216 protein-coding genes, 2 tRNA genes, 6 pseudogenes, 1 riboswitch and 1 other annotated feature (2 of these 226 only partly in view) are annotated in these 228,778 nt (G+C 57.1%); of the genes and pseudogenes, 129 read left to right on the top strand and 95 right to left on the bottom strand.

What is annotated here, in order from left to right; translation table 11 throughout:
* The 8 genes from clpA to F6A13_RS02900 form a co-directional block, all read right to left on the bottom strand.
* Positions 1-891, bottom strand: partial view of an ATP-dependent Clp protease ATP-binding subunit ClpA gene (gene clpA / locus F6A13_RS02865; RefSeq protein ID WP_126604949.1) — the start only. The gene continues 1,368 nt to the left of window position 1, outside the view; 891 of the gene's 2,259 nt are visible here — the first part of the coding sequence; its start codon is at positions 889-891; the stop codon falls past the left edge of the window.
* 3 nt (positions 892-894) lie between these two features.
* The gene (clpS, locus tag F6A13_RS02870) at positions 895-1,203 is read right to left on the bottom strand and encodes an ATP-dependent Clp protease adapter ClpS (RefSeq protein WP_113526848.1); all 309 of its coding nucleotides are present in this window, start codon (positions 1,201-1,203) and stop codon (positions 895-897) included.
* Between the two features lie 176 nt (positions 1,204-1,379).
* On the bottom strand, positions 1,380-2,156 hold the full coding sequence (locus tag F6A13_RS02875; protein WP_113526847.1) for a peptidylprolyl isomerase: 777 nt from the start codon (positions 2,154-2,156) through the stop codon (positions 1,380-1,382).
* 15 nt (positions 2,157-2,171) lie between these two features.
* The gene (locus tag F6A13_RS02880; protein WP_126604950.1) at positions 2,172-2,783 is read right to left on the bottom strand and encodes a DJ-1 family glyoxalase III; all 612 of its coding nucleotides are present in this window, start codon (positions 2,781-2,783) and stop codon (positions 2,172-2,174) included.
* A gap of 138 nt (positions 2,784-2,921) precedes the next feature.
* Positions 2,922-4,370, bottom strand: coding sequence for a S41 family peptidase (locus F6A13_RS02885; protein WP_126604952.1), 1,449 nt, complete (start codon positions 4,368-4,370; stop codon positions 2,922-2,924).
* A gap of 63 nt (positions 4,371-4,433) precedes the next feature.
* On the bottom strand, positions 4,434-5,846 hold the full coding sequence (locus F6A13_RS02890) for a murein hydrolase activator EnvC family protein (protein WP_126604954.1): 1,413 nt from the start codon (positions 5,844-5,846) through the stop codon (positions 4,434-4,436).
* Between the two features lie 3 nt (positions 5,847-5,849).
* Positions 5,850-7,379, bottom strand: coding sequence for a 2,3-bisphosphoglycerate-independent phosphoglycerate mutase (gpmI, locus tag F6A13_RS02895; RefSeq protein ID WP_126604956.1), 1,530 nt, complete (start codon positions 7,377-7,379; stop codon positions 5,850-5,852).
* Positions 7,380-7,446: 67 nt separating this feature from the next.
* Positions 7,447-9,933, bottom strand: coding sequence for a glycogen/starch/alpha-glucan phosphorylase (locus tag F6A13_RS02900; RefSeq protein WP_113526842.1), 2,487 nt, complete (start codon positions 9,931-9,933; stop codon positions 7,447-7,449).
* Positions 9,934-10,076: 143 nt separating this feature from the next.
* Here F6A13_RS02900 and F6A13_RS02905 point away from each other — a divergent pair, with 143 nt between their 5' ends.
* A complete protein-coding gene (locus tag F6A13_RS02905; protein ID WP_113526841.1) occupies positions 10,077-10,526 on the top strand; it encodes a host attachment protein in 450 nt (149 codons plus the stop codon).
* 33 nt (positions 10,527-10,559) lie between these two features.
* Positions 10,560-10,946: a rhodanese-like domain-containing protein gene (locus F6A13_RS02910; RefSeq protein WP_126604958.1), complete on the top strand. Its 387-nt coding sequence runs from the start codon at positions 10,560-10,562 to the stop codon at positions 10,944-10,946.
* Between the two features lie 11 nt (positions 10,947-10,957).
* On the opposite strand, the gene F6A13_RS02915 is transcribed toward F6A13_RS02910, so the two are convergent.
* Positions 10,958-11,899, bottom strand: coding sequence for a carbohydrate kinase family protein (locus F6A13_RS02915; protein WP_113526839.1), 942 nt, complete (start codon positions 11,897-11,899; stop codon positions 10,958-10,960).
* A gap of 120 nt (positions 11,900-12,019) precedes the next feature.
* Here F6A13_RS02915 and F6A13_RS02920 point away from each other — a divergent pair, with 120 nt between their 5' ends.
* The 6 genes from F6A13_RS02920 to F6A13_RS02945 all read left to right on the top strand — a co-directional run bounded on the left by F6A13_RS02920 (position 12,020) and on the right by F6A13_RS02945 (position 18,141).
* Positions 12,020-12,625, top strand: a complete 606-nt coding sequence (locus tag F6A13_RS02920) for an outer membrane beta-barrel protein (protein ID WP_113526838.1) — start codon at positions 12,020-12,022, stop codon at positions 12,623-12,625.
* Between the two features lie 142 nt (positions 12,626-12,767).
* A complete protein-coding gene (gene metK / locus F6A13_RS02925) occupies positions 12,768-13,937 on the top strand; it encodes a methionine adenosyltransferase (RefSeq protein WP_113526837.1) in 1,170 nt (389 codons plus the stop codon).
* A 36-nt stretch (positions 13,938-13,973) separates the two neighbouring features.
* A riboswitch (S-adenosyl-L-homocysteine riboswitch) is annotated at positions 13,974-14,105 on the top strand.
* 19 nt (positions 14,106-14,124) lie between these two features.
* On the top strand, positions 14,125-15,531 hold the full coding sequence (gene ahcY, locus F6A13_RS02930; RefSeq protein WP_126604961.1) for an adenosylhomocysteinase: 1,407 nt from the start codon (positions 14,125-14,127) through the stop codon (positions 15,529-15,531).
* Complete coding sequence (metF, locus tag F6A13_RS02935; protein WP_113526835.1) at positions 15,531-16,349, top strand: methylenetetrahydrofolate reductase [NAD(P)H]; 819 nt, start codon at positions 15,531-15,533, stop codon at positions 16,347-16,349. The genes ahcY and metF overlap by 1 nt, the downstream gene beginning before the upstream one ends.
* 104 nt (positions 16,350-16,453) lie before the next feature.
* Positions 16,454-17,326 (top strand): phosphoribulokinase, encoded by an 873-nt coding sequence (locus F6A13_RS02940; protein ID WP_126604962.1) that lies wholly within the window; start codon positions 16,454-16,456, stop codon positions 17,324-17,326.
* Between the two features lie 143 nt (positions 17,327-17,469).
* Positions 17,470-18,141, top strand: a complete 672-nt coding sequence (locus F6A13_RS02945; RefSeq protein WP_113526834.1) for a phosphatase PAP2 family protein — start codon at positions 17,470-17,472, stop codon at positions 18,139-18,141.
* A gap of 25 nt (positions 18,142-18,166) precedes the next feature.
* On the opposite strand, the gene F6A13_RS02950 is transcribed toward F6A13_RS02945, so the two are convergent.
* From F6A13_RS02950 to F6A13_RS02975, 6 genes are all read right to left on the bottom strand, one after another.
* Positions 18,167-19,693: an NFACT RNA binding domain-containing protein gene (locus F6A13_RS02950; RefSeq protein ID WP_126604964.1), complete on the bottom strand. Its 1,527-nt coding sequence runs from the start codon at positions 19,691-19,693 to the stop codon at positions 18,167-18,169.
* A gap of 35 nt (positions 19,694-19,728) precedes the next feature.
* A complete protein-coding gene (sat, locus tag F6A13_RS02955) occupies positions 19,729-21,402 on the bottom strand; it encodes a sulfate adenylyltransferase (RefSeq protein WP_113526832.1) in 1,674 nt (557 codons plus the stop codon).
* A 10-nt stretch (positions 21,403-21,412) separates the two neighbouring features.
* A complete protein-coding gene (locus F6A13_RS02960) occupies positions 21,413-21,982 on the bottom strand; it encodes a phosphoribosyltransferase family protein (protein WP_113526831.1) in 570 nt (189 codons plus the stop codon).
* A gap of 357 nt (positions 21,983-22,339) precedes the next feature.
* Entirely contained in the window at positions 22,340-23,995 is a 1,656-nt protein-coding gene (gene groL, locus F6A13_RS02965) for a chaperonin GroEL (RefSeq protein ID WP_113526830.1), read from the bottom strand.
* Positions 23,996-24,041: 46 nt separating this feature from the next.
* On the bottom strand, positions 24,042-24,332 hold the full coding sequence (groES, locus tag F6A13_RS02970; RefSeq protein ID WP_009567579.1) for a co-chaperone GroES: 291 nt from the start codon (positions 24,330-24,332) through the stop codon (positions 24,042-24,044).
* A 128-nt stretch (positions 24,333-24,460) separates the two neighbouring features.
* Entirely contained in the window at positions 24,461-25,225 is a 765-nt protein-coding gene (locus F6A13_RS02975; protein ID WP_225981925.1) for an alpha/beta hydrolase, read from the bottom strand.
* 378 nt (positions 25,226-25,603) lie between these two features.
* Between F6A13_RS02975 and dsbD the strand changes: the two genes are divergently transcribed.
* Entirely contained in the window at positions 25,604-27,460 is a 1,857-nt protein-coding gene (gene dsbD / locus F6A13_RS02980) for a protein-disulfide reductase DsbD (protein ID WP_151528413.1), read from the top strand.
* A 19-nt stretch (positions 27,461-27,479) separates the two neighbouring features.
* On the opposite strand, the gene F6A13_RS02985 is transcribed toward dsbD, so the two are convergent.
* The 3 genes from F6A13_RS02985 to glnE are packed head-to-tail and all read right to left on the bottom strand — an operon-like array spanning position 27,480 to position 31,497.
* The gene (locus F6A13_RS02985; protein WP_113526828.1) at positions 27,480-27,692 is read right to left on the bottom strand and encodes a zinc-finger domain-containing protein; all 213 of its coding nucleotides are present in this window, start codon (positions 27,690-27,692) and stop codon (positions 27,480-27,482) included.
* Between the two features lie 4 nt (positions 27,693-27,696).
* Positions 27,697-28,620 carry a branched-chain amino acid transaminase gene (locus F6A13_RS02990; RefSeq protein WP_113526827.1) on the bottom strand — a complete coding sequence of 308 codons (924 nt, stop codon included), beginning with the start codon at positions 28,618-28,620 and terminating at the stop codon, positions 27,697-27,699.
* A gap of 12 nt (positions 28,621-28,632) precedes the next feature.
* On the bottom strand, positions 28,633-31,497 hold the full coding sequence (gene glnE, locus F6A13_RS02995; protein WP_113526826.1) for a bifunctional [glutamate--ammonia ligase]-adenylyl-L-tyrosine phosphorylase/[glutamate--ammonia-ligase] adenylyltransferase: 2,865 nt from the start codon (positions 31,495-31,497) through the stop codon (positions 28,633-28,635).
* Between the two features lie 252 nt (positions 31,498-31,749).
* On the opposite strand from glnE, the gene F6A13_RS03000 reads away from it, so the two are divergent.
* The 4 genes from F6A13_RS03000 to F6A13_RS03015 all read left to right on the top strand — a co-directional run bounded on the left by F6A13_RS03000 (position 31,750) and on the right by F6A13_RS03015 (position 38,913).
* Complete coding sequence (locus tag F6A13_RS03000; protein WP_126604966.1) at positions 31,750-35,424, top strand: YhdP family protein; 3,675 nt, start codon at positions 31,750-31,752, stop codon at positions 35,422-35,424.
* Between the two features lie 4 nt (positions 35,425-35,428).
* Complete coding sequence (locus F6A13_RS03005) at positions 35,429-36,244, top strand: carbon-nitrogen hydrolase family protein (RefSeq protein ID WP_126604968.1); 816 nt, start codon at positions 35,429-35,431, stop codon at positions 36,242-36,244.
* 308 nt (positions 36,245-36,552) lie between these two features.
* Entirely contained in the window at positions 36,553-38,316 is a 1,764-nt protein-coding gene (locus F6A13_RS03010) for an ABC transporter ATP-binding protein/permease (RefSeq protein WP_113526823.1), read from the top strand.
* Positions 38,317-38,337: 21 nt separating this feature from the next.
* A complete protein-coding gene (locus tag F6A13_RS03015) occupies positions 38,338-38,913 on the top strand; it encodes a thioredoxin family protein (protein WP_113526822.1) in 576 nt (191 codons plus the stop codon).
* A 23-nt stretch (positions 38,914-38,936) separates the two neighbouring features.
* Here the strand turns inward: F6A13_RS03015 and F6A13_RS03020 are convergent, their stop codons facing one another.
* The 6 genes from F6A13_RS03020 to F6A13_RS03050 all read right to left on the bottom strand — a co-directional run bounded on the left by F6A13_RS03020 (position 38,937) and on the right by F6A13_RS03050 (position 46,074).
* A complete protein-coding gene (locus tag F6A13_RS03020) occupies positions 38,937-39,155 on the bottom strand; it encodes a hypothetical protein (protein ID WP_113526821.1) in 219 nt (72 codons plus the stop codon).
* Positions 39,156-39,407: 252 nt separating this feature from the next.
* Complete coding sequence (gene lspA, locus F6A13_RS03025; protein WP_113526820.1) at positions 39,408-39,866, bottom strand: signal peptidase II; 459 nt, start codon at positions 39,864-39,866, stop codon at positions 39,408-39,410.
* Positions 39,866-42,679, bottom strand: a complete 2,814-nt coding sequence (gene ileS, locus F6A13_RS03030) for an isoleucine--tRNA ligase (protein WP_126604970.1) — start codon at positions 42,677-42,679, stop codon at positions 39,866-39,868. Before ileS ends, lspA begins: the two co-directional genes overlap by 1 nt.
* Before the next feature lie 2 nt (positions 42,680-42,681).
* Positions 42,682-43,614, bottom strand: a complete 933-nt coding sequence (locus tag F6A13_RS03035; RefSeq protein ID WP_126604971.1) for a bifunctional riboflavin kinase/FAD synthetase — start codon at positions 43,612-43,614, stop codon at positions 42,682-42,684.
* Positions 43,615-43,828: 214 nt separating this feature from the next.
* Positions 43,829-45,430 (bottom strand): murein biosynthesis integral membrane protein MurJ, encoded by a 1,602-nt coding sequence (gene murJ / locus F6A13_RS03045; protein WP_225981927.1) that lies wholly within the window; start codon positions 45,428-45,430, stop codon positions 43,829-43,831.
* A gap of 236 nt (positions 45,431-45,666) precedes the next feature.
* Complete coding sequence (locus F6A13_RS03050; RefSeq protein WP_225981928.1) at positions 45,667-46,074, bottom strand: hypothetical protein; 408 nt, start codon at positions 46,072-46,074, stop codon at positions 45,667-45,669.
* 248 nt (positions 46,075-46,322) lie between these two features.
* Between F6A13_RS03050 and F6A13_RS03055 the strand changes: the two genes are divergently transcribed.
* The 8 genes from F6A13_RS03055 to F6A13_RS03090 all read left to right on the top strand — a co-directional run bounded on the left by F6A13_RS03055 (position 46,323) and on the right by F6A13_RS03090 (position 54,009).
* Positions 46,323-47,186, top strand: coding sequence for a YicC/YloC family endoribonuclease (locus F6A13_RS03055; RefSeq protein WP_113526817.1), 864 nt, complete (start codon positions 46,323-46,325; stop codon positions 47,184-47,186).
* A 6-nt stretch (positions 47,187-47,192) separates the two neighbouring features.
* A complete protein-coding gene (gmk, locus tag F6A13_RS03060; RefSeq protein WP_113526816.1) occupies positions 47,193-47,831 on the top strand; it encodes a guanylate kinase in 639 nt (212 codons plus the stop codon).
* A gap of 23 nt (positions 47,832-47,854) precedes the next feature.
* Complete coding sequence (gene rpoZ, locus F6A13_RS15735) at positions 47,855-48,130, top strand: DNA-directed RNA polymerase subunit omega (protein ID WP_113526815.1); 276 nt, start codon at positions 47,855-47,857, stop codon at positions 48,128-48,130.
* Positions 48,114-50,393, top strand: a complete 2,280-nt coding sequence (locus tag F6A13_RS03070) for a RelA/SpoT family protein (protein WP_172959357.1) — start codon at positions 48,114-48,116, stop codon at positions 50,391-50,393. Before rpoZ ends, F6A13_RS03070 begins: the two co-directional genes overlap by 17 nt.
* A 15-nt stretch (positions 50,394-50,408) precedes the next feature.
* On the top strand, positions 50,409-50,798 hold the full coding sequence (locus F6A13_RS03075; protein ID WP_113526814.1) for a Rid family detoxifying hydrolase: 390 nt from the start codon (positions 50,409-50,411) through the stop codon (positions 50,796-50,798).
* Between the two features lies 1 nt (position 50,799).
* Positions 50,800-51,015, top strand: coding sequence for a DUF1858 domain-containing protein (locus tag F6A13_RS03080; RefSeq protein WP_113526813.1), 216 nt, complete (start codon positions 50,800-50,802; stop codon positions 51,013-51,015).
* Position 51,016: 1 nt separating this feature from the next.
* Complete coding sequence (gene recG / locus F6A13_RS03085; RefSeq protein WP_126604973.1) at positions 51,017-53,071, top strand: ATP-dependent DNA helicase RecG; 2,055 nt, start codon at positions 51,017-51,019, stop codon at positions 53,069-53,071.
* 92 nt (positions 53,072-53,163) lie between these two features.
* Entirely contained in the window at positions 53,164-54,009 is an 846-nt protein-coding gene (locus tag F6A13_RS03090; protein WP_126605699.1) for a L,D-transpeptidase family protein, read from the top strand.
* 10 nt (positions 54,010-54,019) lie between these two features.
* Here F6A13_RS03090 and hemG read toward each other — a convergent pair whose 3' ends face one another.
* Both hemG and F6A13_RS03100 read right to left on the bottom strand, forming a co-directional pair.
* Positions 54,020-55,360 (bottom strand): protoporphyrinogen oxidase, encoded by a 1,341-nt coding sequence (gene hemG / locus F6A13_RS03095; RefSeq protein ID WP_126604975.1) that lies wholly within the window; start codon positions 55,358-55,360, stop codon positions 54,020-54,022.
* A gap of 4 nt (positions 55,361-55,364) precedes the next feature.
* Positions 55,365-56,408: an AI-2E family transporter gene (locus F6A13_RS03100; protein ID WP_113526809.1), complete on the bottom strand. Its 1,044-nt coding sequence runs from the start codon at positions 56,406-56,408 to the stop codon at positions 55,365-55,367.
* A 159-nt stretch (positions 56,409-56,567) separates the two neighbouring features.
* On the opposite strand from F6A13_RS03100, the gene amrB reads away from it, so the two are divergent.
* From amrB to amrS, 3 genes are read left to right on the top strand one after another with little or no spacing between them, the layout of a single operon-like run.
* On the top strand, positions 56,568-57,395 hold the full coding sequence (gene amrB, locus F6A13_RS03105; RefSeq protein ID WP_225981929.1) for an AmmeMemoRadiSam system protein B: 828 nt from the start codon (positions 56,568-56,570) through the stop codon (positions 57,393-57,395).
* The gene (gene amrA, locus F6A13_RS03110; RefSeq protein ID WP_126604977.1) at positions 57,376-57,984 is read left to right on the top strand and encodes an AmmeMemoRadiSam system protein A; all 609 of its coding nucleotides are present in this window, start codon (positions 57,376-57,378) and stop codon (positions 57,982-57,984) included. The genes amrB and amrA overlap by 20 nt, the downstream gene beginning before the upstream one ends.
* Positions 57,977-59,062, top strand: a complete 1,086-nt coding sequence (gene amrS, locus F6A13_RS03115; RefSeq protein WP_113526806.1) for an AmmeMemoRadiSam system radical SAM enzyme — start codon at positions 57,977-57,979, stop codon at positions 59,060-59,062. The genes amrA and amrS overlap by 8 nt, the downstream gene beginning before the upstream one ends.
* 7 nt (positions 59,063-59,069) lie before the next feature.
* Here the strand turns inward: amrS and F6A13_RS03120 are convergent, their stop codons facing one another.
* Positions 59,070-60,404 carry a TolC family outer membrane protein gene (locus tag F6A13_RS03120; RefSeq protein WP_126604978.1) on the bottom strand — a complete coding sequence of 445 codons (1,335 nt, stop codon included), beginning with the start codon at positions 60,402-60,404 and terminating at the stop codon, positions 59,070-59,072.
* A gap of 165 nt (positions 60,405-60,569) precedes the next feature.
* On the opposite strand from F6A13_RS03120, the gene pabB reads away from it, so the two are divergent.
* The 7 genes from pabB to F6A13_RS15950 all read left to right on the top strand — a co-directional run bounded on the left by pabB (position 60,570) and on the right by F6A13_RS15950 (position 67,338).
* Positions 60,570-61,958, top strand: coding sequence for an aminodeoxychorismate synthase component I (gene pabB / locus F6A13_RS03125; protein ID WP_126604980.1), 1,389 nt, complete (start codon positions 60,570-60,572; stop codon positions 61,956-61,958).
* 67 nt (positions 61,959-62,025) lie between these two features.
* Positions 62,026-63,012, top strand: a complete 987-nt coding sequence (locus F6A13_RS03130; protein ID WP_172959359.1) for a lysylphosphatidylglycerol synthase transmembrane domain-containing protein — start codon at positions 62,026-62,028, stop codon at positions 63,010-63,012.
* Between the two features lie 12 nt (positions 63,013-63,024).
* A tRNA-Thr gene (locus F6A13_RS03135) sits at positions 63,025-63,100 on the top strand.
* A gap of 112 nt (positions 63,101-63,212) precedes the next feature.
* Positions 63,213-64,211 carry a site-specific integrase gene (locus F6A13_RS03140; RefSeq protein ID WP_151528021.1) on the top strand — a complete coding sequence of 333 codons (999 nt, stop codon included), beginning with the start codon at positions 63,213-63,215 and terminating at the stop codon, positions 64,209-64,211.
* Between the two features lie 301 nt (positions 64,212-64,512).
* On the top strand, positions 64,513-65,793 hold the full coding sequence (locus F6A13_RS03145) for an IS1380 family transposase (protein WP_413227727.1): 1,281 nt from the start codon (positions 64,513-64,515) through the stop codon (positions 65,791-65,793).
* A gap of 505 nt (positions 65,794-66,298) precedes the next feature.
* Positions 66,299-66,661 (top strand): hypothetical protein, encoded by a 363-nt coding sequence (locus F6A13_RS03150; RefSeq protein WP_031575405.1) that lies wholly within the window; start codon positions 66,299-66,301, stop codon positions 66,659-66,661.
* 248 nt (positions 66,662-66,909) lie between these two features.
* On the top strand, positions 66,910-67,338 hold the full coding sequence (locus tag F6A13_RS15950; RefSeq protein ID WP_035192244.1) for a pyrimidine dimer DNA glycosylase/endonuclease V: 429 nt from the start codon (positions 66,910-66,912) through the stop codon (positions 67,336-67,338).
* 222 nt (positions 67,339-67,560) lie between these two features.
* Here F6A13_RS15950 and F6A13_RS03160 read toward each other — a convergent pair whose 3' ends face one another.
* Positions 67,561-68,277, bottom strand: a complete 717-nt coding sequence (locus F6A13_RS03160) for a hypothetical protein (RefSeq protein WP_264158132.1) — start codon at positions 68,275-68,277, stop codon at positions 67,561-67,563.
* 182 nt (positions 68,278-68,459) lie between these two features.
* Positions 68,460-69,092, bottom strand: coding sequence for a hypothetical protein (locus F6A13_RS15545; RefSeq protein WP_225981930.1), 633 nt, complete (start codon positions 69,090-69,092; stop codon positions 68,460-68,462).
* 453 nt (positions 69,093-69,545) lie between these two features.
* On the opposite strand from F6A13_RS15545, the gene F6A13_RS03170 reads away from it, so the two are divergent.
* The 3 genes from F6A13_RS03170 (at position 69,546) to F6A13_RS03180 (ending at position 72,907) form a co-directional block, all read left to right on the top strand.
* Positions 69,546-69,773 carry a hypothetical protein gene (locus tag F6A13_RS03170; RefSeq protein WP_151528024.1) on the top strand — a complete coding sequence of 76 codons (228 nt, stop codon included), beginning with the start codon at positions 69,546-69,548 and terminating at the stop codon, positions 69,771-69,773.
* A 2-nt stretch (positions 69,774-69,775) separates the two neighbouring features.
* Entirely contained in the window at positions 69,776-70,135 is a 360-nt protein-coding gene (locus tag F6A13_RS03175) for a type II toxin-antitoxin system HicB family antitoxin (protein ID WP_151528025.1), read from the top strand.
* Positions 70,136-70,273: 138 nt separating this feature from the next.
* Positions 70,274-72,907: an EAL domain-containing protein gene (locus tag F6A13_RS03180; protein ID WP_225981931.1), complete on the top strand. Its 2,634-nt coding sequence runs from the start codon at positions 70,274-70,276 to the stop codon at positions 72,905-72,907.
* Between the two features lie 332 nt (positions 72,908-73,239).
* On the opposite strand, the gene F6A13_RS03185 is transcribed toward F6A13_RS03180, so the two are convergent.
* On the bottom strand, positions 73,240-73,671 hold the full coding sequence (locus tag F6A13_RS03185; RefSeq protein WP_151528026.1) for a putative toxin-antitoxin system toxin component, PIN family: 432 nt from the start codon (positions 73,669-73,671) through the stop codon (positions 73,240-73,242).
* Between the two features lie 6 nt (positions 73,672-73,677).
* A complete protein-coding gene (locus tag F6A13_RS03190; protein ID WP_151528027.1) occupies positions 73,678-73,971 on the bottom strand; it encodes a type II toxin-antitoxin system Phd/YefM family antitoxin in 294 nt (97 codons plus the stop codon).
* Positions 73,972-74,174: 203 nt separating this feature from the next.
* Here F6A13_RS03190 and F6A13_RS03195 point away from each other — a divergent pair.
* Positions 74,175-74,619, top strand: a pseudogene (locus F6A13_RS03195) (YaiI/YqxD family protein).
* Between the two features lie 685 nt (positions 74,620-75,304).
* On the opposite strand, the gene F6A13_RS03200 reads toward F6A13_RS03195, so the two are convergent.
* Positions 75,305-76,231, bottom strand: coding sequence for a LysR family transcriptional regulator (locus tag F6A13_RS03200; RefSeq protein ID WP_225982007.1), 927 nt, complete (start codon positions 76,229-76,231; stop codon positions 75,305-75,307).
* Between the two features lie 144 nt (positions 76,232-76,375).
* On the opposite strand from F6A13_RS03200, the gene F6A13_RS03205 reads away from it, so the two are divergent.
* From F6A13_RS03205 to F6A13_RS03290, 17 genes are all read left to right on the top strand, one after another.
* Positions 76,376-77,797, top strand: a complete 1,422-nt coding sequence (locus tag F6A13_RS03205; RefSeq protein WP_151528417.1) for a form I ribulose bisphosphate carboxylase large subunit — start codon at positions 76,376-76,378, stop codon at positions 77,795-77,797.
* Positions 77,798-77,888: 91 nt separating this feature from the next.
* On the top strand, positions 77,889-78,221 hold the full coding sequence (locus tag F6A13_RS03210; RefSeq protein ID WP_151528028.1) for a ribulose bisphosphate carboxylase small subunit: 333 nt from the start codon (positions 77,889-77,891) through the stop codon (positions 78,219-78,221).
* A 70-nt stretch (positions 78,222-78,291) separates the two neighbouring features.
* Positions 78,292-80,595, top strand: coding sequence for a CsoS2 family carboxysome shell protein (locus F6A13_RS03215; RefSeq protein ID WP_151528029.1), 2,304 nt, complete (start codon positions 78,292-78,294; stop codon positions 80,593-80,595).
* A 55-nt stretch (positions 80,596-80,650) separates the two neighbouring features.
* On the top strand, positions 80,651-82,252 hold the full coding sequence (locus F6A13_RS03220) for a carboxysome shell carbonic anhydrase (protein ID WP_151528030.1): 1,602 nt from the start codon (positions 80,651-80,653) through the stop codon (positions 82,250-82,252).
* Complete coding sequence (locus F6A13_RS03225) at positions 82,249-82,497, top strand: carboxysome peptide A (protein ID WP_014030443.1); 249 nt, start codon at positions 82,249-82,251, stop codon at positions 82,495-82,497. Before F6A13_RS03220 ends, F6A13_RS03225 begins: the two co-directional genes overlap by 4 nt.
* Positions 82,498-82,507: 10 nt before the next feature.
* Positions 82,508-82,774 carry a carboxysome peptide B gene (locus F6A13_RS03230; protein WP_009567525.1) on the top strand — a complete coding sequence of 89 codons (267 nt, stop codon included), beginning with the start codon at positions 82,508-82,510 and terminating at the stop codon, positions 82,772-82,774.
* 31 nt (positions 82,775-82,805) lie between these two features.
* The gene (locus F6A13_RS03235) at positions 82,806-83,102 is read left to right on the top strand and encodes a BMC domain-containing protein (protein WP_012536700.1); all 297 of its coding nucleotides are present in this window, start codon (positions 82,806-82,808) and stop codon (positions 83,100-83,102) included.
* Between the two features lie 44 nt (positions 83,103-83,146).
* Positions 83,147-83,443, top strand: a complete 297-nt coding sequence (locus tag F6A13_RS03240; protein ID WP_012536699.1) for a BMC domain-containing protein — start codon at positions 83,147-83,149, stop codon at positions 83,441-83,443.
* Between the two features lie 45 nt (positions 83,444-83,488).
* A complete protein-coding gene (locus tag F6A13_RS03245; RefSeq protein WP_151528031.1) occupies positions 83,489-83,827 on the top strand; it encodes a BMC domain-containing protein in 339 nt (112 codons plus the stop codon).
* A gap of 13 nt (positions 83,828-83,840) precedes the next feature.
* Positions 83,841-84,284: a ferritin-like domain-containing protein gene (locus F6A13_RS03250; protein WP_151528032.1), complete on the top strand. Its 444-nt coding sequence runs from the start codon at positions 83,841-83,843 to the stop codon at positions 84,282-84,284.
* Positions 84,281-84,559 (top strand): hypothetical protein, encoded by a 279-nt coding sequence (locus tag F6A13_RS03255; RefSeq protein ID WP_151528033.1) that lies wholly within the window; start codon positions 84,281-84,283, stop codon positions 84,557-84,559. Before F6A13_RS03250 ends, F6A13_RS03255 begins: the two co-directional genes overlap by 4 nt.
* A gap of 36 nt (positions 84,560-84,595) precedes the next feature.
* Positions 84,596-85,231, top strand: coding sequence for a ParA family partition ATPase (gene parA / locus F6A13_RS03260; protein WP_151528034.1), 636 nt, complete (start codon positions 84,596-84,598; stop codon positions 85,229-85,231).
* 275 nt (positions 85,232-85,506) lie between these two features.
* The gene (locus tag F6A13_RS03270) at positions 85,507-86,310 is read left to right on the top strand and encodes a CbbQ/NirQ/NorQ/GpvN family protein (RefSeq protein ID WP_012536694.1); all 804 of its coding nucleotides are present in this window, start codon (positions 85,507-85,509) and stop codon (positions 86,308-86,310) included.
* A gap of 15 nt (positions 86,311-86,325) precedes the next feature.
* Positions 86,326-88,677: a nitric oxide reductase activation protein NorD gene (locus F6A13_RS03275; protein WP_151528036.1), complete on the top strand. Its 2,352-nt coding sequence runs from the start codon at positions 86,326-86,328 to the stop codon at positions 88,675-88,677.
* 125 nt (positions 88,678-88,802) lie between these two features.
* Positions 88,803-89,984 (top strand): class II fructose-bisphosphate aldolase, encoded by a 1,182-nt coding sequence (locus F6A13_RS03280; RefSeq protein WP_151528037.1) that lies wholly within the window; start codon positions 88,803-88,805, stop codon positions 89,982-89,984.
* Positions 89,981-90,763 carry a dethiobiotin synthase gene (bioD, locus tag F6A13_RS03285; RefSeq protein WP_192796477.1) on the top strand — a complete coding sequence of 261 codons (783 nt, stop codon included), beginning with the start codon at positions 89,981-89,983 and terminating at the stop codon, positions 90,761-90,763. Before F6A13_RS03280 ends, bioD begins: the two co-directional genes overlap by 4 nt.
* Positions 90,764-90,957: 194 nt before the next feature.
* Positions 90,958-91,938 (top strand): L-threonylcarbamoyladenylate synthase, encoded by a 981-nt coding sequence (locus F6A13_RS03290; protein ID WP_151528038.1) that lies wholly within the window; start codon positions 90,958-90,960, stop codon positions 91,936-91,938.
* A 263-nt stretch (positions 91,939-92,201) separates the two neighbouring features.
* On the opposite strand, the gene ilvD is transcribed toward F6A13_RS03290, so the two are convergent.
* The 7 genes from ilvD to F6A13_RS03320 form a co-directional block, all read right to left on the bottom strand.
* Positions 92,202-93,875 (bottom strand): dihydroxy-acid dehydratase, encoded by a 1,674-nt coding sequence (ilvD, locus tag F6A13_RS03295; protein WP_151528039.1) that lies wholly within the window; start codon positions 93,873-93,875, stop codon positions 92,202-92,204.
* Positions 93,876-93,990: 115 nt separating this feature from the next.
* Positions 93,991-95,025 (bottom strand): dihydroorotase, encoded by a 1,035-nt coding sequence (gene pyrC / locus F6A13_RS03300; protein WP_151528040.1) that lies wholly within the window; start codon positions 95,023-95,025, stop codon positions 93,991-93,993.
* Positions 95,026-95,240: 215 nt separating this feature from the next.
* Positions 95,241-95,798, bottom strand: coding sequence for a hypothetical protein (locus F6A13_RS03305; protein WP_225981932.1), 558 nt, complete (start codon positions 95,796-95,798; stop codon positions 95,241-95,243).
* 58 nt (positions 95,799-95,856) lie between these two features.
* Positions 95,857-96,672: a DUF6671 family protein gene (locus tag F6A13_RS03310; protein ID WP_225981933.1), complete on the bottom strand. Its 816-nt coding sequence runs from the start codon at positions 96,670-96,672 to the stop codon at positions 95,857-95,859.
* Positions 96,673-96,840: 168 nt separating this feature from the next.
* Positions 96,841-97,125, bottom strand: coding sequence for a DUF2309 domain-containing protein (locus tag F6A13_RS15740; RefSeq protein ID WP_264158134.1), 285 nt, complete (start codon positions 97,123-97,125; stop codon positions 96,841-96,843).
* Between the two features lie 77 nt (positions 97,126-97,202).
* A complete protein-coding gene (locus F6A13_RS15745; protein WP_264158135.1) occupies positions 97,203-97,424 on the bottom strand; it encodes a DUF2309 domain-containing protein in 222 nt (73 codons plus the stop codon).
* A 22-nt stretch (positions 97,425-97,446) separates the two neighbouring features.
* Positions 97,447-97,776 (bottom strand): hypothetical protein, encoded by a 330-nt coding sequence (locus F6A13_RS03320; protein WP_225981934.1) that lies wholly within the window; start codon positions 97,774-97,776, stop codon positions 97,447-97,449.
* 493 nt (positions 97,777-98,269) lie between these two features.
* On the opposite strand from F6A13_RS03320, the gene F6A13_RS03325 reads away from it, so the two are divergent.
* The 3 genes from F6A13_RS03325 to F6A13_RS03335 all read left to right on the top strand — a co-directional run bounded on the left by F6A13_RS03325 (position 98,270) and on the right by F6A13_RS03335 (position 103,544).
* Complete coding sequence (locus F6A13_RS03325) at positions 98,270-99,919, top strand: proton-conducting transporter membrane subunit (RefSeq protein WP_151528043.1); 1,650 nt, start codon at positions 98,270-98,272, stop codon at positions 99,917-99,919.
* Between the two features lie 2 nt (positions 99,920-99,921).
* Complete coding sequence (locus tag F6A13_RS03330; protein ID WP_151528044.1) at positions 99,922-102,390, top strand: YbcC family protein; 2,469 nt, start codon at positions 99,922-99,924, stop codon at positions 102,388-102,390.
* A gap of 125 nt (positions 102,391-102,515) precedes the next feature.
* A complete protein-coding gene (locus tag F6A13_RS03335) occupies positions 102,516-103,544 on the top strand; it encodes a hypothetical protein (RefSeq protein WP_151528045.1) in 1,029 nt (342 codons plus the stop codon).
* Between the two features lie 415 nt (positions 103,545-103,959).
* On the opposite strand, the gene F6A13_RS03340 is transcribed toward F6A13_RS03335, so the two are convergent.
* From F6A13_RS03340 to F6A13_RS03365, 7 genes are all read right to left on the bottom strand, one after another.
* On the bottom strand, positions 103,960-104,787 hold the full coding sequence (locus F6A13_RS03340) for a hypothetical protein (protein ID WP_225981935.1): 828 nt from the start codon (positions 104,785-104,787) through the stop codon (positions 103,960-103,962).
* A gap of 1,297 nt (positions 104,788-106,084) precedes the next feature.
* The gene (locus F6A13_RS03345) at positions 106,085-106,477 is read right to left on the bottom strand and encodes a type II toxin-antitoxin system VapC family toxin (RefSeq protein ID WP_225981936.1); all 393 of its coding nucleotides are present in this window, start codon (positions 106,475-106,477) and stop codon (positions 106,085-106,087) included.
* The gene (locus F6A13_RS03350) at positions 106,474-106,710 is read right to left on the bottom strand and encodes an antitoxin (RefSeq protein ID WP_151528047.1); all 237 of its coding nucleotides are present in this window, start codon (positions 106,708-106,710) and stop codon (positions 106,474-106,476) included. Before F6A13_RS03350 ends, F6A13_RS03345 begins: the two co-directional genes overlap by 4 nt.
* A 443-nt stretch (positions 106,711-107,153) precedes the next feature.
* Positions 107,154-107,330: a hypothetical protein gene (locus tag F6A13_RS15300; RefSeq protein WP_192796478.1), complete on the bottom strand. Its 177-nt coding sequence runs from the start codon at positions 107,328-107,330 to the stop codon at positions 107,154-107,156.
* Positions 107,331-107,351: 21 nt separating this feature from the next.
* The gene (locus F6A13_RS03355; protein ID WP_151528048.1) at positions 107,352-107,708 is read right to left on the bottom strand and encodes a hypothetical protein; all 357 of its coding nucleotides are present in this window, start codon (positions 107,706-107,708) and stop codon (positions 107,352-107,354) included.
* On the bottom strand, positions 107,690-108,028 hold the full coding sequence (locus F6A13_RS03360) for a DUF6516 family protein (protein WP_225981937.1): 339 nt from the start codon (positions 108,026-108,028) through the stop codon (positions 107,690-107,692). The genes F6A13_RS03355 and F6A13_RS03360 overlap by 19 nt, the downstream gene beginning before the upstream one ends.
* Before the next feature lie 318 nt (positions 108,029-108,346).
* Positions 108,347-109,096: a hypothetical protein gene (locus F6A13_RS03365; protein WP_151528049.1), complete on the bottom strand. Its 750-nt coding sequence runs from the start codon at positions 109,094-109,096 to the stop codon at positions 108,347-108,349.
* Positions 109,097-109,219: 123 nt separating this feature from the next.
* Between F6A13_RS03365 and F6A13_RS03370 the strand changes: the two genes are divergently transcribed.
* From F6A13_RS03370 to F6A13_RS03400, 7 genes are read left to right on the top strand one after another with little or no spacing between them, the layout of a single operon-like run.
* The gene (locus tag F6A13_RS03370) at positions 109,220-110,398 is read left to right on the top strand and encodes an AAA family ATPase (RefSeq protein ID WP_151528050.1); all 1,179 of its coding nucleotides are present in this window, start codon (positions 109,220-109,222) and stop codon (positions 110,396-110,398) included.
* A 58-nt stretch (positions 110,399-110,456) separates the two neighbouring features.
* Complete coding sequence (locus F6A13_RS03375) at positions 110,457-111,260, top strand: metallophosphoesterase family protein (RefSeq protein ID WP_225981938.1); 804 nt, start codon at positions 110,457-110,459, stop codon at positions 111,258-111,260.
* Positions 111,257-112,156 carry a metallophosphoesterase gene (locus tag F6A13_RS03380; protein WP_151528051.1) on the top strand — a complete coding sequence of 300 codons (900 nt, stop codon included), beginning with the start codon at positions 111,257-111,259 and terminating at the stop codon, positions 112,154-112,156. Before F6A13_RS03375 ends, F6A13_RS03380 begins: the two co-directional genes overlap by 4 nt.
* A gap of 21 nt (positions 112,157-112,177) precedes the next feature.
* The gene (locus F6A13_RS03385) at positions 112,178-113,509 is read left to right on the top strand and encodes a hypothetical protein (protein WP_151528052.1); all 1,332 of its coding nucleotides are present in this window, start codon (positions 112,178-112,180) and stop codon (positions 113,507-113,509) included.
* A gap of 17 nt (positions 113,510-113,526) precedes the next feature.
* Entirely contained in the window at positions 113,527-114,090 is a 564-nt protein-coding gene (locus tag F6A13_RS03390; protein ID WP_151528053.1) for a metallophosphoesterase family protein, read from the top strand.
* A 13-nt stretch (positions 114,091-114,103) separates the two neighbouring features.
* The gene (locus F6A13_RS15550; protein WP_225981939.1) at positions 114,104-114,892 is read left to right on the top strand and encodes a metallophosphoesterase; all 789 of its coding nucleotides are present in this window, start codon (positions 114,104-114,106) and stop codon (positions 114,890-114,892) included.
* Entirely contained in the window at positions 114,873-115,445 is a 573-nt protein-coding gene (locus tag F6A13_RS03400; RefSeq protein ID WP_192796479.1) for a 3'-5' exonuclease, read from the top strand. The genes F6A13_RS15550 and F6A13_RS03400 overlap by 20 nt, the downstream gene beginning before the upstream one ends.
* A 221-nt stretch (positions 115,446-115,666) precedes the next feature.
* Here the strand turns inward: F6A13_RS03400 and F6A13_RS03405 are convergent, their stop codons facing one another.
* The 10 genes and pseudogenes from F6A13_RS03405 to F6A13_RS03450 form a co-directional block, all read right to left on the bottom strand.
* On the bottom strand, positions 115,667-117,079 hold the full coding sequence (locus tag F6A13_RS03405; protein ID WP_192796480.1) for a toll/interleukin-1 receptor domain-containing protein: 1,413 nt from the start codon (positions 117,077-117,079) through the stop codon (positions 115,667-115,669).
* Positions 117,080-117,157: 78 nt separating this feature from the next.
* Positions 117,158-117,551 (bottom strand): annotated as a pseudogene (locus tag F6A13_RS03410) (helix-turn-helix domain-containing protein); the annotation flags it as partial.
* Positions 117,552-117,630: 79 nt separating this feature from the next.
* A complete protein-coding gene (locus F6A13_RS03415) occupies positions 117,631-119,331 on the bottom strand; it encodes a hypothetical protein (RefSeq protein ID WP_151528056.1) in 1,701 nt (566 codons plus the stop codon).
* Positions 119,332-119,478: 147 nt separating this feature from the next.
* Entirely contained in the window at positions 119,479-121,827 is a 2,349-nt protein-coding gene (locus F6A13_RS03420; RefSeq protein ID WP_192796481.1) for a DUF4062 domain-containing protein, read from the bottom strand.
* A gap of 13 nt (positions 121,828-121,840) precedes the next feature.
* Entirely contained in the window at positions 121,841-122,611 is a 771-nt protein-coding gene (locus F6A13_RS03425) for a Card1-like endonuclease domain-containing protein (protein ID WP_151528058.1), read from the bottom strand.
* Positions 122,612-123,748: 1,137 nt separating this feature from the next.
* Positions 123,749-124,789, bottom strand: coding sequence for a site-specific integrase (locus F6A13_RS03430; protein ID WP_151528059.1), 1,041 nt, complete (start codon positions 124,787-124,789; stop codon positions 123,749-123,751).
* Positions 124,790-125,462: 673 nt separating this feature from the next.
* A complete protein-coding gene (locus F6A13_RS03435) occupies positions 125,463-127,160 on the bottom strand; it encodes a YfjI family protein (protein ID WP_151528060.1) in 1,698 nt (565 codons plus the stop codon).
* Positions 127,157-127,597 (bottom strand): CHC2 zinc finger domain-containing protein, encoded by a 441-nt coding sequence (locus F6A13_RS03440; protein ID WP_151528061.1) that lies wholly within the window; start codon positions 127,595-127,597, stop codon positions 127,157-127,159. The genes F6A13_RS03435 and F6A13_RS03440 overlap by 4 nt, the downstream gene beginning before the upstream one ends.
* Entirely contained in the window at positions 127,594-128,349 is a 756-nt protein-coding gene (locus F6A13_RS03445; protein ID WP_151528062.1) for a hypothetical protein, read from the bottom strand. Before F6A13_RS03445 ends, F6A13_RS03440 begins: the two co-directional genes overlap by 4 nt.
* A 661-nt stretch (positions 128,350-129,010) precedes the next feature.
* Entirely contained in the window at positions 129,011-129,301 is a 291-nt protein-coding gene (locus tag F6A13_RS03450) for a hypothetical protein (RefSeq protein ID WP_126604982.1), read from the bottom strand.
* A gap of 64 nt (positions 129,302-129,365) precedes the next feature.
* Here F6A13_RS03450 and F6A13_RS03455 point away from each other — a divergent pair, with 64 nt between their 5' ends.
* From F6A13_RS03455 to F6A13_RS03475, 5 genes and pseudogenes are all read left to right on the top strand, one after another.
* Entirely contained in the window at positions 129,366-130,307 is a 942-nt protein-coding gene (locus tag F6A13_RS03455) for a YqaJ viral recombinase family protein (RefSeq protein ID WP_225981940.1), read from the top strand.
* Positions 130,304-131,167 (top strand): hypothetical protein, encoded by an 864-nt coding sequence (locus F6A13_RS03460; protein ID WP_126604984.1) that lies wholly within the window; start codon positions 130,304-130,306, stop codon positions 131,165-131,167. Before F6A13_RS03455 ends, F6A13_RS03460 begins: the two co-directional genes overlap by 4 nt.
* Before the next feature lie 278 nt (positions 131,168-131,445).
* On the top strand, positions 131,446-131,988 hold the full coding sequence (locus F6A13_RS03465; RefSeq protein WP_172959360.1) for a GTP-binding protein: 543 nt from the start codon (positions 131,446-131,448) through the stop codon (positions 131,986-131,988).
* A 74-nt stretch (positions 131,989-132,062) separates the two neighbouring features.
* Entirely contained in the window at positions 132,063-132,563 is a 501-nt protein-coding gene (locus F6A13_RS03470) for a hypothetical protein (RefSeq protein ID WP_113525858.1), read from the top strand.
* A gap of 278 nt (positions 132,564-132,841) precedes the next feature.
* Positions 132,842-133,114, top strand: a pseudogene (locus F6A13_RS03475) (transposase); the annotation flags it as partial.
* A 23-nt stretch (positions 133,115-133,137) separates the two neighbouring features.
* Here F6A13_RS03475 and F6A13_RS03480 read toward each other — a convergent pair.
* From F6A13_RS03480 to F6A13_RS03510, 7 genes and pseudogenes are all read right to left on the bottom strand, one after another.
* Entirely contained in the window at positions 133,138-133,389 is a 252-nt protein-coding gene (locus tag F6A13_RS03480; protein WP_151528063.1) for a hypothetical protein, read from the bottom strand.
* Between the two features lie 916 nt (positions 133,390-134,305).
* Positions 134,306-134,741, bottom strand: a pseudogene (locus F6A13_RS03485) (DDE-type integrase/transposase/recombinase); the annotation flags it as partial.
* Positions 134,742-134,775: 34 nt separating this feature from the next.
* The gene (locus F6A13_RS03490; protein WP_126604988.1) at positions 134,776-136,413 is read right to left on the bottom strand and encodes an IS66-like element ISAfe4 family transposase; all 1,638 of its coding nucleotides are present in this window, start codon (positions 136,411-136,413) and stop codon (positions 134,776-134,778) included.
* A 49-nt stretch (positions 136,414-136,462) separates the two neighbouring features.
* Positions 136,463-136,810, bottom strand: a complete 348-nt coding sequence (gene tnpB, locus F6A13_RS03495) for an IS66 family insertion sequence element accessory protein TnpB (RefSeq protein WP_012536650.1) — start codon at positions 136,808-136,810, stop codon at positions 136,463-136,465.
* Complete coding sequence (gene tnpA / locus F6A13_RS03500; protein WP_012536651.1) at positions 136,801-137,133, bottom strand: IS66 family insertion sequence element accessory protein TnpA; 333 nt, start codon at positions 137,131-137,133, stop codon at positions 136,801-136,803. The genes tnpB and tnpA overlap by 10 nt, the downstream gene beginning before the upstream one ends.
* Positions 137,134-137,211: 78 nt before the next feature.
* Positions 137,212-138,032 (bottom strand): annotated as a pseudogene (locus F6A13_RS03505) (IS3-like element ISAfe7 family transposase); the annotation flags it as partial.
* Positions 137,632-137,748: a sequence feature (AL1L pseudoknot), on the bottom strand. It overlaps the preceding pseudogene by 117 nt.
* 281 nt (positions 138,033-138,313) lie before the next feature.
* Positions 138,314-139,393: a site-specific integrase gene (locus F6A13_RS03510; protein WP_113527165.1), complete on the bottom strand. Its 1,080-nt coding sequence runs from the start codon at positions 139,391-139,393 to the stop codon at positions 138,314-138,316.
* A gap of 750 nt (positions 139,394-140,143) precedes the next feature.
* Here F6A13_RS03510 and F6A13_RS03515 point away from each other — a divergent pair.
* From F6A13_RS03515 to trfA, 3 genes are read left to right on the top strand one after another with little or no spacing between them, the layout of a single operon-like run.
* The gene (locus tag F6A13_RS03515; protein ID WP_151528064.1) at positions 140,144-140,560 is read left to right on the top strand and encodes a hypothetical protein; all 417 of its coding nucleotides are present in this window, start codon (positions 140,144-140,146) and stop codon (positions 140,558-140,560) included.
* Positions 140,553-141,554, top strand: a complete 1,002-nt coding sequence (locus F6A13_RS03520) for a replicative DNA helicase (protein WP_151528065.1) — start codon at positions 140,553-140,555, stop codon at positions 141,552-141,554. Before F6A13_RS03515 ends, F6A13_RS03520 begins: the two co-directional genes overlap by 8 nt.
* A 9-nt stretch (positions 141,555-141,563) precedes the next feature.
* Entirely contained in the window at positions 141,564-142,463 is a 900-nt protein-coding gene (trfA, locus tag F6A13_RS03525) for a plasmid replication initiator TrfA (protein ID WP_151528066.1), read from the top strand.
* Positions 142,464-143,034: 571 nt separating this feature from the next.
* Here trfA and F6A13_RS15310 read toward each other — a convergent pair.
* The 3 genes from F6A13_RS15310 to F6A13_RS03535 all read right to left on the bottom strand — a co-directional run bounded on the left by F6A13_RS15310 (position 143,035) and on the right by F6A13_RS03535 (position 144,776).
* Positions 143,035-143,754 carry a hypothetical protein gene (locus tag F6A13_RS15310; protein ID WP_192796482.1) on the bottom strand — a complete coding sequence of 240 codons (720 nt, stop codon included), beginning with the start codon at positions 143,752-143,754 and terminating at the stop codon, positions 143,035-143,037.
* 282 nt (positions 143,755-144,036) lie between these two features.
* Positions 144,037-144,465, bottom strand: coding sequence for a type II toxin-antitoxin system MqsA family antitoxin (locus F6A13_RS03530; RefSeq protein WP_151528067.1), 429 nt, complete (start codon positions 144,463-144,465; stop codon positions 144,037-144,039).
* 2 nt (positions 144,466-144,467) lie between these two features.
* Positions 144,468-144,776, bottom strand: a complete 309-nt coding sequence (locus F6A13_RS03535) for a type II toxin-antitoxin system MqsR family toxin (protein WP_151528068.1) — start codon at positions 144,774-144,776, stop codon at positions 144,468-144,470.
* Between the two features lie 652 nt (positions 144,777-145,428).
* Here F6A13_RS03535 and F6A13_RS03540 point away from each other — a divergent pair.
* From F6A13_RS03540 to F6A13_RS03640, 24 genes are all read left to right on the top strand, one after another.
* Complete coding sequence (locus F6A13_RS03540) at positions 145,429-146,160, top strand: hypothetical protein (RefSeq protein ID WP_151528069.1); 732 nt, start codon at positions 145,429-145,431, stop codon at positions 146,158-146,160.
* A gap of 34 nt (positions 146,161-146,194) precedes the next feature.
* A complete protein-coding gene (locus tag F6A13_RS03545) occupies positions 146,195-146,413 on the top strand; it encodes a hypothetical protein (protein WP_151528070.1) in 219 nt (72 codons plus the stop codon).
* A complete protein-coding gene (locus F6A13_RS03550; RefSeq protein ID WP_151528071.1) occupies positions 146,400-146,657 on the top strand; it encodes a hypothetical protein in 258 nt (85 codons plus the stop codon). Before F6A13_RS03545 ends, F6A13_RS03550 begins: the two co-directional genes overlap by 14 nt.
* Positions 146,658-147,545: 888 nt before the next feature.
* On the top strand, positions 147,546-147,860 hold the full coding sequence (locus F6A13_RS03555; protein ID WP_151528072.1) for a helix-turn-helix domain-containing protein: 315 nt from the start codon (positions 147,546-147,548) through the stop codon (positions 147,858-147,860).
* Positions 147,853-152,367 (top strand): MobF family relaxase, encoded by a 4,515-nt coding sequence (mobF, locus tag F6A13_RS03560; RefSeq protein ID WP_151528073.1) that lies wholly within the window; start codon positions 147,853-147,855, stop codon positions 152,365-152,367. The genes F6A13_RS03555 and mobF overlap by 8 nt, the downstream gene beginning before the upstream one ends.
* 122 nt (positions 152,368-152,489) lie before the next feature.
* Complete coding sequence (locus F6A13_RS03565) at positions 152,490-152,849, top strand: hypothetical protein (RefSeq protein ID WP_151528074.1); 360 nt, start codon at positions 152,490-152,492, stop codon at positions 152,847-152,849.
* Between the two features lie 229 nt (positions 152,850-153,078).
* Complete coding sequence (locus tag F6A13_RS03570; protein WP_151528075.1) at positions 153,079-154,440, top strand: hypothetical protein; 1,362 nt, start codon at positions 153,079-153,081, stop codon at positions 154,438-154,440.
* Positions 154,441-154,442: 2 nt separating this feature from the next.
* Positions 154,443-155,450, top strand: a complete 1,008-nt coding sequence (locus F6A13_RS03575; RefSeq protein WP_151528076.1) for a hypothetical protein — start codon at positions 154,443-154,445, stop codon at positions 155,448-155,450.
* Positions 155,451-155,484: 34 nt separating this feature from the next.
* Positions 155,485-155,733 (top strand): hypothetical protein, encoded by a 249-nt coding sequence (locus F6A13_RS03580; protein ID WP_151528077.1) that lies wholly within the window; start codon positions 155,485-155,487, stop codon positions 155,731-155,733.
* A 27-nt stretch (positions 155,734-155,760) separates the two neighbouring features.
* Positions 155,761-155,961 carry a hypothetical protein gene (locus F6A13_RS03585; RefSeq protein WP_151528078.1) on the top strand — a complete coding sequence of 67 codons (201 nt, stop codon included), beginning with the start codon at positions 155,761-155,763 and terminating at the stop codon, positions 155,959-155,961.
* A 55-nt stretch (positions 155,962-156,016) separates the two neighbouring features.
* Complete coding sequence (locus F6A13_RS03590; RefSeq protein ID WP_151528079.1) at positions 156,017-157,243, top strand: OmpP1/FadL family transporter; 1,227 nt, start codon at positions 156,017-156,019, stop codon at positions 157,241-157,243.
* 62 nt (positions 157,244-157,305) lie between these two features.
* Positions 157,306-157,602 (top strand): hypothetical protein, encoded by a 297-nt coding sequence (locus tag F6A13_RS03595; protein WP_151528080.1) that lies wholly within the window; start codon positions 157,306-157,308, stop codon positions 157,600-157,602.
* Between the two features lie 252 nt (positions 157,603-157,854).
* Entirely contained in the window at positions 157,855-158,019 is a 165-nt protein-coding gene (locus F6A13_RS15315) for a hypothetical protein (RefSeq protein WP_192796483.1), read from the top strand.
* A gap of 36 nt (positions 158,020-158,055) precedes the next feature.
* Positions 158,056-158,307, top strand: a complete 252-nt coding sequence (locus tag F6A13_RS03600; RefSeq protein WP_151528081.1) for a hypothetical protein — start codon at positions 158,056-158,058, stop codon at positions 158,305-158,307.
* Entirely contained in the window at positions 158,304-159,272 is a 969-nt protein-coding gene (locus F6A13_RS15750) for a type IA DNA topoisomerase (RefSeq protein ID WP_264158136.1), read from the top strand. Before F6A13_RS03600 ends, F6A13_RS15750 begins: the two co-directional genes overlap by 4 nt.
* Positions 159,273-159,319: 47 nt before the next feature.
* A complete protein-coding gene (locus F6A13_RS15755) occupies positions 159,320-160,306 on the top strand; it encodes a DNA topoisomerase (protein WP_264158137.1) in 987 nt (328 codons plus the stop codon).
* 74 nt (positions 160,307-160,380) lie between these two features.
* Positions 160,381-160,557, top strand: coding sequence for a hypothetical protein (locus F6A13_RS15320; RefSeq protein WP_192796484.1), 177 nt, complete (start codon positions 160,381-160,383; stop codon positions 160,555-160,557).
* 158 nt (positions 160,558-160,715) lie between these two features.
* The gene (locus F6A13_RS03610; protein ID WP_151528082.1) at positions 160,716-160,976 is read left to right on the top strand and encodes a hypothetical protein; all 261 of its coding nucleotides are present in this window, start codon (positions 160,716-160,718) and stop codon (positions 160,974-160,976) included.
* Positions 160,960-161,184 (top strand): hypothetical protein, encoded by a 225-nt coding sequence (locus F6A13_RS03615; protein WP_151528083.1) that lies wholly within the window; start codon positions 160,960-160,962, stop codon positions 161,182-161,184. Before F6A13_RS03610 ends, F6A13_RS03615 begins: the two co-directional genes overlap by 17 nt.
* A gap of 117 nt (positions 161,185-161,301) precedes the next feature.
* Entirely contained in the window at positions 161,302-161,535 is a 234-nt protein-coding gene (locus F6A13_RS03620; RefSeq protein WP_151528084.1) for a hypothetical protein, read from the top strand.
* Positions 161,536-161,740: 205 nt separating this feature from the next.
* A complete protein-coding gene (locus F6A13_RS03625; protein ID WP_151528085.1) occupies positions 161,741-164,992 on the top strand; it encodes a hypothetical protein in 3,252 nt (1,083 codons plus the stop codon).
* 511 nt (positions 164,993-165,503) lie between these two features.
* Entirely contained in the window at positions 165,504-167,408 is a 1,905-nt protein-coding gene (locus F6A13_RS03630) for a type IV secretion system DNA-binding domain-containing protein (RefSeq protein WP_151528086.1), read from the top strand.
* 18 nt (positions 167,409-167,426) lie between these two features.
* Complete coding sequence (locus F6A13_RS03635; RefSeq protein WP_151528087.1) at positions 167,427-167,822, top strand: hypothetical protein; 396 nt, start codon at positions 167,427-167,429, stop codon at positions 167,820-167,822.
* Positions 167,819-168,847 (top strand): hypothetical protein, encoded by a 1,029-nt coding sequence (locus F6A13_RS03640; protein WP_151528088.1) that lies wholly within the window; start codon positions 167,819-167,821, stop codon positions 168,845-168,847. Before F6A13_RS03635 ends, F6A13_RS03640 begins: the two co-directional genes overlap by 4 nt.
* 992 nt (positions 168,848-169,839) lie before the next feature.
* Here the strand turns inward: F6A13_RS03640 and F6A13_RS03645 are convergent.
* Positions 169,840-170,094 carry a hypothetical protein gene (locus F6A13_RS03645; protein WP_151528089.1) on the bottom strand — a complete coding sequence of 85 codons (255 nt, stop codon included), beginning with the start codon at positions 170,092-170,094 and terminating at the stop codon, positions 169,840-169,842.
* A gap of 152 nt (positions 170,095-170,246) precedes the next feature.
* Here F6A13_RS03645 and parA (F6A13_RS03650) point away from each other — a divergent pair, with 152 nt between their 5' ends.
* Positions 170,247-170,876 (top strand): ParA family partition ATPase, encoded by a 630-nt coding sequence (parA, locus tag F6A13_RS03650; RefSeq protein ID WP_151528090.1) that lies wholly within the window; start codon positions 170,247-170,249, stop codon positions 170,874-170,876.
* The gene (locus F6A13_RS03655; RefSeq protein WP_151528091.1) at positions 170,873-171,100 is read left to right on the top strand and encodes a plasmid partition protein ParG; all 228 of its coding nucleotides are present in this window, start codon (positions 170,873-170,875) and stop codon (positions 171,098-171,100) included. The genes parA (F6A13_RS03650) and F6A13_RS03655 overlap by 4 nt, the downstream gene beginning before the upstream one ends.
* A 210-nt stretch (positions 171,101-171,310) precedes the next feature.
* Here the strand turns inward: F6A13_RS03655 and F6A13_RS03660 are convergent, their stop codons facing one another.
* Positions 171,311-171,745: a DUF2958 domain-containing protein gene (locus F6A13_RS03660; RefSeq protein ID WP_192796485.1), complete on the bottom strand. Its 435-nt coding sequence runs from the start codon at positions 171,743-171,745 to the stop codon at positions 171,311-171,313.
* 217 nt (positions 171,746-171,962) lie between these two features.
* Between F6A13_RS03660 and F6A13_RS03665 the strand changes: the two genes are divergently transcribed.
* Positions 171,963-172,142 (top strand): hypothetical protein, encoded by a 180-nt coding sequence (locus F6A13_RS03665; protein WP_151528093.1) that lies wholly within the window; start codon positions 171,963-171,965, stop codon positions 172,140-172,142.
* Positions 172,143-172,290: 148 nt separating this feature from the next.
* Positions 172,291-173,280, top strand: coding sequence for a hypothetical protein (locus F6A13_RS03670; protein WP_151528094.1), 990 nt, complete (start codon positions 172,291-172,293; stop codon positions 173,278-173,280).
* Between the two features lie 24 nt (positions 173,281-173,304).
* On the opposite strand, the gene mauJ is transcribed toward F6A13_RS03670, so the two are convergent.
* Positions 173,305-174,327 (bottom strand): methylamine utilization protein MauJ, encoded by a 1,023-nt coding sequence (mauJ, locus tag F6A13_RS03675; protein ID WP_151528095.1) that lies wholly within the window; start codon positions 174,325-174,327, stop codon positions 173,305-173,307.
* A 118-nt stretch (positions 174,328-174,445) separates the two neighbouring features.
* Between mauJ and F6A13_RS03680 the strand changes: the two genes are divergently transcribed.
* From F6A13_RS03680 to F6A13_RS03690, 3 genes are read left to right on the top strand one after another with little or no spacing between them, the layout of a single operon-like run.
* Complete coding sequence (locus F6A13_RS03680) at positions 174,446-176,056, top strand: site-specific DNA-methyltransferase (protein WP_151528096.1); 1,611 nt, start codon at positions 174,446-174,448, stop codon at positions 176,054-176,056.
* 2 nt (positions 176,057-176,058) lie between these two features.
* Positions 176,059-178,698, top strand: coding sequence for a DEAD/DEAH box helicase (locus F6A13_RS03685; RefSeq protein WP_151528097.1), 2,640 nt, complete (start codon positions 176,059-176,061; stop codon positions 178,696-178,698).
* A gap of 7 nt (positions 178,699-178,705) precedes the next feature.
* Complete coding sequence (locus F6A13_RS03690) at positions 178,706-179,143, top strand: hypothetical protein (RefSeq protein WP_151528098.1); 438 nt, start codon at positions 178,706-178,708, stop codon at positions 179,141-179,143.
* Between the two features lie 60 nt (positions 179,144-179,203).
* On the opposite strand, the gene F6A13_RS03695 is transcribed toward F6A13_RS03690, so the two are convergent.
* The 9 genes from F6A13_RS03695 to F6A13_RS03735 all read right to left on the bottom strand — a co-directional run bounded on the left by F6A13_RS03695 (position 179,204) and on the right by F6A13_RS03735 (position 183,490).
* Positions 179,204-179,422, bottom strand: a complete 219-nt coding sequence (locus tag F6A13_RS03695) for a hypothetical protein (RefSeq protein WP_151528099.1) — start codon at positions 179,420-179,422, stop codon at positions 179,204-179,206.
* Between the two features lie 202 nt (positions 179,423-179,624).
* Complete coding sequence (locus tag F6A13_RS03700; RefSeq protein ID WP_151528100.1) at positions 179,625-179,954, bottom strand: hypothetical protein; 330 nt, start codon at positions 179,952-179,954, stop codon at positions 179,625-179,627.
* A 23-nt stretch (positions 179,955-179,977) separates the two neighbouring features.
* Positions 179,978-180,307, bottom strand: a complete 330-nt coding sequence (locus tag F6A13_RS03705; RefSeq protein WP_151528101.1) for an integration host factor subunit alpha — start codon at positions 180,305-180,307, stop codon at positions 179,978-179,980.
* 1 nt (position 180,308) lies between these two features.
* On the bottom strand, positions 180,309-180,536 hold the full coding sequence (locus F6A13_RS03710; RefSeq protein WP_151528102.1) for a hypothetical protein: 228 nt from the start codon (positions 180,534-180,536) through the stop codon (positions 180,309-180,311).
* Entirely contained in the window at positions 180,526-180,768 is a 243-nt protein-coding gene (locus tag F6A13_RS03715) for a hypothetical protein (protein WP_151528103.1), read from the bottom strand. Before F6A13_RS03715 ends, F6A13_RS03710 begins: the two co-directional genes overlap by 11 nt.
* 144 nt (positions 180,769-180,912) lie before the next feature.
* The gene (locus tag F6A13_RS03720) at positions 180,913-181,122 is read right to left on the bottom strand and encodes a DUF2158 domain-containing protein (protein WP_151528104.1); all 210 of its coding nucleotides are present in this window, start codon (positions 181,120-181,122) and stop codon (positions 180,913-180,915) included.
* 116 nt (positions 181,123-181,238) lie between these two features.
* Complete coding sequence (locus F6A13_RS03725) at positions 181,239-182,255, bottom strand: tyrosine-type recombinase/integrase (RefSeq protein WP_151528105.1); 1,017 nt, start codon at positions 182,253-182,255, stop codon at positions 181,239-181,241.
* A gap of 98 nt (positions 182,256-182,353) precedes the next feature.
* Positions 182,354-182,429: transfer RNA gene (locus tag F6A13_RS03730), tRNA-Arg, on the bottom strand.
* A gap of 53 nt (positions 182,430-182,482) precedes the next feature.
* A complete protein-coding gene (locus tag F6A13_RS03735) occupies positions 182,483-183,490 on the bottom strand; it encodes a sodium:calcium antiporter (protein ID WP_113527166.1) in 1,008 nt (335 codons plus the stop codon).
* A gap of 112 nt (positions 183,491-183,602) precedes the next feature.
* Here F6A13_RS03735 and F6A13_RS03740 point away from each other — a divergent pair, with 112 nt between their 5' ends.
* Together F6A13_RS03740 and F6A13_RS03745 are read left to right on the top strand one after the other, a co-directional pair.
* Positions 183,603-184,226 carry a hypothetical protein gene (locus tag F6A13_RS03740; protein ID WP_113527167.1) on the top strand — a complete coding sequence of 208 codons (624 nt, stop codon included), beginning with the start codon at positions 183,603-183,605 and terminating at the stop codon, positions 184,224-184,226.
* Positions 184,227-184,327: 101 nt separating this feature from the next.
* Positions 184,328-186,184, top strand: coding sequence for a DEAD/DEAH box helicase (locus F6A13_RS03745; RefSeq protein ID WP_126604990.1), 1,857 nt, complete (start codon positions 184,328-184,330; stop codon positions 186,182-186,184).
* 97 nt (positions 186,185-186,281) lie between these two features.
* Here F6A13_RS03745 and F6A13_RS03750 read toward each other — a convergent pair whose 3' ends face one another.
* The 5 genes from F6A13_RS03750 to F6A13_RS03770 form a co-directional block, all read right to left on the bottom strand.
* Positions 186,282-186,485: a cold-shock protein gene (locus tag F6A13_RS03750; protein WP_009564993.1), complete on the bottom strand. Its 204-nt coding sequence runs from the start codon at positions 186,483-186,485 to the stop codon at positions 186,282-186,284.
* A gap of 118 nt (positions 186,486-186,603) precedes the next feature.
* Complete coding sequence (locus tag F6A13_RS03755) at positions 186,604-188,766, bottom strand: primosomal protein N' (protein ID WP_126604991.1); 2,163 nt, start codon at positions 188,764-188,766, stop codon at positions 186,604-186,606.
* Positions 188,767-189,032: 266 nt separating this feature from the next.
* Positions 189,033-189,935 carry a 4-hydroxybenzoate octaprenyltransferase gene (gene ubiA, locus F6A13_RS03760; RefSeq protein ID WP_113527209.1) on the bottom strand — a complete coding sequence of 301 codons (903 nt, stop codon included), beginning with the start codon at positions 189,933-189,935 and terminating at the stop codon, positions 189,033-189,035.
* Entirely contained in the window at positions 189,935-190,519 is a 585-nt protein-coding gene (locus tag F6A13_RS03765; RefSeq protein WP_113527169.1) for a chorismate--pyruvate lyase family protein, read from the bottom strand. The genes ubiA and F6A13_RS03765 overlap by 1 nt, the downstream gene beginning before the upstream one ends.
* A gap of 18 nt (positions 190,520-190,537) precedes the next feature.
* On the bottom strand, positions 190,538-191,140 hold the full coding sequence (locus F6A13_RS03770; protein ID WP_113527170.1) for a class I SAM-dependent methyltransferase: 603 nt from the start codon (positions 191,138-191,140) through the stop codon (positions 190,538-190,540).
* A 158-nt stretch (positions 191,141-191,298) separates the two neighbouring features.
* Between F6A13_RS03770 and F6A13_RS03775 the strand changes: the two genes are divergently transcribed.
* From F6A13_RS03775 to lnt, 6 genes are all read left to right on the top strand, one after another.
* On the top strand, positions 191,299-191,682 hold the full coding sequence (locus tag F6A13_RS03775; RefSeq protein ID WP_113527171.1) for a hypothetical protein: 384 nt from the start codon (positions 191,299-191,301) through the stop codon (positions 191,680-191,682).
* An 83-nt stretch (positions 191,683-191,765) separates the two neighbouring features.
* Positions 191,766-193,121, top strand: a complete 1,356-nt coding sequence (gene miaB / locus F6A13_RS03780) for a tRNA (N6-isopentenyl adenosine(37)-C2)-methylthiotransferase MiaB (protein ID WP_126604993.1) — start codon at positions 191,766-191,768, stop codon at positions 193,119-193,121.
* The gene (locus F6A13_RS03785) at positions 193,087-194,109 is read left to right on the top strand and encodes a PhoH family protein (protein ID WP_225981941.1); all 1,023 of its coding nucleotides are present in this window, start codon (positions 193,087-193,089) and stop codon (positions 194,107-194,109) included. The genes miaB and F6A13_RS03785 overlap by 35 nt, the downstream gene beginning before the upstream one ends.
* Positions 194,106-194,603: an rRNA maturation RNase YbeY gene (ybeY, locus tag F6A13_RS03790; RefSeq protein WP_225981942.1), complete on the top strand. Its 498-nt coding sequence runs from the start codon at positions 194,106-194,108 to the stop codon at positions 194,601-194,603. The genes F6A13_RS03785 and ybeY overlap by 4 nt, the downstream gene beginning before the upstream one ends.
* Positions 194,596-195,471 (top strand): HlyC/CorC family transporter, encoded by an 876-nt coding sequence (locus tag F6A13_RS03795; RefSeq protein WP_126604995.1) that lies wholly within the window; start codon positions 194,596-194,598, stop codon positions 195,469-195,471. Before ybeY ends, F6A13_RS03795 begins: the two co-directional genes overlap by 8 nt.
* A gap of 10 nt (positions 195,472-195,481) precedes the next feature.
* Entirely contained in the window at positions 195,482-196,987 is a 1,506-nt protein-coding gene (gene lnt, locus F6A13_RS03800) for an apolipoprotein N-acyltransferase (RefSeq protein ID WP_113527175.1), read from the top strand.
* Here the strand turns inward: lnt and pmbA are convergent.
* A complete protein-coding gene (gene pmbA, locus F6A13_RS03805; protein ID WP_113527176.1) occupies positions 196,956-198,302 on the bottom strand; it encodes a metalloprotease PmbA in 1,347 nt (448 codons plus the stop codon). The two genes, lnt and pmbA, sit on opposite strands and share 32 nt — an antisense overlap.
* Positions 198,303-198,546: 244 nt before the next feature.
* Here pmbA and F6A13_RS03810 point away from each other — a divergent pair, with 244 nt between their 5' ends.
* From F6A13_RS03810 to F6A13_RS03825, 4 genes are read left to right on the top strand one after another with little or no spacing between them, the layout of a single operon-like run.
* Entirely contained in the window at positions 198,547-199,479 is a 933-nt protein-coding gene (locus tag F6A13_RS03810) for a metal ABC transporter solute-binding protein, Zn/Mn family (RefSeq protein WP_113527177.1), read from the top strand.
* 13 nt (positions 199,480-199,492) lie between these two features.
* The gene (locus tag F6A13_RS03815; RefSeq protein WP_126604996.1) at positions 199,493-200,317 is read left to right on the top strand and encodes a metal ABC transporter ATP-binding protein; all 825 of its coding nucleotides are present in this window, start codon (positions 199,493-199,495) and stop codon (positions 200,315-200,317) included.
* 4 nt (positions 200,318-200,321) lie between these two features.
* A complete protein-coding gene (locus tag F6A13_RS03820; RefSeq protein ID WP_113527179.1) occupies positions 200,322-201,227 on the top strand; it encodes a metal ABC transporter permease in 906 nt (301 codons plus the stop codon).
* Positions 201,228-201,230: 3 nt separating this feature from the next.
* Positions 201,231-202,040, top strand: coding sequence for a metal ABC transporter permease (locus tag F6A13_RS03825; protein ID WP_113527180.1), 810 nt, complete (start codon positions 201,231-201,233; stop codon positions 202,038-202,040).
* 55 nt (positions 202,041-202,095) lie between these two features.
* Here the strand turns inward: F6A13_RS03825 and F6A13_RS03830 are convergent, their stop codons facing one another.
* The 5 genes from F6A13_RS03830 to F6A13_RS03855 form a co-directional block, all read right to left on the bottom strand.
* Complete coding sequence (locus F6A13_RS03830; protein ID WP_113527181.1) at positions 202,096-203,304, bottom strand: DUF5666 domain-containing protein; 1,209 nt, start codon at positions 203,302-203,304, stop codon at positions 202,096-202,098.
* A complete protein-coding gene (locus tag F6A13_RS03835) occupies positions 203,297-204,127 on the bottom strand; it encodes a DUF6502 family protein (protein ID WP_113527182.1) in 831 nt (276 codons plus the stop codon). Before F6A13_RS03835 ends, F6A13_RS03830 begins: the two co-directional genes overlap by 8 nt.
* A 278-nt stretch (positions 204,128-204,405) precedes the next feature.
* Entirely contained in the window at positions 204,406-205,419 is a 1,014-nt protein-coding gene (locus F6A13_RS03840) for an NAD-dependent epimerase (protein ID WP_113527705.1), read from the bottom strand.
* Between the two features lie 271 nt (positions 205,420-205,690).
* Entirely contained in the window at positions 205,691-206,938 is a 1,248-nt protein-coding gene (locus tag F6A13_RS03850) for a DUF5666 domain-containing protein (protein ID WP_126604998.1), read from the bottom strand.
* Positions 206,931-207,761, bottom strand: a complete 831-nt coding sequence (locus tag F6A13_RS03855) for a DUF6502 family protein (RefSeq protein ID WP_113527182.1) — start codon at positions 207,759-207,761, stop codon at positions 206,931-206,933. Before F6A13_RS03855 ends, F6A13_RS03850 begins: the two co-directional genes overlap by 8 nt.
* A 371-nt stretch (positions 207,762-208,132) precedes the next feature.
* Between F6A13_RS03855 and F6A13_RS03860 the strand changes: the two genes are divergently transcribed.
* The 8 genes from F6A13_RS03860 to F6A13_RS03895 are packed head-to-tail and all read left to right on the top strand — an operon-like array spanning position 208,133 to position 217,084.
* Entirely contained in the window at positions 208,133-208,471 is a 339-nt protein-coding gene (locus tag F6A13_RS03860) for a hypothetical protein (RefSeq protein WP_113527183.1), read from the top strand.
* On the top strand, positions 208,471-209,889 hold the full coding sequence (locus tag F6A13_RS03865; protein WP_151528106.1) for a glycosyltransferase family protein: 1,419 nt from the start codon (positions 208,471-208,473) through the stop codon (positions 209,887-209,889). Before F6A13_RS03860 ends, F6A13_RS03865 begins: the two co-directional genes overlap by 1 nt.
* On the top strand, positions 209,886-211,148 hold the full coding sequence (locus F6A13_RS03870) for a glycosyltransferase (RefSeq protein ID WP_113527185.1): 1,263 nt from the start codon (positions 209,886-209,888) through the stop codon (positions 211,146-211,148). Before F6A13_RS03865 ends, F6A13_RS03870 begins: the two co-directional genes overlap by 4 nt.
* Positions 211,145-212,389, top strand: coding sequence for a glycosyltransferase family 4 protein (locus F6A13_RS03875; protein WP_151528107.1), 1,245 nt, complete (start codon positions 211,145-211,147; stop codon positions 212,387-212,389). The genes F6A13_RS03870 and F6A13_RS03875 overlap by 4 nt, the downstream gene beginning before the upstream one ends.
* An 11-nt stretch (positions 212,390-212,400) precedes the next feature.
* A complete protein-coding gene (locus F6A13_RS03880) occupies positions 212,401-214,218 on the top strand; it encodes an ABC transporter ATP-binding protein (RefSeq protein ID WP_225981943.1) in 1,818 nt (605 codons plus the stop codon).
* Positions 214,215-215,519 carry a UDP-glucose dehydrogenase family protein gene (locus tag F6A13_RS03885; RefSeq protein WP_113527187.1) on the top strand — a complete coding sequence of 435 codons (1,305 nt, stop codon included), beginning with the start codon at positions 214,215-214,217 and terminating at the stop codon, positions 215,517-215,519. Before F6A13_RS03880 ends, F6A13_RS03885 begins: the two co-directional genes overlap by 4 nt.
* A 42-nt stretch (positions 215,520-215,561) precedes the next feature.
* Positions 215,562-216,404 carry a hypothetical protein gene (locus F6A13_RS03890; protein ID WP_126604999.1) on the top strand — a complete coding sequence of 281 codons (843 nt, stop codon included), beginning with the start codon at positions 215,562-215,564 and terminating at the stop codon, positions 216,402-216,404.
* Between the two features lie 11 nt (positions 216,405-216,415).
* Complete coding sequence (locus F6A13_RS03895; protein WP_113527189.1) at positions 216,416-217,084, top strand: histidine phosphatase family protein; 669 nt, start codon at positions 216,416-216,418, stop codon at positions 217,082-217,084.
* Here the strand turns inward: F6A13_RS03895 and F6A13_RS03900 are convergent.
* Together F6A13_RS03900 and F6A13_RS03905 are read right to left on the bottom strand one after the other, a co-directional pair.
* Positions 217,061-217,945, bottom strand: coding sequence for a hypothetical protein (locus F6A13_RS03900; RefSeq protein WP_225981944.1), 885 nt, complete (start codon positions 217,943-217,945; stop codon positions 217,061-217,063). The two genes, F6A13_RS03895 and F6A13_RS03900, sit on opposite strands and share 24 nt — an antisense overlap.
* Before the next feature lie 66 nt (positions 217,946-218,011).
* Positions 218,012-218,842 carry a helix-turn-helix transcriptional regulator gene (locus F6A13_RS03905; RefSeq protein ID WP_225981945.1) on the bottom strand — a complete coding sequence of 277 codons (831 nt, stop codon included), beginning with the start codon at positions 218,840-218,842 and terminating at the stop codon, positions 218,012-218,014.
* A 117-nt stretch (positions 218,843-218,959) separates the two neighbouring features.
* On the opposite strand from F6A13_RS03905, the gene F6A13_RS03910 reads away from it, so the two are divergent.
* The 4 genes from F6A13_RS03910 to F6A13_RS03930 all read left to right on the top strand — a co-directional run bounded on the left by F6A13_RS03910 (position 218,960) and on the right by F6A13_RS03930 (position 222,296).
* Positions 218,960-219,724 (top strand): class I SAM-dependent methyltransferase, encoded by a 765-nt coding sequence (locus F6A13_RS03910; protein ID WP_126605003.1) that lies wholly within the window; start codon positions 218,960-218,962, stop codon positions 219,722-219,724.
* A 50-nt stretch (positions 219,725-219,774) separates the two neighbouring features.
* Positions 219,775-221,187, top strand: a complete 1,413-nt coding sequence (gene leuC, locus F6A13_RS03915; RefSeq protein ID WP_126605005.1) for a 3-isopropylmalate dehydratase large subunit — start codon at positions 219,775-219,777, stop codon at positions 221,185-221,187.
* Between the two features lie 147 nt (positions 221,188-221,334).
* The gene (leuD, locus tag F6A13_RS03925; RefSeq protein WP_113527194.1) at positions 221,335-221,958 is read left to right on the top strand and encodes a 3-isopropylmalate dehydratase small subunit; all 624 of its coding nucleotides are present in this window, start codon (positions 221,335-221,337) and stop codon (positions 221,956-221,958) included.
* A gap of 23 nt (positions 221,959-221,981) precedes the next feature.
* On the top strand, positions 221,982-222,296 hold the full coding sequence (locus tag F6A13_RS03930) for a hypothetical protein (protein ID WP_126605007.1): 315 nt from the start codon (positions 221,982-221,984) through the stop codon (positions 222,294-222,296).
* Between the two features lie 16 nt (positions 222,297-222,312).
* Here F6A13_RS03930 and pdxH read toward each other — a convergent pair whose 3' ends face one another.
* Genes pdxH through F6A13_RS03945 form a run of 3 tightly spaced genes read right to left on the bottom strand, consistent with a single transcriptional unit; the run spans position 222,313 to position 224,403 of the window.
* Positions 222,313-222,969 carry a pyridoxamine 5'-phosphate oxidase gene (pdxH, locus tag F6A13_RS03935; protein ID WP_113527196.1) on the bottom strand — a complete coding sequence of 219 codons (657 nt, stop codon included), beginning with the start codon at positions 222,967-222,969 and terminating at the stop codon, positions 222,313-222,315.
* 31 nt (positions 222,970-223,000) lie between these two features.
* Positions 223,001-223,660, bottom strand: a complete 660-nt coding sequence (gene rpiA / locus F6A13_RS03940) for a ribose-5-phosphate isomerase RpiA (RefSeq protein ID WP_113527197.1) — start codon at positions 223,658-223,660, stop codon at positions 223,001-223,003.
* 11 nt (positions 223,661-223,671) lie between these two features.
* Positions 223,672-224,403 carry a type 1 glutamine amidotransferase domain-containing protein gene (locus F6A13_RS03945; protein ID WP_225981946.1) on the bottom strand — a complete coding sequence of 244 codons (732 nt, stop codon included), beginning with the start codon at positions 224,401-224,403 and terminating at the stop codon, positions 223,672-223,674.
* Between the two features lie 693 nt (positions 224,404-225,096).
* Between F6A13_RS03945 and F6A13_RS03950 the strand changes: the two genes are divergently transcribed.
* From F6A13_RS03950 to F6A13_RS03960, 3 genes are all read left to right on the top strand, one after another.
* On the top strand, positions 225,097-225,393 hold the full coding sequence (locus tag F6A13_RS03950) for a DUF6444 domain-containing protein (RefSeq protein ID WP_113527199.1): 297 nt from the start codon (positions 225,097-225,099) through the stop codon (positions 225,391-225,393).
* Complete coding sequence (locus tag F6A13_RS03955) at positions 225,383-226,837, top strand: cytochrome ubiquinol oxidase subunit I (RefSeq protein WP_113527200.1); 1,455 nt, start codon at positions 225,383-225,385, stop codon at positions 226,835-226,837. Before F6A13_RS03950 ends, F6A13_RS03955 begins: the two co-directional genes overlap by 11 nt.
* Before the next feature lie 88 nt (positions 226,838-226,925).
* Positions 226,926-228,008: a cytochrome d ubiquinol oxidase subunit II gene (locus F6A13_RS03960; RefSeq protein WP_113527201.1), complete on the top strand. Its 1,083-nt coding sequence runs from the start codon at positions 226,926-226,928 to the stop codon at positions 228,006-228,008.
* Between the two features lie 55 nt (positions 228,009-228,063).
* Here F6A13_RS03960 and F6A13_RS03965 read toward each other — a convergent pair.
* Positions 228,064-228,315, bottom strand: a pseudogene (locus tag F6A13_RS03965) (IS30 family transposase); the annotation flags it as partial.
* 260 nt (positions 228,316-228,575) lie between these two features.
* Here F6A13_RS03965 and F6A13_RS03970 point away from each other — a divergent pair.
* Positions 228,576-228,778 carry the 5' portion of an ISAs1 family transposase gene (locus F6A13_RS03970; RefSeq protein WP_172959361.1) on the top strand. The gene runs 67 nt beyond the window's last position, so 203 of the gene's 270 nt are visible here — the first part of the coding sequence; it begins with the start codon at positions 228,576-228,578; its stop codon lies beyond the right edge, outside the window.

The following is a 228,778-nucleotide window of genomic DNA, read 5'->3' on the forward strand; positions in this document are numbered from 1 at the left end:
ACCCGAAGCGGCTCCGGCGCCGATCAGGGTGTGAATCTCGTCGATGAACAGGATGCTGTTGGGTTTTTTGCGCAGTGCCTTCAGCACCCCTTTCAGGCGTTCTTCAAAGTCACCTCGGTAGCGAGATCCGGCGATCAACGCCCCCAAATCCAGGGCATAAATCGTCGCGTTTTCCAGCATCTCCGGCACTTTTCCAGCGACAACAGCACGCGCAAGACCCTCGACGATGGCGGTTTTCCCGACCCCAGGTTCACCGACGAAGAGGGGATTGTTTTTCCGGCGCCGTGCCAGCACCTGCAGGGCCCGGATCAACTCCTCCTGGCGTCCGATCAGCGGGTCCAGCCGTCCGGCCCGTGCCATGGCGTTGAGGTTGCGCGCATAAACTGCGAGCGGATCCTTGCTGTCTCCCTTCTTCTCCGTGGTGCGCTCGACTTCCTCTTCTTCCTCATCCATGACTTCATCCTTGCGCACGCCGTGCGCCAGAAAATTGACCACATCGAGTCGTGTCACATGTTCTTTCTGCAGGAAATAAACGGCGTGGGATTCCCTTTCGGCGAAGATGGCAACAATGACATTGGCCCCCGAAACCGCTTCCTTACCCGCCGACTGCACATGGTAGAGGGCGCGCTGAATGACCCGTTGAAAACCTATGGACGGCTGGGTATTGACGGTGCCCGCTGGACCCATGGCGGGCACTTTGCGTTCCAGAAACTGCCGTAGTTCCACAGACAGATGGGCGCGGTCGGCGCCACAGGCGCTGAGCACATCCATACCGTCGGGGTTGTCCAGCAGGGCCAGTAGGAGATGTTCCACGGAGGCATATTCATGTCCATACTGGCGAGCAATCTGGAAGGCTTGGTTGATGGACTGTTCCAGGGGTTTGTCGATCATGGTTTACTCCTTTTCCATGATACAGCGCAGTGGATGCTGGTGTTGCCGTGCGTCGGCGGTGACCAGGGCCACCTTGGTTTCCGCGAGATCATAAGGAAAAATCCCGCACAATCCCTTACCCTGCTGGTGGACGGTCATCATCACTGCCACCGCCTCATCATGGGGCTTATGAAAATACGCTTCAAGAATATGCACGACATAGTCCATGGGCGTGAAATCATCATTTACCAGTAGTACCCGGTACATGCGGGGCTCCTGTGCCTGCGGTTCGCGCTCCAGGATGGTACTGCGACGATGTTGCGTTCTACCCATGACCTACACTCCATAATGTTTGTTGTTCGCCGTCATTGTGGCGCCTGCCTTTTGCGCTGGCAAGGTATCCCATGAGGCAGTTCCGTATCAGCCGGTTCTTCGAAGGTGGGGGCGGTGGGCGGTAAAAAAAGCGCCGGGGAGATTCCCGGCGCTTTTTGTTGGGGCGATACCCAAAATTACTTGGTGATATTGATCTTCGCCTGGCTGCGCAGGTTGGAGACGAACTTGGCGGCCTCCTGCTGCTGCAGTTGCGCCTTGATGCGATCCTTCATGGCGCTTAGTGTCGGGGGGGTCAGGGCACGCGTTGCCTGCACCTCGATCACATGGTAGCCGAACTGGGTCTGCACCGGGCCAACGGGCTTGTCGATAGGAGCTGTCTCAATGGCCTGAGCGAAGGGCGGAACGACCATACCGGGGACAATCCAACCCAGCTCGCCACCATGAGCGGCGCTGGCCTTGTCGATGGAGTATTTTTCCGCCAGAGCGGAGAACTTCTGACCGGCCTTGAGATCGCCAATGATCTTGTCGGCCTCGGTCTTCGTCTTCACCAGGATGTGCCGCACTTCAAATTCCTTCTTGCCCATGGCCTGAACGAATTTGTTGTAGGCATTCTGAATATCGGTTTCCGGAATGGGGTGCCCTTTCACATACTGTTCGACCGCCGCATCGGCCAGAATCTGACGTTTGGCCATGGCTAAGCGTTCTTTCACGTCAGCGGACTGGCCTAGCTTGTGACTGACGGCGTACTGCGAAAGCACTTCCATGTTGACCAGATTCTGCACCACCTGCTCGCGGGCATTGGGCTCCTTGGCGAGCGCCGGGCTCATGGACATGATGGCCTGCACCTCGCTGTTATCAATGGTGGCGCCATTGACGGTGGCGACGGGGGCAGCAAAAGCGGGTATAGCAAAAGCGCTGACAGTGGCAGCAAGAATGACCACGCGAAGTTTCATAAATTTTCCTTCAGGTTAAGTGATGCTGACCCTATTATCCATAGTGGCGGACAAAGGGGAAGTCTCCGGGGTGCTACGTTGCAGTGGTGCCTCCGTTTCCTGACGTTTTTCAGGACCGAGGAGGAATTCCACCAGGGTAAGGGCAAAATCCATGGCCGTACCGGGTCCGCGGGATGTGATCAGGGGACCGTCGACCACTACGGCATCTTCCCGGTAGGTATAATCCCGGCTCTGCGGATCGAGGGTACCGGGATATGCGGTGACCTGACGGCCATCGAGCAGGTGATGGGCGGCTAGCATGCCGGGTGCGGCACAGATGGCGGCTATGATCTGCCCCTGCCGGGTTCGTTCCTGCAGAAGCCCGAGGAGCGGCTGATGCTTTGCCATGCGCTCCACACCCCCGATCCCACCAGGAAGCAGGATCACATCGATATCAGCGTCGGCCACATCGGCCAACAGTGCGTCTGGTTGCAGGCACAGCCCCCGTCCACCGGTGACCAAGCCGTTTTCCAGGCCGGCGAGGACCACTTGCAAACCCGCCCGCCGCAGGATATCGCAGGAGATCACTACCTCCATGTCCTCAAAACCATTCGCTACGGGGATCAGCACCTGTATCGCAGAAGTCACCGGCGCTTAGCTCCTTTCGAGAAAAAATACATCACCGCCTCCCCACTGACCAATCGGGAAATCACGTTGGATTGGACCACGTTGGCGCAGAATTTATCCATATGCAATGCATATCAGAACAAAATGGTGCTGGCCGGATCACTGTCCCACTGCCTTCGGAAGGGGGATCACCATGGGGACGCTATGCCCCTTTTCCTGCACCGGGACCGCTTGGTTTTGCAGAATGGCGAGCGCTTCGCGCAGAGGATAATCCTTCACCAAGTTCGGTTTCAAGGTGCTGCTGGCGGCTATGGCTTCGTCTGCCGCCGTGGATTCGGAAGCGTCGGTCGGTGTCGCCACCGTGGCGGAAGCCGGCAGGGCGATGGTATATCGGGGTGTAGCCTTGCGGCACTCGTCCGGCGCTTTCAGCACGCCATGTAGTTCCGACTCCTTCAGGAGATCCGCATCCAGTGCGCGCAGCCGCGCATTGGATGGCTGCACCTCGATGTTGGGGACGATGCCCTCGCTCTGGATGGAGCAGCCTGCCGGGGTGTAATAAAGTGCCGTCGTCAGTTTGAGGGCGCCGCCGTTGCTCAGTGGTATCACCGTTTGTACCGATCCCTTGCCAAAGGTGCGCTGACCCATGATCAGGGCGCGGTGGTCATCCTTGAGCGCGCCGGTAACGATTTCCGCCGCCGAAGCCGAGCCGCCATTGATGAGTACGATCATGGGGGCGCCGTGGAGATAATCGGGTCCGTGGGCGGAGAAACGCATGTCGCTGTCGTCGGTGCGCCCTTTGGTATAGACGATCAGCCCTTTGTTGAGGAAGGTGTCCGCTGTTTCGACCCCTGCTCCGAGCACGCCCCCCGGATTGTTGCGGAGGTCAAGGATCAGACCTTTGAGGTGCCCGCCAGCTTCCTGCTCCAGATGCTCCACCGCCTTGCGGGTTGCGCTGCCGGTGTTTTCCTGAAACTGACTGATGCGGATGTAGCCATAACCAGGCGCCAGCATGGCAGAACGTACGCTCCGCACCTTGATGATGGCGCGGGTGAGGGTCAGAGTCAGGGGTTGCGCCTGATGCGGCCGCAAAATAGTCAGGGTTACCTGTGTTCCGGGTTTGCCACGCATCATGTCCACGGTTTTCTGCAGAGGGATGCCCTGCAGGGCCTTATGGTTGATTTTGACGATGATGTCGCCCGATTCGATACCAGCCTTGGCGGCCGGCGTACCGTCAATGGCGCTGATGACCTTGAGCACGCCACGCTCGCCGGTCACTTCGATGCCCAGCCCGCCAAACTTGCCGTCGGTGAACACCTGCATTTCTTTGAATTCTTTAGGCGTCAGATAGGCGGAATGGGGGTCCAGGGCGCTGACCATGCCGTTGATGGCGCCATTCATCAGTTTTTTGTCGGAAGTGGGGTCGACGTAATGAGATTTGACGATCCCGAAGACCTGGCTAAAGGTTCGGATCTGTTCCAGAGGGATACTATCCTGATCCTTTGCAGCATGAACGGTGACGGCAAAACTGGCGCTGACACCCAGAACGAGCCCGACGCTGACGCCCAGCAGGATACCGGAGCGCGGCTTGGGGAAGCGGGGAACGGACATAAGATAAGTCTCCAAAAGTGTGGGTCCAGCGCAGGACGCTTGGCTGAACCGGCAGCATGATTCTCAGTTATGGATGTAATCCAGCGGATTGACCGGGCGGCCAGCATTCCGCATCTCGAAATAGAGACCATCGTTCCCCAGTTCGCCGCCGCTGCCCACGCTGCCGACCTGGCGTCCGGTAGAAACCTGCTCTCCAACGTGGACATCGGTAGCGCCCAGGTGCCCGTATATGGACAACAAACTATGTGCGATCTGCACGATGACAATCTGTCCATAGCCTCGCAAAGGCCCCGCATAAAGTACCATGCCCGGCGCGATGGCGCGAACCTTCGTCCCTACCGGGGCCTGAAAGGTGATACCCTGCCAGTCGAGTCCGCCAGTCACCCGGGGTGCGCCGAAACGCGCGGTAACCGGACCGGTTACCGGCGGGGGGTAATTACCGTGCCCGACGATGGGGGTTGTGGGCAATGCGGGAGCGGGGGCGATCACCGGCGGACGAACTACGGTGGTGGGTGGCTGCTTTTGTGCATTCGCCGCACGTTGAACCTGTCGTGCCCGCTCTGTTTCCTGCGCCCGCAGCGCCCGCTGTTCCGCTTGCCTTTCCTGGGCCAGATGATGTTGCGCGGCAGCTGCCCGTTGCGCGGAGATTGCCGCCGCCCGACGGGCCGCAGCGGCGGCAGCGGCCTTGCGTCGTGCTTCGGCGGCAGCTTTGGCGCGGGCGACTTCTTCCTGATGACGGAACTGAACCGTCAGACGGCTCACCAATCCATTGAGAATATTGGCATTCGCCTGTAATTCTGCGATCTTGGTCTTGTCGGCGGCAATGCGGGCTGCAAGCTGGTTTTCCAGTGCGGCGTGAACCTCACGCTGTTGCCGGAGCGTTTGTTCCTGCGCACTGACCTGTTGCGCCAACTGAGCGAGATGGGTTTCGTGGATTTGCACCTCGTGCCGAGTCTTCCGTATCTGTTGCGCGGTGCCTTGGGTTTTGACGATCAGTGCGCTGCGCGCCCTGGCCAGAGACTCATAAAAGACGCTCATGCGCCCCAGTTCTCCGGGGCGTTCCGTTTGCAGCCAGACGGCCAGTGGGGTAACTCCGCCGAGCATGTATGCGCCGCGAAGCTGCCGGGCGAGGATGCCTTTCTGTTGACTCAGTTCCGCCTGCAGTGCATGGATTTTTACCCGCAGTTCGGCCAATTGTGCCTGTGCCGAGTGTTGTTGCTGCTGGATTCCGGCCAGCTTTTTTTGCGTCGCAACAACCCGCTGATCGAGTGCGCTGATTTCTACGCGCAGTTGCGCCTGGGTTTTCTGCCCCGCCGCGAGATGCGCCTGTATCTGCCCTAGATTCTCGTGTATATGCTCCAGTTTTTTCTGGCTATTTTGTATTTTTTCCTGAAGCGTTGCCGCTCCCGCACCGGCCGGGAGGAGCAAGATCAAGGCAAGCAGCGCGCCGACGCGGGGACGGGACAGAAGGGGCATGGGTCAGAGGAACTGCACCAGGTTTTTGCCGCCCATTTCAGGGGGCACCGGCAAGTCCATGAGCCGGAGCAAGGTGGGCGCCAGGTCCTCCAGCGCCCCCCCGGATAGGATCTCTGCAGGGCGTCCGATGTAGAGCAGGGGCACCGGGTTACAGGTATGAGAGGTGTGCGCCTGGCCGCTCCCGACATCCAGCATCTGCTCGACATTGCCATGATCGGCTGTGATCAGCGCTTCGCCGCCTACGGCGCGCACGGCGCTGACAATACGCCCGAGGCTGCGGTCTACCGCTTCGACCGCAGCAATGGCGGCGGCCAGTTTACCACTGTGGCCGACCATATCGGGATTGGCGATATTGCAGATGATGGCATCGTACTGGCGACTTTCAACGCGGGCGACCAGGGCATCGGTCAGTTCATTCACGCTCATTTCCGGTTGCAAATCGTAGGTGGTGACCTTGGGAGACGGAATCAATACGCGATCTTCGCCGGGGAATATCCGTTCGTCACCGCCACTCAGGAAAAAGGTGACATGGGCGTACTTTTCGGTTTCGGCAATGCGCAACTGATGCAGGCCGAATTGGGATATCCATTCGCCAAAGGTATTTTTCAGACGAGCGGGGGGGTAAGCGACCCGTGCATCAAAATGCTCACTGTATTCTGTGAGGGTGACGAAATCTGCGAGTCGGGGTTTGACCTGTCGGGCGAAGCCGTCGAAGTCTGCCTCGACAAAGGGCCGGGTGATCTGGCGGGCGCGATCGGAGCGAAAGTTCATGAATAACACCGCATCGTGATCGCCGATGCAGGCGGGGTTGGCACCAATCCACGATGGGGCGACAAACTCGTCGCTTTCGCCACGGAGGTAGGCGGCAGCAAGCGCCTCTAAACCCGTGGCATAGTGCTCCCCCTTACCGAGGGTAAGCAGATCATAGGCCTGCTGGATCCGATCCCAGCGGTGGTCACGATCCATGGCATAAAAACGGCCGATCACCGAGGCCAGAGCGCCACCGTAGGTACTTATCTCGGCATTCAGTCGTTTCAGAGATGACTCCGCGCCGCGTGGCAGGGTATCGCGGCCATCCAGAAAGGCATGCACATAGACTCGTTCAGCGCCCCGGCCCCGCGCCAGACGTAGCGCGGCGAGGATATGTTCTTCGTGAGAATGCACCCCACCCGCTGAAAGCAGGCCCAGGATATGGACGGCACCGCCCTGAGCCCCGGCGGCATCCACCGCTGCACAGAGGGCGCTGTTGGAGTAGAAACTGCCGTCGGCGATGGCAAGATTCACGCGCTCGTACTCTTGGTACACCACGCGGCCTGCTCCGATATTGATATGCCCGACTTCGCTGTTGCCCATCTGTCCGCCGGGAAGCCCCACAGACGCCCCGGAAGCGTTGATGAGACCATGGGGATAATTTTGCCACCAGCCATCCCAGTTTGGCGTGCGCGCTTGGGCAATGGCGTTATCTTCAGAATCCTCCCGGTAGCCCCATCCATCGAGGATCAGGAGCAACACCGGACGTGGTTTTTGAATCATCAGTTTCCTCTGCACAGCGAACGCACCCCGTTAATGATGCGCATTAGAACAGATCAGGCGAATGCTGTCATGGGGTCATGACCAGAGGTGTGAGGTGCCAGATGTCCGCGTTGTACTGAGCAATGGTCCGGTCGCTGGAAAAAATCCCGCTCGCCGCAGTGTTGAGAATGCTCAGCCGTTGCCATTCGGTCTGATCATGCCAGACATCTGCCGCCTCCCGTTGCTTGACTTTATAGCTGGTGAAATCGGCGAGCACCATCCACGGGTCATGGGGATGGGTGATGGCGTGGACGATGGGGTCGAAAATGCCCGGTTCGAACGCGTTGAAATAGCCGCTCTGCAACAGGTCCATGACCCGTGCCAAATCGTGGTCCGCCTGGATATATAGCTCCGGATGGTAATGCCTGCGCAATTGGCTGACCTCTTCGGCATTCAACCCGAAAAGGAAAAAGTGCTCGGCGCCTACCGCGTCGCGGATCTCGATGTTGGCGCCGTCCAGGGTGCCAATGGTCAGGGCCCCGTTCATCATAAACTTCATGTTGCCGGTGCCGGAGGCCTCCTTGCCTGCCGTGGATATCTGCTCGGAGAGGTCGGTTGCCGCGCAAATCTGCTCCATGAGGGAGACTCGGTAATCCGGTAGAAAGCTCACCCGCAACAAGCCTTCCGTATCCGGATCATGATTGATGACATTGGCGATATTGTTGATGAATTTGATGGTGCGCTTGGCCATGAAGTATCCTGGCGCCGCCTTGCCCGCAAACAGGACGTTGCGGGGAGTCACCTGGTTCGCTTCGCCGCGCTTGATGCGGTCGTAGAGATGGATGACATGCAGGGCATTGAGCAGTTGCCTTTTATATTCATGGACGCGCTTTACCTGCACGTCCACCAGGGCATCGGGGATGAAAGTGACGCCGGTATGCTGATGCACCAGTGTCGCCAGCCGTTCCTTGTTGGCGCGGCGTACCTCCGCCCAGCGCTTGCGGAACTTCGCATCGTCCGCTGCCGGCTCCAGATCCCGCAGCCGTTCCAGGTCGTGCTTCCAGTCCGGCCCGATGCGCTCGGTAATAAGATCGCGGAGCCCGGGGTTGGCCCATTGCAACCATCGTCGCGGTGTCACCCCATTGGTTTTGTTGTTGAATTTCGTCGGCCAGAGGTGGTGGAAGTCGGCGAAAAGATCCTCACAGAGGAGCTTGGTGTGCAGTGCCGCAACCCCGTTTACCGAGAAGCTGCCTACCACGGCGAGGTGCGCCATGCGCACCATCTGCTCGTCGCCTTCTTCGATGATGGACAATCGTTGCAGCAGGCCGGTGTTGCCCGGTGCGCGCCGTGCCACTTCCTGCAGAAAACGTGCGTTGATTTCCATGATGATTTCCAGCAGGCGCGGGAGGAGCTGCCGGAATAAACGCACCGACCACCGTTCCAGTGCCTCGGGCAGCAGGGTGTGGTTGGTGTAGGCCATGGTATGGCTAGTGATGTCCCAGGCTTCCTCCCAGCTCAGACCGTGTTCATCCATCAACAGGCGCATCAGTTCCGGCACGGCACAACTGGGATGGGTATCATTGAGTTGGAAACAGTGATGTTTGGCAAAATTGCGGAAATCTTCACCGTGGATGGCAACCCAGTCCGCGACCACATCCTGAAGGCTCGCGGAAGCCAGGAAATACTGCTGGCGCAGGCGCAGTTCCTTACCGTTTTCACTGCTGTCATTGGGATAGAGCACCATGCTGATGTGCTCGGCGTTGTTTTTGGCGGCGACGGCTTCCGGGTAGGCGCCGGCGTTGAATTCGCCGAGATCAAAGATGTCGGTGGCCGTCGCCCGCCAGAGACGCAGGGTATTGACCACCTCATTGCGATAACCGGGGATGGGAATGTCGTAAGGTACGGCAAGCACGTCGTGGGTGTCGACCCAACGCTGATGGAACCTCCCCTGGGCATCGTGATATCCGTCGCTGCGCCCGAAAAAGTGAACGCGGCGTATCCGTTCCGGTCGTTTCAGCTCCCAGGGGCACCCATTCCTCAGCCAGTGGTCAGGTTCCTCCACCTGCTCGCCCCCGCGAATTTCCTGACGGAACATGCCGTAGCTGTAGCGAATGCCATAACCCGTGACCGGCAGACCGAGAGAGGCGCAGCTATCGAGAAAGCAGGCTGCAAGACGGCCCAGCCCACCGTTACCCAGACCAGCGTCGGGCTCAAGTTCCATGATGTCCACCAGCTCGCGATGCTCCCAGGTCAACGCCTCGCGCGCCGCGTCTTCCAGACCCAGGTTCAGCAGGGTGTTGCCCATGGCTCGCCCGAGCAGGAACTCCAGAGAAAGGTAAAAGGTGCGCCTGCCGCTTTCGGCGGCCACCTTTTTCTGGGTGTTTTTCCAACGTTCGACCAGGCGGTCACGCAGGCTCATGGCCAGCGCCGTATAAACGCTGTTGACAGGCTCCGCTGTTTCTTCGGCGCCCAATGTGCGCAGCAGATAATGGCAGGTGTCCATGCGCAGACGGAGGGCGTCCATGCCCAAGGGCGGTAGGGGGCAGGCGGTTTTGCTGAGGGGTTGGGAGGGCACTGTTGGAGATTCCTCAAGGACAGATAGCAGACGGGTCCATCATAGAATGATTCTACAAATCAGGGAAGAAAAAACCGTTGCTTGTTTTTTATCATTGCCGTATCCATCTATGTCAGGGATCATTCGAAAAAGGAGAATGTGAGATGGCTACGGTGACTTGGGTACTGGTGAGTAACGCCGCAGAGGCGCGCCTCTTTAAAAGTGAGGGCTGCAATACCGGGCTGCATCTGGTACAGGATTGGCAGCATCCCGACAGCCGCAAGCACCAGGACGAACTGGTGACGGATGCGGGAGGGCGCGTTCAGCAGAGCTTCGCTGCGGGAGCACGGCCTGGTATCGAATGGCAAACCAGTCCTAAGGAGGCGGAAATGCTGCATTTCGCCAATGAGCTGGCGACCTATTTGGGCGCGGCGCGAAAGCAGAATGCTTTCCAACACCTGGTGCTCGTCGCTTCTCCGCATATTCTGGGTTTGCTGCGCGAAAAACTGGATGCACCCACTAGCGCAATGATTTCAGGCACCTTGAGCAAGGATTATACTTATGTCGGTATCGAGGAGCTCAGTAAGCATCTCGCCGAAGTCATGTGTCCATGAGGGCGGGCCGCTTTTAGTGCGATGGGGAAGGTCATGGGGAAATCTCTTGCAGACTTTATACGGGCGGCGCGCCATCAGATTCGCGAAATAGACTGCGATACGTTGGAGGACTGGCTGCGGAGCCGGGACGATGTGCTGGTGGTGGATGTCCGGGAGTCCAGTGCCTTTCTGGAGGGGCATCTGCCGGGCGCTATCCATGTGCCTCGCGGTTATCTGGAGGCACTGGCGGACCCCGATTACGGCCATTGCCATCCGGAGTTGGCCGCTGCGCGCGATGGGGTCGTTGTCCTTTACTGTGACAGCGGAACACGTTCGGCGCTGGCAGCGGTGACCTTGCAGGAGATGGGCTTCACCGAAGTCTATAACCTTGGTGGCGGTATTAATGTCTGGGATGCCGAGGACAAGCCGGTCGTTTCCTGAGCCAGCAGGGCCTAGCCGATCGTCTCGCCGAAGTTCTCGCGATAGCGGGCCTGGAATTCCGGCCAGGTAAAGCGGTGATTCTGGGTGCCTGCTTGTTCAATTTTGTAGGCGCCCATCAGTGAGGCGACTCTGCCGCTGGTTTCCCAGCCGAGTTCGTGTTCCAGGCCGTACAGCAGCCCCGCGCGATAGGCGTCCCCGCATCCGGTGGGGTCTGTGACCGCTTTGGGCCTGGCCGCTGGAATGGTCGTCTCCCGGCCGTCATGATAGATCACCGAGCCGTGCTCGCCGCGGGTGACGATCAGGGCCTTGAGGCGCTGGCGAAGTTCGTTGAGGCCGAGGCCGGTGCGCGCCTGTACCATCTGGCATTCATAATCGTTGACCGTAAGGTAGTCTGCCCGGTCAATCAGGCGGGTCAGAGTTTCCGCATCGAAGAGCGGCAGACCCTGGCCCGGGTCAAACAGCGTGGGAATGCCGGCATTCGTAAGGTCTTCCAGATGCTGCACCATGGCGCCGAGTCCATCCGGTGCGACAATGGCCCAACGCACATTCTCGGGGATACGCCCGGCCAGGTGGTTTTCCTGGGCCTGAAACATCGCGCCGGGGTGAAAGGCGGTGATCTGGTTGTCGTCCAGATCGGTAGTGATGAAGGCTTGTGCGGTGTAGTGGTCCGGGAGAATCCGCAGCAGGGTGGTGTCTAATCCCTGTGCCTTCAGGTGATCAAGATAAGGCGTGAAGTCCTGGCCTGCTGTGCCGACGATCAGCGGATTGGCGCCCAGCAATTTGAGGTTATATGCGATGTTGCCGGCACAGCCGCCGAAGTCGCGCCGCATTTGCGGGACAGTAAAGGACACGTTCAGCATGTGTACCTGATCAGGCAGAATGTGCGCCTTGAAGTGGTCCTGAAAGACCATGATGGTATCAAAGGCCAGAGAACCGCAGACGAGAGTGGACATGAAAGCTCCTTGTTGGTTTTTCGGCAAAACGGACAGAGATTTGTGGTAAATGTATCTAAACTGGGCTATGATCATAACAGGTTTTATTGGGCAGTGCTGCCATATACGAGGTGCAAGGACATGAAGTGGGGGTTGCGCGCGGTGCTGGTGTTCATCGGGCTTGTCCTCGCCGTTCCGGCGTGGGCGGCCGGGCGGCCCGTGCGTGATGAAACCTACATCAACCTCTTTGGAGGGAATACCTTTTATGATGCCTCAAGCGGTCTGGACAACGGTGGCAATGCCGGGGTCGTCGGCTTGCGCATGGGGCGTCGGATAGATGCGCACGTGGGAGTGGAGGCGCAGGTGGCAGCAGCCTTTGCCCATCTGCAGGGCCCTGCACATGCTGTCGGTGCCAATCAGTACAGTGGTGCGATCCTCGGTAATCTTTACGCGCTTGGCAGCCCTGACACCCCCTATCTCTCCCTGGGTTTGGGGGCATCCAGCGACTTGTTTAACCACCAGCTCGGCCGGGGAACCTCGTTGATGGGCGTCTTCGGTGTAGGCTATCAGTATCTCGTAAATGATCACTTGGGGCTGCGCCTGGATGTGCGGGATCAACTGCTCTTCAATACCCCTACGCCGAATGCTTCCAACCTCAACGATGTCCAGGTGACCGGTGGTATTTCCTATTTTTGGGGTGGCGGCAAGAAGTCCTCCTTTCCGGTAGTTGGTCCGGCGCGCTCTTGAGGCCGCACCTCCGCTCCGCTTGAGCCAATTTTGCTTTTGCGGTGAGCGCGTTTCACTTCGCTTGTGGCGCTTTCCTTTGATATAGTGCGCGCTGTCCCTGTCCGCTGCGACAGGTCGGCCTAGCTATTGAGGAGCCCAGTGCATGTCCAAAAGTCATCTTTTCACCTCTGAATCCGTTTCCGAAGGTCACCCCGATAAAGTCGCGGATCAGATTTCCGATGCCATCCTCGACGCGATTCTGGCTCAGGACCCCCGCGGTCGCGTGGCGGCCGAGACGCTGATTACCACGGGTCTGATCGTGCTCGCGGGTGAAATTACCACCACCGCGGTGGTGGACTATGCGGATGTGGCGCGCCAGACCGTGCGCCGGATCGGTTACAACTCCTCGGACATGGGTTTTGACTGGGCCTCCTGCGCGGTGGTGCAGACCTTGGACAAGCAATCCCCAGATATCGCTCAAGGCGTGGACGAAGGTGCCGGCCTTGATCTCGATCAGGGCGCTGGTGACCAAGGCTTGATGTTCGGCTTTGCCTGTGACGAGACGGACGTGCTGATGCCGACGCCCATCTATTTTGCCCACCGTCTGACCGAGCGGCAGGCGATGGTGCGCAAAGATGGTCGCCTGCCCTGGCTGCGTCCCGACGCCAAGAGCCAGGTGACGGTACGCTATGAGGATGGTCGCCCAGTCGCCATTGATACCGTGGTGCTCTCCACCCAGCATGGCCCGGATATCAGCCATGCCGATCTCGTCGAAGCCGTGCGTGAGGAAATCATCAAGCCCGTCCTGCCTCCCGAGATGATCCATAAGGATACCAAGTACCTCATCAATCCCACCGGCCGTTTCGTGATCGGCGGACCCGTAGGTGACTGTGGTTTGACCGGGCGCAAAATCATTGTGGACACTTACGGCGGTCAGGGCAGTCACGGCGGCGGCGCGTTCTCCGGCAAGGACCCCTCCAAGGTGGACCGTTCTTCCTCCTACGCCGGACGCTATGTGGCGAAGAATATCGTGGCCGCAGGCCTCGCCAGGCGTTGCGAAGTGCAGGTGGCCTATGCCATCGGCGTCTCGCAGCCGGTGAGCCTGATGGTGGATACTTTTGGTACTGGCGTGATCGATGACGACCGGATTGCCGCCCTGGTGCAGGAGCACTTTGACCTGCGCCCCAAAGGTATCATCCAGATGCTCGACCTGTTGCGGCCCATCTATACCAAAACGGCTGCCTATGGTCACTTCGGTCGCGAAGAGCCTGAATTTACTTGGGAGCGGACCGACAAGGCCGCCGTCTTGCGCGACGCTGCCGGACTACGGTAAAAATGCCTTGGCGGGGAGTCGTCCCCGCTGGAAGATCGGGTCGAGGGGCGCTGCAGTCGTCATGCCTCCTGCGCTGATCCGGCCGGATGATTCCCCGGCCGGGAAGGTGTCGGAGTGACGATCAGGCTCGGCCTATGCTTCCCATCTGTAAAACTGCGCTCGCTTTCATGCTCAAGGAATGACTTACATGAATGCTGTGCTCAAAAATTCTGCTGATCACAAAGTCGCCGATATTTCCCTCGCTGCCTGGGGACGTAAAGAAATCCGCATTGCCGAAACGGAAATGCCGGCACTGATGACCATTCGCCGCAAATACCAGGCGCAACAGCCCCTCAAGGGTGCGCATATCGCTGGCTGCATCCACATGACCATCCAGACTGCGGTGCTCATTGAAACGCTGGTGGCGCTCGGCGCGGAAGTGCGCTGGTCCTCCTGCAACATTTTCTCCACCCAGGATCAGGCGGCGGCGGCCATCGCGGCGGCGGGCATCCCGGTTTTTGCCTGGAAAGGTGAGACGGAAGATGAATATTGGTGGTGTGTCGAGCAGACCATCACCGGCCCGGATGGCTGGCGCCCGAACATGCTGCTCGATGACGGTGGTGACCTCACTGGCCTGTTGCACCAGAAACATCCGGAATTGCTGACTGGCGTCCACGGCGTCTCCGAGGAAACCACTACCGGTGTGCATCGCCTCTGGGAAATGGCCCGGGAAGGGAGCCTGAAAATCCCCGCCATCAACGTCAACGACTCTGTGACCAAGAGCAAGAACGACAACAAGTATGGTTGCCGCCATTCTCTGAGTGATGCCATCAAGCGGGCCACCGATCATCTGCTCTCCGGTAAGCGCGCGTTGGTGCTGGGTTATGGCGATGTGGGCAAGGGTTCGGCGGCGTCCCTGCGTCAGGAAGGGATGATCGTCCGCGTCACCGAGGTGGATCCCATCTGCGCCATGCAGGCCTGCATGGATGGTTACGAAGTCGTATCGCCCTATAAGAACGGCATCAACGATGGCACGGATGCCTGCATCGATCGCGGCCTGCTCGGCCAGATAGATTTGCTGGTGACCGCGACCGGCAACTTCAACGTCTGTGATGCCGGTATGCTCAAGACCATCAAGAAGGGTGCCGTGGTCTGTAACATCGGCCATTTCGATAACGAAATCGATACCGCTTTCATGCGTAAAACCTGGGCCTGGGACGAAGTGAAGGCGCAAGTGCACAAGGTCTACCGTGATACCGCCGCCGGTAAGGCCTTTGATCCCGATAGCGATGATTACCTGATCCTGCTTTCGGAGGGGCGTCTGGTGAACCTGGGCAATGCGACGGGTCACCCCAGCCGAATCATGGATGGTTCTTTCGCCAACCAGGTGCTGGCGCAGATTCATCTGTACGGCGAGCGTTTTGCCGATCTGCCTGCTGCGGAGAAGGCCGGTCATATCTCCGTTACCGTTCTGCCCAAGGCGCTGGATGAAGAGGTGGCCCGCTATATGGTGGAAGGTTTTGCGGGGGTATTGACCCGTCTGACCGACGCGCAGTCCAGGTACCTCGGCGTGTCTGTGGATGGCCCCTTCAAAGCGGATGCGTACCGCTACTGATGGCGCATTCCGTCGAGTTCTTTCCCCCCAAAAATGCCGCGGGTGAGGAACGTCTGCGGGAGGCGATAACCGCGCTTCTCCCCCTGGATCCCGAGTATGCTTCGGTGACCTTCGGGGCGGGCGGGTCCACCCGTGAACGTACTTTTGCGACAGTGACCATGATCCGTCAGGATTATGATCTGGAGGCGGTGCCGCATCTCTCGTGCATCGGGTCTACGGAAGCGGGGATACGGGAGATTCTCGAAGATTATCGAAAGCAGGGCATACGCCGTATTGTGGCCTTGCGCGGTGATTTGCCGGAAGGTATGGAGAATCCCGGCCACTTTCAGCACGCTGCGGATCTGGTTGCATTTATCCGTCATTTCGGGGGCTTCGAGGTGTATGTGGCGGGCTATCCGGACATCCATCCCCGGGCGACTTCCGCCCGGAATGATGTGATGCACTTGGCAGCCAAGGTGCGAGCCGGGGCGGATGCGATTATCACCCAGTACTTTTTCAATCCCGACGCCTACTTGCAGTTGCGCGACGAGTTGCAACGAGAGGGCGTTGAAGTGCCGTTAGTGGTCGGCGTCATGCCCATCACCAATTTTGAACAGATTTCCCGTTTTTCTGCCATGTGCGGCGCCGATATTCCCCAATACCTGCGGCGGCGGATGGATGCGTACGCCGCCGATCCGCAATCCCAATATCAGTTGGGAATCGAGTTGCTGAGCAGGCAGTGTCAATTACTGCTGCGGGAGGGGGCACCTAGCCTGCATTTTTACACCCTGAATCAGGCCGAGGCGACGGCGGCGATCTGGCGTAATCTCGGTTTTTAGACAATATTGACGAGACGGCACCCTTTGTTACACTGGCGCGAAGGATGTATTTATCCACAGCCCGGGTCGCTGCAGGTTTTCTTCACCAAAGAGGTTATATTTCCATGTCCAAAAAACATCCCGTCATTGCCGTGACTGGTTCCTCAGGGGCGGGTACCACCACCGTCAAACATGCCTTCCATGACATTTTTCGGCGCCTGAAAATCGACCCGGTTGTCATCGAAGGCGACAGCTTCCATCGTTACAACCGCAACGAGATGCGCGAAGCCATTGCCAAGGCGGCGGCCGATGGTAAAACCATCAGTCATTTCGGCCCGGAAGGCAATGATTTTGAGTCCTTGGAGCGCCTGTTCCGCGAGTATGGCGAGAGCGGCCATGGGCAGATGCGCTACTACGTCCACGACGAAGCGGAGGCAGAACTGCGGGGTAGCGCGCCGGGCACCTTCACTCCCTGGCAGGATATCCCCCTGGGGACCGACCTGTTATTTTACGAAGGATTACATGGTGGTGTAAAGACGGGCGCTGTCGATGTAACCAATTACGTCGACCTGCTGGTGGGTGTGGTGCCGGTGGTCAATTTGGAGTGGATTCAGAAGATTCACCGTGACAATGCCCAGCGCGGCTACTCCGCCGAGGCGATTGTGGATACCATCCTGCGCCGTATGCCTGACTATATCCACTACATCACCCCGCAGTTCTCCCGTGCGCACATCAATTTCCAGCGTGTACCGCTGGTGGATACCTCCAATCCTTTCATCGCCCGCGACATCCCGACCCCGGACGAAAGCATGGTGGTCATCCGCTTCCGGGATCCCAAGGAAGAGAATTTCCCCGCCCTCCTGCAGATGTTGCCGGGTAGTTTTATGTCGCGTTCCAACACCCTGGTGATCCCAGGGACGAAGATGGGCTATGCGATGGAACTCATTCTCGGCCCGCGTATCGAGCGGATGCTGGAGGATATGCATCTCACCATTTAGGGCTGCAGGCTTCCTGGCTTTTGAACAATGATCCCGTGGTGGCTGTAGCCGCCGCGGGATTGCTGGTTCTGGCAGGAATATATTGGTGCCCCGAGTTTCCACTAACCACCAGTAATGAACCGATATCTCCTGGAGAAGAAGCCTTGAATGAAAACAATCGGGAGAGGCCATGGTACCGTCAAGCTGCAGAGGTGATACCCAGGCATGCGTATCTCAAATTTGTCGGAACGACGACGTTTATCAGCGTATTTTTCGTTGCTTACTTCTATTTGCTCAAAGATCCGGCATACCCGGTAACGGTGATGCCGAGAATCTGGCTGGATCACCTGATCGGTTTTCAGCCACTCTCATTACCTTTCTACCTATCGCTGTGGTTTTATGTTTCCCTTCCCCCGGCATTATTGGCCACGCGGCGCGAACTTGTTGACTATGCCATGAGCATGGCGGGAACCTGCCTTGTGGGGTTGATCATCTTCTACTTTTGGCCCACCGCGGTGCCCGTGGCCCATATTGATTGGGCTCTGTATCCAGATGTGGATTTCCTCAAAAACATGGACGCCTCTGGCAATGCCTGCCCTTCGCTACACGTCGCCACAGCGGTTTTTTCAGGTATCTGGCTACATTATTTGCTGCGACGCTTCGGTGCGCCGCTGTGGATAGTCCTCTGCAATTGGATTTGGTGTGCGGGCATCGTATATTCCGCCCTGGCCCTACGCCAGCACGTGGCCCTAGATGTGTTGGCGGGACTGGTGCTTGGGGGGCTGGCTGCTTACCTGTCGTTGCGGAAGTCGCAGAGCAGAGACGTCTTTTATTGAATGTCTCTCTCAGGCATGATGCCGGTCAGCCGTCGCGGCGCACTCGGATGCTCTGAAAGTGGCGGTAGGTCACTTGTCCGGGTCCGCCGCCCGATTTACGTTGGACATGGCGGATTTCCGTCCAGTCCACCTCCCCGCTGATGGCGCGGGACTGGCTTTGCTGCAGGGCGATGCGTGCGGTGGCGGCGAGCACCGGCTCGGGCACCGGGGTCTGGCTGTTCTCCCGGCGCAACACCACATGGCTGCCGCCTAAATCCTGAATGTGAAACCACAGGTCCCAGGATTTGGCTGCGCGGAAGGTCAGGCGGTCATTCTCCCGGGCATTTTTACCCCAGAGGACCGTAAAGCCGTCGATGACGGTTTGACTGAATGTGGCATCCTCCGGTTTCCCTTTTTTTGCCGGGTTTCTGGACGTGGGCGACGTGTGGGTTGCCGAACCGTCCACGGATGGTGCATATGACTCGCTACCCGCAAGGCGTTCCAGCAGCTTCTCTGCCTCCTGCAGGCGGCTGGTGATTTCCCGCTGTGCGCGCTGACTGCGTTGCGCCTGCTGCATATACCACTGCGCCTGCTGGTGCAGAAATTTGCCTGGTGTTACGGCAATAGTCAGGAGCGTACCTGCTGCGCTGGTGTGGTCTGGGGCGCTGATCTGCGTGTCTGACGCCATCGTGTCGGGCAGGGCGAAGAGGGCGTAGGCCTGGGTACGATACACCTCCGGGTCCTCCCAGCGCGCCATATCCCGGCGCATGTGCCGGATGCGGTGTTGCAGACGTTCCCGCTGCAAGGCGAGCGCCCGTTCCTGTGCTGAGGGTTGCGGGTGTGCGGCGGGGAGCACCAAGCGCAGCGCCTCCTGTGCCGGGATCTCCTGCATCGGTGCCCAGTCGGGCAGGGGCACGGGGTAGAGGACGGATTTGTCGACCTCCGCCGAAGATCGCCACCAGGACGCGCACGGATCTAACCGCTGCAACCAGACCTCCTGCATGGCCTGCTGCTCGGCCGTGTGCTGCGGGCGATAACGGGGTGCGACGCGGTGCAGCCAGGCGGCGGCACTCGGTAAGGGCTGGTCAAAGGGCAGACTGTCTTCCGGCGGTACATACACCACGCCGGGCAGGAAGCGCGGCGTGGCCTTACTGTCGAGGCTATCCCAGCGCCAGGCCCAGCGAATATGCTGCGTCTCGTCGAGCAGGGCGATATTGCCGCGTCCACCAAAGCATTCGGCAATCAGGCTGACCTGGTCCACCCGCTTGCTGATATGGACACGGCGGCAATCCATGCGCACGATGCGATCCGCCCAGGGCACGCTGATGCGCTGAATGCGAAAACCCGCTAAACGCTGGTTGAGTGGGCTGGTCCAGGTGGTCAGGGCGCCTGGCTTATGGAATGCCTGGTCCTGCCAGAGCCCCAGAGGGGCACGCTGCACGATGAGCGCGATATGCGCCTTGGCGGTATGTAAATAAATCCCGCCCGGCGCGTCGCTGATGCCCTGGATGGCTTGCTGCGCGAGCTCGCGGTCCAGACACTGGGCGGCGGCGGCGAGTTGCAACGTGTCCATCTGTCGAAGCTAAACCGCGCGCACTGGCAACGTGCTCACGCCTCTTTGCGCGCCGCGTTCACGACCGGCTTATCCGTCACCGCGCCCAGTTGGCGCAGCACGCCCATCAGTGCCGCCAACGCTGTCGGCGGCTTTTGCAGGCCGGCGTCCAGTACACACTCCGCCTGCTCCGGCGCTTCGTAGGGGTCGTCCACACCCGTAAAGCCGGTGATTTCGCCGCGCATGGCCTTGGCATAGAGACCTTTGGGATCGCGCTCGGCACAGACTTCCAGCGGGGTGGCCACATGGACTTCGATAAATAGGCCACCCGCTTCTTCCACCAGACGACGCGCATCAGCACGGGCCTGACGATAGGGCGAAATGGCAGCGACCACCGCAATGCCGCCATGGCGTGCCACCAAACTGGCGACGAAGCCGATGCGGCGGATATTCTCGTCGCGGTCTTCGCGGCTGAAACTCAAACCTTTGGACAGAAAACGCCGCACCACATCGCCATCCAGCAAGGTTACGGCGCGCTCATCATCCGCTTCCAGAGTGCGGGCCAGCATCCCCGCCAGAGTGCTTTTGCCGCTGGCAGACAGTCCGGTAAACCAGATGACCAGTCCGCGCCGGTCCGCACCGCGGTAGGCCTGACGCAATATCTGAATGACCTCCGGCGGGGAGAACCACTCGGGGATATCCTCCCGGCTGGCCAGTCGCCGCCGCAATTCCGTACCGGAAATGCCCGCCAGGGCCTCGCCGTTGGCCTCTTCCACCGGCACATAACGGCGCCGGGTGCGGGAATACGCATACTCGGGCAGAAAAATGCCGGCAATACCCATCTCATCGGCGTGCCGGGCAAAAAGCTCCTGTGCCGCAAAAGCCGGGTAGAACAGACCGCCCGCCGCCGCGCCAGGGTCGGCATGGCCACGACCGATGATGAAATGGGTGGCGCCATAATTGCGGCGAATCAGCGCGTGCCAGAGCGCCTCCCGCGGGCCGGCCATACGCATGGCCAAGGGTAGGGGCGAGAGCAGGGCGGTCGCCTGGGGATAATGGCCCAGCACCGCACGATACACACGCATGCGGTAGGATGCCTCCACATCACCGGGCTTGGTGGGGCCGATAGCCGGATGCAGCAGCAGACGCGCGCCCGCACCCGCCCGTTCCAGCCCCGCCTGAGTCACGGCAATGTGCGCGTGATGGAGAGGGTTGCGGGTCTGAAAGGCGACAACCGGGTGCGTTCCGCTCCAGTACCTTTGCAGCATGGCCGGGGTCTGATATTCGGGCGGAAATTCAACGGCGGCGGCGCGAGTCAGGGTGTCTGCATCCCAAGCCGACACGCGCCCTGCCACATAGTAGGGGCCGCGCGCCAGCAACTCGGCTACACCCGGATGGCTGGGGTCGGTCGTTCCATAAACCGCCGAGGCCTCCAGCAGTTTATCGGGACGATAGCAGGCGCTGACGGCAACGGCACCGAGGGGGGTACCGTCACTGCGCTCCAGCCGCAAAGTAACCCCTGCCGCCAAGGACCGGCCGAGTGCCTCGCTGACATCGAGCACCACGGGAATGGGCCAAAGCGTGCCGTTGCCCAGACGCATATCCTGTAGCACGGACTGCCAGTCCGCTGCATCCAGGTAACCTTCCAATGGGGCAAAAGCGCCGGTCAGCAACAGCTCCAGGTCGCAGCGCTGGCGCGCCGTCAGCACATGAATCGATGGCATGGACATGGGCCGGTCCTTACGCGGAGAGCGGAAAGAGCGGCAGGTGCGCCAGGGCAATCACTTCCGCCCATTGGGCTATATCGCCTTCCGTACAAATGGCCGCGACGGCGGCGATCTCTGCCTCGGCTTGCACCATAAGCGCGCGCATGGCCGCCAAGGTCGAGCCAGTGCTGACCACGTCATCCACCAGCGCCACCCGCCGGCCGCTGATCGCCGCGCGATCCTTGGCATCCAGATACAGGGTCTGGGGCTTGCCGGTGGTGATGGACAGAGTCTCCGTGGACAAGGCCTCGCCCATGTAGGACTTGTAGTTCTTGCGCAGGACGATATACGGGCGCCCACTGTGCACCGACAGGGCGTAGGCCAGGGGAATACTCTTGGCCTCCGCAGTGACGATCACATCGTAGGAGATGCCCGCCATGCGCCCGTTCAGCGCATGGGCTGCGGCCTCCGTCAGTTCCGTATCGCCGAGGATGTTGAGGACGGCGATGGCCAGGTCCGACTGCACCTTGAAGAGGGGGAGGTGGCGCTCCACTCCGTTGATGTTGAGGGGGTAGGTGCTGCTATGGCTATCGGTGTGGGTCATGGATGCTCCTTTTACGCGCATTCTGCCACAGGGGAAGGGGGGTGGGTAGCTTGGGGCGGGTGTCTTCCAAGAAAAGTTGTTTGCTGGGGAATCACGGGTTGGATGCCACCTTTACCTCTACCTTAACGTTGGCCATCAGCACCGTGAGCTTTGCGTTTGGATGGCGCGGTTTAGCTGACACCCATGGAACATCATGTTTGCGAACAGATTCGGCCCAACGAATCAAGTTAGATCGTGTGTAGCCCCGATCTTGCTCTGAGGATTGCATATATCTCTGCAGTGGCACTGAAGACCCATAAAAAAAGCCGGCCCCGAAGGGCCGGCTTTCTGACGCTACAGGCGTGAGGGGGTAAGGGCTTAGAAGCCGCCCATTCCACCCATGCCGCCCATACCACCCATGTCACCACCCATATCGCCGCCTGCCTTGTCGTCTTTCTTCGGCAGTTCGGTGACCATGGCTTCCGTGGTAATCATCAGGCCAGCAATGCTGGAGGCCTTCTGCAACGCGGTGCGGGTGACCTTGGTCGGGTCGATGACGCCCATCTCGAACATGTCGCCATATTCGTCGGTGGCGGCGTTGTAGCCGTAGCCGTCTTTACCGTCCACAACCTTGTTCAGAACCACGCTGCCTTCACCGCCGGCATTGGCGACGATCTGACGCAGCGGCTCTTCGATGGCGCGACGGATGATGGCAACACCCATGTCCTGGTCGTGGTTGTCGGTCTTGAAGCCTTTCAGCGCCTGACGGGCACGGACCAGCGCCACACCGCCGCCGGGGACGATGCCTTCTTCGACGGCCGCACGGGTAGCGTGCAAGGCGTCTTCGACACGAGCCTTCTTCTCCTTCATTTCCATCTCGGAACCGGCACCGACCTTGATGACGGCAACGCCACCGGCCAGTTTGGCCACGCGCTCCTGGAGCTTCTCGCGATCGTAGTCGGAGCTGGCATCTTCCATCTGACGACGGATCTGCTCAACGCGCGCCTTGATCTCGCTCTGCTGACCAGCACCATCGATCATGGTGGTGTTTTCCTTGTCGATGACAATCTTTTTGGCCTGGCCGAGATCGGCGAGGGTGGTGCTTTCCAGCTTCATGCCGATTTCTTCGGAGACCACGCGGCCGCCGGTCAGGATGGCCATGTCTTCGAGCATCGCCTTGCGACGATCACCAAAGCCCGGGGCCTTGACCGCAGCGACCTTGATGATGCCGCGCATGGTGTTGACGACCAGGGTGGCCAACGCTTCGCCTTCGACATCCTCAGCCACGATCAGCAGCGGACGACTGGACTTGGCGACCTGCTCCAGGATGGGCAACATGTCGCGGATGGAGGAAATTTTCTTGTCGTGCAGGAGGATGTAGGGATTCTCCAGCTCGGCAACCATCTTGTCCTGGTTGTTGACGAAGTAGGGGGAGAGATAGCCGCGATCGAACTGCATACCTTCGACGACGTCCAGCTCGTTGGCGAGGCCGGAGCCTTCTTCCACGGTGATGACGCCTTCGTTGCCGACCTTCTCCATGGCTTCGGCAATGATCTTGCCGATGGAGTCGTCAGAGTTGGCGGAGATGGTGCCTACCTGGGCGACTTCCTTCTGGGTCTTACAGGGCTTGGACTGCTTCTTCAGCTCTTCGACGACGACGACGACCGACTTGTCGATGCCGCGCTTCAGGTCCATGGGGTTCATGCCGGCGATGACGGCCTTGAGGCCTTCGCGGATGATGGCCTGGGCCAGAACGGTGGCGGTGGTGGTGCCGTCACCGGCTTCGTCGGAAGCCTGGGAGGCGACTTCTTTCACCATCTGCGCGCCCATGTTCTCGAACTTGTCGGCCAGTTCGATTTCCTTGGCGACGGAGACGCCGTCCTTGGTAATGGTGGGGGCACCGAAAGACTTGTCGAGTACCACGTTACGGCCCTTGGGACCCAAGGTGACCTTGACGGCATCGGCGAGTACGTTAACGCCACGCAACATCTTCTCGCGGGCATGTTCAGCAAAGGCTACTTGTTTGGCTGGCATAAATACTCCTCAAAATAGGTGAAATGGTTGGGATATTCAGCAATGCTTACTTTTCGATGACCGCCATGATGTCGTCTTCACGCATCACCAGCAGTTCTTCACCTTCGACCTTGATCTCGGTGCCGGCATATTTGGCGAAGAGCACCTGATCACCAGTTTTGACGTCGAGGGCACGCACTTTGCCGTCTTCGAGAATTTTGCCATGGCCGGCAGCGACGATTTCGCCCCGTACCGGTTTTTCTTTGGCGGTGTCGGGAATGATGATCCCACCGGCAGTCTTCTGCTCTTCTTCCAGGCGACGAATGACGACGCGATCATGTAAAGGACGCAGTTTCATTGAGCATTTCCTCGTTATTTACAAGTGAATGGATGACTTCATCCTGGGTGTTGTTAGCAGTCACACCCATCGAGTGCTAATCATAGGCGCTGAGAATGTCCTGTCAAGGGGCGGGTGTTACAAGGTACTCAGGAGATGCGGTTCCAGAGAGATTGCAGGCTGCGCAGGAGCGTGGCATCGGCGCCTCGTAGGCGATGATCGACGCCCGGTAAGGGGCGGATGGCCAGTTCTGGCGCATGGGTGCGGGCGGCGAACCGATAGCTGAGGGCGATGGGCACGGCTTCATCGGCGCTGCCGTGCAGAATCTCCACCGGGCAGTGCAGGTGCGGCGGAAAGCGCAGCAGGTCGTAGCGCCAGCTGTCCGCGACCAGATCGAAGCGCATGTGCAACTCACCGAGCCCGTAAGGATCCTCCCAACTGCGCAGATTGCTCTCCTCCCACGCTTGCCTTTCGGCAGCGGGCAAACGTCGGAAAATTTCCTGAATGAAGTTGTAAGCGGGGGCAATGAGCAGCAGGGCGCGGATCTGCTCCGGCCATCGGGTGGCGGCGATGGTGCCCAGCCATCCGCCCATGCTGGAACCTACCAGCAGCACCGGGCGATCCTGCAGCATATTATGTAGAATCAACCGGAGGTCGGCCAGGTAACGGGACAGGGTCAGCGCCTGGAAGGGTCCATCGGAGCGACCGACGCCACGTGGATCAAAGCGTACCCAGGACCAGCCTTGCGCCTGCGCGTTGCGGGCGAGGATCTGCGATTTGGTGCCTTCCATATGGGAGGCGAAGCCAGGGAGGAAGATGCCGACGGGGTCGGTGTGGTTTTCGTGAATGAGTCCGCAGACGCGGTCGCCATTGGGGTGAACCAGAGTAAAAGCTCTTTCGGCCGACGGGGACACTGGCTGCTCCATGTAAAAAAGGGCAACCCGGAGTCGCCCTAAAACCACAAAGGAGAAAAGAAACATGCGCTCGCAACCAGCTACTGGCTGCAAGCGAAATATTAGCAAAAGGTGGAAGGACTGGCAAGTTACATTCCGACCGGTCGGATAAAAAGAAAGGGCGGACCAAACGGCCCGCCCAAAACCACCAAAGGAGGAAGAAACATGCGCTCGCAACTATCACAGCCGCTTGCAAAGGATTAGAGAACAGGGGCAGCAGAAAGTTCCATGCGTCTGTGATTTCTTTCCCGAACCCCGTATCCTCAGTGTGGTAACGTAGGCTCAGTGGTCTTCAGGAACGAATCGGCTGTGGAACCTGTCTCTATGGGTGAGGACAAAATGGCGAGGAGCGACGTGGGTATGAGAGCCGGAAACGGGAGAAGGGCCGGTTGGGCCATGGGTGTCCGGTTATGGAGCGGAATTTGCGGTGTCCTGCTGTTGTCCTGGCTGTCTCTCGGCTATGCCGGTACATTTCTGACCCCGGACCAGGCATTTCATTTTGAAGCGCGGCTGAGTGGCCGGCACCAGTTGCAACTGCACTGGGATGTGGCGCAGGGATACCACCTGTACCGCGACCGGATCAAGTTCTCCGTGACGCCGAGCAATGTGCTGCTAGGGCACTATACATTGCCCGCAGGGGTGGAGCTGAACGACCCGGTTTTCGGCAAGACACGGGTATTGGAAGGGAAAAATACCCTCACGGTACCTTTTACCGTTCAGGGAACCGCCCCTGCTTTCATTGAACTGAAATCCAGCTATCAGGGCTGTGCCAATGCGGGTGTTTGCTACCCGGAGCAGGTCAAGACGATCACGCTGGCCTTGACCCGGCAGGCCGTGCCGCCCCCAGCGGCGGCGCCTGTCGTGTCCCCGCCGGGGGGGGCGGCTGTCCCGGCTGCGGTGACCAGCCCCGTGAATGATGCCGGGGCGCTGGCAAGGGCTTTGCATGACCGCTTCTGGCTCACCTTGGGTCTCTTTTTTATCTCCGGACTGGGGCTGGCCTTTACGCCCTGTATTTTTCCCATGATTCCTATCCTCTCCGCCCTGATCGTCGGTAAGGAGGCAGGGCGTGGCCCGCAACGGTCACGCGCCTTTGGGCTTTCCGTCGCCTATGTGCTGGGAATGTCACTGACCTACAGTATTGCCGGGGTGCTGGCGGCGGTGAGCGGCGCCTATATGCAGGCGGCCTTCCAGAGTCCCTGGGTGCTGGGGGCTTTTGCCTTTGTTTTTGTGCTGCTGGCGCTGTCCATGTTCGATTTTTACGAGCTGCAAATGCCGAGTGGCATTCAGACACGTCTGGCCGGCATGGGACGGGGTGGGCACCTGATCAGTACCTTTGTCATGGGGACGCTTTCGGCGCTGATCGTCGGGCCCTGCGTGGCCGCCCCCCTGGCCGGCGGGCTGCTCTTCATTTCCCAGACGGGAGATGTTTTTCTTGGCGGGTTGTCACTTTTCGCCTTGAGCCTGGGGATGGGCGTGCCTTTGCTGATCATCGGCACTTCCGCCGGCCATTTTCTGCCGCGGGCTGGTGCCTGGATGAATGCCGTTAAGGCGGTTTTCGGGGTAGTGTTGCTGGGCGTCGCCATCTGGTTGCTGACACGGGTTCTGCCGGGGTCCGTCAGTCTGGCCTTATGGGCAGCGCTGGCAGTCATCAGTGCCATCTATCTCGGGGCTCTGGATGCAATCCCGGCGGGTGCTTCGGGCTGGCGCCGTTTTTGGAAAGGCCTCGGAGTGCTCATGCTGGTGTACGGCCTGGTGATGGGGGTGGGGGCGCTGGGCGGCGGCAGCGATCCCCTGCAACCCCTGGCAAGCTATACTGCGGCGGCGGTGCCGCCCGAAAACCGGGCCGAGGCCCTGCATTTTACTACCGTGAAAACCCCCGAGGCCCTGCAGACCGCACTGGCACAGGCCAGGGGCAGACCGGTGCTGGTGGATTACTGGGCAAGCTGGTGCGTGGAATGTCTGCGCATGGATAAAGTCACGTTTGTCGATCCGCAGGTGGTGGCCGCCCTACGCAAGCGGCGGCTGATCCGCGTGGATGTGACCCAGGATGACGCCGCCAGCCGCGCCCTCCTGAAGCGTTACAACCTGGTGGGACCCCCGGCTTTCATCGCTGTAGCCGCAGATGGCAGGACGACGGCACAGCAGGAGGGATATCTGGGGCCGGAGGCGTTTATGGGGTGGTTGCACAAATCCTAGAGAAGCCAGCGCGGGTTTTTCAGTGCCCGGCCGCCTGCTGCAGCGGCCCGCCCTTCAGCACATAAAGCGTTCCGCAATATGGGCAGCGGACCTCCCCGGTCTCTTCGATTTTGAGGAAAACGCGGGGATGCCCGTCCCAGCGGCTCATGCCGGGTGTGGGGCAGCAGAGGGGGAGGTCTTTGGCTTCGATCTCTGTGTAGTTGCGGTCACAGCACTTGCCGGGGCTGGTCATACGGTCAGCCTACGTGGTGCAACCATTCCGGGTGGTCCTCGCGGCGCCCGGCAACGGTGTCGAAATAGCGACTTTGCAGCATTCCTGTGATCGGGCCGCGACGCCCTTCGCCAATGACCCGACCATCGATTTCGCGGATGGGGGTGACTTCGGCAGCAGTACCGGTAAAGAAAGCCTCGTCGGCGATGTAGAATTCATCACGGGTCAATTGCTTCTCGACGATGGGAATGCCGGCATCGCGGGCAAAACGCAGGATGGTGTCGCGGGTGATGCCTTCGAGGGCGCTGGTCAGCGTTGGCGTATAAAGAACGCCATCACGAATCATGAAAACATTTTCACCGGAACCTTCAGACACATAACCCTCGCGGTCTAGTAACAGGGCCTCGTCGTAGCCGCAGGAGGCCGCCTCACGCTGGGCCAGCATGGAGTTCATGTAGTTGCCGGTGGCCTTGGCCTTGCACAGATGTATGTTGACGTGGTGACGGCTGAAGGAACTCACCTTGACGCGGATGCCCTTTTCCAGTGCCTCCTGGCCCAGATAGCTGCCCCAGCTCCAGGCGGCAATGAGCACATGGACCTTGAGCCCCTTGGCGGACAAGCCCATACCTTCGGCGCCATAGAAGAACAGGGGGCGGATATAGGCGGATTCCAGATGATTGGCGCGGATGACTTCCTTGGTGGCGTCGTTGATCTGGTCCTGCGTAAAAGGGGTATCCATCTGCAAAATCTTGGCGCTGTTAAAGAGACGGTTGGTGTGCTCCGGCAGACGGAAAATAGCGGTACCTTGCGGCGTGGCGTAGGCACGTTCCCCTTCGAAACAGCCCATGCCGTAGTGCAGGCTGTGGGTAAGACCGTGCACGGTGGCCTCCCGCCAGGGGACCATCTTGCCGTCAAACCAGATAAAACCGTCGCGTTCCGCCATGGACATCGTCACATCTCCTTAATCGGTATAACTGCCAATGAGTTCCTGCCAAATCTTTCGCACCCCGTGCGCGGCGGCTTGCAGCATATCCCAGTCGGGGATTTCCGCGGCACGGACGACGGGATCCTGTAAGCCCAGCCAGCGTCGGTTTTCCATCTCTCGGTACAGATGCCAAGCCTGTCCGAGCGCAACGCCCTGCTCCGTGCCCCAGGTGCCGACGCGGGTCAGTGCGGCTATGCCAGCGGCTGTCCCGATACCCTGGCACAGGACGGGCTGCTGCGAACAGGCCCCTAGCATAGCAAATTGTACGAGAAACTCGATATCCGTGAGGCCGCCCGGGCTGAGTTTCAGATGAAAGGTGTCCCGGGCGATGCTTTTGCTCTGGTAAATGCGCCGCCGCATGCTGCGGATATCTTCTCTCAGTTGCCCGGAGTCGCGTGGCCGGCCAAGGATTTCTGTGCGCAGGTCCGCGAAACGAGCGCCGAGTTCGGCATCCCCTGCGACCCAGCGGGCGCGGGTGAGGGCCTGATGTTCCCAGGTCCAAGCCGATTCGCGCTGATAGCGGCTGAACGCATCCAGCGTGGTGACCAGAGGGCCGGATTGACCGCTGGGGCGCAGGCGCATGTCGATTTGATAGAGCAATCCGGCGCGGGTGAGGGTGCTGAGGATGTGGATGAGCCTTTGTCCGAGGCGGGCGAACCAAGTGGGGGCCGGGATCGGGGCGGGACCATCACTTTCGGCATCGAGGGGGGCATCGTACAGATAGACGAGGTCGAGGTCGGAGGCGAACCCCATTTCCTGGCCACCCAGCTTCCCGAAGGCGATGACCGCGAAGCGGGCTACTTGGCCGTTGCCGGCGCGCACGTTGCCGTGGCGACGCTGCATCTCTGCTTCGGCCCAGTCCAGCGCGGTTTGCAGGGTAAGCCGGGCGAGCCCGCTGAGTTGGGATAGCAAGGTTTCCACGGGCATCTGCTTTGTCCAGAAGACGGCGGCGAGACGCAGAACTTCCGCATTTTTGAAGCGGCGCAGTGCATCCATGCGCTCTTCCATATCTGCTGCGAGCTGTAATTGTGCCGCGAGGGTTTGTGGCCAGTGCTCAGGACTGACAGGCGTATCGCTGAGCACGTCATCCAGCAGGATGGGGAAGCGTGCCAGTTCCTGTGCCAGCCAGGGACTGTGCAGTAACCGCGCGATGCGGACGAGATAGGGCGGGTTCTCGGCGAGCAGCGCGAGGTAGTTGGCACGCCCGAGAACGGCCTCGATGAGGGTCAGGAAGCGCTGTAACAAGGCGTCGGTGTCTGGCTGTGTGCTGCACAGGTCGAGGATCAGAGGGAGCAGGCGGTTGAGCCGTTGCCGTCCTTCCGTGGAGAGACGGCTGGCCACATCGCGGCTGTGGGCAAAGCGCCACAGGCTCGTCCACGCGGTTTCCGGGGCGGCAAAGTGCAGGACTTGGAGCAGGTCGCCGGGCGCCGCTTCCATGGCACCGGTCTGGGCGAATTGCCAGAGTCGGTTGGCGTTGTCCTCTGCAGGCGAATGTGGTGTGGGCTTCGGCGCCAGTGTGCGCTGGAAGATCGTGTGGGTCTGCAGGCGGAGTTCGCTCAGGGTCGCACGCAGGGCTGCCACATCCATAAAACCCATAGCGCAGGCCAGGCGCTGCCATTCCGTTTCGCTTTTTGGTAGTTGCTGGGTCTGCTGATCATCGACCATTTGCAGGCAGTGTTCGATGTTACGCAGGAAAAGATAGGCGTGGCGGAGCAGGCCGATGTCCTCAGCGGGCAGGAGTTCGGCTTGGGCGATAGCCGCGAGGGTGTCCAGGGTGTTGGTGCTGCGCAGGGCAGGCTGGCGGCCACCGTGGATGATTTGCAGTGACTGGCAGACAAACTCGATTTCGCGGATGCCGCCACGGCCTTTTTTGATGTCGTTGCCGCTGCCTGCCTGTTCCGCATCCATGAGGGCTTTGACTTCCCGTAGGCCGGCGAGGGCGGTGTAGTCCAGGTAGCGGCGATAGACAAAGGGGCGCAGGGTGTCGAGGAGGGATTGGCCAAAGGCGACGTCACCCGCGACGGGGCGCGCCTTGATGAACGCGTAGCGCTCCCAGCCGCGTCCATGCACCTGGTAGTATTGCTCCATGGCCGCGGCGGAGATGCAGAGTGGGCCGGCATCGCCGAAGGGGCGCAGGCGCATGTCGATGCGGAAACAGAAGCCATCTGCGGTGCGCTGGTCGAGAGCCTGAATCAGCCAGCGGCCGAGGCGCAGGAAATACTCGCTATTGTCGATGGCGCCGGGGCCGTCTGTCTCACCGCCTCCACCGTGGCAGAAAATGAGGTCGATGTCTGAGGAAAGATTGAGCTCCCGCCCGCCCAGTTTGCCCATGCCGAGGATGGTGAAAGGCACTTCCAGGCCGTTCTTGTTGCGGGGGATGCCATGGCGTTGGCGCAGCGTCTGCACGCCGTAATCGTAGGCGTGTTGCAGGCAGGTTTCGGCCAGCGCGCTGAGGGCGGCTACCGTTTCCGGGTAATGCTCTCCGGGTTGACGATCCTGCCAGATGATTTCCACCATGCGCGCATTGCGGTACTCCCGCAGTCCGGCGAGGAAGGTATCGACCGGGACCGCTCCGACGGGCATAAGGGCGTGTCCTTCCCGCCGCGCGAGGTGCGGCAACCAGCCCGGATGGCGCTGCAGAAGGTGCCGTGCAAAGGTGCTGACGCAGGCTATCCGCACCAGATGTCGGGCAAAAGAAGGACCAAGGCGGACGAGTTCGGCCTGTTCTTCCCCGGAAAGAGCGGGCCAGATCGCCGCAAGTGATGCGGCGATGGCCTCCGCTTCCATGGGGGATTGGCGGATGGCCTGTAGGATCTCTGCGGGTAAATCGGACGCTGGCATACCGCGCTCCCTCCGGAGGGGCCTCTCGCTCTGTACATGGGGAGTGTAACTCATCCCCGTTTTGCAATCCGCATAGGGCGATGCGGCGTTTTTGTGCTAGGATTTTGCCCAATATCGCGCGAGTGAGTGTGACGCGGATGGTAACACAGCAGAAAATATCGTAGCAGGGAGCATGTTCATTACCTCATGGTTGTTTACCGGCGTTGACCGGACGGATTGATTGATGCTCCGGATTCCCGGGAGGGGCGTGCCTTGTCGCGTTTGCGCCTGATCCTTGCCGGTCTCCGCCGTTTCGGAGGTTGGTTGCTGGCCGTCGTGCCGACGCTGCTGGTATTGCTGGCAGGGGCTTTTTATCTCCTGGTGGTTCCCCGGCTTGATCTTCTGCGGCCCTACGTTTCACAGTTTTTGTCGCGGTCTTTGGGAGCGCCGGTGTCGGTACAGGGCATGCACCTGGGCTGGAATTGGGGACCATCGCTGGAACTGGCGGCGTTGCGGGTGGGTACGCCGTCCCGGCCCGAACTGACGCTGCAAGGGGTGCATCTGCGCCTTTTCGCCTTGCCCCTGCTTTGGGGGGACTGGGTAGCCCAGTATTTTAGCGTGGCAGACGGGGTGGTGTCTGTCGTTCAAACCGCCGATGGCTGGCGGGTGGCCGGGCAGAAGCCAGGACCCAGTGGAAGGGCGCTGCCACTGGATCTGAACTGGGCACATGTGGATGTCCGACACCTGACCGTGCAATGGCGCTCCCAGCCTCAGGCCAACCCTGTCCCCCTGCATGTACAGTGGCAGAGCAGTGGCGGTTTGCGCCCGCAGATGCAGGTGCAGGTGCGCTGGTCACCCCAGGGTCTGTTGCGTTACACCGGCGCAGTGCGCGGCATCTTCACGCGTCCGGGACGCTCCTCGGGCAGCGGTAAGTGGGTGTTGGAGTCGTTGCCTTTGTCCTGGCTCCATCCATTGGATACGCATCTGCCGGCGTTGACCGGAAGCATGAGCAGCCACGGGTATCTGCAGTGGCGTTATGGCGTGCCGCGCCTGGTCAGCGGGCAATTTGTCCTGCACGACGCCGGACTGGACGCCAGACAGGGGACACAAATCCATGGCCGCTTGGGCTGGAATGGAACGGGTTCCTCCGGAACATTGCAGCTTGCCGACGTAACAGGGCTTGCTGCACAACCCCTGGCCGCGCGATTGGGACTCGACTGGCGCCGTCGCCTGCAATGGCAGATTGAGGCGCCGCTGCTTCCCGCCGCACTCCTCCGGAGCGTGCCGGAAACGGCCCTGCCCGCTTCATTGCGCTGGATACCCCGGCAACAGTGGCGGGGCAGCTTGCGCAACCTGCACTTCCGCTCCCGCGGTACTGGACACCAGGCTGCGGCCTGGCAGCTTCAGGCGGTGCTGCGTGACGTCGCCGTCTCGCCCCATGGAAACTGGTTTGGCGTGCAGGGTCTCAGCGGTGATGTCAGCCTTCGTCCAGAAGCCTTGCAGTTTCATCTAGCGAGCCGGCAGTTCACGCTGGATTGGCCGCAACGTTTCGCGGCACCGCTGCGCCTGCGTGAAGTGTCCGCCCGGATCGTTGCCCAGAAAGCCGGTACCGACTGGTCGATTCGGGCCGATCCCATCGTGCTACAGGGGCCTGGTCACCTGCATGCCAGGGTGGCGGTGCAAGGGCGGGAACTGCGCCTGAGAGCCCGGCTCAACGATATGCCGGCGACGGCGATAGCTGATTTCGTACCCCGGACCGGCATCAGCCCGGCCCTGCGCCAGTGGCTGTTGCAGGCCTTTCAGGCGGGATCCGTGCAGCATGCCGATCTGCAATGGCAGGGGCCATGGAACCACCTGCCGCGCCAGGCGCCGGGTGAGCATTTTTCCCTGCGGGCCGATTTTCGCCACGTCACGCTGCGTTATGCCCCGCACTGGCCAGTGGCATCGCGGATGAACGCACAACTCCTCTGGAGGGGAGACCACCTTTCCGTCCGGAGTCACCAGGGTGACATTTTCGGGGTGCCGGTGGCTTCCGCCAGTGCCGATCTGGACCATCTGTTCGCGCCGCATACCTCGCCGTTGCAGATCACGGTGAATACGCCGGTCGCGCTTGAAAAAGTGCTGCCTTTTTTGCGCGCAACCCCCGTACTGGAAGGCAAGTCCGTGGCGGATATCCCCCTGCGCCTGACGGGTCAGGGGCAATTGCAATTGGCCCTCAGCATCCCTTTCGGGCCGGAAAAGACTGCGGTGAATGGCCGGGTCGATGTCCGTGACATGGGGGTCGGCTGGGACGCCTGGCGGGCCACGGGTTTGCAGGGACCAGTTTATTTCCAGCGGGACAAAATTCAGGCCGGTGCGTTGAACGGCATTTTTGCCGGTGGCCCGGTGCAGGCGAGTTTACGGGCCAGTCAACTGGAAACCGCGCCGCGGCTGGATTTTTCGCTGCGGGGTGCATTGCAGGCGGTGGATCTGCCCGTGCCGCAGCCCTGGCGCGCGGCTTTCCGTGGTGCTGTGCCATACCAAGGCAGTGGTACTTTGCTGAACAACGAGTTACGTTTCAGGGGTGGTGCGGATTTGGGCCAGACGCGCAGTGCCTTGCCGCAGCCTTTGAGCTGGGCATCGGGCAAGGGCGGAAACCTGACCTTCCGGGGTCAGGGGGATGTGACCCGTCATCTGCAGGCCGATTTGAGACTGCCGGTGGGGTCTGCCGCCCTGGCCTGGCAGCGGGGGCCATCGGTCTGGCGATGGCAGGCAGGAGCCGCACGCCTGGGTGGGGGAACCACGCCACCGCTGCCCAAGACCGGATTTTCTCTTCAGGGCAGTGGCAACAGCTTTGCTGTATGGCCGTGGCTGAGTCTGCTGAAGAGCGAAAAGGATCGTGGTACATGGCCGGAAATCCGCATCGACCTGCATTGGCGGCACCTGCTGCTTTTTGAACAGGATTGGCCGGACGTGCGGATGCGCGGTCAGGCTGCGGCGGAGAAGCTGCATCTGCAATTGACCGGTCCCCAGATAGCGGGTGCCCTGCAATATACGCGCGCGGTACCGCCGGCGGGTTCGGCGCAATTGCGCCTGGATATCCAGAAATTAAGCATCGCGGCGCCGTCATCTCCCAAAGTTCCGCCCTCCGGTTTTCCGCAGACGCTGGGGGGAGCAACTGGCAGCCCGCTGGCGCTCCACGCGCATATCGCCCAACTCGATTGGCGTGGCCACAAGGTGCAGGACGTGCTGCTGGATGCCGGGCGATCGGCGACGGGCTGGAAGATCGCCATGATCAAAGGCGACTGGGCAGACAGCCGATGGGATTTCAAGGGATCGTGGCAGGGCGCAGGGGCAGGTCAGTCGGCCTTTCAGGGGAAAGTCCGCAGCGACAATATTGCCCCCGTTCTGCAGGACATCGGCATGGAGACCCTGGACTACGGTCGCGCCGATTATGCGGGACAACTGTCCTGGCCGGGCGCGCCCTGGGATTTTTCGGTGGCGCACCTCAGCGGCAATATCCAGTCGAAGCTGTGGAATGGTCGCCTCCGGCAACTCGGTGCAGATATTTCCTGGCTCGTATTTCTCAATCCCACCACATTGTTCAAAGATGTGATCACCTTTGATTATCGCCCGCTCTTTGGCAGAGGACTGTTCTTTTCGAAGCTTTTTGCCGATTTTCAGATACACCATGGTGTCGCCCGTACCCGCAATATGCTTCTTGAATCCAGCGCTCTGGAAATGACAGGGCGCGGCGCCATCGATCTGGCGCATCAGTCCCTGAATATGGAACTGCAAGTCTACCCGTTGCAGAGTTTCGACCTGCTCCTCGGGAGTTTTCCCATACTGGGCCCCGCCCTCTTTGGGAAATCGGGTAAGGTGTTAGAATGGCATTATCAGGTTGACGGACCCTGGGGGCACCCCGAGGTGCACGAGGTGCATGCACCGGCCACGGCCGGGAAGGACTGAGACCATGAAGGTGCGGGTTGCCGTAGTGCAGATGGTGTCCTCGGATGTCGTGGCGGATAACCTCGCCCGCGCCGGATCCCTGCTGGGGGAGGCGGCGGCGGGTGGCGCGGAGCTGGCGCTCCTGCCCGAAAATTTTGCCCTGATGGGGCGCGATGAAAATGCCAAACTGGCCATCATGGAGAAGGATGGGGATGGCCCGATCCAGTCCTGGCTGGCGGCACAGGCACAGCGCCTGGGCTTATGGCTGGTCGGGGGCAGTATGCCTCTGGCCGCCGCTGACGGACGCTGTTATGCCGCCTGCCTGGTTTTCGACCCGACCGGACAGCGCCGGGCACGTTATGACAAGATGCACCTCTTTGACGTCGATCTGGCGGGCGGCGAAAGTTACCGGGAGTCTCGTACCATCGCCCCCGGCAGCAGTCCGGTGGCCGTGGCCACGCCCTGGGGGCGGCTAGGTCTCTCCATTTGCTATGACCTGCGTTTCCCGGAGTTGTACCGCAGCTACGCTGGAGCCGAACTGCTCGTCGTCCCCAGCGCCTTTACCAGGCAGACCGGTGCCGCGCACTGGGAGTGTCTGCTGCGAACCCGCGCCATCGAGAACCAGGCGTATGTGCTTGCCGCCGACCAGGGTGGTTTGCACGAGAATGGCCGCCAGACCTTTGGCGGCAGTATGATTGTCGACCCCTGGGGGCAGGTCCTGGCCCGTCTGGATCAGGGCGAGGGGGTCGCGCTGGCCCAGGCGGACGGAGAGTTTTTGCAGCGTTGCCGCAGTAATTTGCCCGCCTTGAGGCACGCTCATCCGGCATTTTACGGCGCCTGACAGGCAATGCCCGTGTAACCCTGCTGAAGGGTGACAGGATCCACCGCAGCGCAGTGCTCCCCGTTTTGCCCTGGGCAAACAGGCCGGCTTACCAATTTGAGTGTCTTCAAAGCGCATCCGCGGCAAAAGACCACGGATGGCTGGGCGGGCTTTTTATACCTGTCTGGGGAGCCCCATGCTATCCTCTCGGGCTTTACGGGCGGTGGTGATTGCCCGAGGACGGGTAAAATTTGCGGTAGCGGGCGTTGGCAGATGTTGTCAGATGAGGAGCGCATGAATGCTGAACAGGACTTCTTTGGAGATGGTGCATGAAGCAGTTTAACGGAGCATTCTTTCGTGACCTGTGGCGGATGGTCAAACCTTACTGGTGGCACTCCGAGGAGCGTTGGGTGGCGCGCGGGGTCTTTGCCTTCATCATTCTCCTCAATCTGTTCATGGTGTTTATTTCTTATCGCATCACGGAGTGGTACGCGGTGTTCTGGAACGCCCTGCAGCGCTTTGCGGTGAACGCCGCCTGGCACCAGATGCTGATTTTTCTGGGACTGGCCACTCTCTATATCATCGCCGCGGTCTCCCAGACCTTTTTTACCCAGATGCTGGAGATTCGCTGGCGACGCTGGCTGACGCAGCATTATCTGGATTCCTGGCTCGCCAAAAGTACCTTTTACCATATGCAGGTGCTGGGCGATGGTACCGATAACCCGGATCAGCGTATCAGCGAGGATCTGGCCAGTTTCACCGGGCAGACACTCAACATCGTGATAGGCCTGCTCAGTTCCGCCACGACCCTCGCCGCCTTTGTGTTCATGCTTTGGAATTTGTCGGCCATGATCACCATCCCCTGGCAGGGGAGTGTCTATACCATCCCCGGCTATCTGGTCTGGGCGGCAGTCATTTATTCGGTGCTTGGGACCATCCTCACCGCCCTCATCGGGCGGCCGCTGATCAGTCTGAACTTCAACCAGGAGCGTTATCAGGCGGATTTCCGTTTCAGTATGATGCGCCTGCGGGAGAATAGTGAAAGCATTGCCCTGTATGGCGGGGAAACGGAGGAGCGTCACCACTTTCTGCAACGGTTCGCCAACGTCTATGCCAACTACTGGCGGATTATCTGGCGGTCCATGCGTCTCAACTGGTGGGTGTCCGGTTATGGTCAGGTGGCGATCATTTTCCCGATTCTGGTGAGCCTGCCCGCCTATTTCGTCAATAAAGCCATCGGTATCGGTGGGTTGCAGCAGATTGCCTCGGCTTTTGCCCAGGTGCAGGGTGCGCTGTCTTTCATTGTCAGCAGTTATGGCAGCCTCGCCAACTGGCACGCGGTCGTCGATCGTCTGCGTTTTTTTGAACAATCGATGGACGAGGTACGGGTCATCCGGGAGACCCATTACCAGATCGAGCGCAAGGATGGTCCGCGGCTCATTGTGCAGGCCCTCAACGTGCGCCTGCCCGATGGCCGGGAATTGATTCATCACCTGGATCTGGATGTGCGCCGTGGTGAGCGCCTGCTGATCATGGGCCCGTCAGGCGGAGGCAAAAGCACACTGGTACGCGCTCTGGCCGGTATCTGGCCTTTTGGTGAGGGGGAGGTGAAACTGCCCCGGAGCGATCGCCCGCTCTTCCTGCCGCAGAAGCCGTATCTGCCCCTGGGTACCTTGCGCGATGTGCTGGTCTACCCCTTCGGGGTGCCCGGCGTCGGAGACGCCCGCCTGCAGCAGGTGCTCCATCTGGTTGGCATGGAGGCGTTGGCCGACAAACTGGATGACGCCCGTTTGTGGTCTCATGTATTATCTCTGGGGGAGCAGCAGCGTCTGGCCTTTGCCCGTATTCTATTGCAAAAGCCGCAGTGGGTGTTTTTGGACGAGGCCAGTTCGGCACTGGATGAACCTGCCGAGGACGCGCTCTACCGCATGCTTGTCGAGGAACTGCCGGAAACCGCCATCATCAGTGTCGGTCACCGCTCCAGCCTGTTGCGGCATCATGAGCATTGCCTGCATCTGCTGGGTGACGGATCCTGGCGTTTGGAGGCCGTCGTCCATCCCGTTCCCGGGGGGCAGCAGCCGGCACTGGCCTGATGATTCGAAAGGAGACCCAACATGGCTATGACCGCCAAAGAATTACCCATCGGGAGTAAGCTGCCCGAGTTTTGTCTGCCCGTCGGTGGTCAGGCGGGGCAGTGGTGCAGTGTGCAGGCGCAGGGCAAGCCCCTGCTGGTGCTTTTCATCTGTAATCACTGTCCCTATGTGATCCACATCAGCAAACGCCTGGGTGAGCTGACGCGGCAATGGCAGCAGCAGGGTGTGCAGGTGGTGGGTATCAACAGCAACGATGCCCGAACCTATCCGGAAGATGCGCCGGAAAAAATGCCCGCCGAAGCCTTGCGCGCCGGGTATCATTTCCCCTATTTATTTGATGCAGAACAAGAGATTGCCAAGGCTTTTAACGCGGTGTGCACGCCGGATCTTTTTCTTTTTGATGCTGCGGGCGGGCTGTTCTACCACGGTCAGTTCGATGCGAGTCGTCCTAGGAATGATCTGCCGGTGACCGGTGAAGACCTGTCTGCAGCCGTGGCGGCAGTGCTGGCAGGTGCCCAGCCCCCGGCCGAAGTGCTGCCCAGCATGGGCTGCAGTATCAAGTGGCGGCCGGGCAACGAGCCGGAGGGCTGGGTATGAGTTGGACAGAGGTCTCGCGCTAATCAGTGAAGAATGGTCTGTAGCAATCTGCCGGGTGTTTCCTGCCGCTTTGTGGCAAAGTGGTTAAGCTTGTGGCTTTGGCGCTGCCGGCGTAAACGCAGTAGTCGCTTTTGCAGTTCGCGTTTGATGCGTTGCCGCTCGTGGCCAGCCATAAAGGATGTGTAACTCGGGAAACTGCGTACCCGGCGTAAGGCGGCCAGAAGATTGGCGGTACTGTCCATGTCTGTCTCCATTGTGTTCCGGTGATGAATATCAATGGATAAAGCAATAGTTGTGCCACAAAAATCATCCATTAAAAACAAGGTGACGGCGTTCTTACGCGGGTCGCCGGAACAAAAACCTGTCTCGTTTGGACGACAATCCCCCGTAGCGGATGTGCCAGGGCACGGGTATGTTCTCTGGCAGCGTTGTTTTTGCTGCCCTAATCCTTGTTGCAAAAAGTCCCCATGGTGGTGGTTTGCCGTTACTCTGGATCAGCGGCGCCGGAAAGCATCGAGGACCAGTATCACGGCACCGATGGAGATGGCGCTGTCGGCGACGTTGAAGTAGGGCCAGTAGAGGCTGCCCCAGTGGGCGCCAATAAAATCGATCACATAGCCGAGGCGGATCCGGTCGATCAGGTTGCCGACCGCACCGCCGAGAATCAGGGCAAGGGATATGGCGGTCCAGGTGGCGCCGGGCTTGAGTCGACGCAGGATGGCGACGATGACTGCCACCACCAGCAGGGCGACGCCGATGAGCAGCCAGCGTTGCCAGCCGCCGGCCCCCGCCAGGAAGCTGAAAGCGGCACCGGTGTTGTGGACGAGACGAAAATTGAGCAGCCCCGGAATGATGACAAGGCCCTGCCCCACCCGCCAGATATGGCTTAGCCAGAGTTTGACGCCCTGGTCCAGCAGGATGACCCCGAACGATAACCATAAATAGCGCAGCATCAGCAGAACTCCCGTGTTTCTCCGGGTAAGGCGAGATTCTCTACACAGCGGTCGCAAATGTCCGGATGCCCCGCATGGAGACCGATGTCCGGGCGGTGGTGCCAGCAGCGTGCGCACTTCTGGCCATCACTGGGCAGGACCTGTATGGCGATGCCCGGAAGCGCATCGTCGCAACCCTCCTGGCGCTCTTCATAGGGGCGCAGGGCACACGCGGAGCTCAGCAGAAAAAAGCGCAGCTCCTCACCGAGTGGCGCAAGAAACTCATGCCATTCGCTGTTGGCGTAGAGGGCGACTTCCGCATCCAGGCCCGAGCCAATCTTTTTCCCCTGACGCAGGGGTTCCAGTGCGGCGTTGACGGCGTCCCGCAACTGACCGAGCCGTTCCCAGCGTCCCATCAGGACTTCACTGTCGGCAGGCAGTGGTATTTCCGGATATTGCGCAAAAAACACGCTGGAGAACGGGCGATTGCCCATCCCCTCCCAGATTTCTTCCGCAGTGAAGCTCAGGATGGGGGCCATCCATACCACCATGGCTTCGAGCATCTGCCAGAGCACCGTCTGCGCCGAACGCCGCGCCCGCGAGGCTGCGGGGGTGGTGTAGAGGCGATCTTTCAGCACATCCAGATAGAGTCCCCCGAGCTCCACCGAGCAAAAGTGGAGCAGACGTTGCTGGACGCGGAGGAATTGATATTCACTGTAGGCGGCACGAATTTCTTCCTGCAGGAGCGCGGTGCGGGCCAGCATCCAGCGATCCATTTCCAGCAGGTCCGCCGTGGGCAGGGCGTCCGTGGCTGGATTAAAGTCGTGGGTATTGCCCAGCATATAGCGGGCCGTATTACGGATGCGCCGGTAGCTGTCGCCCAGTTGCTGGAGGATGGTGTCAGAGATGGGGATCTCGCTGCGGTAGTCTTCCGATGCCACCCAGAGCCGCAGGATGTCCGCACCGTAACGGTCGATGATCGTCTGTGGGGCGATGACGTTGCCCACGGACTTGCTCATCTTCCGGCCTTCGCCATCGACGGTGAAGCCGTGGGTCAGCACCGCCCGGTAGGGCGCCCTTCCTCGACTGGCGACGGATTCCAGCAGGGAAGACTGGAACCAGCCGCGATGCTGATCGGAGCCTTCCAGATAAAGGTCGGCGGGGCTGTGCAACTCAGGCCTCTGCTCCAGTACAAAGGCATGGGTGCAGCCGGAGTCGAACCAGACGTCGAGAATGTCCGTGACCTTGTGAAAGTGATCGTGGCCGCAGCCGCCGCAGCGGGCGTCCGCTGGCAGAAAATCGCCGTCCGGGTGGTTGAACCAGGCATCGACCCCACCTGTTTCCACCGCACGGGCGATACGTTCGAAGGTGTCGGCATCGCGTAGGGGTTCGCCGCACCGGGTACAGGAGAAGATCGCGACGGGCACGCCCCAGGCCCTTTGCCGGGAGATGCACCAGTCCGGACGCTGGTTGACCATGCCGGTGATGCGGTCTTTGCCCCAGTCGGGAATCCACCGGGTGGCGTCGATGGCGTCGATGGCCTTCTCACGCAGGTCATTGGCGCTCATGCTGATAAACCACTGAGGGGTGGCACGGAAGAGTAGCGGTGTCTTGTGGCGCCAGCAATGGGGGTAACTATGGCGGATCTTCTCGAAATGGAGCAGGGCGTTGCGCCCGCGCAGGAGTTCTGGGATCCGCTCATTGGCCTCCTGTACGGTGATGCCTCCCAGCCCCAGCGGCAGTTCGTCCTGAAAACGACCGTTGCCGAGCACGGGGCTGTCCACCGGCAGGTGATAACGCCGGGACGCTTCATAATCGTCCGCGCCGTGGGCCGGGGCAGTATGTACGCAGCCGGTGCCCGCCTCCAGGGTCACATGCCGACCGAGGATGACCGGCACTTCATAATCCAGGAAGGGGTGTTTGAGGCGGAGGCCCTCCAGTGTCACACCGGCGAACTCGGCCAGCACCTCCGCTTCCGGGTGACCATAGCGGGCGAGGGCGCTTGCTGCCAGATCTGCGGCGAGGATCAGATGCCGGTTGCCGGAGCGCAGCAATACGTAAGTGTATTCCGGGTGCAGGGCTACCGCCTGATTGGCGGGCAAAGTCCATGGCGTGGTCGTCCAGATCACCACGCTGGCCTCTATGGGTTCAGCGACGCCAAGGCGTTGGCTCAGATCGGCGGCGTCAGCGACGACGAAGGCGACGTCGATGGAAGGATCGCTGCGATCCTGATATTCCACTTCCGCCTCCGCCAGAGCACTGCCGCAGTCCACACACCAGTGTACCGGCTTGGCACCGCGTACCACTTGGCCGTTCACGGTCAGGCGACCGAGCTCCCGCAGGATATTGGCCTCAGCCTGGAAGTGCATGGTCAGGTATGGGTTTCCCCAATCTCCGATGATGCCGAGGCGCTCGAAATCCTGCCGTTGCCCGACAATCTGGCTTTCGGCATAAGCACGGCAGGCATTGCGGAAGGCCTGGGCACTGACTTTTTCGCCGGGACGCCCCAGTTCCTTTTCCACCTGGATTTCGATGGGCAGCCCGTGGCAGTCCCAGCCCGGCACATAGGGCACCCGGAAGCCTTCGCTCAGCTTGCTTTTGTTGATGATATCCTTGAGTATTTTGTTGACCGCATGACCGATATGAATCTTGCCGTTGGCGTAGGGCGGGCCATCATGCAGGATGAACGCAGGGCTTGCGGCACGCGCCTTCTGCAACGCCCCGTATAGATCATGCTCCTGCCAGCGGGCCAGAGTCGCCGGTTCACGCTCCGGCAGTTTTCCCTGCATGGGAAAACCGGTTTTAGGAAGGTTGAGGGTCTGCTTATAGTCCATGATTATTCAAAGTCCTGGGGATGTTCGGCGAAAAAGTTCCGAGTGTTCACGACGTCGCTGTCGATGGCCGCCTTGAGGGTATCGAGATCCATATATTTCTCTTCCTCCCGCAGCTTGTGGTGCAGTTCTACGGAAACCTGCTGTCCGTAGAGGTCGGGGCTGTCCGCATCCAGACAGTGGGCCTCCAGTACCATCTGTTTGCCGCCGACGGTGGGGCGCAGACCGATACTGACGGCGGCGATCCAGTTTCCTTTCGGACTCAACAGGCGTCCGGCAAAGATACCTTTGACAGGCACCGGGCGACGATTCAGAGGGATATTGGCGGTCGGGAAGCCCAGTTCCCGACCTAGATGGTCGCCATGCACGACCCGCCCGCAGAGGGCATAGGGACGTCCCAGCCAGGACGCCGCATGGGTCAGGTCGCCGCTCTGCAGAAAGGCGCGGATGCCGGTGCTGCTGACCCGTTGGCCGTCGAGCAGAAAGGGGGGCTGTTCTTTCACCGAAAACCCATACTGTCGCCCGAAGCGGCTGAGCATGTCCAGATCACCGCGCCGTCTCGCCCCGAAGCGGAAGTCATGACCGACGCTCAGCAACCCGCAGCACAATTGCCTGACCAGTATCTGAGCAATGAAATCCTCGGCGGGCAGGTTGGCCAGCGCCTGATTGAAGGGCAGGCAGGTGATGCTCTGTACCCCATTGCGGCGGAGTGCCACCACCTTCTCGCGCAAACTGCTCAATCGTGGTGGCGCGTCCGTACCCCGGAAAAACTCCCGGGGAAGGGGCTCGAAGGTGAGCACCGCGGTGGGCAGGCCGCTATCCTGCATGGTCTTCAGCAGCGCCTGATGGCCGCGATGCACCCCATCGAAATTGCCGATGCTGACCGCCTGAGGCAGGTCAGCGGCGCGGTTGCTGCGGTGGTGGAGGAAGGAATGCATGCGCTTCGGTGTGTCCGGGTCTGCTGAAAAATGCGGTCATCTTAGCCTAAAAATGTGGATTTCCCTAGGTTGGGGCAGCGTCCGCCCATTCTTCCTCATCATTCCGCAGCTTCGCTGGCCGTCGCCCAACCGGGCGGATGTTCCCGCAGTACGTCCAGCAGGGGGCGGCGCTGGCCAAATCCCTGGTCGTGGCCATTCCGTGTGTCCATCTGAATCAGACATGCAAAGACCTCCGTCTGTATAAGTCGCGCAGTTCCCCGATGCCGAGCCACCATCCACCCATAAGGTATAAAACGGCAGCGAGAATCACCAGGCCGAGCACCCGTAACAGCCGTTCCCAGAGTGGCAGCGACAGCCAGAGGGTCGTGTCCCCCCGCAGATACAGCAGGACGATCCCCATGAGCAAGGCTAACCCTCCGGTTTTCAGCAGGAAGACTCGCCAGCCCGGCTGCGCCTGAAAAATCCCGTCGTGCCGCAGGCGACGCCAGAGCATCAAGGCGTTGACCAAGGCCGCCGTACTGGTCGCCAGAGCCAGACCCAGTTGCTGCAACGGCCAGGCCAGGATAAGACTGATACCCATATTGACAGCGACGCTGATCATGGCGAAACGCACCGGTGTGCGCGTATTTTGATGAGCGTAGAAGGCGGGTGCGAGTACCCGTGCCGCAATGATCGGCAGGATACCAAGGCCATAACCTGTGAGGCTCAAGGCGCTTTGCCGAGCATCTTCCGCCGTGTAGGCGCCATAACGAAACAGACTGATCAGCAAGGGCTGCGCCAGAATGAGCAAGCCGACGGTAGCGGGCAGTCCGATGAGCCAAGTGAGACGCAGTGCCCAGTCCAGCGTTTGCGGGAAGCGCGGCGAACGCTCTGCCGCCTGGCGGGAGAGCAGCGGCAGCACGACTGTCCCCAAGGCCACCCCGAAGACGCCCAAGGGAAACTCCACCAGGCGATCGGAGTAATACAGATAGGACACTACATTGGCCCCCACCAGGGAGGCGAGGATGGTGTTCAGAAACAGGTTGATCTGCGCTACCGAAGCGCCGAAGGCCGCAGGCCCCATCAACCGCAGTAGCTGGCGCACGCCGGGATCGCGGCGCCGCAGGCGCGGCCAGTGCAGGTGCCCGACCCGCCTGAGCGCGGGTAGTTGAAAAAGCAACTGCGCCACCCCGCCGATAAGCACCCCCCAGGCCACCGCTATGGCGGGTTGTTGCAGGTGCGGCGCCCAGAATACGGCTGCGGCGATGATGCTGAGGTTCAGGAATACCGGCGTAAAGGCGGGTACCGTAAAATGTCCATAGGTGTTGAGTACACCGCCGGCCAGCGCGACCAGCGAAATAAAGAAAAGGTAGGGAAAAGTGATGCGCAGCAGTTCTACGGTGAGGTGAAACTTGTCCGGATTGTCTGCGAAACCGGGGGCGATGGCATAGACAACGGCGCTGGCCCCCAGCATCCCGACGATGGTAACGATCGCCAGGGCAAGGGCCAGCCACCCGGCCACATCGGCGACAAACGCCCGGACCTCGCTGGCCGGGCGTGTAGCCCGATATTCCCCCAGCACCGGGATGAAAGACTGGGAGAACGCCCCCTCACCAAACAGGCGCCGGAACAGGTTGGGAACGCGGAATGCCACGAAAAACGCATCCGCCATCTCCCCTGCGCCAAAGAGTCGCGCCAGAATCACGTCGCGGGCAAAGCCCAACAGGCGTGACACCATAGTGTTACTGCCGACCTTGAGCACGCTGCGCAGGGGGTGGTGGCCGCTCATGAGGGCGGGGGATATGGGGGATTGGGCATCATCGCTGGATGATGGCATGTGGGCGGGAGGACGCCAAGAGCATCGCCCTGACCACACCCAGGATACCGGTAGGGTTCGCCGTCTTTTGCCCTGCACGTTCGGTACGACAGGTCCGCCGGTTCGGCAGCGCTGCGCCGGGGCACGGTACCCGTGCGTTTCGCTGGGCGGTATGGTGTGGTGACCGTCAAACCCGGCAGGCGTCGGCGCTGGCTGACGGATCCGCCGCCATTACCTCGGCGCGATTGCCCCGCCCGTCATCTTCTGGCATCAGCTCCGGATGCGTCCGTAGGTGTTAAGACCGACGCGCTTGCGCTTCCCGCTTCGGGGTGCCGAATCAGTAACGGCACGGGAGCCGACACGATGGCCTTATCACTCCGATGGAGATCTGTTTCCACCGGGCAGGCAGGCCGACGATGATGGCGCGCATACAACCGCTCCCAGTCGCGGCGGGTCTCAGCGGGTTTGGCGCGCGCCAGCGCCAGCATGGCAAAGCCATCGTCATCCCAACCGCAGTCGCTCAGCACATCCTCTGGCCAGCGTTGCATGTACGCGTCGCGCATGATCCTTCTGCCCAGTTGGGCGAGATCCTCCGGCACTCCCTGAGCTACAGCCCGCGCTTTCCATTCATCCCATTCAAACAGCATCTCTTCAGAATCTGTCATGTGGCACGCTCCTGTAGTTACATCGATACCCTGGCCCGCGAAACCGATGCGTCGACCACTCCGGTCAGGCACCCCGGTTTTTTCGATATAGCCGTGTAGGTTTAGTTCGGGATTCCGGCGGCGTCAAGGTGACTTGCGCCTATTTTGTACATGGCAAGCCGGCGGGGATGTCGCCGGACGGGCGGCCGTATGCTAACTTTACCGAAGGAAGCCCGCTTTCCGCGGGATTGTGCTGGAGATCCGTCAAAATGATACGCAGTATGACCGGGTTCGCCCGCTGTGAAAGTCGTGGGGCTTGGGGCACACTGGCCTGGGAGTTGCGTACTGTAAATCACCGTTTTCTGGACGTCGGTTTGCGCCTTCCCGAGGGCTTGGGCGCCCTTGAAGCAGCGGTGCGGACCCGTCTGCAAAAAACGCTGGTGCGCGGCCGGGTGGATGCCTGGTTACGTTTTCAGCCTGCCGCCGGCGGGTCGTTAAGCCTCAACACGGCACTGGCGACGGAGTTGCGCGGACTTTACGGGGAATTGGCGGATATATGGGAATTTGAAGAAACCGCCTTCAACCCTTGGGATGTACTGCGCTGGCCGGGCATGGTGCAGGCCTCCGGCATCGATACGGAGGTGCTGGAGGCGGAAGTGCTTGCGCTGCTGGACAGTGCGCTGACCGGATTGCAGGAGGCACGCGAGCGGGAAGGCGCCGCCCTGACGCAACTTCTGCTCAGTCGCGTGGATGCCATTGCCGGGCAGACTGCTGCGCTGCGCGATCACCTGCCACACCTGGAAAAGGCGTTGCGCGAACGTTTGCAGGCCCGCTTGCACGATTCGGCGCAGCAGGTGGATGCAGGGCGCTGGGAGCAGGAGTTGCTCTTCTACTTGCAACGTCAGGATGTAGCCGAGGAGTTGGACCGTCTGGACACCCATCTGGCGGAGTTACGGCGTGTTTTACAGCGGCGGGAGGCGGCGGGACGACGCCTCGATTTCCTCATGCAGGAACTCAATCGCGAGGCCAACACCCTCGCTTCCAAGGCCGGAGACAGCCAGGTAACCTTTGCCTCGGTAGAGCTGAAAGTGCTCATCGAACAGATGCGGGAGCAGGTGCAGAATGTGGAGTGAAAGTCAATGACGGGGGGAGCGGAACGCGGTATCCTATGGATTATTTCGGCACCCAGCGGTGCGGGAAAGACCAGTCTGGCCCGGGCGCTGGTGGCGGCGACCCCGCAATTGCGCACCTCCGTCTCTTACACCACACGGCCTCCGCGACCGGGCGAGGCAGACGGAACGGACTATCACTTCGTTCCCATGGAGACCTTCACGGCCATGGCGGAGCGGGGCGAGTTTCTGGAGTATGCCCGGGTGCATGGCAATGGTTATGGCACTAGTGAACCTTGGGTGAAGAGTCAGCTGTTCGCCGGGACCGACTGCCTGTTGGAGATCGACTGGCAAGGTGCGCGGCAGGTGCGGGAAAGACTGCCAGGGCAGGCGGTCAGTATTTTTATTCTGCCGCCGTCTGTCGCCGCTTTGGCGGAGCGTCTGCGTGGCCGTGGCCAGGATTCAGAGGCGGTCATTGCGCGCAGGTTGGCGGCAGCACGTGAAGAGCTGTTGCATTATGACGAGTTTGATTATCTGGTGGTGAATGACCACTTCCAGGATGCGTTAGCCGACTTGCAGAGCATTGTCCATGCGGAACATCTGCGGCTGGGTTATCAGCAGCATGCCCAGCATCAACGATTAAAGAATCTCCTCGGTGTTAACAGTTAAATTGATAAAAGGGTGAATAGACGATGGCACGAGTAACAGTAGAAGATTGTCTGGATCATGTGGACAATCGTTTTGAATTAACTCTGATAGCGGCGCGACGGGCGCGGCAATTGGCCTCCGGCGCTACGCCGGAAGTGGAGCCGGGACGTGACAAAAATACGGTCATAGCTCTGCGCGAAGTGGCTGCCGGCAAGGTGAGCCGGGCAATTCTGGACGAGCAGATGCCGCCACCATTACCTAACTTCCCCGGTGCAGCGAACCGCGAAGCGGCTGGAGCTGAGGATGCCGCTGGCGACTGAAAGCGAGCTAGGCACCATGGTGCCGACCCTGCCCCTGACCACAAGGGTGGGCGATGTGCTGCGCCTGCCGCCGGTCTCTCCGTCTCTGGAGGACCCCTGCGCGCCGCTGCGGGCGTTGCTTCAGCAATACATGACGCCGGAAGAAGTGGCACGTGCGCGTGATGCCTACGAATTGGCCGCCAACGCACATGGCGCACAAACCCGGCGCAGTGGTGAGCCCTATATCCATCATCCCGTGGCGGTCGCCTGCATCCTCGCCGAGCTGCAACTGGATATTTTCACTATTCAGGCCGCCCTGCTTCATGACGTGATCGAGGATTGCAATATCAGCAAGGAAAACATCACCGAACGCTTTGGGTCGGAAGTAGCGGAGATGGTGGATGGGGTCAGTAAGCTGGGGCAGGTACGTTTTGAAACCCGTGAAGAGGCACAGGCAGAGAATTTTCGCAAAATGTTTCTGGCCATGTCGCGGGACATCCGGGTCGTGCTGATCAAGCTGGCGGATCGCTTGCACAACATGCGCACCATGGGGGTGATGACGCCGGAGAAGCGGCGGCGTATTTCCCGGGAAACCCTTGATATCTACGCGCCCATTGCGCAACGCCTGGGTATTCATGCCATTCGCATCGAGCTGGAAGAGCTGGCCTTCTCCCATCTTTACCCCAAGCGTTGGCACACGCTCAATGAGGCCGTAAAGGCAGCGCGTGGTAACCGTAAGGAAGCCGTGCAGAAAATTGAGCACGCCCTGGAGGACCGCCTCCTGCAGGAGGGTTTCGCCGCCCAGGTCAGCGGCCGTGAGAAACACGTCTACAGTATCTACAGAAAAATGCAGAAGAAGGGTATGCCCTTCGGTGATATCCATGACCTCCATGCCTTCCGGATTATCGTTGCTGATGTGGATACCTGTTATCGCGTCCTGGGCCTGGTCCACAGTCTGTATCGACCGATTCCCGGACGTTTCAAAGACTACATCGCCATCCCGAAATCCAATGGATATCAGTCTCTGCACACCGTCCTGCTGGGCCCTTTCGGGCATCCGGTAGAGGTGCAGATCCGCACCGAGGATATGCACCGGGTCGCCGAGGCGGGGGTGGCGGCACACTGGTTATACAAGACGGGCTCAAGTAATGCGCATGCCGAAATGCAGGCGCGCGCCTGGTTGCAGCGTTTGCTGGAACTGCAGATACAGGGGGGAGATTCCCAGGAATTTCTGGAAAGCGTCAAGCTCGATCTTTTTCCCGATGAGGTCTATGTTTTTACCCCCAAGGGCAAAATTCTCAGCTTGCCACGGGGTGCGACGGCGGTGGATTTTGCTTACGCCGTGCATACGGATATCGGTGACCAGGCCGTGGCGGCCAGGGTCAATGATATGTATGTGCCCCTGCGCAGTCCTCTGAACAACGGCGATAAAGTGGAAATCGTCACGGCGGCTTCGGCGCACCCGCAACCTGGTTGGCTGGATGTGGTGGTGACCGGCAAGGCGCGCAGTAGCGTTCGCGCTTATCTCAAGACCATTCAGCGTGGTGACGCGGAAGTGCTGGGCCGCAATTTGCTGGAAAAAGCGTTGCAGAGTCTGGGTGCCGACCTCCAGCAGATCGAAGCGACTGATTTTCAGCGGGTGCTGGTGACGTTCAACGTGAAGGATGAGAGCCAACTGCTGGCGGCCATTGGCATGGGTGAGGTTTTTCCGCTGGTCGTAGCGCACAAGCTGCTGCCCGAGGAGAGCGATCGCGGGCGGCTGGCGCAGACTGCCCGCCGTCTGGGCCATGCCGTCAGCCATCTCCTTCCAAGTCGCCTCACTCGCGAGGAGGCCACGAAAAAGCCCTTGCTGATTCGCGGGACGGAAGGTATGCCAGTGACCCTGGCTCGCTGTTGTCGACCCATCCCTGGCGACCCGATTTTGGGTTTCATCAGTGTCGGCAAGGGTGTGGTGGTACATACCCATGATTGTCACAATATCCGTGAGTGGCGCAAACGCCGTGACCGCTGGGTGGACGTGCAGTGGGATCCCGCAGCCCAAGGCGAGTTCCCGGTAGCGATTCGGGTGGTTGCGGAAAGCGCCCGTGGCGTACTGGCGCGTGTCGCCACCCTGATTTCGGATGAAGATTCCAACATCGATCATGTGGATATCGAGCCGCAGGATGGACTCTACACAGGCATCACCTTTACCATAGAGGCACATGACCGCGACCACCTGGCCAGAATCATGCGGAGTTTGCGCAGTTTGCCCATGGTGTCGCGGGTACAGCGGGTCAAAGGCTAACAGGGAGTTCAATCCATGCCGGTACCAGTAGAAAGCAGTTCCGCACCCCAGGCGATCGGGGCCTACAGCCAGGGTATGATGCATGGCGGCCTGCTCTATCTCTCTGGCCAGATTCCCCTGGATCCCCGCACCGGGCAGATGGTGGAGGGCGACATCGCCCTGCAGATCCGGCAGGTGCTGGATAACCTGCAGGCGGTCTGCAATGCTGCGGGCGGACGTCTGCAGGATGCCATCAAGCTTCAAGTCTACCTCACGGATCTCGGCCATTTCGCACAGGTGAATCAGGCCATGGAGGCAGAGTTTTCCATACCCTATCCGGCACGGGCGGTGGTGCAGGTGGCCGCGCTGCCGCGAGGGGCGCAGGTGGAGATAGATGGCATCGTCGCCCTGGGCAAGGCGGGCTGAGATGGAACGCTCAGAAGCGCTCGCCCAGCCCATGCGCGTACTGCTGCAGGCGCATCCGGTTTTGGTTTCGCTGCTGGAGGAGCGCGGTATTCATTGCGGCGAGTGTTTTATTGCCGAGCGGGAAACCCTGGCGGGGGTAGTTACCATGCACCATGTCGACCTCGACGAACTTCTCGCAGAATGGGCACGTCGCGAGGCCCTGCCGCGCACGGAATAGCATGGCGGGAGTCAAGGCGGGACTGTATCTGCAAAGTTCCGTCTCGGCGTTACGGGGGGTCGGTCCGGCGCTGGTTTCGCGTCTGCAGCACATGGACCTGTGGCGGGTACAGGATGTCCTGTTCCATTTACCCAGCCGTTATCAGGACCGCCGCCATATTGCATCCATGGCGACGCTTCAGGCGGGCCAGGAGCGTGCGATACTGGGCGAGATCGTCCGTGTCGACCACCAGCGCGGAGGACGTGAACAATGGCTGGTGACGGTGAGCGATGGCAGCGGGTGTCTGCAGATCCGGCTTTTTCACATGGCACTGGCGTTGCGTGCGCAATGGCAGGTCGGGCGGCGGCTCTGGTGTTTCGGAGAGTTGCGCGGTGGTTTTCACGGCCTCGAAATGATCCACCCCGAATGGCAGATGGCGGATGTCCCGCAGTTTCAGGCGCCGCATCACCTCACCCCCTTTTATCCCAGCAGCGAGGGCATCACTCAGGCCCAGTGGCGACGCTGGATAGCGCACGCGCTGACTCTCCTCGATCAGCTTCCCGACTACCTTGAAAACCGGCTGCCTCCACAATGGCCCGGTTTGCGCGAGGGGCTGCGCCTGCTGCATGAAAGTGCAGACGAGATTCCCTCCCCGCAACATCCGGCGTGGCAGCGGCTGGCGTTGGAGGAACTGCTGGCGAATCATCTTGCGGTACGCCGGATGCGGCAATCGGGGATGATGCAGAACGCCCCTTGTCTGCGGAGTAAGGGGCAGATGTGGCAGCGTTTCCTGGCGCATTTGCCGTTTTCGCCCACCATGGCGCAGGAACGGGTGATTGCGGAGATCAATGCCGATCTGGCGCGTCACCGGCCCATGCGTCGTCTATTGCAAGGGGATGTAGGCTCCGGCAAGACCCTGGTCGCGGCGGCGGCGACGCTGACCGCGCTGGAGGCGGGATATCAGGTGGCGATGATGGCGCCGACCGAGATTCTCGCGGAGCAGCTCCATGCTCGGTTCCAGCAATGGCTGGAACCGCTGGGTCTGGAGGTGGGCTATCTGGTGGGCAGCCGTTCACCGCGTGTCCGTCGCGAGACGGCGGAAGCGCTTGCTGGTGGCCGCCTGAGCTTGGTGATCGGCACCCAGTCGCTGTTCCAGGAAGGGGTGGCGTTTGCATGCCTCGGACTGGTCATCATCGACGAGCAGCACCGCTTTGGCGTGGAGCAGCGCCGTCAGTTGCTGGAGAAGGGCGCCATGCCCCACCTGCTGGTCATGACCGCCACGCCGATTCCGCGAACCCTGGCGATGACGGTGCATGCGGATCTGGAGGTATCGGTGATCGACGCGCTGCCGCCGGGGCGCACCCCCGTGGAAACCCTGGTGATGCCGGACAGTCGTCGGCCCGAACTGATCGGCCGGATGCAACACATGCTGGAGGCGGGGCGGCAAATCTATTGGGTTTGTCCCCTGATCGAGGAGTCGGAGATTCTCGAATTACAGGCGGCGGAGGCAAGTGTTGCGGATCTGCAGGCGGCCTTGCCGGGCGTGGCCGTCGGTCTGATACACGGGCGCATGCGCAGCGCGGAAAAGGCGGAGGTGATGGCCGCGTTCCAGTCAGGCGCGGTACGCATTCTGGTGGCGACGACGGTGATCGAGGTGGGGGTGGATGTCCCTGGAGCCAGTCTCATGATCATCGAACATGCGGAGCGTCTGGGTCTGGCACAATTGCATCAGTTGCGTGGCCGGGTAGGGCGGGGCGCGCAGCGGAGCAGTTGTATTCTGCTCTATCATCCGCCCCTGAGTGGCAAGGCGCGGGAGCGTTTGCGGGTGATGCGCGAAACCTATGACGGTTTTTCCATTGCGCGCAAGGATCTGGAGTTGCGCGGGCCGGGCGAATACCTGGGTACGCGGCAGGCCGGCATCCTGCAGATGCGCGTTGCGAATATTCTGCGTGACGAAGCATTGCTGGCCATGGTTCCGGCATTGGCGGAACGCCTGCTGCAGGAAGACCCCGAGGCGGTGCAGGCCATAGTGCAGCGCTGGCTGGGGAACCGGGTGGACTACGGGCAGGTCGGATAGTGAAACTCTGTTAGAAAATCATGGATCTCGCGCCCGGACTTCGGGTATATTATGAAACGCCGTGAGTACGAGTATTGGGGAGAAGTAGGGTGATGCGCAAATTCGGGGTATGGGAATTGTCGGGGGCGGTGCTGGGTGTTCTGGGATTGGCGGGTTGCGCCACGACACCTGTGGCCACCGTGCCGGTGCACTCGGTAGCTTACTATGCCGCACAGATTCCCCCTCCGGTCGTTCAGCCGGTAGCGCCCGTGGTCTCTCCGGCAAGTCCCGCGCATGTGGTCCGGTCGGTGCATATTGTCATTTCGACCACTAGTCATTCCCTGAAAATCTTCAAGGGCGGTACCGTGCTGGCGACCTACCCGGTCGCCATCGGCTTCAATGGCGCAGCTCCCAAGCGGATGCGGGGGGATGATGTCACCCCCCTGGGACGTTATCGCATCGGCTGGGTCAGTCGGGGTACACGCTACGGCCCCTTCATGGGTTTGACCTACCCCAACCGGGAGAATGCGGAGTGGGGATTGCGGGAGGGCATTATCAACAAGGCGCAATATCGTGCCATTGTCGATGCCATCGACGCCGGGCAAACGCCGCCGCAAAATACCCCCCTGGGCGGTGAAATAGGCATTCACGGCATGGGCCCGCAATTTTCGGATGACCCACAGGGCAAGGTATTCCCCGGGCGCTGGACGGCTGGCTGCGTGGCGTTGTCCAACTGGGATGCACAGCAGATCGCCGCGCTGGTGCGGGTGGGGACACCCGTGGAAATCGTGGGGGACGCACATGGATTCCGGGGTGGTTTTGACCGGGTCAGCACGGGCTCCCGGTACAAGTCCAATGCCGCCTTCGATACCATGGCGACGCCGAGGGCCGTTGCGAAATCCCAGAATACCGCCATGGACACTCTGGTGTCAGCGCTCGCCCCGATCGCCGCACACTGATATCCCGGATTCAGTGCTGCCAGTGGGCGGCCTGACTGAACTCCCAGGCCTGTTCGATGCAATCTCCCAGGGCGACGCCCCCCTGCCAGTTGGCACGGAAGTGCAGCCCAGGGTGCCCGGCACTCAGGGTGTCGATCCGCTTCATCCGGTCCAGGTGTCCGACCTCGTATTGCGGGATGGCTTTCGGCCAGACCCAGCAGCGACTGAAAACGGGATCGCCACTGATCCCCAGCAGTGGGCCGATCTCGCGTAATACCGTTGCCAGCAGGTCGTCATCGTCCCGTCCGGCAAGGACATTCTGACTGCCACCGATAAAGGCCGTCAGCAATACCTGCCCCGCCGGTGCGCGCCCAGGGAAAAGGGTGGAGGAGAAAAGCACCCCCAGCGTTTCCAGCCCCATGACCCGCGGAATCAGCATGCCGAAGCCATCCAGTGGATGCCCTACCTGTGGGCGCTGAAAACCTATGGACAGGCTGCCTACGGCAGGATAAGGGATGGCGTCCAGTTCCCGGGCAAGCGTAGCGTCGGTTGGCGCGAGCAGTCTGGCCGCGGCGCCTGCGGGCAGGGCGAGAACGAGCCGTTTGCTTTGCCAGGTCTGGTTACCGCTGCCGACCTGCCACATATCGTCGCTATAGGCCAACTGGTCGACCGGAGTATCGCAGCGCAGCGTATCGCCGAGTGTGCCTGCAACCCGCAAAGGGAGGGCCTGCAGACCTTCGCGAAAGGACACGAGGCGGGTTTTGGGGGTGCCGGGCAATTTCTTCTTCCGGGCCCGCAGCGCACCGCGCAGGAGCGAGCCACCATCCTGCTCCAGCGCGGCCAGGCGAGGAAGAGTGGCCTGCACCGAAAGGCGTGCGGGATCGCCGGCGAAGACGCCGGAAACAAAAGGGTCAACCAGCCAGGTAAGGGCCTCTTCTCCGAGCCGTCGCCGGACGAAGTCGGCGATGCTTTCCTCGCCATCCGGCGTTCGATGCGGTGGCTGGAAGGGTTCGCCGAGGAGCCGCAGGCGACCGCGTATACTCAGTAGTCCGCCACCGAATAGCACGCCCGGTCCCAATGCGACGGGTTGCCGGTGGCGATTGAGGACATAGCGGCGCGCGGCGAGCGGGTTGGCTTCGACGATGTCTCCTTCCAATTGCAGTTCGCGGAGCCATTCTGGGACGATCCGGCCTTTGAGCATCAGCGAGTTGGGTCCCATATCCCGCAGGTAGCCCTCTTCCTGTCTGCTCTGCAGGTTGCCGCCGGGCGCGGCGCCGGCCTCCAGCAGCAAGGGCGACCAGCCTCGTTTACGCAGGAAATACGCCGTCGCCAGACCCGAAATGCCTCCGCCAATGATGATGACTTCTTCCATAGGGTTATGACTCCTTACCCAGATAATAAGGGCTCCGCACATACCAGCCGTGAAGGTGGCGGAGCAGGGCGATGAGGACGGCGGTCACCGGTAATGCAAGCAGCAGGCCGATGAAGCCGAAGAGTTCGCCGCCTGCCAGCACGGCGAAAATGACGGCGACCGGGTGCAGACCGATGCGGTCTCCCACCAGATAAGGGGTAAACACCATGCTTTCCAGTATCTGGCCGATGCCAAAGACGATCAGTACCCCGAGAATGGGCAAGAATGCGCCGGTCTGCACGTACATGGCGAGGGTGGCCATGGCTATGCCGCTCACGACGCCCAGATAGGGCACGAAACTGAGCAGTCCCGCCACCAGGCCGACGAGGATGGCGGTTTTCAGGCCGACGATACTGAGGCCGATCGCGTAACTGGCGCCGAGAGCCAGCATCACCAGGAGTTGTCCGCGTAAGAAGGCCATGAGCATGGCATCGGCGTCACCGGCCAGACGTCGGGAAAGCGGCAGATAGTGCGGTGGGATGAGTGCGGCAATACGGCCAATGAGGTGTGGCCAGTCGCGCAGCAGATAGAAGCCCAGCACCGGCACCAGAATGATACTGAGCACACTGCTGATCAGACCGGGACCGGAGCTCAACGCCATCTGGAGGCTGCGTCCCAGCCATCCCGCCAATTTTTGGGCATTGGCCGTGGCATAATGGGCGACGCTCTGACTGTCGAGCGGAATGCCGATCCGCGCGGAAAGTTGCGGGATGATCCGGGTTTGCAGGAGTTCCAGATACTGGCGCAGATATTCCACGAAGAGCAAAGATTGATGGCGGATCACGGGGAGCAGGGCCATGATGATCCCGGCCAGAACCAGAATGACGAGAACGAAAACCAGTGTCGTACCCCAGGTGCGATTGATCCGATATCGTTGCAGGCGGGTCACCAACGGGTTGCCGAGATAGGCGAGAATGCCGGCAATCAGAAAGGGGCTGAGAATGGGGGAGAGACGGTAGGCCAGCCAGCCCAGCAGGATCAGGATGGCCAGCACAAAAAATCGTTGCATCGTTCGCGAGGCTCCCCGGCCCGAATCTGATAATGGTCCGGCCAGAATACCCCACTATGGTCGGGCTTCGCCATGGGTAGGGCCCCTTGAAAAAACCTGTTCCCATCCAGATATATCTGGCATGCAGATATTGGCCGTATGGCGGCCGGGGGGTGTTTCGTGAAACTCGTCAGACCAGCAGCGGTGGCCGGTATGTTTTATCCTGGTAAGGCGGCCGTTTTGCGGGCCGAGGTGGAGCGTTTACTGGCCAGAGCTGAACAGGACGGTGAAGCGGCCGCTGCCCCATGGCCCAAGGCCATTATTGTCCCCCATGCGGGCTATATCTACTCGGGAACGGTGGCGGCTTCCGGTTACGCCCTGCTGGCCAAGGGGCGGGGGCATATCCGCCGGGTGGTGCTTCTGGGGCCGGCACATCGTCTGCCATTTCGCGGTCTCGCCCTGCCGGGTGTCCAGGCCATGCAAACGCCGCTAGGTATCGTCGCGGTGGATCAGGCGGGGGTGGAGGCACTGGCCGGATTGCCCGAGGTCCGGGAAATGCCGGCCGCGCACGCTCAGGAACATGCCCTGGAAGTACAATTGCCTTTTATCCAGGAGGTGCTGGGTGACGTTAGCGTCGTCCCGCTGGTGGTGGGAGATGCCCGTCCAGACGAAGTGGCCCAGGTTCTGGAGAAGCTCTGGGGTGGCGAGGAGACGGTCATCATTATCAGTTCCGATCTCTCTCATTATCATCCTTACGCCGAAGCCCGTGCCATAGACCACCATACGGTGGAGGAAATATTGCGCTTCGATCCCACGCCCATAGACCACGAACAGGCTTGCGGCGCCACGCCCATCAACGGCCTGCTCCGGGTCGCCCGCAAGCACCACTTGCACCCGCGTCTGGTGGGTCTGTGTAACTCGGGTGATACCGCAGGGCCGCGTGATTCGGTGGTGGGCTATGCCACAGTCGCTTTTTACGGAGAGAGCCATGACCACGCAGGAACGTGACGAAAAGACCGGCGGGGTGCCGCCGGAAGCCGGAAAAACTTTGTTGCGCCTGGCTCGTGACACCATTGCCGGGGCGTTGGGTTTGCCCGCCGAGTTTGCTGCTGTGCCGGACTGGGCACAGCAGCCCGGTGCGACTTTCGTGACGCTCACTGAATCACAGGGTTTGCGGGGCTGCATCGGCAGCCTGCAAGCCCACCGGCCTATCGCCGAAGACCTGCGCGCCAATGCCCTGGCGGCGGCCTTCGAGGACCCGCGTTTCCCGCCGCTGAGTGTGTCGGAATGGTCACAGGTGCGAGTGGAAGTTTCATTACTCTCTTCGTTGCAACCCATGCATTTTGACAGTGAGGAGAGTCTGTTGGCGCAAATTGAACCCCATCGGCATGGGTTGGTTCTCACTTATGGTGCGCGTCGTGGCACCTTCCTTCCCCAGGTGTGGGAACAGCTTCCCCAGCCACGGGAGTTTCTGCGGGCGCTCAAACGCAAGGCTGGTTTGCCTGCAGATTTCTGGGCCGGCGAAATGGAAGTGCATTGGTATACGGTGGAAAAATGGCGTGAAGAGCAGACGCCAAAGGGGAAGGGCAATGGATAAGGAAACACTTATAATGCATCCGGGCCGCTACTGGCACCAACTTGCCGATGGGCGCATTCAGTGTGACCTCTGTCCGCGCGACTGTCGTCTGCAGGAAGGGCAACGCGGGGCCTGTTTCGTGCGGATGCGGGAAGGCAATACCATGGTCCTCACCACCTATGGCCGCTCCTCGGGTTTTTGTATTGACCCCATCGAGAAAAAACCCCTGAATCATTTTTACCCGGGCAGCAGTGTGCTCTCCTTCGGTACTGCGGGTTGCAACCTGGCCTGCAAGTTTTGCCAGAACTGGGATATTTCCAAGTCCCGCGAGATGGACCGGCTCCAGGACCAGGCCAGCCCCGCGGGCATCGCGGCAACCGCCCGGTCGTTGGACGTCAAAAGTGTGGCCTTTACCTATAATGACCCGGTTATTTTTGCCGAATACGCCATGGATACAGCAGATGCCTGCCATGCCGTCGGCATCAAGACCGTTGCCGTTACCGCCGGTTATATCCATGCGCAGCCGCGGGCGGAGTTTTTCGCCAAAATGGATGCAACCAATGTCGACCTCAAGGCCTTTACCGACGAATTCTACTTCAAACTGACCGGAGCGCATCTGGCCCCGGTGCTGGAAACGCTGGAGTATATCGTCAAGGAAACCCGGACCTGGCTGGAGATCACCACGCTGCTTATTCCGGGCCACAACGACTCGGAGGCGGAAATCCGTGCGGCGGCAGAATGGATGATGGGGCATCTGGGTCCCGACGTACCGCTTCATTTTTCTGCTTTCCATCCCGATTACCGGATGCCAGATGTGCCTGCCACACCGGCGGATACCCTGGTGCGGGCACGCCGCGTGGCCATGGAGACGGGATTGCATTACGTCTATACCGGCAATGTACATGACCAGGAGGGTGATACCACTTTTTGTCCCGGATGCGGGTCGGCATTGATCGTCCGCGACTGGTACCAGATATTGTCGTATCACCTGACTCCGGAGGGCCATTGCCCGCACTGCGGGCACCCTATTGCCGGGCATTTCGAGGCCAAGCCGGGGAGTTTCGGGCGCAAACGCATTCCTTTGCGCATCGGGGCCTGACGGCTGACTACGGGTTTGCGCCCCTGTCCAGCAAGGCATTTATGGCTTCCAGGTCTGCCATATTGATCTGGCCGGATGCGGCCTTGAGCTGTATGCGCGCTATAATCTGGTTATAGAACGCCACATTGTAGTCCTGCTCGGCGCGGATGTAGTCCGTGGCTGTTTGCAGCAGGTCGATGATGGAGCGGGTACCCACCTCATAGCCCTTGCGCGTACCTTCCAGGGAAACCTTGGCCGAGGCGACGCTCTCCCGGGTGGCGTACAGTTGGGCCACGCTGTCCTTCAGATTGAGGAAGGCGGTCTGGGTATTGAGCGTGACTTCGTCGCGGACATTGGCGACGTGATCAACGCTGGCGATGGTCTGTGCCTGTGCCTGCTGTACGGAGGCAGAGGTGTGTCCGCCCTGATAGAAGGGTACGGAGAGGTTGAGGCTCACACCGGCCTGATTGATGGCTATACCGGGAAAAGGATTACCCAGGGAGTGTTGTGCGATACCCTGAAGATCCACCACCGGCCAGCGCGCACGGCGGTTATATTCGACCTGATCCTGCGCGGTTTGTAACTGTGCTTCCGCCTGATGCATGAGCGGCTGATCTTTGATGGCGCTCTGCACCCAGCTGGTCATATCGTCGGGCTGAGGACCCATGGCCACATAATGCCCCAGGTTGTCGAGCACGCCGATGGGATGATGGGTGAGCCGTTGCAGGCGGCGTTGGGCAATGGCGACCCCGTTGCGGGCCTTGATAAGATCGGCTTTGGCGGCATCAAGGCGGGCTTGTGCCTCACGCACGGCAATGATATCTCCGGTGCCGATCTTCAGTGTGGCGTCCGTCTGTTTGTAAATGCTTTCGAACAGTGATTTCTGTTTTTCGGCAACGTATTCCTGAGCCTGGGCCTCCAGTACACCGAAGTAGGCCTGAGCCACCTGCAAAGCCAGTTGTTGCTCGGTGTAGGTGAGCGCCGCTGCGCTGGCCTGAATTTTGGTGTCGGCCTGCCTGAGCGCCGTCCACGCCTGACCATCAAAAACGGATTGGGTAATATTGACGCTGTAGCTGTCCGACAGGTACGCGTGATTGATGGGTTCCGCACCAAAGCCGGTGATGTCGGCCGTGTTGAAGCCAACGCCAGCACCGGCACCCACATGAGGGAGCAGGGCAGAACGGGCGAGGGGTTTGTCCTGCATCTGTGCCGACAGTTCGGCGCGAGCCTGCGCCAGGAGGGGGTCCGTCCGGTAAGCCTGCTGATAGGCCTCGACGAGGCTTTCCGCCCAGGCGGGCGTCGTGCCCAGAATCAATGTCACCATGAGAAGCGAAAGACGTGGGGATAGACGATCTGCGCGCATGGGAATGACCCTGTTATGACAGTAAGCCTACAAGATACTGACCGATCGGTCAGCCGTCAAGGGAGGATCCCGCAGTCATGCGCCTCGATGCCGCATCCGGGAATGGGCAAAATGGCGCTTCTCCCTTATGCTGATGCTCCCGTTTCAGTGGATTCTGCGCAGCTTATGCCTCACTCTGTTCTAACCCGACGTGCGGTGCCCTATCCCGAGAATGCCGCCACAGTGTTTGCGTCGCTAGCCTCAACGCCCTGGTCCTTCTTTCTGGATAGTAGTGCGACGGCGTCGCCGCAGGGGCGTTACAGTATGCTGGTGACGGCACCGCGCCGGCGTCTGTGGCAAGAGGCGGGGCGGCTTTGGATTGTCGATGAGGATGGCCCCGCGCGGCGCTCGGCGCTTTCGCTCTGGGAGGCGTTGCGCGAGTCTATGACGAGGCTTCCCGATGCCGCTTCTCTGCCTGCGGAACTACCTTTTGCGGGCGGAGCTCTGGGTTACCTGGCCTATGATTTCGGGCTGGCAGGGCAGGGTATTCCGCCGCCTCCCGCACCGTCTCTTCCTGAAGCGGCCTTCGGTATTTACGATACTACGCTGCTGGTCGACCATCATGGGCGTAAGGCCTGGCTTTGTGCGCCCGAAGACCGGATGGTGCAGGCCCTCGCGGAGTGGCAGCCACGCCTGGCTTGCAGGAAGGTATACCCCCACGATCCGTTCTTCCAGGTGCGAGGACCGGTACGGCAGATTTGGAGCCGCAGCGAATATGCCGCGGCTTTTGCCCGGGTGTATGCCTATATCCAGGCCGGTGACTGCTATCAGGTGAATCTGGCTCAACCCTTTGTAGCCTCGTACGCAGGCTCGCCATGGTCGCTTTACCAGCGTCTGCGAACGGTCAATCCGGCACCTTTTTCTGCATATTTGTCCCTGCCGCAGGGCGCGGTGCTGAGTTTTTCCCCGGAACGGCTGCTGCAGGTTCAAAAAGATCGTTTGCAGGTCCGGCCCATCAAAGGGACGCGCCCGCGTCTGAAGGATCGGCAGGACGACCAACAGATGGCGCAAGCACTTTTGGCCAGCCCCAAGGATCGTGCCGAGAACTTGATGATTGTCGATCTGTTGCGCAACGATCTGGGGCGGGTGGCAGCGACCGGCTCGGTGCAGGTGCCGCAACTCTGCGCGCTCGAATCTTACGCCCACGTTCATCATCTGGTCAGTGTGGTAGAGGCGCGGTTGGCGTCGGGACAGGATGCCTTGAGTGCGCTGGAGGCCTGCTTTCCGGGGGGATCCATTACCGGCGCTCCCAAACGCCGGGCCATGGAAATCATCGCGGAACTGGAAGCCGGGGCGCGTGGCCTGTATTGCGGGAGTATTGGTTATTTGGATCAGCGCGGAGGCCTGGATATGAATATTGCCATTCGCAGTATGACGGCTGTCCGGGGGGATTTACGCTTCTGGGCGGGAGGCGGCATCGTCGCAGATTCTGATCCCGATGCGGAGTATCAGGAGACGCTGGATAAGGTGGCTGTATTTCATCGCGAGCTTGCCGCATTGGCAGGAGAGGGATGAGGATATTTGTCATAGTGGCCCCATCTGGCATAGAGTCGCTCCCAGCCTTGACTGCAAAAAGCGGAACATGTCCAAAGAAAACAAAAAACATCATACCCATTGGCAACTTTTGCTGCAGATCGTCTTTACGGTTGGCATCCTGTTTTGGCTCCTACATAACACCAACTGGCAGGAACTGAGTCAGCGCTTTGCGGATATGCGCCCGCTCTGGTTCGTGGCGGCCGTGTTGTCCTACGCCATGAATCTGTCGGTATCCGCCATACGCTGGCGCATCATTCTCACGGCAATGGAGCGCTCCGCACCCATGCTCTGGCTGCTGCGGCTGAATTGGGTGGGTGCCTATTTCAATCAGATACTGCCGGGGTCTGTGTCCGGTGACGTGCTCCGCGCCTGGTACACCCGCCACCAGACCCACTCCATGCCGCTGGCGCTGGCCGCGGTATTCGGAGACCGCTTCATGGGTTTGGGGGCGCTGATTGCCATCGCTGCCGTCGCCTTTGTGCTGGGCGGTGCGCGGGTGGGATTGTTGCCGCAGATGGGTTGGACGATCGGGATTCTGGTCATTGCTTACGTCCTGATTGTATTTTTGATTCTGAGCCCATTGCTCAACTTTCTGGAAAAGTTTGCGGGTAAGTTGGGTGAAAAGCTGCACGACATCCGTCTCGGCATGGGCGCGCTGCTGCGTCATCGCCTGGCCCTCAGCGGCACGATTGTGCTCTCCTTTGTGGTGCAATTTTTTTCCATCCTGACTTTCTGGCTGCTTGCCCGTGCCCTGGGCGAAGCCCCCGACGCCGTGGCGGTCTGGGTGGTCTGGCCGGTGATCAGCCTTTTTCTGGCCTTACCCATCTCTTTTGCGGGCTGGGGGCTGCGTGAGGGGCTGATGGTGTTTTACCTGTCTTACCTGCACATGGGGCATGAACAGGCACTGGCGCTCTCGCTTTTGCTGGGCTTCACCGTCGTGCTGACCAGCCTGCCGGGTGCGCTGCTCTGGATCGGGCTGCACCGCCACCATCAGGCGCCGCCAGATTTGAAAATGCCGCCCGCCTCGCGTTAAACTGCGCCTCTTGCTGGCGTAGCTCAGTCGGTAGAGCTACTGATTTGTAATCAGTGGGTCGGGGGTTCGATTCCTCTCGCCAGCACCATACAAAACAAAGCGTTATGACATTTTAGCTTAGTATTTTTAGCTTAAGTTGACTTTCAGGGACAATTGCGGGACAGTGAAGCCTCCGAGGGACACCTTAAGGGGCACCCAAAATGGCTACCATCACCCCACGATACGATCGTGAAGACATTCTCATAGGATGGCAGGCCAAGATTCGCAAGAAAGGCTATCCAGCCCAGAATCAGACATTCAGGACCAAGGCTGAGGCTCTGGAATGGGCAACAGTCATTGAGGCCGAAATGGTCAGGGGTACCTGGCGAGATCGTGCAGAAGCTGAGTCCACCACTTTGAGCGATGCACTGTCCCGCTACGCCGAAGAAATTGTCCCGCAGAAGAAAGGCGCGGCACAAGAAATGGGTTTTTTGCGTCAGTGGCAAGTGCGACCCATCGGATCCATGTTTCTGGCGACAATCGCTGGCAAGCATGTCGCTGGCGTTATTCGGGACATGCAGGCGGAAGGTAAGTCGGCTAACACGATCCGGCTGCATCTTGCCCTGCTCTCGCACTTATTCAATGTGGCCCGCACAGAATGGGGCATGGAATCCATCAGCAACCCCGTAGAGGTCGTTCGCAAGCCTAGGCTGCCGCAAGGACGCGACCGTCGCTTGATGGACGGCGAGGAAGAACAATTGCTGGCCGCCTGCCGCATCACCAACCCAGAACTTTCCGTGATTGTCACGTTCGCCATCGAGACGGCCATGCGCCAGGGCGAGATTATGGGCATGACGTGGGATATGGTGGACCTGGCAAAGCGCACAGTCACACTGCCCGATACTAAGAACGGCACCAAGCGTGTCGTGCCGCTGTCCAGCAAGGCAATGGAGGCCTTGGGCACACTGCCGCGCAGACTGGATGGCAAGGTGTGGTCCTACACGCCGGACGGTATGCGTGCCAGCTACAAAAAGGCCATGAGGCGGGCAAGTATTGAGGGAATGACCTTCCATGACCTGCGCCACGAGGCTACCAGTCGTCTCTTTGAGAAAGGCTTTAACCCGATGGAAGTATCCTGTATTACGGGGCACAAGAATCTGCAAATGCTTAAACGGTACACCCACCTCAAAGCCGAGGATTTGGCAAAGCGTATGGGATAAACGCAGGAAGAGAGCCTACGAAACCTACAAAACCCTCCCAAGCCACCCATAAAAATATTTGATGTCGCTTAAGTTGTGAACCCCATCGTCAACGGTTACAGTGTAACCGTTCTGTCGCCATCATCACCATCATTATCACGGGTTACAGTGTAACCAGCAAGGACTGTTGTTAACCCCTATTCCCGCGATTGGATAGGGTCGAAAATAGTTGAAGGCCCCTATCTGTAAGGGTTTCCGGTATAATGGTCTCGACGAAAAGATTCACCTATCGGGAGATTTACAGGAGGGGCCGATGCAGAAAATGGCACGAACCGTGCTGCCTTTCAAGCTTGCCGCGACGGAAGAATCCATGACGGCACAATCGGGGCTGGTGTTATTGGGCGAGTTTGCCCAAGGTGCGGGTCTGCATCGCTGGCTGGAGCGGGAGATGCCCAAGCCCGGCAGTGGCCATGCCTATACCGCCACAGAACATGTGCTGCCGCTGATTCTGATGCTGACCGGCGGCGGCCGATCTCTGGAAGATCTGCGCATGGTGCACGGGGATAGCGCATTGCGGCGCCTGCTGCATCTGGATCGCTTGCCCAGCAGCGATGCAGCGGGAGATTGGTTGCGCCGGGCGGGGGAGAGTAAAGGCTTGGCGGGCTTGGACCGGGTGAATCAACGGGTGGTGGAGCGCAGGCTCCGGAAGTTCGGACGCACGGCCCACACGCTGGATATTGATGCCACCCAGATCATTGCGGAAAAACGCTCGACCGAATGGACCTACAAGGGTGAACGCGGTTACATGCCCATGGTGGGTCATTTGGCCGAAGCCGGGGTCGTGATTCATGATGATTTCCGTGCAGGGAACGTCGCCCCCGCCAGCGCCAACCTCGACTTCGTGAAAGCCTGCGAGGCGCGGTTACCGAAAGGCCATCGCCTCGCGGCGATCCGCGCGGATTCTGCCAGCTATCAGGCCGATCTCTTCAATTACTGCGAAGAGACCGGCAGGACTTTCGCCATCGGCGGCAGGCTGGATGCCCCGACCCTGGTGGCTATCGCCGCGATTCCCGAATCCGCCTGGACCCGCTATGCGGACTGTGCCGTGGCGGAGACCGTGCATAGCATGGAGGCCACGCACAAGGCCTTTCGACTCATCGTGGTGCGCCCCCGCCATCAGGCGGATCTGCTGGAAGAGGAACGGCCCCGCTACCATGTCATCGCCAGCAATCAGACCGGAAGTACCACCGACGTGCTGATCTGGTACCGCCAGCGGAGCGAGTATTCCGAGAACGGCATCAAGGAGCTCAAAATCGGCTTTGGCATGGAGCGCATGCCTTGCGGTCAGGAGAGTGCCAATGCCGCCTTCTTCCGGATCGGTGTCATTGCCCATAACCTCTTCGTACTCTTCAAACACTCGGCCCTCGGCGAAGGCTGGCAGCGGCATCGCATCGCCACCGTGCGTTGGCGGTTGTTCCAGGTGCCGGGCCGGCTCATCCGCCATGCCGGTGCCTGGGTCCTGAAGGTGGCCGCCACCTTTGCAGAAGACTTTGCGGACATTCGTGCTCGCGGTTACGCCACGCTCCACGAACTGGCCCCCTGAACGCTCCTTTGTACCGCCCACCGTCCCATTGAACGCCCCCGGCGCGGTAGATCTGCGCCTGCACTCCGCATTTGTGCCTGTATGACCCTGGCAATCGAGCAAAAAACCGACCAACGACTGAAGATTCGTCAGAAAATAACGCATCTTAGAGCTAAATCACCCCTCGCATACCCGTCATGCGACACATCGAGACCAGCCTCCAACATCAATCGCGGGATTTGGGGTTAACGGACAAAAAAGTATCATCCTGAGTAGCCCCACCGCCTTTGCCGACCCTGTGATGGTGGACAATAAAGTTTCATCCTGGCGCCTACGGGCATCCCTTGTGCTTGCGCTACACCCAATGACACATAAGCAGCGAAGCGGACCTTCACAGGCGGCATGGGAAGGGCTACTCTCGACTAGAGGAGGGCCCTATCATCCCCTGCTATTTGGCCTATAATGGCCATTATCTTGATGGATCAAGAGCCTGACTGGTTATCTAAAATAGATAGGAACTATTCCCATGATGCCCAGACCGCAACAAAACCGCAGACATACATCCACCATGGAAGATTTACTCACCCTCTCCAGTCGGATTCCCTGGTGGATCGATCTCATTCTGATCGTAGTGTCCTACGTGGCCCTCCATCTCTGGCATACCGAACTGGCCTATCAGGTCCATCTCTACGCACAGCCCACACCACCCCCGAAACTGGCAAATCCCATGGATGGCGTCAACGTGGCCGTCCATACCGCCCTCTCCAGGGCACCCGTATATATGGGGGCCATCTTCACCGAAATATTCCAGTACCTCTTCCCTGCTATCTTTTTTCTCGGCGGCACAGTTTCACTGATCCGGTCACTTGGGACAAAAAATGCCAGATAATCCAGGTCCGCCGGACATCTATGAAAAAACACCGGACTTTTTTCAGCCAATACAGCTCGACCTTCATGCGACCGATTCCGCTATGGGTCGTGAAGAGACTGATCAATCGGCAGTATGCGGCCATGACCCGTCATCCAAGCCTACCTACAGCGATGTCAGCGTTGACAAGCTAAGCGGCCAGATTTAGCCTCGTTCATTAATGTCCGAACCGGTCGATCTCTAATATTTACTGTTGGGCTCCATAAGACATGCGGTTATGGTCTTTGCATCCGAAGTACCTCGACCCTCAAGGTTTGGTAGCGCTCTGGAGAGAGGCTCTCCTCGCCCAGGCCGTCTTACGCAATGAGACAAGTGGCTACCGGAATCATCCACAGTTGGAACGCTTCAAGATCCATCCATGTCCTCGGTGCGCTATTTCACTGTATCTGAAGGGCGTGCACACTGAGGCTGAGACAAGGGGGTACTCTTTTGATCAATCAAAGATCATGCCGGCCCTGTATTCGGTAAGATTGAGAGTCACTGCCGGTCAAATGGCCTACGAATGGGCTCATCTGATGAGCAAGCTGAAAACGCGGAACTGCAAACTCTACGAGAAATGGCAAGGAACAGAGGCACCAGTACCACATCCGCTGTTTGAAGTGTGTCCTGGGGAAGTCGAAGCCTGGGAACGCCAATGACAATATTGCAGCGTTTGCAGTCATTCAGAAATTGGTAGTTAGTGCGCAGCGCGCTTGGGTGACGTTTAAAGATTGACAGCTTTATCGATACACTCAGGACAGGATTAGGCCATAAAGTTTTCTGAAAATGAAGTATTAATAAGTGTTCATTTTGTGGGCTATAAAATTTATTCTCAGAGATTCATAACTAGCAATTACATTTTGGTTTTTAACAGCAGCTTACTAGCGCGCCTCTATCTTTTGGGCTCGGTTGGGGTCATCTACTCTGGAAATCATCAGGAAGATGAGCAGCATCAAAATGACTAGCGTCAGCGATATACTCACCGGACCCGTGCCAAGACCAAGGCCACCGAACCGTATCGGCTTGTCTGTCCAATCCGCGAAAGAAGCCCCCAGCGGCCTGGTCAAGATATAGGCTATCCAGAAGGCGGCAATTTCGTTAAGGTCGAACATGAAGTATGCGACGACGGGAATGCCAAACAAGAGGACAAATAGCAAGCCCGATCCAAGGTAGCCTAAATCCAGGCTCGATGCTGTCATGTCACCTGCGGCAGTGCCCAGGGCAAAGGTGGCTACGATGGTCACCCAATAGAATGCCTCTCGCCGAGGTGTATGCACACTGTGAATGGAAAGGGTTTTTTCTTTGCGTTTCCAGGTGACCAGAATCCCGATCAAGGCAACCAGAAAAACGGATGTCGAGATGTCATAGGGAACGCCCAGCACGACATGGGTGACGTCCGCTATTTGAGTGCCGAAGATACTCACCATGATTACGGCAAACCAGTAATAGTGTGCGATATATTGATTACTCCGCATCTGTAGCCAGATAGCGGCCAGGAACAATAACCCACAACCTACCACGGCCAGATAGGGGTTCGTGTGGAAAACGAGAAAATCCGATGTGGCTTCTCCCATGGCGGTGGTCAGGAGTTTCGCCATCCAGAAATATGCGGTGATTTTCGGTACCTTGAGCAGTGGGTCATTTCCATTGGAAGGGCTAAGTGCGGCTGTAGTCATTGATGTTCCTTTTTTTTAAGGGCGGCGAGCACGGTCATGTATTGCCACGCCCGCCCAGTATCGGTGTTGGAGCAGATCTCGATGCGGTTACGTTTATCCTCGGATCAAAGCGGGATCTTTGGCAAAGGGGCCTGGTGTTGATCCCAGCGTACCTGCAGGGTCTGATGCCCCGGTAGGTCGGTCATGGGTACGGATGGCGCCGCGCCAGGGCCTGCAGCCAGGCTCATGGTGTGCCGAGGGATGGCCCCCGAAAATGGCATCTCCGGAAGCAACGAAAGCAGCGTGACGGGCATCGACACGCTGAATGACGGCATGGCAGAGGGACCAAAAGAGACACGCATCAGGCGCTGCATCCGGGCTATCTGGCGGTCCATGGATACCTGCATCGCCTGCATCTGCCATAGGCTGCGCCAGACCATGGCCTGCGCCTGCGCCGAGGACAGGTTTTCGCGGAAGATTTGCGAATGACCACCGGACCCGCTCGAACCCCAGGTGACCGTCTGCACCTGCATTATCCCGCCCGGGAAGTGGATGACACGATTCTGTGCGGCTACGGGTATGCAGTGGCCGTTGATCCAGAGATGCGCGGTGGACGCGTGCGACTGTTGTGATGCCGAGGTACCCTCATAGGGAAAGGCATGGGCCAGAGGTGCTGCAGCAACGGCACCCAAGACGGTGATACTCGCGAAGGTGAGCACCTGACGTTTCCATAGAGGGTGAGAGGGTTTGTTTCTCATGGTAATCCTCCTGAAATTCACCAAAATGTAGATTCGCTGAAACAATGGCCGCCGGGGGAATCCCACAACCAGATTCATGGACCTATATTTTGCCCGATGAGTTCCCTTATCCTGAGCGGACCACGCGACCAACCTCGCGGTCACCAGTCATCCGTATTCCTGTGCCCAGATTCCCAAAGTTCGGGGACCCGAACGCAATGGCTTCCGAGAGCTTGGGGCGCCCTGTAATGGACGGTGTGCAGCGTAAGCAGTCGTCCAGCGGACTGACCATCATGTTCTCGAAACTCGTCACCATGACTGTAAACCGTAGCAGTCTTTTGAGAATGGTTTTCGATAATTGCAACCCTTTGATTTACCGTACAACAATCACCGCCATCTGAAGACTCTCGAAAACGGTCGGTTGTGAGATGGCTCTATGATGCTAAATGATGTTACAACTAGTATCATTCGTGGATGAATAAAGCGATCAAGCTGCGTGAGGCCATGAAAAACCACCCCATGGGGTGGCAGATGGATGATCTTCAGGTGGTTGCCCGTCAGCACGGAATCACCTGGCGACACGATGGCGGCAGTCATTGCGTATTTATCCGGCACGATGGGCGGACGCCGCCAGTGCCCGCCCATCGACCGATAAAGCCGGTCTACATCAAAAAGTTTTTGCGCCTGGTGACAGGAGAATGACCATGTATGCCCTGGAAGATTACCCGTTCGAGATGCGTCCGCTGAAGCCCTCAGAAGGTGGTGGATTTCTGATTTCCTACCCGGACTTCACGGAATGCATTGCGGATGGAGAAACGGTGGAAGAAGCCTTACAGAATGGCCGGAAAGCCTTGCAGGCAGTGATGGGGACTTTGCAGGAGCAGGGGATGCCGGTACCGGCACCGAATAGTGGAGGCGTGGCTTCCGGCAAATTCATTGCCAGAGTACCCAAATCCATCCATGCCCAACTCGCTGCGCGGGCCAGAATGGAGGGGGTATCGCTCAACGCGATGGTTTTGACGCTCATCGCCAAGGGATTGGGTCAGGGAACGCGGGTGGAATGAGGTTTACCGGACGTTAAACATTCGTTTTTTGGAAACTTAATAAGGTGCATTTTTTCTAACACACCTCGTTGTTGTTTGCGTTTACCAGTATTATGATATTGGCATACAAAAGTATTTTTGATATTTCAGGGCCACATATTGTCCTTCTCTATACGCCACTTCCTCGGCCTAACCGAGGCTGATTTCGCTCTCCTAGAGAGCCACGAGGCGCTCCTTGCTCAAGACAGCGAGTCCTTGGCGCGGCGGTTCTACGATTATTTACTGAGTTATCCGGCTACGGCAGCCGTGTTCCGCGATTTTACGCAGGAACGTCTGGAGCATTTGGTACAGACCCAAGCGGAACACTCCCGCGGTCTCTTGACGAATCGCCTGGACCGCCCGTGGATACAGAACATGATGGAGATCGGCCGTCGCCATTACCAGATGGGCATAGAGCCGGCTTGGGTGGCGGGGGCCTATCCCCTGTATTTGGACCACTGGGAGCGGGCGCTGGAGGGGGTGGACCTCCCTCTGGCAGAACGCCGATCCTTGCGCCGCATCCTGCAGCGCATGCTCATCGGCGATCTTATGATCCAGCTGGAGGGCTTCGGCCAGTCGGCGCGGGAGACGGACATCGAGCGGATAGCTATCTTCGATGTGCTGCTACAGACCTTGATGGACGCCAAAACAGCGGAAGACAGCAATGGCACTTATCTGCTCGGAGGCGTTTGTGCCGGTCTGGTCCGCAAAAGCACCGTGGTAGCATGGGCCGGTTACTTCATTCGGGAGGGCATGGAGGAAACGCTCACTCCTCAGTGTCTGGAGGGCGCCAGATGCGACGGCATGCGCATCCCTAAAAGCTCGGAGGACCCGATGTGGCGGGCGCTGGAAACCCGTGCACCCGTCGTCTGGACGCGTGGCGATGAACCGGCACCAGATTGGCTGCAACTGCTCGACAAGGACGTGGCCGAGATCGCCTGTTTCCCCTTCGGTAGCGAAGATCTGCAGGCGATTGGGGCGATCGCTGCTTGGCAGAAAGGATATTTCCAGCGGGTTGGATCGGCCTACTTTGTCGCCTTTTCCCATATCGGTGATCTCGTCCTGCGCCTGCGCACCCAGGCCCTGCGCGACCCCCTGACGGGGTTGCCCAATCGCCAGTTGTTTTCAGATCGGCTCACCCATAGCTGGGAGCAGAGCCGTCGCCGCGAACGGCTGTTGGGGGTGAGTCTTTTCGATCTCGACGGTTTCAAGCAGATCAACGACCACCTCGGGCATCACGCCGGGGACGTCCTGTTGCGCCAGGTGGTGGAACGGGTGATCCCGCTCCTGCGCCTAGGGGACACCCTGGCGCGCTTGGGCGGCGACGAATTTGGTTTGTTGTTGCCTGATCTTTCCCGGCTGGACGACGTCGACGGCATCTGCAATCGAATCCTGGAAGAACTGCGTCATCCCTTTCTCATCGAAGGTGAAATCGCGACAATTTCCGCCAGCTTGGGCATTACCATCTACCCTTTGGACGACGGCGATCCGGAAACCCTCCTGCGTCACGCTGACACCGCCCTGTACAGCGCCAAGAACGAAGGCAAGGATCAGTGCCAGGTGCATACCTGGGCTATGGATGTCGAAACCAGGCATCGTTCTGTGCTACGTGAACAGGTGGCACAGGCTCTTGCGGAGAGCCGGATCGTGTTGCATTACCAGCCCATTGTTCACCTCGACAGTGAGCTATGTCGGCCATCACCGCCGCAGGTCGTGGGTGTAGAGGCGCTGTTGCGCCTGGATTTGGGTAATGGAGAATTACTCTTTCCTGGTAGTCTTGGCGACAGTTTGGACCATCCCCGCCTAGCCCGGGATATCGGGCGCTTCGTCCTCGAAAGCGCCACCGCTCAAGGGGAGATATGGCACAAGCAGGGACTGCCGTTGCGTGTAGCGGTCAACATCAGTCCCCGCCACATGCTCGACCCGCGTTTTCTGGCTGATCTGGAAGAAGCCCTGTCGCGGCACCCCGGACTTCCACCGGACCACCTGGAGGTGGAGGTAACTGAAACCGCGCCTTTGCAGGATTTCAAGAGAGCGAAAGAGGCTCTGATCCACTGCAACCGACTCGGTGTGCGGGTCGGTCTGGACGATTTTGGCACCGGCAACGCCTCCTTGAGCTATCTACAAAAACTTCCCGCGCAAACCATCAAGGTGGATCGGAGCTTTGTTAGTGACATCATCAACGATCCGCATGATCTCGCCATTATCGCCGGTGTCATCACTACCGCGCGCCTGCTCGGCATGGAGGTCATCGCCGAGGGCGTGGAAACCTGCCGTCATGCGGAGCTTCTCACCGAAATGGCCTGTGAACTCGCCCAGGGCTACTGGATCGCCAAGCCCATGCCCGCCGCACAAATCCCCGAATGGGTGTCCCGCTATCAACCGCAATATCTGCCCACGACCGTGACCCCACTAGGAACCGACGACGATCTGCTCAAGTGTCATGCACACCGTGTGCGACAATTCGTGGCGGCTTTGGATGGGTTGGAGGATTTTCCGGATCGTGTTCTGGAGACCGGCGCGGAAGCGCAGTGTCATCTCGGCGTTTGGCTGGCCACAGAGGGCTTGCGTTACCAAAACCATCCAGACTGGCCGGTCATTCATCGGCGACACCACGAATTGCACCGGCTGGCCCGGGAAGCCAAGCCACTCTGGGATAATGGAAAAAGAAAGGAGGCCCAAGATACGGGCAGACGCCTGAATCGGGAAAACGCCGCGCTATTAGCAGAGGTCGAGGCTATGCGAGAGGAGTGAGGGTTTGGGTATAATCATTAGACCTTATGCATCATTGTGTCTCATATTCGTGTTGCCAACACGATCCTATCCTATTGTTTCTGATTTGTTTCCGTTTGCGACCAAACATCAGACAAAACAGTGAATTTCTCCATTTTTAGGTCGGACACGAGTTCGGCCATTCTAGCCGAGTCCTACGTCCGCTACCAGTCTTGACCCACCCTGCAGGCTGCCCCTGAGCACCACCCATCATCCTCGTCGAAGGGTAATCCAACTCAACGTCCGCTATCAGTCTACCGCCGACCATCATGGCTCAACGGCGGCAGGGCAGCGCTAACCGCCCATTCACGGAGTTACACTCCCCCATGCGTCCGCCAGAATTCCATTGGGGTGATTATAGGATATCGATCAGCCAACGCCATAAGGTCTTTGTCTCCCGTGATGAGGTAGTCAGCACCAGACGTCTTGAGAGCGGCCAGCAGAGTGTGCAGCACCGGTTGATCCTTGTCGTCGCGCAAGTGCGGGTCCGACCCAGGCCATGGGGCGATCAGTTCTGCTTGGATGGCCAGAATATCTACCAGATCGCTCATCTCGGCCACCGTCAGCCCATGGCGGTGCGCCAGACGGGGCAGTACCCGGCGCAGTTCATCGAGGATATAGTCTGATAGCAGTACATCGATGGAAGCATGTCGCCACGCGGTCAGGATCTTGCCCGGCACGCTGGCCGGGTATGCTATGCCGGAAAGCAGCACGTTGGTGTCCAGCACCACCCGCAATGCCGCCATGAACGGTTAGTGATCCTCAGCGGAAATGGGCGATTCCCGCCGTTCTTGAGCGAGGGCTGCCTCGATCTCCGCTATCCCTGTAGATTCAGGTACTTGCGAAAATCCCGCTTCGATCCTTTGGCACAGCGCATCAAAGCGACCCTGCATCCGGCGAATGCGCTCGAAAAGACGAGCATCGATGAGCACGGCAACGGGTTTCCCATCTTTGTTAATCATCACGCTGTCGTGGCGATACTGCACCTGGTTGAGCATTTCTCCCAGGTTCTGGCGAAAATTGACCGCGTTGGTTTCCGTAATCATGGCATCACCCTCATTAACCATAATGATCATTATGGTCTCGTGCCATGCCAAGATCAATCTGGCATCGGATCTGTGCCACCACATTACTGAATTAGTCGGCGTTTGGGAGACTCGGGTGCATGCCCTCCGTGGGGGCACACATTGTCGGGAAATCACATCTGTGACATGGTGTTCCCACTCAAAAAATTCCTAAGAGCCGTCACATGCATATCTGGGTTGATGCCGACGCTTGCCCCAACGTCATTAAAGACATTTTGTATCGCGCCAGCGATCGTCTGAAACTGCCCTTGACCCTGGTAGCCAATCAAGCTCTGCGCGTACACCGCTCTGCCTATATCCGCACTGTGGTCGTGCCGAGGGGCTTTGATGTGGCCGATGAGGAAATCGTCCGGCACATCGTAGCGGGTGATCTGGTAATCACCGCCGATATTCCGCTGGCCGCCGCCGTGCTAGAAAAAAACAGCCATGCCCTCAGCCCGCGCGGGGAGCGCTATTCCCCCGACACCATCCACGAGCGCCTGCGGATTCGTGACATGATGGAGCAACTCCCGGGACTCCGGCGTGCGCACTGGTGGCCCCGCTGCCCTGAGCCAAGCGGACCGCCAGGCATTTGCGAATGCACTGGACCAGCTACTGGCCCGCGCCTGATTCTTTGGGCGGCACGGTATAGTCATCAAAGGCCAAGAAGAGGATCGCCTCGCTCATTCGGTAGCCATTCAGGAGATGGGAGAAACGGTTATAACCTGAACATCTCCCGATAGGTGAGCACAGCAGAACAAGGGCCGGAGCATGACTGCCAGGCCACTCAGGCTACGATCGCGCCGTTACTCAAAGAGTCGGAGGTGGATAAGAAGCGGCATAATCGGTTTTTGGAAGAGTTGGGGCTGGCGGGGTCGCCTTGATGGTCGGTGAATACGGTGGGGGCAGGGATGTCAGAAAACGCTGTGATGCCGTCGTTCGCGTCGAGAGGGCGAATGGCGGCAGGGGGTCGGATGATGTCATTGGCTTTCCGCTGTTGAATGTCTGCAATCAGTCTGCTGCCGACCATCCATGGCTCAACGGCGACAGGGCAGCGTAACCGGTCATCCAAGATGGGTGGAGTCTTCTTGCGATGGTAGATAGGCAGCTGGAGTAGCGATTTAAGGTCGTCGATTTGTGGTAGGAAGTTCACTTTTGTTCGGTTTTCACATATTCCTGATATAAATCCCCCTACAGTTTTGGAATGCTTGATCCATTTAGACGAACGCACCAGACGGCATCTTCTTGCGCCATCTGTTACATCGGAAGCGCTGAAGTGTCAAATTTTACGATCACTTAGTGCTTATCCAGGCATTTATTCGCCCAAAATAGGTTCATTTTCACCATGTGCCGATGCCGCAAACAGGTACTTCATAAAGGCACTGACGATTGGGGAAAGCAGTTTTCCCACCGGATAAACCGCATACCACTTGCGCTCTAGAGGAAAACCACGCACGTCGAGAATCACCAGTTCGCCGCTGGCAAGTTCCGCGTGTATCGTACTTGCCGACAGCACGGCAATGCCTAAACCGCCAGCCACAGTCTGCTTGACAGCCTCATTACTTCCAAATTCCATACGTGCTCTGAGAACAACGCCGTGTTGCTCGAAAAACTTTTCTGCGGCCAGACGTGTTCCCGAACCGGGCTCGCGCGAAATAAATGGTGCGTCCCGCAGACGTGATGGCTCGAGGTCTTTTTCCGACGCCAGGGGATGATCCGATCGGGACACCACCACCAAGGGATTATCGGCGAAAGTTTCCGCGACGACGTTTATGTGTTCCGGCGGCTGACCCAGGATGTAGAGGTCGTCCTGGTTACGCGCGAGCCGCTCCAGCAGTGCCTCCCGATTACCAATAAACAAAGCAGTAGCGACACCAGGATGATCCGTACAGAACCCTCCCATCATACGTGGGATAAAATATTTCGCCGTAGAGAGCGTGGCGACCTTCAAGCTGCCCTTCTCCAGTCCCTGGAGGGCGGCTATCTCTTGAGTGAAATATTCCAGTCGATCCAGCACGTCGTGGCAAGCCGACGTCAGCGCTTCCCCCGCTGCGGTCAGGTAGATTTTCTTGCCAATTTGATCAAAAAGCGGCTGGCCGACTGCCTCGGCGAGTTGCCTGACCTGAATAGACAGAGCGGGTGGCGTCAAATGCAGCTCTTCAGCGGCACGGGCGAAGCTCATGTGCCGAGCTACGGCAGCGAAGATCTTAAGTTGGTGCAAGGTTGCATGACGGATAGACATGCCAATAGTAAACCATAGTAAATTATAATAGTAAATATATTTTACTTTTATAAATTGGCAGATCGTCCACAATGCCACTCAAGCATTGGAACCTAGCAGGTGGCTCCAATCACCGTCGTCTACCATGACACAAGGAGAGCAAGCATGGCCGTAAAAAAGTATGAGGCCGGAGTAAAGGAATACCGGCAGACCTATTGGGCCCCCGAGTACGTGCCTTTGGACTCTGATATCTTAGCCTGTTTCAAAATTACGCCGCAACCAGGGGTGGATCGTGAAGAAGCCGCCGCCGCAGTAGCCGCCGAGTCTTCTACCGGCACCTGGACCACGGTGTGGACCGATTTGCTGACTGACATGGATTACTACAAGGGCCGTGCTTATCGCATCGAAGACGTGCCGGGCGATGACACCAGCTTTTACGCATTTATCGCCTATCCCATAGATTTGTTTGAAGAAGGGTCCGTGGTTAACGTATTCACCTCTTTGGTGGGTAATGTGTTCGGCTTCAAGGCCGTGCGTGCGCTGCGCCTGGAGGATGTACGATTCCCGCTCGCCTACGTCAAGACTTGCAATGGACCGCCGCACGGTATCCAGGTCGAGCGCGACAAAATGAACAAATATGGCCGACCGATGCTTGGCTGTACCATCAAGCCCAAACTCGGTCTATCTGCCAAGAATTATGGTCGTGCAGTCTACGAGTGTCTGCGCGGTGGCCTGGATTTCACCAAGGACGATGAGAACGTCAACTCGCAGCCCTTCATGCGCTGGCGCGATCGGTTTCTGTTCGTGGCCGATGCGATCCACACAGCCGAAGCTGAAACTGGCGAGCGCAAAGGACATTATTTAAATGTTACAGCGCCGTCGCCCGAAGAAATGTATGAGCGGGCAGAGTTCGCCAAGGAGCTCAATATGCCCATCATCATGCACGACTTCCTTACGGGTGGTTTCTGTGCCAATACCGGTCTGGCGCGTTGGTGCCGGAAGAACGGTACCCTGCTGCACATCCACCGTGCCATGCATGCAGTGGTGGACCGTAATCCGCACCACGGCATTCACTTCCGCGTACTAGTCAAGGCGCTCCGTCTGTCGGGTGGTGATCACCTGCACACCGGCACGGTGGTTGGCAAACTGGAAGGTGACCGCGCCTCCACTCAAGGATGGGTCGACCTGCTGCGCGAATCGTTCGTCCCTGAGGATCGCAGTCGCGGCATCTTCTTCGACCAGGACTGGGGATCCATGCCAGGCGTGTTCGCCGTAGCCTCTGGCGGTATCCACGTCTGGCACATGCCGTCGCTGTTAGCAATCTTTGGCGACGATGCGGTATTCCAGTTTGGTGGCGGTACGCTGGGGCACCCATGGGGCAACGCTGCCGGAGCAGCTGCCAATCGCGTCGCGCTGGAGGCGTGTGTGGAAGCGCGCAATGAAGGTCGCGATCTCGAGCGCGAGGGCAAGGACATCCTCACCAACGCCGCGAAAGACAGTCCAGAGTTGAAAATTGCTCTGGAAACCTGGAAAGAGATCAAGTTTGAATTCGATACCGTGGACAAATTGGACGTGGTGAACCGCTGATCTTGAGACGGTAATTACAAAGACATACATGCAAACCCGTGCGGCGCGTGGCCCAAGGACTCGCTCCGCGCCAAAGACAAGGATATAGAAAATGGCTGACATTCAAGATTACAACTCGACACCCAAGTACGAAACCTTCTCTTATTTGCCGGCAATGGGACCGGAAAAAATGCGTCGTCAGATCGCCTATCTCGTGAACCAGGGCTGGAACCCCGGCATTGAACATGTAGAGCCTGAACGCGCATCAACATACTACTGGTACATGTGGAAGCTGCCCATGTTCGGCGAGCAGTCAGTGGACACCGTTATTGCCGAACTGGAGGCATGCCATCGCGCCCACCCCGACCATCACGTGCGTCTGATCGGGTATGACAACTACTCGCAGAGCCAGGGCAGCTCCTTTGTGGTGTTCCGCGGGCGATAAGCAAGATGGGTGCGGGGCTATCCAGCGGATGGCCCACGCAGGGGTTTGATGGATACGGAAGGATCAAGGCATGAGCGACTCTATGGCAAACAATATGGTGTCCCCGCGCTCGACACGTGCCGCTGCGCTGGAGCGGCGGCGGGCGCTATCACACAATGGTGCCGCCGCGCTGGGGGCAAAACCATCCGCACCGGCGGCGCGGACAGCGGGCAATGTGGCCGCCATGGAGGCGACAGGGGCTACCGGCAAGTCGCTTTCCCGTGCGCGCCGTGAGGCATTGTCGCAGGGTGGCGCCATAGGGCTTGTGCAGGCCAACTCTACGGCGCATACGGGGATTCGTCTAATTGCCTCGGATATACCGACTGTCACCGCCGCGCCTGTAGAAGCGGCGGCTGCCGCGCAAGGCTTACCCCCCCCGAATGGCTGTGGCTGCAAAGGTAAGGACGCAACTGAAATCGCCGAGCGGGAACAGTTGCTCGAAGCGGTATGCGCGCTGATAGACGAAGACCCGGCATCAGTGGCCGGGCCGAGCGCCTCCGCGGTGCGCAAACTCTGCCAGGAGCGTCGCCGCGCGCTTTCCACCCAGGGAAAGGTAGCGCCGTCTTGTAGCCGTGTTTCACGTACATCGCACAACAGCGGTCAGCCCGACGCCTTGGCAGGATTGAGCGGGCGCGACGCGGCCCAGGCTCGCCGTGAAGCCATGTGTCAGCAAGGACGCGGCGACCAGTCCGCGTATCGACCCAGCGGCCGGACCCGTCAGAAGCCTGCAGCACCTTCCAAAGTGGAGCAAGGAACTACCCTGAGTGGTACTACCGTGACCGGCACCCAGGTGGAGCGTAGCGCCAAGGTCACGGGTGCCGAGCCGGGCAGTTGCCGGGCCATCACCGGCACTGAATATATCGGCACCGAGCAATATAGCGCATTGTGCATCGCCATCCCGGAACCGGCCCCAGCTAAGGTTGGCGCAGGCCGGACCACCCGAGGCCAGCGTGTGAGTGGCGTCGAGCTTGGGCACAGCGTGAAGGTCACCGGAGATGAATACGGCACTTGTAAGGCCGTGACCGGCACCGAATATCTCAGCGCCGACAAATTTGAATCCTTTTGCGCATCCCGGCCAGCGCTGACGCCGGCCAAGGTCAGCGTAGTCGCCACCGAGGCTGGTCAGCGCGTGAGTGGAACCGAAGTCGGGCGCAGCGCCAGAGTGACCGGGGATGAGCCCGGATCCTGCCGCAAGCTTACCGGCAGCCAATATTACCAGCCGGAGTCGTTTGGCAGCCTGTGTCGCGACGGCGGCAGCGCTCCACACAAGGTGAGCGTGATGAGTACGCTACGCGAGCATGCTTTGACGGGTACGGAGACCGCCCCTGGAAACCGCGTGACGGGTACGGAACGTGGAGTGTGCGCCAGTGTGACGGGCACAGAATCTGCCGGACTGGCGCAGTATCAGGCCTGTAACCGCAAGCCCGTTTCTGTACCGGAAAAAGTCGGCGTGATGCGCACTTGGCACGAGCAGCCGGTATCCGGCACGTCGGTGGAACGCAGCCTCAAGGTCACCGGGGATGAATATGGCGGTTGCCAGCCTGTCACGGGCACGGAATATGCGGGTCCCGATCAGTACGCAGCATTTTGCGCCCCGGACCACCAGGCCACAGCACGGGCTCTGATGGCGAGCCAAAGTGGCGTCGCCGATGCGATGATGACCGGTATCCGGCTGGGACCGGACAGCAAGGTGACCGGCTCCGCTCGTGGTGAAGGGCAGGTTTTGAGTGGCACCCCTTATGCGAGCACTGATCAGCGGGCACTGCAGAAGAGTGGAGATGGGACGCGGATGCATCCACTCACCCGTGGCCCGGTCGATGCACCGCATACGGCAGTCGCTGCCCCGGAGGTGGCAGCAGTCTGCGGAAATTTTAGCGTCACGACTCCCGCGCGCAGCGCGCAGGAGAGACCGCTCAGCCGAGTTACCGGTACCGCCTATAGCGCGGTGGGACGCATTACCGGTCCGGTGAATCTTGCGGCTGGTCTGGTTTCCGGCACACCTGAGTTCCGTTATCGCGATGAGGCCTACGACGGTGCCGTGCCAGCGACCGCCGCAACAGAAGTGCCGCGCAGTCGCCTCACCGGAGACGGGCGCGAGGGCGGTTTTGCCATCACGGGGGCGGCATGGAGGCGCAATGAAAGCATTACCGGCACCGAAGGCACCTCCACGCGCCGCAACCCGACCTTGCGTGGAGATCAACGCGGTACGGTGCTTGGGGCTTCCCAGATGAAAGACCGCGAGCGGCCGGCGTTGCCCATCAGCCGAGTGACCGGCAGCAGCGGCAACGATGCCAAAGGCTCTTCTATCACCTATTCCGGCGGTGCACGAGGTTGATGTGATACCGACGGCGACTGTACGCCCACCCACGCAGCACGGACCAGAGATTGCGATGAATACGAGAAACCGTCCCGGGCGGCATGTGAGCCCTCAGCCAGGAGCAAACCGACCACCTTACGGTCTGGGTACGCCGGCCAGCACGCTGCAAGCGCGGCCGCAGCAACCGGTATTTGCAGCGCGCGACCTTGTGCTCAGCCCGAAGAGTGCACCCAACCCGGCCTGCGCGACAGACCCGGCACGGCCTTGTCGGCACCCGCTCGCCAATGAGTTGGAGAACCACCGCCTGCTGGCCCACGAACAGGCGGTGAAGGGGCACTTCGCAGCCATCATTCCGGCGCTGAAGCACCTTGCCGCCCAGCAGCATGAGGCCGATTTTCTCGAACGCGCACAGCGCGTTGCCCACACGGATCTTGGCTTCATGTTGCCCGCTGGCATTCTGGAGGATGCCTGGATAGCTAACCTGGATATGCGCGCGCTGTATGGAGCGTGCGTCATGCACACCATTCGCCTGATGGCGGAGCAAACGCAGGCCGTGCCGCAGAATTCAGACGAGGTGACTTCGTTCTTGCTCGACTGTGGCTACCACGCGGTGGATATCACGCCGTGCTCGGACGGGCGTTTGAAGGGCCTGGTGCGATACATACTGCGCCTGCCCGATGACGCGGTGCGCAGCCGCAAGGCTTACGCCGGTGCCATGTTCGACGTGGAAGCCAACGTCAAACGCTGGATCGAGACCGAACTGATGCGCTATCGCGAAGGCTGGCCGGTGACTGCGGATGCGGGTACGCGCTACCTAAAATTAGTGGTGTACCACTGGAGCAGTTCCGACCCCACCCACGAGGGTTGTGCTGCCCATCACAGCAACGAGAGGGATGCAGCAGAAGCGGGCCTGGGGCGGTTGCGTGAATTTCGTCAGGCCATCGAAAACAGTTTTTGTTGCGGTGCCTCGGTGGACACCTTGCTGATTGGGGTCGATACGGATACCGATGGCATCAAAGTGCATGTGCCCGACGCGGATGGCGAAATGAGTTTATATCGCTGGGTCAGCAATCTGACGTTATATAAAGAAACGGTTAACGATGATGCCAGCAGTGCACGACTCAAGGTGTATCAGGCGATTCAAGCCGCCAGCGCTACGGACGGATGGGGCAAGGGCAACGGCGAGCCACACGAGGGTATGCGCCGACTCATTGCCACGCTACTGATCAACAACCTGTCGCAGATTGAGTATGTATGCGGCAACTGGGGTGGGCGCTACCCGGACATCGGCCATAACGAGCGATTCATCAGCGTGGGGGATGGGTTCGAGGAATTCCAGGTACGCAACCTGGCGTATTTCGTTTACTTGCACACGGTGGAAGAAGGAGGGCCGGATCTGGATGTGGGCCTTCAGATTTTCAGCAAGCTTAATGTCCTGCACGGATTACCCGTGCCAGTGGCGATTCATTTCCGCTATGACCGTCGCGTGCCCGGCAGTCGCGAACGCACTGTAGAACGCTGTCAGCGGGTCAAAGCCGCGATCGAGGCGCGCTATGCGGAATTGCATCGGCAGGGTTTGCTGGTATGCGGCATGACCGTGCAGGACAAGCCCTCGGGCAGCCCGATCGAACCGGTCGAGGCGAATGGCGCCTCAGCATTGCGGAGCGCACGATGAAGATTTGTCAGGTGGAAAAAACCCTGGTTTCGACCAACCGGATCAAGGAAATGGGGCACCGCCCACTGCTGGTGGTCAAGGAAAAAGGCGGTGCAAGAAGCATCGCCGTGGATGCGGTGGGGTGTGTCACTGGCGACTGGGTGATTTGCGTGGGCTCGTCTGCAGCGCGCGAAGCGGCGGGCAGTAAAGACTTTCCGAGCGATCTTACCATCGTCGGCATCATCGACCACTGGTCGGAAGATTAGGATATCCGATATGGACATTATGCGCGTCGTCTCTGATCTCGTGGCCACCCGGCGAATACCCGGGCTGCAGAATGCATCGCTCCGGGTACTCACCGATGCGAAAGGCAGGATCAGCGTGGCCGCCGACCCGGTAGGTGTGCCGCCAGGCAAATGGGTGATTGCCGTGAGCGGTTCGGCAGCCCGTTACGCTGCGGGAGATTACCGGATACTGACTGACCTGACCATCGCCGGGATCATTGATCATTGGGACCCCAGCGGTAGCCAGACAGGAAACTAACCATTTTTTTAACCGAAAAGGAGTAGTGGACATGGCAAACGTAAGCGGAGTGGCACTGGGTATGATCGAGACGCGCGGCCTGGTGCCGGCGGTTGAAGCGGCAGACGCTATGACCAAGGCGGCGGAAGTGCGCCTGGTGGGTCGCCAGTTCGTGGGCGGTGGTTATGTCACCGTGCTGGTGCGCGGTGAGACCGGTGCGGTGAATGCGGCGGTGCGGGCCGGGGCGGATGCGTGTGAGCGTGTCGGCGACGGACTGGTGGCCGCCCATATCATCGCCCGCGTACACAGTGAAGTGGAGAATATTCTGCCCAGCAGCCCGGTGGAATGAGCAGTATTACTTGAGTCAACTGAACCAGAGAAGGAGTAATGAAAATGGCAAACGTCAGTGGAGTGGCACTGGGTATGATCGAGACGCGCGGCCTGGTGCCGGCGATTGAGGCGGCAGACGCGATGACCAAGGCGGCGGAAGTGCGCCTGGTGGGTCGCCAGTTCGTGGGCGGTGGTTATGTCACCGTGCTGGTGCGCGGTGAGACCGGTGCGGTGAATGCGGCGGTGCGGGCCGGGGCGGATGCGTGTGAGCGTGTCGGCGACGGTCTGGTAGCCGCCCACATCATCGCTCGCGTACACAGTGAAGTGGAGAATATTCTGCCCAGCAGCCCGGTGGAATGAACCGTATTATTCGAATCAACCGAACCGGAACATGGAGTGATGGAAATGGCAAACGTCAGCGGAGTGGCACTGGGTATGATCGAGACACGCGGCCTAGTGCCGGCGATTGAGGCGGCAGACGCGATGACCAAGGCGGCGGAAGTGCGCCTGGTGGGTCGCCAGTTCGTGGGCGGTGGTTATGTCACCGTGCTGGTGCGCGGTGAGACCGGTGCGGTGAATGCGGCGGTGCGGGCCGGGGCGGATGCGTGTGAGCGTGTCGGCGACGGACTGGTAGCCGCCCACATCATCGCCCGCGTGCACTCAGAGGTAGAAAACATACTACCGAAGACGCCCGATGCCGGTGACAGCGGCCTGGATGGCGTGGTCAGCCAGTCACTCAGCTAGCGCCGGCGCGGCCATGGCGAACGATCCGCGAATGACGGGCTACCTGACGCGCGCGCTCAGTGCCGAGATGGCCGCCGTGCAACAGTATCTCACCCAGGCCAGCCTGACCGCCATGTGGCAGTTGAAGGAATACAGTAGCCGTTTCCGCCGTGATGCGGAAGAAGAGCTCGGACATGCACAGCAATTGATTGAGCGCATGTTGATATTGGGTATTGCTTCCAATGGTACGCAACTGCCGCCCATTCGTCCGGGTCGATCCCTGGAGGAAATGCTACTGATCGATCGCGGACTGGAGATCGACGTGATCCGCCTGTATGAAGAAGCGGCCCACTACTGCGCCCGCATGCGCGCAGAAGAGTTACAAGCCTTGTTCGCCGGTCTGCTGCAAGAGGAATTGGGTCACTTGCGCGACCTGGATCACCTGTTGATCGAGATGCATCAAGGAGCAACATCATGAACGCTGTAAAGGATCTGAATGCGGCCTCATCAGTTCCACAGGAACGTCTGCCCACGCTGAACTGGCGATTTGAGTTTGGAAGTTACGTTCAGACACGCCATTTTCTGGATCAAATGGCTGATCTGTCCAAACGCGAGGGCTACTATCCGAATGTGAGCTTCGGCAAAACCTACGTCAACATCAGTATTGATGCCGAAGGTCGGGCTGAGCTGGCCGAGCGCAACTCCAGCTTCACTGGTGAGATGGAAGCGCTGGCCGCTACGGAAAGAACCTAAACCGGCGGACCGATAGAATCGGCACCAGGGGCAAGCATGGCGGACAGCATCATCGCGGTAATCAACCAAAAGGGCGGTACCGGCAAGACTACCCTGGCGCTGAATCTCGCGGCGGGCTTGGCTCGGCGGGGTTCTACTCACCTGGTAGATGCCGATCCTCAGGGTTCGATCAGTCAGTGGGTCGCCATGGCAGATGGTAACGCCGGACTGCCGCCGGTGGCGCAGGCTGGTCGTGATCCCTTCGCTACCATTGCGCAACTGGCATGCACCTACCGCTACGTGGTGGTGGACTGCCCGCCTGCCATTCAGGGTGACGTGGTCGCAGCGGTGATGCGCTCGGTTCAGGTGATATTAATTCCGGTGTTGCCCTCCCCGATTGATCTGTGGGCCAGCGTGGGGATGGCGGCGGCAGTAGGCGAGGCCCGGCGGTTGAATCCAGACTTGCGCGCAGGACTGGTGCTGAATCAACTGGAATCGCGTAATGCCCTGTCCCGCGCCATGCGCGAGGCCCTGGCGGAGTTCGACGTACCGATATTGCAGGCCGGCATGCAGCGGCGTGCGGCTTACCGCAGCGCTGCGGTCGAAGGGATAAGCGTCTACGGACTGGGCAAACGCGCCCAAACAGCCGTAGCGGATATGGAAGCGATCATTGAGGAGGTCTTATGCCTGTGAAGAAATTGGGATCCAAACTGGCGCAAGGGGTACGCCAGGTTCAAGCGCAGCAAGTCGAGGAGTCGGCACCGATAGTAGACGCGTGTGCTGCTGCGGCACCAGACGCCCAACCGAATGGTCTGAGCACGGTCCGTCCGGGCGAGAAGCCTCCGCCATTATCGAACTCCACTGAGGAAAAACGGCCCTCTGCACCTCGCTCAGAACATCAGCAGAGGCTGCACCCGCGTCGGGTTTGGCCAGATTAAACGCCTCATTTTTGGCTTCAGGAGTGAAAAATGTCACCAGAAATTGATCAATATCTCGTTCGTAATATGCCTTATTACCGCACCGTAGCCGACGAAGTCGACCTGTACGAAGCCGCCTATTCGGTACGCATGCCAATGATGCTGAAAGGACCCACAGGCTGCGGGAAAACGCGCTTTATTGAATACATGGCGTGGAAACTGGGTAAGCCACTGATCACTGTGGCGTGTAACGAAGATATGACGGCATCCGACCTGGTCGGCCGTTTCTTGCTCGACGCTTCCGGCACCCGCTGGCAGGACGGCCCGCTGGCCATTGCCGCGCGTTTTGGAGCCATCTGCTATCTCGACGAAGTGGTGGAAGCCCGCCAGGACACCACGGTGGTGATCCACCCGCTCACCGACGCGCGGCGTGTGCTGCCGCTGGAGAAGAAGGGCGAACTGGTGCAGGCCCATCCCGATTTCCAGATAGTAATTTCCTACAACCCGGGCTATCAGAGTCTGATGAAAGACCTGAAACAGTCTACCAAACAGCGTTTCGGTGCACTGGATTTCAACTATCCTGCACACGACATAGAAACCGAGATCGTCGCCCACGAAACCGGCGTCAGCGTTGAAATCGCCGGCAAGCTGGTGTCCATCGCCGAACGCGCGCGCAACCTCAAGGGACATGGTCTCGACGAGGGTATCTCCACACGCATGCTGATCTACGCTGGCAGTCTCATTACCAAAGGTGTGGAGCCCCTGGCGGCGTGCCACATGACGTTGGTGCGCCCGATCACCGATGATCCCGACATGCGCGATGCGCTTGACGCGGCGGTGAGTACGTTTTTCTGATATCCGGAGCCGAAAATGGCGGTCGAACTCGAAAAGTACCAGGACATATTGGCCGAACTCGGGGAGCACGCCGTCGAAGTGCTGCGTGCCTCCTGGGATGAGGCAGCGCGAGTATTCACCCCGCGTGGACTGGAAAATTACTATTTGAATGGCGCGACCAGCCTGAAATCCCTGGGACGCGGCACTGATCTAGTGGTGTCGTTCATTCAGAGCGCACCGGCGGTGGCGCACGAACTGGGCGAAGATGCCGTCCGCGAAATGCTGGCCGCCGCCATCAAGATGTACTCCAAGACCAGCGCTACCGTCATTGCCGCGATGTTTTCCAGCAGTCCCGTGGCGGCTGCGCGGCTGGGTGATCCGGAGCTGTTCCGTGGCTATTTGCACTTGCTCGACACCCTGCTCGCGCAAGCTCCGCGCGGCGTGCGTCCGATGCTGGATCACCTCAGCACACTCCTGGGCCAGCTTACCCTGGGCGGGCTGCGGCGCTGGGCGCTGTGGGGCGCGCAGGCGCACAAGACCGACTTCGACGGCCAGGCAAAATATTTCGCGCTGGAAAGCCCGGAATCCATCGGCGTACTGCAAAAAGAGCGCAAGGGCACACTGTTCATCGATGTGCAGCGCCGCATCAGCATGTATTTGCGCGCGCTATGGGGCCGCGATTTCTTCATGCGTCCCACCAGCGGCGACTTCGAGCAGCGCGAAGGCTACCGCCCCTCGATCGAGGGGTACATCATACATCTCCCCGATGCGTATGATGATCTGGTGTGGCAGGCACCGTCAGGTGAGGAAACGCACATTCACGGCATTGAGCTATACCGCGCCAGTGCCGCCCACGCGGCCTGCCATCAGGTATACACCACAGACCAATTCGACAGCACTGGGCTAAGTACATTGCAGAGTGCGCTTATTGGCCTGATCGAAGATGCGCGCGTGGAAACCATTGCCCTCAAGCAATTTCCTGGCCTCAGGCACATTTGGTTGCCGCTGCACACGGCAACGCCCGCGTCTGGCAATGAAGCCGCGTCCTTGATGGCGCGTCTGGCGCATGCACTACTAGACCCGGATTACCGCGATGACCATCCTTGGGTGGCGATGGGTCGCCAGATATTCAGCGAGCAACAGGAACGGCTGGTCTCCACCGAATGGTCGCGGGAGGTCGGGCTGCGCCTTGCCGCGGAAATGCTGCAGCTCGGTGTGGCCTATTCAGCCACTACTGATGTGCCAGATATCCCCTACCGCGATGACAACCGTTATATGTGGGAGTTCGAGGATATCCGCGCAGACGGGCAGGTAATCGCCGGCGTCACCACACAGCAAATCCGCAAGTACGTCAGCGTGATGGAAATGGTCAACGCCCTCGACGTGCCCGGCGCAGGCGACGACGCGAACGAAATATGGGTGCTATCCAGCGAATTTTTCCGCGACGAGGAACCCACCAGTCTGAACCAGCAAGAGGGGCGCGAGCCACCGCCGGATCCCTACCATTACCCGGAGTGGGACTACCAGATGCAGATGGAGCGCCCAGAGTGGTGCACCGTACTGGAAAAGCGTGCCAAGAGTGGCACGTTGGAGACCATCCATGAAATTGTGGCCAAGCACAAACCTATCATCGGCCGACTCAAGTTTCTGATCGAAGCATTGCAGCCGCAAGGTGTGCAGCGCCTGCGCAAGCAGGAGGATGGCGACGAAATCGACCTGAACGCCGCTGTGCGCGCCATGATCGAGATGCGTATGGGCGAGCAGCCCGATCCGCGCATCATGATGCGCAATGTGCGCAAGGTGCGTGATCTCTCGGTGCTGCTGCTGATCGACTTATCCGAATCTACCAATGACCCGGTGCTGGGTTCGGACAGCACCGTGTTACAACTGGCACGTGAGGCCACGGTGCTGCTCGCCGATGCCCTCGACAAGATCGGCGATCCCTTCGCCATTCATGGATTCGATTCAAACGGCCGCCACGATGTGGAATATTTTCGCTACAAGGATTTCGGTGCGTCTTACAACGATCAGGCCAAATCCCGCCTGGCAGGTATGAGCGGACAGTTATCCACGCGCATGGGCGCGGCGATCCGTCATGCCGGCTCGATTTTGAAACGTCAGCCCAGCAACAAAAAACTGTTGCTGGTGATCACCGACGGTGAGCCGGCGGATAACGATGTGCGCGATCCCCAATACCTGCGATATGACGCCAGGAAAGCGGTGGAAGAGCTGACTCAAGCCGGCATCGCTCCCTACTGCCTGAGCCTCGATCCCAGAGCCGACCAGTATGTATCCCGCATTTTTGGCGCGAAGAACTATGTGGTTCTGGATCACGTGCAGAGGCTGCCCGAAAAGTTGCCGATCCTCTACATGGGCCTCACCCGATGAAAAACCTGCCGCGCGATGAAGGGTGAGCGATTTGTGCAGTGTCAGGCATTACAGGGGGTAGATCCTGTGATGCGACGGTCAGAACGGAAATCTTTCCGTATAGGATTTATTCGGAGGGTAGCGTTATGCCTTTGGTGCACATGAAAGATCTTCTGAACCATGCCTATGCGCACGGATACGCGGTAGGTGCTTTCGACGTCGTGAATCTGGAGTTCGTGGAGGGCGTCATGGCCGCTGCCGAGCGGTCTCGCGCACCCGTCATCCTCTCTCTAGCTGAGTCGCAACTGGAACACTATGACTTCGAACTGCTGATGTCAGGGGTAGAGGCAGCGGCACGCCGTAGCTCGGTACCCGTGGCCCTTCATCTTGACCGTGGGGCAAACCTGGAAGCGGCGGTGCGGGCCATCCGCCTGGGCTGCAACGGCGTGATGGTGGATGCCTCCCAGTCGACCTTCTCCGATAACCTGGCGCATACGAAGACCGTAGTCGAGATGGCCCATGCCTGCGGTGTGCCTGTCGAAGGGGATTTGGGTTACATCCCTGACGCAACGGATATGAACGCCCAAGGGCGTTCTGCCACGTTACCCTACACCACTGTGGCCGAGGCGAAAGGCTTTGTCGAGCGCACGGGAATAGACTTCCTCGTGGTGTCCATTCGGGCGGAACAGAGCTGTCCAAAGGGTAAAGCCAAGCTGGATATTCAGCGCCTTCGCAGCATCAACCAGGCACTTGGTATTCCGCTGGCAATCCACTGCAGGACCCGGCTCGACGATGACCAATTTCGGCGACTCATTGTCCATGGCGTGGCCAAGATCAACTACGTTACCGCGCTGGCCGAAGCCGCGAACGCGGCGATCCGCGCCCGGGCAAGATCGGCGCCGGGTGCTGGCTACCTGGATTTGGTTCAGGGCGTTGGTGCGGCGATCAGTGCCGAGGCTGAGCGCTGTATGCGCGTGTGGGGTGCTGCCGGGCGGGCCGCTGAGGTGTTGGCATGCTGTCGACCGTGGGCACCCGTGGAACACCTGGTCATCCATAATGTTATTGGCATTTCTGAACAGGAAGTAACCGCGATGATGATCGAGGGGCAGCAGACGCTGAGCACCATTCCGGGAGTGCGGTCAGTGATTACGGGTAAGGCGATGAGAGAACGCGCTCAATACCGCTACTGCTGGCAGGTGCGTTTTGCGGCACCGGAAGTGATTGATTCCTACCACGGGCACCCAGACTATGTAGCCTTCACCAACCGGCGTTTCCGACCCGTGGCCGACAGAGAAATCAGCATCGACTACGCCATGGAAAGCTTATGAAAAACATTCAATACGCCATTGAGTCGGATATGGCAGGCCTCGCCGGGCTCTTTGTTACCGGCACTGACACGGGCGTCGGCAAAACCTGGGTGGCGGCGGCACTGACCCGTCTCCTGGTGCAGCGGGGCCTATTGGTGCGCCCGCGCAAACCGGTGGAATCCGGGTGTGCCTCGGGCGAGGATGGCCTGCTGCCCCAGGACGCTGTCGCGCTCTGGGAGGCTGCGGGCAGTACCGAATCGCTGCAACAGGTTTGTGCTTATCCACTGCGGGCGGCGCTCTCACCGGAGCGGGCTGCTGTCCTGGAGGGTCGGACGCTGAATCTGGATCAACTGGTGACCGCTTGCCGGTCAGGCATTGGCGCAGACAACTTCTTGCTGGTGGAAGGGGCTGGCGGCCTGCTCTCCCCGCTGGCGGCGGGAACCACCAACGCCGACTTGGCCGCCGCACTGCGGCTGCCGGTGCTGGTAGTAGCCGCCGATCGCCTCGGCGTCATCAACCACACCCTGCTCACTGTGGAGGTATTACAGCACCGAGCATTACCACTGGTTGGCGTGGTGCTCAATCAAGCGGGGCCGATGACCGATCCGCTCATGGATAACGACGCAGACTTGGCGCACTGGCTGGACTGTCCGGTGGAGCGGGTGCTGCATCGGCCGGGGCACCAGGCACCCGCGTGGACGGGCATTGGTCCGTTTCTTCACGGCTTGGCCAACCGGCTCGCGGCCGCCCATGCCACGCCAAAAGCGATCCCTACCGCAAACTGCGCGGCGCAGGAATGAACCAGAGGGCCATTCTGTGCGATGTGAACAGGGCTCTGGCTGAAGACAAAGAGATACACCCGCTCGCCTACAACCCAAATTTAGCCTTTATTGGCCGGAACACTGTCTGGCTGAGACTCCACCGGCAGCGGTGGGAGTGGTCCTCTCATGACCAGCGTTCGCCGCTGCCAGCCGCGGCGGGGAGCAACTAAACCATGCCTTCGAGTAAGAAATTGCTCGCCGCCATGCAGCGGGCTGCGGAGATCCTGCGCAGCGGCGGCCTCGTCGTCTTCCCCACTGAGACGGTCTACGGCCTCGGGGCCGATGCGAAAAACCCCGCCGCCGTGGCCCGCATTTTCGCGGCGAAGGGTAGACCGGCTGATCACCCGCTGATCGTGCATATGGCACGGCGCGATCACCTTAGCCAATGGTCCAGGGATATCCCGCCAGCGGCCTTTCGCCTCGCGCAGCGTTATTGGCCAGGTCCACTTACCGTGATCCTGCGCCGCGCCTGCCATGTGCCCGATGGGGTCACCGGTGGTCAGGATACGGTAGGACTGCGGGTTCCCGATCATCCCCTCGCCCTGGCGCTGCTCGAGGCTTTTGGCGGCGGCATCGCCGCTCCTTCGGCCAACCGTTTTGGCCAGGTAAGCCCCACCACCGCAGCACACGTGCGCGAGGAGCTGGGCGATGCCGTGGATCTCCTTCTGAATGGCGGACCTTGTCGGGTCGGCATTGAGTCCACCATTCTCGACCTGAGCGGGCAGCAGCCCCGGCTGCTGCGTCCAGGCGCGATTACGATTGCCGAGCTCGAAGCTGTCCTGGAGCAGCCCGTCGCATCACCGGGAAACAATGCGCCACGGGCGCCGGGGATGCTGCGCTCCCATTATGCCCCGAACACGCCCCTCTACTTAGTGCCGGCTGTGAATCTGGAAGCGGAAATATGCCGACGCCTTAGGCAGAGACAGCGCGTTGCAGTGCTGGCGATGCCCGCCACACTTCTGCCAGAATCCTGCCCCCGGCACCCTATGCCGACCCACCCAACCGGGTGGGCCCGCGAACTCTATGCACAGTTACGTGCGCTGGATAAGCAAGAGCTCGACGCCATACTGATTGAGAAACCGCCCACCGGAGCGGACTGGCAGGCGGTAAGCGATCGATTGGGACGCGCCGCTTCAGCGCATCGTGTCCCTTGAGAAGATGCATCCGCAGTATCGGACGCCGTCAGGCAAAGGAGGCGCATGCAACACTGCATTCCATAGAAAATGGCAGTTGAAAACATGTTGCCTCCCTTGGAATGAGCAGCGCGCCACCAACTTATCGGTATAATAACCATTCTGCTTGCGCGCGTCGCGCCAACGTCTCCACTTTATGGTAAAGAATCCCTCCAGAATCTTCGCCGTTATCCTTTTCGCTTCGCTGAAATTACCTCATAGACGACCATTCGGCTTTGCCCATATCAATCTGTCACAGCTCCCTTACTTGCCGAGGATACCAATTTGGCATATTTCGCCAAAACGCCGCGAGTGTGGCGCGGCGCGGGTGCTTGCCAGGCGGTGCGTCGGCGTCCGATTTCTTCATCAGACACATTGAGTTGCAGCAAACGCTGTTCGGCGTCTATGGTCACCGAGTCTCCCTCAATGACTAGGGCGATCGTGCCCCCCACTGCGGCTTCCGGCGCGACATGACCGACCACCATGCCGTATGTGGCGCCGGAAAAGCGGCCGTCAGTAATAAGGCCAACCGAATCGCCCAATCCTTCGCCGATGATCGCCGAGGTGGGGGATAACATTTCGCGCATACCGGGTCCGCCCTTGGGTCCTTCGTAGCGGATGACCACGACATCGCCGGACTTGATTTTCTGCGCCAGGATCGCTTCCATGCAAGACTCCTCGGATTCAAAAACGCGTGCCGGGCCAGTGATCTTGTGCGCCATAAAGCCGGTGGTTTTCGCCACAGCGCCTTCCGGCGCGAGATTGCCCTTCAGGATGGCGAGGTGCCCTTGGGCATAAATGGGATTGTTCCACGGACGTATCACCTCCTGATCCGTGCGCGGTTCTGTCGGTACCGTCTGTAAAACTTCCGCAACAGTCTGACCGGTGATGGTCAGCGCATCACCGTGCAACTCGCCATGGGCGAGCAATATTTTCATCACCTGGGGAATGCCGCCCGCCTGATGCAGATCGGTGGCGACGTAACGGCCCGATGGTTTTAGGTCGCAAAGTACGGGCACATGCCCGCGCATGGCCTCGAAATCATCAATCGTGAGTGGTACCTGTGCCGCATGCGCAATGGCCAGCAGATGCAATACCGCGTTGGTGGAGCCGCCCACTGCCATGGCCACCGCAATGGCGTTTTCAAATGCCTGACGCGTCAATATCTGGCGCGGCAGGATTTGTTTTTTGATTGCCGTTACCAATACCTCCGCGGACTGCGCCGCACTCTCCGCCTTTTCCGCATCCTCCGCCGCCATGGTGGAGGAGTACGGCAAGCTCATGCCCATGGCTTCGAAGATGGAAGACATGGTGTTGGCGGTATACATGCCGCCGCAGGAGCCCGCGCCAGGGCAGGCGCGGCGCTCAATCTCCAGCAGTTCTTTTTCGTCAATGTCACGGACGGTGTACTGCCCCACTGCTTCAAAGGCGCTCATGATGGTCAGATCACGATCTTTATAGTGGCCCGGTTTGATGGTACCACCGTAAACGAAAATCGCCGGAATGTTCATGCGGGCGATAGCGATCATTGCGCCCGGCATGTTCTTGTCGCAGCCGCCGAGGGCGAGCACACCGTCCATGCTCTGGCCTTGGCACACCGTTTCAATGGAATCGGCGATCACTTCGCGCGACACCAGCGAATATTTCATGCCTCCAGTGCCCATCGAAATGCCGTCGGAAATGGTGATGGTGCCAAACGTTTGCGGCATCGCACCAGCCGCATTGAGCGCGGCTTCCGCCCGCGCAGCAAGTGCACCGATGCCGATATTGCAGGGCGTGATCGTGCTGTGCGCGTTCGCCACGCCGACGATAGGCTTGTCGAAATCCCCATCGCCAAACCCCACCGCGCGCAGCAGGGCCCGGTTGGGTGAGCGCTGCACGCCCTGGGTGACAGTCTTGCTTCTGCGGTTGTCAGACATTCGTACTCTCCTAATCATGTAGTCCACAGCGAAACGCAGCGGAAAGTTCTGGTTAAATGCGGGCCACTACCAGGAATGGCGTAACTGGAATCTTGCGGGCTGACAAGGTGCTTGCTCATATTGCCACTTGCCACGTTATCATTTCTCCAGCGCGCAACGGCACGACTGTGTCCTGCCCGAAACACAACTCCTCAGGCACCGTCCAGCTCCGCTGCTCCAGGGTGAGGGCGTCCCTGTTGCGCGGCAACCGGTAGAAATCCGGTCCGTGGAAGCTCGCAAAAGCCTCCAGTCGGTCAAGCGCATCGGCTCGCCCAAATATCTCTGCGTAGAGCTCAATCGCCGCATGTGCGGTATAAATGCCAGCGCAGCCGCAGGCGGACTCCTTGGCTTGACGCGGATGCGGCGCACTGTCGGTGCCGAGAAAAAACTTCGGGTTGCCGCTCGTGGCTGCGGCGACAAGCGCTGCGCGGTGCGTCTCGCGCTTCAGGAGCGGCAGGCAGTAATGATGTGGCCGTAACCCGCCCTCGAATAGCGCGTTGCGGTTGAGCAGCAGATGGTGCGCGGTAATCGTCGCGGCGATGGTGTTGGGCGCCTGTTGGACGAACTCGACCGCCGCGTGTGTGGTGATATGCTCCAGCACCATGCGCAGGCCGGGAAAATCGCATGTCAACGGCATGAGATGCCGGTCAATGAATACCGCCTCACGGTCAAACACGTCGATGGACGGATCAGTCACTTCACCATGCAGCAACAGCGGCAGATCCTGTTTTTCCATCGTCGCGAGCACTGAATAGACGCGCTTCAAATTGGTTACACCACTCTCCGAATGCGTGGTCGCGCCGGCCGGATAATACTTGACTGCCTGCACAAAACCACTGTGTTTTGCCTTCTCAATTTCTGCTGCCGACATATTGTCTGTGAGATAAAGCGTCATGAGCGGCTCGAAGTGCATATCTGCTGGGAGTGCCGCGAGGATGCGGTCGCGGTAGGCCTGCGCCAAATCGACCGTCGTGATCGGGGGGTGGAGATTGGGCATGACAATGGCGCGCGCAAAGCGCCTCGCCGTGTCGGGGAGCGCCGAGGCCATCACCGCTCCGTCACGAAGATGCAGATGCCAATCGTCGGGGCGTACGAGGGTCAGTTGGTTCACCGTTGGTGCCGATGGCCCACCTAGGTCAGCGTGGCAGTATATCGAAGGGTCATTGACTCTATATGTCATTGTTTCTCATTCTGAACTTTCCAATCATCGCTCATCTTCCTGTCATGCAAAATCAACGTGTAACCATTCGCTTCAGATTTTCAACATGTCCATTGATTCTCTTACCCCCTGAAAGTCGAATGCGTACATCATTGAGCCTTATTTTCTCAATGGTGCAACCATTCGCCCTGTAAGGACAAACTGCCCGTATCCGGGTCGCAAAAAATTGGGCCGGCAATCCGAAGCGGATACAGACGATTCAGTTGGTTGATCTCTGCATGCACTTGTTCCATTGGCGTACCACGCGCGAAGACCGGTGAATAAGCGCCAACGGTTCCGGTGTCTCCCTGCGTAAGCGCAATCAGCGCATCAAGCAGTAGGTTATGGGAAAGCGCCATCCCCTCATTGGTCTCCAGGCATACCGCCTCGATCGAGGCGACCGACCAGATACCCCACAAGGCAAAAATTTCCCGCATCGTTAAAAGAAGGGTCTGAGTGGCTGACAATGGCCGTACCCACCCTTGAGGAAGGCTGGTGACTGTGTGTTCATCCATCCAGGCGCCCAAGAAACGTTCATTGGCAAAGGAATCGCTTTGGCGACTGCGACAAAACGCGAGAAACTCCTCGACCTGTCGGCAGGCGCTGGCAAGGTCGTCCGTTCTCCGCACGAAAAGAAACAGACGTGCTACTGGAACATCCCGTACTTCCTCGGTAATGGTTGTCATGATGGGATACTCCTCAATTCAGGCTGCCGTCACATGGCTGTCATGTGCCGTTTCCGATTCACGGATTGCACCAGTCGCAGTGCCCCGCCGGAGTGGCCTTCTCCAGTCGTTCCCGCGCGACCTGGTGGCCACATCTGGCACAACGGTGGATGTCCGCCCTGGCTTCCCTGGTCGGGGCGCCGCAATCCTCGCAAGGCAGTCCGGAGACGCGCTCCACGATCTGGAAGCCGGGTGTGTTGCAGATCGGGCATGGGGTGCAAAGCTTGCGTGTGAGATCCTGTGTGGCCGAAGCAATGATATCCATGCGCATGGGGTTCATATGGGCACGCACGTCGGTTTCCAGGAAAGCGCAGCCGTTGTCCGCTTCATCACAAGCCCATAAAAAGGCCTCACGTAGTGATTCCCAGTCGGCAATTCCTTTGCGGACGCGGAGGTCGTCCTCGTGGCGCGGACGCACTATGATCCCGTGTTCGGGGAAACCTGCCGCACGGGCGAATACCTCGGCCTGTTCCCAGTTAGCGGTGAGCAGATGAGAAAAGTTGGTCTTACCTGAGGCCATACCGACCACTTCGATCTCCAGCGTATCGTCGATCCAGGCGAGCATCTCTACGTTTAAGGGAAACATCCCGGTAAATGGGTCCGGCCCAAAGCTGCCCTCGCTAGCGAGCCCCAGGGGCAAATGCGCTAGCTCCATACCGATGCGCGCCTTTTTCCGCGCCGCCTCGATCTGGGTGCCAGCACGGGGGATGTCGCGGGTAAAGGTACCCAGTTGGTCCGTGTCAAAGCCCGTCACCAGTGTAACTTCGCAACCGATGGCGGCGGCCAGTAAAGGAGCAACGACTTTCTCCTTGCCGTGCTGGGTAAGTAGGGCCACGCTTGAGCCCTTGTAGATAGCATTTTCTAAACGCGAATATTTTGCATGCTCTACCTCACGCATCGGTTGTTCCTCTACGAAAATCGAATATTCCACAACAACAGATGAGGATGGTGATGAACATCATGACCATTATGGCAGTAGCCCTCATTACGACATCCCCCATGATTAAACAGACCCGTGGGCGTTGGTCTGATGATACTCGTTGCCATTTTTTTCCGTGTTGCGCAGGTAAATGCCACCATCCTCGTCGTCAATTTGAAACAGGAACAGCCACCGATTTTCGACCAGTTCGCGCACAAGCTCGTGTTTGGCAGTAATGCGAACAATCTCGAATTTCGGCGCTTCGATAAACACATTCAACCGTAGGGGTTCATGCACCCACCGTTCACCTTTGTGAAGCGACTGCAAAGGAAGTCCAACACGGAGATCGCATCCATTTCCTTCCAACACACCTATAGAACCCCCACGACGTTATGGAGTATTTTATTACCGCTACCGAATTTTGATTGTCCACAACGGAGCCGTAATTACTGCATGTTGATCCAGTTGGCGACTACCATCGGTGCCGTCATGATGAGCTCCAAAACGCCAAAACCTTCATCCTTGCGCCACTCGTAGTCATGCAGAAACGCCCTTCCGGAAAGGTCGATACCGGCGGTTCTCGGGTAGTAACAATGATGAAATTGATGAAATTCAGATTTGATGGCATGACATCCTCCCAAAAAAGCACAGGCCACGGGGGTTGCCATGGCACCCCCCGACTTCATTTAGTCAATCCTCCACATCCCAGTGGGTTCCAACGTGGCCGGCACGGAGCCATGCCAAGTAACGGCGCGCTTCATATATGCTGAGATGAGACGGTTCTTGATTGCGGTGATAACGTACACAGACATAATGCCCTGCCGCCCGGGCGTGGGCGCCATTGAATTCGTCATGGGACGGCGCCTCCGTTGACGAAATGGCATCAATGTCCTGTGCAAGTTCAAAAGCCGAAAGCCTCAAGTCTTCTGTGGGTCTTACCATCTGCCTGAAAAGCGACATGAAACCTCCCATTGCTCCATTCAAGACCGGATCGTCCGGAACATTCATTGCGTTTGTCACGGGACCTCATGGCTCGCACCCGATATCACATGGGAAAAATACTCTTCATCGGATCCGTCAGCGTGCATAGAGGACGTTGACTGGAGTGCAGTATGGGGGAGGCGCATGATTACTAAAAGTTAAATATATTTACTGTTATATTTAACAAAGATTAAATGTAATTGGGTGTGCCGGTTGTAGCGACTGATCCACAGGTGGCGATGAAGTCGCTGCAATCGTGAGGATAGCGCCCTCATCCCAACCGTAACGACCCCTTGCGGTAAAACACCCAGGCCGTCATCAGCACCTCCACCGTACCAATCCGCCCGTCACTACTGCAATCTACGTGATAGCAACGGGCTAGAGCGTCGGCCTATAACCCATTTATATAAGTAAAACATCATGGTTAGAAATCTTAACTTATTATTTATTGATATACAGGTTACTGTTCACTTCGCAAGGCTGTAGCAAGCGGTCACCGGGTTACATTTCAGACTTCACGCAGGAGTTGCGTATGATTGCGAACATTGCATCCTCTCTTCTTATGTTGGTTGCACCATGGCCGTTGCTGTTGGTGGGTTTTCTTGTTGGATTCCGCGCGGACCATCATGCGCGCTGGGTCAAGTCGCTGAGCAACGGCGCCAATTGGTTTGCGCTGCTTTGTAGCATTGCTGCCACAGCAATGTATGTGGCGATAATACAGCATTCACAGACCTATCTGTCGATCCATCTACCATGGGAATTAGGCTCATTTGCCATCCGAATATTGGTTAATCCATTGACTCTCGTCATGTTCGTGTTGGTCTCCTTCATGGGAATGATTGTCTCTCGATACTCCGCTTCGTATATGGTAGGGGACGCCCATGAGGGACGGTTCCACCGGTGGCTGAGTCTGACCGTTGGCGCATTTCTAGTGCTGATTGTGACAGATAATATCTGGGGATTCTGGATTTCATTTATCGCCGCCAGCCTGTTTTTACATCAGTTATTGATATTCTATCGCGAACGTCCGCTCGCTGTGATTGCCGCACGCAAAAAATATTTGTTTTCGCGTATCGCCGACGTGAGCCTTTTCACTGCTTTTCTGCTGATAGCACGGACCACCGGAAGGGCAGAGTTTTCAGGAATCGCACAGTGGATGCACGCGTGGCACGGAAGTCTTCCTGCCAGCTTGCAGATCGCAACAGGCCTGATTGTGCTCTGTGCTATTTTAAAGAGCGGGATATTTCCCCTGCATGGTTGGCTTATTCAGGTTATGGAGGCCCCCACGCAGGTTTCGGCACTATTACATGCGGGACTCATTTATACCGGCGCATTCCTGCTCTTGCGTGTCAGCCCCATGATTACCCACGTAAGCTGGGCCTGGACCGTACTCATTCTCGCGGGTCTTTTATCTGTAACAGTGGCATCTCTCATGATGATGACGGAAACCAATATCAAAGAATCGCTGGCATATTCCACTTCTGCGCAACTGGGTTTTATGCTGATGGAATGTGGTTTGGGTTTGTACAGTATCGCCGTACTCCATATTGTCGCTCACTCCGTCTATAAGGCGCATGCGTTCCTTTCTTCCGGAAGTGTGGTAGACAATTTCCGTGGACCGATGATCCAGAAGCTCAATACAAAGCAAACGCTCGGACGAGCGGAATTGGCAATTCTTATATCAGGGCTAGTCACCTTTGGAGTTGCCATGGCATTTGGCATCGATTTGCAAAAGCAACCCACTTTGCTGACGATCGGCGCCATCGTCGCCATTGCGATGGGCCAGCTCCTGCTGCAAGCCCTCAATAGGTCTGGAGTCGGAGCCGGCACCTTGCTTTCCCGAGTGGCTCTGTTAAGCATCATTGTTTGTTCAGCCTATTTTGGGCTGCATGATCTGTCCACCTACTTGCTGGGAACCAGCATTCCCAGTGATACCGTGCAGGCTGATCATATTCCAATCTGGTTACTGGCGCTTATCGTCGTGGCTTTTCTTTCCTTGTTGCACATTCAGCAACTTTTGCCCCGGTTGCAGAAGTCACCTTTTTGGCAGGCCGTGTATGTGAACCTATACAATGGACTGTATGTTGATCTTGTTTTTAGTCAGATGGCCTTTCTTCACGCATCGAAGATAGGAAAAACACTGGATGCGGCAAATCCACAAGTTCAGTTCCCGGAGGAGTAGACATGAAAGCACCAGCGACATCAAACCCATATCAGGACATCAAAGCGAACATTGAAGGCGCATGCCAGAGAATTGCTCCCCTCTGGCCGCTCAAGCACTTTGTTGCGGTAAATCCATACTTTGGCTTGCGCGATCAACCGTTCTGGCAAGCGGATCAGATGCTTCGTAAGATCACCGGCGAGGGACTGACTATGCCGCGGCCCTATTATGAAGAACAGATCGCCAACGGACGGATCACCCAAGAGGATTTAGACGAAGCACTGAAGGAGATGCACAGTATTTGGGGTGTGACCCAGCTCAAGCAGGCGATGAAACAACGATCGGCAAGCCGAAATGTGCCCTTTCCAGTCTTCGCGGATGCCATGTTTGCCGATGATCGTCGGGATTGGCCGGGCTTCGTTGTGGAAAGGATTAGCCAATATTGCGCGGCGTACTTTGACGAGGGGCAGGCCACATGGAGCATGCCGTGGCGCGATGGCCCGATGTATCAGGGTTGGTTAAAGTTCATGCATTTCGACAAGAGCCCGCGAATGATCGGTTTGCGCGGGATTGGAGAAGCGGCCGCTGCACTCCCGGCAGCCGCAGAAACGGCTATTGCCTGGGCGCTGAAGGAACTCTCCGTCCCGTTTGATCTGACCGATGATTATCTTTTTGCAGCACTCCTGAGTATCGGAGGCTGGGCGGGTTGGGCTAGATATTTGCGTTGGCAGGCCGAATTGAAGGGTGAGACCAATCAATCCTTGCGTGATCTCCTCGCCATCCGCGTGTGTTGGGATGCCATTCTTCACACCACCTGTGTCGATACCGCCGTACGGAAGCAATGGCGCCTGATGTTGCGCACCCAACAAAATAGGGCGATAGAAAAACCGTCGGAGCACGTTGATGCCATTTTGCAGACCGCGCTGGAGATCGGTTATCAGCGTTCATTAATCAAATCACTAAATGCATCGAAGTCAAGCAATGCCGTCACTGAGCGACCCGTGGCGCAGGCTGCGTTTTGCATAGACGTGCGCTCCGAAATCATCCGTCGGGCGCTGGAAACAGTGGCGCCAGGCATTCAAACCTTGGGATTCGCGGGTTTCTTTGGCGTACTCATGGAATACATTCCATTCGGTGCGAATACGCCTAAAGGGCATCTCCCTGTCATTTTCAATCCGCCTTATCGGGTATGCGAGGACCTGAGCCATGCGAGCGCGGATGAAACGCAACGGCATGTCGCAAAAAGGCAATTACGTCTACGGGTAGTCGCCGCCTGGAAGAGTTTCAAAACATCAGCCGTGTCGACTTTCACCTTTGTGGAAGCCACTGGATTGATATACGCCCCGAAGCTTTTCGGTGACAGCATGGGTTGGACCCGCACCGTACCCCATCCGGACGAAAGGGGCCTTAATAGTGTGACGAAACAAAAACTTCGCCCACGCCTGATCGCTAACGGTAAATCCAGTACAAAAAGTACCGGAATACCAGAAACTGAGCGGGCGGGGGTCGGGGAGTTCATCCTTAAAAACATGGGGCTGATGCAGACGTTCGCACGCCTGATCTTATTGGCGGGCCATGGCAGTACTACGGTCAACAATCCGCAGGGGACTGGACTCGATTGCGGCGCTTGCGCCGGGCAGACGGGAGAAGCCAGTGCCAGGATTGCGGTAAGCTTGTTAAACGATCCGGCGACCCGCCGGGGTCTTGAGGAGAAAGGGCTTAAAATTCCGGAAGACACCTATTTCATCGCCGGATTGCATGACACCACAACAGATGAAGTGATGCTCTTCGATACGGAAGATCTGCCGGCAACACACGCCAAAGATCTGGCGCAACTTCGCCAATGGCTGGCCGATGCGGGTGAACTTACGCGGATGGAGCGCGCCACCCTGCTGGGTACGGCCTCTCAAGCGCCTGAGGTGGTCACGCGCGACATGCGGCGACGCACTCGGGACTGGGCTGAGGTCAGACCCGAATGGGCACTAGCGGGCAACGCCGCCTTTATTGCGGCACCCCGCCAGAGGACAAGGGGGGTTGATTTGGAGGGCAGGGCTTTTTTGCATGATTATGACTGGCAAAAAGATACGGGCTTCTCCACATTGGAATTGATTATGAGCGCACCCATGGTGGTGGCAAACTGGATCAATATGCAATACTACGGATCTATGGTAGACACTTTGCGTTTCGGTAGTGGCAATAAAGTGCTACATAATGTCGTTGGGGGATCTATCGGTGTTCTTGAGGGGAATGGAGGGGACTTGCGTGTCGGTTTTGCCTTGCAGTCTCTGCACGACGGTAATCGTTGGATCCATGAGCCGGTCCGTCTCAACGTGTTGATTGAGGCCCCGCAGGCGGAGATGGAGAGTGTCATTTCTCGGCACGCTCTTGTCCGAGAACTGGTGGATAATGGTTGGCTTTACCTTTTCCAAATCGATGACGATGGCAGTGTTTACCGTCGCATATGCGACAAGCAATGGCAACGGATGACGTGAAATAATTCCTGCCGCATTGCGCACCAAGACTCGCCCGAGATGGCCATTGGGGGAAATATGGAAGCTGTCTATAAGAACACCGACCAACACCGGCGGGAAAGGAAAGCAACAATGGAGGTTTCTTTATGAGTACACACGAAGATTCTTCTCTGCCCAGACGGATTTTTCAGCAACGTGCGTTGCTTACCGGGTTACTGTACGACCCATTGCGACACTTGGCGGATGCATGCAGTCATGTGTGGGGTGACCGTCTGAAAATGGAGGAGACATTGAACGAGGCCTTCTCCACCGTGCCGCACTGTAAATATCTATATGCGTTGGATACCAGTGGAGTGCAGATAACCTCCAACATCAGCCGTGAAGGTCTGCTCGGTGAGCACTTTGGCCGGGATCGAGCAGATCGGCCTTACATCAGAGAAACCTTGTTGGCCGCCGAGTATTCTGACAAAAATCGCGAGGCGCAGTATCAGCAATGGCCCTACATCCGAGAAGGAGTTCAAGCCGTCGATTTTCTGTTGTGCGAAGCCTATATCAGTCTGCGTGCGCTACGGCCGTCGTTGACCGCTGTCCAATTTGTGCGTGACAGCGACGGCATACTTCTCGGTTTCATTGGTGCCGATTTTGCTTTGAGGGACTTACCTCAGCCAGGCGAAATATACGAAGAGCCCCGGTATTCCCGGCGGTTCGAAGGAGACCCGCTCATTTCAGATACGGTCGTTACGAAGATGCGTTCGGAAAGCAAAATGGATCGGCATCTGGATACCGTGCTTAGTGTGGTGGAAGAATTGATACTCGTACATGGCGTGTATCATGTAATTCTGCATTTCTCCAGCAGCCAGGCCATACTTTGGGTGATGGATGATCCGTATCGGTATCGTCTGCTGACCATGGAAGAACTAATTGACCCGAATATTTGCTTGGCGTATCCCAAGCGCTCATATCCGGATGAAGCTGTGGTACCCCACCAAGAGGTTCGGGCTATATTGAGTAATTTACGAACGTTGAGACTTATGAAAGGAATGTTTTATTTACGCTCCGGATCTGTCAATATCTTTAACGGAATAGTAGGGTTGACATTTTCCTCCGATTGCTCTCATTATATTCCGTGTGACGAGTTCCTCAAAAGGGATCATTCTTTATGGAATAATGGCTGACTGCCAAAGACGGTCATCAAGCAACAACACAGCATGAATATTAATGCAAAACCACTACTGAAAGGGGAGCGTTTTGATGCATCATGAGAGAGTTTGCTAACAGTCGGAGGTGTATCACGGAGTAAGTATGTGCTTGCCTTATTGTACTGAAGATGAGCATAGGTCTTTCCGTGTTATGCACGCTAATTCAGACTCTTTGATCACACTGTATTTGGTAAAAACGGTCGTATTCTCCTCTACTCAAGGAAGAATTTCTCAGCGAGCAATTATCTTGTCCTGTCGGCTGATGATGCCAGATAAACGTAGAGCGCAACCATAACATTCCACCAATCAATCCTCAGATGAGTCCGGCGAATGTAACATCCCATGGCCTTCCGTTACCGGGATGCTAATGGGAAACACATGAATTCAGGTATTAAGCCTGGTAAATTTCTGATCCAAGCTTGATGGATTGTCTTTTGATATCATCAAATTTTGTTGCAAGATCTGTGATGATCTCATCATTAGATGTGATAGTCACTTTCCCCAATGAATCCTCCCTGTGCGATATTATCCCTGTTGTCTGCTCTACTGATATGGCAAAGCTAGCGTACGGCAACATCTTATCTAAATCACCTCTAAAAGCATAGGAGACATCGATATTGTTTTCTTTCTGTTCTGCCATGATTTCTTTTATTTCAGATAACTCATCTTTTGTGTTTAAAATAAATATACGTTCAATGTGGATCCCTCTTTTTGCTTGCCTGTAATTTAACTTGGCATGTTCAGTCATGTCCCTGCCTGATTTCCAATAAAATCTTTTGGTAAGATTGCTTACAACTTTAAATGACTGCCCCGGCTCTAATGCCGCCAGCAAGATCATAGAAGACGAATAAATATCATGAAAAACGAAGTCCCCACCCTTTTCAGCCTGGTATAATACATGATGTATTTTCTCGAAATCTGCAAGAGCTATTCTGGTAGAAATACCCGTGTGACTCCTTTTTAGTTTATTATAAAGCTTTATGGTTTCATTAACAGCGATCTGGTCTTTAAGAGAAAGCTCCAAGGACGGAAAAGCATTTTTTAACCTTTTTTCTAGATTGTCGATGGCTATTATTACTTCTGCAAAAAATGTCGCCAATGCAAAAGCCAAAATAATCACCAGCTTTGTAGAAGTGCTTAAGTGAAAGTGCGCGCTCAACCAGAATGTCAGCACGATAAAAACAATGCCGAATAATCCGATAAATATTCGTAGAAACATGGCCCTTGACATCTTATATCGCCCCCAATTTTGATGAATAATGGACTATACATCTTCACTATTAATACCGCGCCATCATTATAACGTGGCAGCATCATGTTCAAAGAACATATCAACAACAACGGCAACGGATGATTGAATCGCATTGTGAAAAATCCACACAATTAAAGCAAACGCATTTTTTGCTATCCTTTTGTCATGAACAGACTCCGTACGCTTCTCTTTTCAAGTTCAGCACCGCTAGGCGTGTCCTAGGACAATTTCTTCTTCGTACACATCGGTTGAATGTGCTACCGTTTTCGACAGGTTGCTTTTGCAGCGGTTTGCGCTATCCACGAACGCTCATTGCATTTGCCACGAAACCTCAGTGCTCGCCCATCTTTACGCTAAAGGGAGAAATTCTCTCCACAGGGTTTATCGGGAACTCTCGGCGTGCCGATAACTGGAAAGCAGTATGGGGGAGACTTCCATTTAATAAAAGTTAAATATATTTATTATTATAGTTAACCAAAATTAATGAACATGAAGGCGTTCGTCTGTGGGCATTCCCAGATGGGCGGTATTCAATCCAGCAGGATCGACGCGTCACGCGCATAGGCGTTCTCGCGCATTTTTCATGCCCTAGGAGGGGCTTTAGATAACGGCATCAGTAACCCTGCTTTATCTGGCGGAGGCCTTGGCCAGTTCCAGTCATGCCTGTGTGCAGGCCATGGCGAACAAAACGGGGCATTCCGGCCGCCAAGGTGGTGGAAACAGTCCGTATCACCCACTATGGAGCAACCTTGGAGACCTCATTGCATCTCGAAAGTCGGCGACCTATGCCGCAACGCCAAAAGGATTATGACTCAGCTGTCCATTTGCCTTCGACAGCAGCTGCGAGAGATTCCGTCTGGAATGCCTTGCTATTACGTTTAGCCAGATCTGTCAATCGCTCCTTTGTCCAAAGCAGGATATTGAACTCTCTTACGCTCCAGCAACGTGCAGGGGATCAAGGCGTTCAATGCGGGTACGATAAATTTGCTGTTGCATTAGTATGCTCCTGCTATTCACTTATTTTTACGAGGATAATGATGTCTAGGATGAGTCTGAACTTACCTGCACCGCAATATAACGCATAATAGATAGGAGGAATCGTGCTACGGAACAAATCCACAGATAACTTAATGACAAGGGCCTGATACAAAAAACTGAATGACGGCTATCAGTCTGTACCGGCCCTTCAGCAGAAAATCTCTACAGGAAGTCTTTGACAGGGGTTGAAAAAGCCCGTTGATGATCAGGAATTGTAACTTCGCCATCATGTCACCCAATTCTCGACGACCAGTCCTGCACCGACATAGAGATCGAAATCGGCCGTGTTGTTGGTCACCAGCGTAACTCCCAGCGATAAAGCATGCGCGGCAATCATGCGGTCAAAGCTGCTCTTTCTGGCTGGGAACTGCCGGGAGAGCTTTCCGAAGAGGTCCGCTGCATCCACGTCAAAATCCTTGACGATCAGCCTGCTCAAGAGCGTGGCCATTTCAAGCTGGCTGTTATGCACGTCCAGGCCGCAGCACAATTCAGCCCAGGTGACCGAACTGATCCCAATTTCACCGGGCTTGCAGGCCGCGAACCGCCGGATGACTGATGCGGGCTGCTCCTTCATGAGGTAGATGCAAATATTGGTGTCCAGCAAGTAGCGCAGTATCACCAAGATCTTTCCGTCTCGACAAACTCTGGGCGCTCGCCGGTGTGCAGCGGGCGCAACGCAGCGAACAGCGCCGGAAGCGATTCGAGCGAATCTTCTTCAGGCTCCACGATGAGCCTGTTTCCCTCTCGAATCACGACCAATTTGGTCTGCTTCGGGAATGCCATACTCACAGGGATGCGGACGGCAGGTGAATTACCTGCCATGAATTGGCTGGTATGAAAGACTTTGCGCATGACTATCTCCAGAGGTAATAACGTGACGTTATCACGCCGATGGGGCCGACGCAATGGCATGCCACGTTTTCTCAAAAACCTAAGTTCTCTATATCAAAGCTGGGTGGACTTATCGTCTAGTGGCTTGTTCTTATTTACCTACTCTCGCACTATTTTGGCTTGCGCTGGCGTAACCCAGAGGTTGATCTGGACCAGCCCAGCGTCTGCCTTTTTTTCGGAGTGGCGCTGAAGCTTGCCGGAAGGTGGCTTTACGTTTGTCGTCGTTCATGGGGGTGTCCTAAATGGGGCGACGGTCCTCATATGGTGCATATTGATTGCTCAACGTGCAAGATCGCCCCGCAGGCGGCTCAGCCAGGCACCCTGGCCAGCGGCGATTTAACGCAAGCGCGGTACGCGCCACACTCCGATTTACCCGCAAAAACCACCGCCTTGCAGACGGCTCGTTACGGTGTAACATCTTTGGTGGGATCCTTTATCTTCGTTTCCGCATCAGCTAACGATGTATGATCGCTGAGAAATCCATAGGGACCAAAAATCTCCCAATGAATCCGCCCATCCTTTTCAATGACCTCTTGGATTTGATAAGGATCGGCTGTCTGTACAATCTTGCGCCGTGTCATATTCCTTTCTCCGGCACCGCGTTATCCCGCCTTGCGCAAGTGCATATCCACATGAATGTCGGCGAACGGACAACGCACCCCGCCGTTGGCCGTGCGTTCTATCAGTCCGAGTTCGGCGAGTACCCGCACGTCATCGTGTACGCGACGCACATCCCGGCCTACCCGCCGGGCCAGCTCCCGGATGGACACTTCCCCCGCACTCATGATCTGACGCATCAGAGACCATCGTAGCGCGGTCAGTCGGCCCAGGAACACATCCGGCGATTCAAAGTTCAGGGTTTCCCCCTGGTAGGTTTCCGCCTGCGCGGCTTTACCTGCAGCGCGTAGGGCTGCTTTCCAGTCCGGTTGTACGGTAATGGTCAGTGTTCGCATTTCCATTGTTCCACCTCCGCGATGAAATCCTCAATCAACTGGTCCACACTGGTGAACGTATATTCATTTTCCTCGCCGGTGACGTGACGATGGTCGCCCTTGCCGCGCTCGTTGTCATAGCCGATGACCCTTGTGCCGTTGACCACGTAGACCAGCCGGTACTTGAAGCAGTGCCCACATGGCGGCACAGGCTTCGGTACGCGCCACACCACCATCTCCATGAGATCACCATTCGGCGCAACATCTTTGAAGCTGGTGATCAGGGTGGCTTTCATGGAGCTATCATGTAATTCCATGGCAATGATGTCAATAATGACAACACTCATGATCATGTTTCTGGGCCGTTGCGGTACGTGTGGAATGCACGGCAGATAGCCATCGTCAGCCTTGTCAGAGTGCGGCAGACCGGGCTGGATTTTGCTGCCGCGACCTGATCCATTGGTCACGCCTAGGGTGAAACGACACCCCTCGTTTGACCGCTTTATCGCCGCCGTTTAGCCACTTACAAGGATGGCCTTGCTCGCGGCGGCAGGTGGGTAAAGTACAAGAAAAAATATACTGTACCCACCTATGCAGTATAGCTTTTTTGTACTGCATAGGTGGGTACAGCCTAACTGCGGAGGCGCGTTATTTGGAAAAGACAATCAGAACGCCAAATCGAAATCGTCATCAACGCTTCCCCCTCTGTCTCGATTCAGCCAGTCCAGAAGCGCTTGCGGGTCCATCCCTTCCTGAAGCTGTTTCATCAGCCCTTCTGCCAGTGGCCGCCAGGACGGGTAGAATGCGAGGTGAAGATTCTCCGTACATTGTTTGCCCGTCTGGCGCAGGGCGAACTCCAACAAATCGAGTGTCTTCTCCCTGGCCATAGGGAAAGAGGGGCGCAAGAGGGACATCCAGCGATCGTTGTCAAAAAATACTTCGTTCATCGGGGTGTCCAGTACTTCTTCGGTGCCATAACCCAGAGCATCCCGAACGGATAGCGCGCTTTTCAGGCCCGGGGTGATGGTCAGACTCACCAGGATTTCTCCCGCTTCCAGGATATAGGACGGTGTTGGCCCGCCTATTGTCGCCGCATGAATCCGCAAATCCTTCCGCTGCTCCGCACTCAATAATGTGCCAAAGACCCGTTTCAGAGGTTCCAGGCTCCCCTGGTCGTGCCATAGATGCAGCATGTCACGACGCAACTCCCCCTCCTTGACACCCAGGTAATACAAAATCTTGGCCTGTCGCTCCGCAGAGATGACCTGCGGTTTTTCACGCAACCAGACCGATAAATTGGGTATGCGAATCTCCGTTTCCTGCGAAATGCGGCCCATCGTCTCGCCGCGCAGGGCAATCAAATCCCTGGCGAGTTCCACAACGGCGAATTCTTCAGGGCTAAGGCGGTCTGCCATACGTCCTCCCAGTCTGACTATAAAATACTGTAACACGCGCCGCACGAGAAACCCACGGTTTTTGACATATCCGCCTGCTTGAGGTTACTATAATTTACAGTAGATGTGAATAAGGAGGATGCCATGTCATTTGTGTCTCGCCCAGATCCGGCGAATGAGGATCCAGTCGACAACCAGGAGACGTTTCAGGAACGTCGGTCTGAAAAATCGGTAGCCGCCCGGTCCGCAGAGGTGTTGCCAACAGCAGATGACCCCGGCATTTTTGAGGACCTGCCGGACCCCTTTGCGTTGGATGCAGACTGGTTGAAAGAGGACACCCAGCCGAGACCGCCGCAAATCCAGTTTCTGGATAAATTCCGCTTGGCGGTGTTTGAAAAAAACCGGAATGAAAAAGACAAGGCGTCGCAGGCGAAATCCATACTGGCGCAAATAGAAGCCGCCGGTGGGGATAAACGCTGCCTGGGGCTTCTGCCGACGGCATGGGAAAGCAGGCTGGAAGCGTGCAGGGCGCGGTTCCCGAACTTTGCCGTTCTGCTCGACTTTTTGGGCGACCATTTCGCGCTGTCGGCGCGCGGGGATAGCCGGGTATTTTGGCCCCCCATCCTGCTGACCGGTGCACCGGGCGTCGGCAAGACGGCCGTAGCGCGCTGGCTCGCTGACCAGCTCGGTTTGCCTTTCCGGGTCTTTGATATGGCTTCGGCGCAAAGCAGCTCCGCCCTGGCGGGGTCCGATGTCTTCTGGTCGAACTCGCAGCCCGGTCATCTGTTCGACCTGCTCACCAGCGAGCGGTGGGCGAATCCGGTCATCGTGCTGGATGAACTGGACAAGGTAAACGGCGACGTGCGCTTCAATCCCATAGCATCCCTCTACACGTTGCTGGAGCGGGAAAGTGCGCGAGTCTTCAAGGATTTGTCTGTTCCGGAGTTTGCTATCGACGCCAGCCATGTGAACTGGATCGCCACCGCCAATGACGAAAGCCAGATTCCCGCGCCGATTCTGTCGCGAATGACCGTGCTGCACATTGATCCGCCAACGTCCGGCCAGATGCGGGGAATCGCCCAAACGGTTTATGAGGGACTGCTCAAGGAAGCGAGTTGGGGGTGGTCCTTCGATGAACCGTTGGATGATGCGGTGCTGGACACCTTGGTGGGCTATTCGCCGCGCGCGTTGAAACGGGTGCTGCTGCAGGCTTTGGGCGCTGCGGCAAAAGCCGGGCGAGCGGGGATCGTCGCTGAGGATGTGCCGACAGAAGCCGCTCCGTGTAAAAAATGGGCTATGGGTTTCTTGGATCGTAATATATAGACGCGCGGTAATGCGCAGGTTTTTGAAAAGCGCATTATCGCCATTCAGGATAGACAACATGCAGATCAGATTGATTTCCGACATTCACGTGGATGTGAATCCACCCGCTACCGTCCGTCTGGCGTCATTGCCGACGGACCGGGACAGCATTCTCGTGCTGGCGGGAGACTTCGGCACGCTCAAAAAGCTGGCGGACTGGCTCAAGATGGTGGCCGACCCTTTTCCACAGATTGTGGCGGTGTTGGGAAACCACGACTATTGGGGTTTATCCGTCGAACGGGCACCGGAAAAGTGGCGGGAGGGCCTGGCCAAACATCTACCGGAGGATCTGATGGCGCGGTGTACTCTGCTGGAAAGACAAGGCGTGGATATAGGCAATATCCGCTTTTTCGGAACCACCCTGTGGTCCGATTTTGATGGCGGCGACCCCTATGCCATGCGGGCGGCGCAGGAGTCCATGCAGGACCATAAGCGGATACGGTGCCATGGCGGTGCCCGGCGCTTTTTGCCGCGGGATACCCTGGAGGTGCATCTGGCCAGCAAAGTCTGGCTGGAGGCATCCATTGCACAGCCCTGGGCCGGACACAAGGTCGTGATCACCCACCATGCACCGGCATGGGAGTCCATCTACAAATCCTTCCGGCAGGATGATCTGTCCGGTGCCTACGCCAGCCGATTGGAAAAGACCGTGGCGCGCACCGGTGATCAGGGGGTGCGGCTGTGGATGCACGGCCATACCCATCATGCGGTGGATTACCGTATCGGTGCGGTGCGCATATTGTCCAACGCCTTCGGATACCCGAGGGAAGGTACTGGCGTGCAGTTGGATCAGGTGGTTGAACTGGAGGAGAAGATTTCATGAACCCGCGTGTCATAGCCCATCCGGCCAATCTTCAGGGCCGGGATTTCATCGTCGGTGATCTGCACGGTCACCCCGATGTCCTGCGCAGGCTCATGGATCATGTGGGCTTCGACTACGATACGGATCGCCTGTTCAGCGTGGGTGACCTGGTGGATCGCGGCCCGAACAGTGCCGGGGCGCTGGATCTGCTGGATGCGCCCTGGTTTTATCCGGTGCTGGGCAACCACGACGCCATGCTGCTGGCCACGTTGAATCTGGGTCATTTGCGGGAGATGCGGCGAGAGGAAGCCCAACGGACCGCGGCCTACGCCGATCTCTTTGCCCGCAATGGCGGATGGGACTGGTTCCGTCCTTATCGGATGGATGAAGAACCGTGTGAACGGTGGCGGTCAGCGCTGTCTCAGGTGCCTTTGGTACGCATCGTCGACGCTGAGAATACGGCTCCCGCCGGGCGGTTTCAGGTACTGCACGCGGAACTGGCGGCAGAACGCGAGGATGGCGTGGCGGTGTTCTGGAATGATGCCGATCTGGACGATGCAGAGCATCCCCGCTGGCAGGAGGCGCACCCTATTATCGGCTATGACGCGGTGGGTACTTGGGAGGAGCATATCCTTTGGGGGCGGGAGATACGCCATGCCCTGACACACGACGTGCCCATCCTCCCGGCCGCGTTGTCCCGCACCTATGTGGGGCACACCATCACGCCGCCCCGGGAAGGCCGCTTGTTGCAGGTCGCCGGACATGTGTTTCTGGATACGGGTGCCGCCCATCTGGATCAGGCCGAACGATACCGCGATCAGGGCTTGACCCTGTTTTGCCATCAGGAAGAACGGGGGTGGATGGCCACCGCAACCGACATGGAGAGCGTAACGCTGGGAAATACGCCCGCGTTCTAAATGGATACAGGAGAAAAGCACATGGACATCGCCCTGGAACACGCCTTGCGGCGGGATTATCCGGCACTCTACAGCGACTGCCGGGAAAGTCACTTCTGGTGCGAAGACGGCTGGTATCCACTACTCCGCGCCCTGTCTCAGGCCGTAGAGACCTTCTGCCAGGAGAACGGCATAGGTATCCACGTCACCCAGGTCAAACAAAAATTCGGAACGCTGCGCTATTACTATGGCTACGACGCAAAACTGACGGACGCGCAGAAACATGGCCTGTTTCAGATCGTGGAGGATTATGGTGACCGCTCACGCCGGATCTGTGAGCACTGCGGTTTGCCGGGTACCTTGTTGGTCAGTGGCGCCTACTGGCATGTGGCCTGTCCGGAGCACGCCAACGGCGGACTGACGCCTGGTGCCTTTCAACAGTTGCAGGAAGCCAAATTCAAACAAAGGGGATTGCCACCGGAAGGACCCCTCGCCGCACGCAGGCTGCCCGCCGATCCCAAACAGGATGCGTTAACCTACCGGCGTTTCGTGGCTATCCGACTGGCCCACTATGCGGAAGAAATGGCTGAAGCGCGGATCTACTGTCATCGTGCCGACGGGAGTGCACCGGTTTTGCATTATCTCGCCGGCAGTATCGGTTCCGGGAAAACGCTCCTCTCCGCGCCTTTGCGCCGCCAGTTGGGCATTGCGGAAAGCGCATGGGTCGACGTGGATCGCTATCTGCCGTCGCTTCCGAAAGATCACGCACGCCTGGTCACGATGGCCCGTGAGGCCATCCGGCAATGGCTGCCAGACGAAGATGACGCAGATCGGGCCATGGGCCTGATCCCCGCCGCCAATGAACCCTTGCCAGAATTGCAGGTGGCCTATCTGCTCTCCAATGCGGACTGGCGGCGGGGTTTGGATGCCCGTCAAAATCTGCTGGTGGAGACCACGTTCTCCCTTGCGGGCCGATTCGATCAGGTACTTGAAAGCATTCGGGCAGGGGCTGTAGTGGATCTGGATTATGTGGGTGTTCATGATCTGGATACGCTGGTCCAGCGCGTGCAATCCCGTGCCCTGCGCAGTGATCGGGTAGATATTCCAGAGGCCCAGATTGAACGCAATCTGTTCAGCGGTTTTACCCACGCGGCGCTGGTCGCGCATCTTGCGCGGCGCCTGCGCGTGTACGATAACCGCGCCACGGTGGACCTGAACCTGCAGGCCGACTATCAGCCGCTCCTACTCTTGGAAATAGAGAAAGGCGTCATCCTCCGGCAAAGCACTGAGCCTCTGCCCTGGTGGGCGGAAATTCTGCGGGATGTGGCTCTGGGGGCAGACATGGGCGTGGATGTTGACGCCCTGTACCGTTGAAGATTTCAGGGAGGAGTATGCGCACCTTTTTTACCAGCGACAGCCATTTCGGGCACGATAATATCATCCGGCATTGTAAGCGCCCCTTCCAGGACGGCGCACAGATGGACCGTGCGTTGATGGATGCCTGGAACAGCGTTGTGAGCCCCGGTGATGTGGTCTACCACCTGGGGGACTTCTCCCTACGCCCGGCGGCGGTCATCAGTGACTTGCTCAAAAAGCTGCACGGCATCAAGCATCTGATCGTCGGCAATCATGATCGTGTTGATGGGGTAAATGGCTTCCGCCTGCAAGGCTGGGCCAGCATGCGGGAGATGGCCAAAATCAGTGTGGATGGTCAAAGCGTTTTTCTCTGCCACTACCCCATGCGGGAATGGCCCGGCATGTGGCAAGGTACGGTGCATTTGTATGGTCATGTGCATGGCAACCTGCAGCCGATGCCGGGATCCATGGAAGTGAGTGCCGATGTATGGGGCGGGAAGCCTGTGCAGATGACGGATATTTTGAACGCGGTGATGCCTTTTGATGCCGAATCCGAGAAGCAGCAGCGGCGATCTTTACGCTTACGGGACTGGGACTGAAGGGGGGTATTTCATGCGCATCGCCTATGCCTCCGATCTCCACCTGGAGTTCGACGACTCTTTGACGCTGACCGGGCTATCCACCGCCGACGTGCTGGTCCTGGCCGGCGACGTGGACACCATGCCGGAATATTACACGGAGATCTTGCGCAAGCTGCGCCTGGCCTACGCGGGGCCGGTCATCTTCGTGCTGGGTAACCACGAATATTACAACGGCGTATTCCCCGATGACCGGCAGAAGTACCGTGAGGCCATCGCCCACGACCGCCAAGCGCATCTGTTGGAAAATGAGGCGGTGGTGATCGGCGGCGTCCGTTTTCTGGGTGCTACCCTCTGGACAGACTTCGCCAGCGGGAAACAGATGCGCAACTGTCAGCACATGATGTCCGACTTCGAGGTGATTCATGATGGCGTGTCCGGCAGTATCACCCCGGAAGCCATCCTCAAGGTCCACCAGGAAAGCATCGCATGGCTGGATGACCAGTTCACCAACCATCCGCACGCCGGGCCAGATATAGTGGTGACGCATCACGCGCCCAGTTACAAAAGCCAGCATCCCCGATTCGCCGGGAGCCCCATATCGGGCGGCTTCTGCTCCAATCAGGAGCATCGCATTCAACGCTGGAAGCCCGATGTCTGGATTCATGGCCATGTGCATGATCCGATGGATTACCGCTTGGGCAAGACGCGGGTGCTCTGTAATCCGTGGGGGTATCCCAATGAAGGCCGGGCACGGGAATACCGGATCGTGGAAACGAATGCAACGAGCAAGGGAGATAGCTATGCACGATGTGATGATTGATATTGAGGCCCTCTCCACCCAACTGGGAGCGGTAGTGCTCACCATTGGTGCCGTCATTTTCGATCCAGAGTCTGACCAGATCGGGCAGAGCTTTGCCATCCGCCTGCCTGCCCAGGAGCAAATAGACCGGGGTGCGCTGGTAGATGTCGACACCATCCAATGGTGGATGGATCAGTCCCTGGAGGCAAGGCAGGCGGCTTTTCAAGGCCCTTGCGCGCACTCGGTAGCCCAGGGCCTCGGCAAATTTTCCCGCTTTCTCCAGCGTATCCCCGCAGAAAGATTGCGGCTTTGGTCCAATGGTCCATCCTTCGATTCCGCGCAACTGCAACTCCTGTACGCGCGGTTCCGGGAGCCTCTGGGACCCGGAAATGGATGGCCGGTACGTTACAACGCGGATCGGGATTGCCGCACCCTTTTTGAACTGGCCTATCCGCAAGGCGGCATTCCTGTGGAAGACGAGGGTGTGGCGCACAATGCGCTGGATGATGCCGTTGGGCAGGCCAGGGCGGTACAGGCGTGCATGCAAAAATTGCGTGACCATACTCACCCATGAATCAGCCCCCGTCGAGGGCGAATGGCTCACACATAACTCTCCTGTCTGTAGATCAACCGCGTTGTGCCAAAAATGCTACTGGTAACCCGACGCAAAGGGACAAAATGGTGTTGCCATCACCGGTTGCCTCTGCTTTTCCCCGTATCTTAAGCCATCACCAAAATGGGCGGCAGAAAACGTCGGCTGCCATATCAAACGACTTTGACGGCGCAGTGTCACTACTACTCTATGTTTCCATTAATAACCTTAACTGCACATGCCTGATAGGCACCAGTCCCTTTTATTATCATCTGGGCTTCATCGGCGTTTAGTCCTTTCTTTATTACCCCTGACCTTTCCAGATCCTTTATCCCCTGACATCGATCACTCTCCGACAGGCTACCCAAGATATTCGCGATATCTTGGCCTCCAAGGCCCTTCTTAATGTTACCGGAAATCAAAGACAGTGAATTCTCACGATAAGCACCACTGCCATTAATTATTGCGGCAGCTTCGCTCGCACTCAACTCTGTCTTTATGACGCCTGAGTTTTCCAGATCTTTTATCCCCTGCGATCGATCATTCTCTGACAGGCTACCCAAGATATTCGCGATATCTTTGCCTCCAAGGCCCTTCTTAATGTTACCGGAAATCAAAGACAGTGAATTCTCACGATAAGCACCACTGCCATTAATTATTGCAGCAGCTTCGCTCGCACTCAACTCTGTCTTTATGACGCCCGCATTTTCCAGATCTTTTATCCCCTGCGATCGATTATTCTCTGACAGGCTACCAAGTATCTTGGATATGCCCGTACCGCCTAACCCCTTTGCTATTTTGCTATCGATCAAGCGTAATGCATTTTCTCTGTAAGCTCCGGAACCGGAGAGCAACAAACTAGCGTCCTTGGCTGTTAGGCCAGTTGGAATCTTTTTCTTTAATGCTTTTATTTCATTTACACGAATATACTCAGAGGACCCGTTCAAAAGCACCAAGACATTATTAAGCTTTGCGGGATCGGCAGGGCTGGAAGGTGTTATTGATTGTTGATTGTGGTGAATGCCGAGCATTTGTGTAGGGCTGCTTGGTGCCTGCCTTGACGGTACCGTAGAGTTGCTTGTCACAACTTCTAGCTTCTGAAAAAAAACACTGATTTGATGACGTAAAGTGTATGTAAGGACTCCAACAGCAATTGTTATCAGCAATAGCATGGCTATTCTCTTGTGCTTCTTTTTTATTACAAACCACTTTTTTTTGTACTTCTTTTCGCTCACATCCATGGATATTATTTTGTCTGCGAGAATGTTGATATTGGCATCGAAATCTTTTAGAAGATCAAAAAATTGTCGATTGCTAAGTTGAAACTGAAACGCGCCCTCAGGTAGCACATCTTCTATTCTGGCCGGAATAATTGTTTTCTTGCTGGCAAGCGATAGTTCTTTGAGGATTTCAACAGATTTATTTGCTGATGAGGAAAACACCAAAAGAACAATGTCACTACTATTTATTGCCTTAACTATGCAGTCCTGATAATCTTCACCAGGGTTTATGTCTTTAGAGCTTATCCAGCAATCTATGCCTCTAGACCTTAGTCTAGAATAAATAGCTTCTGCTGTTCTCTTGTCTGCGCTAGAAAAAGAAATAAAAACTTTCACAATAAACTCCTTTGCTTTTGTCTCGTGGTTTTTTGTGTGTTAGATAAATCGCTGGCGGTTTGAAATTTGGTTCCTCGGCAGTGTCTCGGTTTTGCCGACCATGCGGCGGGCTGCCGTCAATACCGGCATCTCCCGCAGCACGGTTATGATCAGTGCTTCAAAGAGCAGGGTGAATTGCGAGCCTTCCCGTGTCCAAGGGACGGGTACCTGATGCATCCCGATCTCCGCGCACTTCACACGGGGTACGTGGGCGTGGAGATAGGCTTCATGCGGAAAGAATTCCATGCGTCGCCATGTCATGCTGTCATGTATTGCGCACTCCTCACCACAGGTGGGGCAAGCAAGGCGGCTTACCTCGGGAAAATTGATGTCCAGATCCATGCGTTTCTCCTCCACGGTGAACGTTACATGCTCTACTAACCACGGCGGAACCAATCCGAATTCCAGAGAAAAATAGGTCTTCTGGAGCCATCATTCACTTCCTGTTAGGGCACGACGGCTTTGCACCGCATTCTATCTCCTATCCGCTAGACCTGACGAGGAGGGGCCAATCATTTCGGAATCTTGGCGTCATGGTTTTTGTGAAGCAGCGCCCAATTGGCATTTTCATTCAGGGCTTCGATGCCTAATTCCCGGATGACCTGCTGCTGATCGGCCAAGGGGGCGTCTTTTATTCTTTGCCCAGCGGTTTCGAAAAGGTATTTGGCACGCTCATACTCACGGATATCGTCTTCATAAGCCGCGAATTCCAGATAGCCGGAGAGTAGACCGGCAATGGCAGGAAGTATGCCAATCAGCAAATCCATGCTCACAAGGGATATACTCTGTTCCGGAAAAACACAGCCTAGCCGAACCAAGAAGGCGATACAAGCCAGGAACACCCCTATCGCAAAAAATACCGCGCTTCCTTTGGATAACCGGTGAATAATTTCCGCGCGCCGGTCTATGCGATCTTTATAGAAGCCCTTTTGCCCTTTAATCCAGCCTTCGCGCAGAGATTCCATATCTTTGGCCTGCACGTCAGAGTGATAAGTCGGGCAGGCACCTTGTAATGCGTGCCGCACCCACCCCAGGCTTCGGCTGTAGCGGCGCAGGTAGTGCTGTGATACCTGGTCGGCCAAGCCGGCTTGAAACCACACCTGCTGCACCCGTAAACCCTCGGCCAACGCACGATAGTCCACTGCTTCGGCATTCTTGTGCCCGCGGCGCAAGAGCCACACCTGCCATCCAATCCCCCCCAGCAACAACAGATAGCCCAGCAAAAAAGGCCAGTGTGGAGATATCTCGATGTAGCATTCATGCGCTACCAATGCGCCTCCCGCCATCCAGAAAATGCGCTTGAAAAGAGTGCGTATATTTTGCATGTGAACTTTGGCCAGTGTGTCGGCGCACTCATGGCGTGACTTCAATCTGTCGTAGTTTTTATAGTAGTTTTGGTCGTGGTCACTACGGCGCTGTTGGTGACTGGCATGTCGTGCCGCCTTGCTCCAATTCGGATCTTTTTTCACCAGGGCATTGTACTCGTCCAGCTTCTGTAATGATTCGTGTATGCGATTTCCGATCCATTTTGGGGAAATATCCCCGGGCCCGGCAGGAACGTCGCGCCGACGCACGAAAACATGACAGACCGGTCCGGTGTCCGGGTTATCCAGCAGGCTGAAAGACACCAGTGATTTGACCCTGGAAACGTCTTCCACTGGTAGTTGCAGGTCGGCGGATCGTCCATGAACTTTATAGTTTACGATCTGCGCAGTGCCCCCTATGCCTTGCGCGGGCTTTCCGTCCCATAAGGCAAACAGTATATGGCATCTCAGCGCGAGATAAATGCCGGCCATGGCATATTGCAGATCACGATTCACCGTCGCCGCTGGCGAGGAGTCGTCCTTACGGATATTCTGTTCGTTTACGCCGGTAGCCCATGGCGCTTGAATAACCTGTTCGGCCTGGGCGCAAAGTGTACGGAATGCCGCCACGCTTTCCGGGAAATCCTTTTCATACTCCTTGGCCGCAAAGGGCAATATGATATACAGGGGAATGCCCGTATCCAAAGCTACTTGTGCGAACAGACGGTCGGCCCCTTCCGCCAAGGCGGAGAGCGCGACCAGGGGAGTGGATGGGTATTTCCCTGCGAGATCTGCGATCTCTTTTTTCAAGAGAAGGCGCGCCTGTTCCCTATCCTCGATATCGCGGTGTCCGGTGATTCCAAGTACCAGAGGCAAACGACCGTCAGATAAATCATCAAGATGTGTCATGGATATTTTCCGGACCATCCTGCAACGTTATTTTTAACAAAGTGCGATGCGGAGTGTTCTGAGTGCGTAAACGAAAGGATCCCTACCAGACACCCGTGCCACCTGTTCTTACCATCGGAGAGCATCTGCATTACAACGGGTATGAGGTCATGCCTCATCAAAGAATCCCCTAAGTGATAATACAGTCTGCCTATCAGATGGTCTGGTAGTGATCCTACCCAACCAATAAGTTGGGTAATCGTTGTCGTAGTCTACACCCAACCATTTCGGGAAATCTTTGAGCACCGGCATGATTGTGATATTGTCATCGTCTTTGGCAACACGAAGAAGTTTCCCCGACTCCTGAGAAAATCGGCTGCCAAAAGGAAATAGCTTATTGGGCTGACGACTCAAAAGGCGAATAAACTGTCTAAGCGATTCGGACACTTGAGTACGAAATTGTGCTGCATCGGCCAACTGCTCTTCCCGTCGCTTGACCTCTTCAGCGATTAGAGTCTTAGTTTCCTCCTTCGTGGCAAACAGCCACCGTCTGTTGATTTGCGCGTCAGAGACAAAATGTTTGAGTCGAAGAGTACGGTAACCACTGTATTTGAATCCATATATCAGCAACATCGTTCCGATAAACAAGGAAAAAAAAGCCATAGAGGTTGCTTGTTGCATGACCATCAGCAACAATGCCGCCAACATCAAAAAGATGCTGCCAAGTGTGACTGCAGTGCGTCTACGTTGTAACACCTCTGTAGCTTCCTGCAATAGCTTCAGCTTCAACTTCATCTGTTCCAATCGTTGACAATATTGGTCATACTGCGTTGGTTGGGGAATGACGTAATTTTCTGGGACAAACGTGCACAAATTCCGGTTATCCTGATTGGCAATGCCTGACTTGTTCAGTATGCGATAAATGCGCACTACGCTATTGCCGCTATATTGCCACTCTTTTGGGTCACCTCCGGGTTTCCACCGATAGACGAAGAGCGTGTCACCGTGCGTCACGATATCGCCCTCCTTCTTCTGCCATCGCACGATTTCAAGGCCGCGGATGTTTTCAGGCAGTCGAAATACATTATTAGCTATGTTATTGACTGAGGTTTCAAGTTGTCTATGAAGGGTTTCAGCTTTTCCGAAAAGTGCTGCAGCAAGACCGCGCTGATTGCGAAGAGATGTCCTCGCAGTTTCGACAATGGATTGCAGTGATTGACCGACGTCCACGGAAAGCGGCTGCCTGGGATTTGCCATCAGAGTCAGAAGTAAACGCTCATTGTCAATGATGGGCGATATTTTTTCAATGAGCAATACTTTGTATTGACGTATCATCTTATTGATATCATTCCGGACCGGATTGAAGAAAGGGTCACGCAATACGGTACGAAATTTTGCGGTGCTAATACGCAACACCGTTTTGAGATAATCAAGGGACTCCTGCTTTCTATCTGCGAGAAGAAGATTCCTCGCGTGCTCTATATAGGCCGAAACAAAAACCCGGTCACCCATGGTTTGCATGGCCCTCTGGCTGTAAGCCAGTGCAGTTTCTTTATCCTCAAGTTTACGGGAGGCTTCTGAAGCGATGATATATCCGTAAGCCGCGTGGTAAGACAGTTGCTGTGATTCCGCAATCCGCGAGGCCTGCAGAGCAAGCTCTTTAGCTTCAAAAAGTCGTTTCCGGCTTCCACGCTTTGCATAGAGTTCCGCCAAGTCGATGTTTATGTCCCAATTCAGCGGCTTGTATTCAAGCGCTCTTTGAAGATTCTGAGCCGCAATACGGTAATTGCCAAGCGACTTGGCTTTTGCAGCGTCCACAACCCACTCCGCAGCCATTGCAGAGAGCGTAGAATTTGTGTCTAGGTTCCACGATTCCAGCATGTTCGTAGGCTTGCCTAAAATCAGCTTACTCAGATATTCGATTTCGTTCTTTCCGCCGAAAGACGATTCATCCTCCTCAGCCTCCGCTACTTCCAGGATAGCTTCTTCTTCCCCCTGTTCTGCGTATATCTTACCCAATGATAGCTCATAAAGATTTTCCAAAAGCCTTTGAAAAATGTCTTTGGCTATCTCATCGGGAGTCTGGGTTGGCTGGTAGAATCCGATAGTCTGATTATCCTGAATATCTCTTTGCCATGCGGCAAGTCTTGTGTCATCAGAATAAGATATTTTGCCATCGGCGTAGCTGCGCCCTATACAAAATACCAACACATCGACGCCATTTTCGTCCTTGCACGCTTCTTCATATTCCAGATGGGTGTAGGATTGGTCATAACCTTTTGGAACGGAACCGTAGGTGTCGCCCAAAAGAAGAATCATAACATCAGATTCACGTACATAGCCCAGACTTCTGGTTATTGGACTATCCGCAGATACCTGTCGGTCATTAAGGTTAACAGCCTTAAGCGCAAAACCATGACTATTAAAACTAGTTATTTTATCGTGGACGGCATGGCGTATATCATCAAATTCATCAAATCGTGATGCTAAAAAAATCGTAAATTGATGCGCATCCAATAGCGTCTCCCGGTCAGCAACAATGCAATTCCATTTCATATTCGGTATGCGCGATTTCCTCCATGGCCGCGCCTTGAATCAGCATACCGCACAATTTGACCATTTGGTCCCAGTCGAGCGTTTCCATGCCCACCAACACCTCGTTCATGTACTCCGCTTGTTCAAAGAGATTGGAAAGCCGAACGGTTTTGCGCTTGCGGTCAATGAATTCGATGGTCGTAACCACCAGACACTTTGCCCGCCCTTGAGAGAACAAGTGTTCCCAACTCAACGCCTCAGACATGAAGCGGCGTAGTTGCGTCGACGTACCGTCCTTGGGCCAAGGATTCAGTGTCTTGCAGGACGCGAAAACCACATTGTCCGCATGGTACGCGGCTGCATCAATTTCAAAGCAGGAGGGAGGGTTGTTGTCTCCCCAATGAATGGGCAAGCTATAGTAACACTCATCAGCGCCAGCTTCCCGCAAACAGAGAAATATGTACTCTTCTAGCCATCCACCACGAAGATAACGGGTGATGTCGTTATCATTTGGGCTTTGATAGAGCCCCTTGCAGTAGTCGAGAACTTTCGCAGCGACCAGAAAGTCGCCGATTCGTCGGGCTTCTCCCGTCAAAGGATTGCTTGGCTTAGTGGTTCCGTAGAGATGATTGCGTAATGCATTGAATGGAAGATAATGAAACGCAATGAACTGCGTGAGGCGCTGTCGACTTATGGCTTTCTCAGCATTGCCGACGGGCTGGTCGACCCGGGCGAGACTCTGTTCGAGAATTTCTTCTAGGTTCATAAGAACCCTATGCGGCCTATGTTTCTATTTTCAATGGAGACTACCAGAGTGTGGTCTTAGGTTCAACTAATTTCTGCGCACCTCCGCTGTTTTTTATCGCCCGATTTACGAAAATGCCTTGGCTAAACCGACGGGGGCATTACCAGCCGTCGCAAGACCTTAACTGCTTTTTGCTCGATTGAATCAACACATGTCTCCGGACCATTTCATCCCCCCCCCGCCTACCCACTCGCATCTCCAACCGCACACCGCCGTCTTGCCGCGAGACGTGCTTTGATATTTCAATAGGATAACTGTCACGGATCGGCAATATGGAGCCAAAACGTAGTCGGCATAATTGCGTCACCCTGGGATCGGCGTAATAGCGCCACTTCCGGATCGGTATAAAGGAGCCCCCCACATAGTGCTTTAGTAGTAGGGTCTTGGACTTCCCGTGGATCGGTTACCCTCCCTGCTTTTGGGAGGTAAGCATGGGTAATAGGTTTGAGATATTTACGATGTACCCAATTTTGGTGCGTATGCGCTAGGGGGGCCGGGATCGAGTGATTGCCCGTTCCAGACCTCATGGGGCGCAAGAAACTGGGCGCACCACGTCATCAGGCAACGCTACACGGGCTGGCTGGACCCGAAGCAACCTTTACCCCGACGACGGCGACCTCGCTGTCCTTGCAGCATCACCGCCAGCAGGCTGCTCCTGCCCAGCGCATCCACGCTCACAGAACACGAGGAACAAATCACCAGGTGGGCTGCTGAGGGTATACAATGCACCATCATTCATGCTGCTCTGGTGCGCAATTTCGGTTATACGGAAGCTACTCTTCCGTCTTGGTGAAAGTCGCCCACATAAACTACCACCTTTAAGCGAGATGTGTCTGGACGGTCGCTCATGGTCGACATTACTCGTTCCCAAGGTGGACAGGAAGGACTGCTTCACTGCCTACCCGTCATTGGGTGATATCAATCATCGCTGGCGGGCATAAAATATTATTTTCGGGGTGCCGCATGCAAGGTTTATGCAGAATGCAACATTATTATCCCAGCAGCTCTGGCGGATATCCGCAACTCTTCGAAAAATCTTGGTTGAACAGCGCGCAACCATATTTAAACCTGCGCACCTGGCATGTCAGACCGTGGAGCTTATGGCTTAGGATCAGTATTCTTTGGCGTTAAAATTGCTTGAACGGATGCGCTGAATCCCCCACTTCGTTTGCCTTTTCCATAGACCTGATCCGTCATGGTTGAATGCCCCATGATCGCGGCAATATCCGCCAAACTGTACTCCCCATCATTAAGTAGTTTTGCATGAAATGTATGCCGCCCAGAAAGAAAATCTATCACCATTTTCCTGTCAGTGAAAACTGCATTGTTTGCTTTATGGAGCCAGCGCCTACACGTCCTGAGATATTGTTCATAACTGCCACCATTGGCCATGAATTCGCCCATCTCCTCCATATGCGCTGAAAGACTAATCTGATATGGACCGCCATCTGGAGGCCACGGGACGCCGCGGTACAGAACTATATCACCCTGAGTTTTGGCACATCTTACCCAAAGGTAAGGCGCGCCATCTGCGTCATAACGAGTTTCCACATGTTGCCATTCACTGGGCCGCAGTCCAGTGCCAATAGTGGCCAAAAACATAGCGAGCGTGCGAATCGGCCAACCAGCGTACCTTGCATCATGAAGGGTGGCCACCATTTTTTTTGACCTCCGTACGCCTTCTTCGCCTAGCCAATCTGCTATTTTCTTAATATCCTGTGGAGCAACCGTCTTTCTTCGGCGCCGAGTAGAAGCCTTGGCGGTCTTGGCTTTTTTAAAGTCTTGTTGAGCGCGCGAAATAATCAGCAGCCCCTCCTGATCATTACGATCTGTTAATGTCTGTTCTATCGCCAATCTGTACCCCCGATAGGTGGATGGACGCAAGCTCTTTTGGGCATCGTCTCCAATCATCCAGAGCGCAGCGCGATGTAGATCACCAAATCTGGTCTCGAGCATGTGCGCTTTTGCCCGGAGTGTCTGCACCGTGACAGGTTTGCGCTGATTGCCGTTATCTCCTTTTAACAATAAAGAATCTCTCACCCAACGCTGCATCGCCGCCTGATATTCTTTCGTGGTCGAGAACCCTTGAAGTTCTGGCATGGATAACACAACATCTTTATCTCTGGTTTCACGATTCATAAATATCTCCTTAATTATATCATTTCCTCATGGGCCTAGTACGATGTACTGAAACTTTTTTATGGGGGTTTCTATACACAGAACATTTTCCATCATTGACTCAAGATGTGGCCATAATCCGGTTATATTGAGGCCTTCCCGCGTCCGTTATCAGGCTAAATTGTGACTATCGGAGTAGCATGTCCTTCCGGCATAACCTAAATTGGCATGAATTTTGGGCATCTCCTGGTGGCCAAAGGGAAGCATGCCTTGTAGCCAGATCCCTCACCGGGCGGCGCCCCGTTCGCAGTGGCCAGACACCTTCCAAGGCTTTGTGAAGGCAATGGCTTGCCGGGCAGATAGCTCCGGCAATCCCGGCAGCAAACCCAGTCGGTACCCATATATTCACTGCTACTGCTCGCGCATTCCTGCCGAGGTATGGTTAACTCATCAGGTAATAAAGGTTTTTTCGTTGACTCAGGTTGATCCGTAGCAGTATCTGGTTGACCTCCACTCTCATTTTGGATGGATTGGGCGGAGGGGGTTGATGGCGACAATAATGCCATTAACGCTACCTTATGAGATTTTACTACCGACACTAAAACAGCAGGGATGCCCTTGACCTTGAGCCGCCCATCCTGCATGTATATGGAGCCACCGCAATTAACAATGTCCACGATTATCTGCGCTGCGTTCATGGCCGGATATCCTCAAAGTCGATGTCGTCGTCGTCAGAAAAAATATTTTCACGAACGCTAGATGGCACGCTACTAAATCTACTAAACCCCTCGGTTGACAGTTTTGTAGGTTTTGTAACGTCCTTTTCTGCGTTCATTCGGTAGATTTTTGGGTTTACCTCGAACCTCGGCGAGGGCCTGCCACCTTTGGCTCCAGACTCTTGGACATAACCACGAACCCAGCAGGTTGACTCCAGAAACTCCAGCGCCGCACTGATCGTCTTGGGTGATCCTAGCCCTCCCCAGTTTTTGCGCTGCACATCAGGAACGGTGAACGGGTCAGGCAATTTTCGTTGCAGCAGAGCATCACTCAGGCGTTGCGCGGCTCTCACCTCGGGGTGCATCCATAGGTGATAAACGCGGCGGGCATGTGCGCCGAGAAAATCTGCCCAAGCGATTGCTCGGAGCATCGGATCCTCACGAATCGCGCCTATCATCCCACCTGCGTTTGCGCGTTCGGCCATGTCCAGAATCAGAGCCAGCCCCGCCACCATCTTCTCGTACTTTCCGAAGTGCTCCTGCAATACGGCAGGGCAGGTTGGCATGATCTCCGTTTGCAGCTTGGTGTTCCATGCAATGAAGGCTTGGGCGGCTGCGGGAGACAGCTTGAATGAAGGGATACGCCGGAATTGATCGGCAGGTTCAGCACCCCATGACGCGATAAAATCGTCATCGTCCAGCTTTTCAAAAACCCGGTAGACTGCGTCCCTCAAGCCTTTGTCTGGCAGCGTATCCCGCCATTCGAATTCCAGCGGATCAGGCCATACCATCAGCTGAAAGCGGGCAAGTAGCCCATCATTGCCCACATCTTTGGATGCGCTGTCCAGATACTTTTCCAGACGCTCGGGTTGGATGCCTCCCAGCACTGATAACGCAAGATTGGGGACATACAATGATCCACGCCCGATACGATCTATTTCGTGGCCGTCTGTGCCGTTCCAGGCCTCAAGATAAAAGGCGCGATCTGATTCATGGCCAGATTTGTCAAAGGACGTCAAAAGGCCGGCCAGTTCGTCCCGTTCGGTCAATAGCCCTTGGGGATTGTCCACCAGCAGGTCGCCCAGCTTCTCAATGGTGGCGTCATTGGTTGTGTATCGCTTCAGGGTAGGCGGCTTTGGCTTGGCATCCTTGAGTGCTGCGATACGGGCCTTTGCAGACTCGATGCTTTCATCGTCGGCCTTGTCTGCGGCTTTTTGTAGGGCTTTTTTTGCGGAAGCCATCATTACTTCGTGCTGCTCCAATTCCTCCTGATAAACTTCCATTTCCTTGGTATGTTTCTCTCGCGCCTTCGCTGCAAGGTGCTTCAGCGGCTTTATGCCATCAGCCATGCTTGGGCTTTTCTTCTTGCTCGGTGGTGCGATGATTGCCCCCCAGAGATTCGGAATCACAATCCAGTCGTCCAGCAGCTTGGGACGGACTCCACATCGCGCTCCAATCAATGCGCCAAGACTTACCAGCAGACTGCCAGCGACGAACTCAGGTGGGGCAACTTTGCGATGCGCGGCATCCATGACATATCCGGCCAACGGCGCGGGCAGCAGCGCCTCCACGTTCATCTGTGGAACTGGCGGCAGGTCTGAACCGATGCGCTCAGGGGTAGGCCATTGAGTGTCAGCGGCGGCGGTTTCTGCAATATCGTCCCATCGCGTTCTCATTGGACACCTCCAACGGCGCGTAAAGCGGCGTCGATGCGTTGCTCTGCCTGCGCCAGCCGATTCAAACTCTCGGGGTCGATCTTGTCACCTCTATTGATGGCGGCGACAATCAGACGGGCAACCGTGGCTTCATGGGATATACCTTGGAGCGCTTCCCGATAATCAAACGGACGGCGCATGGGGCCTGTGCAGTGGTTGCTGAGGCTGCGCCTATCGTCGGGGAATAAATCGACCAGACCGAGTCCAAGAGCATCGACGATTTCTGCGACCTCGCACCCCGTCCAGCATTTCAGCAGTACTTTGCCGTCTTCGGCCTCGCGAATACTCAGGCTTGGCCTCCGGTCATCATGCGCTGGGCATAGTGCTTGCCACTTATCTGCTCCGGTTCTTTTTACTTTATGCAGGCGTGACAACACGTTGGAGATAGGGGATTTCATTTACGCACCCCCTTTTTCGTCAGTCCAAGCTGGACCGCGATCCTTGGTCTGCCGATTCTTTTCGGTTTTTGGGCGGGTATGGCGCGGTGGTTAAGAAACCACGTAATGATATCTTGCCCAAGGTATAGTGGGGCACGGGATGTAGGCAAATAGACTGCTGGTGGTAGAAGGTTCGGACTGTTTGATGCAATGTTTTGAATAGTTTTCTTTGACTTTCCGACCAGATCTGCGAGATCGGATTGGGTGTTGATCGGCTTGATGGCCGTTACTGTGTAACCACCGTCTTCATTGCCGCCACCATCACTATCATTACCTGAACTGGTTGGTTTCTTGGCTCCGCCATTCGAGTGGCTGGATGTCCTGCCTTTTGCTCGTGTGTTTGCGGCCTTAAGGCTGGGGCCAATAGCGCCGACCTGCGAAAGTCGGACGGGAATAATTCGGCGGTGAGTATTAACAATTCGTTGACGGATTTTTTTGACGCACCCGCTCGTCGCTGTGATTGTCTGAATGCCGGTATCCGCAGTCGCCACACGCAGCTTTCCGCCGAAAAAAAGCCCCACCTCATCCATTGCAACGAGCAGGCTTGAAAGCAGAAATGCCGCAACTGCAATCAAGGCAAGACAATGAATCCACAGGGGTACATAAATGCCGTCAGTGACTGCGATACAAACGGCCAACGCAGGGATGTAAGCGATGTAGCTGCTCACTATGAATTTACTCATAGCTGCCGTAATGATATTTGGGTTTTTCATGATGCCTTCCTTTGTGAGGGTGACTGGTCAATGAATGCTCCAAGGTGTGCCTGCTGCCCGGCGAGGCAGCATTTCACCCATGCCAAGGAAGACGTCAGGGGACCAGCCCGACGGTTCGATCACCATGAAAAGTAGCCGAACTAGCACACCTTGGAGCACTCATGCATTGGTGTAGCACACAGCTCTCTCCGGCAAAAGCGAAGGAGAGAGAGCCTGAGGCTGTTTATATTGTGATTATCACGGAATTTAGGACTTCTGAATGCGGGACAATTGCGGGACAGTGAAGGCGGGAAATGATGGGAATGTCAGGGAGCAGAAATTATTATAACTATCTGTATATTATAATGTAATACTTGTAACTTATTGATCTGAAAGTGACGTTATACGGATTTGTAATCAGTGGGTCGGGGGTTCGATTCCTCTCGCCAGCACCAAATAAACAAGGACTTACAAAAATAAGTGTAAGTCCTTTTTCTTTCTGGTAGACACATAGTAGACGTATGGCGTCAAGCTCTGTGCTGGGTCCTGCTAGGTAGTGCGGCCATAACTCTAAAAAGTGCTGTGCATCGTCTTCGCTGAGCCAGGGTGCTAGGTGCTCCTCAAAGAGGTGGTAATTTTCTCCTTCCTTATGAAGAAAACTAGGCTCATTGTGCAAATAAAATCATCGTGATGAATATTTTGCGGGTGGAAGCTCTCCGTCTGGATTCCAAAGCTCACAAAATGTCTGCTCACACCAGTTGACTAGCTGATACAAACCGTTCCCCGGCTGATATACAATGGCATAAGGAGCTGCGTGTTTCGCGGAAAAGAGGTAACTGCCACTCCCCCGAATTGATGGATACTCATAGCCATAAAGCAACTTATCTTCCAAGTCCTTTGTGTTGAACTGAATAGATAATATTGACTCCACATGATTTCTCTTTGCTATGTTTTGCATGGCTTCATAACTCATTTCAAAACCTCCTGCATACGTTTTCCAGTTCCTTGAGTTCTAGCCACTTCTGCATGTTGGGGACTTGCCCCTGCTTCATCCAGCCATGAGCCGGGAAGAATGGCTGCAATGGCGCAATCGCGGTATTGGCAGCAGTGATGCCCCGGTAGCAGTAGGAGCATCCCGTTACAAGTCGCCCCTGGAATTGTGGCTGGAAAAAACCGGCAGAAAGGAGCCGGAAGATTTATCCAGTAAAGACGCTGTGTTCTGGGGCACGACACTGGAGCCCATTGTGGCCCAGGTCTATGCCGAGAGAACCGGCAGCAAGGTCCGGCGGGTCAATGCAGTCCTGCAGCACCCCGAACGTCCCTACCTGCTCGCCAATCTGGATCGGATTGTGGAGGGCTGCGGAATACTGGAAATCAAAACCGCTGGGCTCCGCAGCCAAGGGCAGTGGGATGAAGGTGTACCGCTGGCCTATCAGATTCAAGTGCTGCATCAACTGGCCGTTACCGGAAAAAGCTGGGCGGATGTCGCCGTACTAATCGGCGGTCAGGAATTCCGGATCTACCGTATAGAGCGGGATGAAGCCCGTATTACGCAATTGCTGGAACTGGAAAAAGTCTTCTGGCAGCACGTTGAAAGGCAAACACCCCCAGAGGCAGATGGTTCTGATTCCAGTCACCGTGCCTTATCTCTCCTGTATCCCCAGAACAGCACCACGCTGGTGGATTACAGCGAAAAGCCAGAAATGAATGCCCTCTTCAAAGCACTCATGGAAGCCAGACAACGCAGCAAACTGGCAGAGCAACAGGAATCCCTGCTGGAACAGCGCGCCAAGGAAGCCATCGGTGATGCCGAAGGTGCCCTCTTCAGCATGGGCAAAGCCCTCTGGAAATGCAGTAAACCCAGCCGAACTCTGGACACCAAAAAACTGGCCCAGGAACAGGCTGATCTCATTGCGCCCTACTGGACCGAAAAACCCGGCACACGGCGCTTCACCGTACAATCAGGAGAACCAACATGATTAAAGGATTAGCCATCACCCCTCCGGTCATTGGCCGGATCGCCATTGGCAAAGTCGTTGAGAAAAACGGCAAGCGTCTCCCTGAAAAGGATGATGCTTTTACCATCACCACGCAGGTGCAGCAGAAGGGCGAGTGGATACTCCACCCGCTCCACAACACGCTGCTGGCACAGCAGGAAGGTGGAAAGCTGCGCAGTATTCCGGTCAATCTGCTCTTCAATGACCCAGACCTGAATCTCAGGGCAGAGTACAGCTTGTTTGACCGCAAAACCGGACGGCCTCTCTGTGTGGGCAATGGTGAAGTCGCCCGCAGGAGTACACAAGACGGATTTAAAAGCATCGGCTGTCCCGGCCCCCAGAATTGTGTGCTGGGCGCGGAATTGGGCTGCAAACCTTATGGGCGATTGAATGTGCAGATTGAGGGGCAAGAAGATGATCTCGGCAGCTTTATGTTCCGGACCACGGGATACAATTCCATCCGGACACTGGCGGCACGGTTGCAGTATCTCAACGCCATCAGTGGCGGCAGAGCACGGTATTTGCCACTCTCTCTCAAACTCCGTGCAAAAAGCACCACCCAATCCCATCGAGCCCCTGTTTACTACGTGGACATCGTTATCCGGGATGGCATAGACTCACAGCAGGTACTGATACAAGCCAAGGAACGAGCGGATCAGTCCATGGAAGCCATGGATGCTCTGGAAGCTGCGGCCAAACAGGGGTTCAGTAATGGGGCCTTTGAAGAAACAGAAGATGAAGGCATTGAGGTAGTGGAAGAATTCTTTCCGATGCAACAGGAAGATCAGCAGGTGGAAGATTTGCCTGCAATGACAGCAATGGAGACGCGGCGCGTAGGTTGACTGTATCCCTGGGCTACATGCTCAGGGGTATTTTTTGCTGATTGCAGATTTTAAATGGCATAACGTGTTTAACGGGGAAAGGATTTGAGGTCAATGACTGGTAAAGATAGTTGACATAGTGGTTCTGAAAGACATAACCTCCGACAAAGCAGGGCGCGCTCAAGGATGAAGTAATGGGATGAACGTCCCCTTCCCCAAGCCGCGGTCCGATGCCACGATGGGGCCCATTGAACAAGGAGGTTCATCCCATTACTTCGAAATTGAAGCCGCCCATTTACATGGAAGAAATTAAAATTATCATTGCCGGGCCAGTTGGTGCCGGTAAGACCACCGCAATGCGTACCGTGTTTGGGAACAATTTGCTCGCTGGCGAGGCGAAATACACGGCGGCGGAAGTCGATGATGTCAAAGGCTACACTACCGTATCAATGGATTATGGCACACTCAATGACATGCACAGTTGTTCAGAGAGACCTGTAAAATTGCATGTTTATAGTATTCCAGGGCAAGAAAGATTCAAATTCATGTGGGAAATATTATCCAAAAATGCCCATGGCCTGATTCTCTTGGTGGCGGCTGGAGAGCGGAATATCTTCTCGGTTATAAGTAATTACCTATCGGTTGTATGGCCCTATATGCATAATGAAAAAGCAGTGTTGGTCGCACTGAACAAAATACCTGAAAATTTCTTTGAAAATATAAATATACCTGAATACTTGTATTATAATGGTACGGCTTTACGATTTGTCAAAACCAATGTCACAGATAAAAGTGAAGTGCTCCTATTATTCCGATATATTGTAGAAATGATGGATATATAAACCATGTTAAATGATGCTGGCAGGAATGTAAATATGAGTGTCGCGTCATATCATCGGGCGCCGTGGATACTTTGATGAGTGAAGAAGCGGATACCATTTGTAGGGTGCTCGCATGGGGAGATGTTGACGTCAATGAGCTGTTAGCCGTGTGTGGGCTTATGATTCAGAACCTTTCTTTGGTCAAGTATAGTGTCGCCTTGGCGGAATTAAAAAAAATAGATAGAATTGTTTTGGATGAAAAACGGAATGTTTGGCATCTTTCGACCACGAAGGTTCAAGAAGCGATAGGGGAAGTGATCATGACAACAAATTGGGAGAATCCAGTGAATCAAGAAGAAACGTCTTTACTTCAAATAACAGAAAGCTCTCTAAATCCCTCTAGGGAGGCAGGGAGAAATAACATCGAGAAATTGTCTGATGTTGCTAATGGTTTGTCCTTATGGATGCATGAAGTCAAAGAATGGCATGTGCGCGGAGAGGAGCTTTTGCGGGGGATGCAGGACACCCTCAATCGCTTGCAGGAGCGCGAGAAAATTCTGCGAGAGGCTCTTCAAACTCTTAAAGATCAGGTTTAAATTGGCAGTTTTCCGAAAAACTTCCGGTGGGCATTTAGGCTCTTCGTCAGATCGGGTGGGAAGGGCGTATAATGCTGTGGAGCAGTTGAGTCCCGAATAGAAGTTAGCTGATGGTCTCGAACGAGTTGTTTTCTCTCGCGTTAGGGTTGGTACTGCCGTGGTTGGTGGGCGATGTGACCTTCCAAGTGTTGGAGAAGCGCCTGATTCTGCACATCAACTTCCCCAAGGGCAGTCGCATTGCTTGCCCCCATCTGTGGTGGGCGCTGTGGTGGGTGTGCCACCAGGGTGCCATACTCTTAAAAGCATGGTTGGAAAACGCTAAGGCCAGCGGCCTGCCGCCTATCATCAAGGTCGCCTACACTATCATGAACCATTGGGATGATGTGCTCCGCTGGTTTGAAAGCCAGATCAATAACGGCATTCTTGAAGGCTTCAATATAGCCTCATCCAATCCGCCAAAGTGAAAGCTCGGGGGTTACCGCACGCACAAAAATTTTATCAACATGGCTTACCTCATCCTGGGTAGGCTGGATCTCGGGCTGCCCACGTAAAATGTCGAGGAACCCACTCAACGCTACAGTCCAATCATTCGCGCCTCAACGCCAAGCCCCTTTAACTTTTCCAATATGGTATGCGAATCCATACAACTCGGATCGTATGCCACCTTGTAGTGGTGGCCATGATGCTCATGATGCTCCCCACCTTGATGTGCACTCAGCACACATTCCATAGCCGCCAAAGTCTCCTCAATAAGAAGCAATTCATCATGTTCTAATTTGCGAATGCTACTGAATATCATATCACTAACTTGATTGCTATTATTCATGACGCACCCCCATCGTTAATGGCTGGAATATGCTATATCATTCACATATCCCACGCTTTCAGTATAGCCTTCCTTTTTACCATTTCAAGCGCCGGAAGGCTTGGCTGTTCTGCTGGACGGAACTGGGTGCCAAACAGGTCGGCATCGTGCAGAGCCTGTGACCACTTGCCGCTTCCACGACATCCATCCCTATGACTACCTGGGGGACAAGGCATTGATATTTTTTCGGCTCTTCGCCGGATCGGGTGGGTAAGGGGTAGAGGGCCCGGGCCGAAAGACATCACCTGGTCGGCGGCGGACGCGGTTGCCAACCTCCATCAACGGGGCGGCTTCGCCTGCACCTTCCATGCGGATAGCGCAGAGAGATCAATGATGCCGCTGTACACCTCTGGCGCTGCCCGCCTGGCCCATTTGCGTGCCCGATACGCCGCCGATGCGGCCCTGCTTGTCTCCTTCGCGTCAGGGGGCTTCCGAGGTCTGCCGCCAACCCCCTTGCCTTGCTTGGTTTTCATAGCCTCGCCTTCCTGCCGCTGAAACCCATTATATGTATGACGATGACATAAACTAACCCGCCAAACTCGCCCCACGTCAACCCCGGACTCTGCCGGCTGCAAGAGGCAATGTGCGCATAGAGCAACAAGGTCGGCGGCACAGGCCTTCAGCGTCCGTCGGCGGTGGCGCAGGCACATCAACCTCATCAACATGGCCTACCTGATCCTGGGCAAGCTGGATGTCAGGCTATCCACCTGAAATGATGAGGAACCGCGTTTTAACATCATGCTCTGGTGATAGGTTGGCTGCAGCCGAGAAAAAACAGCGCCCAAGGGAGGGGTTCTCCCTCTGAATAGAAGCGCATCATAAGCCTATTACACTGGCAGAAAGTGAACCGCCCCGGGTTTCGTGGAGGCCATTTGGTTTAAGTGCAGGCCGTTAATTCGGTCTGTTCGGCGAGTTGCCGATAGTAGTTTGCCTCAGCTTCTGCCGGAGGGATATAGCCGATAGGTTCGAGCAGCCTGACATGGTTGAAACCACGCCACCCATTCGAGGGTCGCCAGTTCCACCGCTTCCCGCGTCCTCCACGGGCCGCGCCGGTGAATCAGTTCCGCCTTGTACAGCCCATTGATCGTCTCGGCCAGGGCATTGTCATAGCTGTCGCCCTTGCTGCCCACGGAGGGTTCAACACCCGCTTCGGCGAGACGCTCGCTGTAGCGGATGCTGACATATTGCGAGCCCCGGTCTGAGTGATGCACGAGGCTGCCATCGCATTCGGACTGACGGGCGTAGAGCGCCTGCTCCAGCGCGTCCAGCACGAAGTCCGTCGTCATGCTTCGACTCACTCGCCAGCCGTAAACGTTCAGCCAACCCACCCTTGCGGGTTGGCGCCAATCAGGCTAATGCAGATTTTTTCCAGTTCCACGGCAAGAGTTCGTGGAGTTTTTTGTTGGGCCAGGTCGGGAGCTTTTCGAGCACGTCACAGAGGTACGCGAAGGGCTCGATGCCGTTGAGTTTGCACGTTTCGATGATGCTGTAGAAGGACGCGGCACGCTCGCCACCGGCATCATTTCCAACAAATAAAAAATTCTTGCGACCAATGGCCACGCCCCGCAGCGCTCGCTCCACCGGATTATTATCGATGCTGAGTTGTCCTTCTTCGAGGTAGAGCGTCAGTGCTTTCCAACGGTTGAGGGCATAGCCGATGGCTTTAGCGATGCCACTTTTCGGCGCCACCTGCATCTGGGTTTCCGTGAGCCAGGCATGGAAGGCTTCCAGCAGGGGACCGGCACGCTGCTGCCGGGCGGCGACTTTCTGATCTGGTAGAGATTCCTTGATCTCCGCTTCGATGGCGTAGAGTTTGACGATCCAGGCCAGGGCCTTCTGGGCTACCGGACTGGGACCCCGCTGTTCCACGTCATAGAAGTGGCGGCGGACATGCGCCCAGCATCCCGCTTCGATGATCTGTTCCTTGCGGTAGAGGGCATCATACCCCCCATAGTCATCGGTCTGGAGGATGCCTTGCCAGTCACCCAGAAAGTGCTGCGCGTGGATCCCCTTACGGTCCGGGGCATAATCAAAGACCACGACGGGATGCGGGGCATCCGCCTGGCTGCGATACACCCAGAGATAGGCTTTGTCCGTCTTGCCGCTGCCGGGGTTGAGGACCGGCAAGGGCGTCTCGTCGGCGTGCAGAATCTTTCCTTCCAGCAAGGCCCTTTTGCAGGCTTCGGCGAGCAGGCTGATCCAGTATTCGCCCTGACCCAGCCAGCTGCAGAGGGTGGCGCGAGAGATCGGTACGCCCGCTCGCTGGTACTGGGTTTCCTGCCGGTACAAAGGCAGGTGATCCACGTGTTTCGCCGTCATCACATGGGCCACCAGGCGCGCCGTGGGCAAGCCCTTGTCAATCACCTGTGCCGGTAATGCCGGACTTTCGAGGGTACCGCAGGGGCGGCAGGCCAGTTTGGGGCGGATATGGCGAATGACCTGGAAGCGTCCGGGGATATAATCCAGTTTTTCGCTGATCTCTTCCCCGACCGTTTCGAGTGGACCCCCACATTGCGCGCAAGTGCAAGTCTTGGGATCGTGACGTACTTCTACCCGGGGCAGATGGGCGGGGATCGCCATGCGGCCGGGGTGCCGGCGTACGGGACGGGCGGGGACCGCTACGGTCTGCGCGTCGGCGGCTGCTCCCTCTGCACGGCCAGCGGTCACGGCCGCACTGTCTTCCAGAACGGTTTCGAGGAGGCTTTCCATCGCCGCGATTTCGGTATCCAGCGCTTCTTCCCAAAGACTGATCTGGTCGGGAGAGAGCTTTTCCGAACGGCGTCCGAATCGCCAGCGCTGCAGTTTGGCGATGGTGCTTTCCAGGCGGGCGATGGTTTCATCGCGCAGGGCAATGGCCGCTTGCTGTTGGGCGATGATCCGGGTGCGTTCCGCTTCCTGTTCCTCCTGCTGTTGCAGCAGGCTCAGCACCAGATCGCGCAGGGCGTCCGGGCTGGTGGGAAGAGGCGTTTGCGGCGCTGAAATCATCAGAAAATAGTATCGGAACTGGGCTATTTATACAAGAAATTCCCGCTAGTTACAGCAGTGTTGGTGTGCATTTTTCCAGGCTCGGTAACGGCGTCCACGGGCGCCCCTCTACCAGCATCGCCCACTGCGCAGCGGAGAGTTCTATGGCACCGGCATCGGCGCGGGGCCAATGGAGTCGTCCCTGATCCAGACGGCGATACACCAGCCAGAAGCCCAGTCCATCCCACAGTAACAATTTCAGACGATCCCCTCGGCGGTTGCGAAAGACAAAAGCATGACCGCAAAAAGGATCGGCAGCCAATACCCCCTGTACCTTGGCCGCCAGGCCATCAAAGCCTAACCGCATATCTACGGGCGCTGCCGCGAGCCAGATCCGGCTGCTCGAATTTAGCCACATGGTCTTTCCAGAATCTGCACCAAGGTCTGGAGCCAGCTGGTATCTACCGGCGCCGCAAGCTTCAGGCTACGACCGGATAACAGGTGAATTTCCACCGGTGAAACAGGCGTCCTGACCGGCGCGGCCAGAGTTACCGGCAAAAACCCTTCGGGCACGGCGGACAGCAACGGCGTTTGTACAGAATCGGCAAAGCGTTTGCGCCAGTAATGCAGCGTGGCTACGGCGATCCCCGCCTGCGCACAATAATTCTTGACCGACTGTCCGCTCGCCTGAAATCCCTCTACCTGCTGCCGCCAATAAGCGACTTTCTCTTCTTTCTTCATCACCATCCCTCCGCGCTGAATGCAGATCAGGATCGGTCAGGTCAGGAAATTTGGGAAGGTGGGTTGCTTAGACGCTTACCGCCAGCCAACGATGCGCCGGGCGAACACGTCGATCACGAAGGCCACATACAGCCAGCCCTGCCAGGTCGAAACATAGGTGAAATCCGAAACCCAGAGCTGGTTCGGCCGATCCGCCTTGAACTGGCGGTTCACCCGATCCAGCGGGCACGGTTGTTTGGAGTCGGGTACCGTCGTGCGCACGCTTTTACCCCGCACCGCGCCGCGCAATCCCAGGCGGTTCATCAGGCGCTCGACGGTGCAGCGCGCGACCTCGGTGCCTTCGCGCTTCATCTGCCGCCAGACCTTGTCCGCGCCGTAGACCTGAAGATTGGCCTGCCAGACGCGTTCGATCTTGGGTATCAATACATCGTCGCGTTGCGCACGCGCACAACGCAGCGCGGGATTGCGCTGGCGTGTGGCATGAAGCCGGTAGCCCGACGGGGCGATCTGCAAGACACGGCAGATCGGCTCGACCCCAAAAACATCACGATGCGTATCGACAAAGGTGTTCATGACTTCAGACGGCGGTCGAGCTCCGCCTGGGCAAAAAACGCACTTGCCAGCTTCAGGATTTCGTTGGCACGGCGCAATTCCTTGACCTCACGCTCCAGCGCCTTGATACGTTCACACTCTTCGCTGGTGACGCCGTCGCGCAATCCGGTATCGACTTCATGCCGTTTAACCCATTCATGCAAGGTATGGGGCGAACAGCCGATCTTAGGAGCAATAGACTCCACCGCCGCCCAGGGCGAAGAATACTCGCCGCGGTGTTCCTGCACCATGCGCACCGCGCGTTCGCGAACTTCAGGGGAATATTTGGGTGTTTTAGCTTTGTTCATCATGGCTCCATTCTCTTGGAAAAAGGAGCCTCCTCAAAATCCGGGGCGGTTCAGTTTGAGATGTTTACGATTCGCCAAATCCTGGTGCGGATGCGCCAAGGGGGTGATAGGGACAGGGAGATCGCCCGTTCCGGACTCATGGGGCGCAAGAAGTTAGGCGTCTTACGTCATCAAGCAGCACTGCACGACTGGCTGGACCGTGGCTGATGTTTTTGCCGGAAGGTCAGGTGCGAGTGCATCTCTGCGGCCAGCCGTTGAAAGTCTATGCCGCCATGATGTCGTCACCCCAGCAGCTTTGCCAAGTCTTCCGCCCGTAGATGGGTATAACGCTTCAGCATCTGCAAGGTTTTGTGCCCGGTAATGGCCGCCACCTGCATCGGATTGAGGCCCTTCTCAAAGAGGCGGCTGGTGGCCTCGTGGCGCAGGTCGTGGAAGGTCAGCCCGGTGATGCTGGCACGGCGGCAGGCTCGTACATAGGATTGATGTATCCCCTCGTAAGTAACCCCGAACACGCGCCCGTCCAGATTGCGCGGCAAGGCCTCCAGCGTCACCACCGCGCGACTGGAGAGGGGCACCGTGCGGGCCTCACCATTCTTCGTCTTGGGCAGGTGCGCCGTGCGCTTTTTCAGATCCACGTTTGACCATTGCAGGCCCGGCGTTTTTTGGGGACGGATTCCTGTTTCCGTATCCGCCGTACCGTAACTTTCCAGAATTTCTCCCGCCCGCATGGCCGTTTCGATGGCGAAGACGACTACGGGGCGTAGCCACGGGTTGCGGGCATCGCCGCATGCGGACAACAGCTTTTCCTCTTCGTTATCCACTAGACGGCGATCCCGCGCACCAGATTGTGCCGGCATTTTGATTTGCAGGCACGGATTTCCATGTGCGAGTGGGATTCCCCATTCTTTTATAGCATGAGTAATGACGCGGGAGAGGAGGGCAATTTCATGTCGTACCGTCTGACTGGTCAGTGTGCGGCCCGTTTTTTTGCTGACGGACTTGATCCGTCTGTCCCGATACAGCGCCAGTTTTTCCGGCGACAAGGCCGCCAACGACAATTTACCGAGCTCGGATGCGGTCAGGATACGGATGACGGAACTTGGCCCCTGTCTGCTCTTTTTTTCAGGCAGTATCTCCCGTGCATAGCGATCCAGCAGGTCGGCGACGCTCGTGGCCTCTGCACGGCTTCGATCCCGCCAGACGCCCCTATCCATTTCCGATTCGATGGTTCGCGCCCAGGCTTCGGCATCGCGTTTTGCCCGGAAGGTCTTTGTCTGGCTGGGATACCCTTTTTTTCGAACGATGGCCTGCCAGCCAATCGTGATGCCGTCTTGGTCTTCCCGTGAATTTATGGTTGCCATGCTGCACCCTCGCTGCAATGAATCCGAAGTCTCGGTGCAGCATATTTGCAGCGTAAATTCAATAGACCAAAGAAGGTTGCCATGCATCGCTGGCATAGTATTGATTTTATTGGTGCCCCGAGCGCGAATCGAACGCGCGACCTACCGCTTAGGAGGCGGTTTTTACCACTTGAGATCATTGACTGTCAGCGCGCATATGACTGTTTACGTGCGGTATTTTGTCATCCGTCATCACCAGAAATAAGGTCATATAACACCCTGAGTGTGACAGGAGTGTGACAGATTGCGCCAAGATTCGGGGTTGGCATGGGCCAAAAAAACCGTTTGACCGGGCATGCGGAGTCTGATAGGATCCCATCTGTAGTTGCCAGTCTGGGGTAGGTCCCGGTAATTCGCAATTCAGACCTTCTCCGCACAGACGAAACGCTCCTTGGCAAGAGCTCTCTTCAACACTTTCTGGCGAACGAGCCAGTAAACTCACCCAAACTTTGCCGAAATTTACCCCATCGCACTGAATTTCGGATTCTTGTAGCACAAAAAATTTGTTATTCGCAAATGTCGTTATTTGTTATTTATTTAACGGACATTATACTAAAAAGGCCACATTCTTATGTGGCCTTTCGCACGTCCATTCTCCTTTTTTTAAGGTGCCGTTTAGGGGCGTACGCGGTTGCGGGGTGGGGCCCAATGCCGTCTTTTCAATTGCGGGAAAGGCGGCGCCTTAACTTTATGTTAAGGAGATTTTTGGCTATGAATAATACCCCGCTTCATCAAGTGACGCCAGACCTCGTAGTTTTTGCACCAAAATCTTATAAGAGTTTTGTGCGCGCTGAGATGGCTAATGCTGAACGCGAAAACCGTTGGTATAAACTCGATATCCGCGTTTCAGGTGTCGACAATGCTGACAATATCACTGCCTCAGCTGCATTGATCTGTGCTGATTTCACCCCAAAGCAAATCGCGCATATCTGCGATAAGTTGCCTGAAGATATTCCTATTTTCCTTCAAGGGGAAAACGGATTTTTCCTCGAGGTCGTCATTCTGGAGACCGGGAAACCGGTATTAATTCATCCACTTTCAGACGAATCGAAATATTTCCGGGGTGACTATGTGGACCAGGTCGATGATTTAATTTCGATTCTTCTGGAGGGGGTGGATCATGAGTAACGTGCAAGAATTACCCATGCATAAACCGGAAAAATTACCATTGCTGCAGGTTGCTTTGGCGGAGCAAGAGATGGTGGCAGAGAAGGCAATTAACCGCCTTAAAGAGCTGGGAATAACAACAGCAGCAAATTCAGGGCTGGAAATGCTGCTCGCTCTTCAAAAATGGCAGGAAGGCACTGAAAAAATGCTGAGTTCAGGCCTGCCGGACCTAGACAAAAGTTTAGGAGGTGGATTCGAAAAAGGGCAGTTGATCATTGTTGCGGCAAGGCCGAGCGCAGGCAAATCGATTCTTGCTATGAACATTGCTGAATCGCTGGCTACCGAGACGAGGTCATCACTTTTCCTGTCCTTGGAAATGTCGTCGGTTGCATTGCAGATGAGGCTTGCATGCAAAAACACGGGAATCAAACTAGAACGAATGAAAACCAAAGGTGAACTAAAAATGGAGGATTTTTCAAAAATATCAATCCATTTAATGGATCTACAAAAAAAGCGACTTTATTTGACAGAAAAAAGCAATATTTCGGTGGATGGTATCATTGAGCGCATTATTGCGCTTCAGGCGGTTGAGCCAGATCTAGGGATGGTTGCGATCGACTATCTGCAGTTGATAAGCACGTCTAAAAAATCCAATGCATCCAACCGTCAGGAAGAGGTTTCGCAGATAACCAGGCAACTGAAAATCGCCTCTCAGGAGTTACAGGTGCCCATATTACTGGCCTGCCAATTAAATCGCGGTACTGAGTCACGGACAGATAAACGGCCACAATTAGGCGACTTGCGGGAATCAGGCGCTATCGAACAGGATGCAGACATTGTGCTAGGCATTTACCGGGAGGAGCTGTATTACCGAGATAAGGAGGAGGTCAAGGGCATAGCCGAGATTTGCGTTTTGAAAAACCGTGATGGGGAGACCGGCTCGGCCATGATGAAATTTGATGGACCAGGATTTGCTTTCAGGAATTACGCGCCAGAAACATATGATCGATATTAGGAGAAAGACATGGATGATCAACAAATTGATTTGGCTTCGGTGGCGCTTGACATTGGCAAAAGACTTGCTTCACAGAGTGAGGCATCAGGAACAGTGAAGGAGGCTGAAAAGCCTCTTCAAACACATGAACCAAAGCCTACTGATACCAACACCAACACCAACACCAAAGGAAAAGGAAAGGTTTTAATGTGGCCGCTGGAAGTGGCGGTTCAGCCCACCGAATTAAGCCGATGTGGGCTTATCCGGTTACTGCCAAAAACGAGACGGCGGATAGTAAAAAACGAATTGGTAGAGCACCGTTCAGATATAAAATTGTTTTTTACTGGAGAAGAGTTGAATGTCCAGGATGAAACGGTATGGTTAGCCGTCCTTCGACTTTGTCGAGGAAAACCGCTTGGGGAACGCGTCCAGTTCACTTTTCCACAATTGCTTTCCGAGTTGAGGATGACGGATACTGGCGGAAAAAAAGGCAGCCGCCGCCTTATCCTTGCGCGGTTAGAAAGGCTCTCCATAGCACATATTAAAGTTGAGTTAAACCGAAAAAACAGTAAATCGTTAATCACCACCGGTCTAATGAAATTCGGGATAGAAGAAGAAACTGGGAAAATGTATGTGCGTTTAGATCCAGATGGTGCAATATTATTCGACAATCTGGCCTATCAAAACTGGGAGATTCGCCTGTCCCTAAAAAGTGATATCGCAGTGCGGATGCTGGACTACATTTGTGGGCACCAGGCCGGCAAACCCCATTCCCAGAAGGTCGAAAATCTTCGGCTGTGGTTCGGGTACGCGGGACGGACAGATAAATTCCGGACGGCCGCCTTGGCCGCGCTTAAAGAGTTGCAGGCTGCTGGGGTGGTCAGAGAGGCGGGAGGGGATAAGGTCGCGTTACGGTGGATCCGCAATTGACCCACCATCACCGGCCACACCAGATAAGCCCGGCACAGCAGCCGGGCTTTTTGCGCAGAAACGGGACATCGGCCAACGCAGAAACGGGACATTATAGCGCAGAAACGGGACACACAACCGCAGAAACGGGACATTATAGCGCAGAAACGGGACATTTAGTGCTCGCAACATTATGATTCATGAAGAGAAATTCGCCTTATAACAAGGAACATGTTTTCTAACATGTTCCTTGTAACAAAAATTTCGATTTCGACAAAGCACCCAGCCCCTGACGGGCTGGGTGCTTGCGCTTCGTGAGGCACCTGTGGCGGCCCAGCCCATACCCAGCAAAGAGAAAATCGTCATTGCCTGCTCCTGTCTTCGTAGGACACTGCTGGGGCGCCCCAAATTATCCGCCGAAGACTCATTGCTGGGAAGGCAAGCACCTGCTCCATACTTGCCCAGAGAGAAGCCCCAGCAAGGCCATTTGCTTGCCCTGTGGCGCGTTTTAATTGGTGTTGTGCCCTATACCCCCTACCGATACCCAGCAGAGGACAAGGAAAGGCCCTTGCCGTTGACCAGGTCCACCCCATTACTTCCATAGGCGGAAACTTTCTCGACCGGGAATAAGTTCGCTCGCATTCTTGAAAGCCACCCCTAGTGATTTGCCCTGCAGTAGGTGGAGACTCATGAACGACTGTAGGAACTGCGACGCTACTGCGCCGTGAACCGTGTGGTATGGAGCGATAAGTGTTCCGCAGAAAGGGAGTCTTGAGAAATCTCTCGCGAATGGATTTCTTCCTGTTTCGCAGCAGAGTGAAATAAACGTTTTCGGGCTAGCATGGTGGATGCCAAGACGCCGTTCAAATGATTTTGGTTTCCGTGCTCCACCTACGCCGAAATGTATCGCCTCTCTGGAGCCGTGCCCAACCAAGATAACGTGTGTGTACGCAGGATGATTTTTTCCCCACCACTCGCCAAGTTCGCCAATAGCCCGAATCTTGATGGATGTCATTTGATCGTCTGGAACAAGTAAGCGGCAGAATTGGAGAATGCTTTTGCTCAGAGGGGTGATAAGGCCTTCTTCTGATGCAAAATCCCCGATAGAAACTAGCGCAATTCCAAGATTTGTATGTATTTTGGAAGACGCAATTTTTTTCGACGATGAGCCGTCGGACAATTGAACACAAACAGATCTGTTTACTACCTCTGCAATTTTGCACCTTCGTATGGCATGTATGTCGCGGCCCCCATCAGGAAGGAGAATTGACGGTACATAAACCCATTGATCAAGTTTCAGATTAAAGGCCACAAGGGCTCCTTAGATGTAGATGGCCAATCGGGAAAGGGGAGAAGACCTCGCGATCTTACCCCTCCCACATCACCGTACATACGGGACCGTACACGGCGGTTCAATGAATAAATCCCTGTCATCCCGCGAGGGATGACAGGCCTAACCTGCTGAAGAACCTCGCTGGAAGGGCCAGCACTAGCGCCGGGGTTTTCGACATGTGCCACGGGGCGTCTTCAACATGACCGGCTCTTAGTCAGCGGAGAAAGGCCCCCGGATCCGACTCATAACTCATCAGATTGTTCATGGCACGACCGCTGAATGCTTTTGCCCGGGCGTTAGTTCCCGCAATAACTCTGGGTGATTATCCAGCAGTCGCAGGAGGTTCATCACTGCAGGCATGGGGGACGCCTCACCCCTCTCGTAACGGGAGAAGGCATTCCGACCGCCGCCGGTGATCTTGGCAGCCTCGGCCTGCGTAAGCCGCAACTTCCGGCGGATTCGACGGATGTCTTCCCTTTGTTTGGAACGTGCGCGATGGATAAGGTCGTCGTGCGCCACGGCATACCGCTTGCAACTTTCCTGGTCCAGTTCGCCTTCCCCGCAATTGGGGCAAAACCAGCCCTTGAGGCCCGTCAGGGTCACTGACTCACCGTCAAAACTCAATTTTTCGTGATAATCTTCGTTGCGTACCATTCCGTTATGCCCGCAACTCATGCATTGCCGTGTCATGGTCACTTCTCCTTAAACTGAATGACGGGAGCACGCCCGTCAGTAAAGCCTGTTACCTTGATGTATGCCGTCATCCCGGTCGAAAGCGTGGCGTGATACACGTCCTGCCAAAGCTTGTGGTCCTCGTTCGTGGTCATGCTTTTGTAAAAGCCCACATGGCTGAGTTCGCATACGATATTCACCATCTCTTCGGTGGTCAGCCCCATGGCTAACCCGTTCCTTCGTGCCACTAAGGTAAAGGACGCGATCCCAACCTCTCGTACGTTGTCCTGTATTTCAGTGAGACGGTAGTGGGGTTTGCGTTTTTCCATGGGAAGAATGATACCCTTAAAGGGTAATCCTGGCAACATGTGTCACGTGACGCGTCACGTGACAGGCACCTTAGCTTGTCACTGTATCTTGATGAATGACATCAGGAATAATCGCTTGACGCCCTGAGGATATCGCCTATAATTTGGGGTATGGATAAGCACGCGGACACCTCAATTTTTAGCCAGCCTCAATCATTGAGGCGGCTCCTGCCAGTTCTGGCGGGGAGTGCTGGTGTCCTCTTATCTGTGTTCATCCTGCATCCAGGCCAGCAGGGCGCTCCTCTGGGCCTCCTGTTGGCCGTGGCAGTCATGTTTGTTGCTGGCCTTGGGTTGATCCAGCAGGCGGCAGGCTGGTTGGATTCATTCCTGGTTAGACTGGTTCGTGGCATGCTCCATGGCGCGGCGTGCCGCTTTGTTCACCGCCCTAGGCCACGCTCCTTGCGCTGGCTGACCGCCATCGCCGCCCTGCAAATCCCCTCAAATTCTCTAAGTATTGCATTTTCCCAGCCTAAAAACGCCCAAGCTCCGAACATTTTCGCCGCATAAATTTTGTTTATTGCGGTGAATTTCGGCGATCTCGTAATACACAAAAATGGCGGTAATTCATGTAACTAATAGCCGATTCCGTTTCAATCATTAAGGAATCGATATCATGAACAATCTGCAAAAAAACCTTCTTGCTGCACTCCCTGGACACCTGCAAAACGAACAAAAAATCCGCGAAATCGCCAGCAAAAATGGTGTTTCTTTCGAGGAAGCCGTGTCTTTGGTTTTTATAAAAGACGCCGAACAGAAAGAAAAAAATGAATTGTGCAATAAAGATATTTTGGGCGGCATGATTCGTAGCCAAAAAGATCCAGTGGTCCGGCTTGCACAAACATATGCACTCACAATTCGAGAATCGGAAACCATAATAAACTCGCAACTAGCGCGTTTAGAGCGTGCCACAAGCGATGAATTGTATGCCGCCGGGTGTGCATTCCTCGCAGATAAAACCTTTAACTCGGCAAGGTCACAAATCCGCAGGGAAACGCAATCTCCGGTAAGAAAAGGCAGTTTTGTCTATTTAGATGAAGACGTTTGCGGGGATGCTGATGGATTTTCTCACCATGAAGTCATTTCTGATGAGCAAAACCCGGTCTTAGATTGGCTCGTCGCAGCCGAGTCGGTACAGGCTGAAATCGAAGAGCGGGAACTCGAAGTAATCAATTATCGGCATAGCGAAGCCGAACGATCAGAGCTAGAAAAAACCCCAGAAGACATTGCAAAAGCGTTGCACGTGACGCTGCGCCGGGGCCAACAAATCGCCAAACACATGCGCACAGCAGCCATAGCGCGCCAAGAAGCCGCGCAGGGGGGTGCAGGCCAAACAGAATTGTTCTAATGCATAAATACAACCTAATTTAGGAGATATTACAATGTCAATGATCAATGTTAAGCACCATGACGGCATTTCCGAATGTTATATGCCGTCAGAATTACTGCCAGAATCGGTAAGGATTATTATTGCTGAGGAGGCTGCACGGGATACACCAGTCGAGTGGGTTGAGCTGTCTGAAGTGCCGTTCGACGAGGCGATGAAAGCAGCTTTAATGAGTTGTAAGACTAAAGGAGGGTATTCAAATGAAACGAAGTAAGCAACAGAAGAAAGTAACGGATTTTGAGAGTATAGAGGGTGAGAGTCATGCTGCCATGCTGAAAAGACTTAAGAGGCATCTGGCAACAATCCGAGCTGAAAAGAAAAAGAAAGAGCGTGCGCCCTTTGTGGCGCAAATGGACTACATGGAAACTTTGATATGGCCCTACGATTGTCTGGACGACAGGGTGATTGCTGAACTAAAAAAGAATGGGAAAGATGAAGAAGGAGAGTGCCATGAATAACATTATGAGTTTCGAAGATCTTGAAGACGAAACGTCCGCAGTATTTTCAAGGCTATCACCCGCATGTTGAAGAGTATAGCAAACCGCTATAAGTGGGTATACCCCGCCTTATCCACAAGCTCCACAGCCTTATGGACGGCTCGTTACTACGTAACGACCAGCCAGCGCACGCGCCAGCTTGCCGACCACAACCCAGACGGTCGCCGGGGGTCCGGTTGGACCCCGCTTTGTTGTCTGGGCAAAAACCGTGGATTTTGTGGATAAGGCTGAGTGCCAATATGACTATGGCGATTTTTTTCGTTCCGTTTTTGCTATTGGCGCGAATCCGCGCATTGCTTCCCAGAAACCGAATAATGCTGGCTCGGTCTTCACCATTCAAGTGTTGAGATTAGCGCAAGCATTCACACTATTTAAGTGCTCACAATATTGCACTTACCCAATCTGCTCGCCGTCGCTCACGAATAACGAAAAAGCTGAATCCCGCTAACCCCCGCTCCACACGCATCCCAAAAACAGGAAAACACAAACACACTTTCGAATGACACGGTCCATGAATTTGCACAAAACTCCTGAACCAGTTGTTGTTAAAGAAGAGGTTTTGGGGGTCGGGCGGCAGGCCGCCCTAAAAGCATACAGACTACGCAGCTGCCGCTGGCCCTCGCTTCGCTCGAAAAGAACTGCAACAACAACAGCATAACCCACAATCGCTTGCGCGCTAAACATAGCTTGCGATAGCCCATAAATCCTTACATAACCACTTGAATGGAATTACACAAGCGGCACAAGTGGCGCTCCATAAAAACCCCTATTTTCACCGCACAAAAATGATACCGTAGATTTCCATTTCGCTTCTCCATGAAGTATATTACCCACACAGGAGCGATACCAATGCGGCATATAACCATCTCTCTCACTGACGCTGACTATCAATCGCTGGCTGATACTGCCCAGAAAGTTGGGACGACGCCAACAACGATGGCCCGAGCTTTTGTACTCGCTGAAATGACCGGCATAAACCCCGCCACTCTGTCCAAAATGGAACGCCGGTCAACTGCTTTTTCCGTCGCTATCCTTGAACGAATCTTAGGGCTCGCCGCCCGCCAGAACGGCATAACCGGAGATGAAGCCCGCATAGCCGCGCAGAGCGCCGCAGCACAAATAGCCCAAGAGATAGAGGTGAATTTGGAGACTGAGCATGATTAATATTGGCGCAATAACATCACCAGTCGGCGCTGCAAATTATTATACCTCAACTGATTCTTCCGTAAGCCAGGAAGCGGTGGGTGCGTATTACACAAACCAAAACCAGATTGCCAGCACATGGCAAGGCGCAGGCGCGGACCTGGCCGGCCTTGAAGGAAAAGCCGTAACCAAGGAAGCCATTCAGAAGATTCTTGAAGGTAAGGTTCAGCAGATAGGCAAGGATGGCCTTATTGAAGAAAAGCAATTGGGACGCACAGTAAAAGACGAAAACGGCAATAGCGTTATTGAACACCGAGCAGGTTTTGACTTGACGTTTTCATCCCCAAAGTCTGTGTCAATTGAATCCGAGGTCTGGGGAAAAACCGATGTCCGCGACGCCCATGAAGCGGCAATTAAAACCGCTATGGGTTTCCTTGAAGAAAAAGCAGCATTGACCAGAATGTCAACCGGAGCCAAGGATGAAAACGGAAAGGCAATTACAGAAATTGTTAAAACCGGAAACTTAACGTTTGCCAGTTTCCAGCACGCAACATCAAGAGAAGGCGACCCACAAACACACACGCATGTACTTGTGGCGAATGTCACATATGGCGCTGATGGAAAAGCACGAAGCTTGGAAAGCAAAGGCATCTTTCAATGGCGGGCAACAGCTGACCAAGTGTATAAAAATGAACTTGCGCGCGGTCTGGAAAAGCTTGGGTATCAAGTCGAGTGGGACCAGAAAGGATCATTTGAGATTGCCGGGTATTCTAAAGAAAATCTGGATATTTTCTCAAAACGATCCGAGCAGGTTGACGCCGCGCTAAAAGAAAAAGGCATGGCCAAGGCCACAGCAAGCGCAGAGGCGAGGCAAACAGCCGTGTTTGCAACCCGCAAAGATAAGGCCACCGGTCATTCTGAAAGAGCAGAAGACCACCGCCCAGGTTGGCAGACCGAAGCAAAAGAAAATGGAATAGCACCAGCCGCCCGTGATGGATACTCCAAAGAGAATGTGGCGGAATATCGCGAAGCGCAGGACCATCGATTCCAAAACCAGCAAGGCCACCAGGATAATATTGCCGAAAACAGAGAAGAAAAACACCAACAACAAGATGAACACGTAGATCAAAACCAGCGCACCGAAGACCAAAAATGGCGCGGAGCAGGGCAAAGAATCAATGAATTTTCGCCACCGCCCCGCCAGGAACAGCGTTGGTCTAATGGAATACAGGCCAGAGCCCAAGACGATAAAATCCACCATAATCAGGGCACCGAGTGGACCCAGAAAGGCCGTGCATCTGGTGCTCCAAGGCTTAACCTTGGCTCAAACAGAATCGGACAATCACCGAACCAACTTGCAGTACCTACAGTAAAATCCGGCAAGTTTGAAACCGGAAGGAAAATCTATGCAACCATGCAAATATTTGGTGAAATGAAAGGCATGAGCCGTGACGCTAAAGACGTTTTACTAGCCAAAGCCGCACTGGAAACACATCAAAAAATCTGGTTTAAACCGAACAACGAAAAGTTAAATGAGTTAGGCAAAAACCCAACAGTCGCTGTCAATTATGATTCAACAGGAAATCGTTATTATACAACTAAAGATGGAAAAACGTTTAGGGATGACCTGTACCGAAAACAGACCAGCATGCAATCTTCCAACTGGAAACATTTAGGACTCACAAAGTCTGATTACAATGTAACCAATAAGGGCGTTTTCAAGAGCGGAGGCACGCTGAAATCAGAATTATTTGGACATGTCGGAAGCAAAACCCGCCAGAACATTGCCGGAAAAATGCACAAAGGGATCGCCTCAGCCAGAAAAGGTTATTTTAAGAAGGAACATGGTGCGTTCCGTGCGCACGATAAAGCTTTATACCATCGTGGTGTGGCATGGGCTGAAAAGAAAGCAAGCGGAGCGGTATTAAATGGAGGTCATGACTGGAAAAAAGTCGGTACATTTACCGAATTATATGTGCGGGCCCGCACGTCAATATCTACCATGAAAGCCAAGGCCGCCGCCCTGAAGGACATAAAAGAGAAAGCGGCCGGTAATGTTTCCACCAAATCCCAAACAGAAAATGAACGTAGCACTATAAAAGCTGATAAAAATGGTGGGAATGCCACCCAGGGCACATCAAATAACGATAGCAATTCATCATCCCATCAACAAGCTGCTGTCCTGCTGAACCCGAACAAGCCTGGCACAGCGTCGGCGTCCACGCCAACCCCTGTCAATGATCCCAAAGCAAAACTCCTGGCAGAACCACGTAATAACGAGCAACCAAAGACGAGCGACGTAAGCACAATATCCATCAATGGTGAAAAAAAACTGTCCCAAGCCGACGTCGCCGTCCAGAAAGCCATTGCCCACATAACAGAGAACGAATTTAGATTCACAGAAAAAGAGCTCTGGAAGCAAGTCGCCAGATACTCAGAAGGAAATGTGTCATTTTCAGCGTTGCAGAAAGGCATAGATCGAGCCATTAAAAACGGTACCATCATTGATCGCAAAGCCCAGGACCCGAACCAGGCGGCACACGTTGGCATCTTGGGCCAAGTTTTCACAACAAAAGAAGCAATGGCCCAAGAAAAATCCATGGCACAGTCTTTAGTGAATGGACGTAGTTCACACCAGGCGGTCATGACTAAAGAGGAATTCGATAAGGCGCTCACCACATTTGAAAAAGAAAAGGGATTCAACCTATCCGAAGAGCAAAAAACCGCTGCATCAATGATACTGACCAAAAACGATCAATTTTCTGGCGTCCAGGGATTAGCGGGGACAGGCAAAACAACCCTGCTGGAATTTGTCCGCGTTGCAGCCGAATCAGCTGGCTGGAAAGTAGAAGGCTTTGCAACAGGTGCTGCCCAGGCTGAAAAGTTGCAAGAGGAAAGCGGCATCCAGTCAACGACCACTGCCCGTTTTTTACTCGATAACCAAAAAGAAAGCGCCGGAAATAGCGAAGGCCATCAGAAAACCCTCAGAATAATGGATGAGGCAAGTTTGGCCGGACAAAAGCAATTTAACCAAGTGATTAATGTAAATGAGCAACAGGACTCTAAAGTCATCTTTCTGGGTGATAAGTTGCAACACCAAAGCGTTGACGCCGGGACAGCCTTTGGAACGGCACAAAAATACATGCCAATGTCGAGTTTGGCAGATATTCGACGCCAAACCTCAGATCAAGCGAAGAGCGCAGTATCATTAATGCTTGGCATAATGAACTGCAAAGAGGTAAACGAGGCTTTTGGGCTGGCAACCACCCTGCTTGAGAAGGTAGGTGTTGCAAATAGCTTCAACGTTGACGCAGTGCGCGATAAGTGGGGAAAGGATAAGCCAAAAGACGGTCCATTACTCGATCAAATGAAAGCGGAGTTGTCCGAAGCCCACACAAAAGATAACATAGCGTTGGTTAATGAGATAGCTAAAGATTACGCTAGCCAGACCCCGGAAGAACGCGATAAGACGCTAATCGTAAGCGCCACCCGCGTAGACCGTGCTGCCATAAATGATGCCGTCCGCGACGAATTGAAAGCCCAGGGCCTTCTACAGAATGGTCAAAAATTTACTACGCTGCAATCTGCTGACATGACAAAGGAGGAATCGTTAAAGGCGTCCAGTTATGAGAAGGGCGACATTCTAAAATTCACCGCAGAAATAAAGTCGCTTGATATCCAGAAGGGTGAAGAGGTTAGGGTGATTGGCAAAGGCCAGCGCATGGCTAATTCGCTGTTGGTAGAAACAAAGGATGGCCGCAAGCTTGAGATTAATCTATCAAAAATAAAGGGCTTCGAGGCATATAAAGAGACGGTTAAAGAGTACGCCGTGGGTGATAAGGTGTTCTTTACTAAGAACGATAAGGAATCCGGACTAAAAAACGGGTATGGCGGGGAAATCACTAAAATAGACAAAAACATGATGACAGTAAAATTACAGAATGGCCGTGAGGTAGTCGTGGACACCGATAAATACAAGCACATAGACCATAGATACGCCATGACCTCCCACGCTTCTCAAGGTCAAACGGTCCACCGCGTTTTTATCCACCATAACGTCGATGCTGGTAGGCATGGACAGCGGGAAATGTATGTGAATATAACCAGAGAACGCGAAGAAGCGCGGATATACCATAATGATTCTGAGCGAACCATTAAACAAATTACAGTAGCATCCTCAAAAACCACTGCACATGATACTAATTCTCGGTTTAAGGTTGAACCGCAGGTTAAGGTGGCAACCGTGGAGCCCGTTACCAATATCAAGTTGCCAGATAATAACTCTGTTTCTTCTTCAGATAAGGGATTGAAGAACGGCACAGCCACGGAAGTCCTAAAGCGGCTGATTGATAAAGGAGAATCCCGGAAAACAAACTTACGACCAACCCCCCAGGGGCAAGGCGCTGGAGCAAAGTCCGCCGCCGATAAGTCAAAGTCATCCACCACCCCTCCGCAGTCCAGACCGAATGACGGCGGATCCAAAGGATCCTCCAGCGGCTCATCCAAAGGCGCAGACGCCGGGCGGTAACCCCCCGTATCCGAATATGAGACGCTTCTGTCCCATATTCTGATCCATCTAGACCCCCCAGATTTTTCGATTTCGTTTCCCCCAGAAGAGTGTTGAGCACCACACTCTTCGGAGGATTTTTCATGAAAACGAAACGTTTAACCCTGCCTGCCCCAATCCTGATCATGGCCATGTGCATGGCTGCACAGGCAGTGCAACTTGCCCATGCCTACACCATCAACGGCCCACAGGTCGGCCGTGTTTTTATTCCCCGGTCGGGTCCACCCCTCGATGTGCCAATGGCACCCCCACAGCTTCATGGGCCGATTGTTGGGCGCTTCATCCCCAGCAACCCCATGAGCGGCGGATCTGTAGGCACGCCGCAAGTTCCTTTCATGGGGCCAGTAGAGCCACTGCAGCAGAAGCTTATCCCTCGGCCGCAAGCCAACCACCAGGGGCAGAAGTTTTTTAACTCCCCTCCAATTCACCTTCCCTTCCTCTGATATTGCATACGGGCCCACAAAAGGAGCTAACGAAATGTTCGGAGACCTCATCATTACCTCATTACTCCATAACCCAACAGAAGCAATAACCACACTGGTTTGCGGGGTGGCCGCCACCATCTTGCTTCGAAAGTTGCTTAAATACCTGGTCCTGGCTGGCGTTGGTTTCGCGGTATTCATGCTTCTGGGTCAGACACATTAATTCCTCACATTTTTTTAGGAGGCAACCATGAGTAAGTTGAAGCGTAAAAACATTCTGACAATAGCCCTTGCATGCGCACTTGTGACCTTTGCCAGTCAAGCTGTTGCCGGCAATATCGGCGGCATGTTCAAAGGCTCTCAAAATAGCGGTACCGGCATTGGCTCTACTACATTTGCCAGCGGGGAGGGGTGGTTAATGAGTTCAGGACGCCTGGCCCCCGGACCAATCGTAAGGGACTACCTGAAACATGCGCTTTACTCCCCGGACATGCCAAGGCCAACCCCGCAATATGATTGCGCCCGGTTTTCCACCCTGCAGGCATTGGAACCCTTTATTTATGGAGGCGATCCGTTTCTCTATGGCGGAGCAGATGGCAATGTGACGGAGCAGAGAAATGACGCTATTTGGATCCCTGAAATCGCCAGTCTGAGTATGACTAATCCACTAAGCCCAGCAGAGGAGTTGTTATTTTTTGGTGGGTTCCAAGGAGTCTTCCATGCACCGGACATCATTATCGCTGAGCAAGCTGGTATGCAAATGAAGCCTGCAATTGTCACTGAGTTGGTCCACCAAAATGGCTCTGCAATCGTTGGACAACCAGCAGGAATATCACCCGGCATGCCTCGCATGGATTCTGGATTATTTCGTGTGTACTGGATGAATCCAGACATGATAGGCATATTCACGAATTACAATACCTTTTTGCGTTTGCATGCAGCAGCAAACAACATCGCAGGGGAGCAGCAAAACAACGTCGCCGCCAACATTCCGTTTGGGACACCGTGGACCTCTTTGGGCGATTTTCTAAAAGAAGTCAGCAATATAATGACCGCGCGGTGGGCACCCATTCCAAGCTACATCATGCGAACCCCCGCGCATTATTTGCCGCCGGTGGGCACTTATAACCGCTTTACTTCTTCCCAATGTTCTTATCAGGCGACCCAATCTAAATACGTGTGCAAACAAATCGCCGCATGGGGTCAGAATGGCACGGTTAAATTGCCCTGGATGAATAGTGAAGACATGAGCCAAGTACAAAATATGGTGGAATCAAATCATCCTTCAGTGGTTTATGCCTGCTATACGATAAAGCCATATCGCCGCCATCGCTCATATGGAATGGACCAATTTTTAGGCGCAAGCCCCACATTTGGAAAGGTAAGTGGACCTGTTGGCAAGGTCATGGTGTATGGCGTATCCCCGCGCCTGGCACAGCGCATGATTTTGCGGGCGCACGCGAGCGGACCGGCTGCAGTAGCGCGATACGTGTTGAATAAACAGGTTGAAACCATGTACACCCAACCATTAAAACCCGGCAAATGGTTAATGGAACTCGTGCCGAATGGCGGATATTACCCGCCGACCTCGAATCCAAGCACCGGAGGATAACCATGCACATTAAAAAAGCAATCTTCTGCATTATTGTGGCGGCGTTGGCCGCTCCAATCCCCGCTTGGGCAATGCATAAATATAGCGCTGAGAGTGGTCAAGAGCATCGTCAGGAGCAAAGGCAGGAACAATCAAATGCCGCTAAATATTCACAAGCGGCAACCACTGTTTTGTTGCCCGGATTGATTGAGGTAGAGGAAGGCCATGCCCGCCTTGAATCAAAGCGGGTGACCGCACTGGTTAAAAAATGCAAGGTATTTTCCTCCACTCCTTTAGTGGGGTCAATAACCCCGTGGTGCTTTCCTGGCACGGGCTATCAACTGGACAGGCTGTTAATGTTGTCAACATTGGGAAGTATGGACAATCAATTGTTCTTTGGCGCGAGGACGTTAGGTTATGCGACGACAAACGAAAATGGCGGTATATGTCAGCGCGCGGGAAAACAGGATCCACATAGCAAGGATGCAGATAGTTATGGTCAAACCGTAGCAGTCCCCAGCAATATGGTACTAAAAACACGGTCTGGCCGGGCTATTTTGAGCGGCCCCCTGGGAATACGTGTCACAACTCCACAAATGGCCTCCGTGTGCTATTTGGTCGAGTCCAGAATACTGGCAAATGCTGAAACGTTGCTATCCAAAACCGGCCAGACGAAATTCACCGCAACCCAGGCAGCGAGCGCCTTATTCGAGGCTGGAAATATGCAAGCTTTCCAGCGTGCCATGGCAACATTAAGCCCCATGTTTCGAAAGCAATCTGGCAATCAGAGATTTGCAGGCGACAATTGCGTGGTTGCCATAGACGCAACTCATGATTTCCATTGGACCTGTGCAGGTGTCCGATTTGACGGCCAAAACCGAACTGCAGTTAGAGGTGGCATGACCATATTGGACCCCTCAACAGTATGGGGAAGAAGCCTGAATATCGAGGTCAGCGGGTCCATTGCTCACTCCATATCTTCCTCCCGGTTCTCTAATTCCCGGTCAGCAAAAGAGGTGGCCATACGCTAAGAAAACCATTTCGTTTCGCGAGGAAGAGGATTATATGACACATAAACAGGAGAGTGATATGAGCAAGAAATCTGTATCCATGTTGGTTGTTTTGGCAATGAGTGCGGGGTTGGCGGGGTGTGCGACTTCCACCCCACAGCACTGGACAAAAAGTGAAGAAATGGGCAGGGATATGATTCGTGCCCAGGCGGCGGAGGACCATAAATTGTTGGAAAAACAGCGGAACATTGCCCAGCAGGCACAGTACGATGACCAAGCAGCAGTGGACCAAGCCGGATATTAATAGCCACTCATAAGGAGTACCAAGACGATGAAAAAGAAAGTAATGCTGCTGTTAATGGTCTGCACTACCGGTGCACTGGTCGGGTGCACTCCTACCTCCCCAAGTTGGTACACCGCGCAGCACGTGACGGCAAAGCTGCAACAAATGCGAGCTGCGACCCGTATGGAATTATACCGGAACAGCATCCAGGACCTGAATGGCGGGTCGTGGAATAACTTCAGCAATTAATAGGCAGTTCAAGGTCCGCTTTAAAAGCGGGCCAATCACCAAAGGAGAACAACCCATGAACACCGTTAAAATCGCCGTAATTATCGCCCTCACAGGGCTCCCCATCCTCGCCAGTGCGGGCACGATCCAGGCACCCATTTCTGTCTCAGCCATGGCCCAGGCCGGAGCGGTGACAGCCGCCCCGGGTATGTCAGGTTACGCGGTAAACCCTGCGGCCATAGGGTTCCTACATGGCTCAACATTTTCGGCCGACGCTTTCAATGTGAACCCGCAGTTTAAATATGCGTCTGGGGGCGGTGGTAACGCCTCAGTTTTGGCCGACGGCTTTATAACCCACCATTTCCATCAGTCTCCATGGTCCGTTGGCTTCTCAGTGACCATGCCAGATGTAATCAATGCCAAATGGCCGAGTATTATCCATGTGCCCCCACAACCACTGTATGGGCCAAACTTCACATTCCCTCCCATGAATCTGGCTGGTAACGCATCTGTCGTGGATTTTAGCCCAACCATAAGCTACCAGATTTTCCATAATCTCAGTGCTGGAATTGGGCTGGATTATTACCAAACTCTAGGCTCGGCATTTTCCAGCCCTTTGCCCGGCCCGACAGTTGGCATGCAGTCCGCGTGGGGGGCCGGGCATGGGATCGGGGGAACCTTTGGCCTCCAATATGTTATTGGAACCTGGCAATTTGGTGCCGACTATAAAACTGGGGCGAACGTAAAATTGTCGCGTAGCTCATTATTTATGGGGTTCTACATGCCTAACCAGATTAACATTCCTGGCAACTGGCAGGCTGGCATTGGGTACCAGGTGAAAAAATCGCTTCATTTAGAGGCGGATTTTACCCGCACCAATTGGTCCCAGTTCTGGCTGCTAACTGTTCCCCGCATGAATTACCAAAACAGTGATTCGTATGCTCTAGGAGTGCGCTGGAGCACCGCCACCCCCACCATTGGTTCCCCGTCCCCCTGGACAGAAACCGTTCTCAAGTGGCTTCCTGATCCTTACTTGCCAAGCATTCCGATCACGATAATGGGTGGATTTCGGCATAGTACCAACCCCGCTACGCAAGCAACAGACGCGATCGATTCCTTTCAATTTGGGGGAAACACCGCCTCGCTGGGGATCTCCTTTAAGTTGTCTCATTGGAGGGCAACCGTGGGTGGAGCATACCAGTTACCCACCACCGGTCCCTCCCAATCAAAATTCTTCGGGCCATCCGCGGGGGTCACCACCAGCAATATGCAGGTAGGCATATCACTAACCCGGCATTTCTGATTTCGTTTCGTTCCTCCCGGAAGTGGGTTGAGAGGTAAAGCACTCAACCCAGGAGAACCAACATGAAAACAAACGTGTCTATCCATCCAGCCAGACAGCAGGAAACGCCGTTCGGAAAACTCCTCATCGTCGACACCAATCAGGGTGACTATGGATTTTACCGTAAGATTTTCCGGAGGGTCGTTTTGATCAAAACCGGAACCAATTACTACATGATCACCGGTAAAAATGTTATTTCCGATTTTGGTGAGTTTGAGTACAACCACCATGCAGGACGCGGTTCAAGCTCCCGATTTGCGGCTGTTGAGAGATGGGCGAACAAGGCGTTTGAAAACGCTCTGACCGCATTGGAGAAGTAAAGCACATAAGGAGATATAACATGCAGATGAGTGTTTTCCGCCTCTGGCTATTATTACTCATCTGCTTTTCTTTGCAGGGGTGTTCATTGATTCCACGAATTCAAGCGATTGATCATACAAATGCGGTCGTTCGTTTCAAGGAAAATAATGCCCTTTCTTGTTACTGCACCCCAAACACTTTTGTTTGCACTAGCGGCATAAACCATCTTTACCCAATTAATTCCGCCACAACAAAAACGGAGAAATACTGATATGTTTACCCATAGTGAGTTGCTGGCGTATGAAGAAATTCGCAAACAAATCCGCGCGGCGGTCGAATCCGGGCAACTGGTCCTGAACGAGTCATCCAGAATAGTCGCCGAACAGGTCCTCAAAGAGGTTATAAAACAGGCACCAGCCAAAGAGCACCGCCATTAAGCCTGCGGATATTCAAACCACTTAAAGGAGAGTGCCATGGGTCATTACATTCCTGAACTAAATCATTGGGAAGAAGATATCGTTATTTTTGTCGCTCAATGTGTTCGTCTGGGAGACATATCTGTTGACCGTGCTCTTGAGAAATTTAACAGCGGTATCGCCACGCGCGAACGCGTGGAGGACGTGTTGGAGCAAATGGCAGAATTTGATCGCACCGTCGAAATAACCGAGACGGGAGTAGTCATTCATCAAGATTTATTGCGCACCTGGAGCGAGGACGACCAATGAAACTTCTAATCGTAGAATCACCCACGAAGGCCAAGCATATTCAGCATTTCCTTGGCGAAGACTGGCAGGTAAAAGCGTCCATTGGACATGTGAGAGACCTGGAAAAGTCCGGTGAATTTTCGTATGTACGCCCACCAGACTTTAAGATGAACTACTGCCTGACTGATGATAAGCATAAAGAGATAGTAGCAGGGCTAAAATCAGCCGCCAGTAAGGCCGAGGCCGTATATCTTGCCACCGACCCGGACAGAGAGGGGGAAGCGATTGCCTGGCATCTTTGCCAAGTGCTGGGTATCAAGCCCAGTGAAGCCAAAAGAGTGACGTACCAAGAGGTCACTGAAAGTGCGGTAGCCAAGGCCGTTGCCAATCCCCGCACCCTGGACATGAAATTAGTGGCGGCCCAGGAAGTGCGCCGGGGATTGGATAGAATGGTTGGCTGGGAGGTCAGTGGTCCACTAAGTAATGTTGTGGGATCAAAGGCGTCAGCCGGGCGGGTCCAGACACCCGCGTTGCGCATTATTGTGGAACGGGAGCAGGCGATCCGCGCATTCAAGCCCACAGCCTTCTTCCAAATCATGGCCCACTTTCCCGGCGGATGGCGTGCAGCATGGATAGATGGGCTTAAAGACGGCGAGTATTTCCAGGACAAAGGCTTTGCCGACACGCTGGCGAATGCACTATCCGGCATCATGACGTTGAGTGTCACCCAGGCCGAGAGCAAGCCCACCAAGAAAGGTCCACCGGCACCGTTTACTACGTCAACCCTGCAGCAAGATGGATCACGGTCACTGAAAATCGGCACAGAGGCCATTATGAAAGCCGCCCAAGCACTCTTTGAGCAGGGAGCCATCACGTACCACAGAACTGACAGCCCGAATCTGAGCGCCGAAGGTGAAGCGTTACTGCGTAATACGCTGCAATCCTCTGGCCTTCCCACTGTTGAAACCCCCGTAAGTGGAAGGTGAAGGAGGGCAGCCAGGAGGCCCACGAGGCGATTCGGCCCACCGATCCCATGGAGAATGATGCCGGGCAGGACGACACCCAGAAGGCGCTCTACCAACTGATTTTGAAAAGGGCACTGGCAAGCCAAATGCCCGACGCCATTTACCAGCAAACATCCTGCACATTGAATGGTGGCGAGTTCCAGGGCCGCCCAGCAATCTTCAAGGCGACCGGCTCAGTCATGACGGATCCGGGCTGGAAAAAACTGTATCAGGAGAGCGAGGAAGAGGAAACGGAACATGAAGCGGCAAACCCCGTGCCCGTCCTGACGACCGGATCCACAGTAAAACCAGAACGCGGCGAAGTCTTGGCGAAAACCACCAAGGCCCCGGCCAGGTATACCGAAGCAACCCTGATAAAAGCCTTGGAAGACCACGGGGTAGGCCGCCCCAGCACCTACGCATCCATTATCAAAGTGCTGTTTGCCCGTGCCTACATGGAAAAGAAGGGCGGCAAGCCGCCCTTGTATCCTACCACTTTGGGTGAAGCCGTAATCTCTGCCCTGGCAGGGCACTTTGCCTTCTCAGATCTGGACTGGACGCGCGAGATCGAGGATAGCCTGGACTCCATCACCCAAGGCCAAGCCAACCCCCGGGTGACCATGCAAAAGGTCTGGGATTCGTTACAGCTTGGTCTGGTCGGCATGCCCGCCGGCGCGGTACCGGCGACAGAACCTTGCCCGGTCGATGGGTGCATGGGTCAGGTGAAACGCCTGGAAAGCCGGAACAAACCCGGATCATTTTTCTGGGCATGCTCAATCAAAGATGGCCATGGCCTGTTACAGGACGATGAGGGGAAGCCCGGGCAGCCCTTCATCGACCGCCAGAAAGCCGAACCTCAAGGCGCCGGCCCGAACTGTTCGAAGTGCAAAAAACCCACTGGACAGTTTTCCACCAAAACCGGTAAGCCTTACTACCGTTGCCAGAAATGCTCAAGCGCCTGGTGGCCCTCAAAAGAGGACGAGGCCGCCCTTGGGGAAAAATGGAAGAAACAATAATTTTCGCATTTCGTTTCGCCCAGTGATGAAGAGGGATAAGTACCCGTATCCGCTAATCACTGGAGACCACCATCATGAAGAGCCTCGACATTGAACAAAGACTGGACCAAATCGGGCTGAAAGAAAGCGTTCTTAGCATTGCCGTGGTTTTGGCATGCGACACCATAAGCGCAATCGTGGCTAACCCATGGGGATACACAGCGGTCTTGACCGCCGCTGGATCGCTGACCTTCTGGTTTTTTCATTCATGAAAACATCTAACGAACCACACAGCCATGAGCCACCTGAATGGTGGCTGGTACTGACCCAGATATGGACTGAGTGCGCCGGTGATCCAGCCCTACTGCTTGGCCTCATTGCCATTATCTACCTCTATTTTCTGGCATTTAATCACTAAAGGAGATCGAACATGCGTATGGATAAATTGATAAAGCAACGTGCAGCACTGGACGAAAAAATAAAGGCGGCTAAGGATCTTGAGCGTCAAATGACCGTGCTATCCAAGCTGGTCCTCAAATACGCCCCCTTGCTGGTCAGTGGCGAAGAGCAGAAGGTGATCAAAGCACTGGAAGTTGCCCAGGCTGAAGTTGCCAATGAGACGCCAGCGAAGCCCGTCAATGCCTTTGAAACCGTGCGTCACGAGGAAATTGGGCATGATCTGCTTACCTGATTCCACACTGGCAGTGACCACCGTTGACGATCTGCAGGCCGAGATTTTGCGGGCGATCCGGGAGCTTGGACCACTTCACTATTTGCTGGATGCCGATGACCGGTTAAGTGAATCCAGCCGGTGGCTGGCCCGGCGATATTGCCGGAGCCCTTCCCGTTTGCCTGCGCTCCTGCTGCTGTCATCCGTCATGGAGCCACTACTTTTCTGATCTTCCCCCATATGGCACGAACGTTCGGCATGGCTAACCCCATGCCATTTTTTTGTTTCGTTCCTCCCCGAAGAGGATTACCGGACACCTAACCACCTTTTCATAAGGAGCACCACCATGAACAAAAACAACTTTGAAGCTCAACTGGCCGCTAACCTAGTTGCAGCTGAAATTCGCCGAACCGGAATCAACCAGGCCGCACGCCTGGCGCAATTGAAGCAAGTAATTAACCGCGTCGAGTTCACCCCGACTGACCTTACCGAGGTACTGGACCCGAACTGGAAAAGCCCGGAACAGATCCAGGCCGAAAAAGAAGCCGAAGAGGCCGCTGCCAAGCGAAAAGCAGCGTAATCCACAACCAAATAAGGAGCCGGACATGTCCAGCCAAAGCAAGAAACGCCAAGTTGTCATGGAATTGCCTACCCCACTGGTAAAACTGCCCACATTCAAACGTGGAGGGTTGAAAAATCATGGCTATCTCCCGCGATCCGAAAGGCTGGCACGTCAACACCTTCCAGCCGAAACACATTACTAACCATTCAGCAGGAGAATCACCATGCAAAAACGAATTTTGATCACGGCGGTGCTGGCTTCATTGAGCTTTTCCCCTGTCCCCGCATTTGCGCTATCAGGCAGCACAGGCACAGGTGCCACGAATGGTGTAACCACCCAAGGCGGTCAGGATCTTGCGTCTGGTCAGGGTGCGATGGCCGCATCGACGACCGGCACCGGCGGGGCGGTGCAGGGAAACACGGCGATTGGCTATAACTCAGCAGCTGACCCAGCGGGGACGAATAACGCTGGGGTAGGTGGGGCGACGGCGGTTGGTGCTGGCTCCGCAGCGGGGTATGAAGGGACTGCGACCGGCGCGGGATCGAATGCTGCAGCCGGTGGCACGGCCATAGGCTCCGGAGCGACGACCGCAGGTGGCGGCACTGCCCTTGGCACGGGTGCCACGGCCGCCGGAACCAACGACGTGGCACTTGGGAATGGGGCGTCCACCGCAGTGGCAGGCACGGCTGAACAGGGGGCAGTGGCCCTTGGGTCTGGCTCACGGGTGACCGGCTCAGATCAGGTTTCAATTGGTTCTGGGGGTAGTGGTACGGCCGCAGACCCTGCTACGCGTACTATCATCAATGTGTCCCCAGGGACGGTCAGTAGCAGCAGCACCGACGCAGTGAACGGCTCGCAGCTGTACCGGGTCCAGCAGACCGCGAATTCTGCTGAGGCCGGCGTGAATACCGCCGCAGCGGACGCCAGCAATGCCCAAACCGCCGCGACGAATGCCGCGACAAGCGCCACCAATGCGACGGCAGCGGCAAAAACCGCCAGCAGCGAGGCGGCCACGGCCAACACAAACGCCACGGCCGCAAAAACCGCCGCAAATAATGCGTTGACCACCGCGAATTCCGCCGAAACCGCCACCACCAGCAACAGCACGGCGATCACCGCTCTGCAAAATCAACAATCCACCGACAAGGGCAACATCGCCGCAGCCAACACCGCAGCAGCCAAGGCCGAAACCACTGCAACAGCAGCTCAGGGAACTGCCAATGCCGCCAGCACTGCAATTACTGGAGTTCAGGCACAGCAAAAAACTGATCAGGCGGGTATTTCCTCAAATGCAGCCAATACCGCGTCACTTACCACACAGCAAGGCAAGGATGTTTCAGCGATCACTGCATTACAGGCCAGCACCGGTGCGGCGTCACAGGCAAACACTGCGTCAATCGGCAAACTGCAGACCCAGCAGGGCGCAGACGTAGCGAATATTTCCACCATTCAGGCGCAGCAATCAACGAACGTGAAGGGAATCGCCACAGCCCAAAATACGGCGGCAGCAGCGCAGGCCGCGGCCACGAACGCGAATACTATTGCCCAATCCACCGCCACAGGCCTGCAAGGCGTTCAGGCACAGCAGAGCGCTGATACGTCCAACATAACAGCCCTCCAAACCGGTCAGTCTTCCGACCAGAAGGCGATCAACTCCATTCAATCCCAGCTTGGAACAGCCGGATCCAGCACCGCAGCCAATGGCACGGCGATCACCAAACTCCAAACCGGGCAGGGGACAGATCGGGCCAATATAGCCACCAATGCAAGCAACATTACTTCCTTGCAGGCCCAGCAAACGACGGATAAAGCCACGGCATCGTCAGCCCTGAGTGACGCTCAATCCGCACAGGTATTGTCCAGCTCAAATGCCGCAGGGATACAGTCCCTGAGCAAGGGGCAGGCGGCTGACCAAACCCAGATCAAGTCCATTGCTGGTCAGCAAGCCACCGACGCCGCAGGGATATCGACTGCGCAGAGCACCGCCAACTCGGCCCTTACCACCGCGCAGGCCGCCCAAGCTACAGCGGGCGCCACCGCCACCGCGACACATAGCCTTCAGGTTGGGCAGACCACCGACCAGAAGTCGATTCAAGGTCTCCAGGCCGGGCAAGCGGCGAATGGCAAGGCAATCACCGCCATTTCCACCACCGCACAAGGGGCAGCAACTTCCGCAACGGCAGCCCAAACCACGGCTACAAATGCCGCAACAGCTGCGGCCACCGCCCAAGGGGCAGCCTCAAAAGCCTTATCTGCCACTCAGGACATTGCCGGCAATGTCGCTACTGTGTCAGCCCAGCAGTCGACTGACAGGACGGCTATCCAGTCAGCCACGACAGGCCTGCAGACTGTCCAAACCCAGCAGGCATTGAATGTTGGGAACATCCAAACCGCCCAGTCCACCGCCAACGCCGCCGGGTCCGCGGCCGCAGCGGCGCAAGCCATAGGCAACACCAACAGTACCGCTATTGGTGGCATCCAAACCCAACAATCTAAGGATATTGCGGCGATTGCGGGCACGGGCAAGGCGGCCGCCAGCGCCACAACAGCAGCGGCCAGTGCCCAAACCCTCGCACAAAGCGCTACCACAGGCCTGAAAACAGTTCAAACCCAGCAGGTTACAGATCAACATGCCATACGGGTTGCCCAAAGCACCGCCCAGACCGTCGCGACAGGCCTGCAAACCGTCCAGACCCAGCAACAGCAGGATGTGACGAGTATCCAGACCCAAGGGGGGTACATCCAGACCCTCAAAAATGCGGTCGGTACCCTGAACGGCACGATCCTGCAAAACCAGGCAGCCGGTAAGGGCGCGGTCGCCACTGGCGGCGGAAACACGGGCGCCTATAAGGGTGCCGTGGCGATAGGTCAAGGTGCGGTCATCACCAAGAGCACCGGGCAGGACCCAAACACCACAGGCGCGATAGCCATAGGGCAGGGAGCGTCAGCCAATGCCGACCCCGGAACCGCGATTGGTGCCGGAGCAAACGCCGCAGGAGCCGATAGTGCGGCAGTTGGCTATAAAGCAACCGCCAACGGCCAGAACTCGGTGGCCCTGGGTGCGGGGTCCGTAGCGAACCGCACAAACAGCGTGTCAGTAGGCAACGCCTCCACCGGGTTGACCCGCCAGATCACCAATGTCTCCCCGGGCACCCAGTGGAACGACGCGGCGACGGTAGGTCAGCTTTCCCAAGGGTTGGGGTACGCGATAGGCCAATCAAATCAATACACAGCGGCGCTTGGCTCGGTTTCAGCGGCATCCATAAACGCCGCAGCGGCCGCAGCGGCAAACCACATGGGGCGGTTTTCAATGGCCGCAGGCGTGGGTTATGTCCCAAATGGCGGGGTTGGTCTGTCGCTGGCGGCGCGGGTGAATCTGACCCGGCGAATCGACGCGGTGGTGAGTTTGGCGGGCAACCCCTACTACTCATCATCGACCATCCAGGCAGGGGGAGGGGTGTCCTATACCTGGTGATTTGATTTCGCCTCGCCCCGAAGAGGGGTGAGAGCACCGCAGCAAAGCAATCCACCAACCCGTTACAGGAGAAAGCCTCATGAAAAACGTTGTTATTGCCACAGCACTTTCCATTCTCTGTCTCATCCCCGTTGCCGGTATGGCAGCAAACGCAAGCCCGGTAATCCCCCTGCATGGATCCCTTCAGATCCTGCAGCACTCACCCATGAAGTGCTCCCGGGTCAAGTTGCCCTGGATGTCGCATGCCCCCCCCGTCTGTTCCCAAACTGGGAAGATCCGGATGGCCCCCAGCGTTGCTGGCCGCGCTGGCGCGGTGCTAGCCGCACTGGATCACCACCTGGGCGTCCCAAACGGAACGACTGTAGGCCAAAAAACGGTTTATTACTGCACCCTGAAGGCAGGGGAAAAAGCGCCAGTTTGCGACGTAAAGACGGTTGAGGCGCCTCTGCATTAATCCCTCGCGGGTCGCTTAACAACACGGGCGGCAGTGCCGCCCAAAGGGGCACTCAAGATGGCCATCAAAAAAAACAAGCCAAGCGATATTTTTTCTCGCGGAGGGAATGCGTTATGGCACGATTTGCATATGATCATGACGAATTTAGCCCGCATTTTGTTTGTGCTGGTTGCGGCCTGGATTGTTCTGATATTTGGCCTCAGTTATTTGGTGGACGGAAAGGCGCTTGAGGACGTTTGGCTTTGGGCTATATCTAATTTCTGGGTGACGACCTACCATCCAACCCATCCCGTTTGGTGGCATATTGCTGGCAAAAACGGGGTGGATTCCGCTATGAAAGTGGCGAAGTGGGCGGATCCGAGATTGCAGGAGGCCTTGCACCATATCTTCATTGTTGCGGGCATGACTTCCCTTGCGATTGTACTTTTGCTGGGTGTGATCGTTTATCAAATGATCAAAAAAGGGAAAGCTACAGGTGCAGACGAATTCTTGCGCGGGCAACACCTTAAATCACAGGAAGAATTGGCATTACTGACCAGAGCAGACCGTGGCGGTGCGTCTAATTTTCAGGTTGGCGATGTGCCTATACCAAAGCGTCTACTTATGCGTAATTTCCTGTTCGTCGGAGCCATGGGAACAGGTAAAAGTCAGGGCCAAATGTACCTTATGGAAGCGGCAAGAGAACAGAACCTTACCACTGTTTGTTATGATCCGACAGGCGAGTTCTGCGAGTATTTCTATAATCCCAAAACAGACTTCATTTTAAACCCACTGGACTCCCGCTGCGCACCCTGGAATCCGTTCCTGGAAATCCAGAAGCCGCATGATTTTTTGACCTTTGGAAGGTTTTTTATTCCCTACCGTCCGAGCAGTGGCGAAGGCGCCATGTGGGATGACGCGGCGCGGCAGTTAATGCGCGACCTTCTATTCATAGAACACAAGGAAAACGGCAGCCAATCAACATTGGCGAGTGTTTCAGAGCGCATCAGGCTACCCCTAGACGCTCTTTGCTCATTGTTGGCAAAGCACAAGGTGCCCTCATCTGCAACCATGAATTCAGACAACCCAAAGGGCTCAGAGTCGATCCGATTAACACTTGGTTCGAGCGATTCGGTGGCATTGTTGGAATTATTTGACCAGCCTGGACAGTTTTCAGTGCGAAATTTTACGAAAAAGCAGACGCCAGGGTGGATATTTATAACCTCAAATGCTGAAAATGCCAGTGTGATTCGGCCATGGTCAGCCGTTTGGCTGGAAGCGGCTTTGTTGGGCGCTATGGGTGCGCGCCCGGTGCAGGAAATAAAGACGGCATTCTTTCTGGACGAACTAGCCTCTTTACCGCGATTGCGTTCATTAGAGATAGCCACAACCCAGGGCCGAAAATACGGAATATGCACCGTTGTTGGTCTCCAGAATTTAGCACAAGCAGACGAAACCTACGGGAAAGACGCCGCGAAAGTCATGGTATCAAACCTCCAAACAAAGGTAATCATGCGCGTTGAAGACGCTGAGTCAGCAAAGCGACTTGCGGATATTCTGGGCCAGGAAGAGATCGACGAAGTAACGGAAACCGCTAATTTGTCGCTCTCTGAAAACGAAAGTCACGGCCAGAATACCGCGCGCGCGCGTCATGAACGCTATCTGGTAACGCCGTCACAGATATTAGCCATGCCGGACATGACTGGATACATGAAAGTAGCCGGTGATTACCCGATTGCGAAAATCGTCATACCCCTTAAAAAACGCACTATAATCCACCCAGATTTCATAGATAAGACAGAGGACGTGATACATGGCACCCATAAAACACCCGTTAATCAGGAGGAAAAACCAGCGGAGAAAGGGCCGGAATCTTCGCCAGAGACCGCAGTTATTGCCCCACTTGCAGAGGCCAGTAACGATTCAATTGTCACACCATCAGAGGAATCAAAAAAACCGCGGGCCAACAATCTTTGGTGGTAAACATAAAGGAGAGTTAAAATGATGCAGTTAGGAAAGGGAACGGTCCTTATTGGGATCATGATTGGGGCGGTGGCGGTTTATCTTTATGTCCAGCACGATGAACAAGTCAGCCATTTGCAAGGGGTAGCCATGGCGCAGCAGAGGTGCACGTCTGCCAGGTTCGACGCGCAATTCTCTTCTTCATTGGGGCCGGGTAATAGCCAGGCCAGCATTGAGCAGACGGCTGACCAGGCCCGCGCAGGAAGGCTATGCGCACTGGCGGCCGAGCTCAGAAAGAACATGAGGATCAGCCAACGCCAGTCGAACGCGGGGGAGAAGGCTGTGGGCAACGCAGCAGGGCAGTTGTCCGGGCTTCCACCGAGCGCAAGTCCACCCAGCAAAGACTCAACCAACGCTAAAGGAGGTAAATCATGAGCACGATCCGCAAGGCAGCAGGGTTAGCCATCCTCGCCGTCACAGTGGCAGGCTGCAGTCACGTGACAAGCTCAACAAAAGCGGCCAACAGCGTTGCCACTGCCCAGGAGTCTACAGTCCAGAAGGGCCTTGATATAAAAGTGGGCACGGCGGCCCAGGTGAAGGTCGATATGCCGGCGTCTGGCCTCATGTTGGACGCCTTGCGTAAGTTGGATGCCGCTATGCCTCCAGCGGGCAGGGTGACAATTGTCCCGTCACGTGACAACGGAATCAGCGCGATCCAGAAAACGTTCGTGGACCGTGTTGTGGATCCCGGCAAACCGGCGAAGGGGACTCTGACGCGTCACGTGACCACAATAAAAGCGCTGAAACTAGCGTACACAAAGGGGCACAACCCATATGTTGGAATGCTGCTATTGTCGTATGAAAGGGGAGATAAACTGCATGCCGGCGAGAAGTTGCGTGCTGGTGAATTTATCCTGCACACCGCGCAACCAGTATATGGATGGCCGTACAATATTCTCTCAGGACAGGACCACGAGGGGCAACAATGGGCTGAATATCAGGCGGTGGTGACCAGGTTTGCCAATCTGATTTTGTCAGAACTGTACTCCAAACTGCCAAAAGGAGCCCTTGCTGACCCGCAGATTGCTGAGGAAGAGGTTGCCTACTCTTATCTCCATATGAGTTCACTGGATTTCCGTGCCGCCGCACGCCAGGCAGTGAAAAGCGTTGAATCTGGATTAGCGTCAGGAATGACGATAAACACGACGGAAAGCCAAAACGTGCAGTATCAAATCGGCGATTCCTCATACACAGGTGAAACGCAAGGCGGCTGGTCAATCAGTGAAAACGGAGTTAAGTGGTACGGCATGGATGGCCATTTGTCAGGCCGGACGGTAATGATAGGGCTGGAAAACAGCGTCAACAAAGATGTCAGCCAGCAACGTCATATCCTGCAAAGGCTTTCCAACGACATTAATAGCGGGTCCGAGAGCAGCGCAACCGCCGAAGCCAGTGAGTAAACACCACCAGCAAGGAGATTCATCATGGCAACAGTACGACACCACTTATCCAAACTGTATCAACTACATGAACGCCACAGCAGGCCAGTGATGGTTGCCTTTAATTGGTTGGTTGTGGGAGCGGGTATTCTGTTTCTGGGATACCTTTTCCTCTCAGTGTATTGATCCGCAGCCCCGAGAACACCCCATACCCCGTCAGAAATGCGGGGTTTTTTCAATTTTTGGTTTCCGCTTCGCCCATATCGGAAGAGTCATGTAACCACCTTATATAAGGACCGAAAATGGAGAAACTAATTGGGGCTGCAGAGTTGGCTGAAGTATTAGGGTTGAGTGAGGGCACCGTGCGCAACCGCGCGGCATTCAGACCGGATCTGTTGCCTCCCAGGGTCATGCTTGGAGGTGGTGATGGAAAGCGGTCACCACTGCGTTATCGTCCGGCAAGGGTGGCCGAGTGGATCCAGGCTCAAGAGGCGGAGGGGATTGAAGTACCACATGTGGCCGTAACCCCCGCCTCCACAGTCCAGAAGCGTGAACGTGGCCGGCCGTGCAAATGATGTGGATTGATTGCGGCAGCGTCGAGCGATTTTCAAGCAAATCGCCCGTCACTAACTCGCTGTTCTTCGGCAGCAAATCACCCATTACGGAACCCCAAACCCCGCATGCAGGCGTGGACCCAAGCCCGACGCGTCGGGGCATTTGCGTTCTGTTGCCCATACTGTGGCGGGATCCACTGCGCCGGGTATTCCTGGCAGTAGCTGCCCTGACCGTACCTCCCGTATGACTGGCATTGCTGGGTTGCGGGCTGCATATATCCAGGTGAAACCTGAACAGTGACGATGTGCGGAGGATAGAGGACATAGGCTTTCTGGTCGCAATGGGCCAGATCCCGTTCCATGGCAACCTTGGGTGTACCATGCCTGACCCAGTTGGTGGCACAGCCGCCCAGAAGGGCGGCCATAAGGAAAACGGAGAGAAGAGGGCGCCGCATGGCGTTACTCCTCGCCCTCACTCGTACCGGCCAAATCAGCCGCCGCCTCAATGATATCCCTCTCCCCAGCAATGGCGTCGCCTTTGGCTCGCTCCTTTTCGACCAAGGCGATAATTTTGCCAATCTGAGCAGTCTTCACCCCCAGGACCTCCCCGACCGCCTTGATATCCTCCTTGATCTGGCTCTGCATGGAGGCCATGCCTTCCCGTCGATTGATAATGTCTTCAATGGCTTCACGTGTTTTTGTGTCAATCTGCATGGGGTGTTACTCCTTCGAAAGGTTGGTTAGGGTTAGTATCCCTCTTCAGGGGGAGGCGAAACCGCTCATGGCGATTGCATGTTTTACGACGATCTGTAAAACTACAAATACAGAAACACAGAAAAGCGCAAACACAGAAGAGGACCAAGCTCATGATTATCGGACTGTTGAATCAGAAGGGTGGAGTTGGTAAGACCACTATCGCCGTCAACCTTGCCGCCAGCCTGGCCCGGGCAGGGGCCCGCGTCCTGCTGATCGACGCGGACCCGCAGGGGAGTGCCCTGGATTGGGCTGCAGCGCGTGAAGGCGAGCCACTCTTTGCCGTTGTTGGACTGCCCAGAGCAACGGTCCACAAGGAGATTGGCACCATCGGGCAGGGGTACGATCACATTATTGTCGACGGTCCACCCCGAGTTACCGACCTGGCCAGATCCGCGATTATGGCGTCTGACGTGGTTCTGATTCCGGTGCAACCCAGCCCCTACGATATTTGGGCGGCCGGCGAGGTGGTGAAGCTGATAGACGAGGCACGAGTCTATAAAGAAAGCCTGAAATCTGTATTTGTGGTTAATCGTAAAATCGCAAATACGGCGATTGCGCGGGACGTGGACGAAGCCCTGGCTTCCTACCCAGTACCTGCCTTGGTGAACCGTATCACCCAACGTGTGATATTCGCTGAGGCGGCGGCCCAGGGTAAGGCGGTTCATGAGATTGACGCGGATGGACCGGCGGCCGCCGAGATCGAGGCGGTTAAGGCAGAATTAATGGAGATCATGCAATGACCAAGAAAGTGACGATTGGCGCCCGGCCGACCAACAAGACGGCACCAGAGGCAGATACTTGGGTGGAGAGCCGTACCACCGGCGACGAGCGGAAGATGAAGCGGTTGACCATCGATATTTCCGAAGATTTGCACCGAAGAATCAAGACGCAATGCGCTATGCGCGGCACCAAGATTGCCGACGAGGTGCGCGAGTTGCTGATACAGAAATACGGAAATCAGTAAAAAATACGACGAATCCGCAACAACGCTTATTATGCTTCGCCGGATACCCCACGCACCCCTACGGGCTACCCTACGCGGGCGGCCTTGTAGCCGTCCAGCTCATGACACATCGCGCAGGCAAAGCTGTTTTATTCACCAAGAGAGAGGGGTTTGGATGGGGCAGTGGCTGGCAAGTCAGCGACAGGGCGGTATGGTGGCCGCCCAGTGGGGTTATGCCGCGGCCTTTTCCTTGATCTGACGAAGCGTGCAGGGTGTCCAGTGCATATCCAGTTCAGCGCCGCAGCGGGTGATTTCTTTAATGCTGATGTAGCCCAACTCTGGCCCGAAGCCTTCCCCGGAATCGGCGAACCCGAAGGCCTGAATCTGCCCCTGGCCGTCCGTATCTATGTCTTTCTCGGTGATGTACCAGTCCCAACCATTCAGGAAGTAGTGCAAACGCACCACGGCTTCCATGCCCTGATCGTCGGTCTGATAGCTGACCGGCATGGTCTCGATGATTCCGGCCATTTCAACGATCTTCTCCTTGAAGTAAGCAGCTTCCGAGCCACGGCAGCCATCGCCCATAACCTTGAGTTGGCGCGCGCCTGAGAACTTGTTGATCTTGCCCATGGCCTTTGCTGCGTCCATCATGCTGACTGCGCTCATCTTTCGTCTCCTGTATGGGCTGGCACCCTTGCCGCCCTTCCATGTCTTGTATAATAAATGATTAGAGCTAATCATGCAAGCATTTTAACCATGAAAGCTTTTCAGTGGAAAAGCCGAAAATAGGGCGATATAGAGAAAATTATTCTCATACTAGCCCATTTGAAAAGATTAGAGCTAAACAGTAGAATGAAACGATGGCTATGAAAAGGGTGAGGACATGGAACACGAAGCACGCAAGGCGCAACTGCGCGAAGCGCAACAGCGGTTGGCTGACAAGAGACGGGCAGACGGGTTGTTCAAGTTGTCAGTCTGGGTGACACAGGAGCAAGCTGAACGTGTGCGCGAACTATTAAAGGATTGCCCACGGGTGGGCCTGGCCGACGATCAGGAGATTTAGCGAAGCGCCGCACGCACCGCAATGCCCTTTGAAGTGACAGACGGACACACATCTGATACAAGTTATTTAATCTAATTACATTTTATAACTAAGCGCCTCCATGAATTGGCACTCTCTACGAGTTTTTTAGGATGCAAGGTGAAACACGATGAAACAGCGAAGCATCATGGCTGGGCAATGTGAGTGCCCGGTCGCCCAGTGCGACATTCATGACAAGGCCATGCTGCAGACATATCGAGAGAAGCGGACAAGATGGCTAGGGTGGCTACAGGCTGATCCATACCATCCGATCTGGTCGCAAATCGTGGCATTGGTCGACGAGGACTTGATGGGCAGGACAATCGCCTGCGCGGCTGAGAACGATCCGGAAAGTCCATTGCATAATCCCATGATTAAGCGAATGATCGTTAACGGTCACCGCGATGCTCAGGTTCTCGGCCTTCGCCGCCTGATGTCAAAAGGAAATAACGTAATTTCATTGCACCGCCTACTGTCGGATATGAAGGGTCACTCCGATGTATTCACGAGGGAGATATATGTTGCAGGTTGTGGGCTTCCGTACGATATCTCTATCGCCTCTGCAAGTCCGTCGCTGCCGAATTTCCCCTCAAGAGCGATCCCGGGGTCGGCTTTTGTGTCGTTGGATGGTCCATATGGCCAATCTGTCCGCTCTGAAGCCGCCCACCAGCAATTTGACCGGCTTTCCATGACCACATCCGACACCCGTAAGCGCTTTGATCGAATCCCCAACGCTCTGTTTGCTCTGCTTGAGAAGCACATCAAAGGGAGTGGCATTGATGATATTATCAAGTGGAGCCACCAATTTATCGCACATCCCGGCGATGCGACGGCTCAAGGCTGGCAAGATCTGCAAATCACATTCGATAAGGTGGAAGTTGCACAACGGAGCATTGTTCAAGTGATTCATTTAATATCTGGCGCGATTCTCCAGGGGCCGGTCCTATTCGGCATCGTCCCTGTTGCCCAATACAGCCGGTTTGCGCGTCTGGAGAAAATGGTAGACCCTGGGGCGCTTAAGCAGGCACGTGCAAAGTGGAAGGAACTTGAAAACGACCGGAACTCGTGGCTACTAAGTGAGACTCCCCGTGACCTTCTGGATGTTATCGGGTGGGCCTGATCTTCAATCCTTACTTGCTACCCCTCATATAACAGTCGATGCAAGCTGGTCGTAATATTGTTCCTGCTGTGCGATTACGGTCCGGCAACAAAGCTCTATGGGCCATAGTATATTTAGAAACTTTTCCACTGTTGTTGGGTCGCTCACATTCATTAATGTGTCATTATCCAGAAAATAATGGGCTACGGCCTTCCTGAAATCCACAGTCAGTTCCTTATCAAAAAAATCCTTAATGGGGCGACCAATGAGTTCATGGTGGTTCTTATTTAGCTCTTCATCATTAGGGATTCGTTCTTTCATGGTAGATAGCTGTTTCCCGGCGCTTGCTGCTTTTGTGAATACGTCTGCGCGTAAATGCCCGTAGATACCCTCAAGTACCTTGTAATAACAAAGGAAGCTGTAAAAAGGGCTCAAGGCATTTTTTGCTTCTCTATAGAGCGCATATATTGGCATCATTTCGACGTGAATGGACGCATTACCTGGATTCACTACGACAGCGATATAAGGTGTTGTGTAGCCAAATGAAAAGGCCTTGTGCTTTTCATCAGTCACCAATGTTTTAGAAATAATGAAGGGGGTTTTTGCAATGTAAGCAAGATGATCGAGCGTTGGCACTAACCCTTCAAGAAAGATGCGCCTCGCCTCTTGATGCGACCGTGCTTTACAAGAAAATTTCGCTCCTGAGAATTCCCCGCCGGAGTTCATTGATAAGGCAAAAAGTCCTTTAGGGGTATGAAACTCGAATCTTGATGCACCAGCAGGCGCTTTGAAGAATGAGGATCCATTCTGAGGGTCAACCACGGCACTAATTTCACGGCCAAATCCGGTATCTGTCGAAAAGGTACAGACCACAACAAAACCTCTCTCCGTATTGTCGGAAAGAATTAAAGAATCATTCTGAACAGGTTCTGCGGCGGGGATGTTGCCGAATTGAGGTACAAAAAAAAGATCCCCGGAAATTCCGGGCGGCGCAAATTTATCTGCGGAAAGCCTAGTAGTCATTCTAGCGCCCCCTCTTGTCTTTAATGTAGTCTTCTTGCGGCTCATTCTGTTTTCTCCTGGTTTGGTGGGAACGGGTGCGGAGCTAATAACATGCTGCCACGAAGCCCGATGCAGTGCTATCCTACCCAGCAGAAGCCGGACAGCAAAGGAAAGCCCGCACCACATGCCAATACTCACCTGGGTAGGAAAGGACAAGGTCGTCAATCACCATCACGAGGTGCCGTTCAGGGTCCTCAACAGGCAGTACACCTTTGAGGCCGCCCCTGGTACCCCTACCAACAGCATGGATAACCGCATTATCCACGGTGACAACCTGGAGGCGCTGAAAAGCCTGTTACCCGAGTTCGAGGGCAAGGTGAAGTGCATCTACATTGATCCGCCCTACAACACCGGTAACGAGGGCTGGATCTATAACGACGCGGTGAACGACCCCAAAATGCAGAAGTGGCTTGGGGAAGTGGTCGGCAAAGAGGGCGAGGACCTTTCCCGGCACGACAAGTGGCTGTGCATGATGTATCCGCGGTTGAAACTGTTGCATCGGTTGCTGGCGAAGGATGGGGCCATCTTTGTTTCCATTGATGATAATGAGATATCGACCTTACGATTGTTAATGGATGAGATTTTTGGGGCTGGCAAGTTCATCGCATGTAACGTGTGGCAAAAACGTTATTCTCGAGAAAATCGCGAGGCAATAGGTGATGCACACGAGTATCTTCTCATATACGCGGTAACCCCCATTTTGTTCAAGGCTAGCCGTAACAAGATACCGATTGATGAGAAACAGGCAAAAGTATATCGCAATCCAAATAATGACCCCAAAGGTAGGTGGCGGCCAATTCCGATGACGGCACAAGCAGGCCATGCAACGCCTGACCAATTCTATGAAATAACTGCACCATCAGGAAAAAAATTCACGCCGTCAGCAGGGCGTTGTTGGGGGCTGTCTCAAGCAACCTTTGAGCGCTTTCGTGCGGAAGGGCGAATCTACTTCGGCAAGAATGGCGATTCCCAACCAAATGTGATTCGTTACCTGTCTGAGGTGGAGGGGGTGGTTCCATGGACTTGGTGGCCCCACGAAGAGGTCGGAAACACTGATGAGGCGACCAAAGAGTTAATGGCAATTCTTGGGGACACAAATAAATTTGACACAACACCAAAACCATCGCGGCTAATCCAGCGCGCCCTACAAATAGCCACCGACAAGGATTCCATCGTCCTAGACTCCTTCGCCGGATCCGGCACCACCGCCCATGCCGTCCTCAAACTCAACGCCCAGGACGGCGGCACCCGCCGCTTCATCCTCGTGGAAACCATGGACTATGCCGAGACCATAACCGCCGAGCGGGTGCGCCGCGTGATGAACGGCTATGGATCCGAAAGCAAGCCCGTGGAAGGACTGGGCGGGGGTTTCGACTACTACACCATTGGCGACCCTCTATTCACGGCGGACGACCTGCTTAATGAAGCCGTAGGTGTAGAGGCCATACGCGGTTACGTGGCCTACACCGAAGGTATCCGGCCAGAGGACCAGGTATCACAAGACAACCCGGTATCTCCCTATCTGTTGGGCCGCAATACCGACACGGCATGGTTCTTCTATTATGAGCCAGACCGACCGACGGCCCTGGACATGGATTTCCTGTCCAGTATCCAGATAGGCGACAAGCCGGGAACGACGATCATCTACGCGGACCGCTGCCTGCTATCCAGTGATTTCATGACCCGGAATGGCCTGATCTTCAAGAAGATCCCACGCGATATCAGCAGGTTTTGACCATGGAACTTAAAACTTATCAGAGTCAGGTCATCCAGGATTTGCGCCAATACCTGGCAACCCTCGCCGATACGCCGCACCTGGAGAACGCATTCCGGGACTATTGGGCGGAGCGCGGGGTCACCGGCATGCCTGCCTACAAAAACACCATCCCGGGCGTGCCGCATGTGTGCGCCAAGGTACCCACGGCCGGCGGCAAGACCTATATCGCGGTCAACGCCCTGCAGCCAATCTTTGAGGCCTTATCCGCAATCAACCCGCAGCGTCCCAAATTCGTCGTCTGGCTGGTACCCTCCCTCACCATACTGGAACAGACTGCCAGAAACCTCAGCAACCCCGATCACCCCTACCATAAGCGCCTGTCCCAACTGTTCAAGGGACGGGTGGCGATCTACGAGAAGAAAGACCTGCTAATGGGTGCGGGATTCTCCCCGGATACTGTCGCCGACCAGGTATCCATCGTGGTGATGAGCTTCGACAGTCTCCGGGCAAGGAACAAGGAAGACCGCAAGATTTATCAGGAGAACGGCTACCTGGCTCCATTCATGAACGCGCAAAGGGTGGATGCAGGAGATTTGCTCCCAGACCGCGACCCGTCCGCACTGATCAACGTAATCCGGACCCTGAAACCCGTAGTTATCGTGGACGAAAGCCACAACGCGGAAAGCACCCTTTCTGTGGAAATGCTCGTCAATCTGAACCCGGACTTTATCCTGGACCTGACAGCAACCCCCAGGAACAACAGCAACATTATCAGCTATGTTGACGCCATGGCCCTGAAACGCCACCACATGGTTAAATTACCGGTCATTGTAGCCAACCAGAACAGCCGCGCAGAGGTCATTGAGAGCGCCCTGGTCATGAGAAAGCAGTTGGAAACCATCGCCATCAAGGAAGAAGCCAGCAAGGGCGGCCGCTATATCCGCCCCATAGTGCTCTTCCAGGCGCAACCCAGGACCCATGATGACAACACCACCTTCGATAAGGTCAAAGAGAAGCTGGTGGCGCTGGGAATACCGCCAGAACAGATTCGGATCAAGACCGCCGACCGGGACGAGATCAAGGGGGAAGACCTTCTGAGTCGATCCTGCCCTGTGCGCTACATCATCACCGTTAATGCCCTGAAGGAAGGCTGGGATTGCCCCTTTGCCTATATCCTGGCGTCACTGGCCGACAAGTCTTCTGCCGTGGACGTGGAGCAGATTGTGGGGCGGGTGCTGCGCATGCCCTACGTGCAGAAGCACGGCCATGATCTATTGAATCTGTCCTATGTGTTCACGGCCAGCAGCAAATTTAAGGAGACCTTGCAGACTGTGGTGAACGCCCTACAGAGGGCTGGATTTTCCGACAAGGACTATCGCGCGCTGGAGATGGCCCAAGGCAGTACAGGTGAGAACACGGGCAACCCGGGGGATCAATCGCCTCTGGAACTGACCCATTCCCCCACGGCGCCAGAGGTGGATGAATTTGCAGACCTGAACAACGTGCCCGTTGCCTGGGTGCAAGACCGCGACGACTCACCGGCGCCCACCGACCCCGAGTCCGCGTTTATCAGCGAGATCAAGGCAAGGGCTATCGAGGAAAACCAGTCATTCGAGGAGCAGGCCAAGTCGGTCACGGATAGCAGTATCCCTGCCGAACTGGCCGACAAGACCAACATACAGAAAATGAAAGACGTGTTCAGGGACGACGCCCTATCGCTCAGCTTGCCCCAGTTCTTCATAGAGGTGAAAACCGGGGGATGGTTCGACGAAGACGGGAAATATCAGCTATTGGAGCGCGACCAACTTCTGACCGACTTCCGGCTTTCGCATGCCGACTCCAGCGTCAATTTCGATAACGTGGACGCCCAGGTGTACAAGGTGGATCTGGAAAAAGTAGGGGAGGGCGACTATGCCCCTAAGCCGTTCAAGGTGAACGTCAAGGATCGGCAAGAACTGAACAGACTGATGCTCACTGGAACCCACGGAAGCCAGGTAAAAAACGTTGCAGAACGCATGATGGCGCTGATCGGTAACATGTACCCCATTGCCGACAGCGAGGTCAAAGCCTATATCCACCGCATCGTCAGCGATATGTTGCCCGAGCAACTGCAGGACTGCATGGAGCGGGACTATGCCTATGCAGCCAAGATCAAGAAGAAGATATCCGACCTGGCGGACAGGCACGCTCAGCAAGCATTTATCGACGCGCTGGACGTTGGGCAAATCAGCATTATGGAGAATTTCCGTTTGCTGGAGACCATCACCCCGTCGGCAAATGCCCCAGACATTCCCAAGAGTCTCTATCGTCGAGAGGGCAAGATTGGAAACTTCGAGGCCCGCGTGATTAGCGAACTGGCCGGTATGGATTCCGTAGTGTGGTGGCACCGGAACCTTTCCAAAGGCAGGGGGTTCCGTATCAACGGGTTCCTCAATCACTATCCAGACTTCATTCTGAGGACCGAGCGGGGCAAGATCATTGTGGTGGAGACCAAAGGCGATGACCGGGACAACTCCGACTCCGAGAAGAAGCTGCTACTCGGCAAGAAATGGGAAGCCAAGGCAGGCGACAACTACCGGTACATGATGGTGTTCGAGAATAACCCCATAGAGGGTGCGGAGCGGTTGGATGCGGCTATGGGGAAGATTGGGAGGCTGTAGGGTATTCATGCCACTTTTTGAATTGAAATCACCACGGGACATGCTTGAAAAGGCGCGGAGAGAACATCAACGGTTATCCACGCAGTTCAATATTGACAATCTGTTTAATTTTTTTGTTACCGCGTATCATATTCAAGATTATATAAGAACGTCAGAAGCCGTTGCCGTTACTGTGTTAAATACATTCATGGAAGAGCCGGACATAAAAAGCTGTCGTGACCTTTGTGATCAAGGAAAGCATCTAAAACTAACCAGAAATAATCGCATAGACCCGAAGACTCGCATATTGCACGGTTGCGTAAATGGAGCGCCTATAAACACACTGCCAGTTAATGGCGGCCGAAAGTGGGTTGCATACATAGATGGTCGTGAGGTTGACGTAAAGCGGCTTGCCGAGCGTGTTTTAGAGAAATGGGAATTGTTCTTCTCTGGGAATGGGTTGTAGATTTTTCGTCGTTCATTCTGTTCTATGGCAATAATAAACCGGCAAAAATCTGAAACATTCTCAGGAGCAATGTTTTTTTATTATACCCATAATCTCAAAGCTTTGCGCCTCTCCTGTGGCGGGTAACGCATCAATTTCTCGGAGTATATCGTCAATTGGTACTTCTGCTTGTTTCATGTTGTTTATCTGTTGAAAAATCTGTTTTCTGCTTTCTAGGACCAGACTTATTGCACTGTATATCGCGGAATATTCTTTTTCTTTGTGAAAATCGCCCATCATCTTACGTCTCCTCTAGGTCAACCAAGCAGCTTTGTCAAACCTTTGGCTCTCAGATGAGAGTTTTTTAGCATCTACGGTGTTTTGTGTCCAGTAATGGTAGCTACCTGCATAGGGATCAAGCAGTATCACGTACCATGCCTCACCCCGGCCAGCCTGTCAGCAAGATTAACCCTCCCTTGCGCCCGGTATACGATCACAGCTTTCATTGGCCCTCCACGGTATCATCCATCCCAGGCAGCGTAAAGGTCTCGTCGCTGGGCGGGGTGTAGCTCCCGGGCCGAAAATAGCGCGTGGATGACTGTACCTGATAGTCACCGCGTTCCGGAGCTTTGGCGGGCTTCGCCGGAGCGCAATAGCGTACGGGCCGGTGACCTACGCTGACCACCTTGCCCTTGTGCTCCAGTGTGGTGATAGCCAGACGCACCAGGGCGACGGCCGCACCGGACTTGTCGGCGATCTCTTGGGCGGTTATCGGCTCAGTGGTAAGCAGACCCTCAATAGTGGCCTGCATGGCCGTTGTTGATTCAATCATGGGTAAGCAGCATCCGACCGGCATCAATCCCCAGCCAATGCCCGAGCCTTGCCGAAAGGTGGCAATATCCGCGCCTCTTCACACCTTTCCTTTACCAGTTGGCTCGCCTGAAACGTCACCACCCGGCGCGCACTGATCTCGACTGGTTCCTTGGTCTTCGGGTTCCGCCCGGGCCGCGCCCGCTTCTCGTGCAGGGTGAAGTTCCCGAAGCCGGACAGCTTCACGTTTTCCCCGGCGGCCAGAGTTGCGCGGAGGGTGTCGAATACCGCATTGGCTACCGCCGCGCAATCTTTGGCGGTCAGGCCCACGGTGTCCAATAGATGCCGGGTCAAATCCTGTTTCGTGACGGTCATATCAGACGGCCAGACGATGAACGGCAACAGCGACATCATGAGGAAGTGCTATGGGGAGGAAGAGGGACACAGGGAACAGGTAATCCTCACCAGATTCATCAATGACGCGAATCATACCCAACTTTTGCGCTTCCGGATCTGGCATCCCCTCATAAACCTTGCGGGGTTCAAGGGAGACTTCATAATCGACATTGGAGACGCAGAGCCAGAATGCCGGATCATTTGTCATGGATGGGGTGCTTGATCTTGTATTCAACTTTTCCGACGCCGTGTGCTTCATACCAATGAACCTCCGCGTAGATAATTTCGCCACCAGGGAGCCGCACGTGAGCGAGCCCCTTTTTCTTTTTCCAGCGGCCGTCACCGTGGACGCGTCTGAGTCTAGGCAACTCACGAATGCGGGAACCCTCTGCAATCGTCTCGATGTTGGTAACTTCCCCGACGATATCCTCTGACTTCATCGGTTACTCCATCCTCTTCGCCAGATCCCCCGCCCGCAAGTGAGTATATCGTTTCAACATCTGCAATGTCTTGTGGCCGGTGATGGTGATGCACGGCAACTGCTGGGGTAAGGTCTCCCTACGCAAAAAACGTACCGAAGGTTTTTATTTGACTAAAATTTCAAGCTCGCTTTCGTCAAAGACAGTCTGTTCCATTTTTGAGCCATCGATACATGAGCATTTCACGCGCTTGATGTTAATGGACGAGCGGAAATTTCCCCGAAGTCCTATTGTCCCCAACCCTATATACTGGACGACAGCCATTTCCTTGCTACCAGATTTCAACTTAACACGGTCGCCTGCTTGGAACTTCATCGTGAACACCTCCTAACTTATGTGCTTTGCCAAGTCGTCAGTCTTCATATGAAGTGTATCGCTTCAACATCTGCAACGTCTTGTTGCCCGTTGATAGCCGCTACCTGCCGTGAAATTCAAACGCCACCACGTCTCGCCCCGGCCAACCGGTCCGCCAGCCGAGCAGTGCGCAAATGCGTATACCGCGCCAGCATCTGCAGGCTCTTGTGCCCGGTAATGGCCTTGATCTCCATGATATCCAGATCGGTATTCTCAAAAAACCGGCTGGTGGCTTCATGGCGGAGATCATGCAGGTGCAGGGCGTCCGCACTCCAGCCGCCGGGAATACCCGCAGCCGACCGGGCACGGCCCCAGGCGCTGTCTATGCCGTCCGCGGTCCATCCAAAGACGGATCCGGATAGGTTGCGGGGAAGCGTGGAAAGCGCCTCAAGAGCGGCAGGGGAGAGTGGCACCGTGCGCGCCTCGCCGTTCTTCGTCTTCGGCAGATAGATGGACCTGGCGCGGAGATCCACGTTCTCCCAGGTCATTGCCGCCATCTCTTCCCGGCGCATAGCGGTCTCCACGGCCAGCAGGATCAGGCAGGACAAGCGCATATCCGCAGCGCCCAGCAGTGCCCCTCCTTCACCGGGTAGCAGGCGGCGATCCCTGCCTTTAGGTAGCGATGGTTTTCGCACCCGCTCAGTGGGTATCCCCAAGGGTAGGGCAATCCCCCAATCCATGCTTGCCGCCTTGTACACCCGCTGAATCCACCCAAGGTCATGCTTCACCGTTTGCGGGGATGTGCCGGCGGCAAGCCGCTTGTCTCGATACGCGGACAAGAGCGCCGGAGTAATGGCAGCGAGTGAGTACTTGCCGAACTCGCGCGCGACCGCCAGAAGGTTGTTAGTGGCGTTGCGCTGGGACTTCATGCGGGGGACTTCACGCTCTATATACTGATCGACGGCCTCCGCGAAGAGCATGCGTTCTGATTCATCGCGCGATACGAAGACCCCCCGGTCCATCTCGCCTTCGACCATGCGGCCCCAGGTATCGGCTTCCGCCTTGGTGTTGAACGTCTTCGACTGGTCAGGCCATCCATGCCGTCTGACCATGGCTTGCCACTGTTTATTACCCCGACTTCTGATCGTCGCCATTTCTGCTTCCTTTGGCAGTCTGTCACAATGGCAGTGTGACAGAATTGTGACAAAAAATACAAATAGCCGATCATGAATTTTGTAAGTAACTGATTTTATGGTGCCCCGAGCGCGAATCGAACGCGCGACCTACCGCTTAGGAGGCGGTTGCTCTATCCACTGAGCTACCGAGGCTGCGGCTCATTCTAGCAAAAGGCAATACCGTGCGGCGAGTACCTTTCGGGTGGTCAGGTAAGGGCAAAGAAATAAGCCCCGTAACACAGGCCATTGAAAAGAAAATGATAGGGCCGCAGGGTAACGCCGCGGCGCACCAGAAGATAAGAGTATCCCCCGGCCAGCAGCGTGAGCCCCGCGCCCAGCAAAACCGGAGGGGAGGGTGACCATGGGGTCAGCATCACCCCGATAGCGGGCAGCAGGCTCCCTTGAAAGACCAACGCCCCGGTGATGTTGCCAAACGCCAGCGTATCCTTGCGGCGGCGAACCCATAGGATGCTGTTGATCTTCTCCGGCAACTCCGTCGCGATGGGCACCACCAATAAAGACAGGATCAGCGCAGAAATACCGAGCCAGTGCGAGAGTCCCTCAATCCCGTCGACGAAGAGGTTGGCGCCAAAGACGATCATGCCAAGTCCTATGGCAAGCTGGATCAAGATGACCTGCATCTTCGTGGGTAGGCCCGTCTTGCTCAAGTACAAGGCGTGCCCTGCTTCGGTGCCGTGCCCCTCGGCGACCAGCGCCGCCGAGGCACGCAGGGTCACCATCACATACAGAAAATACAATGTAACCAGCATCAGGGCGATGCCGATACGCGCCAAAGTGATGTGGTGAGGCACGAAAAGAGCAATGGTCGAGAGGCCGAAGGCAATCAAAAACCAGCCAAGATCGCGACGCAGGCCGGTAGGTTCCGGATTTAATGCTCCGTGCCAGCCGCGCTGTGGCGATACAAACAGCGCCATCATGAACAACGTCAGCGTGGACAGCATCATCGGAGCGCCCAGAATGGCGCCGACACCCACTTCTTCTCCCAAGTGCGCTGGTTGCCCGCTGGTCGCGGCAAAAACCGCAACGACAGGTACCATGGTCTCGGGAAGCGCCGTGCCCACCGCCGCGAAAATGGAACCGGTAACCCCCTCGGAAATACCCAGACGGTCGCCCAGGTGCTCCAGTGCGTTGGTAAAAGCCTCTGCGCCGGCGAGAATGATGAGGAGTGCGGCGACCAGCAGGAGAATATTCATGGGCCCATTATGCCACAGAGCCTGCACGCCGCAACGCGCCGCGGAATGGGTTGCGCAGCGGATTACGGGTATACTTGCAGGATCCATTCAGCTGGGCAGTAGGAGATGTACGATGCAGAAGCTCTGCAGCTTTTTTGACCGGGACATTTACCATGTGGAGGGCGGGCAGGGTAGCCCTGCCGTCTATTTCGTGGCCGATAGGGATGCCGGTGGTATTCTCGTCAACGCCCCGCGCTTCCGTCCGGAGCTGCAAGCTGGACTGAATGCCATCGCCCCCTTGCGGGTGCTTTTTTTGCCCAGTCGTTTCGGGGCGCAAGATCTAGCGCAGTGGCAGACGGCGGGCTGCCGGCTGGTGGCCCAGCCAGCGGAGAGTAAGGCGCTGGGCGTGTCGGTCGACGTGCCGCTGGACAGCAAACTGCGCCTGACCCGCACCATCGATTTTCTTCCCATGTCTGGACGGACAACCGGGAGCTGTGCCATGCGCCTGCGTAACAAGCCGGGGGCCATATTCTTTGGCCCGATACTGGAGAGCGAAACGGCGTCGCAATGGCCGAGCCTGATACCACATGCCGACGATGCCTCCTGGGAGATGCGCATCTTCGGCAGCCTCGGCTTGCGGGATATCCGCTACGCCTATGCCTTTACGGACACGTACACGGCGGGTCATACTCCCATCGGGCCAGATGCCGACGCGGCTATTCAGATGCAGCTGCAGGCGGTGTTGGACGCAGACTGATTTTGAAGCCTCTTTCGGAGGGCGCCAAGAAAACGCTGCAAGCTGTCCATAATGAGCGTATAGTCTGGACGCTGAATTCTCTTCGTTGTCCAGGTGTATGCATGTCTCAAGAAACCGATCTCCGCTTTATTGATTTTGCCCTCGCTGAACCGATCCAAAAGGCGGTTACAGAGATCGGCTATGAACAGCCATCCCCCATTCAGGCGCAGAGCATTCCGCCTCTGCTCGAGGGGCGGGACGTTATCGGCCTGGCGCAGACCGGTACCGGCAAGACTGCCGCCTTTGCGCTGCCGTTGCTGAGTCGTGTTGACCTCAGCTTGCGCGCGCCGCAGTTGCTGGTACTCGCGCCGACTCGTGAGCTCGCCATACAGGTAGCGGAGGCCATGCAAAGTTATGCCAAGTTCCTCCCCGGATTTCATGTGCTGCCCATCTATGGTGGGCAGGCCATGACCTTGCAGCTCAAGCAGTTGCAGCGGGGTGTGCAGGTCGTGGTGGGTACGCCCGGACGCATTCAGGATCATCTGCGCCGCAAAACCTTGCGTCTGGATCAGTTGCAGGCCGTGGTGCTGGATGAAGCCGATGAGATGCTGCGCATGGGCTTTATCGACGCAGTGGAGGATATCCTCAAACACACGCCCGAAGACCGACAGGTGGCGCTGTTTTCTGCAACCATGCCCGACGCCATCCGCCGCATCGCCAAAACCTATTTACGCAATCCCTTGGAAATCCGGATTAAATCAGCGACGACCACGGTGGCTGCCATTCGTCAGCGCTACTGGCAGGTCAGCGGCACCCACAAGCTGGATGCCCTTACCCGTATTTTGGAAGTAGAGGACAGTAACGCCTGGCTGGTTTTTGTGCGTACCAAAACGGCGACAGTGGAGTTGGCGGAGCGCCTGGAAGCACGCGGTTATGCCTGTGGCGCGCTTAACGGCGATCTCAGTCAGGCCATGCGCGAGCAGACCATTGAGCGACTGAAAGCCGGGACACTGGATATAGTCGTTGCGACCGATGTGGCGGCCCGCGGTTTGGATGTCGAGCGGATCAGCCATGTGATCAACTATGACATTCCTAATGATACCGAAGCCTATGTCCACCGTATCGGGCGCACGGGACGTGCCGGACGTACCGGAGATGCGATTCTTTTTGTTGCACCACGCGAACGTCACCTGCTGCACGCCATCGAGCGCGCGACGGGGCAGACGATCACCGCGATGCATCTGCCCAGCATCGAAGATGTCGCCGACAGGCGGATGAGGCAGTTCAAGGATCAGTTGACGGAGGTGCTGAATAGCCAGGATCTGGCCGTCTTTGAAACCCTTATTGCGGATTATCAGCGGGAAAGCGATGTGGGGTTGGGAGAAATCGCTGCAGCGCTGGCATACATGGTACAGAAGGAACGGCCCCTGATTCCCGTTGAAGCGGAGGTGTCCAGGCCGATGCGTAGTGACTCCGCCGGTTCGGGCGCTGGCCGCCCTCCTTCCTCCCGTCGCCGCGCTGACGACGAGCGGGGCGCACGGCCACCGCGAGGTGCTGCTGCACCGGGGAGGGGCGATGATGTGCCCATGCGTTGTTTCCGGCTGGATGTGGGCGAAAGCCACGGTGCGCAGGTCAAGAATATTGTTGGTGCGATCGCCAATGAAGCTGGGATACCCAGCCGCAATATTCGCAAGGTACAGATCCATGAGGAGCACACTACGGTCGAACTTCCTGCGGATATACAGCCGTCCGTGCTGCAGCATCTGCAAAAGGTGTGGGTAGCCGGACGGCCGTTGCAGATCTCCTCGACGGATGCCGGTGCGTCTGCAGGGCGGGCGTCAGCCCGAACACGCCCGGCTAGTAGCCATGAAGAGTCGCGGGTGCCGCGCAAGATACTCTCCGCCAGAACGGAAAAAGGCGAGTACAAAACCAAGGAGCATGGCGCTGGAGCCACGAAGCGGAAGAAACCCGCGCGATAGACGCACAAAAGAAAACCGGAATCGCGATCGCCAAACCGGTAAAGCTATTTTTCCCCGCAGGGGGGACGGGTGGCTCAGCGCCACCCGTTAGGCTGAATTAAGCCCGGCGGACCTTCTCGGCCTGCAAACCCTTCGGGCCACGAGTCACTTCAAAATTGACGCGCTCGCCTTCGGCCAAGGTCTTGAACCCCGTACCTTCAATAGCGGAATGATGCACGAATACGTCTTCCTTGCCATCTTCCGGCGTAATGAACCCAAACCCCTTGCTGTCATTGAACCACTTCACTGTACCAACCGCCATTTTACACCCCAGATTAATCAAAGATGGCCCAACTGGCCATTTCCAAGGATAGCATATACACAGTACGACGCAAGGTTAAATATTCGGGTACTAAATATCTGGAGCGGATGGCGAGCATTCACGTGATCAGTAGGGGGTCCACATCCAGCGTCCAGCGGACATGCCTAGCGGAGCTGAGTCCGCCGAGTTGTGGAAGCCAGAGATTAAGTGCCTTCTGCATTTGCGTACGGTTTGGCGCCTGTATCCACAGTTCTGCGCGTTCAAAACCGGCACGACGTTCCATGAGCGACGGTAGCGGACCGCTGATTTCCACCAGAGCGGGCGGTACGCACTGGCAGGCGGCACTCAGGAAGGTGTCTACGCGGTGTCTCTGGTGCGCCTCGGCACGCAGTAGGGTGAGAGCGGCAAAGGGCGGCAATCCTGCCGCCTGTCGTTCATTCAGGAGCGCCTCGGCGGGAGGGCGGTAGTCGCCCCGGGAGAGGCTCTGCAATAAAGGATGTTCTGGCAGATGAGTCTGTAATAGGACCTGTCCGGGTCGCTCTTCACGGCCGGCGCGGCCTGCGACCTGCACAACGGTCTGTAGCAGTCGTTCCGGTGCGCGAAAGTCGGCACTGAACAGGCCTTGGTCCGTATTGATAATGCCCACCAGGGTGACCGCCGGGAAATGATGCCCCTTGGCCAGCATCTGAGTACCCACGAGTATGGCAGCACGATTCTGGCGGATGTCGGCGACCGCCGTAGCGAGGGCATCGCGGTCGTGCAACGCATCGCGGTCGATGCGCCAGATGGGGGTTTGTGGGAATCGCTGGCGAAGCACTTCCTCCAGTTGCTCAGTGCCTTGTCCGGCGGTAATCAGTGCCGTACTGTGACATGCAGGGCAGGCTTGCGGCCAGCGCGACTCGTGTCCGCAATGGTGGCAGCGGAGACGTTCCTGCCGGCGGTGCCAGGTCATGGGCGCACTGCAACGGGGGCATTGGACCACATGGCCACAATCGTGGCAGAGCACTGCCGGGGCGTAGCCGCGACGGTTCAGGAACAGCAATACCTGATTGCCGGCTTCCAGGGTTTCCTTACATGCCGTCAACAGGGTGGTGGAAATGCCACCCTGCAGGTTTTCGCGGCGCAGTGGCACGATAGTCATCACCGGTAAATCGGCCGAAGTAGCGCGTTGCCGCAGTTGCAGGTGTCGATAGCGCCCCTTTTGTGCATTGCATAGGCTTTCCAGAGAAGGCGTGGCGGAGCCCAGGACGATCGGAATGTTTTCCAGCCTCGCGCGTTGAATCGCGAGATCCCGTGCCGAATAATGCCAGCCGTTTTGCTGTTTGAAAGAGGGGTCATGCTCTTCATCGACGACAATCATGGCAAGACGGGGCAGGGGCACGAATACTGCCGAGCGGGTGCCAATGATCACCTGTACCTGGCCCGCCGCGGCCGCTGCCCAGATGCGCAGACGCTCTCCGTCGCTTTGAGCAGAGTGCAGAGCGGCCACATGACGCGCGCCAAAACGCATCTGGCAGCGTTCCACGAGTTGGGGGGTGAGGCCGATCTCCGGGACCAGGACGAGGATCTGTGCCCCGGACTCCAGATGAGGCCGGATTGCTTCCAGATATACTTCTGTTTTACCGCTGCCGGTCACGCCCTCCAATAACCAGGCGTTAAAGCCCCTGGCCATGCGCAACTGGGTCACGGCGCTGGCCTGTTCTGCATTCAGGCAGTGTGGAGAGGGTGTCGCCTGCGTCGGCGGGGCGTCTTCCATCACGGCTTCTATCCAGCCGCGGCGGACGGCCTGTCGCAGGGTGGCGCGCAACTCTTTGGGGATGACTGTTGTGGGCACAACCCTGTTGGTGATGAGTTGCTCCCGGAGCGCCTGTTGCAACTTGCCGGGCTGGCGTGGCACCGTCTGTGCTTCGTTGATGCTGAGGCGGTAGCCCTGGGGAGCCGGTTCGGGCAGTGGCCGCCCCTGGCGCAGCAGGGTCGGCAGCGCGGTGGCCCAAGCATCGCCGATCGGGTGATGGTAGTATGCCGCCCCGAATTGTATCAGTTGCTGCAGGGCAGGGGGTAAAACAGGGTGCGTATCCAGGACCTCGCCGATGGGCTTGAGCGTTACATCGGGTGGGCAACTGGCATACCCGAGAACGATGCCAACCCGACGGCCTTTGCCGAAAGGCACCCGTACCCGCATGCCCGGCTGCAGACGACCCTCCGGCGGCGGGGCATAGGAAAAGATGCGGCGAAGTGGCACCATCACGGCGATCTGAATGCAGGTGTTTTCGGCATTCATGAAGTTGCCCACAAGTTCTGTGGATAAGTCTGTGTATGAGTATCCTGAAAAGTCCCAGACCCCCTGTCCTTCAAGGCATTAGAGTATGCGCCTAAAAAAGGTGCAAATAAAAAACGTATATAAAACAATGTGTTGTTAATTAACATCAGAGATCTGGCGGGAGGCATCCGGCTTGCTTCGGTGTATGAGTAAACTGTGTATAAGTTTGTCAATAGTTGTTTCAAGATGCTTCGGTGGCATGTGGGCAACATCGGAATGGCCGGTTTTCATGCCGCTCCGGGCAGAACGGTGGATACCCCGCCCGGCGCGAGGCCCGCGACAATCCCCCAAAAGAGTAGCAGTCCAATCCAGTTATTGTGCAGAAAGGCGCGGAAAGCCTGATCCCGGTCGCCGCCGAGCAGCGTCTGCTCATAGGCCGCGAGAACAGCAGCACCCGCCAGGGCGATCCAGTAAGGCCAGTGCATAGCCTGGGCGACCCCTATCCCGATAAAGAGGGTCAGCATGACCGCCTGCAGGGCGGCAATGGTGTGACGGTCGAAGCGTCCAAAAAGAATGGCCGTCGACTTGATCCCCGCTTGGATGTCGTCGGGACGGTCCGCCATGGCGTAGGCCGTGTCATAGGCTACGACCCAGCAGGCATTGGCCAGCATCAGCCACCAGGCGAGCGGGGGCACCTGGTTGAGGGTCGCGGCAAAGGCCATGGGTATGCCAAAGGAAAAAGCGATGCCCAGATAGGCTTGCGGGAGATGAGTGAAGCGCTTGAACAAGGGGTAGGTAATGGTGATGAGCACTGCGCCCGCGGATAACCCGATGGTCAGCCAGTTGAGGAAGGGCAGGAGGGTGGCAGCCAGCAGGCACAGGACGACAAATAAACGCAGTGCCTCTTGCGGAGTGATCAGGCCTGCCGCCAGGGGGCGCTGGCAGGTACGGGCTACCTGTCGGTCGAAATCACGGTCAAAGTAATCGTTGATCACGCAACCTGCCGAGCGTGTCAGCCAGGTGCCGACAGTGAAAATCAGGAAGAGGCGGAGTGAGGGTGTGCCCTTTGCCGCAAGCCAGAGTCCCCAGTAAGTCGGCCAGAGCAGGAGCAGAGTGCCGATGGGACGATCCACGCGCATCAGGCCTGCATAAGCGCGCAGGCGCTGGCGGAGCGACGAGGGTGCTTGCATCAGCGTCGTCCCCGTCCCGCCCAGCATGGCAGGTCCGGCAGAAAATGCTCTTCTACCAGCACGCCTGCGCTGCCGCGCCGCAATACGGAGCGCCGCTGCCAGCGTCGCTGGCCGAACCGTGGCCGGCTCTCGGCCTGAATCGGGGAGCGCCGCAACCGGCGGTGGCGGAATAAGGTGTTGCCGATGGGGCGCGTGCCATGGCGGGTCAGGGGTAACAGACCGTGGCGCAGTCCTCGCAAAGGAATGGTGGTGCGCGCCCAGAGTGCCGGATATGCCGGGTCACCACCGTGCAGGAGCACCTCGCGCCAGAAAATCCGTTCGCCGCGACGCATGCACAAAATGCTGCGCTCGATCGGCGAAGGGCTCGCGCGTCCGCTATCCAGCAGCAGCGCCCGCACGATCTGCGATTTTCCATAAGCCCGTTGCAGAGCGGCGGTGAGGGAGGCAGGTAAGGTGAGCCAAGGCCAGATTGCGCGGGGAGCATGGCGCAGGGCAGGGGGGTCGCCGACCATCATCGTGGCGTGCGGCAGTGATCCCCTGCGCAACACGGGTACGGCATGTTGCGCCTCTTGGTCACGCAGCATTACACCACCTTTCCTTTATCACCCGTCACGCTCGAATCCATCCTTCTGTGGGGAGTGGTAAATGAAGGTGTCTACCCGTGCCGGTGGCACGTTGCGCCAGACCACGGCGACGCGACTGCGGCGAAACTCGGCTGGTAGTCCCTGGCAGGAGGTACGGAAATGGTATGTAAACTGGATGAAGACCGTGCCGGGCCGGCTGATCCCGGGAAGTTGCTGGAAGATACGCTCGACTACCGTTTTGGGAATGCTACGCAGCGGCAGGCTGGATACCACGGCGCGAACCGGCCCGCGATGCGCCACAAGGTGCTGAATGTGGGCGGCATCCCCCTCGATGACCTCTATTTCCGGATAACGCTGACGCAAGTGGCGGACCATGGTCGGCGCCTGCTCGACAAGGACCAGATCTTCCGGCGGAATACCGCTTTCCAGCAGGGCTTTGGTCACTGGCCCCATGCCCGGCCCCAATTCTACCACCAGGCCGGACCCCTGCGGCACCATGGTGGCCATCCGCCGGGCGAGGAAGGGTGAACTGGGCAGCACCGCCCCAATAGCATGGGGGTCGCGTAAAAACTCGCGGGTAAAGTGCCAAGCCTGGGACATCGGCCCGGAAAATCGGGACATGGGCTTTCTCCACCAGTGGAGGCAAAACGCGGGCTAGCGCGTCGCCGAATGAACGGCGCGTATTGTAGCATGGCGCTACGGATGGCGTCATGCCGAACCGCTTTTGCGTTATACTGGCGCAGTGGGAAGTTGGTTTCCCGGTTACATTGAGGATGGATATGAACAAGCGATGGCTCCTGCTCGGCATGATGATACTGTCCCCGCTCTGGCTCAGCGCCTGCAGCACGGAGAGCGGGCCGCTGGCGGCCGTTTATACAGGCCAGAGCATCCACTATTATCCGAGACCGTTTCAGCCTACTCTCACCGCCGCCACCCGAGTGTTGGGGCAGATGCATTGCGTCATCCTGGGGACCGGAAGTGCAGGCGGTCCCTCCCGGGGCAGCGTCATCCACGCGCGTGCCGGGCACACACTGGTGGACGTAACGGTCACGCCCAAAGGGCCGCGGGTTACTGCGGTGACTACCCGTTTCGGACTGCTGGGCAGTGTTCAGGATGATCGGCGCTTTCACTTTCTGCTGAAATCGGCGCTGGGCCTGGGGTGAGGGGTGGCCCAGGGCTGCCCCTTGTCAATCCTGCGGGGTGGCCCTATCATCATTTATAGGCCCTCGCTCCTTCCGGGAATGCATTGCAGAACCTGTATATCAAGACTTACGGCTGTCAGATGAATGAGTATGACTCCGAGCGCATGGCGGATACGCTTGCGGTTAGTCATGGCTTGCGTCTGGTGGACGATCCGGTGCTTGCCGATGTGCTCCTGCTCAACACCTGTTCCATCCGTGAAAAAGCCGAAGACAAGGTCTTTACCCAACTCGGCTTCTGGCGCCCTCTCAAGGAAAGGCGCCCGGAGGTGGTGATCGGTGTAGGGGGTTGCGTGGCCAGCCAGGAGGGAGAGCGACTGAGGCGGCGCGCCCCTTACGTGGACCTGGTGTTCGGACCGCAGACGCTGCACCGGTTGCCGGATTTGCTGGATGCCTGTCTGGCCGAGCGCCGTCCGCAGGTGGATATCGCCTTTCCGATGCTGGAAAAATTTGATCATCTGCCGCAACGACCGGGCCGCGACGGCGCGACTGCCTTTGTCACCATCCAGGAAGGATGCGACAAATTCTGTACCTTCTGTGTGGTGCCCCATACCCGAGGGCGGGAATACAGCCGCAGCATGCCTGACATCCTGCGTGAAGCGCGTACGCTGGTGGAGCAGGGGGTGCGCGAGATCACCCTGCTGGGGCAGAATGTCAATGCCTACCGGGGCGCGACAGGACTGGTGGGCGAGGGCGGCCTGGCCGATCTGCTGGAACGCCTGGCGCGGATTCCCGGTTTGCTGCGCCTGCGTTACACCACGTCCCATCCCGCCAACCTCGACGACGAATTGATCGCTGCGCATGGCAGTATCGGTATTCTCGCGCCGCATTTACACCTGCCGGTACAGAGCGGATCGGATCGCATCTTGCGGCGGATGCATCGCAAGCATACGGTCGGGCAGTATCTGGACAAGATTGACCGTCTGCGTGCCGCCCGTCCGGGTATCCAGATTTCTTCGGATTTCATCGTCGGATTTCCTGGTGAAACCGATGCAGATTTTGCCGCGACCATGGAATTGATCGATGCGGTGCGCTTCGACCAGTCATTTTCCTTCAAATACAGCCAGCGCCCCAACACCCCGGCACTGAAACTGAAGGACAGCGTGCCAGAGGCGGTCAAGGAAGATCGCCTAGCGGTGTTGCAGGGACGTATCAATGGCTTGGCGCATGGCTACGCACAAGCTCTGGTGGGCACGCAGCAGGCGGTCCTGATAACGGGGCCGTCGCGCCGCGATGCGCAGGAACTGACGGGGAAAACCGCCTGCAATCGCGCAGTCAATTTGGCGGGATCCATGGATTGGGTTGGACAAATGCTGGATGTCGAAATTACGGCGGCGTTGCCTAACAGTCTGCGTGGGCGCGCGGCGCATGTGGCGCCGACGAGCCAGCGCCTTGCCGTATAGTCCCATGGAGCCTCCGGGTAAGACGCCGAGTATCAGCCACAGCGATTTCACCGCTGAACACGCCAGCGCCGCCATGCTGTCCGAACTCTCCGGCGAACTGGACAGTCACATCAAGCAGATCGAATCCCGTCTCGGGGTGGTGATACTCCCCCGCGGGACGCGCTTCCATATCACCGGTCCGGCTGCTTCGGTGCAGGCGGCGCAGGATGTACTCTCCCACTTGTATGCCCAGGTGCGCCAGGGTCGTTCCCTGTCCGGTCATTGGGTGCACCACAGCATCCAGAATGTACAACTGGAGGCGGAAACCGGCGCTGCGGCGGTGGAGTCTGCGGGCGTACAGACCCTGAAGGGGGTGATCCGCGGTCGCGGGCAACGGCAGCGCCATTATCTGGAGTCCATCCGCCATAATGACCTTACCTTCGGTATCGGCCCCGCCGGTACCGGCAAGACCTATCTGGCCGTTGCGGCGGCGGTGGAGCAGATGGACAGCAATCAGGTGCGACGTCTGGTGTTGGTCCGGCCTGCCGTGGAAGCGGGGGAGCGTCTGGGTTTTCTGCCCGGGTCCCTGAGTGAGAAGGTCGACCCTTACCTCCGCCCGCTTTATGATGCGCTTCACGAAATGCTGGGTTATGAGAAAGTCGCCAAGCTGATGGAGCGGCAGGTAATCGAAGTGGCGCCTCTTGCCTACATGCGCGGGCGCACTCTCAACGATGCCTTCATCATTTTGGATGAGGCGCAGAACACCACCCCGGAACAGATGAAAATGTTCCTGACCAGGATGGGTTTTGGTGCCAAAGTCGTGGTGACCGGCGACGTGACCCAGGTGGATCTGCCCCGCGGACAGCTTTCCGGGTTGGTACAGGCCATGGATGTGCTGGGGAATATGCCGGGGATCGATATGGTGTTTTTTGAAAGTGCCGATGTGGTGCGTCACCCGCTGGTGGCACGGATCGTGGAAGCCTACGATCGATTCGGAGAGAAGCCGTGAGCCGCCTATATCTGCGCATGGCCGTGGATGATGTGGTCGCGGCCATGCCGCTGCCGCCCCGTGGTGAGGCGCGCCGGTCGATTCTGCAGGCGCTCTCCGCCCCTTCAGCGCGGGTATCCGCAGATGACCGGATACGCGAGTTGTCCCTGACATTTGTAGGGGACGCGGAAATGGCGGCCTTGAACGAGGGGTACCGGCACAAGGCCGTGCCGACCAACTGCCTGTCCTTTCCGCAGGATGCGCTGCCGGTGTTATTCCGCCGAGACCTGCTGGGGGATATCGTCATTGCCCCGGCGGTGGTTGGGCGCGAAGCTGCGGCACAGGGTAAGAGTCTGCGCGACCACTATCGTCATTTGCTTATTCACAGCACCCTCCACCTCCTCGGCTACGACCATGAACTGGCCGCCGACGCGCAGGAGATGGAGGCGCTGGAAACCAGGTTGCTGGCTGAAATGGGTGTGGCCGACCCTTACCTGAACCAAATGCATGAGTGAAGATCGCAGTAGCCAGGAACGGCCGCGGGGCTGGTGGGAACGTTTTACTCAGTCTTTGCGTGGCAATGTGGAGGACCAGGATGCCCTCTTGGATCTGATCCGTGAGGCGGGCGAGCGGCAGATCATCGACGCCGAAGCGGCACGGATGGTGGATGGCATCTTCCGCATGGGCGAACTCACGGTGCGGGATGTGATGATCCCCCGTGCGCAGATGGAGGTGATCGAACTGGACATGCAGCTGGCCGAGATTGTCGCCCGGGTGTCGGAGGTGGGGCACTCGCGCTTTCCGGTGGTGGGGCATGACCGTGATGATGTGCGCGGCATTCTCCTGGCCAAGGACCTTTTACGAGGATGTCGTGAAAATGTGCCAGCGCTGCGGCTGACTGATCTGCTTCGCCCGGCGACCTTCATTCCCGAGAGCAAGCACCTGGATCATCTGCTCTACGAGTTCCGTACGGGCCGACATCACATGGCCGTGGTCGTGGATGAATATGGTGGCGTTGCCGGTCTGATCACTATCGAGGACGTGCTGGAAATCATCGTCGGTGAAATCGAGGATGAATACGATATTGACGAAGACGTGATGATTGCACCGCGCGAAGATGGTGACTTTCTGGTGAATGCCCTGATTCCTCTGGAAGAGTTTAATGCACACTTTATGACACACCTGGAGGATGGACACGCCGACACGCTGGGTGGATGGGTGGCGGCAGTTCTGGGGCATGTACCGCGCACGGGCGAAGTCGTGGAGGAGGGGGATTTACGGCTGGAAGTACTGCGGGCGGATCGTAAACGAGTGCAGATTTTGCGGGTCACGCCGCCGCGCGGCGCCCCCCTTCCGGCAACTACGTCTCAGGGTACTACATGAAGGTGGTACGTTGAAAAAACCGTCCTTTCCTCTGCGGCTTCTGGCCGCATTCATTTTGGGTGCAGCCTGGCCTTTGGCCTTTGCGCCCTTCGCCTGGTGGCCGCTGGCTATAGCCCTGCTTTTTGGCTTGTTCTGGCTGGCGACCACGGAGGAGCGCCCGCAGCGTCTGGCGGCTCTGGGCGCGGGTTTCGGTTTTGCTGCTTTTGCCGCGGGAACGAGCTGGATCGCCATTACCCTACATAATTTCGCCAACATGGATTGGGCACTGGCAGGCACGGCCGTCGCCTTGCTGGCGGCTTTTTGCGCCGTCTACACGGCGTTGGCCTTATGGCTGGCGGGCCGCTTTTTTGTCGGGAATGGCCGGTTGCTGGCCCTGCCGGTGTTGTGGATTTTAGTGGAATGGGCGCGGGCACGTCTCTTTACGGGCTTCCCCTGGCTGGCGACGGGATATACCCAGACCCACTCCTTCCTCGGTGGCTTTGCGCCCTGGCTGGGGCAATACGGAGTGGGGCTGGCGACGGCCGGGGTGGCGGCCCTTCTGGTCTATATGCTGCAACGGCGGCAGTCCCGCCCGGTGCTGTTGGGCGGCGTCGTATCGCTCCTGGTGATTTCCGGGGTAGCCATGGCGGCAGCGTCCGTGTCCTTCACCCATCCTATAGGCAAGCCGCTGCGGGTAAGTCTGCTGCAGGGTAATATCGCCATCACGGAGAAGTGGAATGCTGCCAAAGTCAGTGCCATCTTGCATCATTACGTAAGCATGATTTTGCAGACGCCGCCCGATACCCGGCTGGTCGTCCTACCGGAGACTGCCTTCCCTCTTTTCCAGACCGAAATACCAAGCCTGATCGAACAGTTGCAGAAATGGTCAGCGACGCACCACAAAATCCTGCTCATCGGTATCCCCGAAAACGTCGGCCGTAAATATTACAACGCGGCCATGGAAATTGACGGGAACGCACCGCTGCGCTGGTATCGGAAAGAGCATCTGGTGCCCTTCGGAGAATATATTCCGATGCCCGTTTTACTCGGGCCTCTGGTACATCATTTTTTGCCGGGGCTGGGCAGCTTCTCTTTTGGGGATGGGCCTTACGCCCTGCCCGTAGACGGGCAGAAAACCGGTATGACCATCTGTTACGAAGAGTCCTTCTCCCGGGACGTGCGCAAGGGTGTCAGGGAGGGGGCCACCGTTCTTTTGAATATCAGTGATTATGCATGGTACGGGCACAGCATCGCGGCCGCGCAAAGCCTGCAAATGGCGGCCATGCAGTCCCGGCAGGAGCAGAAACCCGATGTTCGCGCGACCAATACGGGCATCACCGCCCTGATCTCGCCCCATGGGCGGGTAATTTCGCAATTGCCCCAGTTTGTGGAAGGCACCCTGAATGGGGCCATCCAGCCGATGACAGGAGAAACACCCTTCGGGCGCTGGGGCAGTCTCCCCTATCTGCTATTGAGTTCAGTCCTTCTGCTGCTGGCCCTTGTCCTCAGTCGCCGGCAATCATCATCTCCTCAATGAGGATGGAGGGGCAGCCGGTGTTGCCGTGAACGAGCAGGTCATTGCCCACCGCGCGCACGCCCTGGAACATGCCCTGCAAGGTCCCGGCGATGGTGATCTCTTCGACGGGATACTGGATCTCCCCATGCTCCACCCAGAAGCCGGCAGCGCCCCGGGAGTAATCACCGGTCACCATGTTGATGCCGAAGCCGATGAGCTCGGTAACCAGCAGGCCGCGCCCCATCTGGTGGAGCAGTTCACCGAGAGATGCCTTGCCCGGCTGCAAGGTGAGGTTGTGGGCACCGCCCGCGTTGCCCGTGGTCTTCATGTTTAATTTGCGGGCACTGTAACTGTCGAGGATGTAGCCTTCCAGTACGCCTCCGGAGACGATGTCGCGGTTGTGGGTGGCGACCCCTTCGCCGTCGAAACTACAGCTACCCAACCCACGGCGCCGTAAGGGTTCTTCATAAACGCGGACGTGTTCCGGGAAGAGTTGCTTACCAAGGCTGTCCACCAGAAAGGAACTTTTGCGATACAGGCTGCCGCCGCTGATGGCGCTGGCGAGGTGGCCGATAAGGCTGGACGCGACCTGGTTTTCAAAGAGCACCGGGGCCTTGGTGGTGACTACCTTGCGGGCGTCCAGGCGGCGCAGAGCGCGCTGCGCGGCGGTCCTGCCGATGGTTTCCGGAGTCGCCAGCGCATCGGCGGCACGGGCCACGTCATACCAGTAGTCCCGTTGCATGCCGCCGTTGCGGTCTTCCGCAATCACCGAGCAGGACAGGCTGTGTCGCGATGCGCGGCTGCTGCCCATGAAACCCAGGCTGTTGCCATAGACCGACGTGCCCTCGCTGGTGCCGAGGCTGCCGCCTTCGGAGTTGTGAATGCGCGGGTCGCTGTCACGGGCGGCCGCTTCGCAACGACGCGCCAGATCAGCGGCGCTGTCTGCATCTATGGACCAGGGATGATAGAGGTCCAGATCCGGGAAGGTTTTGGCGAAAAGTTCGGGATCGGCAAGCCCGGCAAACGGGTCTGCCGCCGTATGCCGGGCAATGGTGAGCGCCGCTGAAACGGTTTCTGACAAGGCCTTGCGGGAAAAGTCCGAGGTCGAGGCGCTGCCTTTGGACTGACCGAGATAGACCGTGACTCCCAGCCCCTTATCCTGGTGGTATTCGATGGATTCCACTTCCCCGAGGCGCACGGTTACCGACAAGCCCTTGCCGGTGCTGGCGGAAGCCTCCGCCGCACTGGCGCCCTGTTCGCGGGCGAGGTGAAGCATGTCATCAACGAGTTGGGTCAGGACGCTGGTATCCAGCGTCGAATGGGGGGCTTGGCTCATGGGGGGCTTTTCCAAAAGTGATGAAACAATGCGGTCATCTTACCTCCAAGCTTCGGGGCAGGGGAAGCTTGGAGGTGGGAACACGGTGCCGCCGGGAAGCAGGTACCGGCTCCATCCCGGAATCACACGTCGAACCAGAAGATTGACATTGAATCCCTATTTCCATACTGTGCAACACAGTTGCATGAAAAGTTGTGCGGCCCTCTGCCGCAGGCTTTGGCAGCCGTTTCCGAGGATTTGAAAAATGACCGACCTGGGCTTTCGGAATGCATGTGTCCATCCGCTGTCTGCCTTGCTGACGCTGATCGCCCTGTGCGCTGGGCTGGGCATGGGGCAGGTGGCTGCCGCAGCGACCATTCATGCGGTCGGGGTGGAAAATCAATATGCCAATGTAATCAGCCAGATCGGCGGTGAATATGTATCGGTCACTGCGATCCAGAGCAACCCCGGCACAGATCCGCACGCCTTCGAAGCCAGTCCTGCGGTGGCCCGGGAGCTTGCCGCGGCGCAGCTCGTGGTGCGGAACGGGGTCGGCTATGACGGTTGGGTCCGGAAAATTTTGCGGGCAAACCAGAACGTACAGCGCCGGGTGATTGTCGTCCAGGATCTGCTTCATCTGCCGGAAAACACCCCAAACCCCCATCTCTGGTACAAGCCGGAAACCATGCCTGCGGTGGCGCAGGCTGTGGCGGCAAGCCTGACCGAGCTGGATCCGGCCCACGCCGCTACCTTCGCGGCCAATGTGCGCAGGTTCGATGCCTCTCTGAAACCGTGGTACCAGGCCATCGCGAGCTTCAAGACCCGCTTTGGCGGCACGCCGGTGGCAGTGACGGAGCCCGTCGCCGATTATTTGCTGGAAGCCGCTGGTTGCGACATCAAAACGCCGTGGAAACTGCAGGCCGCCATCATGAACGGTACGGACCCGGCACCGCAGGACGTGAGCGCCCAGAACCAGCTCCTGCAGCGGCATCAGGTCAGAGTCTTTGTGTATAACCAGCAGGTGACAAATTCACTGACGGCTTCTTTCCTGAGTCGGGCGCAGGCGGCGAAGATCCCCGTGGTTGGTGTCTATGAAACCATGCCGGCGGGTTACCGCTATCAGTCTTGGATGCTGGCGGAGGTAAATGCGCTGCGTAATGCGGTGGAGCATGGCACTTCGACGACCGTGCTGAAGTAATCCGGCATGGGAAATGTCTGATCCGATACTGGCAGTCACCCATCTCTCCGTGGACCTGGGCGGCCGCAGCATTTTGCGGGATGTCAGTTTTGACCTCTATCCGGGGCAGCTCTGTGCTCTGATCGGTGAGAATGGTGCGGGCAAAACGACCCTTTTGCGCAGTCTGTTAGGTCTGACGCCGACCCGTGCGGGGCAGGCCTTGATGGATGGCGCGCCCGCTGGTCAGCGCCGTGCTCTGGTCGGCTATGTGCCTCAGAAAATCGCTTTTGATGCGGATATCCCCCTGCGGACCAGAGATCTGGTGCAGTTGGGGCTGGATGGCCAGCGCCTGGGTCTGCCGCTGTTTTCCGGTCGTAAAAAAGCCTTGGTAGATCATGCGTTGCATGCGGTAGGGGCAGATGCCTTTGCGGATCAGCGGGTTGGAGAGCTCTCCGGTGGCCAGCAACAGCGGGCGGTTATCGCCCATGCCTTGGTGCGTCAGCCGCGTCTGCTCATTCTCGATGAGCCTTTGGCTAATCTGGATTTCGGCAGCGCCAACGCGCTGGTGGCGTTGCTTGGCAGATTGACGCGTAGCCGACAGATTGCTGTACTGGTGACTGCTCATGATATGAACCCACTCTTACCTGTCATGGACCGCCTGGTCTATCTGGTGGGTGGACGGGCCGCCACTGGCAGTGTGGAGGAGGTGGTGCAGCCTGAGGTGTTGAGTAAACTCTATGGTTACCCGGTAACGGTATTGCGGCATGGGCGGCGGATACTCGTACTACCCGATGTCGCTGCTGAAGATGCCGAGGCGGGCACGGCAGCGTCTGTAGCGCATCCGGAAAAGGCGGATTAACGCCATGTGGAATTTTTGGATGCTTTTGGAAAACTCTGGTTTCTTCGCTAGCGGACCGGTGCGAACCGCCTTGATCGTAGGGACTTGTGCAGCGCTGGTCAGCGCGGTGATCGGTGTGTTTACCATATTGCGCGGCAACGCCTTTGCCGGACATGCCCTGGCCGACGTGAGCAGCGCCGGTGGGGCGGCGTCCTTCCTGCTGGGCATCAATCCCTTGCTGGGTTTTCTAGGTATGGCCTGGATTGCCGCCTTCGGCATGGAGTTTCTTGGTGTACGCAAGGTGCGGGAGCGTGATCTTGCCACGGGTATCGTTCTGGGGGCGGGATTGGGGCTGTCGGCGCTCTTCCTCTATCTGGACGTGACGACCACCAGCACTACGGGCGCAGCGGTGTCGGTGATGTTTGGCTCCATGTTTGCGATTCCGCAGAGTCTTATCGGCCCTGCGTTGATGGCCTCCGCCGGGGTGTTCTTGCTGGTGGGTCTGCTCTACCGGCCGATGATGTTGACGGCGGTGGACCCTGATCTGGCGGCGGCGCGTGGTATTCCCCTGCGTTGGATTGGTTTGCTGCAACTGCTGGCCCTGGGACTGGCGGTAGCAGTCTGCGCCCTGGCCATTGGTGCAGTGCTGGCGACGGCTTTGCTCATTGGCCCGGCGGGTGCGGCGATTCGCTTGAGCCGGCGCCCGGCACAGGCGATATGCTGGGCCATTGCTATCGGTTTGACTGCGGTCTGGGGTGGCATCTGGATGGCCTATGAAAGTTACTACTGGTTTTCCGGTAATGCCTGGCCAGTGAGCTTTTTTGTCGTGGCGCTGGTGTTCCTGTTTTATCTGGCGGCGGTACTGGTGGCTAAAGTGGCGGGCTTGGCAGCGCGTCCGCAGCCGGTCAGTTGGCCGCACTGCGAGGTATAGGGCATGTTCTCCAGTTTCATGATCAATACCTGGATTGCCGCCACCGCCATTGCTTTTGTCGCGGCTTTCATCGGGTTTTTTGTGGTGGTACGGCGTTCGGCCTTTGCCGCCCATGCCTTGCCTTTGGGCGCTTTTCCGGGGGCGGCGGCGGCCAACCTGCTGGGGGTCGATCCGCTGATCGGGTTGCTGGTTTTCGTCGGCATGGGGGTTCTGCTCTTGCGCCAATTGGTGCGCATGGGCCGCCGCGATGTGGGTACGGGGCTGGTGCTGGTGCTGTTTCTGGGGGTGGGGGCGCTGTTGCTCAGTATGACCAATGCGTATGCACCGGCGGTGTTTTCCCTGCTCTTCGGTGAGGTGCTGGGGGTCAGCGACGCCGATTTGTGGCCCATACTGGGCATCTGCGCGCTGGTGGTTATGGGCATCGCTCTGTATTTTCGGCCGCTCTTGCTGGACTCGACTTTTCCCGATCTGGCGGCCTTGCAGGGGATTCGCGCCGCACGCATGGATCTGGTGTTCCTGACCCTGCTGGCCCTGGTGACTGCCATGGCCTTGCCGGTGGTGGGGGCCTTTCTGGTGTTCACCCTGCTGGTCGGACCGCCGGCCGCCGCCCAGGCGTTGAGCGGCAATCCCATGCGCGTGCTGGCGCTATCCGTGGTTTTTGCAGAGGGTTGCATCTGGAGTGCTATTGCGCTCTCTTACTGGACCAACTGGCCCATCGGTTTTTTTGTCGGGACCATTGGTGCGGGCTTGTTTACGGTGGCGCGTTCTTATCGGCACTGGAATCAGCGGCAGCGCAATTTCGCGGTGCTATAAATACTGGCCAGCACCTTCAAATACTGGCCAGCACCTTCAACGACCAGATTTGGGATTAATCGTTATCAGGAAGTTCCGGCCTTTCTACCAGGGGTTCTATCTCCGGGGGCCCAAACTCCGGGCGCTCGATTTCGGGATGATGGAATACCGGAGGGAGCACCGGCATCCGCGGTATGATGGGGAAATCAAAGTCCATGGGGTTGACGCTGAAGATGACGCGCTCCGCATCGACGACACCCGGTGCCTGGACCCTTCCCTCGACGGCGACCATGCTGCCTGCCCGCATGTCCGCGGCATCGCCGTTTTCATAAAGGGTGTGGGAACCCTCCACCAGAGATACCCCGTGGGTGGTCCAACCGTTATCGCCGCGAGCCAGGTAACCCACCAGGGACACCCGGTTGCCGACGTCCTGCGCCGCCAGTGCAGCGGGGGTCACGCTTTCCACGCGGGCCTGCCCATCGGTGTAGGTACCCCGGACCACCACGGACTGACCCACCCGGAGGGGCTGGAGCAGTGCCCCGTTGACCTTGAGTTTCGTTGCCCCGACTTCCAGGGTGTTCTGACTCGGATAAAGGGCGTCCACCTGGCCCCGCAGTAGCAACGGGACCCGGGCGGGCGCGGTATCCGCCGGATAGAGACGACGGATCGCCGTCGCCAGCCAATGGCCATTCCCCCGGTCCAGGCCGCTGATCGACACTACGTCACCGGCCTTCAAGGCCGTGAAGGACAGGGATTGATCCGAATCATGCACGGTGACGGGGGTCGTTTTGCCCGCCTGGATGGTCTCGCCGAGAATGGTGAGTTGTCGCTTGGCCGCATCGACTTCGGTCACCCTGCCGATCACGGCATGCTCCACCCGTACGTCCTGGGCGATCGCCCGCCCGTCGGCGGCGGCCTGGACCGTGACGCGGTCCCCGAGATGCAGGTCTTTTGCCGTACCGGCAGCGCCGTCGACGCTATAACGGGTCTGGGGGCTCAGGGCATATTCCTGACCGTTGACGTAGATGCTGCCGAAGCGCTGGATCACCCCCAGGGCCGTGATGCCCGTCCCGCCGATGCCCCCGGGCTGGATGCCCGTGCCGCCGATGCCACCGGGATGGATACCGGTGCCCCCGATGCCCCCGGGATGGATACCCGTGCCGCCGATGCCATCCGGGGTGGCGCCCGATCCACCAACACCACCAGCCGGGTCGGGAAGGGCCCATGCCCCCGGCAGAGCTACCAGGCCCAGGACCAGGACCCACCAGCGTAGGGCTTTAGGCATGTGGCTCGTCCTCCGCGGCCGGTTCCTCTGTCGATTCCGCCGCGGCGTCTTCTTCATAGTAATAGACCCCCAGGCGCAGCCGCCGCTGCGGCCCTTCGGGTGACTCGGCTGTATTCAGCCGCTGATGGGCCTCGCGCAACAAGCGCTCGCCCATCCGGTAGAGTTCCGGTCGCGCCTCCTCCAGCACCGCCGCCGGCAGCGCATCGAAATACAGCGCCCGCTCCAGAAAGGGCTTCCCTCCTTCCAGGTTGTGTACCGCGCTGCGCAGGTGATCGCCGACGTTCTCCCCCAAAAAAGCGACTTGGTCTTCGGGTAGATCGGAAATATACGCAGCGCGCAGCAGGTGCACCACGCCGTCCTGCTCCTGGGCCACCCCCACTCGGCCCAATTCATCCAAAATAGCCCGTGGGCGCATGTCGGCCTTGACCTTGCGCGCCAGACCCTCAAAGCTCGGGGGCGCCTCGCTGCGTAGGGGCAGCGACTTGGGTTGCCCGGAAGGGTCTGCATAATCCGCCATCGACACCCAGGCCGCCACCACCTGCGCCGCAATGTTGGCCCCATGCCGCAACATCGGCCGGTCCCCGTGCTCTTCCAGCAGAAGCCGCAGCCGCTTGACCTCCTTGCGGTGGATCCCGGTCAGCAGGCTGACCCGGCTGTCCGTCAGCGGCCGCCCGGCGGTCTCCCCATAGTGCTTGCTCGCCTCCGCCACATACACCATTTTGAGCGTGTCCGTCAGCGCCCCATAGGTCCACCCCTGTCCGATCAGATACCGGACCAATGGGCGCAGGATCGCCAACACCGCCGTTTTCAATACTCCATTCATGGCCTGCCCGGGCTCGCCTTACTCAGTTTTCGTATCAATTGTAGCATGTCGTGAAATATGGACCCACCACTTACCCTACTCCCGACGCACGCGCAACACCCGTCCGTTAGCCAAAACGGAACACGGAGGCAAGATTTCGCCAGCCCCATTCGGTGACTTGTGCATGTTGTATATAGACCACGATACGGGCTGCACGGGCTGCGATCTCGCTCGGCAACCGGTCAGCAGGAGCGCTGCCATGTCCAATCCGCGGTGCTGTGGTTCGGGGTCACTTGTTTTCAAGAGGCGTCGTAATAATTCCGATACCAGTCGACGAAACGGGCAAGACCATCACGCAAGGGGGTGGCGGGGGAAAACCCCACCGCCTCCTGCAATTCACCCACATCGGCATAGGTGGCAATAACGTCCCCGGCCTGCATGGGCAGCCATTCGATGTCGGCCTTGCGCGCCAGCAGATCCTCCAGGATCGCGATGAAATCCAGCAGGGCTACTGGGGTATGGTTGCCAATATTGCAAAGACGGAAGGGGGCATCGCTGGTACTCGGATCCGGCCGCTCTGTCGACATCGGAGCAGGGCGCGGTGCGAAGTCCAGGAGCCGTACCACGCCTTCGATGATGTCGTCGATATAGGTAAAATCCCGGCGCATCTGACCATGGTTGAAGACGGGGATAGGCTCTCCGGCAAGGATCTGGCGCGTGAACCGAAAATAGGCCATGTCCGGTCGGCCCCACGGTCCGTAGACCGTGAAAAAACGCAAACCGGTGCACGGAATGCCGAAGAGATGTGCATAGCTATGGGCCATGAGTTCGCCGGCCCGCTTGCTGGCGGCGTAGAGACTGAGCGGATGATCGACCCCGTCGTGGACGCTGTAGGGCAGGCGGGCGTTGGCGCCATAGACCGAACTGGAGGAGGCGAAAAGCAGATGGTCCACGGCCTGGGCGCGACAGCCCTCCAGAATATTGGCGAAACCGACCAGATTGCTGTCGACATAAGCGGCGGGATCCTGGAGGGAGTGGCGGACACCCGCCTGGGCCGCAAGATTCACCACCACATCAAAATGTGGCCCGGTGAAGAGACCTGCCATGGCCTCCCGATCGGCAAGATCCACAGTGTGGAATTGAAAGTCTGGATGGTTTTCCAGATGCGCCAGGCGATCCCGCTTGAGGGCGGGGTCATAATAGGTGCTGAGGTTATCAAGACCGTGTACGATCCACCCTTCGGTCAACAGACGGCGGCACAAGTGGTAGCCGATGAAGCCCCCCGCACCGGTGACGAGAATCCGCCTGCTCATGAGAAAGCCTGCGCCATGAGGATGTGCAGACAATGACCGCTCCCTCCCTGCACCGCACCGATGTCTGCTCCCGCACAGCGGATTATGCTATCCTCCCCGCAACTCCGCCGAATGGAGTCCGGCGCGGCCTCGTTCCGTCTCCAGGTCGTTGATGAATATGCCAGGGTTTTTATCCCCCGCAGGTTGCTTTCCAAGTTCATCGATATTCTCCATCTGTATGATTCAATTTAAGATACGCGGCACTGCTCAGCAGTGGCGATACAGCCTTGCCTTAATCGCCATCAAGGATTTCCGGCCTTTCCACCTGTGGTCTCACCTCCGGCCGCTCGACATCGGGCCGTTCGATTTCGGGGCTATTGACCTCTGGGCGCTCCCCCTCATTTTCGGATTGCTCCCAGTCACCCCGCGCGCCCTGCGCCATCTGTGGTAAGGCGGGCAAATCAAAGTCCATGGGGTTGACGCGGAAGGTGACGCTTTCCACCGTGACGACTCCCGGGGCTTTGACCTGCCCACTGATGGCGACCATGCTGCCTGCCCGCATGTCCGCGGCATCGCCGTTTTCATAAAGGGTGTGGGAACCCTCCACCAGAGATACCCCGTGGGTGGTCCAACCGTTATCGCCGCGAGCCAGGTAACCCACCAGGGACACCCGGTTGCCGACGTCCTGCGCCGCCAGTGCAGCGGGGGTCACGCTTTCCACGCGGGCCTGCCCATCGGTGTAGGTACCCCGGACCACCACGGACTGACCCACCCGGAGGGGCTGGAGCAGTGCCCCGTTGACCTTGAGTTTCGTTGCCCCGACTTCCAGGGTGTTCTGACTCGGATAAAGGGCGTCCACCTGGCCCCGCAGTAGCAACGGGACCCGGGCGGGCGCGGTATCCGCCGGATAGAGACGACGGATCGCCGTCGCCAGCCAATGGCCATTCCCCCGGTCCAGGCCGCTGATCGACACTACGTCACCGGCCTTCAAGGCCGTGAAGGACAGGGATTGATCCGAATCATGCACGGTGACGGGGGTCGTTTTGCCCGCCTGGATGGTCTCGCCGAGAATGGTGAGTTGTCGCTTGGCCGCATCGACTTCGGTCACCCTGCCGATCACGGCATGCTCCACCCGTACGTCCTGGGCGATCGCCCGCCCGTCGGCGGCGGCCTGGACCGTGACGCGGTCCCCGAGATGCAGGTCTTTTGCCGTACCGGCAGCGCCGTCGACGCTATAACGGGTCTGGGGGCTCAGGGCATATTCCTGACCGTTGACGTAGATGCTGCCGAAGCGCTGGATCACCCCCAGGGCCGTGATGCCCGTCCCGCCGATGCCCCCGGGCTGGATGCCCGTGCCGCCGATGCCACCGGGATGGATACCGGTGCCCCCGATGCCCCCGGGATGGATACCCGTGCCGCCGATGCCATCCGGGGTGGCGCCCGATCCACCAACACCACCAGCCGGGTCGGGAAGGGCCCATGCCCCCGGCAGAGCTACCAGGCCCAGGACCAGGACCCACCAGCGTAGGGCTTTAGGCATGTGGCTCGTCCTCCGCGGCCGGTTCCTCTGTCGATTCCGCCGCGGCGTCTTCTTCATAGTAATAGACCCCCAGGCGCAGCCGCCGCTGCGGCCCTTCGGGTGACTCGGCTGTATTCAGCCGCTGATGGGCCTCGCGCAACAAGCGCTCGCCCATCCGGTAGAGTTCCGGTCGCGCCTCCTCCAGCACCGCCGCCGGCAGCGCATCGAAATACAGCGCCCGCTCCAGAAAGGGCTTCCCTCCTTCCAGGTTGTGTACCGCGCTGCGCAGGTGATCGCCGACGTTCTCCCCCAAAAAAGCGACTTGGTCTTCGGGTAGATCGGAAATATACGCAGCGCGCAGCAGGTGCACCACGCCGTCCTGCTCCTGGGCCACCCCCACTCGGCCCAATTCATCCAAAATAGCCCGTGGGCGCATGTCGGCCTTGACCTTGCGCGCCAGACCCTCAAAGCTCGGGGGCGCCTCGCTGCGTAGGGGCAGCGACTTGGGTTGCCCGGAAGGGTCTGCATAATCCGCCATCGACACCCAGGCCGCCACCACCTGCGCCGCAATGTTGGCCCCATGCCGCAACATCGGCCGGTCCCCGTGCTCTTCCAGCAGAAGCCGCAGCCGCTTGACCTCCTTGCGGTGGATCCCGGTCAGCAGGCTGACCCGGCTGTCCGTCAGCGGCCGCCCGGCGGTCTCCCCATAGTGCTTGCTCGCCTCCGCCACATACACCATTTTGAGCGTGTCCGTCAGCGCCCCATAGGTCCACCCCTGTCCGATCAGATACCGGACCAATGGGCGCAGGATCGCCAACACCGCCGTTTTCAATACTCCATTCATGGCCTGCCCAGGTTCGCCTCAATCAGTGTTCACGTTCAGCATAGCACGTGGTGGTATATATTCCCACTCATGCGCAGATTGCTTGACGTGGTAAAATATCCCACTATACTGATCATACGGCAGCGGAATGCCGTATGTCGACCGGCCATCGGAAATTGAAGCCGTTATGTACCAGATAACCTAAGTGCGCGAACTCAATGACCGGGCGGCGCTTTGCCGGGGAGCGGTCCGTAGTCCGCACAGGAGAACGGCACGAGTGTCCGGCAGGAGTCTGGGTGGTTATTGAAAGTGGTAAAAATTACCACTAACCTCGTTTCAGGTGCCGCGATCGGTAGCATTTCCCAACAATGGAGAGAGTCAAGGAGGGTGTTATGACAACCACTTATGAACAACAGCGAGTTCTACACGACGAAGCTCCCCTTATGCTGGGAGCTTGGCAGTTTGCACCCGAGATGAAGCCGGTGAGGGATGTCGACGCCACTGTCGACACTATTTGCGGCCATCACAGCCCGCACGCGGTGCGCATCTTTCTCGACGGCGCCTGGACGACATTCTGTATGGATTGCTGGCGCAGGAATCGCCGTTCCTACCGCCGTCCGGATGGCTTATTGCCGCAGACCGAATCTTCCTCTGAACAAGTCTCACCGGCGACGATTCGGAAAACCTTCGGCAAGCCCTATCTCCAATCTCTCCGTTCAGGAGGGCGGTGATGAAACCGCTCATACAGCGGGGAACGGAGCGATACCGCTGCCTGCCCGTTGCGCAGGTGGTGGATCCCATGCCCACCAGCCAACGCTACGCGGGACGGGAAATCCGGCAGAATTTGTTGTTTGCCGGTGATTCCCCGTCCTCTCCCGGGACTTTCGTAGCAACGGGGCAGCGGATACCCACAGTGGCCTTGCACCACTGGTCCGCCGCAAAGCATGGGCGATCGGCGCGACGAGTACTCCTCTATTCTCATGACACCTTTGGCCTTGGCCATTTACGGCGGAATCTGGCCATTGTCGAGCACCTCATGCAGCGTAAACCGCCTTTTTCCGGGATGCTGCTGACCGGTTCCCCCATGGCCGGCTCCTGGCCGATGCCGATCGGCCTGGAGGTGCGAGCCATCCCTCCCGTCATCAAGGTTGGTGCCGAGGAATATGCGGCCAGGGACCCTTCCTCCAGCTTCGAGGTGGTCAAGGCACAGCGCGAGGCGGCGATCCTGGACGCCCTTGCCTCCTACCGACCCGACTTCTTCCTGGTCGATCATGCCCCAGCGGGAATGAAAGGGGAGCTTTTGTCGGCGCTGCGGTTCATCCGGGAGGAGATGCCGGCGACCCGCACCGTGTTGGGGCTGAGGGACGTCATCGACAGCCCTGAGACCGTGCGCCAGGTTTGGCAGGCACAAGGCATCTACGAGTTGCTGGAAAGGGAATATGACCAGATCCTGGTTTACGGCAGTCGCCACCTGTTCGACGTGGTGAGTGCCTACAAGCTTTCACCGAAGGTGGCGGCCAAAGTGCGCTACTGCGGTTATGTCGCCCGCACGGGCCTGCACGGCGTTCCGGGCGTGCTGGTGGCACCGTCGGGTTTGCCGGTGGTTCTCGTTACCGTCGGCGGCGGCGGCGATGGATATGCCTTGGTTGATGCCTATCTTGAGGCCTTGCGCCGGATTCCACAGAACACGGTGCACAGCATCGTCGTTCCCGGGCCGCTCATGCCGCCGGACCAGTATCAGACGCTGGCCAGGATTGCTGCTCAGCGCCCGGACATCCAGATTATCCCCTATACCACCGAACTCGTGGGCTTGCTGCACATGGCTGATCTGGTGGTGGCGATGGGGGGGTACAACACCACCGCGGAGATCCTTGCCGCCAGGAAGTCGGCCATCCTGGTGCCACGCTCGACACCGCGCATGGAGCAATGGCTTCGCGCAACGACGTTGAGCCAGCTCGGGCTCGTGTGGATGATCCAGCCCGAGGAAGACCTGGTCGACCGACTGGTGGAGCTGGTGCCGGCCGCCGTTGCCGGCGACCGTCCGTCGGGAAAGCAGTGGGATACCGTGGACCTGGGGGGCGTTCACCGCGTTGCCGAGGTGCTGGAAGAGATGCTCCATCCCGGCGCGAGCACGGAGGTATCCCTATGACGGCGACAACCCCGACAGTAGGTTATGTACTGAAGCGCTATCCGCGCCTTTCGGAAACTTTTATCCTCAACGAAATGCGCGCACTCGAGCGTCTGGGTACCCCCCTGCACATCTTTTCGCTCCTGCGGCCCGAGGACGCCCCCCGGCATCCCACGGTTTCCGAGGTCCGGGCGACCGTAACCTATCTTCCCCTCACCTGGCCCCGGATCATTTTTGCGGTAGCCAAGGGCCATGCCGTCGTGGCAGCCCGGGCACCGCTACGCTACCTGCATGCCACCGGGCTCGCGTTGTGGTGGTCTCTCCGTACCCGTCGGCCACTGAGCGTCGGGAAACAGTTTCTGCGTTCCGGTTATGTGGCGCATGGTTGTCTGCAGAACAACGTTCAACACCTCCACGCCCACTTCGCCAATGCACCCGCCACGGTCGCTCGCCTGGCCGGGGTCATGTGCAATATTCCCTACAGCTTCACAACGCACGCCAAGGATCTCTACCTGACCCCCCAGGAAGCCATGCGCCGACGGATCAAGTCGGCGCATTTCGTCCTCACCTGCACCCGCTACAATGTCGAATACCTGCGCGGTTTTCTGCCGCGCCAGGACTGGGACAAAATTCATCTCGTCTACCACGGTATCGATCTCGCGGCCTTTCCTCAGGGTGATTCTTTTGCGGGTTTTCCGCCGGGGGAAAATGCCGATCTGCCCTTGATCCTTTCGGTGGGTCGCCTCGTCCCCAAAAAAGGGATGCGGGACCTGGTTACCGCTTGCCACCTGCTGCACAGCCGGGGGATTGCCTTTCGCTGCGTCATCATCGGTGAAGGCCCGTTGCGCCAGGAACTGGAGAGCCACATCGCCGAGCTGGGCCTGACGGCTATGGTAACCCTGCCGGGCGCCATGGCTCATGACCGCCTCCTGGCATTTTACGGACAAGCAACCGTTTTCGCTCTCGCCCCTCATGTAACGGAGGACGGAGACCGGGACGGCATCCCCAACGTCCTTGCGGAAGCCATGGCGGCTGGCACGCCCGTGGTCTCCACCGCGGTTTCGGGTATCCCCGAATTGATCGAAGACGGCCGTACCGGGCTGCTGGTACCGCCGCGGGACCCGGTGGTGTTGGCCGACACCCTGGAACGAGTGCTTGTCGACGCGCCGCTGCGGCGCCGCCTCGCGACGGCGAGCCGGGGCAAGATAGAGGAGCGCTTCGAATGCTGGGAGACCGCCAAGGCCCTGCGCGCCCTATTCGTGCAGAGTGTGCAGCCATGAATATCGTATACCTGTGTGCGGATCGCGGTATTCCCGTCCTCGGGGACAAGGGGGCGTCAGTGCATGTGCGGGAATTTACCACCGCGCTCGCACGCGCCGGGCACGAGGTCACGCTACTCTGCGCCACGCAGGGGGAGGGGAATCCTTACCCACCGGCGCGGCTGATCGAGTTGCCGCCCGACGCCGATCCCACAGAGATCCGTAACGAGGGGGAAAGGCTGGGAATCGGGCAGGGGGAATATGACCAGACGATGCGCCGGGAGGTCGACAAGCTGATCTGCGACCGCCGGCTCGCGGCGCGCGCCCTGGATGCCTTGGATGCGGCAGGTGTACGCCCGGATGCGCTCTATGAGCGTTATGCGCTCTTTCATCGCTCCGGCGGCGACCTCGCCAGCGCTCTGAGGGTGCCTTACGTGCTGGAAGTGAACGCGCCGCTGGTCTACGAGCAGGAGCGTTTTCGGGGATTACGGTTGAAGGCCATGGCGGAGGATGCGGAAGTCACGGCCTTCCAACGGGCCGACCATATCGTGGCCGTGTCAGAGGCCGTTCGTGAGCACGTGCTGTCCCGGCAGGTGCCGGTGAATCGCGTGACGGTGCTACCCAACGGGGTGGATATCCGCTGTTTCCATCCGCAAGCGGATGGACAGTGGATTCGCACACGCCATGGGCTCCATGGGCGACCGGTCATCGGCTTCGTGGGCAGCCTGAAGCCCTGGCATGGCCTGGATTTTCTGCTCGACGCCTTTATGCTGGTCAGCCGACAGTGGCCGGAGGCCGTGCTGTTGGTAGTGGGTGAAGGTCCCGGCAGCGCCGCCCTCCAGTCCCGTGCGACGGAAAACGGTCTCGCTGGCAAGGTCATCATGACCGGGCGCGTACCCCACGAAGATATCCCCGGCTACCTTGCCGCCATGGACCTTACGGTAGCGCCCTACCTCCCCCAGGACGGGTTCTATTTCTCGCCCCTCAAAGTGGTGGAATCGCTGGCAGTCGGACGGCCCGTGGTGGCGCCTCGAATCGGCCAGTTACCCAGCCTGATCGAGGATGGCGTGACCGGTCTGCTCTTCCCGCCGGGGGACCTTGCGGCCTGTGTCGGCTGCATCCTCACCCTGGTGAACGGGCCGTCGCGGCGGCAGGCCATGGGGCACCGTGCCGGCGAGGCGGCAGGGGGGATCTTCGGCTGGGACAAAACCGCCCGGCAGGTGACGGAGATCATCGCCGCCCTGCGATCCGGGCCGATGTGATGGATGCGGTGATGGACCAGAGGCAACCCCCCTTCTCCCTTTGGGAACTGCGCCGGTTTCTGCGTCCGCACTGGGCGGCGCTGTCCGGTGCGGCTCTGGCGATGACGGTGCGGGCCATGGTGTTGCTGGTCATTCCCTGGCCCTTGAAGTTCGTCATCGACAGCGTAATTTCCCAGAAACCTTTGCCTGTCTGGCTTGCCGGTTTCCTGCCGGATCCCCTCGGCCATCGCGTGGCACTGCTGGATGTCCTGGGGATGGTCATGCTCCTGTTCGCCGTGGCCGACTCTGCGCTGGCCTACGCCGGGGGCCGCCTGCTGTTGCGTGTGGGGCAACGTGCCGTTTTCGATATCCGACGCAGCCTCTTCGCCCATCTGCAGCGGCTTTCGCTGGCTTTTCATCGCCGTCAGAAGAGCGGGGATCTCATGGCCCGGCTCGGCGGCGATATTCAGACCCTTCAGGACTTTGTCGTGTCGGTGGGAACGGGGCTCTTTGCCCACCTGCTCACCATCGTCGGCATGGCCGGGATCATGCTCGCCATCGACTGGCGCTACGCCCTGGTGGTGATAGCATCCGTCCCCTTGCTCCTGGTGATCACCCAGCGTCACACCCGGCGCCTCAAGCAGGCGTTCCGCCTGGCGCGGCGGAAAGAAGGCGAATTGTGGAGCATGGCGCAGGAAAGCATCGCCGGCATCCCTGTCGTCCAGGCGTACGGCCGGGAATCCTTTGAGGAAAACCGCTTTCGCGAACGCGCCGAACGAAGCCTGGATGCAGCGCTGGAAGCCAACGAACTGCAAATGCGTTTTACCCCCCTGGTGGGCGGCCTGGTAGCCGCAGCCGTGGGGATAGCGGTCTGGTACGGCGCCTCCCAGGTGTTGGCTGGGCGCATCACGACGGGCGAATTGCTGGTTTTTCTCGCCTACCTGCGCGGCATGGCGGCGCCTCTGCGTCAGTTCGCCAAGATGGCCGGAACCGTCAGCAAGGCGACGGTGGCGGCCGAACGCCTCGGGGATATCTTCGCCGAAGAACCCGATATCCGGGACGCCCCGAACGCCGTGCCTCTGCCATCCTGTACCGGTGCGCTGGAGTTTCGCTCCGTTTCCTTCGGTTACCAGACTGGTGAACCGGTGCTGAAGGATATCTCCTTCTGTGTGGATTCCGGCCGGACGGTGGCTCTGGTGGGCACTACGGGCGCCGGTAAAAGCACGCTGGTGAGCCTCATTCCCCGCTTCCACGATCCCGTAGAAGGCCGGGTCCTGCTGGATGGACGAGATCTGCGCGATCTGAAAGTCGCCTCTGTCCGCGACCAAATCGCCCTGGTCCTGCAGGAACCGCTCCTCTTCCACGGCACCATCTGGGAGAACATCGCCTACGGTCGCGCTGGTGCGGGGCGCGAAGAGGCCATTGCCGCAGCGCTGGCGGTTGGCCTCCATGACCTCATCGGGGGCCTGCGCGATGGCTACGACACCCTGGTCGGAGAGCGTGGGGCGTCGCTGTCCGGTGGGCAGCGGCAATGTGTCTCCATTGCCCGGGCCATGTTGCGGGATGCGCCTATCGTCATCCTCGACGAGCCTACCAGCGGGCTGGACACCTTCTCCGAGCGTCGCGTGCTGGAGGCATTGAATCGCCTCACCACTGGCCGCACCACCCTGGTCATCGCCCACCGTCTGGCGACCATCGCGGCCGCCGACCGAATACTGGTTCTCGAACACGGCCGCATCATTCAGGACGGCACCCATGAGCAGCTTCTCGCGCAAGGGGGCCAATATGCCCGGCTCTGGCAGCAGGGTTACGACAAATCATCCATGAGCATCACGCAGGAGGCAGTATGAAGCACATCGCAGTCATTGGTGTCGGATATGTTGGGTTGACGACCGCGGCCTGCCTGGCCGAGTTAGGGCACCACGTCACAGGAGTGGACATGGACGAAGGGAAGATCGTCCTGCTGCGTCAGGGCCAGATCCCCTTCATTGAACCAGAGCTTCCTGAACTGGTGGAACGGAACGTCCGGGCCGGTCGCCTCGATTTCACTACCTCTTACCAGGAAGCCATGCAGCATGCAGATATGGCCTTCATCTGCGTCGGCACGCCGCCGACTCCCAGCGGGCATGCCGACATGAGCCAAGTGGAAGAGGCCGCCCGGCAGGTCGCCCTCGCGGCGACGCAGTCCCTTGTTGTCGTCCTCAAGAGCACCACCCCTCCCGGCGGGAACGCGGAGCGCGTGGCCGCTATCCTGGCAAACCATCTGTCGCCGGGAATCGATGCCCCACTGGTCGTCAACCCCGAATTCCTCCGCGAAGGGTCGGCGGTATATGACACCTTCCACCCGGATCGTGTCGTGATCGGTGCCTGGGATGCCGCGGCTGCGGAAAGGGTGGCGGCGTTGTATGCCCCCTTGCGCTGCCCGGCCTTGTTGACGGACCCAGCCAGCGCCCAACTCACCAAATACGCCTCCAACGCCTTCCTGGCCACCAAAATCTCGTTTATCAACGAGATATCCCGTATTGCCGAGCGGGTAGGGGCCAATATCCATGCCATTGCCCAAGGCATGGGGTTCGACGAGCGCATTGGCGCCGAATTCCTGGAGTCCGGCCTTGGCTACGGAGGCTCCTGCTTCCCCAAGGACGTCCTGGCCCTCTCCGCCATTGCGGAACAGCAGGGGTATTATTCACAATTTCTGCATGCGGTCACGGACATCAACGCCGGCCAGTGCCGCCTCGCGGTGGAAAAACTCGGCGATGCGCTGGGGGGGTTCCATGGTAAGGCGGTATGCGTTCTCGGGCTGGCTTTCAAACCACAGACCGACGACGTGCGCGAGTCACCTGCCTTGTCCGTGATTTCCATGCTTTGCCAGCAGGGCGCCGTTGTCCAGGCCTATGACCCGGCCGCCATATCTACCGCGCAAAAAGTGCTGCCGCCCCATGCCGCCCTGGAATATTGCGCCGACGCCTATGCCGCGGCGCGGGGTTGTCATGCCGTCCTGATCGCCACCAACTGGCCGGAATTTCGCAGCCTCGACTGGTCGCGCGTCCACGCTTCGATGGCGGGTAAGGCGGTCATGGACGGTCGTGGGCTGCTTTCACCGGATGAGATGCGCGGGATGGGGTTCGAATATCTGGCCTTCGCCAACTAGGCACCCACCGGCGTTATCATTTTCACAGGAGAGGCTCAATCCATGCATATCCGCCGCAGGAAGCTCCTGGCCCTGGTCATGCTGGTCGTCTGTTACGCGGAATGCGGCCAGTCCGCGTATGCCCAGCCGTGGATTCCCCCGGCGGGGTCCGGGAAAATCAAGACGACGGTGAGATTTTATCACTCCGACCGCCTCTTCCCCAAGACTTCATTCAGCAGCAGCACCACCCCAACCCATTCAAAGCTTTCGGAGACGCAATTCCGTATCGACGGTGAGCAAGGGATCGGGCAGGGCTGGGCGCTGGTTTATCAACTGCGCGCCGCCCTGCTCACCAAATCCAAACCGAAGGCGTCCTATTCCGCAGGAGGGTTGCAGGATCAACAGATCGGCGTCTCCTATGGATTGCGACAGCGTGCGCACTTCGCCGACGCCATTACGGTCAACGCGATCATTCCCACCGGGCGGACATCGACCATTCCCCAGCTCGGGACCGGCGCCCTGGCCGTCGAACCGGATTACGAAGTGGGAGTAGAACATAATTTCGGGTCCCGGTTGGCCTACGCTGGTCTTTCCGTTGGCCCGCGTATCTACGTCAGGGATGGCGTGACGCAGATACGGGCCTCGGCGGTGGTGGGCGTCGGCCTCATCCGGCGCCTCACCGTCATCGGTACGCTGTTTTTTTCCAAAACGCTGGCCAGTAACGCGCTCGCGGTCAGCACAACCCCTAACGCCTCAGAATTCTACAATATATTGCGAGGTGGTGTCGGGCTCGAATACGCCGTTACCAAAAACGTGCGGCCGGTCATCGCCTACCAGATGGATCTGGCGGGTCAGAGCATCCATGCCGGCAGCAGGCTGGTGGCCGGTGTTTCCTGGCGTTATTAAAAGCCCCGGACATGAAGAACATCCTGTTTTTGTTGCGGCACGGTGAGACCGAATGGAATCGCAGCGGACGTTATCAGGGCCGCAGCGACCCGGAGCTCACGCCCAACGGCGAAACGCAGGCGCGGAAGGTTGCGGAACACCTTACGCGCCAGAACCTCGCCGCCATTGTGGTTAGTCCGCTGCGGCGGGCGTATGTCACTGCAAGTATCGTCGCAGAACACCTGGGCCTACCCATCACCACGGATGAGCGGCTGGTGGAGATGGGCTACGGCGACTGGGAAGGCTTGCAGCAAGCAGAGATCAAGACGCGGTGGCCCGAGTTGTTGCGCCGCTGGAAAAAGGCCCCCGACGAGGTGGCTCCTCCGGGTGGGGAGTCCCTTTCCGATCTTCAGCGCCGCGTACGCTCCTTCCTCCAGGACACCGCCGCAGGACCTGGACCGATCCTGGCCGTTACCCATGCAGGGGTGATCAGGACCGCGGTCCTTGAAATCCGGCGCGAACCGCTGGGCAAATTCCGCCAGGTGCAAATCGCGAACGGCTCCCTCACCGCCATCCATTGGCAGGACGGCCGCCTCAGCCTCGCCGATGGTCCGTGGGTCGGCGAAGATGGTATTTATTCAAGAATCTGCACGGATCCAGAAAGATCCGGAAACCAGTTAAAAGACGACCTGGGCGCCTAGGCCAACACCGTAATTCGCGCTGCCATTAGATAACCCTTTGTCTGCGTAGATCTGAATACCACTACCGGCGCGCGTGACGTTGTAGTTCCAGGCAAAAACGATGTCTGCCGGACCAGCATAACCCGGCTGCTCGGATTCGGAACCAGAAAACATCGCTGTAAGGATGTTGCGCGGCGTGGCAACAAAGCTGGAGCCCATATCATAGGTCCAGATATTGTGCAGATTACCGCCGGCAGGATTGCCCACGAAACGGTAGCCCAGATGGGCGAATGGAAAGATGCGGGTGCCAATCGTCTCGTCCAGGCCTACGCCGATCTCGTAATCGTTGCGCCCGGTGCCCAATCCATTGGTGGCCGACGCCGTAGCAAGCTTGACCTTGGCATAGGGCACCACTGCGGGCAAAAGACCGGTTCTCTGGTAAACCGTGTAGTGTGCGGATAACCAGATGTCACCCAGACCGCTCGCGTTATTCCGGGTTTGTATCGTGCCAGAGCGGTGGACAATACCCCCACCCGTGAGCCGCGCCCCCTGTGGCAATCCGGAAACGGAGATGTAGGGAGCCATCAACTTGAGACGCAGATCCCGATTTCGAAACTGGAAATAGGTAGCATCGTAAAAAATGTTGATATGGCTGCCCGTTCCGAAAGTCCCCTGGTAGTACGAAGGCACATTGCCCAAAGTGAAACGGGGAGCCGCATGCGCAACTGTCACTACTGCCCACGAGGACAGGATGCCCATTCCTACCAATGATCGAAACCGCATGCAATCCTCCTGTTCCTCTGAAATTGGGTGCGAATGAATCATCTGGAAATCAATTTTTGAATATGCGGGAATTATGCCCACAAGTTCGGCAAGGAACAAGAATGGGTGTTGCGGGGCGCCGAGGGCGCACCGCGACAAAGCTCGGGCGCCAGAAATCGCTGGTTCCTATGCCGGCAGTAGGATGACCAGCTTGAGATCGGTGCTGGTCGCTGGCAACAACGTGCACTGTTCATAGACCACCTGCCCGTGCTGTGGATGCTGGAAAACCCGTCTGCCACCCTCCCGTTCGACGACATCCTGTGCAGCCCAGAGCTGAGCAAAAATCGGACTGTTTTGCTGAAGATGCTCGATTTGACGGGCCATTTGCGGATCGTCCAGGTGCTTACCCACATCCGCGCGAAATTCCGCGATGATCCGCCGGGTGCGGCCTTCCCAGTCGGCGACAAAACTGCGCGCCGTGGGATTCAGCAGGAGGAATTCCAGCAAGTTAGGGGGAGGTTTGCCCGGTGTCGGGGGTTGGTCCATCCAGCCGACAAAATGCGCTGCCGCGGCCGTGTTCCAGGCGATCGCATTCCAATAGCGATCCAGTACATAGGCAGGAGTGTCCAGGGCCTGCACGATCCGCAGTACGGTATGCGGAGGCTGGGTATGGGCTTTATCGGCAGTGGGATCAGCACGGCCGGCCAGATCAAACAGGTAGGCGCGTTCCGCTTCGGAGAGTTGCAGCGTTTGACTCAGGCGGTCCAGCACGGCAGTGGAGGGCTGTACGGGGCGGCCTTGCTCTATCCAGGTAACCCAGGTGCTGCTGATTCCACAGAGGAGGGCCAGCTCCTCACGGCGCAAACCCTGGGTGCGTCGTCGCCCCTGTATGCTGAGGCCCGCCTGCTGCGGGGTGACTTTTCCGCGGTGACGGCGGACGAAGGCGCCGAGAAGGGGAGCGTTGCCGGTCACTTCTTGACCGGCAGTCTGGTTTCCATGCTTTTCTCCTGGATGCAATATAAGATTCTTATCTGTGGTAGAAAATATACCAGTATAAATTGTCATATTGTACCAGTTTAACAAGAATCGTAGGATGCGTTCACGCCGTTAAATACGACAGTGTAAGGATTGATCATGGACCAACAAAAATTGGTAGATGCACAGTTTGGTATCGCCGCAATGGATTACCTGCAGAGCCCCACCCATGCGCAGGGGGCTGATCTGCAGCGGTTGCGTGCGTTGGCTGATGGTCAGCGCAATTGGCGGGTACTGGACCTCGGCTGCGGTGCCGGACACGCGAGCTTTGCGCTGGCTGGCGAAGTCATGGAGGTAACGGCATATGATCTCTCGGCGGAGATGCTGCAGGTGGTGGCGGCCGAGGCGCAGCGGCGCAAGCTGGCGAATGTGCGGACGCAGCAAGGCGTGGCGGAAACTTTGCCTTGCGCCGATGCCTGCTTTGATCTGGTGGTGACCCGTTTCTCGGCACACCACTGGGCGGATGTGCCGCGTGCCCTGAGGGAAGTGCGGCGGGTGCTCCAACCGGAGGGCAGGCTGGTGGTGATTGATGTTATCGCACCGGAAACACCGCTGCTGGATACCCTGCTGCAAAGCATCGAAGTCTTGCGGGATGCCTCCCATGTGCGCGATTATCGGTGTTCTGAATGGGAAGACATGCTGGTCCGCGCGGGTTTCGTTGTCAGCGACTGCCAAGCCTGGAAATTGCCTTTGCGTTTTGAGAGTTGGATTGCGCGCATGCGGACTCCGGAGCTGCAGGTCGCCGCGATCCGCAGTCTTTGCGCGCATGCCGCCACCGAGGTGCGGGACTATTTCGCCCTTCAGCCGAACAACGACTGTGCCATAGATGCGGCCTGGATAGAGGCGGTATCCCCGTCCGCCTGACGCGGTCCGTCGGCGGACCGGAAACGACAACTTTCTGAGGAGACAACGAAGTGTCTGCAAAAACACTCTACGACAAATTATGGGAAAGCCATGTGGTCCATACGGAGCAGGACGGCGGGGTATTGCTTTATATCGACCGTCAATTGTTGCACGAAGTGACCAGCCCGCAGGCCTTTTCCGGGCTGCGGGCGGCAGGACGCAAGGTGTGGCGCATGGATGCCAATATCGCAACGGCCGACCATAACGTGCCGACCACGGATCGCGCCGCTGGGATTGCCGATGCCACTTCGCGCTTGCAGGTGGATACCCTCGACCGGAACTGTGCGGAGTTTGGCATTGAAGAATTTGGTATGCACGATAAGCGCCAGGGCATTGTTCACGTCGTTGCGCCGGAACAGGGCCTGACCCTGCCGGGTATGACGGTGGTCTGTGGGGACTCCCACACGGCGACCCATGGGGCGTTGGGGGCGCTGGCCTTCGGGATCGGCACCACCGAAGTAGAGCACGTGCTGGCGACCCAGTGCCTGTGGGCGCGCAAATCCAAATCCATGCGCATCTGGGTGGAAGGTGAGCTGGGCAATGGGGTGACCGCGAAAGATCTGGTGCTGGCCATCATCGGGCGAATCGGTACGGCGGGTGGCACCGGCTACGCCATCGAGTTTGCCGGACCTGCGGTGCATGCGCTATCGGTGGAAGGCCGTATGACCTTGTGCAATATGGCCATTGAAGCGGGTGCGCGCTCGGGCATGGTGGGTGTGGATGCCGTCACCATCGATTATCTGCGTGGCCGTCCCTATGCCCCGGTCGGCAAGATCTGGGATCAGGCGGTGGCGGTCTGGGGCGAGCTCCACAGCGACGCTGATGCGCAGTTTGACGCGGAGATTCGTCTGGAGGCCACGGATATGGCCCCCCAGGTCACTTGGGGCACCAGCCCGGAGATGGTGGTGGATATTTCTGCGCAGGTCCCTGACCCCGCACTGGAAAAGGACCCGGTGCGGCGCAAGGGCTGGAGTGATGCGTTGGACTATATGGATCTGGCGGCCGCAACACCCATCTCTTCGATAGCGCTGGACAAGGTATTCATCGGCTCCTGCACCAATGCCCGCATCGAAGACTTGCGTGCGGCGGCGGCGATTGCCAGAGGCCATCACAAGGCTGCGGCGGTCAAGGCGGTGCTGGTAGTGCCGGGATCCGGTCTAGTCAAGGCGCAGGCGGAAGCCGAAGGCCTGGACCGCATCTTCCGGGATGCCGGGTTTGAATGGCGGGAGCCGGGCTGCTCCATGTGCCTGGCCATGAACGCCGACCGCCTGGAGCCAGGGGAGCGTTGCGCGAGCACCAGTAATCGCAATTTTGAAGGGCGTCAGGGTGCCGGAGGACGGACCCACCTGGTGAGCCCCGCCATGGCTGCAGCGGCAGCCATTGCCGGACATTTTGTGGATGTGCGTGATTGGGTCATGCGCTAAAAAGCGCGCGCGGTCCTTGTTACTGCGCCTCGCCTTGGGCTTGTGCAGCCTGGGCATGATGGAGATCGGTGTTTTTGCGGCAATCCGTGGCTGGTCAGCAGAATGTGCAGCCGTGGAGTATGTCATACAGCGTCGGATGGAGAGATAATGGAAGCCTTTACCGTAGTGGAAGCGGTGGTTGCGCCGCTGGATCGTCCCAACGTGGACACCGATGCAATTATCCCTAAGCAATTCCTCAAGACCATTGAGCGCAAGGGGCTCGGTAAACACCTCTTTGACGCCTGGCGTTATCTGGAACGGGATGGAAAGCAGGTAAATAACCCGGATTTCGTGCTCAATCAGCCCGCCTATGCGGACGCACAGATCCTGTTGGCTCGGGAAAACTTCGGCTGTGGTTCCAGTCGTGAACATGCGCCCTGGGCCTTGGCGGATTATGGCTTTCGGGCCGTGATTGCTCCAAGTTTCGCCGATATTTTCGCCAATAATTGCGTACAGAATGGTATCCTGCTGGTACGCCTGCCCATGGACGTGGTGGATCATCTCTTCCATGAAGTGGCGGCGAACCCCGGCTACCGTCTGCGCATCGACCTGCCCGCGCAGGAGGTGCAGACCATGGGCGATAGCCGCTATGCCTTCCCGATGGATGCGGGCCACAAGCACAAACTGATGCATGGTCTGGATGACATTCAGCTCACCCTGCAGCAGGACAACGCCATCCGGGTCTATGAGGCACGGCAACGGCAAGCGGCACCTTGGTTATTTCGTGATTGAGGACTACTCAGGAGCAGGAAAACATGGTTCAGGAATCACCGATAGCGGAAGAGAACGGTTTGCCGCCCCTGTGTTCAGGCGCGGTCGTCCTGGAAGGTATGACCAAACGGGGTAAGCCGTGCAGGCTGATCGACAATACCGCCTCGGCACCCCGGGAGGAGTTGGTGGCACTGCTCAACGACCTCATCGAGCAGGAGCACTTCGGGCCCTCGGGATTGAGTGCGGCGGGGGATAACACGATCCGTATCGGTGCCCCGCAGTCCGCCCATGTGCAACTGGGGGAGCGCATCTACCGGATGATCGTGGTGGATTACGCGGCGCGGCTGGAGGCGTTTTAGCGCCGCGCCGCTTTTTTCAGGGCATCAGCCGCTGAATCACCCACGCACCGCCGGTATCGGCCGGACGGCTATAACGGAAACGGTCATGCAACCGGCTGCGACGTCCCTGCCAGAACTCGAAGTGTTCCGGCTGCAGACGGTAGCCGCCCCAAGCGGGGTTGCGCGGGACGTCTCCGGCGGGATAACGGGCCCGTAAGGCCGCTACGCGCTGCTCCAGTGCTGCGCGACTGGCGATGGGCTGACTTTGCTCGGAAGCGGCGGCGGCAAAGCGGCTGCCTTCGGGACGTTGCTGAAAATAGGCATCCGCCTCGACATCGCTGAGTTTTTCGACGGCGCCGTCCACCCGTACCTGTCGGTCATTTTCCGGCCAGTAAAACACTACGGCTGCCTGCGGGTTGGCCGCCAGTTGCTGTCCCATGGGGCTGCGCTGATCGGTGTACCAGCACAGACCGCTTTCGTCAAAATGCTTGAGAAGCACGATTCGCACGTCAGGATGCCCCTCCGCATCGCTTGTCGCCAGTGCCATGGCTGTCGCATCAAAGTTTTGTGCCGCGATCGCTGCCGCCAGCCAGTCGGAAAACTGATGAAAAGGATCGGGATTCAGATCCTTGCGACGCAGTTCGCTGTGCACAAAGTCTCGGCGGGTACTGCGGTGGTCTATTTCGCCTTCCATACTCTCCCTCCATTCAGGATGCTGCTGGCGCTTATGCCTTGCGTTCGATGACGCCGCCCGCGCTGCCGAACAGCATCACATCCGCACGCCGATGGGCAAAGATGCCATTGTCCAGTACCCCCGGGATCGCATTGATGGTTTCTTCCATCCGTAACGGGTCAGAGAGATCGAGTCCGGTGACGTCGAGGATGACATTACCGTTGTCCGTGGTGATACCGCTGCGCAGGGTGGGGCTGCCACCGATCTTCACCAGTTGCCGGGCGACAAAGCTGCGAGCAAACGGAATCACTTCCACAGGCAGGGGGAATTTGCCGAGCATGGGTCTATCCTTGCTGTCATCCGCAATACACACGAAGAGTCGGGCGGCACTGGCGACGATCTTTTCGCGGGTAAGGGCACCGCCGCCGCCCTTGATGAGGCGGAAATGCGGGTCGGCCTCGTCAGCGCCATCAATATAGACCGGAATATCGCCCGTGGCGTTCAGTTCGAGCACATTGAGGCCCTGTGCCTTGAGGCGGTTTTCGGTGGCGATGCTGGACGCGACGTAGCCATCCACATGAATCTGGGCGGCGCCCAGTGCTTCGATGAAGAAGTTGGTGGTGGAGCCAGTGCCCACCCCGACGACCATGCCGGGCTGGATATAGCGCAGAGCGGCTTCGGCCGCCATTTTTTTGAGTGCATCAATATTCATGTACTTTTCCTTTATTGTGTTGGGGTGGAGGTGAGGCGTTGCATGAAAGCATGGGTAAGTGCGGCCCCAGAGGCCGGGTTCTGGCCGCTGAGGATGAGGCGGTCCGTGACCACATGGCTTTGCCACGGAACACCGACCCTGACCAGGAAGCCTTCCTGCCGGAGCCGGTCTTCGAGGGTATAAGGCCAACGCCCGGCCAGCGCTGTTGCCGATTCTTCCGCCGCACTGAAGCAGGTTACCCGTTGCCCCAGGAAAGGCGAACGGTCCGCCCCGCCGCAGGTGGCGAGGAGTGCTGCGCTGCCGTGGCAGAGGGTGGCGACGGGCTTTGCCGTCGCCAGGCAGTAGCGCAGCAGGCGGTCCATCGCCGGTGCCCGGCAGAGGTCCATGAGCGGCCCATTGCCGCCGGGAATGAAAACACCGGCCAAGGCGTCCAGATCCTCGCCCGTCAGCGCATTCAAATCAGCAGGTGTGGTTAAGTCCGTGATCTGTGCCACGGCGTCGCATAACCGGGTGACCTTACGGGTATCGCCCCCAAGAGCGGCGGGCTCGAGACTCTCGGCATCGACCGACGGCCGCACCCCGCCCGGAGTGGCGACGTGCGGTTGCCATCCTGCTTCGCGCAGTATCTGCCAGGGTGTCACCAGCTCTTCGGCCCAGAATCCGGTAGCCACCTCGGCGCCGTCATCGAGGCGAAGACGTTGCGCCGCGCTGAGCAGAATGAGGACGAAAGGCCGGATAGTCATGACCAGAGTTTAGCATGGCCAGCAGGCAAGAAAAGGGCAACCGCTGCCGGGGCACCGGCTGTTTTCGTGCAGAAATGCGCAGATACCGAGAGACCAGGCGTTATCCGTACGGTGCCTGGTCATCATCGGATTTTCGATTGCAGGAGGCCGGAGTGGATATTTTCGGGGAAACAAACGCCTTTCTTGCAGACATCTGAAACATGGTTTTTTACGTTAAAAATACCCGCAGATGGTTTTATATTTTTTAAAAATTAGCCAGGGAGACTTCCTTTTGGCGCGCGCGTATCACTAATACTATTTACATCAGCCCAAAAATATTTGAGGCAAATCCCTATTGCTTTTCGCCCGCGCCTGCACTAGTTTTATTATTAGGTAATCATTAGATAGTAATAATATAAATTTATTATATGATTTATGGAAGTGGTGAAAACTGGTGCCAATGGCGGCCTGCCGCGGGATCGCCGGAGCCTGGGCGCCGTGGTTCGATGGTCCCTGTGCCATGGAGGCTCAGGGAAATCCTGATCTGCATACATGCAGTGTCGGGAAAAGTAAAACGAATAGTGATCGCTATCCTGTCATATCGCGAATGATCTGACAGTCCGTCAGGGAGAAATAGCGTAACTGTTCACCACCCAGTGTTTTATGGATCGTTTTGATGTGAAATGTTGCAAGCTATCATGCCACAAGGACGATATGAATCAGCCTGACCTGAGCGCGATGGACCATGCTGCCAAGGTTGATCTGATCCGATTTCTTTTCGCGGAAAATGCGGATCTGAAGTCACGGATAGCCGTACTTGGAGTCCGTTTGGCCAAAGATAGCCACAATTCCAGCAAACCGCCGTCCTCGGATGGTCTGCACAAGCCTGCAGCGAAATCTTTTCAGGGAGAAACCCTGCTGTCCGCCTTGGAACGACTGCGCCCTGGTGAACAGTTACCATCAGCCATCTTGCTGACCTTATGCGTTGAAGGAGTTTGTTATGCTTGTTGAAAATACATTACCTATCTTGTTGGATCGACTCGATTTTGCCTGGATTACCTCCATGCATATTCTCTGGACGCCGCTGACCATTGGGGTGTCCTGGATCCTTTTCGGGCTGGAAGTAGCCTGGCTGCGTTCTGGAGATGAACGATGGTATCGTCTTGAACGCTTTTTTGAAAAAATCTTTATTGTCAATTTCGGAGCCGGTGTGGCTACCGGTGTCACCATGGAAATGGCCTTCGGCATACTCTATGGGCCGTTCGCGCAAGCCGTTGGTCCCTTCTTTGGGAATATTCTGGGCTTCGAAACCATTACCGCCTTTATGTATGAAGCTGGTTTTATTGGCCTCATGGTTTTTGGTTGGCATAAAATTGGTAAAGGCATGCATTTGTTTTCAACCTTCAACGTAGCATTGGCCTCCAGTTTGTCGGCTTTCTGGATTCTGGTTGCCAATGGCTGGATGCAGACTCCCGATGGTGTCGTGCTGAAACACGGTCTGTTTCTGGTGACGAATTGGTGGAGTGCGATTTTTAATGAAAGTAATGAGTGGGGCTTTCCTCATATGTGGGTGGCTACCATGATCTTGGGCTTTTTTGTGCTGGCTGGGACTAGTGCCTGGTTTATTCTCAAGAATCGTCACGCCGATTTGTTCGTCAAGATGTTGAAGCCTACCATTCTGGCGTTATTGATCGCGATGCCGATACAAATCTGGTTAGGCGATAGTCTGGGCGTGGATGTGGCCCATAGTGAACCGACCTCACTGGCCGCCATGGAAGGGCATTACCATGCTTATCTACCCGATGGTAAACCGAACACTTCCTGGAATCTGATTGCCATTCCCAATGCTGCCAACGATGGAAGTCTGTTTTCAATCCGTATTCCCCATGTATTAAGTCTGCTGGAAACACACACCTTAAATGGCGTGGTTCCCGGCCTGGATCAGTTTCCCGCAAAAGACCGTCCGGATGTCTGGGTACCTTTCTATTCATTCCGGGTCATGGTGGCTATCGGTTTCTTGCTGTTCTTTATGGCGTTATGGGGTACCTCCCTCATCCTGCGCGGACAACTGACTGTGGCGGGGTTGCGGAAGCGTCCATGGTTTCTCAGGGCTATGGTGTTGGGTGGGTTCCTGCCCTATCTTGCCGTCTGGACTGGCTGGTGGACCCGTGAAGTGGGGCGTCAGCCCTGGATAGTTTACAACATTATGCGTACCTATGAGGGTGTCAGCCACATGGGTCTCGGTGAAGAAATCGCCTGGTTTGCCGGGTATGTGGTATTTGAGCTGACCGTCTGGGCGGGTGCCTGGTATTTCTTCTCCCGCGTGATCCGCAAGGGGCCTGATCTGGAAAGTCCCTTACCGGGTGCGCCAGAACAGTATGCCGATCAGGAAGATGCCGGTGGTGGGCTAGCGAAACCGATATTTGCCAAACCCAGCTTTGGAAAATCTTACTAAGCTCTACCCGTACCCCGCGGTACGCAACGGGTATGTCCTGGAGGCCAAGAGCGGTTTCAAGGGATTTTGATTGAAGGAGTAATACAATATGTTTGATCTCGCCAGAATCGCCACCACCTTGACGACGTGGTGGTGGCTGTTACTCAGTCTGATGTTTCTCTTTTTTATTGCCCTGGATGGCGCCGATCTGGGTGCAGGGGTGTTTGCCCTTTTTTCTCCGGATGAGCAGGAACGGGGTGCCATTATGGCTTCCATGGCTGGCTGGTGGGATGCCAATGAAACCTGGCTGGTCGTCGCCGGCGGCGTCCTGTTCGGCGCTTTTCCGCTGGTATATGGATCGGCCTTTAATTATCTGATGATTCCACTGATGCTGGCTTTATGGGGCGTGATATGGCGCGCTGTCGCTTTTGAATTCCATGTGCATGCAGTTGGAAGCAAGCGGTTCTGGGGCTGGGCCTTTGCTGGGGGCAGCTTTCTCGCACCTTTCGGGGCAGGCATCGCCTTGGGAGCCACTTTGCAGGGATTTCCTATGAAGGCTGGTGCGGCCATGGCCAAAGGGGCTCCGGGCCTTTTTGTAAATTCGCCAGTTCCACATTTTACCGGGACGGCACTTACTTTTCTGACACCTTTCAGCCTGTTAACGGGTTTTGGAGCGGTCATTGCGGCCGGACTGGCAGGAGGTCTTTACCTGAGTGCACGCTTTGAAAAAGGTGATCCGATCAATGTCAAAGCACAGCGCTGGACCACCCTTTTTTCCTACCTTGCCTTAGCGGCAATCGTCGTCACGCTGGTATGGTCCTATGCCATATTCCCCTGGGCAGCGGCAAAATGGACTGGTCCTTATTGGTGGGTATGGGCTTTGTGGCTCTTGGTGGTCCTATTTTTCGCCTTCAAATCCATGATGAATCATTCCATGCAGCGGGATTTTCTCGCGCTGCTCTGGGGTGAAGGGGTTGTGGTACTCCTGTGGTTTGCTATGTGGGCCACGATGTATCCCTACATTGTTCCTGAAACCTGGACCATCCAGGCGGCTGCCAATCCAGCTAACTCCATTGCCGTGTTTACGTTGTTCATGACCGGATTTGTACCCATCATGATTATGTACAACGCCTATCAAATCTGGGTGTTCCGTGGTCGCACCACGAAAATGGCCAGTTACGGCGAGCATTAAAACTTGTGGGGGAGGGTAGACTTTTACTGTCCATCCTCCATTGCAACTGGCGGTTTCAATTTTGAAGTGCAATACTATCGTTTAACTCTTTGATCTCATTTGCCATTACTTCTGATGGCGTTAGAAAACCCAAGGATTTTCTTGGTCGATTATTCATCTCCTCGGCGACTTTGGTCAAGTACTGCTGAGAGTATTGCGATAAATCCGTTCCTTTAGGAAAATACTGCCGCAGCAGTCCGTTGGTATTTTCATTGGCCAGGCGCTGCCAAGGGATGTGGGGGTCGGCAAAGTAGACCCGCAGATGGGTGCGTTTTTCCAGATCCTCTCAAGAAACACTTTTTATGGTTTTGAATACATTGTAGTTACGAAGCGCCAATATCACCCGGAACCAGTCTCATGCCCATCTTTTCGGCACGTTGAGCCAGTTGCCGTAGCACCCGTTCTCGGTAGCGATCTTCATGTGGCCCCCTCCGAACCGACCATCCGGCGTGTCTTGCAAGGGGTCGATGTGGATGCGCTGGATGCGGCGATCGGCGCCTGGCACTGGGTACGGCGGGCTTTGAAGCCGTGGCCGTTGATGGCAAAGTCCTCAAAGGTGTCGTGCGTGCAGAGGGAACTCAGGTGCATCTGCTCAGCGTGTTCCTGCATGGACAGGGAGTCACCATCGCGCAAAAGGAAATCGCCCGGAAAACCAACGAAATTCTAGAACTGCGCAACCTGCTCTCGGATGTCGACATCACGGGCAAGGTCGTCACTGCCGATGCCCTGCA

The organism is Acidithiobacillus sp. 'AMD consortium' (assembly GCF_008926505.1).
In the GTDB taxonomy this organism is placed as follows: Bacteria; Pseudomonadota; Gammaproteobacteria; order Acidithiobacillales; family Acidithiobacillaceae; genus Acidithiobacillus; species Acidithiobacillus ferridurans.

What these genes read in the sequence shown, in the direction of transcription:
- F6A13_RS03380 (WP_151528051.1), top strand. Translation starts at nt 111,257, where the DNA reads ATGAACCCGCGTGTCATAGCCCATCCGGCCAATCTTCAGGGCCGGGAT.
- F6A13_RS03120 (WP_126604978.1), bottom strand. Translation starts at nt 60,404, where the DNA reads ATGCGCGCAGATCGTCTATCCCCACGTCTTTCGCTTCTCATGGTGACA.
- F6A13_RS03880 (WP_225981943.1), top strand. Translation starts at nt 212,401, where the DNA reads ATGGACCAGAGGCAACCCCCCTTCTCCCTTTGGGAACTGCGCCGGTTT.
- F6A13_RS03460 (WP_126604984.1), top strand. Translation starts at nt 130,304, where the DNA reads ATGATTAAAGGATTAGCCATCACCCCTCCGGTCATTGGCCGGATCGCC.
- leuD (WP_113527194.1), top strand. Translation starts at nt 221,335, where the DNA reads ATGGAAGCCTTTACCGTAGTGGAAGCGGTGGTTGCGCCGCTGGATCGT.
- gpmI (WP_126604956.1), bottom strand. Translation starts at nt 7,379, where the DNA reads ATGATTCAAAAACCACGTCCGGTGTTGCTCCTGATCCTCGATGGATGG.
- F6A13_RS03440 (WP_151528061.1), bottom strand. Translation starts at nt 127,597, where the DNA reads ATGAAATCCCCTATCTCCAACGTGTTGTCACGCCTGCATAAAGTAAAA.
- F6A13_RS15750 (WP_264158136.1), top strand. Translation starts at nt 158,304, where the DNA reads ATGAAACTTCTAATCGTAGAATCACCCACGAAGGCCAAGCATATTCAG.
- pabB (WP_126604980.1), top strand. Translation starts at nt 60,570, where the DNA reads ATGCCTCACTCTGTTCTAACCCGACGTGCGGTGCCCTATCCCGAGAAT.
- bioD (WP_192796477.1), top strand. Translation starts at nt 89,981, where the DNA reads ATGAAAAACATTCAATACGCCATTGAGTCGGATATGGCAGGCCTCGCC.
- F6A13_RS03240 (WP_012536699.1), top strand. Translation starts at nt 83,147, where the DNA reads ATGGCAAACGTCAGTGGAGTGGCACTGGGTATGATCGAGACGCGCGGC.
- F6A13_RS03945 (WP_225981946.1), bottom strand. Translation starts at nt 224,403, where the DNA reads ATGACTATCCGGCCTTTCGTCCTCATTCTGCTCAGCGCGGCGCAACGT.
- F6A13_RS15550 (WP_225981939.1), top strand. Translation starts at nt 114,104, where the DNA reads ATGCGCATCGCCTATGCCTCCGATCTCCACCTGGAGTTCGACGACTCT.
- F6A13_RS03770 (WP_113527170.1), bottom strand. Translation starts at nt 191,140, where the DNA reads ATGTCCCGATTTTCCGGGCCGATGTCCCAGGCTTGGCACTTTACCCGC.
- rpoZ (WP_113526815.1), top strand. Translation starts at nt 47,855, where the DNA reads ATGGCACGAGTAACAGTAGAAGATTGTCTGGATCATGTGGACAATCGT.
- F6A13_RS03950 (WP_113527199.1), top strand. Translation starts at nt 225,097, where the DNA reads ATGAATCAGCCTGACCTGAGCGCGATGGACCATGCTGCCAAGGTTGAT.
- recG (WP_126604973.1), top strand. Translation starts at nt 51,017, where the DNA reads ATGGCGGGAGTCAAGGCGGGACTGTATCTGCAAAGTTCCGTCTCGGCG.
- F6A13_RS03335 (WP_151528045.1), top strand. Translation starts at nt 102,516, where the DNA reads ATGAGTACACACGAAGATTCTTCTCTGCCCAGACGGATTTTTCAGCAA.
- F6A13_RS02915 (WP_113526839.1), bottom strand. Translation starts at nt 11,899, where the DNA reads ATGTCCACTCTCGTCTGCGGTTCTCTGGCCTTTGATACCATCATGGTC.
- F6A13_RS03885 (WP_113527187.1), top strand. Translation starts at nt 214,215, where the DNA reads ATGAAGCACATCGCAGTCATTGGTGTCGGATATGTTGGGTTGACGACC.
- F6A13_RS03830 (WP_113527181.1), bottom strand. Translation starts at nt 203,304, where the DNA reads ATGCCTAAAGCCCTACGCTGGTGGGTCCTGGTCCTGGGCCTGGTAGCT.
- dsbD (WP_151528413.1), top strand. Translation starts at nt 25,604, where the DNA reads ATGGCGAGGAGCGACGTGGGTATGAGAGCCGGAAACGGGAGAAGGGCC.
- F6A13_RS03035 (WP_126604971.1), bottom strand. Translation starts at nt 43,614, where the DNA reads ATGCATTCCTTCCTCCACCACCGCAGCAACCGCGCCGCTGACCTGCCT.
- F6A13_RS03640 (WP_151528088.1), top strand. Translation starts at nt 167,819, where the DNA reads ATGAGCACGATCCGCAAGGCAGCAGGGTTAGCCATCCTCGCCGTCACA.
- F6A13_RS03450 (WP_126604982.1), bottom strand. Translation starts at nt 129,301, where the DNA reads ATGAGTTATGAAGCCATGCAAAACATAGCAAAGAGAAATCATGTGGAG.
- F6A13_RS15315 (WP_192796483.1), top strand. Translation starts at nt 157,855, where the DNA reads ATGTTTACCCATAGTGAGTTGCTGGCGTATGAAGAAATTCGCAAACAA.
- F6A13_RS03355 (WP_151528048.1), bottom strand. Translation starts at nt 107,708, where the DNA reads ATGGAAATGCGAACACTGACCATTACCGTACAACCGGACTGGAAAGCA.
- F6A13_RS03275 (WP_151528036.1), top strand. Translation starts at nt 86,326, where the DNA reads ATGGCGGTCGAACTCGAAAAGTACCAGGACATATTGGCCGAACTCGGG.
- F6A13_RS03660 (WP_192796485.1), bottom strand. Translation starts at nt 171,745, where the DNA reads ATGAGCGCAGTCAGCATGATGGACGCAGCAAAGGCCATGGGCAAGATC.
- F6A13_RS15745 (WP_264158135.1), bottom strand. Translation starts at nt 97,424, where the DNA reads ATGGCAACCCCCGTGGCCTGTGCTTTTTTGGGAGGATGTCATGCCATC.
- F6A13_RS03550 (WP_151528071.1), top strand. Translation starts at nt 146,400, where the DNA reads ATGAAACGAAGTAAGCAACAGAAGAAAGTAACGGATTTTGAGAGTATA.
- F6A13_RS03600 (WP_151528081.1), top strand. Translation starts at nt 158,056, where the DNA reads ATGGGTCATTACATTCCTGAACTAAATCATTGGGAAGAAGATATCGTT.
- F6A13_RS03330 (WP_151528044.1), top strand. Translation starts at nt 99,922, where the DNA reads ATGAAAGCACCAGCGACATCAAACCCATATCAGGACATCAAAGCGAAC.
- F6A13_RS03100 (WP_113526809.1), bottom strand. Translation starts at nt 56,408, where the DNA reads ATGCAACGATTTTTTGTGCTGGCCATCCTGATCCTGCTGGGCTGGCTG.
- F6A13_RS03140 (WP_151528021.1), top strand. Translation starts at nt 63,213, where the DNA reads ATGGCTACCATCACCCCACGATACGATCGTGAAGACATTCTCATAGGA.
- F6A13_RS02960 (WP_113526831.1), bottom strand. Translation starts at nt 21,982, where the DNA reads ATGACCCACACCGATAGCCATAGCAGCACCTACCCCCTCAACATCAAC.
- F6A13_RS02940 (WP_126604962.1), top strand. Translation starts at nt 16,454, where the DNA reads ATGTCCAAAAAACATCCCGTCATTGCCGTGACTGGTTCCTCAGGGGCG.
- F6A13_RS03555 (WP_151528072.1), top strand. Translation starts at nt 147,546, where the DNA reads ATGCGGCATATAACCATCTCTCTCACTGACGCTGACTATCAATCGCTG.
- F6A13_RS03385 (WP_151528052.1), top strand. Translation starts at nt 112,178, where the DNA reads ATGGACATCGCCCTGGAACACGCCTTGCGGCGGGATTATCCGGCACTC.
- parA (WP_151528090.1), top strand. Translation starts at nt 170,247, where the DNA reads ATGATTATCGGACTGTTGAATCAGAAGGGTGGAGTTGGTAAGACCACT.
- F6A13_RS03585 (WP_151528078.1), top strand. Translation starts at nt 155,761, where the DNA reads ATGAAAAAGAAAGTAATGCTGCTGTTAATGGTCTGCACTACCGGTGCA.
- F6A13_RS03390 (WP_151528053.1), top strand. Translation starts at nt 113,527, where the DNA reads ATGCGCACCTTTTTTACCAGCGACAGCCATTTCGGGCACGATAATATC.
- F6A13_RS03010 (WP_113526823.1), top strand. Translation starts at nt 36,553, where the DNA reads ATGAAGCAGTTTAACGGAGCATTCTTTCGTGACCTGTGGCGGATGGTC.
- F6A13_RS02890 (WP_126604954.1), bottom strand. Translation starts at nt 5,846, where the DNA reads ATGCCCCTTCTGTCCCGTCCCCGCGTCGGCGCGCTGCTTGCCTTGATC.
- metK (WP_113526837.1), top strand. Translation starts at nt 12,768, where the DNA reads ATGTCCAAAAGTCATCTTTTCACCTCTGAATCCGTTTCCGAAGGTCAC.
- tnpB (WP_012536650.1), bottom strand. Translation starts at nt 136,810, where the DNA reads ATGTGGCTAAATTCGAGCAGCCGGATCTGGCTCGCGGCAGCGCCCGTA.
- F6A13_RS03090 (WP_126605699.1), top strand. Translation starts at nt 53,164, where the DNA reads ATGCGCAAATTCGGGGTATGGGAATTGTCGGGGGCGGTGCTGGGTGTT.
- F6A13_RS03360 (WP_225981937.1), bottom strand. Translation starts at nt 108,028, where the DNA reads ATGAGTGTTGTCATTATTGACATCATTGCCATGGAATTACATGATAGC.
- F6A13_RS02905 (WP_113526841.1), top strand. Translation starts at nt 10,077, where the DNA reads ATGGCTACGGTGACTTGGGTACTGGTGAGTAACGCCGCAGAGGCGCGC.
- F6A13_RS03670 (WP_151528094.1), top strand. Translation starts at nt 172,291, where the DNA reads ATGAAACAGCGAAGCATCATGGCTGGGCAATGTGAGTGCCCGGTCGCC.
- F6A13_RS03130 (WP_172959359.1), top strand. Translation starts at nt 62,026, where the DNA reads ATGTCCAAAGAAAACAAAAAACATCATACCCATTGGCAACTTTTGCTG.
- F6A13_RS03150 (WP_031575405.1), top strand. Translation starts at nt 66,299, where the DNA reads ATGATGCCCAGACCGCAACAAAACCGCAGACATACATCCACCATGGAA.
- F6A13_RS03685 (WP_151528097.1), top strand. Translation starts at nt 176,059, where the DNA reads ATGGAACTTAAAACTTATCAGAGTCAGGTCATCCAGGATTTGCGCCAA.
- F6A13_RS03225 (WP_014030443.1), top strand. Translation starts at nt 82,249, where the DNA reads ATGAAGATTTGTCAGGTGGAAAAAACCCTGGTTTCGACCAACCGGATC.
- F6A13_RS03020 (WP_113526821.1), bottom strand. Translation starts at nt 39,155, where the DNA reads ATGGACAGTACCGCCAATCTTCTGGCCGCCTTACGCCGGGTACGCAGT.
- parA (WP_151528034.1), top strand. Translation starts at nt 84,596, where the DNA reads ATGGCGGACAGCATCATCGCGGTAATCAACCAAAAGGGCGGTACCGGC.
- F6A13_RS03775 (WP_113527171.1), top strand. Translation starts at nt 191,299, where the DNA reads ATGAACAAGCGATGGCTCCTGCTCGGCATGATGATACTGTCCCCGCTC.
- F6A13_RS02875 (WP_113526847.1), bottom strand. Translation starts at nt 2,156, where the DNA reads ATGAAACTTCGCGTGGTCATTCTTGCTGCCACTGTCAGCGCTTTTGCT.
- F6A13_RS03910 (WP_126605003.1), top strand. Translation starts at nt 218,960, where the DNA reads ATGGACCAACAAAAATTGGTAGATGCACAGTTTGGTATCGCCGCAATG.
- F6A13_RS03835 (WP_113527182.1), bottom strand. Translation starts at nt 204,127, where the DNA reads ATGAATGGAGTATTGAAAACGGCGGTGTTGGCGATCCTGCGCCCATTG.
- F6A13_RS03425 (WP_151528058.1), bottom strand. Translation starts at nt 122,611, where the DNA reads ATGAACCTAGAAGAAATTCTCGAACAGAGTCTCGCCCGGGTCGACCAG.
- F6A13_RS03160 (WP_264158132.1), bottom strand. Translation starts at nt 68,277, where the DNA reads ATGGCGAAACTCCTGACCACCGCCATGGGAGAAGCCACATCGGATTTT.
- F6A13_RS03470 (WP_113525858.1), top strand. Translation starts at nt 132,063, where the DNA reads ATGAGTGAAGAAGCGGATACCATTTGTAGGGTGCTCGCATGGGGAGAT.
- ilvD (WP_151528039.1), bottom strand. Translation starts at nt 93,875, where the DNA reads ATGTCTGACAACCGCAGAAGCAAGACTGTCACCCAGGGCGTGCAGCGC.
- F6A13_RS03580 (WP_151528077.1), top strand. Translation starts at nt 155,485, where the DNA reads ATGACACATAAACAGGAGAGTGATATGAGCAAGAAATCTGTATCCATG.
- F6A13_RS02950 (WP_126604964.1), bottom strand. Translation starts at nt 19,693, where the DNA reads ATGGACACGTTGCAACTCGCCGCCGCCGCCCAGTGTCTGGACCGCGAG.
- F6A13_RS15755 (WP_264158137.1), top strand. Translation starts at nt 159,320, where the DNA reads ATGGAGAATGATGCCGGGCAGGACGACACCCAGAAGGCGCTCTACCAA.
- amrS (WP_113526806.1), top strand. Translation starts at nt 57,977, where the DNA reads ATGGATAAGGAAACACTTATAATGCATCCGGGCCGCTACTGGCACCAA.
- F6A13_RS03725 (WP_151528105.1), bottom strand. Translation starts at nt 182,255, where the DNA reads ATGGCGACGATCAGAAGTCGGGGTAATAAACAGTGGCAAGCCATGGTC.
- F6A13_RS03810 (WP_113527177.1), top strand. Translation starts at nt 198,547, where the DNA reads ATGACCGACCTGGGCTTTCGGAATGCATGTGTCCATCCGCTGTCTGCC.
- F6A13_RS03280 (WP_151528037.1), top strand. Translation starts at nt 88,803, where the DNA reads ATGCCTTTGGTGCACATGAAAGATCTTCTGAACCATGCCTATGCGCAC.
- amrA (WP_126604977.1), top strand. Translation starts at nt 57,376, where the DNA reads ATGACCACGCAGGAACGTGACGAAAAGACCGGCGGGGTGCCGCCGGAA.
- metF (WP_113526835.1), top strand. Translation starts at nt 15,531, where the DNA reads ATGGCGCATTCCGTCGAGTTCTTTCCCCCCAAAAATGCCGCGGGTGAG.
- F6A13_RS03250 (WP_151528032.1), top strand. Translation starts at nt 83,841, where the DNA reads ATGGCGAACGATCCGCGAATGACGGGCTACCTGACGCGCGCGCTCAGT.
- F6A13_RS03690 (WP_151528098.1), top strand. Translation starts at nt 178,706, where the DNA reads ATGCCACTTTTTGAATTGAAATCACCACGGGACATGCTTGAAAAGGCG.
- F6A13_RS03545 (WP_151528070.1), top strand. Translation starts at nt 146,195, where the DNA reads ATGTCAATGATCAATGTTAAGCACCATGACGGCATTTCCGAATGTTAT.
- F6A13_RS03825 (WP_113527180.1), top strand. Translation starts at nt 201,231, where the DNA reads ATGTTCTCCAGTTTCATGATCAATACCTGGATTGCCGCCACCGCCATT.
- F6A13_RS03270 (WP_012536694.1), top strand. Translation starts at nt 85,507, where the DNA reads ATGTCACCAGAAATTGATCAATATCTCGTTCGTAATATGCCTTATTAC.
- F6A13_RS03815 (WP_126604996.1), top strand. Translation starts at nt 199,493, where the DNA reads ATGTCTGATCCGATACTGGCAGTCACCCATCTCTCCGTGGACCTGGGC.
- ileS (WP_126604970.1), bottom strand. Translation starts at nt 42,679, where the DNA reads ATGGACTATAAGCAGACCCTCAACCTTCCTAAAACCGGTTTTCCCATG.
- F6A13_RS03635 (WP_151528087.1), top strand. Translation starts at nt 167,427, where the DNA reads ATGATGCAGTTAGGAAAGGGAACGGTCCTTATTGGGATCATGATTGGG.
- F6A13_RS03620 (WP_151528084.1), top strand. Translation starts at nt 161,302, where the DNA reads ATGAACAAAAACAACTTTGAAGCTCAACTGGCCGCTAACCTAGTTGCA.
- F6A13_RS02985 (WP_113526828.1), bottom strand. Translation starts at nt 27,692, where the DNA reads ATGACCAGCCCCGGCAAGTGCTGTGACCGCAACTACACAGAGATCGAA.
- F6A13_RS15320 (WP_192796484.1), top strand. Translation starts at nt 160,381, where the DNA reads ATGAAGAGCCTCGACATTGAACAAAGACTGGACCAAATCGGGCTGAAA.
- F6A13_RS03055 (WP_113526817.1), top strand. Translation starts at nt 46,323, where the DNA reads ATGATACGCAGTATGACCGGGTTCGCCCGCTGTGAAAGTCGTGGGGCT.
- F6A13_RS03210 (WP_151528028.1), top strand. Translation starts at nt 77,889, where the DNA reads ATGGCTGACATTCAAGATTACAACTCGACACCCAAGTACGAAACCTTC.
- F6A13_RS03745 (WP_126604990.1), top strand. Translation starts at nt 184,328, where the DNA reads ATGTCTCAAGAAACCGATCTCCGCTTTATTGATTTTGCCCTCGCTGAA.
- F6A13_RS03715 (WP_151528103.1), bottom strand. Translation starts at nt 180,768, where the DNA reads ATGAAGTCAGAGGATATCGTCGGGGAAGTTACCAACATCGAGACGATT.
- F6A13_RS03570 (WP_151528075.1), top strand. Translation starts at nt 153,079, where the DNA reads ATGAGTAAGTTGAAGCGTAAAAACATTCTGACAATAGCCCTTGCATGC.
- F6A13_RS03480 (WP_151528063.1), bottom strand. Translation starts at nt 133,389, where the DNA reads ATGAATAATAGCAATCAAGTTAGTGATATGATATTCAGTAGCATTCGC.
- F6A13_RS03185 (WP_151528026.1), bottom strand. Translation starts at nt 73,671, where the DNA reads ATGGCGGCATTGCGGGTGGTGCTGGACACCAACGTGCTGCTTTCCGGC.
- F6A13_RS02990 (WP_113526827.1), bottom strand. Translation starts at nt 28,620, where the DNA reads ATGTCCATGGCGGAACGCGACGGTTTTATCTGGTTTGACGGCAAGATG.
- pdxH (WP_113527196.1), bottom strand. Translation starts at nt 222,969, where the DNA reads ATGGAAGGCGAAATAGACCACCGCAGTACCCGCCGAGACTTTGTGCAC.
- F6A13_RS03215 (WP_151528029.1), top strand. Translation starts at nt 78,292, where the DNA reads ATGAGCGACTCTATGGCAAACAATATGGTGTCCCCGCGCTCGACACGT.
- F6A13_RS03540 (WP_151528069.1), top strand. Translation starts at nt 145,429, where the DNA reads ATGAACAATCTGCAAAAAAACCTTCTTGCTGCACTCCCTGGACACCTG.
- F6A13_RS03655 (WP_151528091.1), top strand. Translation starts at nt 170,873, where the DNA reads ATGACCAAGAAAGTGACGATTGGCGCCCGGCCGACCAACAAGACGGCA.
- F6A13_RS03530 (WP_151528067.1), bottom strand. Translation starts at nt 144,465, where the DNA reads ATGACACGGCAATGCATGAGTTGCGGGCATAACGGAATGGTACGCAAC.
- ubiA (WP_113527209.1), bottom strand. Translation starts at nt 189,935, where the DNA reads ATGCAAGCACCCTCGTCGCTCCGCCAGCGCCTGCGCGCTTATGCAGGC.
- F6A13_RS03170 (WP_151528024.1), top strand. Translation starts at nt 69,546, where the DNA reads ATGAATAAAGCGATCAAGCTGCGTGAGGCCATGAAAAACCACCCCATG.
- F6A13_RS03850 (WP_126604998.1), bottom strand. Translation starts at nt 206,938, where the DNA reads ATGCCTAAAGCCCTACGCTGGTGGGTCCTGGTCCTGGGCCTGGTAGCT.
- F6A13_RS03630 (WP_151528086.1), top strand. Translation starts at nt 165,504, where the DNA reads ATGGCCATCAAAAAAAACAAGCCAAGCGATATTTTTTCTCGCGGAGGG.
- F6A13_RS03680 (WP_151528096.1), top strand. Translation starts at nt 174,446, where the DNA reads ATGCCAATACTCACCTGGGTAGGAAAGGACAAGGTCGTCAATCACCAT.
- F6A13_RS03430 (WP_151528059.1), bottom strand. Translation starts at nt 124,789, where the DNA reads ATGAATCGTGAAACCAGAGATAAAGATGTTGTGTTATCCATGCCAGAA.
- F6A13_RS03735 (WP_113527166.1), bottom strand. Translation starts at nt 183,490, where the DNA reads ATGAATATTCTCCTGCTGGTCGCCGCACTCCTCATCATTCTCGCCGGC.
- F6A13_RS03740 (WP_113527167.1), top strand. Translation starts at nt 183,603, where the DNA reads ATGCAGAAGCTCTGCAGCTTTTTTGACCGGGACATTTACCATGTGGAG.
- F6A13_RS03070 (WP_172959357.1), top strand. Translation starts at nt 48,114, where the DNA reads ATGCCGCTGGCGACTGAAAGCGAGCTAGGCACCATGGTGCCGACCCTG.
- F6A13_RS03235 (WP_012536700.1), top strand. Translation starts at nt 82,806, where the DNA reads ATGGCAAACGTAAGCGGAGTGGCACTGGGTATGATCGAGACGCGCGGC.
- F6A13_RS03520 (WP_151528065.1), top strand. Translation starts at nt 140,553, where the DNA reads ATGAGTAACGTGCAAGAATTACCCATGCATAAACCGGAAAAATTACCA.
- F6A13_RS03960 (WP_113527201.1), top strand. Translation starts at nt 226,926, where the DNA reads ATGTTTGATCTCGCCAGAATCGCCACCACCTTGACGACGTGGTGGTGG.
- F6A13_RS03435 (WP_151528060.1), bottom strand. Translation starts at nt 127,160, where the DNA reads ATGAGAACGCGATGGGACGATATTGCAGAAACCGCCGCCGCTGACACT.
- F6A13_RS03340 (WP_225981935.1), bottom strand. Translation starts at nt 104,787, where the DNA reads ATGTTTCTACGAATATTTATCGGATTATTCGGCATTGTTTTTATCGTG.
- F6A13_RS02920 (WP_113526838.1), top strand. Translation starts at nt 12,020, where the DNA reads ATGAAGTGGGGGTTGCGCGCGGTGCTGGTGTTCATCGGGCTTGTCCTC.
- F6A13_RS03075 (WP_113526814.1), top strand. Translation starts at nt 50,409, where the DNA reads ATGCCGGTACCAGTAGAAAGCAGTTCCGCACCCCAGGCGATCGGGGCC.
- groES (WP_009567579.1), bottom strand. Translation starts at nt 24,332, where the DNA reads ATGAAACTGCGTCCTTTACATGATCGCGTCGTCATTCGTCGCCTGGAA.
- F6A13_RS03875 (WP_151528107.1), top strand. Translation starts at nt 211,145, where the DNA reads ATGAATATCGTATACCTGTGTGCGGATCGCGGTATTCCCGTCCTCGGG.
- glnE (WP_113526826.1), bottom strand. Translation starts at nt 31,497, where the DNA reads ATGCCAGCGTCCGATTTACCCGCAGAGATCCTACAGGCCATCCGCCAA.
- F6A13_RS03865 (WP_151528106.1), top strand. Translation starts at nt 208,471, where the DNA reads ATGAAACCGCTCATACAGCGGGGAACGGAGCGATACCGCTGCCTGCCC.
- F6A13_RS03015 (WP_113526822.1), top strand. Translation starts at nt 38,338, where the DNA reads ATGGCTATGACCGCCAAAGAATTACCCATCGGGAGTAAGCTGCCCGAG.
- F6A13_RS03375 (WP_225981938.1), top strand. Translation starts at nt 110,457, where the DNA reads ATGCAGATCAGATTGATTTCCGACATTCACGTGGATGTGAATCCACCC.
- F6A13_RS03750 (WP_009564993.1), bottom strand. Translation starts at nt 186,485, where the DNA reads ATGGCGGTTGGTACAGTGAAGTGGTTCAATGACAGCAAGGGGTTTGGG.
- F6A13_RS03860 (WP_113527183.1), top strand. Translation starts at nt 208,133, where the DNA reads ATGACAACCACTTATGAACAACAGCGAGTTCTACACGACGAAGCTCCC.
- F6A13_RS02885 (WP_126604952.1), bottom strand. Translation starts at nt 4,370, where the DNA reads ATGTCCGTTCCCCGCTTCCCCAAGCCGCGCTCCGGTATCCTGCTGGGC.
- F6A13_RS03890 (WP_126604999.1), top strand. Translation starts at nt 215,562, where the DNA reads ATGCATATCCGCCGCAGGAAGCTCCTGGCCCTGGTCATGCTGGTCGTC.
- tnpA (WP_012536651.1), bottom strand. Translation starts at nt 137,133, where the DNA reads ATGAAGAAAGAAGAGAAAGTCGCTTATTGGCGGCAGCAGGTAGAGGGA.
- hemG (WP_126604975.1), bottom strand. Translation starts at nt 55,360, where the DNA reads ATGGAAGAAGTCATCATCATTGGCGGAGGCATTTCGGGTCTGGCGACG.
- F6A13_RS03765 (WP_113527169.1), bottom strand. Translation starts at nt 190,519, where the DNA reads ATGCTGCGTGACCAAGAGGCGCAACATGCCGTACCCGTGTTGCGCAGG.
- F6A13_RS03445 (WP_151528062.1), bottom strand. Translation starts at nt 128,349, where the DNA reads ATGAAAAACCCAAATATCATTACGGCAGCTATGAGTAAATTCATAGTG.
- F6A13_RS02910 (WP_126604958.1), top strand. Translation starts at nt 10,560, where the DNA reads ATGGGGAAATCTCTTGCAGACTTTATACGGGCGGCGCGCCATCAGATT.
- F6A13_RS03205 (WP_151528417.1), top strand. Translation starts at nt 76,376, where the DNA reads ATGGCCGTAAAAAAGTATGAGGCCGGAGTAAAGGAATACCGGCAGACC.
- F6A13_RS03645 (WP_151528089.1), bottom strand. Translation starts at nt 170,094, where the DNA reads ATGCAGATTGACACAAAAACACGTGAAGCCATTGAAGACATTATCAAT.
- F6A13_RS03795 (WP_126604995.1), top strand. Translation starts at nt 194,596, where the DNA reads ATGAGTGAAGATCGCAGTAGCCAGGAACGGCCGCGGGGCTGGTGGGAA.
- F6A13_RS03895 (WP_113527189.1), top strand. Translation starts at nt 216,416, where the DNA reads ATGAAGAACATCCTGTTTTTGTTGCGGCACGGTGAGACCGAATGGAAT.
- clpS (WP_113526848.1), bottom strand. Translation starts at nt 1,203, where the DNA reads ATGGGTAGAACGCAACATCGTCGCAGTACCATCCTGGAGCGCGAACCG.
- F6A13_RS03490 (WP_126604988.1), bottom strand. Translation starts at nt 136,413, where the DNA reads ATGATTTCAGCGCCGCAAACGCCTCTTCCCACCAGCCCGGACGCCCTG.
- F6A13_RS03515 (WP_151528064.1), top strand. Translation starts at nt 140,144, where the DNA reads ATGAATAATACCCCGCTTCATCAAGTGACGCCAGACCTCGTAGTTTTT.
- F6A13_RS03840 (WP_113527705.1), bottom strand. Translation starts at nt 205,419, where the DNA reads ATGAGCAGGCGGATTCTCGTCACCGGTGCGGGGGGCTTCATCGGCTAC.
- F6A13_RS03665 (WP_151528093.1), top strand. Translation starts at nt 171,963, where the DNA reads ATGGAACACGAAGCACGCAAGGCGCAACTGCGCGAAGCGCAACAGCGG.
- mauJ (WP_151528095.1), bottom strand. Translation starts at nt 174,327, where the DNA reads ATGAGCCGCAAGAAGACTACATTAAAGACAAGAGGGGGCGCTAGAATG.
- F6A13_RS03370 (WP_151528050.1), top strand. Translation starts at nt 109,220, where the DNA reads ATGTCATTTGTGTCTCGCCCAGATCCGGCGAATGAGGATCCAGTCGAC.
- F6A13_RS03145 (WP_413227727.1), top strand. Translation starts at nt 64,513, where the DNA reads ATGGCACGAACCGTGCTGCCTTTCAAGCTTGCCGCGACGGAAGAATCC.
- F6A13_RS03325 (WP_151528043.1), top strand. Translation starts at nt 98,270, where the DNA reads ATGATTGCGAACATTGCATCCTCTCTTCTTATGTTGGTTGCACCATGG.
- F6A13_RS03175 (WP_151528025.1), top strand. Translation starts at nt 69,776, where the DNA reads ATGTATGCCCTGGAAGATTACCCGTTCGAGATGCGTCCGCTGAAGCCC.
- ahcY (WP_126604961.1), top strand. Translation starts at nt 14,125, where the DNA reads ATGAATGCTGTGCTCAAAAATTCTGCTGATCACAAAGTCGCCGATATT.
- F6A13_RS03720 (WP_151528104.1), bottom strand. Translation starts at nt 181,122, where the DNA reads ATGAAGTTCCAAGCAGGCGACCGTGTTAAGTTGAAATCTGGTAGCAAG.
- F6A13_RS15300 (WP_192796478.1), bottom strand. Translation starts at nt 107,330, where the DNA reads ATGACACGGCGCAAGATTGTACAGACAGCCGATCCTTATCAAATCCAA.
- F6A13_RS03050 (WP_225981928.1), bottom strand. Translation starts at nt 46,074, where the DNA reads ATGACAGATTCTGAAGAGATGCTGTTTGAATGGGATGAATGGAAAGCG.
- F6A13_RS15950 (WP_035192244.1), top strand. Translation starts at nt 66,910, where the DNA reads ATGCGGTTATGGTCTTTGCATCCGAAGTACCTCGACCCTCAAGGTTTG.
- groL (WP_113526830.1), bottom strand. Translation starts at nt 23,995, where the DNA reads ATGCCAGCCAAACAAGTAGCCTTTGCTGAACATGCCCGCGAGAAGATG.
- F6A13_RS03415 (WP_151528056.1), bottom strand. Translation starts at nt 119,331, where the DNA reads ATGACACATCTTGATGATTTATCTGACGGTCGTTTGCCTCTGGTACTT.
- F6A13_RS03005 (WP_126604968.1), top strand. Translation starts at nt 35,429, where the DNA reads ATGAAGGTGCGGGTTGCCGTAGTGCAGATGGTGTCCTCGGATGTCGTG.
- F6A13_RS03820 (WP_113527179.1), top strand. Translation starts at nt 200,322, where the DNA reads ATGTGGAATTTTTGGATGCTTTTGGAAAACTCTGGTTTCTTCGCTAGC.
- F6A13_RS03930 (WP_126605007.1), top strand. Translation starts at nt 221,982, where the DNA reads ATGGTTCAGGAATCACCGATAGCGGAAGAGAACGGTTTGCCGCCCCTG.
- F6A13_RS03230 (WP_009567525.1), top strand. Translation starts at nt 82,508, where the DNA reads ATGGACATTATGCGCGTCGTCTCTGATCTCGTGGCCACCCGGCGAATA.
- rpiA (WP_113527197.1), bottom strand. Translation starts at nt 223,660, where the DNA reads ATGAATATTGATGCACTCAAAAAAATGGCGGCCGAAGCCGCTCTGCGC.
- mobF (WP_151528073.1), top strand. Translation starts at nt 147,853, where the DNA reads ATGATTAATATTGGCGCAATAACATCACCAGTCGGCGCTGCAAATTAT.
- lspA (WP_113526820.1), bottom strand. Translation starts at nt 39,866, where the DNA reads ATGCTGCGCTATTTATGGTTATCGTTCGGGGTCATCCTGCTGGACCAG.
- F6A13_RS03625 (WP_151528085.1), top strand. Translation starts at nt 161,741, where the DNA reads ATGCAAAAACGAATTTTGATCACGGCGGTGCTGGCTTCATTGAGCTTT.
- F6A13_RS03695 (WP_151528099.1), bottom strand. Translation starts at nt 179,422, where the DNA reads ATGATGGGCGATTTTCACAAAGAAAAAGAATATTCCGCGATATACAGT.
- F6A13_RS03700 (WP_151528100.1), bottom strand. Translation starts at nt 179,954, where the DNA reads ATGATTGAATCAACAACGGCCATGCAGGCCACTATTGAGGGTCTGCTT.
- F6A13_RS03400 (WP_192796479.1), top strand. Translation starts at nt 114,873, where the DNA reads ATGCACGATGTGATGATTGATATTGAGGCCCTCTCCACCCAACTGGGA.
- sat (WP_113526832.1), bottom strand. Translation starts at nt 21,402, where the DNA reads ATGTCCATGCCATCGATTCATGTGCTGACGGCGCGCCAGCGCTGCGAC.
- F6A13_RS03220 (WP_151528030.1), top strand. Translation starts at nt 80,651, where the DNA reads ATGAATACGAGAAACCGTCCCGGGCGGCATGTGAGCCCTCAGCCAGGA.
- F6A13_RS03190 (WP_151528027.1), bottom strand. Translation starts at nt 73,971, where the DNA reads ATGATTACGGAAACCAACGCGGTCAATTTTCGCCAGAACCTGGGAGAA.
- F6A13_RS15545 (WP_225981930.1), bottom strand. Translation starts at nt 69,092, where the DNA reads ATGAGAAACAAACCCTCTCACCCTCTATGGAAACGTCAGGTGCTCACC.
- F6A13_RS03595 (WP_151528080.1), top strand. Translation starts at nt 157,306, where the DNA reads ATGAAAACAAACGTGTCTATCCATCCAGCCAGACAGCAGGAAACGCCG.
- F6A13_RS03610 (WP_151528082.1), top strand. Translation starts at nt 160,716, where the DNA reads ATGCGTATGGATAAATTGATAAAGCAACGTGCAGCACTGGACGAAAAA.
- pmbA (WP_113527176.1), bottom strand. Translation starts at nt 198,302, where the DNA reads ATGAGCCAAGCCCCCCATTCGACGCTGGATACCAGCGTCCTGACCCAA.
- trfA (WP_151528066.1), top strand. Translation starts at nt 141,564, where the DNA reads ATGGATGATCAACAAATTGATTTGGCTTCGGTGGCGCTTGACATTGGC.
- F6A13_RS03955 (WP_113527200.1), top strand. Translation starts at nt 225,383, where the DNA reads ATGCTTGTTGAAAATACATTACCTATCTTGTTGGATCGACTCGATTTT.
- F6A13_RS03290 (WP_151528038.1), top strand. Translation starts at nt 90,958, where the DNA reads ATGCCTTCGAGTAAGAAATTGCTCGCCGCCATGCAGCGGGCTGCGGAG.
- F6A13_RS03510 (WP_113527165.1), bottom strand. Translation starts at nt 139,393, where the DNA reads ATGGCAACCATAAATTCACGGGAAGACCAAGACGGCATCACGATTGGC.
- gmk (WP_113526816.1), top strand. Translation starts at nt 47,193, where the DNA reads ATGACGGGGGGAGCGGAACGCGGTATCCTATGGATTATTTCGGCACCC.
- F6A13_RS03245 (WP_151528031.1), top strand. Translation starts at nt 83,489, where the DNA reads ATGGCAAACGTCAGCGGAGTGGCACTGGGTATGATCGAGACACGCGGC.
- F6A13_RS03705 (WP_151528101.1), bottom strand. Translation starts at nt 180,307, where the DNA reads ATGACCGTCACGAAACAGGATTTGACCCGGCATCTATTGGACACCGTG.
- F6A13_RS03465 (WP_172959360.1), top strand. Translation starts at nt 131,446, where the DNA reads ATGGAAGAAATTAAAATTATCATTGCCGGGCCAGTTGGTGCCGGTAAG.
- F6A13_RS03575 (WP_151528076.1), top strand. Translation starts at nt 154,443, where the DNA reads ATGCACATTAAAAAAGCAATCTTCTGCATTATTGTGGCGGCGTTGGCC.
- F6A13_RS03565 (WP_151528074.1), top strand. Translation starts at nt 152,490, where the DNA reads ATGAAAACGAAACGTTTAACCCTGCCTGCCCCAATCCTGATCATGGCC.
- F6A13_RS03710 (WP_151528102.1), bottom strand. Translation starts at nt 180,536, where the DNA reads ATGACAAATGATCCGGCATTCTGGCTCTGCGTCTCCAATGTCGATTAT.
- murJ (WP_225981927.1), bottom strand. Translation starts at nt 45,430, where the DNA reads ATGCCATCATCCAGCGATGATGCCCAATCCCCCATATCCCCCGCCCTC.
- F6A13_RS03350 (WP_151528047.1), bottom strand. Translation starts at nt 106,710, where the DNA reads ATGCGCAAAGTCTTTCATACCAGCCAATTCATGGCAGGTAATTCACCT.
- F6A13_RS03870 (WP_113527185.1), top strand. Translation starts at nt 209,886, where the DNA reads ATGACGGCGACAACCCCGACAGTAGGTTATGTACTGAAGCGCTATCCG.
- F6A13_RS03200 (WP_225982007.1), bottom strand. Translation starts at nt 76,231, where the DNA reads ATGTCTATCCGTCATGCAACCTTGCACCAACTTAAGATCTTCGCTGCC.
- F6A13_RS03615 (WP_151528083.1), top strand. Translation starts at nt 160,960, where the DNA reads ATGATCTGCTTACCTGATTCCACACTGGCAGTGACCACCGTTGACGAT.
- F6A13_RS03305 (WP_225981932.1), bottom strand. Translation starts at nt 95,798, where the DNA reads ATGACAACCATTACCGAGGAAGTACGGGATGTTCCAGTAGCACGTCTG.
- F6A13_RS03590 (WP_151528079.1), top strand. Translation starts at nt 156,017, where the DNA reads ATGAACACCGTTAAAATCGCCGTAATTATCGCCCTCACAGGGCTCCCC.
- F6A13_RS03755 (WP_126604991.1), bottom strand. Translation starts at nt 188,766, where the DNA reads ATGAATGCCGAAAACACCTGCATTCAGATCGCCGTGATGGTGCCACTT.
- F6A13_RS03080 (WP_113526813.1), top strand. Translation starts at nt 50,800, where the DNA reads ATGGAACGCTCAGAAGCGCTCGCCCAGCCCATGCGCGTACTGCTGCAG.
- F6A13_RS03255 (WP_151528033.1), top strand. Translation starts at nt 84,281, where the DNA reads ATGAACGCTGTAAAGGATCTGAATGCGGCCTCATCAGTTCCACAGGAA.
- F6A13_RS03365 (WP_151528049.1), bottom strand. Translation starts at nt 109,096, where the DNA reads ATGGCAGACCGCCTTAGCCCTGAAGAATTCGCCGTTGTGGAACTCGCC.
- F6A13_RS03535 (WP_151528068.1), bottom strand. Translation starts at nt 144,776, where the DNA reads ATGGAAAAACGCAAACCCCACTACCGTCTCACTGAAATACAGGACAAC.
- F6A13_RS03785 (WP_225981941.1), top strand. Translation starts at nt 193,087, where the DNA reads ATGTGGCGCCGACGAGCCAGCGCCTTGCCGTATAGTCCCATGGAGCCT.
- F6A13_RS03855 (WP_113527182.1), bottom strand. Translation starts at nt 207,761, where the DNA reads ATGAATGGAGTATTGAAAACGGCGGTGTTGGCGATCCTGCGCCCATTG.